The sequence below is a fragment of the Streptomyces sp. Da 82-17 genome, assembly GCF_046098215.1.
Lineage (GTDB): Bacteria > Actinomycetota > Actinomycetes > Streptomycetales > Streptomycetaceae > Streptomyces.
The window spans coordinates 56,764-285,136 of sequence record NZ_JBJURH010000006.1 but is presented as its reverse complement, the minus strand read 5'-3'; the positions used below and the strand labels follow the sequence as shown (position 1 = coordinate 285,136).

The 228,373-nt window shown below is 70.9% G+C and carries 205 protein-coding genes, 4 tRNA genes, 1 pseudogene and 1 riboswitch (1 of these 211 cut by a window edge); of the genes and pseudogenes, 127 read left to right on the top strand and 83 right to left on the bottom strand.

Features of this window, described 5'->3' with window-relative positions:
• Positions 1–240, bottom strand: the 5' end (the start) of a protein-coding gene (locus ACIDOF_RS13070) for an aminotransferase class IV family protein (RefSeq protein ID WP_409005993.1). 546 nt of this gene lie to the left of the window's left edge; the window shows 240 of its 786 coding nt (coding positions 1–240); it begins with the start codon at positions 238–240; its stop codon lies off the left edge, out of view.
• A gap of 153 nt (positions 241–393) precedes the next feature.
• A complete protein-coding gene (locus ACIDOF_RS13065) occupies positions 394–756 on the bottom strand; it encodes a winged helix-turn-helix domain-containing protein (protein WP_409006092.1) in 363 nt (120 codons plus the stop codon).
• Between the two features lie 1,246 nt (positions 757–2,002).
• Here ACIDOF_RS13065 and ACIDOF_RS13060 point away from each other — a divergent pair.
• From ACIDOF_RS13060 to ACIDOF_RS12955, 22 genes are all read left to right on the top strand, one after another.
• Positions 2,003–2,224 carry a hypothetical protein gene (locus tag ACIDOF_RS13060; protein ID WP_409005992.1) on the top strand — a complete coding sequence of 74 codons (222 nt, stop codon included), beginning with the start codon at positions 2,003–2,005 and terminating at the stop codon, positions 2,222–2,224.
• Complete coding sequence (locus ACIDOF_RS13055; protein WP_409005991.1) at positions 2,221–2,667, top strand: Pycsar system effector family protein; 447 nt, start codon at positions 2,221–2,223, stop codon at positions 2,665–2,667. Before ACIDOF_RS13060 ends, ACIDOF_RS13055 begins: the two co-directional genes overlap by 4 nt.
• A gap of 217 nt (positions 2,668–2,884) precedes the next feature.
• Positions 2,885–3,145, top strand: a complete 261-nt coding sequence (locus tag ACIDOF_RS13050; RefSeq protein WP_409005990.1) for a DUF6284 family protein — start codon at positions 2,885–2,887, stop codon at positions 3,143–3,145.
• Positions 3,142–4,272 (top strand): hypothetical protein, encoded by a 1,131-nt coding sequence (locus ACIDOF_RS13045; protein WP_409005989.1) that lies wholly within the window; start codon positions 3,142–3,144, stop codon positions 4,270–4,272. The genes ACIDOF_RS13050 and ACIDOF_RS13045 overlap by 4 nt, the downstream gene beginning before the upstream one ends.
• Entirely contained in the window at positions 4,269–4,655 is a 387-nt protein-coding gene (locus ACIDOF_RS13040; protein WP_409005988.1) for an RRQRL motif-containing zinc-binding protein, read from the top strand. The genes ACIDOF_RS13045 and ACIDOF_RS13040 overlap by 4 nt, the downstream gene beginning before the upstream one ends.
• A gap of 28 nt (positions 4,656–4,683) precedes the next feature.
• Complete coding sequence (locus ACIDOF_RS13035) at positions 4,684–4,929, top strand: hypothetical protein (RefSeq protein WP_409005987.1); 246 nt, start codon at positions 4,684–4,686, stop codon at positions 4,927–4,929.
• Positions 4,930–5,105: 176 nt separating this feature from the next.
• Positions 5,106–6,881 (top strand): type IV secretory system conjugative DNA transfer family protein, encoded by a 1,776-nt coding sequence (locus ACIDOF_RS13030; protein WP_409005986.1) that lies wholly within the window; start codon positions 5,106–5,108, stop codon positions 6,879–6,881.
• 195 nt (positions 6,882–7,076) lie between these two features.
• Positions 7,077–8,021: an NlpC/P60 family protein gene (locus ACIDOF_RS13025; RefSeq protein ID WP_409005985.1), complete on the top strand. Its 945-nt coding sequence runs from the start codon at positions 7,077–7,079 to the stop codon at positions 8,019–8,021.
• 88 nt (positions 8,022–8,109) lie between these two features.
• The gene (locus ACIDOF_RS13020; protein WP_409005984.1) at positions 8,110–8,301 is read left to right on the top strand and encodes a hypothetical protein; all 192 of its coding nucleotides are present in this window, start codon (positions 8,110–8,112) and stop codon (positions 8,299–8,301) included.
• A 1-nt stretch (position 8,302) separates the two neighbouring features.
• A complete protein-coding gene (locus ACIDOF_RS13015) occupies positions 8,303–8,671 on the top strand; it encodes a hypothetical protein (protein WP_409005983.1) in 369 nt (122 codons plus the stop codon).
• Positions 8,672–8,673: 2 nt separating this feature from the next.
• On the top strand, positions 8,674–9,858 hold the full coding sequence (locus ACIDOF_RS13010; protein WP_409005982.1) for a hypothetical protein: 1,185 nt from the start codon (positions 8,674–8,676) through the stop codon (positions 9,856–9,858).
• A complete protein-coding gene (locus ACIDOF_RS13005) occupies positions 9,782–11,104 on the top strand; it encodes a hypothetical protein (protein WP_409005981.1) in 1,323 nt (440 codons plus the stop codon). Before ACIDOF_RS13010 ends, ACIDOF_RS13005 begins: the two co-directional genes overlap by 77 nt.
• Positions 11,098–12,543 carry a hypothetical protein gene (locus ACIDOF_RS13000; protein WP_409005980.1) on the top strand — a complete coding sequence of 482 codons (1,446 nt, stop codon included), beginning with the start codon at positions 11,098–11,100 and terminating at the stop codon, positions 12,541–12,543. The genes ACIDOF_RS13005 and ACIDOF_RS13000 overlap by 7 nt, the downstream gene beginning before the upstream one ends.
• A 173-nt stretch (positions 12,544–12,716) precedes the next feature.
• Positions 12,717–12,941, top strand: coding sequence for a hypothetical protein (locus ACIDOF_RS12995; protein ID WP_409005979.1), 225 nt, complete (start codon positions 12,717–12,719; stop codon positions 12,939–12,941).
• A 25-nt stretch (positions 12,942–12,966) separates the two neighbouring features.
• Positions 12,967–14,676, top strand: a complete 1,710-nt coding sequence (locus ACIDOF_RS12990) for a DNA cytosine methyltransferase (protein WP_409005978.1) — start codon at positions 12,967–12,969, stop codon at positions 14,674–14,676.
• A 6-nt stretch (positions 14,677–14,682) separates the two neighbouring features.
• Positions 14,683–14,994, top strand: a complete 312-nt coding sequence (locus tag ACIDOF_RS12985) for a hypothetical protein (RefSeq protein WP_409005977.1) — start codon at positions 14,683–14,685, stop codon at positions 14,992–14,994.
• Between the two features lie 21 nt (positions 14,995–15,015).
• Positions 15,016–15,486 (top strand): single-stranded DNA-binding protein, encoded by a 471-nt coding sequence (ssb, locus tag ACIDOF_RS12980; protein WP_409005976.1) that lies wholly within the window; start codon positions 15,016–15,018, stop codon positions 15,484–15,486.
• Between the two features lie 88 nt (positions 15,487–15,574).
• A complete protein-coding gene (locus ACIDOF_RS12975; RefSeq protein ID WP_409005975.1) occupies positions 15,575–16,495 on the top strand; it encodes a bifunctional DNA primase/polymerase in 921 nt (306 codons plus the stop codon).
• Entirely contained in the window at positions 16,492–16,863 is a 372-nt protein-coding gene (locus ACIDOF_RS12970) for a hypothetical protein (protein WP_409005974.1), read from the top strand. The genes ACIDOF_RS12975 and ACIDOF_RS12970 overlap by 4 nt, the downstream gene beginning before the upstream one ends.
• Entirely contained in the window at positions 16,860–18,128 is a 1,269-nt protein-coding gene (locus tag ACIDOF_RS12965) for a DUF3631 domain-containing protein (RefSeq protein ID WP_409005973.1), read from the top strand. The genes ACIDOF_RS12970 and ACIDOF_RS12965 overlap by 4 nt, the downstream gene beginning before the upstream one ends.
• A 157-nt stretch (positions 18,129–18,285) precedes the next feature.
• Positions 18,286–18,474, top strand: a complete 189-nt coding sequence (locus ACIDOF_RS12960) for a helix-turn-helix transcriptional regulator (protein ID WP_409005972.1) — start codon at positions 18,286–18,288, stop codon at positions 18,472–18,474.
• A 61-nt stretch (positions 18,475–18,535) separates the two neighbouring features.
• Positions 18,536–19,951, top strand: a complete 1,416-nt coding sequence (locus tag ACIDOF_RS12955; protein ID WP_409005971.1) for a tyrosine-type recombinase/integrase — start codon at positions 18,536–18,538, stop codon at positions 19,949–19,951.
• Between the two features lie 137 nt (positions 19,952–20,088).
• Here the strand turns inward: ACIDOF_RS12955 and ACIDOF_RS12950 are convergent.
• Positions 20,089–20,173, bottom strand: a tRNA-Ser gene (locus ACIDOF_RS12950).
• 109 nt (positions 20,174–20,282) lie between these two features.
• Positions 20,283–21,737 carry a S1C family serine protease gene (locus ACIDOF_RS12945; RefSeq protein WP_409005970.1) on the bottom strand — a complete coding sequence of 485 codons (1,455 nt, stop codon included), beginning with the start codon at positions 21,735–21,737 and terminating at the stop codon, positions 20,283–20,285.
• Between the two features lie 266 nt (positions 21,738–22,003).
• Between ACIDOF_RS12945 and ACIDOF_RS12940 the strand changes: the two genes are divergently transcribed.
• The 3 genes from ACIDOF_RS12940 to ACIDOF_RS12930 all read left to right on the top strand — a co-directional run bounded on the left by ACIDOF_RS12940 (position 22,004) and on the right by ACIDOF_RS12930 (position 24,754).
• The gene (locus ACIDOF_RS12940; RefSeq protein WP_409006091.1) at positions 22,004–22,828 is read left to right on the top strand and encodes a glycerophosphodiester phosphodiesterase; all 825 of its coding nucleotides are present in this window, start codon (positions 22,004–22,006) and stop codon (positions 22,826–22,828) included.
• Between the two features lie 185 nt (positions 22,829–23,013).
• Positions 23,014–23,628, top strand: coding sequence for an ATP-binding protein (locus ACIDOF_RS12935; RefSeq protein ID WP_409005969.1), 615 nt, complete (start codon positions 23,014–23,016; stop codon positions 23,626–23,628).
• A gap of 148 nt (positions 23,629–23,776) precedes the next feature.
• Entirely contained in the window at positions 23,777–24,754 is a 978-nt protein-coding gene (locus ACIDOF_RS12930) for a DUF5926 family protein (protein WP_409005968.1), read from the top strand.
• 255 nt (positions 24,755–25,009) lie between these two features.
• On the opposite strand, the gene ACIDOF_RS12925 is transcribed toward ACIDOF_RS12930, so the two are convergent.
• Both ACIDOF_RS12925 and ACIDOF_RS12920 read right to left on the bottom strand, forming a co-directional pair.
• The gene (locus ACIDOF_RS12925) at positions 25,010–25,711 is read right to left on the bottom strand and encodes a hypothetical protein (RefSeq protein ID WP_409005967.1); all 702 of its coding nucleotides are present in this window, start codon (positions 25,709–25,711) and stop codon (positions 25,010–25,012) included.
• A 94-nt stretch (positions 25,712–25,805) separates the two neighbouring features.
• A complete protein-coding gene (locus ACIDOF_RS12920; RefSeq protein ID WP_409005966.1) occupies positions 25,806–26,471 on the bottom strand; it encodes a bifunctional DNA primase/polymerase in 666 nt (221 codons plus the stop codon).
• Between the two features lie 619 nt (positions 26,472–27,090).
• Between ACIDOF_RS12920 and ACIDOF_RS12915 the strand changes: the two genes are divergently transcribed.
• From ACIDOF_RS12915 to ACIDOF_RS12905, 3 genes are all read left to right on the top strand, one after another.
• On the top strand, positions 27,091–28,485 hold the full coding sequence (locus ACIDOF_RS12915) for a PP2C family protein-serine/threonine phosphatase (protein WP_409005965.1): 1,395 nt from the start codon (positions 27,091–27,093) through the stop codon (positions 28,483–28,485).
• Positions 28,486–28,655: 170 nt separating this feature from the next.
• The gene (locus ACIDOF_RS12910) at positions 28,656–30,116 is read left to right on the top strand and encodes an aminopeptidase P family protein (RefSeq protein WP_409005964.1); all 1,461 of its coding nucleotides are present in this window, start codon (positions 28,656–28,658) and stop codon (positions 30,114–30,116) included.
• Positions 30,117–30,347: 231 nt separating this feature from the next.
• Complete coding sequence (locus ACIDOF_RS12905) at positions 30,348–31,178, top strand: alpha/beta fold hydrolase (RefSeq protein ID WP_409005963.1); 831 nt, start codon at positions 30,348–30,350, stop codon at positions 31,176–31,178.
• Positions 31,179–31,235: 57 nt separating this feature from the next.
• Here ACIDOF_RS12905 and ACIDOF_RS12900 read toward each other — a convergent pair whose 3' ends face one another.
• Positions 31,236–32,108: a haloalkane dehalogenase gene (locus ACIDOF_RS12900; RefSeq protein WP_409005962.1), complete on the bottom strand. Its 873-nt coding sequence runs from the start codon at positions 32,106–32,108 to the stop codon at positions 31,236–31,238.
• 100 nt (positions 32,109–32,208) lie between these two features.
• A pseudogene (locus ACIDOF_RS12895) lies at positions 32,209–32,692 on the bottom strand (pyridoxamine 5'-phosphate oxidase family protein).
• 41 nt (positions 32,693–32,733) lie between these two features.
• Here ACIDOF_RS12895 and ACIDOF_RS12890 point away from each other — a divergent pair.
• Positions 32,734–33,459 carry a TetR family transcriptional regulator gene (locus tag ACIDOF_RS12890; protein WP_409005961.1) on the top strand — a complete coding sequence of 242 codons (726 nt, stop codon included), beginning with the start codon at positions 32,734–32,736 and terminating at the stop codon, positions 33,457–33,459.
• On the opposite strand, the gene ACIDOF_RS12885 is transcribed toward ACIDOF_RS12890, so the two are convergent.
• Positions 33,449–34,021, bottom strand: a complete 573-nt coding sequence (locus tag ACIDOF_RS12885; RefSeq protein WP_409005960.1) for an ATP-binding protein — start codon at positions 34,019–34,021, stop codon at positions 33,449–33,451. The genes ACIDOF_RS12890 and ACIDOF_RS12885 overlap by 11 nt on opposite strands.
• Positions 34,022–34,290: 269 nt before the next feature.
• Here ACIDOF_RS12885 and ACIDOF_RS12880 point away from each other — a divergent pair, with 269 nt between their 5' ends.
• The 11 genes from ACIDOF_RS12880 to ACIDOF_RS12830 all read left to right on the top strand — a co-directional run bounded on the left by ACIDOF_RS12880 (position 34,291) and on the right by ACIDOF_RS12830 (position 47,154).
• Complete coding sequence (locus tag ACIDOF_RS12880) at positions 34,291–35,175, top strand: hypothetical protein (RefSeq protein WP_409005959.1); 885 nt, start codon at positions 34,291–34,293, stop codon at positions 35,173–35,175.
• Positions 35,176–35,394: 219 nt separating this feature from the next.
• On the top strand, positions 35,395–36,183 hold the full coding sequence (locus ACIDOF_RS12875) for a YcnI family protein (protein ID WP_409005958.1): 789 nt from the start codon (positions 35,395–35,397) through the stop codon (positions 36,181–36,183).
• An 82-nt stretch (positions 36,184–36,265) separates the two neighbouring features.
• Positions 36,266–36,937 (top strand): SCO family protein, encoded by a 672-nt coding sequence (locus tag ACIDOF_RS12870; protein ID WP_409005957.1) that lies wholly within the window; start codon positions 36,266–36,268, stop codon positions 36,935–36,937.
• Entirely contained in the window at positions 36,934–37,458 is a 525-nt protein-coding gene (locus ACIDOF_RS12865) for a copper chaperone PCu(A)C (protein ID WP_409005956.1), read from the top strand. The genes ACIDOF_RS12870 and ACIDOF_RS12865 overlap by 4 nt, the downstream gene beginning before the upstream one ends.
• 14 nt (positions 37,459–37,472) lie before the next feature.
• Positions 37,473–39,842 carry a copper resistance protein CopC gene (locus tag ACIDOF_RS12860; protein ID WP_409005955.1) on the top strand — a complete coding sequence of 790 codons (2,370 nt, stop codon included), beginning with the start codon at positions 37,473–37,475 and terminating at the stop codon, positions 39,840–39,842.
• A gap of 4 nt (positions 39,843–39,846) precedes the next feature.
• On the top strand, positions 39,847–41,139 hold the full coding sequence (gene efeB, locus ACIDOF_RS12855; protein ID WP_409005954.1) for an iron uptake transporter deferrochelatase/peroxidase subunit: 1,293 nt from the start codon (positions 39,847–39,849) through the stop codon (positions 41,137–41,139).
• Between the two features lie 44 nt (positions 41,140–41,183).
• Positions 41,184–42,119: a prephenate dehydratase gene (gene pheA / locus ACIDOF_RS12850; protein WP_409005953.1), complete on the top strand. Its 936-nt coding sequence runs from the start codon at positions 41,184–41,186 to the stop codon at positions 42,117–42,119.
• 545 nt (positions 42,120–42,664) lie between these two features.
• On the top strand, positions 42,665–43,942 hold the full coding sequence (serS, locus tag ACIDOF_RS12845) for a serine--tRNA ligase (RefSeq protein WP_409005952.1): 1,278 nt from the start codon (positions 42,665–42,667) through the stop codon (positions 43,940–43,942).
• Positions 43,939–44,889, top strand: coding sequence for an HAD family hydrolase (locus ACIDOF_RS12840; protein WP_409005951.1), 951 nt, complete (start codon positions 43,939–43,941; stop codon positions 44,887–44,889). The genes serS and ACIDOF_RS12840 overlap by 4 nt, the downstream gene beginning before the upstream one ends.
• A 202-nt stretch (positions 44,890–45,091) precedes the next feature.
• Positions 45,092–45,766: a FadR/GntR family transcriptional regulator gene (locus ACIDOF_RS12835; RefSeq protein ID WP_409005950.1), complete on the top strand. Its 675-nt coding sequence runs from the start codon at positions 45,092–45,094 to the stop codon at positions 45,764–45,766.
• Between the two features lie 107 nt (positions 45,767–45,873).
• A complete protein-coding gene (locus tag ACIDOF_RS12830; RefSeq protein ID WP_409005949.1) occupies positions 45,874–47,154 on the top strand; it encodes a CynX/NimT family MFS transporter in 1,281 nt (426 codons plus the stop codon).
• 144 nt (positions 47,155–47,298) lie between these two features.
• On the opposite strand, the gene ACIDOF_RS12825 is transcribed toward ACIDOF_RS12830, so the two are convergent.
• The 4 genes from ACIDOF_RS12825 to ACIDOF_RS12810 are packed head-to-tail and all read right to left on the bottom strand — an operon-like array spanning position 47,299 to position 50,858.
• Complete coding sequence (locus ACIDOF_RS12825; protein WP_409005948.1) at positions 47,299–48,018, bottom strand: ABC transporter permease; 720 nt, start codon at positions 48,016–48,018, stop codon at positions 47,299–47,301.
• A gap of 14 nt (positions 48,019–48,032) precedes the next feature.
• Complete coding sequence (locus ACIDOF_RS12820; RefSeq protein ID WP_409005947.1) at positions 48,033–48,944, bottom strand: ABC transporter ATP-binding protein; 912 nt, start codon at positions 48,942–48,944, stop codon at positions 48,033–48,035.
• Positions 48,941–49,846: an ABC transporter permease subunit gene (locus ACIDOF_RS12815; protein WP_409005946.1), complete on the bottom strand. Its 906-nt coding sequence runs from the start codon at positions 49,844–49,846 to the stop codon at positions 48,941–48,943. Before ACIDOF_RS12815 ends, ACIDOF_RS12820 begins: the two co-directional genes overlap by 4 nt.
• Complete coding sequence (locus tag ACIDOF_RS12810; RefSeq protein WP_409005945.1) at positions 49,833–50,858, bottom strand: ABC transporter ATP-binding protein; 1,026 nt, start codon at positions 50,856–50,858, stop codon at positions 49,833–49,835. The genes ACIDOF_RS12815 and ACIDOF_RS12810 overlap by 14 nt, the downstream gene beginning before the upstream one ends.
• A 247-nt stretch (positions 50,859–51,105) precedes the next feature.
• Here ACIDOF_RS12810 and ACIDOF_RS12805 point away from each other — a divergent pair, with 247 nt between their 5' ends.
• From ACIDOF_RS12805 to ACIDOF_RS12790, 4 genes are all read left to right on the top strand, one after another.
• On the top strand, positions 51,106–51,954 hold the full coding sequence (locus tag ACIDOF_RS12805; RefSeq protein ID WP_409005944.1) for a M24 family metallopeptidase: 849 nt from the start codon (positions 51,106–51,108) through the stop codon (positions 51,952–51,954).
• 89 nt (positions 51,955–52,043) lie between these two features.
• Positions 52,044–53,840 carry an SDR family oxidoreductase gene (locus ACIDOF_RS12800; RefSeq protein WP_409005943.1) on the top strand — a complete coding sequence of 599 codons (1,797 nt, stop codon included), beginning with the start codon at positions 52,044–52,046 and terminating at the stop codon, positions 53,838–53,840.
• Positions 53,841–53,992: 152 nt separating this feature from the next.
• Positions 53,993–54,931, top strand: coding sequence for a MerR family transcriptional regulator (locus ACIDOF_RS12795; protein ID WP_409005942.1), 939 nt, complete (start codon positions 53,993–53,995; stop codon positions 54,929–54,931).
• Positions 54,932–55,054: 123 nt separating this feature from the next.
• Positions 55,055–55,669, top strand: a complete 615-nt coding sequence (locus ACIDOF_RS12790) for an RNA 2'-phosphotransferase (RefSeq protein WP_409005941.1) — start codon at positions 55,055–55,057, stop codon at positions 55,667–55,669.
• A gap of 122 nt (positions 55,670–55,791) precedes the next feature.
• Here ACIDOF_RS12790 and ACIDOF_RS12785 read toward each other — a convergent pair whose 3' ends face one another.
• On the bottom strand, positions 55,792–56,736 hold the full coding sequence (locus ACIDOF_RS12785; RefSeq protein ID WP_409005940.1) for an LLM class flavin-dependent oxidoreductase: 945 nt from the start codon (positions 56,734–56,736) through the stop codon (positions 55,792–55,794).
• 252 nt (positions 56,737–56,988) lie between these two features.
• Here ACIDOF_RS12785 and ACIDOF_RS12780 point away from each other — a divergent pair, with 252 nt between their 5' ends.
• On the top strand, positions 56,989–57,894 hold the full coding sequence (locus ACIDOF_RS12780; protein WP_409005939.1) for a Cof-type HAD-IIB family hydrolase: 906 nt from the start codon (positions 56,989–56,991) through the stop codon (positions 57,892–57,894).
• Between the two features lie 46 nt (positions 57,895–57,940).
• On the opposite strand, the gene ACIDOF_RS12775 is transcribed toward ACIDOF_RS12780, so the two are convergent.
• From ACIDOF_RS12775 to ACIDOF_RS12755, 5 genes are all read right to left on the bottom strand, one after another.
• Positions 57,941–59,053 carry a M23 family metallopeptidase gene (locus tag ACIDOF_RS12775; protein ID WP_409005938.1) on the bottom strand — a complete coding sequence of 371 codons (1,113 nt, stop codon included), beginning with the start codon at positions 59,051–59,053 and terminating at the stop codon, positions 57,941–57,943.
• A gap of 193 nt (positions 59,054–59,246) precedes the next feature.
• Positions 59,247–61,046 (bottom strand): GAF domain-containing sensor histidine kinase, encoded by a 1,800-nt coding sequence (locus tag ACIDOF_RS12770; protein ID WP_409005937.1) that lies wholly within the window; start codon positions 61,044–61,046, stop codon positions 59,247–59,249.
• A gap of 163 nt (positions 61,047–61,209) precedes the next feature.
• Positions 61,210–64,926, bottom strand: a complete 3,717-nt coding sequence (cydD, locus tag ACIDOF_RS12765; RefSeq protein WP_409005936.1) for a thiol reductant ABC exporter subunit CydD — start codon at positions 64,924–64,926, stop codon at positions 61,210–61,212.
• Positions 64,927–64,960: 34 nt separating this feature from the next.
• On the bottom strand, positions 64,961–65,965 hold the full coding sequence (gene cydB / locus ACIDOF_RS12760; RefSeq protein WP_409005935.1) for a cytochrome d ubiquinol oxidase subunit II: 1,005 nt from the start codon (positions 65,963–65,965) through the stop codon (positions 64,961–64,963).
• A 20-nt stretch (positions 65,966–65,985) separates the two neighbouring features.
• Entirely contained in the window at positions 65,986–67,491 is a 1,506-nt protein-coding gene (locus ACIDOF_RS12755) for a cytochrome ubiquinol oxidase subunit I (protein WP_409005934.1), read from the bottom strand.
• A 189-nt stretch (positions 67,492–67,680) separates the two neighbouring features.
• Here ACIDOF_RS12755 and ACIDOF_RS12750 point away from each other — a divergent pair, with 189 nt between their 5' ends.
• Positions 67,681–68,055 (top strand): cyclophilin-like fold protein, encoded by a 375-nt coding sequence (locus ACIDOF_RS12750; protein WP_409005933.1) that lies wholly within the window; start codon positions 67,681–67,683, stop codon positions 68,053–68,055.
• 34 nt (positions 68,056–68,089) lie between these two features.
• Here the strand turns inward: ACIDOF_RS12750 and hisC are convergent, their stop codons facing one another.
• Positions 68,090–69,169, bottom strand: coding sequence for a histidinol-phosphate transaminase (gene hisC, locus ACIDOF_RS12745; RefSeq protein WP_409005932.1), 1,080 nt, complete (start codon positions 69,167–69,169; stop codon positions 68,090–68,092).
• A 390-nt stretch (positions 69,170–69,559) separates the two neighbouring features.
• Between hisC and ACIDOF_RS12740 the strand changes: the two genes are divergently transcribed.
• The 4 genes from ACIDOF_RS12740 to ACIDOF_RS12725 all read left to right on the top strand — a co-directional run bounded on the left by ACIDOF_RS12740 (position 69,560) and on the right by ACIDOF_RS12725 (position 73,685).
• Entirely contained in the window at positions 69,560–70,663 is a 1,104-nt protein-coding gene (locus ACIDOF_RS12740) for a LacI family DNA-binding transcriptional regulator (RefSeq protein WP_409005931.1), read from the top strand.
• Between the two features lie 281 nt (positions 70,664–70,944).
• Positions 70,945–72,006, top strand: a complete 1,062-nt coding sequence (locus tag ACIDOF_RS12735) for a metallophosphoesterase family protein (protein ID WP_409005930.1) — start codon at positions 70,945–70,947, stop codon at positions 72,004–72,006.
• 183 nt (positions 72,007–72,189) lie between these two features.
• Positions 72,190–73,107, top strand: coding sequence for a phage holin family protein (locus ACIDOF_RS12730; protein WP_409005929.1), 918 nt, complete (start codon positions 72,190–72,192; stop codon positions 73,105–73,107).
• Between the two features lie 80 nt (positions 73,108–73,187).
• The gene (locus ACIDOF_RS12725) at positions 73,188–73,685 is read left to right on the top strand and encodes a hypothetical protein (protein ID WP_409005928.1); all 498 of its coding nucleotides are present in this window, start codon (positions 73,188–73,190) and stop codon (positions 73,683–73,685) included.
• Positions 73,686–73,749: 64 nt separating this feature from the next.
• Here ACIDOF_RS12725 and thiC read toward each other — a convergent pair whose 3' ends face one another.
• Positions 73,750–75,543 carry a phosphomethylpyrimidine synthase ThiC gene (gene thiC / locus ACIDOF_RS12720; RefSeq protein ID WP_409005927.1) on the bottom strand — a complete coding sequence of 598 codons (1,794 nt, stop codon included), beginning with the start codon at positions 75,541–75,543 and terminating at the stop codon, positions 73,750–73,752.
• Positions 75,536–75,670: riboswitch (TPP riboswitch) on the bottom strand. It overlaps the preceding gene by 8 nt.
• A gap of 72 nt (positions 75,671–75,742) precedes the next feature.
• On the opposite strand from thiC, the gene ACIDOF_RS12715 reads away from it, so the two are divergent.
• Positions 75,743–77,176: a YibE/F family protein gene (locus ACIDOF_RS12715; protein WP_409005926.1), complete on the top strand. Its 1,434-nt coding sequence runs from the start codon at positions 75,743–75,745 to the stop codon at positions 77,174–77,176.
• 153 nt (positions 77,177–77,329) lie between these two features.
• Here ACIDOF_RS12715 and ACIDOF_RS12710 read toward each other — a convergent pair whose 3' ends face one another.
• The 4 genes from ACIDOF_RS12710 to ACIDOF_RS12695 form a co-directional block, all read right to left on the bottom strand.
• Complete coding sequence (locus ACIDOF_RS12710; RefSeq protein ID WP_409005925.1) at positions 77,330–77,767, bottom strand: SsgA family sporulation/cell division regulator; 438 nt, start codon at positions 77,765–77,767, stop codon at positions 77,330–77,332.
• 101 nt (positions 77,768–77,868) lie between these two features.
• Entirely contained in the window at positions 77,869–78,639 is a 771-nt protein-coding gene (locus ACIDOF_RS12705; RefSeq protein WP_409005924.1) for an IclR family transcriptional regulator, read from the bottom strand.
• A gap of 161 nt (positions 78,640–78,800) precedes the next feature.
• Entirely contained in the window at positions 78,801–79,013 is a 213-nt protein-coding gene (locus tag ACIDOF_RS12700) for a DUF5326 family protein (protein WP_409006090.1), read from the bottom strand.
• 168 nt (positions 79,014–79,181) lie between these two features.
• Positions 79,182–79,499, bottom strand: a complete 318-nt coding sequence (locus ACIDOF_RS12695) for a cupin domain-containing protein (RefSeq protein WP_409005923.1) — start codon at positions 79,497–79,499, stop codon at positions 79,182–79,184.
• A gap of 70 nt (positions 79,500–79,569) precedes the next feature.
• Here ACIDOF_RS12695 and ACIDOF_RS12690 point away from each other — a divergent pair, with 70 nt between their 5' ends.
• The 5 genes from ACIDOF_RS12690 to ACIDOF_RS12670 all read left to right on the top strand — a co-directional run bounded on the left by ACIDOF_RS12690 (position 79,570) and on the right by ACIDOF_RS12670 (position 83,317).
• Positions 79,570–79,950 carry a phage holin family protein gene (locus tag ACIDOF_RS12690; RefSeq protein WP_409005922.1) on the top strand — a complete coding sequence of 127 codons (381 nt, stop codon included), beginning with the start codon at positions 79,570–79,572 and terminating at the stop codon, positions 79,948–79,950.
• Between the two features lie 9 nt (positions 79,951–79,959).
• Positions 79,960–80,457: a low molecular weight protein-tyrosine-phosphatase gene (locus ACIDOF_RS12685; protein WP_409005921.1), complete on the top strand. Its 498-nt coding sequence runs from the start codon at positions 79,960–79,962 to the stop codon at positions 80,455–80,457.
• Complete coding sequence (locus ACIDOF_RS12680; RefSeq protein WP_409005920.1) at positions 80,454–81,614, top strand: cystathionine gamma-lyase; 1,161 nt, start codon at positions 80,454–80,456, stop codon at positions 81,612–81,614. Before ACIDOF_RS12685 ends, ACIDOF_RS12680 begins: the two co-directional genes overlap by 4 nt.
• A gap of 218 nt (positions 81,615–81,832) precedes the next feature.
• Positions 81,833–82,732, top strand: coding sequence for a LysR family transcriptional regulator (locus ACIDOF_RS12675; RefSeq protein ID WP_409005919.1), 900 nt, complete (start codon positions 81,833–81,835; stop codon positions 82,730–82,732).
• Between the two features lie 102 nt (positions 82,733–82,834).
• Positions 82,835–83,317: an NUDIX domain-containing protein gene (locus ACIDOF_RS12670; protein WP_409005918.1), complete on the top strand. Its 483-nt coding sequence runs from the start codon at positions 82,835–82,837 to the stop codon at positions 83,315–83,317.
• 111 nt (positions 83,318–83,428) lie between these two features.
• Here the strand turns inward: ACIDOF_RS12670 and ACIDOF_RS12665 are convergent, their stop codons facing one another.
• Positions 83,429–85,333: a globin domain-containing protein gene (locus tag ACIDOF_RS12665; RefSeq protein ID WP_409005917.1), complete on the bottom strand. Its 1,905-nt coding sequence runs from the start codon at positions 85,331–85,333 to the stop codon at positions 83,429–83,431.
• 525 nt (positions 85,334–85,858) lie between these two features.
• Here ACIDOF_RS12665 and ACIDOF_RS12660 point away from each other — a divergent pair.
• From ACIDOF_RS12660 to ACIDOF_RS12645, 4 genes are all read left to right on the top strand, one after another.
• A complete protein-coding gene (locus ACIDOF_RS12660) occupies positions 85,859–86,395 on the top strand; it encodes a DUF2269 domain-containing protein (RefSeq protein ID WP_409005916.1) in 537 nt (178 codons plus the stop codon).
• A gap of 5 nt (positions 86,396–86,400) precedes the next feature.
• Complete coding sequence (locus ACIDOF_RS12655) at positions 86,401–87,267, top strand: GNAT family N-acetyltransferase (protein WP_409005915.1); 867 nt, start codon at positions 86,401–86,403, stop codon at positions 87,265–87,267.
• 162 nt (positions 87,268–87,429) lie between these two features.
• Positions 87,430–87,894, top strand: coding sequence for a MarR family winged helix-turn-helix transcriptional regulator (locus ACIDOF_RS12650; RefSeq protein WP_409005914.1), 465 nt, complete (start codon positions 87,430–87,432; stop codon positions 87,892–87,894).
• Positions 87,895–88,042: 148 nt separating this feature from the next.
• On the top strand, positions 88,043–88,498 hold the full coding sequence (locus tag ACIDOF_RS12645; protein WP_409005913.1) for a GNAT family N-acetyltransferase: 456 nt from the start codon (positions 88,043–88,045) through the stop codon (positions 88,496–88,498).
• A gap of 146 nt (positions 88,499–88,644) precedes the next feature.
• Here the strand turns inward: ACIDOF_RS12645 and ACIDOF_RS12640 are convergent, their stop codons facing one another.
• Together ACIDOF_RS12640 and ACIDOF_RS12635 are read right to left on the bottom strand one after the other, a co-directional pair.
• The gene (locus tag ACIDOF_RS12640) at positions 88,645–90,048 is read right to left on the bottom strand and encodes a serine hydrolase domain-containing protein (RefSeq protein ID WP_409005912.1); all 1,404 of its coding nucleotides are present in this window, start codon (positions 90,046–90,048) and stop codon (positions 88,645–88,647) included.
• A 68-nt stretch (positions 90,049–90,116) separates the two neighbouring features.
• Positions 90,117–90,656 carry a winged helix-turn-helix domain-containing protein gene (locus ACIDOF_RS12635; RefSeq protein ID WP_409005911.1) on the bottom strand — a complete coding sequence of 180 codons (540 nt, stop codon included), beginning with the start codon at positions 90,654–90,656 and terminating at the stop codon, positions 90,117–90,119.
• A gap of 199 nt (positions 90,657–90,855) precedes the next feature.
• Here ACIDOF_RS12635 and def point away from each other — a divergent pair, with 199 nt between their 5' ends.
• Positions 90,856–91,479 carry a peptide deformylase gene (gene def / locus ACIDOF_RS12630; protein WP_409005910.1) on the top strand — a complete coding sequence of 208 codons (624 nt, stop codon included), beginning with the start codon at positions 90,856–90,858 and terminating at the stop codon, positions 91,477–91,479.
• 81 nt (positions 91,480–91,560) lie between these two features.
• Here the strand turns inward: def and dnaB are convergent, their stop codons facing one another.
• Positions 91,561–93,024: a replicative DNA helicase gene (gene dnaB, locus ACIDOF_RS12625; protein WP_409005909.1), complete on the bottom strand. Its 1,464-nt coding sequence runs from the start codon at positions 93,022–93,024 to the stop codon at positions 91,561–91,563.
• Positions 93,025–93,485: 461 nt separating this feature from the next.
• Here dnaB and ACIDOF_RS12620 point away from each other — a divergent pair, with 461 nt between their 5' ends.
• Positions 93,486–94,823 carry an MATE family efflux transporter gene (locus tag ACIDOF_RS12620; protein ID WP_409005908.1) on the top strand — a complete coding sequence of 446 codons (1,338 nt, stop codon included), beginning with the start codon at positions 93,486–93,488 and terminating at the stop codon, positions 94,821–94,823.
• Positions 94,824–95,099: 276 nt separating this feature from the next.
• On the opposite strand, the gene rplI is transcribed toward ACIDOF_RS12620, so the two are convergent.
• From rplI to rpsF, 4 genes are all read right to left on the bottom strand, one after another.
• On the bottom strand, positions 95,100–95,546 hold the full coding sequence (gene rplI, locus ACIDOF_RS12615) for a 50S ribosomal protein L9 (protein WP_409005907.1): 447 nt from the start codon (positions 95,544–95,546) through the stop codon (positions 95,100–95,102).
• A gap of 18 nt (positions 95,547–95,564) precedes the next feature.
• Positions 95,565–95,801, bottom strand: coding sequence for a 30S ribosomal protein S18 (gene rpsR, locus ACIDOF_RS12610; RefSeq protein ID WP_003949403.1), 237 nt, complete (start codon positions 95,799–95,801; stop codon positions 95,565–95,567).
• Between the two features lie 44 nt (positions 95,802–95,845).
• Complete coding sequence (locus ACIDOF_RS12605; RefSeq protein ID WP_409005906.1) at positions 95,846–96,442, bottom strand: single-stranded DNA-binding protein; 597 nt, start codon at positions 96,440–96,442, stop codon at positions 95,846–95,848.
• 75 nt (positions 96,443–96,517) lie between these two features.
• Positions 96,518–96,808, bottom strand: a complete 291-nt coding sequence (rpsF, locus tag ACIDOF_RS12600) for a 30S ribosomal protein S6 (RefSeq protein WP_006604399.1) — start codon at positions 96,806–96,808, stop codon at positions 96,518–96,520.
• Between the two features lie 276 nt (positions 96,809–97,084).
• Between rpsF and ACIDOF_RS12595 the strand changes: the two genes are divergently transcribed.
• The 3 genes from ACIDOF_RS12595 (at position 97,085) to ACIDOF_RS12585 (ending at position 99,786) form a co-directional block, all read left to right on the top strand.
• Positions 97,085–97,399, top strand: a complete 315-nt coding sequence (locus ACIDOF_RS12595) for a hypothetical protein (RefSeq protein ID WP_409005905.1) — start codon at positions 97,085–97,087, stop codon at positions 97,397–97,399.
• Between the two features lie 170 nt (positions 97,400–97,569).
• Positions 97,570–98,688: a lipid II:glycine glycyltransferase FemX gene (locus ACIDOF_RS12590; protein WP_409005904.1), complete on the top strand. Its 1,119-nt coding sequence runs from the start codon at positions 97,570–97,572 to the stop codon at positions 98,686–98,688.
• Positions 98,689–98,754: 66 nt separating this feature from the next.
• A complete protein-coding gene (locus tag ACIDOF_RS12585; RefSeq protein ID WP_409005903.1) occupies positions 98,755–99,786 on the top strand; it encodes an alanine racemase in 1,032 nt (343 codons plus the stop codon).
• Between the two features lie 116 nt (positions 99,787–99,902).
• Here ACIDOF_RS12585 and ACIDOF_RS12580 read toward each other — a convergent pair whose 3' ends face one another.
• Complete coding sequence (locus tag ACIDOF_RS12580; protein ID WP_409005902.1) at positions 99,903–101,474, bottom strand: glycosyltransferase family 87 protein; 1,572 nt, start codon at positions 101,472–101,474, stop codon at positions 99,903–99,905.
• A gap of 205 nt (positions 101,475–101,679) precedes the next feature.
• Positions 101,680–104,379, bottom strand: coding sequence for a transglycosylase domain-containing protein (locus ACIDOF_RS12575; RefSeq protein WP_409005901.1), 2,700 nt, complete (start codon positions 104,377–104,379; stop codon positions 101,680–101,682).
• A gap of 401 nt (positions 104,380–104,780) precedes the next feature.
• Between ACIDOF_RS12575 and ACIDOF_RS12570 the strand changes: the two genes are divergently transcribed.
• The 4 genes from ACIDOF_RS12570 to ACIDOF_RS12555 all read left to right on the top strand — a co-directional run bounded on the left by ACIDOF_RS12570 (position 104,781) and on the right by ACIDOF_RS12555 (position 108,568).
• Positions 104,781–105,488 (top strand): helix-turn-helix transcriptional regulator, encoded by a 708-nt coding sequence (locus ACIDOF_RS12570; RefSeq protein ID WP_409005900.1) that lies wholly within the window; start codon positions 104,781–104,783, stop codon positions 105,486–105,488.
• 53 nt (positions 105,489–105,541) lie between these two features.
• On the top strand, positions 105,542–106,624 hold the full coding sequence (locus ACIDOF_RS12565) for an inositol-3-phosphate synthase (protein WP_409005899.1): 1,083 nt from the start codon (positions 105,542–105,544) through the stop codon (positions 106,622–106,624).
• Between the two features lie 78 nt (positions 106,625–106,702).
• Positions 106,703–107,965 (top strand): MFS transporter, encoded by a 1,263-nt coding sequence (locus ACIDOF_RS12560; RefSeq protein ID WP_409005898.1) that lies wholly within the window; start codon positions 106,703–106,705, stop codon positions 107,963–107,965.
• Positions 107,966–108,238: 273 nt separating this feature from the next.
• Positions 108,239–108,568: a hypothetical protein gene (locus tag ACIDOF_RS12555; protein ID WP_409005897.1), complete on the top strand. Its 330-nt coding sequence runs from the start codon at positions 108,239–108,241 to the stop codon at positions 108,566–108,568.
• Positions 108,569–108,690: 122 nt separating this feature from the next.
• On the opposite strand, the gene ACIDOF_RS12550 is transcribed toward ACIDOF_RS12555, so the two are convergent.
• Positions 108,691–110,157: a CCA tRNA nucleotidyltransferase gene (locus tag ACIDOF_RS12550; RefSeq protein WP_409005896.1), complete on the bottom strand. Its 1,467-nt coding sequence runs from the start codon at positions 110,155–110,157 to the stop codon at positions 108,691–108,693.
• Positions 110,158–110,398: 241 nt separating this feature from the next.
• Here ACIDOF_RS12550 and ACIDOF_RS12545 point away from each other — a divergent pair, with 241 nt between their 5' ends.
• From ACIDOF_RS12545 to trxA, 7 genes are all read left to right on the top strand, one after another.
• Positions 110,399–112,870 carry a DUF6049 family protein gene (locus ACIDOF_RS12545; protein WP_409005895.1) on the top strand — a complete coding sequence of 824 codons (2,472 nt, stop codon included), beginning with the start codon at positions 110,399–110,401 and terminating at the stop codon, positions 112,868–112,870.
• Between the two features lie 48 nt (positions 112,871–112,918).
• Positions 112,919–115,105, top strand: coding sequence for a murein biosynthesis integral membrane protein MurJ (gene murJ, locus ACIDOF_RS12540; protein ID WP_409005894.1), 2,187 nt, complete (start codon positions 112,919–112,921; stop codon positions 115,103–115,105).
• Positions 115,106–115,233: 128 nt separating this feature from the next.
• A complete protein-coding gene (locus ACIDOF_RS12535) occupies positions 115,234–117,165 on the top strand; it encodes a protein kinase family protein (protein WP_409005893.1) in 1,932 nt (643 codons plus the stop codon).
• A gap of 148 nt (positions 117,166–117,313) precedes the next feature.
• Positions 117,314–118,042: an RNA polymerase sigma factor SigM gene (gene sigM / locus ACIDOF_RS12530; protein ID WP_409005892.1), complete on the top strand. Its 729-nt coding sequence runs from the start codon at positions 117,314–117,316 to the stop codon at positions 118,040–118,042.
• Positions 118,039–119,139 (top strand): hypothetical protein, encoded by a 1,101-nt coding sequence (locus tag ACIDOF_RS12525; RefSeq protein ID WP_409005891.1) that lies wholly within the window; start codon positions 118,039–118,041, stop codon positions 119,137–119,139. The genes sigM and ACIDOF_RS12525 overlap by 4 nt, the downstream gene beginning before the upstream one ends.
• Before the next feature lie 185 nt (positions 119,140–119,324).
• Complete coding sequence (gene trxB, locus ACIDOF_RS12520; RefSeq protein ID WP_409005890.1) at positions 119,325–120,287, top strand: thioredoxin-disulfide reductase; 963 nt, start codon at positions 119,325–119,327, stop codon at positions 120,285–120,287.
• Between the two features lie 44 nt (positions 120,288–120,331).
• Positions 120,332–120,658, top strand: a complete 327-nt coding sequence (trxA, locus tag ACIDOF_RS12515; protein WP_409005889.1) for a thioredoxin — start codon at positions 120,332–120,334, stop codon at positions 120,656–120,658.
• A gap of 77 nt (positions 120,659–120,735) precedes the next feature.
• On the opposite strand, the gene ACIDOF_RS12510 is transcribed toward trxA, so the two are convergent.
• From ACIDOF_RS12510 to rpmH, 9 genes are all read right to left on the bottom strand, one after another.
• Entirely contained in the window at positions 120,736–121,353 is a 618-nt protein-coding gene (locus ACIDOF_RS12510) for a GNAT family N-acetyltransferase (protein ID WP_409005888.1), read from the bottom strand.
• A gap of 307 nt (positions 121,354–121,660) precedes the next feature.
• Positions 121,661–122,749 (bottom strand): ParB/RepB/Spo0J family partition protein, encoded by a 1,089-nt coding sequence (locus tag ACIDOF_RS12505; protein ID WP_409005887.1) that lies wholly within the window; start codon positions 122,747–122,749, stop codon positions 121,661–121,663.
• The gene (locus ACIDOF_RS12500) at positions 122,746–123,822 is read right to left on the bottom strand and encodes a ParA family protein (RefSeq protein WP_409006089.1); all 1,077 of its coding nucleotides are present in this window, start codon (positions 123,820–123,822) and stop codon (positions 122,746–122,748) included. The genes ACIDOF_RS12505 and ACIDOF_RS12500 overlap by 4 nt, the downstream gene beginning before the upstream one ends.
• A 285-nt stretch (positions 123,823–124,107) precedes the next feature.
• Complete coding sequence (rsmG, locus tag ACIDOF_RS12495) at positions 124,108–124,830, bottom strand: 16S rRNA (guanine(527)-N(7))-methyltransferase RsmG (RefSeq protein ID WP_409005886.1); 723 nt, start codon at positions 124,828–124,830, stop codon at positions 124,108–124,110.
• Between the two features lie 96 nt (positions 124,831–124,926).
• Positions 124,927–125,442: a protein jag gene (locus tag ACIDOF_RS12490; RefSeq protein ID WP_409005885.1), complete on the bottom strand. Its 516-nt coding sequence runs from the start codon at positions 125,440–125,442 to the stop codon at positions 124,927–124,929.
• Positions 125,443–125,457: 15 nt separating this feature from the next.
• Positions 125,458–126,744, bottom strand: a complete 1,287-nt coding sequence (yidC, locus tag ACIDOF_RS12485; protein WP_409005884.1) for a membrane protein insertase YidC — start codon at positions 126,742–126,744, stop codon at positions 125,458–125,460.
• A gap of 3 nt (positions 126,745–126,747) precedes the next feature.
• A complete protein-coding gene (gene yidD, locus ACIDOF_RS12480) occupies positions 126,748–127,056 on the bottom strand; it encodes a membrane protein insertion efficiency factor YidD (protein WP_282540712.1) in 309 nt (102 codons plus the stop codon).
• Complete coding sequence (rnpA, locus tag ACIDOF_RS12475; protein WP_409005883.1) at positions 127,053–127,424, bottom strand: ribonuclease P protein component; 372 nt, start codon at positions 127,422–127,424, stop codon at positions 127,053–127,055. Before rnpA ends, yidD begins: the two co-directional genes overlap by 4 nt.
• A gap of 21 nt (positions 127,425–127,445) precedes the next feature.
• Positions 127,446–127,583 carry a 50S ribosomal protein L34 gene (gene rpmH / locus ACIDOF_RS12470; protein WP_016644655.1) on the bottom strand — a complete coding sequence of 46 codons (138 nt, stop codon included), beginning with the start codon at positions 127,581–127,583 and terminating at the stop codon, positions 127,446–127,448.
• 379 nt (positions 127,584–127,962) lie between these two features.
• On the opposite strand from rpmH, the gene dnaA reads away from it, so the two are divergent.
• The 9 genes from dnaA (at position 127,963) to ACIDOF_RS12425 (ending at position 141,036) form a co-directional block, all read left to right on the top strand.
• Positions 127,963–130,053, top strand: a complete 2,091-nt coding sequence (gene dnaA, locus ACIDOF_RS12465; RefSeq protein ID WP_409005882.1) for a chromosomal replication initiator protein DnaA — start codon at positions 127,963–127,965, stop codon at positions 130,051–130,053.
• 1,071 nt (positions 130,054–131,124) lie between these two features.
• Complete coding sequence (dnaN, locus tag ACIDOF_RS12460; RefSeq protein ID WP_409005881.1) at positions 131,125–132,255, top strand: DNA polymerase III subunit beta; 1,131 nt, start codon at positions 131,125–131,127, stop codon at positions 132,253–132,255.
• 126 nt (positions 132,256–132,381) lie between these two features.
• Positions 132,382–133,257: a phosphogluconate dehydrogenase (NAD(+)-dependent, decarboxylating) gene (gnd, locus tag ACIDOF_RS12455; protein WP_409005880.1), complete on the top strand. Its 876-nt coding sequence runs from the start codon at positions 132,382–132,384 to the stop codon at positions 133,255–133,257.
• Between the two features lie 135 nt (positions 133,258–133,392).
• Positions 133,393–134,514 (top strand): DNA replication/repair protein RecF, encoded by a 1,122-nt coding sequence (recF, locus tag ACIDOF_RS12450; RefSeq protein ID WP_409005879.1) that lies wholly within the window; start codon positions 133,393–133,395, stop codon positions 134,512–134,514.
• Positions 134,511–135,044 carry a DUF721 domain-containing protein gene (locus ACIDOF_RS12445; RefSeq protein ID WP_409005878.1) on the top strand — a complete coding sequence of 178 codons (534 nt, stop codon included), beginning with the start codon at positions 134,511–134,513 and terminating at the stop codon, positions 135,042–135,044. The genes recF and ACIDOF_RS12445 overlap by 4 nt, the downstream gene beginning before the upstream one ends.
• 426 nt (positions 135,045–135,470) lie before the next feature.
• On the top strand, positions 135,471–137,537 hold the full coding sequence (gene gyrB / locus ACIDOF_RS12440; protein WP_409005877.1) for a DNA topoisomerase (ATP-hydrolyzing) subunit B: 2,067 nt from the start codon (positions 135,471–135,473) through the stop codon (positions 137,535–137,537).
• Positions 137,538–137,579: 42 nt separating this feature from the next.
• Positions 137,580–140,198: a DNA gyrase subunit A gene (gene gyrA, locus ACIDOF_RS12435; RefSeq protein ID WP_409005876.1), complete on the top strand. Its 2,619-nt coding sequence runs from the start codon at positions 137,580–137,582 to the stop codon at positions 140,196–140,198.
• 17 nt (positions 140,199–140,215) lie between these two features.
• On the top strand, positions 140,216–140,863 hold the full coding sequence (locus tag ACIDOF_RS12430) for a DUF3566 domain-containing protein (protein ID WP_409005875.1): 648 nt from the start codon (positions 140,216–140,218) through the stop codon (positions 140,861–140,863).
• 99 nt (positions 140,864–140,962) lie between these two features.
• Positions 140,963–141,036 (top strand) — tRNA-Ile (locus tag ACIDOF_RS12425).
• A 92-nt stretch (positions 141,037–141,128) separates the two neighbouring features.
• On the opposite strand, the gene ACIDOF_RS12420 is transcribed toward ACIDOF_RS12425, so the two are convergent.
• Entirely contained in the window at positions 141,129–141,467 is a 339-nt protein-coding gene (locus ACIDOF_RS12420; protein WP_409005874.1) for a DUF6233 domain-containing protein, read from the bottom strand.
• A 627-nt stretch (positions 141,468–142,094) separates the two neighbouring features.
• Between ACIDOF_RS12420 and ACIDOF_RS12415 the strand changes: the two genes are divergently transcribed.
• Positions 142,095–146,096, top strand: a complete 4,002-nt coding sequence (locus tag ACIDOF_RS12415; RefSeq protein ID WP_409005873.1) for an AAA family ATPase — start codon at positions 142,095–142,097, stop codon at positions 146,094–146,096.
• A 216-nt stretch (positions 146,097–146,312) separates the two neighbouring features.
• Here the strand turns inward: ACIDOF_RS12415 and ACIDOF_RS12410 are convergent, their stop codons facing one another.
• The 3 genes from ACIDOF_RS12410 to ACIDOF_RS12400 all read right to left on the bottom strand — a co-directional run bounded on the left by ACIDOF_RS12410 (position 146,313) and on the right by ACIDOF_RS12400 (position 148,200).
• Positions 146,313–146,936 carry a hypothetical protein gene (locus ACIDOF_RS12410; RefSeq protein WP_409005872.1) on the bottom strand — a complete coding sequence of 208 codons (624 nt, stop codon included), beginning with the start codon at positions 146,934–146,936 and terminating at the stop codon, positions 146,313–146,315.
• Between the two features lie 134 nt (positions 146,937–147,070).
• Complete coding sequence (locus ACIDOF_RS12405; protein ID WP_409005871.1) at positions 147,071–147,628, bottom strand: hypothetical protein; 558 nt, start codon at positions 147,626–147,628, stop codon at positions 147,071–147,073.
• A gap of 125 nt (positions 147,629–147,753) precedes the next feature.
• The gene (locus ACIDOF_RS12400) at positions 147,754–148,200 is read right to left on the bottom strand and encodes a DoxX family membrane protein (RefSeq protein WP_409005870.1); all 447 of its coding nucleotides are present in this window, start codon (positions 148,198–148,200) and stop codon (positions 147,754–147,756) included.
• Positions 148,201–148,376: 176 nt separating this feature from the next.
• On the opposite strand from ACIDOF_RS12400, the gene ACIDOF_RS12395 reads away from it, so the two are divergent.
• The gene (locus tag ACIDOF_RS12395) at positions 148,377–149,591 is read left to right on the top strand and encodes an amidohydrolase family protein (protein WP_409005869.1); all 1,215 of its coding nucleotides are present in this window, start codon (positions 148,377–148,379) and stop codon (positions 149,589–149,591) included.
• A gap of 199 nt (positions 149,592–149,790) precedes the next feature.
• Positions 149,791–150,711 (top strand): FkbM family methyltransferase, encoded by a 921-nt coding sequence (locus tag ACIDOF_RS12390; protein WP_409005868.1) that lies wholly within the window; start codon positions 149,791–149,793, stop codon positions 150,709–150,711.
• Between the two features lie 3 nt (positions 150,712–150,714).
• Here the strand turns inward: ACIDOF_RS12390 and ACIDOF_RS12385 are convergent, their stop codons facing one another.
• The 4 genes from ACIDOF_RS12385 to ACIDOF_RS12370 form a co-directional block, all read right to left on the bottom strand.
• Positions 150,715–150,885 carry a hypothetical protein gene (locus tag ACIDOF_RS12385; protein ID WP_409005867.1) on the bottom strand — a complete coding sequence of 57 codons (171 nt, stop codon included), beginning with the start codon at positions 150,883–150,885 and terminating at the stop codon, positions 150,715–150,717.
• 38 nt (positions 150,886–150,923) lie between these two features.
• Complete coding sequence (locus tag ACIDOF_RS12380) at positions 150,924–151,685, bottom strand: glycosyltransferase family 2 protein (RefSeq protein ID WP_409005866.1); 762 nt, start codon at positions 151,683–151,685, stop codon at positions 150,924–150,926.
• A 3-nt stretch (positions 151,686–151,688) separates the two neighbouring features.
• On the bottom strand, positions 151,689–152,477 hold the full coding sequence (locus ACIDOF_RS12375; protein ID WP_409005865.1) for a GntR family transcriptional regulator: 789 nt from the start codon (positions 152,475–152,477) through the stop codon (positions 151,689–151,691).
• Between the two features lie 633 nt (positions 152,478–153,110).
• Complete coding sequence (locus tag ACIDOF_RS12370; protein ID WP_409005864.1) at positions 153,111–153,494, bottom strand: DUF6344 domain-containing protein; 384 nt, start codon at positions 153,492–153,494, stop codon at positions 153,111–153,113.
• A gap of 304 nt (positions 153,495–153,798) precedes the next feature.
• On the opposite strand from ACIDOF_RS12370, the gene ACIDOF_RS12365 reads away from it, so the two are divergent.
• Positions 153,799–153,927, top strand: a complete 129-nt coding sequence (locus ACIDOF_RS12365) for a DLW-39 family protein (protein WP_010467770.1) — start codon at positions 153,799–153,801, stop codon at positions 153,925–153,927.
• A gap of 237 nt (positions 153,928–154,164) precedes the next feature.
• Positions 154,165–155,568, top strand: a complete 1,404-nt coding sequence (locus tag ACIDOF_RS12360; RefSeq protein WP_409005863.1) for a hypothetical protein — start codon at positions 154,165–154,167, stop codon at positions 155,566–155,568.
• Positions 155,569–155,590: 22 nt separating this feature from the next.
• On the opposite strand, the gene ACIDOF_RS12355 is transcribed toward ACIDOF_RS12360, so the two are convergent.
• On the bottom strand, positions 155,591–157,024 hold the full coding sequence (locus ACIDOF_RS12355) for a serine/threonine-protein kinase (protein WP_409005862.1): 1,434 nt from the start codon (positions 157,022–157,024) through the stop codon (positions 155,591–155,593).
• An 82-nt stretch (positions 157,025–157,106) separates the two neighbouring features.
• Entirely contained in the window at positions 157,107–157,655 is a 549-nt protein-coding gene (locus ACIDOF_RS12350; RefSeq protein WP_409005861.1) for a helix-turn-helix domain-containing protein, read from the bottom strand.
• Between the two features lie 160 nt (positions 157,656–157,815).
• On the opposite strand from ACIDOF_RS12350, the gene ACIDOF_RS12345 reads away from it, so the two are divergent.
• A tRNA-Ala gene (locus tag ACIDOF_RS12345) sits at positions 157,816–157,888 on the top strand.
• Positions 157,889–157,972: 84 nt separating this feature from the next.
• Here ACIDOF_RS12345 and ACIDOF_RS12340 read toward each other — a convergent pair.
• Positions 157,973–158,746 carry a DUF5324 family protein gene (locus ACIDOF_RS12340; protein ID WP_409005860.1) on the bottom strand — a complete coding sequence of 258 codons (774 nt, stop codon included), beginning with the start codon at positions 158,744–158,746 and terminating at the stop codon, positions 157,973–157,975.
• 251 nt (positions 158,747–158,997) lie between these two features.
• Between ACIDOF_RS12340 and ACIDOF_RS12335 the strand changes: the two genes are divergently transcribed.
• Both ACIDOF_RS12335 and ACIDOF_RS12330 read left to right on the top strand, forming a co-directional pair.
• The gene (locus tag ACIDOF_RS12335; RefSeq protein WP_409005859.1) at positions 158,998–159,531 is read left to right on the top strand and encodes a peptidylprolyl isomerase; all 534 of its coding nucleotides are present in this window, start codon (positions 158,998–159,000) and stop codon (positions 159,529–159,531) included.
• Between the two features lie 163 nt (positions 159,532–159,694).
• Positions 159,695–160,576: a rhomboid family intramembrane serine protease gene (locus ACIDOF_RS12330; RefSeq protein WP_409005858.1), complete on the top strand. Its 882-nt coding sequence runs from the start codon at positions 159,695–159,697 to the stop codon at positions 160,574–160,576.
• A gap of 384 nt (positions 160,577–160,960) precedes the next feature.
• Here the strand turns inward: ACIDOF_RS12330 and crgA are convergent, their stop codons facing one another.
• Complete coding sequence (gene crgA / locus ACIDOF_RS12325; protein WP_282536866.1) at positions 160,961–161,218, bottom strand: cell division protein CrgA; 258 nt, start codon at positions 161,216–161,218, stop codon at positions 160,961–160,963.
• 146 nt (positions 161,219–161,364) lie between these two features.
• Here crgA and ACIDOF_RS12320 point away from each other — a divergent pair, with 146 nt between their 5' ends.
• The 6 genes from ACIDOF_RS12320 (at position 161,365) to ACIDOF_RS12295 (ending at position 166,144) form a co-directional block, all read left to right on the top strand.
• Positions 161,365–162,195 (top strand): DUF881 domain-containing protein, encoded by an 831-nt coding sequence (locus ACIDOF_RS12320; protein WP_409005857.1) that lies wholly within the window; start codon positions 161,365–161,367, stop codon positions 162,193–162,195.
• A 54-nt stretch (positions 162,196–162,249) separates the two neighbouring features.
• Positions 162,250–163,005 (top strand): class E sortase, encoded by a 756-nt coding sequence (locus ACIDOF_RS12315; protein WP_409006088.1) that lies wholly within the window; start codon positions 162,250–162,252, stop codon positions 163,003–163,005.
• A gap of 98 nt (positions 163,006–163,103) precedes the next feature.
• Positions 163,104–163,316 (top strand): hypothetical protein, encoded by a 213-nt coding sequence (locus tag ACIDOF_RS12310; protein ID WP_409005856.1) that lies wholly within the window; start codon positions 163,104–163,106, stop codon positions 163,314–163,316.
• Positions 163,313–163,951 (top strand): aminodeoxychorismate/anthranilate synthase component II, encoded by a 639-nt coding sequence (locus ACIDOF_RS12305; RefSeq protein ID WP_409005855.1) that lies wholly within the window; start codon positions 163,313–163,315, stop codon positions 163,949–163,951. The genes ACIDOF_RS12310 and ACIDOF_RS12305 overlap by 4 nt, the downstream gene beginning before the upstream one ends.
• Positions 163,948–165,291, top strand: coding sequence for a class E sortase (locus ACIDOF_RS12300; RefSeq protein WP_409005854.1), 1,344 nt, complete (start codon positions 163,948–163,950; stop codon positions 165,289–165,291). Before ACIDOF_RS12305 ends, ACIDOF_RS12300 begins: the two co-directional genes overlap by 4 nt.
• Positions 165,292–165,382: 91 nt before the next feature.
• Positions 165,383–166,144 (top strand): class E sortase, encoded by a 762-nt coding sequence (locus ACIDOF_RS12295; RefSeq protein ID WP_409005853.1) that lies wholly within the window; start codon positions 165,383–165,385, stop codon positions 166,142–166,144.
• A gap of 161 nt (positions 166,145–166,305) precedes the next feature.
• Here the strand turns inward: ACIDOF_RS12295 and pknB are convergent, their stop codons facing one another.
• The 6 genes from pknB to ACIDOF_RS12265 form a co-directional block, all read right to left on the bottom strand.
• Positions 166,306–168,345: a Stk1 family PASTA domain-containing Ser/Thr kinase gene (gene pknB / locus ACIDOF_RS12290; RefSeq protein WP_409005852.1), complete on the bottom strand. Its 2,040-nt coding sequence runs from the start codon at positions 168,343–168,345 to the stop codon at positions 166,306–166,308.
• A gap of 159 nt (positions 168,346–168,504) precedes the next feature.
• On the bottom strand, positions 168,505–169,968 hold the full coding sequence (locus ACIDOF_RS12285; RefSeq protein WP_409005851.1) for a peptidoglycan D,D-transpeptidase FtsI family protein: 1,464 nt from the start codon (positions 169,966–169,968) through the stop codon (positions 168,505–168,507).
• Positions 169,965–171,386: an FtsW/RodA/SpoVE family cell cycle protein gene (locus ACIDOF_RS12280; RefSeq protein ID WP_409005850.1), complete on the bottom strand. Its 1,422-nt coding sequence runs from the start codon at positions 171,384–171,386 to the stop codon at positions 169,965–169,967. The genes ACIDOF_RS12285 and ACIDOF_RS12280 overlap by 4 nt, the downstream gene beginning before the upstream one ends.
• A gap of 21 nt (positions 171,387–171,407) precedes the next feature.
• Positions 171,408–172,904, bottom strand: coding sequence for a Stp1/IreP family PP2C-type Ser/Thr phosphatase (locus tag ACIDOF_RS12275; RefSeq protein WP_409005849.1), 1,497 nt, complete (start codon positions 172,902–172,904; stop codon positions 171,408–171,410).
• Between the two features lie 83 nt (positions 172,905–172,987).
• On the bottom strand, positions 172,988–173,497 hold the full coding sequence (locus ACIDOF_RS12270) for an FHA domain-containing protein (RefSeq protein ID WP_409005848.1): 510 nt from the start codon (positions 173,495–173,497) through the stop codon (positions 172,988–172,990).
• Between the two features lie 10 nt (positions 173,498–173,507).
• A complete protein-coding gene (locus ACIDOF_RS12265) occupies positions 173,508–174,347 on the bottom strand; it encodes an FhaA domain-containing protein (protein ID WP_409005847.1) in 840 nt (279 codons plus the stop codon).
• Between the two features lie 702 nt (positions 174,348–175,049).
• On the opposite strand from ACIDOF_RS12265, the gene ACIDOF_RS12260 reads away from it, so the two are divergent.
• The 4 genes from ACIDOF_RS12260 to ACIDOF_RS12245 all read left to right on the top strand — a co-directional run bounded on the left by ACIDOF_RS12260 (position 175,050) and on the right by ACIDOF_RS12245 (position 178,210).
• A tRNA-Leu gene (locus ACIDOF_RS12260) sits at positions 175,050–175,133 on the top strand.
• A 284-nt stretch (positions 175,134–175,417) separates the two neighbouring features.
• A complete protein-coding gene (locus ACIDOF_RS12255) occupies positions 175,418–176,818 on the top strand; it encodes a DUF2252 domain-containing protein (RefSeq protein ID WP_409006087.1) in 1,401 nt (466 codons plus the stop codon).
• Between the two features lie 55 nt (positions 176,819–176,873).
• Positions 176,874–177,686 (top strand): hypothetical protein, encoded by an 813-nt coding sequence (locus ACIDOF_RS12250; protein ID WP_409005846.1) that lies wholly within the window; start codon positions 176,874–176,876, stop codon positions 177,684–177,686.
• A gap of 194 nt (positions 177,687–177,880) precedes the next feature.
• Complete coding sequence (locus ACIDOF_RS12245; protein ID WP_409006086.1) at positions 177,881–178,210, top strand: rhodanese-like domain-containing protein; 330 nt, start codon at positions 177,881–177,883, stop codon at positions 178,208–178,210.
• 149 nt (positions 178,211–178,359) lie between these two features.
• Here ACIDOF_RS12245 and ACIDOF_RS12240 read toward each other — a convergent pair whose 3' ends face one another.
• From ACIDOF_RS12240 to paaA, 6 genes are all read right to left on the bottom strand, one after another.
• A complete protein-coding gene (locus ACIDOF_RS12240) occupies positions 178,360–179,499 on the bottom strand; it encodes an acyl-CoA dehydrogenase family protein (RefSeq protein WP_409005845.1) in 1,140 nt (379 codons plus the stop codon).
• 177 nt (positions 179,500–179,676) lie between these two features.
• Positions 179,677–180,738, bottom strand: coding sequence for a 1,2-phenylacetyl-CoA epoxidase subunit PaaE (paaE, locus tag ACIDOF_RS12235; protein ID WP_409006085.1), 1,062 nt, complete (start codon positions 180,736–180,738; stop codon positions 179,677–179,679).
• A 20-nt stretch (positions 180,739–180,758) separates the two neighbouring features.
• The gene (gene paaD, locus ACIDOF_RS12230) at positions 180,759–181,280 is read right to left on the bottom strand and encodes a 1,2-phenylacetyl-CoA epoxidase subunit PaaD (protein ID WP_409005844.1); all 522 of its coding nucleotides are present in this window, start codon (positions 181,278–181,280) and stop codon (positions 180,759–180,761) included.
• A complete protein-coding gene (gene paaC / locus ACIDOF_RS12225) occupies positions 181,274–182,002 on the bottom strand; it encodes a 1,2-phenylacetyl-CoA epoxidase subunit PaaC (protein WP_409006084.1) in 729 nt (242 codons plus the stop codon). Before paaC ends, paaD begins: the two co-directional genes overlap by 7 nt.
• A 62-nt stretch (positions 182,003–182,064) precedes the next feature.
• Positions 182,065–182,355, bottom strand: coding sequence for a 1,2-phenylacetyl-CoA epoxidase subunit PaaB (paaB, locus tag ACIDOF_RS12220; protein WP_409005843.1), 291 nt, complete (start codon positions 182,353–182,355; stop codon positions 182,065–182,067).
• Positions 182,352–183,407, bottom strand: a complete 1,056-nt coding sequence (gene paaA / locus ACIDOF_RS12215; protein WP_409005842.1) for a 1,2-phenylacetyl-CoA epoxidase subunit PaaA — start codon at positions 183,405–183,407, stop codon at positions 182,352–182,354. Before paaA ends, paaB begins: the two co-directional genes overlap by 4 nt.
• Before the next feature lie 278 nt (positions 183,408–183,685).
• On the opposite strand from paaA, the gene ACIDOF_RS12210 reads away from it, so the two are divergent.
• The 3 genes from ACIDOF_RS12210 to ACIDOF_RS12200 are packed head-to-tail and all read left to right on the top strand — an operon-like array spanning position 183,686 to position 186,584.
• Positions 183,686–184,384, top strand: coding sequence for a DUF5819 family protein (locus ACIDOF_RS12210; protein WP_409005841.1), 699 nt, complete (start codon positions 183,686–183,688; stop codon positions 184,382–184,384).
• A complete protein-coding gene (locus ACIDOF_RS12205; RefSeq protein ID WP_409005840.1) occupies positions 184,381–185,775 on the top strand; it encodes an HTTM domain-containing protein in 1,395 nt (464 codons plus the stop codon). The genes ACIDOF_RS12210 and ACIDOF_RS12205 overlap by 4 nt, the downstream gene beginning before the upstream one ends.
• Before the next feature lie 23 nt (positions 185,776–185,798).
• The gene (locus ACIDOF_RS12200) at positions 185,799–186,584 is read left to right on the top strand and encodes a TrmH family RNA methyltransferase (protein ID WP_409005839.1); all 786 of its coding nucleotides are present in this window, start codon (positions 185,799–185,801) and stop codon (positions 186,582–186,584) included.
• A gap of 69 nt (positions 186,585–186,653) precedes the next feature.
• On the opposite strand, the gene paaN is transcribed toward ACIDOF_RS12200, so the two are convergent.
• Positions 186,654–188,345: a phenylacetic acid degradation protein PaaN gene (paaN, locus tag ACIDOF_RS12195; RefSeq protein WP_409005838.1), complete on the bottom strand. Its 1,692-nt coding sequence runs from the start codon at positions 188,343–188,345 to the stop codon at positions 186,654–186,656.
• 123 nt (positions 188,346–188,468) lie between these two features.
• On the opposite strand from paaN, the gene ACIDOF_RS12190 reads away from it, so the two are divergent.
• Both ACIDOF_RS12190 and ACIDOF_RS12185 read left to right on the top strand, forming a co-directional pair.
• Entirely contained in the window at positions 188,469–190,010 is a 1,542-nt protein-coding gene (locus tag ACIDOF_RS12190) for a 3-hydroxyacyl-CoA dehydrogenase (protein WP_409005837.1), read from the top strand.
• Positions 190,007–190,597 carry a TetR/AcrR family transcriptional regulator gene (locus ACIDOF_RS12185; protein ID WP_409005836.1) on the top strand — a complete coding sequence of 197 codons (591 nt, stop codon included), beginning with the start codon at positions 190,007–190,009 and terminating at the stop codon, positions 190,595–190,597. The genes ACIDOF_RS12190 and ACIDOF_RS12185 overlap by 4 nt, the downstream gene beginning before the upstream one ends.
• Before the next feature lie 142 nt (positions 190,598–190,739).
• Here ACIDOF_RS12185 and ACIDOF_RS12180 read toward each other — a convergent pair whose 3' ends face one another.
• Positions 190,740–191,282: an Lrp/AsnC family transcriptional regulator gene (locus ACIDOF_RS12180; protein WP_409005835.1), complete on the bottom strand. Its 543-nt coding sequence runs from the start codon at positions 191,280–191,282 to the stop codon at positions 190,740–190,742.
• 229 nt (positions 191,283–191,511) lie between these two features.
• Between ACIDOF_RS12180 and pdhA (ACIDOF_RS12175) the strand changes: the two genes are divergently transcribed.
• The 9 genes from pdhA (ACIDOF_RS12175) to ACIDOF_RS12135 all read left to right on the top strand — a co-directional run bounded on the left by pdhA (ACIDOF_RS12175) (position 191,512) and on the right by ACIDOF_RS12135 (position 201,661).
• On the top strand, positions 191,512–192,630 hold the full coding sequence (pdhA, locus tag ACIDOF_RS12175) for a pyruvate dehydrogenase (acetyl-transferring) E1 component subunit alpha (RefSeq protein WP_409006083.1): 1,119 nt from the start codon (positions 191,512–191,514) through the stop codon (positions 192,628–192,630).
• Complete coding sequence (locus tag ACIDOF_RS12170) at positions 192,627–193,652, top strand: alpha-ketoacid dehydrogenase subunit beta (protein ID WP_409005834.1); 1,026 nt, start codon at positions 192,627–192,629, stop codon at positions 193,650–193,652. The genes pdhA (ACIDOF_RS12175) and ACIDOF_RS12170 overlap by 4 nt, the downstream gene beginning before the upstream one ends.
• Entirely contained in the window at positions 193,652–195,208 is a 1,557-nt protein-coding gene (locus ACIDOF_RS12165; protein WP_409005833.1) for a dihydrolipoamide acetyltransferase family protein, read from the top strand. The genes ACIDOF_RS12170 and ACIDOF_RS12165 overlap by 1 nt, the downstream gene beginning before the upstream one ends.
• A gap of 167 nt (positions 195,209–195,375) precedes the next feature.
• Positions 195,376–196,413 (top strand): DUF6457 domain-containing protein, encoded by a 1,038-nt coding sequence (locus tag ACIDOF_RS12160; protein ID WP_409005832.1) that lies wholly within the window; start codon positions 195,376–195,378, stop codon positions 196,411–196,413.
• A 23-nt stretch (positions 196,414–196,436) separates the two neighbouring features.
• Positions 196,437–198,047, top strand: coding sequence for a molybdopterin molybdotransferase MoeA (locus tag ACIDOF_RS12155; RefSeq protein WP_409005831.1), 1,611 nt, complete (start codon positions 196,437–196,439; stop codon positions 198,045–198,047).
• A 125-nt stretch (positions 198,048–198,172) separates the two neighbouring features.
• Entirely contained in the window at positions 198,173–199,246 is a 1,074-nt protein-coding gene (locus ACIDOF_RS12150; RefSeq protein ID WP_409005830.1) for a potassium channel family protein, read from the top strand.
• Positions 199,247–199,354: 108 nt separating this feature from the next.
• Positions 199,355–200,332: an NAD(P)H-quinone oxidoreductase gene (locus ACIDOF_RS12145; protein ID WP_409005829.1), complete on the top strand. Its 978-nt coding sequence runs from the start codon at positions 199,355–199,357 to the stop codon at positions 200,330–200,332.
• Between the two features lie 206 nt (positions 200,333–200,538).
• The gene (locus ACIDOF_RS12140; RefSeq protein WP_409005828.1) at positions 200,539–201,072 is read left to right on the top strand and encodes a hypothetical protein; all 534 of its coding nucleotides are present in this window, start codon (positions 200,539–200,541) and stop codon (positions 201,070–201,072) included.
• Between the two features lie 43 nt (positions 201,073–201,115).
• The gene (locus ACIDOF_RS12135; RefSeq protein WP_409005827.1) at positions 201,116–201,661 is read left to right on the top strand and encodes a bacterial proteasome activator family protein; all 546 of its coding nucleotides are present in this window, start codon (positions 201,116–201,118) and stop codon (positions 201,659–201,661) included.
• A 107-nt stretch (positions 201,662–201,768) separates the two neighbouring features.
• Here ACIDOF_RS12135 and ACIDOF_RS12130 read toward each other — a convergent pair whose 3' ends face one another.
• Complete coding sequence (locus tag ACIDOF_RS12130) at positions 201,769–203,421, bottom strand: protein kinase domain-containing protein (protein WP_409005826.1); 1,653 nt, start codon at positions 203,419–203,421, stop codon at positions 201,769–201,771.
• 487 nt (positions 203,422–203,908) lie between these two features.
• Between ACIDOF_RS12130 and ACIDOF_RS12125 the strand changes: the two genes are divergently transcribed.
• Complete coding sequence (locus tag ACIDOF_RS12125; RefSeq protein ID WP_409006082.1) at positions 203,909–205,462, top strand: protein kinase domain-containing protein; 1,554 nt, start codon at positions 203,909–203,911, stop codon at positions 205,460–205,462.
• A 138-nt stretch (positions 205,463–205,600) separates the two neighbouring features.
• Here ACIDOF_RS12125 and ACIDOF_RS12120 read toward each other — a convergent pair whose 3' ends face one another.
• Positions 205,601–206,260 (bottom strand): response regulator, encoded by a 660-nt coding sequence (locus tag ACIDOF_RS12120; RefSeq protein ID WP_409005825.1) that lies wholly within the window; start codon positions 206,258–206,260, stop codon positions 205,601–205,603.
• A 336-nt stretch (positions 206,261–206,596) separates the two neighbouring features.
• Here ACIDOF_RS12120 and pdhA (ACIDOF_RS12115) point away from each other — a divergent pair, with 336 nt between their 5' ends.
• The 4 genes from pdhA (ACIDOF_RS12115) to ACIDOF_RS12100 all read left to right on the top strand — a co-directional run bounded on the left by pdhA (ACIDOF_RS12115) (position 206,597) and on the right by ACIDOF_RS12100 (position 211,411).
• Positions 206,597–207,838 (top strand): pyruvate dehydrogenase (acetyl-transferring) E1 component subunit alpha, encoded by a 1,242-nt coding sequence (gene pdhA, locus ACIDOF_RS12115; RefSeq protein ID WP_409005824.1) that lies wholly within the window; start codon positions 206,597–206,599, stop codon positions 207,836–207,838.
• A gap of 2 nt (positions 207,839–207,840) precedes the next feature.
• The gene (locus ACIDOF_RS12110) at positions 207,841–208,821 is read left to right on the top strand and encodes an alpha-ketoacid dehydrogenase subunit beta (protein ID WP_409005823.1); all 981 of its coding nucleotides are present in this window, start codon (positions 207,841–207,843) and stop codon (positions 208,819–208,821) included.
• Between the two features lie 14 nt (positions 208,822–208,835).
• On the top strand, positions 208,836–210,242 hold the full coding sequence (locus ACIDOF_RS12105) for a dihydrolipoamide acetyltransferase family protein (protein WP_409005822.1): 1,407 nt from the start codon (positions 208,836–208,838) through the stop codon (positions 210,240–210,242).
• A gap of 128 nt (positions 210,243–210,370) precedes the next feature.
• Positions 210,371–211,411, top strand: a complete 1,041-nt coding sequence (locus tag ACIDOF_RS12100; protein ID WP_409005821.1) for a DMT family transporter — start codon at positions 210,371–210,373, stop codon at positions 211,409–211,411.
• On the opposite strand, the gene ACIDOF_RS12095 is transcribed toward ACIDOF_RS12100, so the two are convergent.
• Positions 211,347–212,258 (bottom strand): D-alanyl-D-alanine carboxypeptidase family protein, encoded by a 912-nt coding sequence (locus ACIDOF_RS12095; RefSeq protein ID WP_409005820.1) that lies wholly within the window; start codon positions 212,256–212,258, stop codon positions 211,347–211,349. The genes ACIDOF_RS12100 and ACIDOF_RS12095 overlap by 65 nt on opposite strands.
• Before the next feature lie 275 nt (positions 212,259–212,533).
• Between ACIDOF_RS12095 and ACIDOF_RS12090 the strand changes: the two genes are divergently transcribed.
• The gene (locus ACIDOF_RS12090; RefSeq protein ID WP_409005819.1) at positions 212,534–213,208 is read left to right on the top strand and encodes a GntR family transcriptional regulator; all 675 of its coding nucleotides are present in this window, start codon (positions 212,534–212,536) and stop codon (positions 213,206–213,208) included.
• Positions 213,205–214,506: an MFS transporter gene (locus ACIDOF_RS12085; RefSeq protein WP_409005818.1), complete on the top strand. Its 1,302-nt coding sequence runs from the start codon at positions 213,205–213,207 to the stop codon at positions 214,504–214,506. Before ACIDOF_RS12090 ends, ACIDOF_RS12085 begins: the two co-directional genes overlap by 4 nt.
• A 29-nt stretch (positions 214,507–214,535) precedes the next feature.
• On the opposite strand, the gene ACIDOF_RS12080 is transcribed toward ACIDOF_RS12085, so the two are convergent.
• Complete coding sequence (locus ACIDOF_RS12080) at positions 214,536–215,360, bottom strand: maleylpyruvate isomerase family mycothiol-dependent enzyme (RefSeq protein WP_409005817.1); 825 nt, start codon at positions 215,358–215,360, stop codon at positions 214,536–214,538.
• A gap of 152 nt (positions 215,361–215,512) precedes the next feature.
• Between ACIDOF_RS12080 and ACIDOF_RS12075 the strand changes: the two genes are divergently transcribed.
• Positions 215,513–216,289, top strand: a complete 777-nt coding sequence (locus ACIDOF_RS12075) for a carbon-nitrogen family hydrolase (protein WP_409005816.1) — start codon at positions 215,513–215,515, stop codon at positions 216,287–216,289.
• A 198-nt stretch (positions 216,290–216,487) separates the two neighbouring features.
• Here the strand turns inward: ACIDOF_RS12075 and ACIDOF_RS12070 are convergent, their stop codons facing one another.
• Positions 216,488–216,976 (bottom strand): LURP-one-related/scramblase family protein, encoded by a 489-nt coding sequence (locus ACIDOF_RS12070; RefSeq protein ID WP_409005815.1) that lies wholly within the window; start codon positions 216,974–216,976, stop codon positions 216,488–216,490.
• A 41-nt stretch (positions 216,977–217,017) separates the two neighbouring features.
• On the opposite strand from ACIDOF_RS12070, the gene ACIDOF_RS12065 reads away from it, so the two are divergent.
• A complete protein-coding gene (locus ACIDOF_RS12065; protein WP_409005814.1) occupies positions 217,018–218,808 on the top strand; it encodes an NHL domain-containing thioredoxin family protein in 1,791 nt (596 codons plus the stop codon).
• A gap of 78 nt (positions 218,809–218,886) precedes the next feature.
• A complete protein-coding gene (locus ACIDOF_RS12060; protein ID WP_409005813.1) occupies positions 218,887–219,267 on the top strand; it encodes a hypothetical protein in 381 nt (126 codons plus the stop codon).
• Positions 219,268–219,539: 272 nt separating this feature from the next.
• Here ACIDOF_RS12060 and ACIDOF_RS12055 read toward each other — a convergent pair whose 3' ends face one another.
• The 7 genes from ACIDOF_RS12055 to ACIDOF_RS12025 form a co-directional block, all read right to left on the bottom strand.
• Positions 219,540–219,776, bottom strand: coding sequence for a hypothetical protein (locus ACIDOF_RS12055; RefSeq protein WP_409005812.1), 237 nt, complete (start codon positions 219,774–219,776; stop codon positions 219,540–219,542).
• A gap of 117 nt (positions 219,777–219,893) precedes the next feature.
• Positions 219,894–221,213 carry a M18 family aminopeptidase gene (locus ACIDOF_RS12050; protein WP_409005811.1) on the bottom strand — a complete coding sequence of 440 codons (1,320 nt, stop codon included), beginning with the start codon at positions 221,211–221,213 and terminating at the stop codon, positions 219,894–219,896.
• 102 nt (positions 221,214–221,315) lie between these two features.
• Positions 221,316–223,151, bottom strand: a complete 1,836-nt coding sequence (locus ACIDOF_RS12045; RefSeq protein ID WP_409005810.1) for an acyl-CoA dehydrogenase — start codon at positions 223,149–223,151, stop codon at positions 221,316–221,318.
• Positions 223,152–223,271: 120 nt separating this feature from the next.
• Entirely contained in the window at positions 223,272–224,339 is a 1,068-nt protein-coding gene (locus tag ACIDOF_RS12040) for an AI-2E family transporter (RefSeq protein ID WP_409005809.1), read from the bottom strand.
• 165 nt (positions 224,340–224,504) lie between these two features.
• Positions 224,505–225,461 carry a pirin family protein gene (locus ACIDOF_RS12035; RefSeq protein WP_409005808.1) on the bottom strand — a complete coding sequence of 319 codons (957 nt, stop codon included), beginning with the start codon at positions 225,459–225,461 and terminating at the stop codon, positions 224,505–224,507.
• A 115-nt stretch (positions 225,462–225,576) separates the two neighbouring features.
• Positions 225,577–226,056, bottom strand: coding sequence for an SseB family protein (locus ACIDOF_RS12030; protein WP_409005807.1), 480 nt, complete (start codon positions 226,054–226,056; stop codon positions 225,577–225,579).
• 80 nt (positions 226,057–226,136) lie between these two features.
• Complete coding sequence (locus ACIDOF_RS12025; RefSeq protein ID WP_409005806.1) at positions 226,137–228,326, bottom strand: SpoIIE family protein phosphatase; 2,190 nt, start codon at positions 228,324–228,326, stop codon at positions 226,137–226,139.
• Positions 228,327–228,373 lie beyond the last annotated feature (47 nt).

Genomic DNA, 228,373 nt, shown 5'->3' with positions numbered 1-228,373 from the left:
GCGGAGGCCCGTGACGCCGGTGACGCCCTCGGTCGCCTTGCGGATGTAGTTGAGCGTCTGCTCTCGGTCCAGCTCGACGCCGAAGACGATCCGGCAGTCCCTCACCAGGCGGTCGAGGTGGAGCGACAGCCCTCGGACTGTCCCGTCCTCCATGCGCATGGACGTGAAGTGTCCGTAGTTGGTGAGGGCGAGCTTTTCCAGGTCGCCCAGAGTGGCGGGTTTTCCGTTCAGTTCGGCCATGCGGCCAGTCTTGCAGCCGCTGACGCCCCGCCAACACCCTGTTCCAGAGCCAAAGTTCGGATTAGTTCGGTGCAGGGGCGGCAGGAGTACGTACTCACGGAGCGTTCGCCGAGACACGCTTATTGCATGACGACGAACGCTCCGCGAGAGACGCTAGGCGCCAGGCTTCCCCTTCGTGGGAGCGACGGCGGCTTCCAACCGCGCCACCCGCTCGCGGAGCTCCGAGAGTTCCTCGCGCAGCTCAGCCATGGTCCCGACCGGATCGGCGAGTTGCACAGCGGCACGGCCGGCGTTGGGCGTCAGGAAGACGCCCTTGCCTTGGTGGCTCACTACGAGCCCGTCGGTCTTGAGGCGGTTGATGGCCGTACGGGCCACGGTCACTGTGATCTCGTACGACTTCTGGAGGTCCCCGTACGAGGGGAGCTGTCCAGTCTCGTCGAACTCGCCATCGGCGATGCGTCGCCGCAGGTCATCAGCCACCTGCTCGTACGCGAATTTGCCGGTCCACTCGACCATCTGCACCCCAAGCCTCATCTCAGTCTCTGCCTCATAGTGCCTCAGCCACAGAGGTAAATCGAGCGCCCTTCGCGGCCCGTTCCGGAAGGGCACTTGACTCACTCTGTCTCAGAGTGCACTCTGAGATGCAGTTGAGCGAACGGCTCGACCCGCAAGGGTTCGAGCGGCTCGCGAAACGTTGCTTGACCTGCGCGGCAGTGCCGTGTGGGAGCGCCCGGAAGGTCCCGTGAACTCGGGAGCCCCGCGAGGGGTTACCGCGCCTTCTGGATCGCGACTGGTGTTCCTTGAGAACTGAACAGTGATCGTGCGGGGCTGACGCGAGAGCGGCGGTCACGGCAGGTGCCTAGGGCGAGAGTCCGGGGGCAAACCGACGTGATGGACGTGGCTCTCCCTCTAAGCGCTTGGCAGGCGCCACCCGGATTCGGGTGTGGGGAAGGACAGCGGGGCCCCGATGCACGTGGCGGCAAGAGTGAGACCGCCCCCGAGACGACCGGGTGACGTCGTCGGCGGCACGCCAAATCCACCAGCTCCGGAGAACGCCCCTTGCGGGCGCCGCCTGGTGGAGCCGCCCTGCTGGCGTCAGAGCAGTGACGATGACGCACCCGATTCAACCGGCTCGGGACCAGCAGTCCGCGGCAGTGGACTGCTGGTGAAGCCGTGTCCCTTCCACATCGAGGGGGTCGGTGTGAACCGAAGACATACCAGGGCGTCGCCGTGACCGACCGGCACCGCGACGCCGTTCTATCCCCTAGCCCGTGAGCTGAGCAGTGCGCAGCGGGCAGCCGGTCGGTCTCTACCGAGTCGCGGTCGTAAGCACCGCGCCGGTTGCCTCCGCCGCCCGTCCGGCCGTCCCCACGGGGGCGCGTCGTACGGGCGGCGCTGAGGGGAGCCGGAGGAGCCGGTATCCGAGCGGTCCCCCGGGGTGCCACCCGAGGGACCGCGTACAGGCACCTGCAACCCAAGTAGGAGGCACCTGTGATCACGAGTCTGACAGACGCGGAGCGGGCCGAGCTGGCCCGCAAGGCGGCCGAGGCGAACAAGGCGAGCCAGGACAACGCCCGTGCACGGGGCGGCAGCTGATGGCCGGCGCCGAGCACGAGAAGACGAAGCCGCCGCTGCCGGTCCGTCCGCCTCGCCCGCATCCGCACGCGGCCTGACCGGCCACTGAACCACCGCCCCGAAGGTCGAAGGCCGGGTTCGACTCCCGGCCGGGGCACGACCAGGCAGACGACCAAGGAGGACCTTCATGGGCAGGCAGCAGGAGCAAGCCGAGACGACGCGCGGCCTGAGGGGCGCGCCCTTCTACCAGGTCGTGGCGTATCAGCGGGGCGTCGCCGTGTGCGAGGTCGCCAGCGTCGGGCAGGGCGTCGACGCCGCGACCGCCAGCTACTTCGCTCGCGACCTTCGCGAGGAGTTCCCCGGAGCGATCGTGGCGATCCTGCCCCAGAAGTCGGGCAGTTTCGCATGAGCGCCGCCGAGACACAGTTGAAGGCCGCGCACGCCGAGGTGAAGGCGGAGATCACGCGGACCGACACCAAGACCGGCTTGCTGCTCGCGTTCATCGGCGCGGTGCTCGCCGGTACGTGGAGCGCGGGCAAGGATCTGCCCCTGACCGTCTACGCGCTCGTGCCCGGCTTGGCCGGCATGGCGCTCCTCGTCGGTGCCGCCGCGCTGCTGCTGGCCTCGGTCCGCCCCAACCTGGGAGGTGACCACGGTTTCCCGCTCTGGGCGCGGCTCGACGCTGAGCAGATCCGCGAGCGGGTCACGGGCGACCTTGCCGAGGACATCGCGGGTCTCTCCCGGATCGCGGTCAAGAAGTTCACCGGCCTGCGTCGGGCGGTCGACCTCACCCGCATCGGTGGTGGCCTGCTGATCCTCGCGGTCCTGATCGCACTCGGGGGTGCGGCATGAGGGCCAAGACACTCATCGCTTGAACTTCCGCCGTTGAACTGCCATCAGCCCCGATGGTCGCGAGCCCGGGTTCGACTCCCGGGCGGGGCACTCCGGTCGCCGTCGGCGACTGCGCCGCTCGCTTCGGGCGGCTTTCCTCTCGTACGGCGTGCGCCCTCGGAGCGGCTACTCCGAGGGCGCTGTCGGGCCGTACTCGCCTGCTAGGGAGACACAACCCATGAAGCTCATCGTTCCCGTTCAACCGCCCGTTACCGACGCCGCGTTCGGCGAGGAGCCCTCGGCTGCGGAGCTGGACGCGATCGAGTCCGAGATGCCGGTGATCCGGGCCGAGGTCGAGCTGCTGGACGTGCAGATCTCGGTGCTGGACCGGCCGCGGACCGCGTTCGACGAGCGTCGGCTGCGGCGCGCGGCGAACAAGGTGCTGGCCGCCCGTACCGAGCTGGCCAACGCCGAGGTGCGGATGGGTGATGCCGCATGAACCTCTTCGCAGCTTCCCGTGATCGAGGCCACCAGGACGAGGACGGCCGCCAACCGCCTGCTGCGCCGCGGGACTTCGGGCACGGCCTGGCTGTACTGGCCCATGTGGGGCTGGTGGGCATCCTCGCGAGCGCCGTCACGTTCTCCACCGTGTCGACGTACCGGGCGATGGAGCCGTTCCTGCGCGGCATGTCGTGGACGGTCGCCGCGGTCCTGGACGTCCTGCTGCTGGCGGCGCTGGTCGCCGAGCGGCAGGCCGGCCCCGGGTCGATGAACCACCGCCGAGCCCAGTGGATCGGCTACGGCGTGATGGCCGCTTCCGGTGTCCTCGTCCTTGTCGAGGTCAACCGGTCCGGCACCTGGACCGATCCCGTGTCGTACGCGGCGCCGGTCCTGATGGTCCTGGCCAAGGTGCTCTACCAGTTTCTCGCCCCGATGCTCACCCGGGGCGTCTCGGCTGAGAAGCGCCGGGAGCTGCGCCGGCGGCGACAGGAGCGCGCCGACGCCATTGCCGACGCGCAGAACGAGCTGACCGAGCGGGTCGAGGACGCGCAGTTGGCCGCGCAGGCCGGTCGGCACTGGGCCCGCACCGAGTCGGCGTACGTGACCGCGACGGCGAAGGCGAACGCGGGCCTGGCCAAGACGTACGAGAAGCGGCGCGCGAACATGACGCGCAAGCCCGGCGTCGCGATCCCGGTCCTCGGCGACTGGACGCCAGTGTCCCCTGCCGTGTCCCCCGTGTCCCTCCCCCAGGGGCGAGAGGGGAGCCCCCTGGCACTTCCGCCCCGGAGCCCGGGGGCGGGACACGCGCAGGACACGCAGGTCAACGCCGGTTTCGACGCTGAGGGACACGGCGAGGACACGGACGGCATCGACCTCGTGGCCCTGCACGCCGCGGCGCAGGTCGCTGGGGTGGAGATGCCGGAGCCGGACGAGCCGCTGAACGACGAGCAGCTCCTGCTCGTGCTGCGGCACCTGCGGCACTCGACGAACCCGCCGCGCTCCTACCGTCAGGCCCTGAAGGCGTTCCGCAAGGCGCGGTTCGTGGGCAAGGAGGAGCGCATCCGCAAGGCCTGGGCCGCTCTCTGCAACGACGAGGAGGCCCAGCTCGACGAGGTCACGCAGTGAGCACCTACGCCAGGTGCTACGACCCGGACGGCGCCCTCTACGGCCTGCCCACCTTCCCGTGGCGCCTCGCGCCGGACGGCTACGCGACCCGCCGACAGCTGCGGGCGAAGGGGCTGCGGCCGGGCGGTCAACCGATCGTCGCCCAGCTCATGCGCCCGGCGCGGCGCCGTAAAACCGGGGTGAGCGTGGCCTACCTGTACCGGGTCGACCGCGCCAAGCCCGTCCGCCCGATGACGGCCCGGAAGTGGGGGGCGCTCGCACTGGCGATGCACGCCCGCCGCACCTGCCCCATCTGCCAGATCACCTACAGCTACTGCCTGCCGACCTCGCTCGGCATGTGCCTGCACTGCCACCAGAACCAGGACCAGCGCCCCGGCGCCTGAAAAGCCCACCGATCTAAGGAGATTGAGCGTGTCCACGCACACCGAGCAGACCACCAACACTGCCGCCGACCAGGCCCAGGGCACCCACTGCTGGGTCATGACCCTGGAGATCCCTGGCCGGGGATCTGGAACGACCTACGGGACGCTCACCCCGGCGCCCGGCTGGACCCGCTACGACGCCCTCATGGCCATCAAGGACGACATCGCCCGGCAGAACCCCCAGCTGACCAACGGCAACATCATGTTCTTCTCCATCGAGCCCAACCAGCTCTGAGCTGACGCGCGAGCTGCCGGCACCACTGATGAAGGCCGTCCCCAGTCGAGTTGGGGACGGCCTTCGTCACGACTGCCGGATGCAATCGGGCCCTTGAGCAGATCCGGTGAGCGAAGCGACCGCAGATCCGGTGAGCGCAAGGGTGCAAGTCACCTGGTGAGGAGACGAGGACAAGTATGGCCGACATCGAGGAACTTGACCTGGAAGAGGAGGAGGAGCGCGCTCCGTCGCGTGACCCGAACCGTAAGAAGAGCAAGTCCTCCAAGAAGGCACGCAAGTCGCTGTCGGAGGAGGAGAAGTGGGTTTCGGGCGGCCTGGCCGTCATGGTCCCGGCTGTGGGCCTGCTCTACCGCGACGAGATCGAGGCGTGGCTGTACGACAACCGCGTCTGGCTGATCGGTCTCGCGGTGCTCCTGCTCGGCTCCTGCGTCGTCGCGATGGGGCGGGCAGCCAGGGGCAAGAGGACGCGGGGGCCGAAGAGCCCCAAGGTGCAGCACACGGCCGTGTTCGGCGCTGAAGGGCTCGAACCGTCCCTGCCCGCCTCGGAGGCCGGTGCGGCTCCGTTCCCGGCGCCGACCGGCTCTGCAGGCTCAATGGGCGCGGAGGGAGTCGCACCTGCCCTCACCTCCTCGCCGTCTGCGGCTTTTCAGGCGCCGGCGCCGGATGATGCGCCTGCGCTGGCTGCGGCGCTGAAGCTGGACTACTCCGGCGGCAAGCCCCGTACGGTCCGCCGCGGGCGGGTCGAGCTGGGTGAGGAGTGGGTCATCGAGCTGCCCCCGGGTGGCGTGTACGGCGACCTGGCGAGCAAGGCCCACCGGATCCCTTCGTGGCTGGGCGTCCCTGACGAGTACTTCACGATGCGACCTGGGACGAACTCCCGCGAGGTGATCCTGTTGAGCCTGGACGAGCCGCTCTACAGCCGCGTGCCGGCGCTGCCGGATCTGCACGAGGCCCTCTCGCGGGGCATGTTGCCCGTCGGCTACGACATGAACGGCCGGGTCGACGAGATTCCTTCGCCGGTCGGGAAAACGCAGATGCTGGTCGCGGGCTCGACGGGCGGCGGCAAGACCGAAATGCTGAAGTACCTCGCCTATATCGCCGTGGTGCTCGGCTGGGACCTGGTCATTGTCGACGGCAAGGGCGACGGCGATTTCGCGTACCTCGAAAAGGTCTGCCTGATCTACGAAGAGGTCCCGGACCACCGCCGCATGATGCAGGTCAACGCCTTCGTCGAGAAGGAGCATCTGCGGCGGGCCGCCGAGAACGCGAAATCGGTCCGCTCTGGTGCTGGGAAGGTCCAGCACCGTCCGCTGCTCTACATCGTCGATGAGGTCAGCACCTACACGGACGAGGCTGACTCCAAGAAGGAGGGAGCCGAGTTCGAGACGAAGATGAAGGTGCTGTCCCGCAAGGTCCGTTCCTCGCGCATTCTGGTCGTCCTGTCGACGCAGAATCCCAAGGCCGAGGTGATCAACACGTCCATTCGTGGAAATCATCGCACCCGGATCGCCTTCGGCTGCGCTGACCGCGAGCAGTCCGACGTAATCCTCGGTGGCGGAACGGCCAAGGCCGGTTACGACGCGTCCAAGCTCCCCGACATCCCGGGGGTCGCGATTCTCCAAGTCATGGACAAGAACTGCGAGATTCGCGGGTTCATGGTCAGTGACGAGGAAATCAATGCGGCCGTGGACGCGCGGATGAACGAGGCCCATCAGGACGAACCGGAAAACGTCAGCCTCATTCGTGAGGCGTACGGCGACGACGAGTTCCTGTCGACCGCCGAATTCGCTTCCCGGCTGCGCGCGATGGGTGTCGACATTCCTGGCGACGACGATGCCGCTACCGGAAAAGCCGTCTCGGCGTGGCTGTCCGAGGCCGTCGGCCGGCCGGTCCCGGCCGTCCAGGAGGGCCGCGTACGCGGCCGCTGGCTGCGGGACATCGTCGACCGCTGACCGACCGTGCAACCCACCGTGCGGACACCGTGCGGCTCCTGTGAGAGCACCGTGTGCCGCACGGTGCTTCACGGTGCCCGCACAGAGCCCCGCACGGTTCCCTGCACGGTTCATGACCTGCATGAACACAGGAGAAGGGGTGGTGTGGAGATGAGGGGGTCCGGGATCGGTTTTCTGGTCGTCGGATCGTCCCTGATGGCCGTCACCGCGATGACCATCCAGGGCAACCCCGCCGTGGGCGGCAAGCCGACCTCGGTGGAGAACCGGGTCAAGCCCGGATCGGTGCCCGCGCAGTACGAGCGGATCATCAACGCGTGGGGGAATGAGTGCGACGCGATTTCGCCTCGCATTCTCGCCGCGCAGATCAAGCAGGAATCCAACTTCAACCCGAAGGCCGTATCTCCCGCCGGAGCCAAGGGGATTGCCCAGTTCATGCCGGGCACCTGGGAGGGATCCGGAATCGACGGCAACAAGGACGGAACGCGTGACGTCTGGGATCCAGAAGACGCGATCCCGTCGGCCGCCCGCTACATGTGCAAGCTGTCCAAGAAGCTGGAGGGTGTCTCCGGCGACAAGACGCGGCTCGCTCTGGCCGGTTACAACTCCGGCGAGGGGGCCGTGAAGAAGTACCGGGGCATTCCTCCCTACAGCGAGACCGAGAAGTACGTAGCGACCATCATGAAGTCGGCCGCGAGCATGGGACAGCCGGTCTCGAATCAGTCCAAGGTCGTGGTCGACGCCGTGAATTACGCCTCCCGGCAGATCGGAAAGGACTACGTCTGGGGCGGAAACGGCGACCAGGACGGCGGCTTCGACTGTTCCGGCCTCACCAAGGCGGCATTCGCTCAGGCCGGAGTGACCATTCCCCGCGTCGCCAACGACCAGTACGCCCACCTGGAAAGCCAGGGCGCGTTGGTCGAGAAGGGCGATCTGCAACTCGGGGATCTCGTGTTCTTCAGTCAGAAGAAGAAGCGCGGCAAGGCCGGTCCCCGCGATATCGACCACGTCGGTATCTACATCGGTCGCGGGCATTTCCTGGACGCCCCGCGCACGGGCGCGAAGATCCGCATCGAGCCGATGTGGTGGGACACGTACATGGGCGCCGGTCGCGTCTATCCCGACGACACGCAACAGGCCTGAGAGGACTGGGGCATTGATGTGTTACGTGACCGACGAAGGTGCGGTCAATCTCGTTGAAGCGGCCCGGAATTCGGGCTCGCTGGCTGCCTTGTCCGGCGTGGTGACGCTGCTGCTGCTCGTCGCCTCCCTCTCGTCGTGGGCGGCCCTTCGCGCGGCCCGCGAGATGCGTCGGCTGCGCGCCGAGACGGCCAACTACCCGCAGCCGAACGCCGGGTTCACGCCCGGCACGAACAGCACGGACGCCAACTCCACTCACCCGTACCCCCGTTGGGAGAACTGACATGAGCAAGTACTCCGACTTCATCGTGCTCGCCGCCAACGGCTGCCTCACGAAGACCGACGGCAGCCAGGACTGCTCCGAGGGCGCCAAGCAGGTCCTGAAGACGATCGAGGGCACCGGCCCGGACCTGCAGCCGGTCGCGGGCCTCCTGCCGCTGTACGCGATCGTGGCCGGGGTCCTGATCGGCGCGGCCCTGCTGATCATCTTCCTCGGGGGCATCGTGACCGTGGCCAGGGGCGGGTTCGCCGCCGGGTTCAAGAAGGACGGCAGGGCCCTGAAGGCCACCGGGATCACGATCGGCGGCCTGATCCTCCTGGCCCTGAGCTTGCTGTTCTTCGGTCCGGCCCTGAGCACCACGCTGGGAGGCTGACCGTGGCTGAAGACCCGTGCGCCCTGATCGACGGTCCGGCCAAGCCGTACTGCGAGCGGGGCAAGACCGACACCGGCGGCCCGCCGGGCGAAGGCGGACTCGACGGCTACGGCGAGGACATGCCGCCGGGACTGGGTGGCATGTGGGACCCGGTGGGCAACGCCGCGGACTGGGTCGCTGACCAGTCCGCGGCGCTGTACCGGCAGATGGACCGCCTGATGATGTCCAGTGCCTCCCCGCTCGGGGACAGCAAGGGCGAGGGCATCGCAGGCATCTACAACCCGATCTCGGGCCTGAGCCTGCTGATTGGAACGATCGTCCTGCTGGGCGGGCTCATCTGCTGGATGGCCCGCCCTTCGGGGCCCAACTTCCGCAAGACCGGGCAGGCCGGTGGCCGCTACCTGGTGCTGATCCTCCTGTCCACGGCCGCCCCGACCGTGATCGCGATCGCCGCGTACGGGCTGGGGCAGTTCTCCACGATCCTGTACGCGGACGTGGCCGACCGCCCGTTCAGGGGCATGGAGGCCACCATGCTCGGCTCGGACGCCAACCCGTGGGGCCGCTTCGCTCAGGGCTGTGTGGTCGTGCTGTCGATCGGCCCGCTGTGGCTGATGCGTGAGTTCTCCCCGCTGGCGGTGCTGCTGGCGATGGTGTTCCTGCCGCTGGCCGCCGCGTTCGGTGTGGCCAAGGGCTGGTGGCAGTCCGAGACCTTCCGCCGCCTGCTGCACCTGGTGGGCGCGGTCTTCCTGGTGCCCGTCCCGGTCAGCGTCGTGCTCATGCTCCGCCCGACGGCGCCGGAGGGCCCGGTGACGGACCTGATGCTGACGGCGGGCACCGGGGCGGTGTGCCTCTACGGCCTGCTGAAGCTGCCCTCGCTGGCGAAGAAGGCCGTCGCGAAGGTCACGCAGATGCCGAAGGTCAAGGCGCAGACCGAGGGGACCACGGCGGTCACGAAGATGCCCGCCGACCGTGAGCGCAAGGTCCACGCGAAGAACCTCGCCGAGGCGAGCGGCCAGACCAAGCCCTCGGGCAAGGGCAGCAAGCAGCCCGGCGCCGCGGGGACGAGCCGGTCTGCTCGTCCGATCACGCTGACTGAAGGAAGGAGCCGTCGTGTCCGAGTCGCGGACGTACCTGCTCGACCCGCTGTACGAGACGGAGATGCTCAAGCTCCCGCCTACGGGGGCTGACTACGCGGTGCTGGGCTCGGGCACGGTGCTGAGCCTGGCCGGGATGCTCGCCGCGTCCGGGAGCGTCGGCGGGATGCTGCTGAGCCTGGCCCCGGCCGCGATTGCCGGGGCCGGGGCCCTGATCAAGCTCGGGGACGCCACGGCCGTGGAGCGCATCGGCCGGCGCCTGGGCCACAAGGCCCGCATCCGGGCCCTGAACCCGCGCGGTGAAGAGCGGGACTCAGCGACGGCGAGCCCGCACCATGCGGCGTTCACCGGCGTCAACGAGCTGCGCTTCCACGAACGGGGCCAGGCGGCTTTTCCGCAGGGGCGCGGGCGGGCGCTGGCCGCGTTCGGGTGGGTCACCGACGGAGCCTCGTTGAAGGACCCGGCGCTGATGTACCGGGCCCATGACGAGCTGGCGGCTTTCCTGGAGTGGGTGGCCGCCACCGGGCCCGGCGCGTGCGTGCGGATCGTGCACGAGGTCAGCCCGTACGGCGACGACGAGGTCGACGTCCGCACGACCGGGTCGGACGAGCTGGCCGACTCCTACCGGCAGCTCGTCGACCTGGTCGGCGGCGCGTGCGACGCGCACACCACGGTCGTCGTCCTGTCGACGCCCGCCCCTGGTGAGGAGCCGGAGGAGGAACTCGCCTGGCTGCAGGCGGCCTACGAGCAGGCGGTCTCCTGCGGGATGGAGACCGGCCCGCTGTGGGACATGCGGGCCTGGTCCCACGCTCTGCCCGCGCAGCTGACCGACGGCCCGTTCGAGGTCCACGAGGACCACTTCCGGGCCGACGGCCTGCTGCACGCGACGGCGGACGTCGCCGACTTCCGCCGCGGGCAGCGCTCCGCGTCGTTCTGGCGGCCGATGGTCACGACCCTGCCCCGCGTACGCCGCACCACAGTCGTGGAGTACCTGCCGCAGGACCGGCGCCGCGCGGAACGCCGTTTGGAGACCGGGGAGATGCTGCGCACCGCCACGGCGCGCAGTGAGGACGACACCCGGCGCGAGAAGACCTCCACCCGAACCGGCCGCAAGGCGGCGGACGTTCACGAGGAGGACCTGGAGAACGGCGCGACCTACGTGCAGGTGGCCGCGCGGATCACCGTGCACGCCGCCGACGAGGCGGAGCTGAAGGCCTTCCGTACGGAGGTCGAGCAGGTCGCGGTCTCCGCGGGGGCCCGCCTGGCCTGGATGGACCGCGAACACGAGACGGGGTGGCGCTCGGCGCTGCCCCTGCCCGGAGGTGAGTTCACATGCTGACGACCACGCGGCAGGCCATCGGGCTCTTCCCCGGATACGCCTGCCAGCCGGTCACCGGCGGGGCCCTGATCGGGGCCTCGCTGCTGGACGGGTCGCCGTTCCGCTTCACGGCCGTCGACTGCGACCAGGAGATCCTGCCGAGCACGGGCGTGGCCCTGCTCGGCGTGCTCGGCAACGGCAAGTCCACCAACACCAAGATCATGGCGCTGCGCGACCTCGCCCGGCAGGGCCGCCGGTACGCGGTCCTGGACGCCAAGGGCGAGAACGGCGTCGGCGAGTGGGACTCGATCGCGACCGCGCTCGACGTGACGCCGGTCAGGTTCGGCGACGGCGTGTGCATGAACCCCCTCGACGAACGGATCCCGCCCCTGCACCGCGTCCAGCTGGTCGCGGCACTGGCGGAACTCGGAGGACAGCAGCCCCTGTCCTCCGGGGCCCGCATGGCCCTGGACGCCGCGATCGACACTCCCGAGGCGGTCACCCTCTCCGGGCTGATGAACGCGGTCACGTCCCTGCCCCACGACGCCATCCCCGGGCGTTTCACCGCCGAACAGCTCCTCGCCTTCGGCCAGGAAGTCGTCCAGGCCCTGTCCCCGTTCGTACGGTCCGCGACCCGGGGCATGCTCGACGGCCCCACCACCGTGTCCTTGGACGAGCGGCTGACCGTGTTCGACTTCAGCCGCATCGACCGCACCTCCGTCGCCCTGCCCGCCCTGATGTCCGTGGTGGGGGTGTTCCTGGAGTCGGTGTGGCTCGCCCAAGGCGGCGCCGCCCACGGGCTGCACTCGACGCTGATCGTGGAGGAGGCCTGGCAGATCCTCAAACACCCGGCCACGGCAGCACTGTTGCAGCGGATGATGAAGTACTCCCGCCGCGAGGGCCTGTCCGTGATCTCGGTCGCGCACTCCCCGAAGGACGCGAAGTCCGAAGAGGCCAAAGACCTCCTGCGGCTCGCCTCCACCAGGGTCTTCCACCAGATGGACGCCGAGGACGCCGCTCTGTGCGGGAGCATGTTCAGCCTGCCCGCCTGGGCGGTCGAGCAGATCCCGCTGCTGGGCCGCGGGCAGGCCATCTGGCAGACCGGCCGGCACGTCCACCTCGTCCAGACCCTCGTCACCGACTTCGAGAAGAAGCACTGCTTCACCTCCCAGCGCCGCGACGCCGCCCAAGGCCACACCCCCGAGCCTGAGTCCGTGGACGAGCCGACCGGCGAATGGTCGTGGGCCATGCCGCCGAACGTCATCGACACCCGGCACGACGAAGCCCTCCAGGCCGCCCGCGAGGGCCGCCTTTCCGAGGCCGCCGACCTCGCCGCCCTCGGCGAGCGCCAGGACATCAACGCCTACGGCATCAACTCCCAGCAGGTCGCCCGCTGGCGCCAGACCCGCGCCGAACTCGTGCACCTGTCCAAGCGGCCCGCCACCGCGGCCGGCCGCTGAAACGCCGCGTACGAACCCTGCTCCGGCCGCCCCGCCCGGTCCTCACCCCGCGCACGGGTGAGGACGGGACAGGCCGACCGGCCGCATCACCATCCGACCGGCCTTTTCCCCCTTTCACCCACCTCCAGCAGTGCGATCACGCCTGCGCTCAACTCCCGAGGAGAGATCCCGCCGTGGCGAAAGGCCCCGCCGTCATAGGTGTCCTGACCGAGCCCGCCCCGCCGACCTGGTGGAAGGCCAACCGGCACTACGTCTTCCTGGTCCTTGGCCTCGTCCTCGGCTACCTCCTCTTCGGCCAGGACAGCGACGCCACCCCCAAGCACCCGGCCCCCGTCCCGGCCCGCACCGCCCCCGCCACTTCGAGCGACAACTCGCCGACCCCGAGCGCGTCCCACTGACCTCGGCTGCAAGGGAGAGGACCCGATGATGTATCGGCACGACAGCGAACTGTCCGGCATGGACTGGTTCTGCGGCGCGGGCGGCAGCTCGCAGGGCATGCACGCCGTCCCCGGCGTCCACGTCGAACGGGCCGCGAACCACTGGAAGCGGGCGATCGAATCGCACGCCGAGAACTTCCCCAAGACCTCTCACTACCAGGGCGACATCCGCAAGGCACCCGTGTGGGAGTGGCCCGTCACCGACCTCTTCTGGGCCAGCCCAGAGTGCACGAACTGGAGCGTCGCCAAAGGCCGGAAGCGGGACTTCGACAGCGCGATGCAGGGCAGCCTCTTCGACCTCCTGGCCGGCCTCGACGAGGAGGACGAGCCGAGCGCCGAGGAGGAGTCCCGCGCGCTGATGGAGGAGGTGCCGCTGTACCTGCGCGGTGTCCAGGAGCGCGGCGGCCTGGTCAAGGCCGGGATCGTCGAGAACGTCGTCGACGTGCGGGCCTGGGACCAGTGGGACCGCTGGATCGGCGAGATCCACAAGCTCGGCTACAAGACGCGGATCATCGCCCTGAACTCCATGCACGCCAACCCGCGCTCGGTTCATGCGGCGCCGCAGTCCCGCGACCGCCTGTACGTCGGCTACTGGCACGAGTCGATCGGCCGGACCCCCGACTGGGACAAGTGGTTACGCCCCCGTGCCTGGTGCGAGGGCTGCGGCCAGCACGTGCAGGCGATCCAAGTGTTCAAGGACCCCAAGCGGGACATGGGCCGCTACCGGCAGCAGTACGTGTACCGGTGCCCGAACACCCGCTGCCGCAACCAGGTCGTCGAGCCGGAGGCCCTGCCCGCCGCGGCGGCGATCGACTGGTCCATCCCCGGGCAGCGGATCGGGGACCGGGCGAAGCCGCTCGCGGAGAAGACGCTGAAGCGGATCGAGGCCGGGCTGAAGAAGTTCGCGCAGCCGGTGCCAATGATGGTCCCGGCCGGGGGAACGTGGCGTGACGCCGCGGTGAGCGTCGGCGAGCCGATGCCCGCCCGCACGACCCGCGAGAACGACGCCCTCATGGTGCCGCCCCTCATGGTCCCCGTCGAAGGCCGGGACGGGAAGGACGCGGCGTCCGCGCTCGGACCTCTGCGCACCATGACGACACGCAACGAGACAGGCCTGGCCTGGCTGCCGTTCATCGCCGAGCTGCGCGGCGGCGGCAGCGTGGCCCGCTCCGTGACCGACTCCCTGGCCACCGTCACGGCCTCGGGGAACCACCACGGGCTCGTCACGCCGCCCATGCCCGCCTTCGTGATGCGGAACAACACCCCGCGCGGCGACGCCGGGCAGATGTGCACCAGCCCCGCTGAGCCGTTCCGCACGATGACGACAGCCGGACACCAGTCGCTCCTCACGTGGGAGCACATGCTCGTCCCGTACTACGGCAACGGCACCCCGCGCACGGTCAACGAGCCCATCGGCGCGCTCACCACCCGCGACCGGTACGCCCTCATCAAGGGCGAGATCGACATCGACGACGTCCTGTTCCGCATGCTCGAACCGCACGAGATCGGCCGCGCGATGTCGTTCGCCGACAGCTACGTCGTCCTCGGCAACAAGCGGGAGAAGGTCCGCCAGTACGGCAACGCCGTCACCCCGAACGCCGCCGAGGTGCTCGTCTGCGCCCTCGTCGAGGCCATCACGGGCGAGGAGATCGAACGGCACTCCGCGCCCGATTCCACTCCCGTGCTCGCAGCCTGACCGATCATGAGCCCCCGGGTCTGGCCCCCGGTCCTGGACTGGACGGCCAGCACGCACTGGGACTACGAGGCCGCTGCCACCGACAGCCCCAGGCCATGCGTCCTGTGCGGGAAGCCCAGCCTCCTGCTGTCCGACGACGGCAAGCCCTGCCACAAGGCCTGCGCCGAGGACTGGTTCGAGCAGCACCCCGACGCGTGGGCCGCCTTCGAGAAGAAGCGCGACCTCGCCAAGGCCAAGAAGGCCAAAGTCGCCGCCGAGCTACAGCGGCGCGAACTCGAACAGACCGACCTCTTCAACCCGGCGGCCAAGGCCGCCTGACCTCAACCGGAAGGAACCCCCGTGTCGTTCGGAGAGACCCCGATCACCGTGATCGGCAACCTGACCGCCGACCCCGAGCTGAAGTTCACCGACAACGGCTCCGCGCTCGCGAAGTTCACCATCGCCGCCACCCCGCGCGTCTTCGACCGCGAGAGCAACCAGTGGAAGGACGGCACCGCGACGTTCTTCCGCTGCGCCGCCTGGCGACAGCTCGCCGAGCACGTCGCCGAGTCCCTGTCCAAGGGAGCCCGCGTCGTCGCCCACGGCCGCATCCGCCAGCACAACTGGCAGACCCCGGAGGGCGAGAACCGCTCGATGCTCGCGATGGAGGTCGACGAGATCGGCGCCTCCCTGCGCTTCACCAACGTCGCCATCGACGCCAAGCGCCCCGCCCCGCCGGCCGCGAGCAGCGGAGGGGACCCGTGGAACACCGCCGCGGCCCCGGCCCCCGCGGCGGCGGCCTCCGGCAGCGGCGAGCAGCCGCCGTTCTAGCTGCGCCAAGGGCGGCCCCCTCGTCTCGCCAAAGTCGCGGGGCCGCCCTTGTCCACCTGCCATCAACAGACCTGTGGAGGTCTCCAGCATGACCCAACCCCATCCCGTGACGCGAGAGCGCCTGCTCGACTCCGCGCTCGCAGCAGCCGCCCGCGGCTGGCACGTCCACCCCCTGCGCCCCGGCGCCAAGGGCTCCGCGCTCCACGGCGAGCGCTCCTGCACCCGCCAAGGTGTCTGCGCCGACGGGCACGTGAAGTGGGAGCAGCGCGCGACCCACGACGCCGAGCGCATCCGCCGCACCTGGGGCGCGGGCGGCTTCAACGTCGGCATCGCCCCCGGCCCTTCCGGTCTTCTGGTCGTCGACCTCGACGTGCCGAAGGACAAGGACAGTTCAGGCGCGCCTGGCGGCGCGGACAACTTCCAGGCGCTCTGCGAGCGCGCCGGTCAGCCCTGGCCCGCCACCTACACGGTGCGGACCCCCAGCGGCGGCCTGCACCTGTACTTCCACACCACCCACCGCCTGCCCAGCACCGCCAGCACGCTCGCCGCGCTCATCGACACGAGGGCGTGGGGCGGCAACGTCGTCGCCGCCGGATCCACCACCCCGCAAGGCCCGTACGAGGTCGACGTCGACAGGCCCGCGGCCGAACTCCCGGGCTGGCTCCTGGACTTGCTGCAGACCCCGGCCGCGCCCGCGAAGCCCGCCCCCGCCCTGACGGCGCCACTGCTGGTCTCGTCCTCGGTCACGCGCCGCGCGAGCGTCGCGCTCGACCGCGAGACCGCCGAGGTCGCCGCGACGGGAGAGGGCGGGCGCAACAGCCGCCTGCTGGCGGGCGCCCGCTCTCTGGGGCGCTTCGTCGCGTGGGGCGAGATCCCCCGGCACGTGGTCGAGGAGGCTTTTCAGGCGGCCGGGGAGTCGGCCGGCCTCCCGCCGCACGAGTGCCGCACCACGATCCGCAGCGCCCTGGACTGGTCCATCCGCACCGCCCGCCCGCGGGAGGCCGCGTGACCACCCAGCCCCGCCCCCACCTGAAAAGCCTCCCGGTCGTCCCCGAACAGCCCAGCCTCGCCGACAACGCGCTACCCGCAGCTGGAGAGGGCGACGACAAGAAGGTCGCCCGTCAGGGCGTCCTTTCAGCCCTTCCCACCCAACAGCCCCGGAGCGGCCCGGCGCCGCGTGGTGGGCGCTTCCCCGTGGCCTGGCTGCAGGTCGCGGCGCCGCGCGGCGCGAGGCCGACCGGCACGTCGATCTGCCTGTGCGGCCGCGACCGCTCCGCGATCGGCCAGACCGACGTCCTCGCGCTCATCGCCGACCACCAAGCCCACAAGACCCTGTGCCCACTGCGTACCAACACCGAAGGGAGGAACGCCGCATGACCACCAGCACCAAGCAGCCGACCGAGCCGATCGACGGCGCCCAACTGCTCGACGAGGTCGAAGCGTTCCACCGCCGCTTCAACATCTTCCCCACCGAGCACGCCTACGTCGCCGTCACCCTCTGGGACGCCCACGCCCACCTCATGGACGCGCTCGACGGCACCGCCCGCCTCGCGTTCCTCTCCCCGGAACCCGGCTCGGGCAAGTCCCGAGCCCTGGAGATCGTGGAGACCCTCACCCCGCGCGCCGCGACCACCGTCAACGCCTCCGCGAACGCCCTCTTCCGGCTCGTCGCGGCCGACGGCGGCACCCCGACGGTCCTCTTCGACGAGATCGACACCGTCTTCGGCCCCAAGGCCGGCGGCAACGAAGAGGTCCGCGGCTTCCTCAACTCCGGCTACCGGCGCGGCGCGAAGTCCCTGCGCTGCGTCGGCGACGGAGCCAACCAGAGCACCGAGTGGTTCTCCTCGTTCTGCGCCGTCGCCATGGCCGGGCTCGGCTCCCTGCCCGACACGATCCTGACCCGCTCCGTCATCATCCGGATGCGGAAGAAGGCCCCCAACGAGTCCTGCGAGCCCTACCGCCGGCGCATCCACGAGAAGCAGGGCCACGCCCTGCGCGACCGGCTCGCCGACTGGTGCTCCACCATCGAGGACCAGATCGCCGAGGCCTGGCCGGAGATGCCCGAGGGCGTCGTCGACCGGCCCGCCGACGTCTGGGAGCCCCTCCTCGCCGTCGCCGACGCCGCCGGCGGCCACTGGCCCGAGCGCGCCCGCGCCGCCTGCGTCGCCCTCATCAAGGCCGCTTCCGAAGGCGACGAAGCCTCCCTCGGCGTACGGCTGTTGACCGACCTGCGCGACCGCGTCTTCTGCGGCGCCGACCGGATGCCCACCGCCGCCATCCTCGAAGTCCTCCTCCAGCTCGACGACGCCCCCTGGGCCGACCTGAGCGACGACGGCCAGAGCAGCAAGCCGCTCACCGCCCGCGCACTGTCCAGGCTCCTGAGCCAGTACGTCCGCCCCGACAACACCCCGATCAAGCCGCGCGGCATCCGAGTCGGCAGCGGCACCCCGAAGGGCTACTACGCGGACGACCTCGCCGACGCCTGGGCCCGCTACTGCCCCCCTCCCCCTGGAAAGTCCGCAACATCCGCCACAGCCGCAACATCGCAGGTCACAGGGGGTGAATCTGTGGCGGAAGGCCCGTCGGAGACCCGCCACATGCACGCGGAAACCGACACGCGCCCCCTCCGCAGCGTCAGCTGACCCACCCCACCCGAAGGTGCCGCCACGACCGACCTCGTGGCGGCACCTATCCGCAACAAAACCGCCGTCCGCCACAAATCCAAGCCGCTGACCAGCAATGTTGCGGCGTGGCGGATGTTGCGGATTCTCCAGAAGGCCCGAACGAGGAGTCGCAACGATGGCACGCCCCAAGATGCTCAAGCTCCCCGAAGTCCTCGCCGAGATCGGCATGAGTCGCGCCGCCTTCTACCGCATGCGCGCCCGCGGCCAAGCCCCACGCCTCCGCAAGCTCCCCAACGGCCAGGTCCGCATCAGCCGCGCCGACTTGGACGCGTGGTGGGAGCGCTGCGACCAGGAAGCCGCCTAGCTCAGTCCGCTTCACCGGGGCCCGCGCTCACCGCGGGCCCCCTCTGTTTACCTGGAGAAGCATGCTCACGTACGACGTTGTGATCTGGTCGATCCGAAAGCGCGCCGGCCGACCGAGGCCTTGGGAGGTCCGCTGGAAGGTTGGAGCGCGGCCTCACTCCCGCGGCTTCGCGCTCAAGACCCAAGCAGACGGCCGCCGCGCCGAGTTGATGTCGGCCCTGCGGGACCAGCAGCAGTTCGACGAGGAAACTGGACTGCCCGCACGTGAGTTGGCCGCTCGCACGTCACCCACCTGGTTCGAGCACGTGACTGGGTACGTCCTGATGAAGTGGCCACGCGCAGCCGCTAAGCACCGGGCGAGCATCGCGGAAGCCCTCGCCGTGGTGACCCCGGTACTCGTCACGAGCAAGCGGGGAGCGCCCCGCCCCGAAGTGCTCCGTGCTGCCCTCTACCAGTGGGCGTTCCGGGCCGTACGGGGGCCGGAGGGGGCATGGGTTCCGCGTCATGTCGCCGAGGAAGCGCCCTCCGAGATTCGCGCCGCGCTGGACTGGGTCTCCGCCCGTTCCGTCAAGGTCAAGAGCCTGGAGGACCCCGCCCTTCTGCGCCCCGCCCTGGAGGCTCTTTCGCTCCGCTTGGACGGAGGTAAAGCGGCCGAGAACACGGCCCGACGCAAGCGCATGGTGCTGAGTAACGTGCTGCGCTACACGGTCGAGGAGAAGGGGTTGCTCGCATCCAATCCGCTTCCTCGCGTGGACTGGACTCCGCCCGAGAGCGACGACGAGATCGACTTTCGGTACGTGCCAGACCCTTCGCTGGCCCGCTCGCTGTTGGGTGCGGTCCGCGACTCAGGAGCACGTGGGGAGCATCTGCACGCGTTCTTCGGATGCCTCTACTACGCGGCCATGCGGCCGGGTGAGATCGTCGCGCTCACGGAAGCGGACTGCACCTTGCCGCCGAACTCACCGGAGTCCGTGAAGGAGTGGGGCGAACTGCTGCTCGGCGAGAGCCGCCCCGAGGTGGGCGGCGGCTGGACCGATGAGGGCACTTCGTACGAGAAGCGCGGCCTGAAGCGGCGCAAGCGCGGAGCGACGCGCACCGTGCCGATTCCACCGGTTCTCGTCCACCTGCTGCGTGAGCACATCGCGCGATACGGGACGGCAGAGGACGGGCGGCTGTTCCGGGCCGCGCGGGGCGGTCGTGTGGCATCCACCGAATACTGCGACATCTGGGAGGCCGCTCGTGGCGCCGTGCTCTCACCCCGCGAGATGAAGTCCGAACTCGCCGCTGTGCCTTACTCCTTGCGGCATGCAGGCGTGTCCCTCTGGATCAAGTCGGGCGTCGACCCGGCCGAGGTCGCCGCTCGCGCCGGCCACAGCATCGCCGTCCTGTACCGGTTCTACGCAAAGATCCTGAAGGGCGGTCAACAACACTCCAACGACCTGATCTCGCGCGCGCTCGACGAGGGCTCCGCGTCCTAGGTCTGGCCCACACATGGCCCACACGCACTGGTCAGCGGTGGGATACGGGCGAGAAGGGGTGAGACAGGTTGAACGTGAAAGGGGTGCCTCCGAGACCGGGGCACCCCTTCTGACCAGCGCCGGAGCTGACCTGCGTGCGGTGGGTGTGGGATTTGAACCCACGGTGACTTGCGCCACGACGGTTTTCAAGACCGTTCCCTTAGGCCGCTCGGGCAACCCACCCTCGCCCCGCCTCACCTGCTGCGGAGCGGGCTACAGCCTACCGGCCCGAGCGGCTCCCGTGGGCGTTCGGGCCGGTTCCCGGATCTTGCGGTCCGCGTGGCGCGCGGGGTCAGTCCTCGCCCTTGCTGCCCAGGACGACGTCCACCGTCCGCTCCTCGCCGCCGCGCTCGAACGTCAACTTGACCGTGTCGCCCGGCTTGTGGGTCCAGATCTCGCTGATCAGCGTCGGGCCGCTGTCGATCGGGCGGTCGTCGAGCCGGGTGATCACGTCGCCGGGCCGCAGCCCCGCCTTGTCCGCGGGCCCGCCCTTGGTGACCGGCTCCGAGCCGCCCACGCCCTCGTTGGAGATCCGCGCACCGTCGTTCGTGCTCTCGTCCAGGGAGACGGAGGCGCCGATCATCGGGTACACGGCCTTGCCGCTCTTGATCAGCTGGTCCGCGACGTTCTTCGCCTGGTTGATCGGGATGGCGAAGCCGAGACCGATCGAACCGCCCTGGCCGCCGCCGAGCCCGCCGCCGCTCTCGGCCGGCTTGATCGCCGAGTTGATGCCGATCACCGCACCGCGCGCGTCGAGGAGCGGCCCGCCGGAGTTGCCCGGGTTGATCGAGGCGTCCGTCTGCAGCGCGCTCATGTACGAGTTCTTCGAACCTGTGCCGTCCCCGGAGGCCACCGGGCGGTTCTTGGCGCTGACGATGCCGGTCGTCACCGTGTTGGACAGGCCGAAGGGCGCGCCGATCGCGATCGTCGAGTCGCCGACGGCCACCCGGTCCGAGTTGCCGAGCGGCAGCGGCTTCAGGCCGGAGGCGTTCTTGAGCCGCAGCACCGCCACGTCGTACCCCTGCGCCAGGCCGACGACCTGCGCCTCGTACTTCTTCCCGTCCGAGAACGTCACCTGGATCCGGCCGCCGTCCGCCGCCGACGCCACCACGTGGTTGTTGGTGAGGATGTGGCCCTGCTTGTCGTAGACGAAGCCCGTGCCCGTACCGCCCTCGCCCTGCGCGCCGCCGCCCTGCGCGTCGATGGTGACGACGCTGGGCAGTGCGTTCGCCGCGATGTTCGCCACCGTGCCCGGCTCGCGCTTGAGGTCGGCGGGGGTGTCCGACGCGGAGACCGTCGTCGAGTCCACCGCCGAGTCGTTGCGCTCCGCCGCCCAGTACCCGATCCCGCCGCCGATGCCGCCGGCGAGCAGCGCCGCGATCAGCACTCCGGCGACGAGCCCGCCCTTCCGCCGGGCGGGCATCGGCGCGGGCGGCTGATACCCCGCACCCCAGCCGTGGCCCCCGCCCCCCTGCGCGTACGCGGGCACGGCGGGCGGCACCGGCGGAACGCTCCCGGCGCCTGCGCCTGCGCCCGCGCTCGCGTCCGGTCCGGCGCCCGCCGGGGGCGGCGGCACGGGCGGCAGCGGCGCGGTGTGCTGCTGATCCGCCGAAACCGTCTGCTGCTCGCCCGGCCGCGCCTCCGCCGAAGGCGTGTCGGGAGCGGCCGCCGGAGGCACAGGCACGGAAGGTGCGGACGGGGCGGGGGTGACCTCGTTGCCCTCGTTGCCCTCGTTCTCGGTGCTCACAGCTCTCTCTCCTCGATCCACGGCGCCTCGTCGTCCTGACCCGGCTGTGCGGTTGTGCGGTTGCAGTTCAGCTTTTCCCACTGTGTGGTTTCAGCTTTTCCCATGGGACGTCAGGGGACCATAAGCCGCACCTGTGCGTCCTGCCGTCACCCTTTATGTCGGACCAAACGGGCGCACCCACCCCTCGGGGGGCCGCACGGGACAAGTTCCACGAGTGACACCATGACGCGGTGACTTCCGCACCACAGACACCTCCCGCGGGCCCGATCCGCCCCTTCGCCGGGACCCCTCAGGTCGTCGCGCACAGAGGCGCTTCGGACGACGCCCCGGAACACACGCTCGCCGCGTACAAGAAGGCCATCGAGGACGGCGCCGACGCGCTGGAATGCGACGTCCGGCTCACCGCCGACGGCCATCTCGTGTGCGTGCACGACCGTCGCGTCAACCGTACGTCAAACGGCCGCGGCGCCGTCTCGACGCTCGAGCTCGCCGATCTCGCCGCCCTCGACTTCGGTTCCTGGAAGCTCCGGGCCGACGCCGAGGAACCCGCCGAGGCCCCGGACTGGACCGAGAACCCCGACCGCGCCGACACCTCCGTGCTGACCCTGGAACGGCTCCTGGAACTGGTCGCCGACGCGGGCCGCCCGGTCGAGCTCGCCATCGAGACCAAGCACCCCACGCGCTGGGCCGGACAGGTCGAGGAGCGGCTGCTGCTCCTCCTGAAGCGCTTCGGCCTGGACGCCCCGCCGCCCGAAGGCCCTTCCCCGGTACGGATCATGAGCTTCTCGGCGCGCTCGCTGCACCGCGTGCGGGCCGCCGCGCCCACGGTCCCGACCGTCTACCTGATGCAGTTCGTCTCGCCCCGCCTCCGCGACGGCCGGCTCCCGCGCGGTGTCGGAATCGCCGGCCCCGGCATCCGCATCGTCCGCAACCACCCGGCGTACATCGAGCGGCTGAAGCGTGCCGGAAACCAGGTGCATGTGTGGACGGTGAACGAACCGGAGGACGTGGACCTCTGCGTGGAGCTCGGCGTCGACGCCATCATCACCAACCGCCCCCGCGCGGTGCTCGATCAACTCGGCCGCCCCTGAAGCCCCTTGCGCCCCGAGTGCCGCTGCCACGCCCTGCGCCCCTGGTACCAGATCCGGCACTACGCGCGCGTGCCGCCGCACCTGCGGTCACGCGCCCGCGAGGCCCCTCGGGCAACCCCCAGCCGCCTCTGGTGTCACTCACGCAGAGTGCACCGGCGCGTTCGGCCCGTACGCGATCGTCACGAGTGCGTCACCAGAGGCGGATTGGCCGGTTTCCGGTCCAGTCCAGTGGGGCATTCACACCGTGGCGTGGGGCAAAGGAGGTCTCGGGGGTGGCGTTGGTGGTGGCACAGGAGGTGCCCGCGTCGTCAAGCATGGCCGTACCCCATGGTCCTGCGGGCGTGGGCGAGGCGCGGCACCGGATGCGTGATCAGCTGCGCATCAGCGGGGTGTCGGATGCGGTCATTGACGACGCCGTCCTGATCCTTTCGGAGTTGCTGAGCAACGCCTGCCGGCACGGCAGGCCGCTCGGCCGGGGATCGATGGTCGGAGACGGAGACGTACGGGCCGCGTGGCGGGTGGAGCCCGCGGGGCGGCTCACGCTGGAAGTGACGGACGGCGGTGGTCCGACCCGCCCGGTCCCGGCCACGCCCTCGGTCACCGCGCACGGCGGCCGCGGGCTGAACATCATCACCTCCCTCGCCGAGGACTGGGGCGTACGGGACGACGCCGCGGGCGAGGTCACCGTCTGGGTCGTCCTGAAGGACGTCTCGTGCCGTACGGAGTTCGCTACGCGCGTCGCGGCCCCCGCCGGCGTCGCCGAGCTCGAATTCGCGGACCCCTTCGAGGACTTGGCCTGAACCCACGGGCGTCGCCCGGAAGCCCTGCCGCGCGGGGCCCGGCCCGGCTCGTTCGCGTTCCCGGTTGTCCACAGGCAGCACGGCCCCCGCGTACGAACGGCTAGGCTCGCGCCCGTACGCAGGAAGACGTCACCGGGAGACACCCACGATGGCCAAGAAGCGCCCCCAGACCAAGGGCCAGCCCAAGGGCAAGAAGGCACAGCTCACCGATGGAGAGATCCCGGTCGTCGGCGCCCGCGAGCCCTGCCCCTGCGGCTCCGGCCGGAGGTACAAGGCATGTCACGGCCGCGCCGCGGCGCACGCGGTGACCGAGCTGGTGCACCGCCCCTTCGAGGGCCTGTCCGGCGAGGGCGACTGGGTGGCGCTGCGCGAGCTGGTGCCCGCCGCCACCGCCGAGCTCACCCTGAAGGACGGCCTGCCGGAGGGCGTCCCGTCGGTCACGCTCGCGACGGTGCTTCCGATGGCCTGGCCGGGCCTGCGCCGCGAGGACGGCTCGGTCCTGATCGGCCTGCAGAACGACATGGCGTCCGGCGACCTCAGCCGTGACCTGGCGGACACCCTGCTCCAGGCCCTGGAGACGGAGCCGGGCAAGCCGGTGTCGGGCCGCCGCGCTCCGGCCGACGGCCCGCGGCTGCAGGACCTGCTCGACCCGGCCGCGCCCTTCGAGCCGGTGGTGCACTCGGGCTTCGAGTTCTGGATCCCGGACTCGGAGAACGCGACGCCGGACGTGGCCGCCTCCCTGGAGCGCGCCAACGCCGCCGCGATCCCGACGGTCAAGCTGACCGGCGTGGAGTCGGCGTACTGGTGCGAGACCCCGGAGAAGAACCACCTGCGCTGGGTCATGCCGCACCCGGAGGAGAAGCTGCTCGACGCCCTGGCGCGGCTGCACGCGGCGGGCACCTCCGGCCTCGGCGAGGGCACCCGCCTGGTCGGCTCGTTCCGGGCGCACGGCCTGGTCGTGCCGGTCTGGGACCTGCCGAGCGCGGTGCAGGCGGCCGACGTGGAGAAGCCCGCCGCCGAGTTCACGGAGCGCCTCGCGGCCGCGCTCGCCACGGACGCCCCGCTGACCGCCGAGGAGCGCCGGGCCCGCGGCGGCCTCACCAACCGCCAGGTCACCCTGAACTGACCCGGAACCGACCCGACGGACACATCCGGAACGGCCCGAAGCTGCCGGGAACATATGACTCGCGTCACAACTCCCGGTAAGTACAGGTAAATCCGTGTCCGAATAGCCGAGATCGAATTTGCGAACCGCCGATCTCTTGTTACCGTTCAGGTAGCCCGGTTGCTGGTGCATCCCCCGTCGCCAGCAACCGGGCCCTTGTCTTTCTTGCGGAATCCCGCCTTCAGCCCGCGCCCGCGTCCGAGCCCGCCGCAGGGCTCAACTCCTCGGCATGTGGGGCGAGTTGCTCCCGGCGCGCAGCAGCAGCGGCCGCTCCGCTTCCTTCCCTCCGGCCCCTTCCGGGGCGGCGAACTCCGCGACCGCCGTGTACGCCGAGGGCTCGGCCCGCGCCGGTTCGCGCGGGGTCTCGCAGGCGCCCGGCTCGTCGCCGGCCCCGACGGCGCAGTGCATCTGCACGGTGCGCCCGCCGGGCCCCATGAGTGTCAGGACGGCGCGCAGCTGCTCACCGGTCGCATTGCGGTAGTACGTACGAGCCCAGGCGTCGCCGGCCTGCGCGAGCACACAGGTCTGCGCCTCCACGCCCTCGGGCGAGGCGAGTTCGGGACCGCACTGCGCGGAGGCGGCGAGGCCGAGCCCGGAGAGCAGCCCGCCTTCGGACGCCCGCTCCGGCGCCGCGCGCCGCCCCTCGTCACCGGACGCGCCCGCCTCGGCCCCCCGCTGCCCCGCGCCTGCCCCGGCGGCCCCGCTCGGCCCGGCGTCACCGCCCGCGCCGGCGTCGTCGTCACGTACAACACCTTCGTCACGTGCGGCGTGGTCCCGCGCGGCGCTCTCGCGTGCGGATTCCCGCGGTACGGATCGTGGGGCGCCCTCGTCCGCCGGGCCGGCGAGGGCGCCGGCGAGGGGCAGGGAGGCGGTGAGTGCCACGGCGGCGATGAGCACCGCCAAGCGAGCTCGCTGCAAGGGACCCACCTGCTCGACTGCTACGGGGGAAGGGAGATGGGCCCGAACATAGCGGCGTCGCCCCGGGCGCCGGACCGACCGGCACCCGATTCCCCTACATCTCGGGCGCGCTCACACCCGTACGAGTGAGGGTCTCGACCAGGACGTCCACGACCGCCTCGACGTCGGGCACCCAGGGGCGGGCCGAGCCGGGGAGCGGGGCGCGCTCCCAGCGGACCTGGCCGCGGCCGGTCTCGGACGGCGGCAGCACCACATAGCCGCCCTCGCCGTGGAAGCGGAGCGAGCCGGGCACCCAGTCCTTGGCGTAGAGCAACTCGCCGAGCTGAGGGAGGGAGTAGGGCGCGACCAGGACGTACCAGCGGTCGGGGGTGGCGACGACCGGGCCGAGGCGTAGTTCCGCGCGGTCGAGCTCGGCGAGCGCGCGGGCCGCGGCGAGCGCGGGCAGGCTGACCGCGCAGGGGCCGGGGGCGCCGGTGGCGAGGACGACGGGCGCGGTGGGGCGGTTGGTCCACCACCAGCGCACCATCCGCTCGTCGGTGGTGGCGGCGAGGAGGCCGGGGTCGAAGGGGTGTGCGCCGGGCTGGGCGCAGTCGGCGTCCGGGCAGGCGCAGCCGGGGGAGCCGGTCTGTTTGGGGCCGACGCCGGGGAGCACCGGCCACTGCCACTCCGTGGCAAAGGTCAGCGCTGCGCCGAGCTGGTCAGGCCTGCCACCGGATCGCTTCGACAGGAGCTTGCGTCGCCTTCCGAGGATCTCGCGCATGAGCGCTCGTTCCTTTCCGTTGAACGCCGAGGGCCACATCACACCATGCGTGCATCTGTTCACCGTGCGTACAAGTCGGCGCTTCACACCCCAAGCCCGAGCATGGGGAACCCCTAATGGGTCGAGCGTTGGCTGTTGCTCCATTAAAGCCTGGCGGAGGGTGGCGCGCGCATGGCGTTTGTGTGCCGTTGCGTATGCCGTGTGCGTGTGCTCGCTGTGCTCGCAGTCCCGCCGCTTCCACCGCCGAGGGGTGGGGAGCGGCCGCCGCCGGTTAAGACGCGGAGGTCCGGTGCCAGGTTCCGGGACGGCCCAACTGCCCCTGCCCTACACCGAGTACGTACCCATCACGACCGCTGTGACGCCGTGTTGAACGAGGCCAGTCGACCGCAATATGCCCTTACTGCTGTCAGTTTTCGGCCAACTTGTATTTCGCTTCACAAGTGAACCCGCAGGTTCCGCCAGACCTCTGAAACCCCATGGACACCAGCAATCCCAGCTGGACAATGCTGGACATCCCATCACCAGGCCGTGTACATGTGGAGGCACTGCTGACGGCGCAGAATGACAGGGGGTTTGCGATGCTATTGAGCAATACGCACCGGCCTGAAAGCCGGACGCCATGAACGCCCCGCACCTTCCGAAAGTGGCCGGAATCGATTCAACGGTTCCTTCTCCCGCGCAGACTGCCGCGCCCGTCCAGAGCCCTGCCTCCGCCACCGCGAGCACCACTCCGCCGCCCGCCGGCGCCGTGCTCCAGGACCGGCTGGCCGGATGGGTCTCCGACCTCACGACGCTGCACGAGCTCACCGAGCGGCTGACCCGCACCTCCTCCCTCGACGAAGCGCTCCAGGAACTGCTGCGCGCGGGTGCCGCCCTCGTCGGTGCCCGCCGCGGCCTCGTCGTACTCGAACCCGCCGACGGCCACGGACCCGACACCACCATCGGGCTCGGCCTCGCCCACGCGGACATCGGGCACATCGAGACCGTGCCGCGCAGCGCCACCTCGTACGGGCGGATCCTCGACGGGCTGCCGGAGGGGCAGACGGAGATCGCCAGTCCCGATCTGCTCGCCGACGACGGCCTGGACCCGCGCCACCGCGAGGTCGCCGCCCGCCTCGGCTACGCGGCGAGCTACGCGGTGCCCCTCGCCACCTCCGCCGCGGGCCGCCTGGGCGCGGCGGTCTGGCTGTACGACGAGCCCGCCGAGCCGGTCGAGCACCAGCGCCATCTGGTCGGCCTCTACACCCGGTACGCGACGGAGCACCTGGCCCGGCTGCTCGAACTGGAGCGGGCCCGCGCCACGTTGGCGACCGTCTCCGAGGAGCTGCTGCCCAGCCGACTGCCGCGGGTCGCCGGTGTGCAGCTCGCCGCCCGGCACCGCACAGGACCGCGCGGCGGCGGCGACTGGTTCGACGCGCTGCCACTGCCCGAGGGCGCTCTCGGCCTCGCGGTCGGCTCGGTCACCGGGTCCGGTGCGAGCGCGGTGGCCGCGATGGGGCGGCTGCGCGCGTCCCTGCGGGCGTACGCCGTGATGGAGGGCGAGGATCCGGTCGCGGTCCTGTCCGATCTGGAACTTCTCCTTCGGCTGACGGAGCCGGCCCGCAGCGCCACCGCCCTGTTCGCGTACTGCGAGCCACAGCAGCGCAAGATCGTCCTCGCGGGCGCCGGGCACACGCCGCCGCTGATCATCGGCGAGCGGCGCACCGAGTTCGTGGAGACCTCGCTCTCCGCCCCGCTCGGGATGCTGGCCTGCTGGGAAGCGCCGAGCGTGGACCTGTCCCCCGCACCTGGCGAAACCGTTCTCTTCTATACGGACGGGCTCCTGCACCGCACCGGCGACGCCATGGACCGCGCCTTCGCCCGGCTCCACGCCGCCGCGGCCGGGGTGCCCCGCTCGATCCGCAACGACCCGGGCGCGATCGCCGACCACGTCCTGCACACGGTCCTTCCGGACGGCCTCGACTCGGCGGACAGCCGCGAGGACGTGGTGCTGCTCGCGGCACGATTCGAGTGACGGGAGCCCCGGCGGGCAGCGATTCCGGAGGCGCGGTTTCGTCTCACTGGTGACGGCGGTTTCGTTTCCCTGGTGACGGGTGACTTCGGCCATAGGTCCTCGGACCCTGGCGGCCCTTCCGTACGGACATACGATGGAGGGCGGTCCAGTGTTGTACTGAGGAGGCAGACGTGGCCGAACAGCTCACCCCGGAGACCCCGGACGAGTCTGAAGAGCAGCCGATCAAGCAGCGCAAGAACGGCCTGTACCCGGGCGTGTCCGACGAGCTGGCCGCGAACATGCAGTCCGGCTGGGCCGACACCGAGCTGCACGACCTGCAGCCGATCCCCCAGGCCGAGCACACCGCCCGCCGCCGTGCGGCCCTGTCCGCGCGCTTCCCCGGCGAGCGACTGGTGATCCCCGCGGGCAATCTGCGCACCCGCTCGAACGACACCGAGTACAGCTTCCGCGCGTCCACCGAGTACGCGTACCTCACGGGCAACCAGACCGAGGACGGCGTCCTGGTCCTGGAGCCCGCGGGCGACGGCCACGAGGCGACGATCTACCTGCTGCCGCGCTCCAACCGCGAGAACGGCGAGTTCTGGCTGGACGGCCAGGGCGAGCTGTGGGTCGGCCGCCGCAACTCCCTGGCCGAGGCGGAGAAGCTGTACGGCGTTCCCGCGTCCGACGTGCGCGAGCTGCCCGCGAAGCTCGCCGAGTCGACCGGCCCGACGCGCGTCGTACGCGGTCACGACGCCGGCATCGAGAAGGCCCTCACCGACAAGGTCACCGCCGAGCGGGACGAGGAGCTGCGGGTCTACCTGTCCGAGGCGCGCCTGGTCAAGGACGCCTTCGAGGTCGCCCAGCTCGAGCAGGCCTGCGCGTCGACGGCCCGCGGCTTCGAGGACGTCGTACGCGTCCTGGACAAGGCCGAGGCGACCAGCGAGCGGTACATCGAGGGCACGTTCTTCCTCCGCGCGCGCGTGGAGGGCAACGACGTCGGCTACGGCTCGATCTGCGCCGCCGGCCCGCACGCGACCACGCTGCACTGGGTCCGCAACAACGGCCAGGTCCGCTCCGGCGACCTGCTGCTGCTGGACGCGGGCGTGGAGACGAACGAGCTCTACACCGCCGACGTGACCCGCACCCTGCCGATCAACGGCCGGTACACGGAGCTGCAGAAGAAGATCTACGACGCGGTGTACGAGGCCCAGGAGGCCGGTATCGCGGCGGTCAAGCCGGGCGCGAAGTTCCGCGACTTCCACGACGCCGCGCAGCACGTGCTCGCCGAGAAGCTGGTCGAGTGGGGCCTCGTCGAGGGCCCGGTGGAGCGCGTGCTCGAGCTGGGCCTGCAGCGCCGCTGGACCCTGCACGGCACGGGCCACATGCTCGGCATGGACGTCCACGACTGCGCGGTCGCCCGCACCGAGGCGTACGTCGCGGGCACGCTCGAGCCGGGCATGTGCCTGACGGTCGAGCCGGGCCTGTACTTCCAGGCGGACGACCTGACGGTGCCCGAGGAGTACCGGGGCATCGGCGTCCGCATCGAGGACGACATCCTCGTCACCGAGGACGGCAACAGGAACCTCTCGGCCGCGCTGCCGCGCCGCTCGGAGGACGTGGAGCGGTGGATGGCCGAGCTCAAGGGCTGAGCCGAGCCTGATTCCGAGTCCTGACCAGGGCCGGTCGCCCCCTGACGGGGCGGCCGGCCTTCGCCGTTTGCGTCGGCGCTTCCGCCGTTTCCGTCGGCGCTTCCGGTTTGCGGCGCGCCCTTCCGCTTGCTTGCGGCGCCCTCCTGATTTTTCCCTAGTGGTCGATACAGAAAAGGTGCTACGGTCTTTCTGTAGGGCTCGATACGGAATGGCCGAACGAGGGGGATACCCATGTCCGCACCCACGCCTGCACCTTCGCCTGCGCCCGCGCGGACTCCCGCGCCGCGCTCCACGTACGCCCGGACCGTGCGCGGCTCCGGCCCCGGACTGCTGCTCGCGCACGGTGCGGGCGGCGGGGTCCTGCCCAACTACGGCCCGCTGCTGGACGGCCTGGCCGCGAAGCACACCGTGGTCGGCGTCGACTATCCGGGCACGGGGGCGACGCCGCGCGCCGAACGGCCGCTCTCGCTCGACGAGTTGGCGGACGAACTGGTCGGCGCCGCGGAGGCGGAGGGGCTCGACCGGTTCGCGATCGTGGGGTATTCGCTGGGCGGTGCGGTGGCCGTGCGCGCGGCGGCCCGGCATCCCGGGCGGGTGACGGGGCTCGTCCTCACGGCCACGTTCGCCCGGCCCGACACCCGGCTGCTCCTGGACGCCGAGGTCTGGCGGGACCTGTACGCGGCAGGGCAGTACGAGACGTTGGCCAAGTTCATGGTCCCGAAGGCTTTCGGCCCGGACGCGCTCGCGGCCCTGTCGCCGGAGGAGCTGGCAGCGGTGATCGCCGGGACGCGCGAGACCCTCCCCGCCGGGACCGCCGAGCACGCGGACCTGGTCAAGCATGTGGACGTACGGGACGACCTGGCCGCGTTGGCGGAGCTCGGCATACCGGCGCTGGTCGTCTCGACGACCGCCGATCTGCTGGTCCGACCCGAACTGCACCGCGAGGTCGCGGAGTTGCTGCCCGGCTCGCAGTTCGCCGAGCTGGACTCGGGGCATCTGCCGTTCGTGGAGCGGGCGGAGGACTGGCTGGGGTTGATCCTGGACTTCCTTGAAGGGGCTTGAAGGGGAGGGCAGTTGAGCGGAAGAAGGTTCCCTACTTGCGGGCGAGGTTAAGGGTCCCTACTTACGGGCGAGGTTGTGGCGGTCGGCCCAGGCGGTGATGGCCGTTGCCAGTTCCTCGGGGTGGTCCTCCGGGGAGTGGTGTCCGGCCGTGCCGTGGCGGGAGACCTCCAGGCCGGCGATGTTCTCCTCGCACCAGGCCACCGTCCGCGCGTCGGTCATCGCACCCGGGCCCGGTTCGAACGCCGCGAGCAGTTTGGGGACTTCGGGGCTCGCGGCGAGCCAGGTGTCGTACCGCTCGATCCGCCGGACCACGTCGGCGGGCTCGCCGTCCAGAGGCAGCATCCGCGCCCAGGCCAGGACGGGGCGGCGGCTCTGCGGGGTCGGGAAGGGGCGGCGGTAGGCCTCCAGGTCGGCCGGGGCCAGAGGGGTGGCGAGGGTGTCCGGGAGGCCCTCGACGAACAGGGACTTCTCCAGGATCATCGCCTCGCCGACGCCCGGGGTGCGGAGAAGGGTGAACAACTCCCGTCCGGCAGCAGGGAATTCATCGCCTACGAGGGGCTTCACGATCGCCTCGGTGAAGGCGATGCCGCGGACGGTGCCCGGGCGGCGGGCGGCGCGGTCGAAGGCGAGCGCACCGCCCCAGTCGTGGCCGACGAGCACGGCTTCGGTCAGGCCGAGCTCGTCGAACCAGGCGTCGAGGTAGCGGGCGTGGTCGTCGAAGGAGTAGGCGAGGTCGGGCTTCCCGGAGGCGCCCATGCCGATGAGGTCGGGGGCGAGGAGGCGGCGGCCGGGTGCGGCCACGCCGGGCAGGACGTTCCGCCAGAGGTGGGAGGACGTGGGGTTGCCGTGCAGGAAGACGAACGGCAGGCCGTCGGGGTCGCCGGACTCGCGGTAGTGGAACGTGGAGTCGAGGACGGGGAGGGTGGGCATGCGGGGGCCTTTCGCCGGAGGGAGACGGTGGGGAGAAGAGGGGGGCGGGGGAAGAGGTTCATGGGTTGAGGCTCAGGGGCTGAGGCTCGGAGGTTGAGGGTCAGAGGTTGAGGGTCAGTACGCGGTCGACGGTGATCTCGACGGCGACCAGGTCCGGTGGGGTGGGCGGGGCCGTCCCGTAGCGGGCGGTGTAGCGGCGGACCGCCTCGGCCAGGCGCGGGGTCGTCCGTGACCTCCGCCCGGCCTTCGAGCGTGACCCAACGGAAGCCCTCGACCTGGCAGAGCGCGACCGGGGCGCGGAGGACGTCGGGGCTGCAGGGGCCGTCGACGCCTACTGGGCCGGAGAGGCCGGAGAGGCCGGGCGGGTCACCGTGACCGTTGCCGTGGGCGGTCAGGTTGCGGGCCTTGCGGGCCCCGGCACGGGTGGTGATCCGGGCCAGGCCGGCGGGTGCGTCGAAGGTGAAGCGGACGGGGGTGACGTGCGGGGTGCCGTCGGGGCGGAGGGTCGTGAGGGTGGCCGTGTACGGGCGGGAGAGGAACTCTCTTACGGGGGCGGGGAGTTCGGTTGCTGGTTCAGGAGGCACACCCCGGACTGTGCTGATCGGAAAGCGAGGACGCCACGTTGATGAATAACGCCGAACCCGGGCCGGGCCGTGGGCGGGGCCGTCCCCGTGGCAGTCCGCCGACCCGTGAGTCGATCGTCGCGGCGGCCCGTGCGCTGTTCCTGGAACACGGCTATCGGCGGACGACGATGCGGGCGGTGGGCGGTGCCGCCGGGGTCGACGCCGCGGCGGTCGCGTATCACTTCGGGTCGAAGAAAGGCCTGTTCGCGGAGGTGATGCAGTTCCAGTGCGCCGACGCGCTGACCGTCGACGCGGTGCTCGGAGGGGGCCGGGAGGGGCTGCCCGAGCGGCTGGTCGACGCGGTCACCGGGCTGTGGGAGTCAGCGGACTTCCGACGGCTCACCGGGGAGGCGGACGAGGCGGACGAGGTGATCCGCGAATTCCTGGAACGGGAGCTGCTCGCCCGGCTCGTTGAATTTCTCGGCGGCCGGGACGCGACAGCGCGGGCCACGGCCGTGGTGACGATCCTCGGCGGGCTCATCTACACCCGCTACCTCAACCCGCTCCCGACCCCGTCCGCCCTCGGCCCCGCCGAAGTCCGCCGCGCCCTCACCCCCGCCCTGCGCGCGGCCCTGGCCCCCACGCCGGTCGGACGCCGCGGCAGACCGGGCGTACGGGGAGGGTCGGGTGTGCGGGACGGCTCGGTCGTGCGGGGTGGCCAAGGTGTACGGGGAGGCCCAGACGTACGGGGAGGCGCAGGCCTAGGTGGCGGCTCGGTCAGGCCGTGACCAAGGGTGCGTCCGTGCGCCACTTCAGGATCTTGTCGAAGCTGACCACCGCGCCGCTGCGGCCCGGCTTGTTGGCGAAGGAGGCGTGGTCGGCGATCTCCTGGATGAGGCAGAGGCCGCGGCCGTGCTCGGCATCCAGGTCGGGCTGCGCGGCGGTCGGGCGGCTGCGGCCCGGGGGCGGGAAGCCGGGGCCGGAGTCGGTGACCTCGATGCGGCACATGTCGCCGTCGAGGTAGGCGGTGACCTGGAAGGCGCCGGGGGAGGTGCGGGCAGGGGCGCCGTCGGAGGACACGCAACAGCCGGCGGGGGCCGAGCCGCTGTCGGAGGACGAGCCGCCCGCGGCCGGGTCCGTACTGCCGCCGCCGTGCTCGAGGCTGCCGCCGTGCTCGGCGCTGCCGCCGTGCTCGACGGCGTTGGCGCAGGCCTCGCTGAGGGCGACCGAGAGGTCGTAGGAAATGTCCGGATCGACGCCGGCCGTCTCCATCGTGCCGAGCAGAAGGCGTCGGGCGAGCGGCACGCTCGCAGCCTCGCGCCGCAAGTGGAGGGACCACCAGATGCTCATGCTCCAGCCTCCTGGCCGCGGCTCGACGTACCGATACCTATTGCCGCGGCCGACGGCATATAAGCGCAGAGTTGACGTGATAACGCCCATACGGCGGATGCGCGGACGCCCGCCACGAGGTACGGAGGACGACCGCGCGCGGCGTGCGGGCGGTGGCCGCACAGACGTGTGCGGGTGGGGGTGCGCAAGAGTGCCGGACGAGCCGACTTTTCGGACCTTGCGGACCTGCCGCATGGGGCGAGGGGGGCCAGTGCGATGATGAGCCGGTCATGGCTGCCCCCCTTCCGCGCACCCAGCGCGCAGCGCGTGAGACGCGCGAGACCCGCCCCGGAGTGAGCCTTCGGGCGCTTCGGGCCGTGGTGTTCGCCGCGGTCTGCGTCGCGCTGTCCGCGGGCGGCCACGCTCTCGCCTCCTGCGCCACGGTGCCGCTGTGGGCGCTGACCGTCGGGTTCCTCGCGGTGCTCGCGGTCGCGCTGCCGCTCTCCGGACGGCCGCGTTCCACGCCCGGTATCGCCGCCTCGCTGACGGTGGGGCAGCTCGGGCTGCACGCGCTGTTCGGGCTCGGACAGCAGGGTGCGCACGTCGCGCAGAGCTCGGCGGACAGCGCCCTGATCGCGCGGGCCGCCCGGCTGGTGTGCGGGGCCGGCGCCGCCGCGATCAGCCCGGCAGAGGCACGTCGCATCCTGGACACCGCGGGCATCGACCCGGACACGGCCGTCGCCGCGCACCAGCACGGCCAGGCCGCGGCTGCCTCGGCCGCGCAAGGCATCGGCTCCGGCGCCGACCTGAGCACAGGCACCGGCCTGGGTACGGGCATGGGGCTCGCGCCCGACGTGCCCATGCTGCTCGGCCACCTGCTCGCCGGCCTCGCCGCGGGCTGGCTGCTGCGCCGGGGCGACCTCGCGCTGCTGCGGCTCTTCGAGCTGTCGGCGTACGCGGCGCACGGGATCGAGGAGAGCGCGCTCGTACGACCGCTGCGGGCGGCGCTGGCACTCGCGCTGCTGCTGCGGGCCGGGCTGCGGACGCTGCTCGGCCGCGTGCCGTGCGCCTCGCGCGCCGCGCCGTGGACGGTGTGGCAGCCGCGTACGGCGGTGCTCGACGACACGGTGATCCGGCGCGGGCCGCCCGCCGAGGGCTTCGCACTCGCTGCCTGACGCGGCCCCTCGGCTCACCTACGCACCGGCGTACAGAAGTACGGACGCCCCGAAAGCGCCGTACGAGAAGTACGAGACGTACGAGAAGTACGGGTGTACGGAAGCACGGAGAGGCCGCGACACGTGCGCGTGGGTCTGCGCCCGCACGGCGCCCGCCCCACTGCGCGTGCCCTCACCGTTCCCCACTGCCGAAAGTGGAGTGTTTTCGACATGTCCGTCATGCCTGTTGTGAACCGTCAGCTCAAGCGTGCGGCCGCCGTCGGCGCCGTCGCCGCGTCCGCCGTGTTCGTGTTCTCCGCCCCGGCCTTCGCGCACGTCAGCGTGCAGCCGGAGGGCGAGGCCGCGAAGGGCGGGTACGCCACGGTCAACTTCAAGGTGCCGAACGAGCGGGACGACGCCTCGACCACCAAGCTCGAGGTGAACTTCCCGACCGACCACCCGCTCGCCTCCGTCATGCCCCAGCCGGTTCAGGGCTGGGACGTGAAGGTCACCAAGTCCAAGCTGGACAAGCCGATCGAGATGCACGGCGAGAAGATCGACGAGGCCGTCTCCAAGGTGACCTGGACCGCGGACGACAAGGGCATCGAGCCCGGTACGTTCCAGCAGTTCCCGGTCTCCGTCGGCGCGCTGCCCGAGAACGCGGAGCAGGTGGTCTTCAAGGCCCTGCAGACGTATTCCAACGACGAGGTCGTCCGCTGGATCGAGGAGCCGCAGGAGGGCGCCCCCGAGCCGGAGTCGCCCGCTCCGGTGCTGCAGCTCACCGAGGCGGCCGACGGCCACGGCGCCTCCGCGGACAAGGCGTCCGACACGGCGTCCGACGACGCCAAGTCCGGTGACGCCGCCGAGCAGGCCGCGGGCGAGAACACCGGCAACAGCGACGGTCTGGCGCGCGGCCTCGGCGTCGCCGGGATCCTCGTCGGCGCCGCCGGTGTGGCCTTCGGCGTCCTGGCCGGGCGCCGCCGCGGCGAGTCCGCGAGCTCCACGAACTCCGCGAGTTCCGCGAGCTGAGTCAGCCGGTGCAGCGCGGGGGCGTGCCCGTACGCCCCCGTCGCTCGCCGGGCCATCACGAACACCCATGGGAACACCCGTCATGCGCAAGAAGACCGCTGTCGCCGTCACCGCACTGTTCGCCGCCGCCACGCTCACGCTGTCGGCGTGCGGCACCGGCGGCTCGGAGTCCGACCAGCCCGTCGCGGACGTGTCCGCGCAGGCGAAGGACAAGGCCGCGACCGTGCTCGACCGGCCCTTCGAGAAGCCGGACCTGGTCCTGAAGGACACCAAGGGCAAGGAGTTCGACCTGCGCGAGCGGACCAAGGGCAAGCCGGTGCTCATGTACTTCGGGTACACGCACTGCCCCGACGTCTGCCCGCTCACGATGAGCAACATCGCCGACGCCAAGCGGCGCCTCGCCCAGAAGCTCCCCAAGGACGAACTGGCGAAGCTGCAGGTCGTCTTCGTCACCACCGACCCGGAACGGGACACCCCGGCGGAGCTCGGCAAGTGGCTGAAGGCGCAGGACCCGTCGTTCACGGGTCTGACGGGTGACTTCCCGACCATCCAGGCCGGCGCCCGGACCCTCGGCATCAGCATCGACGCGCCGAAGAAGGAGAAGGACGGCTCGGTCACGTCCATGCACGGCAAGCAGGTCATCGCGTTCTCGCCGAAGAGCGACGCGGGCTACGTCCTCTACAACGGCGAGGAAGCGACCGCCGACGACTACGTGAAGGACCTGCCGAAGATCATCAAGGGAGAGAACCCGTGACACCCCGCACCACCCGCGCCGCCCGCCGCGCCGCGGCCCCCCGCACCACCCTCGTCGCCGCCATAGCCGCCGTCTCGGCGCTGGCGCTGGCGGGCTGCAGTTCCTCCGACGGCGCCGGCACCGAAACGGCCAAGTCGGCCGCGGCAGACGCCGAGCCGCAGCTCAGCGTGGCCGGCGGATACATGCCCGAGCCCGTCATGAAGGACATGGGCGGCGGCTTCCTGACCATCACCAACAAGGGCGGCGCCGACAAACTCACCTCCGTCTCCAGCGACTTCGCCAAGTCGGCGGAGATCCACGAGACCGTCGGCCAGAAGATGAAGAAGGCGAAGTCCTTCGACATCCCCGCGAACGGCACGCTGAAGCTGGAGCGGGGCGGGAACCACATCATGTTCCACGACCTGGAGAAGCTGCCGAAGAAGGGCGACAAGATCGCCGTCGAGCTGCACTTCGAGAAGTCCGCGCCGATCAAGGCCGAGCTCGAGGTGGAGGCGCCGACGCACAACCCCAACGGCCACTGAGGGACTGAGAGTTGATGCTGCCCACCACTGCCCGGCCAGGACACCTCCGCCGTACGGTGCACAGCCGCCACCCGGGTCGTACGGGACCGCTGCCGCAGGTCGTGCTGCAGCTCGTCGTGCTGCTCGCGGCGGCCCTCGGCGCACTGCTCGCCGGCGCCTCCCCCGCGGCGGCGCACGCGGCGCTGACCGGGAGCAACCCGAAGCAGGGCGCGGTGGTGCAGCAGGCTCCCGAGGAGGTGACCCTGCAGTTCTCGGAGAAGGTCGCCATGTCGGACGACTCGATCCGGGTACTCGACCCGAAGGGCAAGCGGGTCGACACGGGTGAACTGCAGGACCTGTGCAGCGGAAGCGTCGTCAAGTTCGGCGTTCCGCTGCACGGCGGGCTGCCCGAGGGCACGTTCACGGTCGCGTGGAAGGCGGTCTCGGCGGACAGCCACCCGATCTCCGGCGCGTTCAGCTTCTCGATCGGCGCCCCGTCGAAGACGAGCGTGGCGCTGCCCGACCAGACGGCGGGCGGCGGAGCGGTCGGCGTGCTGTACGACATCGGGCGCTATGTCTCGTACGCGGCCTTCGCTCTGCTGGTCGGCGCCGCCGCGTTCCTGCTGGCCTGCTGGCCGAAGGGCGTGGGCGTCCAGGCGCTGCAGCGGCTCCTCGCGTACAGCTGGGTCGGGCTGACCGGGGCGACGGTGGCGCTGCTTCTGCTGCGCGGGCCGTACACCGACTCCGGGAAGCTCGCGGACGTCCTCGACCTGGGCGGGCTCGGCGCGGTGCTCGACACCAAGACCGGCGCCGCCCTCATCTCCCGGCTGCTGCTGCTCGGCGCGGCCGCGCTGTTCGTCGTGGTGCTCCTCGGGGCGTACGCGAAGCGCGAGGACGCGGCCGAGAAGCGGGACCTGACGTTCGGGCTCGCGGTCGGCGGCGGGGTCGTCGCGGCCGGTCTGGCCTCGACGTGGGCGCTGGCCGAGCACGCCTCGACCGGCATCCAGACGGCCCTCGCGATGCCCGTCGACGTGGTGCATCTGCTGGCCGTCGCCGCCTGGCTCGGCGGCCTCACCGCCCTGCTCGTCGCGCTCTACCGCGCCCCGGCCGACCAGCCGGTGGGGCAGAGCGCGGTGCGGCGCTTCTCCCGGATCGCGTTCGGCTCGGTCCTGGTCCTGGTGGCGACGGGCCTCTACCAGTCGTGGCGCCAGGTCGGCTCGTGGAACGCCCTGGTGACGACGGCGTACGGGCAGTTGCTGCTCGTGAAGGTCGGCCTCGTGGTGCTGCTCGTCGGGGTCGCGTCGATCTCCCGCCGCTGGACGGCACGCATCGCGAACGCCGGGGAACGGGACGCGACGGAGGCCGAGAAGCCGGAAGAAGCGGAGGCCGAGGCGAACGCCGGTGAGCCCCGCGCCGAGCGACCGGAAGCCGAGGCCCACGTCGTCGAGCAGCGGGCACCGCACGCGGACGAGCCGGTCCCCGCCGTACGAAAGGGAGCGGCAACCGCCGGCCGCCCGGCTGCCGACGAGCCCGCCCCCTCGACGGACCCGACCGGCCCGGCAGACCCGGCAGACCCGACCAGCCCGACGGACCCGACCAGCCCGACCGGCCCGGCAGACCCGACCAGCCCGGCAGACCCAGCGGACCCGACGGACCCAGCAGACCCGACCGGCCCGACCAGCCCGGCAGACCCGACCGGCCCGACCGGCCCGGCAGACCCGACCGGCCCGACCGGCCCGACCGGCCCGGCGGACCCGACCAGCCCGGCAGACCCGGCGGACCCGGCAGACCCGCAGGACCCGGTCGCCGCATCCGGCGGCGAACTCGACCCCCGGCGTGCCGCGCAGCTCGCCCGGCAGCGGGCCGCCGTGGACAGTGCGCGCAAGAAGCGGATCAGGGACGCCGACCCGGACCGCGCGGGCCTGCGGCGTTCGGTGCTCGCGGAGGCGGCCGTCGCGGTCGTCCTGCTCGCCGTCACCACGGCCCTGACCACCACCGAGCCGGGCCGCACCCAGGAGCAGGTGGACCGCGCGAACGCCGCCACCGGCAGCGCCGTGCCGGACCGTCCCGTCAACCTCACGCTGCCCTTCGACACCGGCGGCGCGAACGGCAAGGGCACCGTCCGCATCGACCTCGACCCGGGTCGTACGGGCAGCAACACCCTGCATGTGTACGCCGAGCGCCCGAACGGCAAGCCCCTCGACGTAGCCGAGCTCAAGGTCGCGCTGACCCTGAAGGCCAAGGACATCGGCCCGCTGCCGGTCGAGCCGGACCGGGTCGCCGCCGGCCACTGGAGCTCGCCCGGGCTGCAGGTGCCGATGCCCGGCGACTGGCAGCTCTCGGTGACCGTGCGCACCTCGGACATCGACCAAGTGACCGTCCACAAGAACGTGAAGATCGGCTGACCCCATGCCCGTTGACGACCTCGAAGAGAACGCCGCTCGCGGCCGTACGCAGAAGAACACCGCCGGTTCGCCTGTCGAGCTGTCCCGGCGGCGGCTGCTCGGGACGGTCGGCGCGGCCGGTGCGGGCGGGCTCGCGCTCGGCGCGGTCGGCGGTGTGGCCGGGCACGCGGCGGCACAGCCCGAGCCCGGCGCGGCCCTGGCCTCGGTGGGCCGGACGGCGGTGCCGTTCGGCGGCGCGCACCAGCCGGGGATCACCACGCCGATGCAGGCCCGCGGCCATCTCGTCGCCTTCGACCTGGCGCCGGGCGCGGGCCGCAAGGAGGCCGCCGCGCTGCTGCGCCGCTGGTCGGCGACGGCCCGCAGGCTGATGGAGGGGCAGGCGGCGGGCGGCTCCACGGTCGCCCTCGACGCGGGGCCGTCGTCGCTGACGGTCACCTTCGGCTTCGGGCACAGCTTCTTCGGCCGTACGGGCCTGGAGAAGCAGCGGCCGTTCGCCCTCGACCCGCTGCCCGCGTTCTCCGCCGACCGGCTCGACGCCAAGCGGAGCGAGGGCGACCTGTGGGTGCAGATCGGCGCCGACGACGCCCTTGTCGCCTTCGACGCGCTGCGCACCCTGCAGCGGGAGGTGGGCGACGCGGCGCGGGTGCGCTGGCAGATGAACGGCTTCAACCGCACGCCCGGCGCGACCGAGAAGCCGATGACGACCCGCAACCTGATGGGCCAGGTCGACGGCACCAACAACCCCAAGGAGTCGGAGCCGGACTTCCGGAAGCGGATCTTCGTCCCGGACGACGGCTCGGCCGACCCGTCCTGGATGGCGGGCGGTTCCTACGCGGTCGTACGCCGGATCCGGATGCTCCTCGACGACTGGGAGAAGCTCTCCCTGACCGCCCAGGAGAAGGTGATCGGCCGCCGGAAGTCCGACGGCGCCCCGCTCACCGGCGGCTCCGAGTCGACCGAGCCCGACCTCGACAAGTTCGGCGCGGACGGCAAGCCGGTCATCCCCGCGGACGCGCACGCCCGCATCTCGCGCCCGGACCAGAACGGCGGCGCCGCGATGCTCCGCAGACCGTTCTCCTTCCACGACGGGTACGACGAGGACGGCGTCCCGGACGCGGGCCTGCTGTTCATCTGCTGGCAGGCCGACCCGATGCGCGGCTTCGTCCCCGTGCAGCGCAAGCTCGACCGCGGGGACGCGCTGTCGGAGTTCATCCGGCACGAGTCGAGCGGCCTCTTCGCCGTACCCGGAGGCGCACGTTCCGGTGAATACGTGGGGCAGCGGCTGCTGGAGTCCTGACGCGGGCGGCGCGGGGGTCCCGTACGGCGCATTAAGGTGACGGTATGTCGGCCACGCGCTACACGTATCTGGGACCCGAGGGCACCTTCACCGAAGCCGCCCTGCGCACTCTGCCGGAAGCGGCCACCCGTGAGCTCGTGCCCATGGTGTCCGTGCCCGCCGCGCTCGACGCGGTGCGCGGCGGTCAGGCGGCGGCCGCGCTCGTGCCGATCGAGAACTCCGTGGAGGGCGGCGTCACGGCGACGCTCGACGAGCTCGCCACCGGCGAACCGCTGATGATCTACCGCGAGGTGCTGCTGCCGATCGCCTTCGCGCTCCTGGTCAGGCCGGGCACGACGCTGTCCGACATCAAGACGGTCACCGGCCACCCGGTCGCCCAGCCGCAGGTCCGCAATTGGCTCGCGGCGCATCTGCCCGACGCCCTGTGGGAGTCGGCCGCCTCGAACGCGGACGGCGCCCGGCTGGTGCAGGAGGGCCGCTTCGACGCGGCGTTCGCCGGTGAGTTCGCGGCGGCGACGTACGGCCTCGAACCGCTCGTCACCGAGATCCACGACGCGGAGAACGCCGAGACCCGCTTCGTGCTCGTCGGCCGCCCGGCCCGGCCCGCGGCGCCGACCGGGGCGGACAAGACCTCCGTGGTCATCTGGCTCGACGACGACCACCCGGGCGCGCTGCTCGAATTCCTGCAGGAGTTCTCGGTGCGCGGGGTGAACCTGATGCTGATCCAGTCCCGGCCGACCGGCGCGGGCATCGGCAACTACTGCTTCTGCGTGGACGCCGAGGGCCACATCGCGGAGCGCCGGGTCGGCGAGGCTCTGATGGGGCTGAAGCGGATCGCGCCGAAGGTGCGCTTCCTCGGCTCGTACCCCCGGGCCGGGGTCACGCCGGCCGAGGTGCGGGCGCTGCGCGCGGGCACGACGGACGCGGAGTTCACGTCGGCGGCGGACTGGCTGGCGCGGGTCCAGGACGGCCGGGCGTAGAGCTCCCACGCTTCCTCGGGAACGGTCCCCGCTCCCTCGGTGCGGGCTCACGCTGTTTTCGCACCTTGTCCTACCTGCGGATTTTCTCCGTCCACAGGGTTATCCACAGGTGGGCTTCTCGACCTGGGGACAAGTCGACATCAACCCACGACAGGGTCGACAAATCGCCCTTCTCGCCCGATCGCCGTCCACAGTCGGTCACGTCACCCCTCGTCCACTCAATTCCTTGGATCAACTCTTTGGGGCGAGCCTTTTCCACTCGAAAGTGCGCGGACGAGGGGTTTGAACCGGGAATCCTTCGGTCCGCTTCAGGGCTCAGGAATGATCACTTCCGGAATCCACAGCCCTTTCACACAGCCTGTGGATAACTTTTCCCCGACCCCGATTCCTGTGGACAAGCGAGCCCCAAGTCCCGTTCCCCACAAGGGGATACGGTCAAGCGACGGTGGGCGGGCTGCCCCGATTCGGGGAGTCTCCGCCATTCATTGACACGCAGAGGAATATCGGGTCGAGGGCCCGAACCGGGCACCGGTAGCCTTGGGCCTGTGATTGACCTTCGCCTGCTCCGTGAGGACCCCGACCGTGTCCGCGCTTCTCAGCGCGCCCGTGGAGAGGACGTCACGCTCGTCGACTCTCTGCTCTCCGCCGACGAGCGGCGCAGGTCGTCCGGCGTCCGCTTCGACGAGCTGCGCGCCGAGCAGAAGCAGCTCGGCAAGCTGATCCCCAAGGCCACGCCGGAGGAGCGGGCCGAGCTCCTCAAGCGCGCCGAGCAGCTGAAGAGCGACGTCAAGGCGGCCGACGCCGAGCAGGACGAGGCGAAGGCCGAGACCGACCGCCTGCTGCTCCAGCTGGGCAACCTCGTGCACCCGGACGTCCCGGTCGGCGGCGAGGAGGACTTCGTCGAGCTGGAGACGCACGGCACGATCCGTGACTTCGGCGCCGAGGGCTTCGAACCCAAGGACCACCTGGAGCTCGGCACGATCCTCGGCGCCATCGACGTCGAGCGCGGCGCCAAGGTCTCCGGCTCCCGCTTCTACTTCCTCACCGGCGTCGGCGCCCTGCTCGAACTCGCCCTGGTGAACGCCGCGTTGGCGCAGGCCACGGCCGCCGGGTTCACGCCGATGCTGCCCCCGGCCCTGGTCCGCCCGCAGTCCATGGCGGGCACGGGCTTCCTCGGCCAGGCCGCCGCCGACGTCTACCACCTGGACAAGGACGACCTCTACCTGGTCGGCACGTCCGAGGTCCCGCTCGCGGCGTACCACATGGACGAGATCATCGACGCGGACAAGCTCCCGCTGCGGTACGCCGGGTTCTCCCCCTGCTTCCGCCGCGAGGCCGGCTCGCACGGCAAGGACACCCGCGGCATCTTCCGGGTCCACCAGTTCGACAAAGTCGAGATGTTCTCGTACGTCGACCCGGCGGACTCCGAGAACGAGCACAAGCGGCTCCTGGAGTGGGAGAAGGAGTGGCTGACCTCCCTGGAGCTGCCGTTCCGCGTGATCGACGTCGCCACCGGTGACCTCGGCGCCTCCGCCGCCCGCAAGTACGACTGCGAGGCCTGGATCCCGACGCAGGGCAAATACCGCGAGCTGACCTCCACCTCGGACTGCACCGAGTTCCAGTCGCGCCGCCTCTCCATCCGGATGCGCGACGAGAAGAAGGTCAAGCCGCTCGCGACGCTGAACGGCACGCTGTGCGCCGTGCCGCGCACGATCGTGGCGATCCTGGAGAACCACCAGCAGGCCGACGGTTCGGTGCGCGTGCCCGAGGTGCTGCGCCCCTACCTCGGCGGGCGCGAGGTACTGGAGCCGGTCGCCAAGTGAGCTCACTTCCTGGCCAGGAGGCCACCGCGGGGGACGGCGACGCCGCGCGCGTCGTCACAGTCGGCCAGATGAAGGCCGGCGCCGCCGCGCAGGCCGCCGCCCAGCGGGACGCCCTCGCGGCCGAGGCCGAGCCGGGCGCGTTCCCGTACAAGCTGATCGCGACCGACCTCGACGGGACGCTGCTGCGCGGCGACGAGACGATCTCGCCGCGTACGCGCGCCGCGCTCGAGGCGGCCTGCGGGCTCGGCGCGGCGCACATCGTGGTCACCGGCCGGGCCGTGCCCTGGACGCGGCACATCCTCGACGACCTCGGGTACGAGGGCATCGCGGTGTGCGGCCAGGGCGCGCAGGTCTACCACGCGGGCGAGCACCGGCTGCTCACCTCCGTGACGCTCGACCGCCAGCTCGCCGGGCTGGCCCTGGCCAAGCTGGAGGCCGAGGTCGGCCCGCTCGCGCTCGCCGCCAGCCGGGACGGGGTGGACGGCGAGGTGCTCGTCGGCCCCGGGTACCGCGTGCAGGAAGGCCCGCTTCCGGTCGTCGAGTTCGAGGACTCGGCGGACCTCTGGGCGGCCCCGCTGAACAAGCTGTACATCCAGCACCCCGGCCTGTCCGACGACGCGCTCGCCGATGTGGCGCGGCGGGTCGCCGGTGATCTGGTCGGCGTGACCATGGCGGGCACCGGGATAGTGGAACTGCTGCCGCTCGGGCTCTCCAAGGCGACCGGCCTGTCGCTGGCCGCGCGGCGCCTGGGCGCGAAGGCCAAGGACACGATCGCCTTCGGCGACATGCCCAACGACGTCCCGATGTTCGGCTGGGCCGCGCACAGCGTGGCGATGGCCAACGCGCACGACGAGCTCAAGGCCGTGGCCGACGAGGTGACCGCGTCCAACGAGGACGACGGGATCGCGCTCGTTCTTGAGCGGCTGCTCGGGGTGGCCGGGGCCTAGCACGGAGCTTCGGGGCTTTCCCCGCGGGCTCCGGTCCCCCCGACTCCGGTCCCCCCGACTCCGGTCCCCCGACTCCGTTCCCGTCTTCGGCTGACCCGCCGTCGTGGCTGGTCGCGCAGTCCCCGCGCCCCTGTCGGGGCCGGGCCGTCCCGCTCCTAGTTGTAGGATGACTGGGCAACCGGGCAAAAAGAGAGGTACGCGGATGACCCTGCAGGCCGCCGGACGGCAGTCCCTCGTCGACACCGTCGTCGACCAGCTGCGCGCCCAGCTCACCGCCGGCGAGTGGGCCGTCGGCGACCGCATCCCCACCGAGCACACGCTCGCCGAACAGCTCGGTGTCGGCCGCAACACGGTCCGCGAGGCCGTCCGCGTCCTGGTGCACGCGGGGCTGCTCGAATCGCGGCAGGGCAACGGCACGTTCGTGCGCTCCGCCGCCGACCCCTCCGCCGTACTGCGCGGGATGCGGCACGCGGGCGCCCTGGACGTCACCGAGGTCCGCGTCGCCCTGGAGGCGGAGGCCGCCCGGCTCGCCGCGGAGCGCCGCGACACCCACGACCTGCTGCGGCTGCGCGCCGCCCTCGACACGCTGCACGAGGAGGGCGACCGGAACGCCGACGCGGACATGGCCTTCCACCTGGCCGTCGTCGAGGCCACGCACAACCCCGCGTTCATCGAGGTCTACCGCTTCTTCTCGGTGCAGGTGCACGAGGTGCTCGTGCACGCGCTCGGCGACCGGGACATGCCGCCCGTGGACATCGCCGCGCACGAGGCCCTCGTCGACGCCGTCGAGGCCGCCGACCCGGTCGCCGCCGCCGCCGCCGTACGAGCGCTGCTCAAGGTGCCGATCGACGCGCTCCGCGCCCTCGGCATCCGCTGACACCCGCCTGCCCTCCCCGAGGACGGGCCTCCAACTTCCCCTGCACACCCCCCACTTGCACGGGTCGTACGACGCGACGTCCGTACGCCCGAGAAAGGCGCGCTCCTTTGTCACGCCCCGATACCGCGACCACACCCGTGAAGCAGCTCCTGCCGGACGCCGAGGCCGACGTCCGGCCCTCACCCCAAGCGCGGGCCGCGCGGCGGGAGTTGCTGGCGCATCCCGTGGTGCTGCTCGTCGGGATCGTGCTCGCCTCGCTCAACATGCGGGCGGCGCTCGCCAGCGTCTCGCCGCTGGTCGGTGAGATCAGCGAGGCCTTCGGGCTGTCGTCGACGGCGAGCAGCCTCGTGACCTCCGTGCCCGTGCTGTTCCTCGGCGTCGGCGCGCTGGTGGCGCCCTGGCTGGCCCGCCGCTTCGGCACCGAACTGGTGCTGTTCTGCGCGCTGTTGCTGCTTGCCGTCGGCATTCTCGTACGCGTCCTGCCGTCCGTGGGCGCGCTGTACGGCGGCGGTGTGCTCGTCGGCACCGCGATAGCCCTGCTCAACGTGCTGATGCCGGGGCTGATCAAGCGGGACTTCCCGGAGCGGGCCGCGTCCATGACGTCCGTCTACACGGGCGCGATGATCGCCGGCGCCACGGTCGTCGCCGCGGCGTCCGTGCCGCTGGAGAAGGCCTTCGGCGACAGCTGGGAGGCGTCGCTCGCGTTCTGGTCGCTGCTCGCCGCGGTCGCCGCGGTGGCCTGGCTGCCGCAGGTGCTGATCGCCCGCGGCCGGACCGGGCACGAGGTGCGGACGGCCCCGGCCGGACGGGCGGCCGGGCGCAGCGTGTGGCGCTCCCCGCTGGCCTGGCAGGTCACGCTCTTCATGGGCCTTCAGTCGCTGTGGTCGTACGTCCTGATCGCCTGGATGCCGACGATCTTCACGGACCACGGGATGAGCCGCGCCACGGCCGGCGTGATCTTCGCGTTCAACAACCTGATCCAGGTCGCGGGCGCGTTCGGCGTTCCGCTGCTCGCCGGCCGGATGCGCAGCCAGCGGCCGCTGGTCGCCCTGGTCACCGGCCTTGTCGCCGCCGGGTACGCGGGGCTGATGGTCGCGCCCGTGTCGGGTGCCTGGCTGTGGTCGGCGGTGCTCGGCGTCGGGCAGGGCGGTGCGGTCGGGCTCGCGCTGACGCTGATCGTGCTCCGCTCCGGCGATGCGACGACGGCGGCCCGGCTCTCCGGGATGGCACAGACGGTGGGCTATCTCCTCGCCGCCGCGGGCCCGTTGGCGGCCGGTGCGGTGTACCAGGCGACGGGCGGCTGGACCGTGCCGATCTGCCTCGTGCTCGGGGTGTGCGCGGCGGCTCTCGTCGTCGGACTGCTCGCGGCCCGGGACCGTACGGTCTGATCCCTCCGTACGACGAACGCCCTCCGCGGCACCCCCCTCCACAACCGCCTCTTCGCGGCACCCTCCGCGGCACCCCTCCGCGGCGACGAAAACGGCCACTACGCGTGCGTGGTGGCCGTTTTCGTGTGGTCGCGCAGCGGTGGCTTACTCCTCGCCGGCCAGCGTCAGCGTGCGCAGCTTCTGGCCCGCGTACCAGGTCGCGAGGACCGTCACCGCGGTCAACAGGACGACGGCGAGCGGCAGTCCGACGTCGGAGCTGACCAGGTCGCCGCGCGCGACCCGCTCCGCCACGGCGAGGGACCACTGCTGCACGCTCAGCGTCCGCGCGCCCTCGACCAGGGAGCCGAACAGCGCCTCCCAGACCAGCGCGTAGACAAGGCCGAGGACCACGGCGTGCCGGCTGACCGTGCCGAGCAGCAGGAACAGCGCCGCGTACGCGATGGAGGCGACGAGGGCGGCCACGGTGTACGCGATCGCCACCTGCTGGCCGTTGCCGTTGAGGATCATCCCGGCGATGAACGTGGGGATCGCCGAGAACGCCATGGTCACCGCGATGGCCACGATCAGCTTGGTGACGATGATCGTGGGGCGCTTGATCGGCTTGGAGAGCAGATAGACGACCGAGCCGTCGTCGATCTCCGGGCCGATGGCGCCCGTGCCCGCGATCACGCCGATCAGCGGGACCATCGTGGCGAGCGCGAAGCCGCCGAGGACGTCCGCGGCGACCTGGTCGTCGACGCCGGTGAAGCCGCGTACCAGCGAGGCGATGACGATCAGCAGGACCGGGAGGGAGAACAGGATGAGCGCGCGGCGGCGGCCGAGCAGGGCCCGGTAGGTGAGCCGGGCGACGGTGGGGTCATACATGTCGGGGGCTCCCTTCAGGCCGCGACGAGGTACGAGAAGACCGACTCCAGGGACTCGTCCGAGGGCGAGACCGTGAGGAGGCGGATGCCGTGCTCCTGGGCGACACGCGGCAGGAGCTGCGTGAACCGCCCGAAGTCGACGGCCTGGACGATCAACGCGCCCTCGGCGTGGTCGACTTCGATGCCCGCCGTCGACGGGTCGGCGATCAGCGCGGCGGCCAGCGCCCGGTCGTCGTCGGAGCGGACCAGGTAGCGGTGCGGGCGGTCCGTCATCAGGCGGCGGATGCGGCGGAAGTCGCCGCTCGCCGCGTGCCGGCCGGCGACGATCACCTCGATGTGCGAGGCGAGCTGCTCGACCTCCTCCAGGATGTGCGAGGAGAACAGCACGGTCCGGCCGTCCGCGCCCATGCGCCGCAGCAGGTCCATGAGGTGCATGCGCTGGCGCGGGTCCATGCCGTTGAACGGCTCGTCGAGCAGCAGCACCGACGGGTCGTGCACCAGGGCGGAGGCCATTTTCACGCGCTGCCGCATGCCCTTGGAGTACGTGGAGATCTTGCGGTCCTGCGCGTACTCCATCTCGACCGTGGCGAGCGCGCGCTGTGCCGCCTTCTTGCCGAGGCCCTGCAACTCGGCGTTGGCGAGGACGAATTCGGCGCCGGTGAGGAAGTCGTACATCGCCTCGCGTTCCGGGACGATGCCGATCTCCTTATAGATCGACTCGTTGCGCCAGATCGGGCGGTCGTCGAGGGTGACCGTGCCGGTGGAGGGGGCGAGGAAGCCGCCCATCATGTTGATGAGGGTGGACTTTCCGGCGCCGTTGGGGCCGAGCAGGCCGGTCACGCCGGGGCCGATGCTCATCGTGATGTCGTTGACCGCGACGACGTTCCCGAACCAGCGGGAGGCGTGGGCGATGTGGATCGTTGTCACAGCCCGACCTTTCGGTAGCGGCGCATCAGGGCTGCGTACGAGCCCGCGATCAGCGCGAGGACGACCAGGAGATAGACGGCGCCGGCGCCCGCACCGGGGCCGTGGCCGCCGGGGAACGCGGTGCTCGCGCCGAGGAACGCGGTCTGCACACCGTCGATCAGCGTGATCGGCGAGAACAGGCCGAGCCACGGCACCGCGCCGGTCGAGCCCTGTGCGTCGGCGATGGCCTGCACGGTGGAGACCGCCCCGTACGAGATCGTCATCACGGCGATGACGGCGGCGACGCCGAAGCCGCGGCGGGGCGTCAACGCGGCCATGACCAGGCCGAGTCCGGCGAAGAGCAGCGAGAGCAGTGCCACGGAGACCAACCCCTGTGCGAACCCCTTGGTCTGGTCCGCGAAGTCCATCTTGGCGAGCAGAGAGCCCAGGTACAGCACGATCAGCGGTGACGCGGTGAGGACGAACAGGGCCGAGGCCATCGCCGCGTACTTCGCCGTCACGTAGTCGCCGCGCTCGATCGGGCGCGAGAAGTACAGCGGCACCGTCTTGAACCGCAGGTCGCGGGAGACGGACTGCGGCGCCTGCGCGGCGAGGAAGAGGCCGATGACGGCCTGCGTCGTGATCGCGTACCGCGTGTAGTCGAGCGGCAGGTCCGACATCTTCGTCTGCACCGCGACGGCCACGACGATCGCCGCCGGCACGCACATCACGGCGAACAGGATCATCGGCAGCACCTTGGACTTGGCGCTGCGGCCCAGTCCGTACGCGCCGCGCAGGGACTGCGCGAACAGACTGCGGCGGGCATAGGCACGGCCGAGGCGCGGGCCGTCGTACGACCGGTACCCGATGTTGTGGATGCGGGTCTGCGCCCCGTCCGGGCGCCGGGTGTCAGCTGCCGTCACGGCTGCCTCCTCGCTGTGCCGCGGCCTTCGACAGGGGCTGGTTCTGGGCCTGTTGGCGCACGGGTTGCTGCTGCTCCTCGGTGCGGAACACCTCGGCGATGTGGTGCCTGCGCTGTTCCATCCGGACCAGGCCGAGGCCGAGTTCGGCGACGGTGTCGCGCACCACGTCGTACGTCTCCTCGCCGGTGGCCTCCACGAGCAGTACGTGTCCGGCGCCGGGCAGGCCCTCCTCCACGCGCGCGTGCAGCGTGATTCCGCGCTCCTGGAGGCGGGCGCGCAGGACGGCCGTGCCGTCGGGGTGCTCGTCCGTGTCCGTGACCTCGACGGCGAGCGTCGCCATGGTCTGCGTGAAGTCGCTGGTGGAGCTGGAGCGGAGCAGCTTGCCGCCGTCGATGACGACGACGTGGTCGCAGGTGCGCTCCAGCTCGCCCAGGAGGTGCGAGGTGACGAGGACGGAGATGCCGAAGTCGGTGTGGACGCGGCGGATCAGGCCGAGCATCTCGTCCCGGCCGACCGGGTCGAGGCCGTTGGTCGGCTCGTCCAAGAACACCAACTGCGGGTCGTGGACAAGGGCTTGGGCGAGCTTGACCCGCTGCTTCATGCCCGTCGAGTACCCGCCGATGGGGCGGTACCGCTCCTCGTAGAGGCCGACGTGGCGCAGGGTGTCGGCCGTGCGCTCCCGGGCCGCGGTGGGCGGGAGGCCGGACATCCGCGCCATGTGGACGACGAACTCGGTGGCGGACACGTCGGGCGGGAGGCAGTCGTGCTCCGGCATGTACCCGACGCGCTCGCGGATGTCGCCGCCGTGGGTGGCGACGTCGAGGCCGAGCACCTGGGCGCGGCCCTCGCTGGCGGGGGACAGTCCGAGCAGGATCTTGATCAGGGTGGACTTGCCGGCTCCGTTGGCCCCCACCAGCCCGGTCACACCCGGGCCGATGTCCACGGAGAGCCGGTCCAGCGCGGTCACCCGTGGGAACCGCTTGCTGAGGCTTTCGGTCGCGATCACAGTCACGTCGTCGACGGTAGTGGCGCGGACCACAGCCGGCGTCACCCCTGACGGTTGCTTCCGTATCAGACTCCAGATGTAGGGGCCCGTAGGGGGTGTAGGGCTCAGGTACACCTCGAAGGCGTTGTCCACAGGGTCCGTGCACACCTATTGACGCAGACGTCAGCCATTGTCACATTCATCAGTGTCACGTTACGGACGCGTAGCGCAGCAGGGCGGGCAATCGGCGGTACTTCACGGGACGGACGGTGGCATGACCTCAGCGGTGGACACGGAACTCGGCGCGGAACTGCGGGGGTTCAGGGAAGTGCAGGCCCTCGCGTACGCCTGCGCGGAAGCGGTCGCGGCACGCCTTGAGCCGGGCGTGACGGAGCGCGAGGCGGCGCGGATGCAGCGGGAGTGGCTGCGCGAGCGCGGGGTGCGGGACTGGTTCCACCTGCCCTTCGCCTGGTTCGGGGACCGCACGGCGTTCACCGGGTTCAAGATCCCGCTGCAGTTCTTCCCGACGAACCGGAAGCTGGAGCCGGGGATGCCGTTCATCCTCGACATGGCCCCGATATACAAGGGCTTCACGGCGGACATCGGGTACTCGGGCAGCCTCGGCCTCCACCCCGTGCAGGACCGCCTGATGGCCGACCTGGAGGAGCACCGCGAGCTGATCCTCCGCGAGATCCGCGAGCGCCGTTCGCTGCGCGAGATCTACGCGGACGTGGAACGCCTGATGAACCGCCAGGGGTACGCGAACCGCCACCGCGCCTACCCCTTCGGCGTGATCGCGCACAAGGTCGACCGGGTGAAGCAGGGCCGCTTCTCACCCACCGTCTTCGGGTTCGGCGCGCAGGCGCTCAAGGGCCTGGCGAGCGACGCGTTGCACGGCCACCGGGACGGCTGGTCCCCGCTGTGGAGTCCGTACAGGTTCTCGGACCACCCGCCGCAGCCCGGCCTGTGGGCGGTCGAGCCGCACCTGGGCTTCCGGGGCACGGGCGCGAAGTTCGAGGAGATCCTGGTCGTCACGGACTCCAAGGACCCGCAGGAGAGCGCGTTCTGGCTGGACGACGACCTTCCGCACGTACGGCGCTGGGCGGAGGCGAAGAACCTGTGAGCGGGCGGGACGGCGGCAGGGGCGATCAGGGCGGGCGCCCCGGCGCCGGCGGCAAGGGCAGCGAGCGGGAGCGGAAGGGCGAAGTCGCAATGAGCGGTGGGCTGTTGAAGGGCGCGCGGGAGCGCTGGGTCCGTACGGGAGGGGTGGAGCTCTGCGTCGCGGAGCTCGGTGACGCCACGCAGCCGACGGTGCTGCTTGTGCACGGGTACCCGGACTCCAAGGAGGTGTGGTCCGAGGTCGCGGCCCGCCTCGCGGACCGCTTCCACGTGGTGCTGTACGACGTGCGCGGCCACGGCCGGTCGACGGCGCCGGTGCCGCTGCGCGGCGGGTTCACGCTGGAGAAGCTGACGGACGACTTCCTCGCGGTCGTGGACGCGGTCAGCCCGGACCGCCCGGTGCACGTCGTGGGGCACGACTGGGGCTCGGTGCAGTCCTGGGAGTTCGTGACGGTCAAGCGCACGGAGGGGCGGATCGCCTCGTTCACGTCGATGTCGGGCCCGTCCCTCGACCACTTCGGCCACTGGATCAAGCAGCGCATGACCCGCCCGACCCCGCGCAGGGTCGGCCAGCTCCTCGGCCAGGGCGCCAAGTCCTGGTACGTGTACATGCTGCACACCCCCGTCCTGCCCGAGCTGGCCTGGCGCGGTCCGCTCGGCGCGCGCTGGCCGAAGATCCTGCAGCGCGTCGAGAAGGTCCCCGCGGACGGGTACCCGACGGCGTCGCTGCCCTCGGACGCGGCCAACGGCGCCTGGCTGTACCGCGACAACGTCCGCGCGCGCCTGCTCAAGCCCCGCGCGGACGCGTACGCGCACGCGCCGGTGCAGCTGATCACCCCGCTCGGCGACGCGTTCCTGTCCCCGCGGCTGTACGACCAACTGGAGCTGTGGGCCCCGCAGTTGACCCGGCGCACACTGCCCGCGAAGCACTGGGTGCCGCGCACGCGACCCGACCAACTGGCCGCCTGGATCACGGACTTCGTGAACGTCAACGAGGACCTCGGGGACCGGGGCGCGCAGGGCACCGCGATCGCCGACCGCAGCAAGGTCGCCACGGGGCGGCACGCGGACCGCTTCGGCGGCCGGCTGGTCCTGGTCACGGGCGCGGCCAGCGGCATCGGCCGGGCGACCGCGTTCGCCTTCGCGGAGGCCGGGGCCCGGGTGATCGCCGTGGACCGGGACGCGGAGGGCGCGGCCCGCACGGCCGAGCTGTCCCGGCTGATCGGCGCCCCCGAGGCCTGGGCGGAGACGGTGGACGTCGCGGACGAGCAGGCCATGGAGAAGCTCGCCGAGAAGGTCGCCACGGAGTACGGGGTGGTGGACGTCCTGGTGAACAACGCCGGGATCGGCCTGTCCGGCTCGTTCTTCGACACGACGGTCGAGGACTGGCAGAAGGTCCTGGACGTCAATCTGTGGGGCGTCATCCACGGCTGCCGGACCTTCGGCCGGCAGATGGCCGAGCGCGGTCAGGGCGGCCACATCGTCAACACGGCGTCGGCGGCGGCCTTCCAGCCGACCAAGGCGCTGCCGGCGTACAGCACGTCGAAGGCGGCGGTGCTGATGCTCAGCGAGTGCCTGCGCGCCGAGCTGGCCGGTCAGGACATCGGCGTATCGGCGATCTGCCCGGGCCTGGTCAACACGAACATCACGGCGACGGCGCGCTTCGCGGGGGTGGACGCGGCGGAGGAGAAGCGCCGCCAGGAACGCAGCTCGCGGCTGTACGGGCTGCGGAACTACCCGCCGGAGAAGGTCGCCCGCGCGGTGCTCGACGCGGTGGTGAAGAACCAGGCGGTCGTGCCGGTGACGCCGGAGGCCCGCGGCGCCCACCTGATGTCCCGCTTCACGCCGAAGGCGCTGCGCGCGATAGCCCGCATGGAGCCGCCGCTGTAGTCGGGGAGGGCGGTGGGCGCGCAGTGCGGGTCGGCCATCGCCCTTGCGGGAACGCCGAGTTGGGTGTGCGGGCCCGTACGGCGGAGAGTGGTGCACGCGCGGCGGCCGCACCGGGAGCGGTCGCCGCACCGAGAGCGGAGGTGGCGGCGACCGTGCAGCCTGCAGTCGAGTACCGGATCGAGGACCTGGCGCACCTCAGCGGCGCCACGGTCCGTACGATCCGCGCCTACCAGGACCGCGGCCTGCTGCCCCGGCCGGAGCGGCGCGGCCGGTCCAACGTCTACACGGACGCGCATCTGGCCCGCCTTCACCAGATCGCCGACCTCCTGGACCGGGGCTTCACCCTGGCCTCGATAAAGGAGCTCCTGGAGGCGTGGGACGCGGGCCGCGGGCTCGGCGGCGTGCTCGGCCTCGTGGCGGAGGTGGACGGCCCGTGGACCGACGAGGAGGCCGGCCGCATCACCCGCGCGGAGCTCGACGCACGCTTCGGCGGCGCCCCGGACGACGCGGCGGTGGCGGACGCGGTCGAGCTCGGCGTGCTGGAGCAAATCCCGGGCAGGGACGACGAGTTCCTGGTTCCGAGCCCTCAAGAGCTGGCCGTGGCCGTCGAGTTGCACGCGGCGGGCGTGCCGCTGCTCGCAATCTCCGGCCATCTCAGGGAGTTGAGGGTCCATGTCGAGTTCATCGCGTCCAGATTCCTGGACTTCACGACCGAGCACGTCTTCGCCCGCTACCTCGACGGCGAGCTGCCGCCGACGGACGACGAAGCGGCGGAAGCAGCCGATCTCGTACGGCGCCTCCGCCCGCTCGCCCAGCAGACCGTGGACGCCGAACTCGCCCGCGCTATGCGGATTCTGGCGAACCGTCACCTGCGCGACCACCTCGACGGTACGACGACGCCGCCACCCCCGGCCGAGGACATTCCGGTCGCCCTGCCCGCGTCGACAATTCAGGCCGTACAGCAGCTGGTTGGCGCGGAGAACGTCGCTGCGTTCGTCGCAGCGGCGGCTGAACGAGAGGTGCAATCCCGTAAGTTGGACCAGATGGCGGCAACCAACGCACAGTACGCAGGAGTTGACGAACTCCCGTAAATCGTCGAGCTGTTGTCCACAGAACTCCCAACTCCCCTGTGGATAACTGGGGTTGGCTGTGGATCATGCATTCCGACGGTAAAGAGTTGGAGAACTTGTCCGGACCCCGGGCACCCTGAGCGCATGAACGACAGAGACAGCGAAAAGCGCGACGGGCCACACGGGAAGCAGCGCGACGAACAGCGCGACGGCCGGCGCGGCGAGCAGCGCAATGTGAAGGTCTCGAAGTACCTCTCCAAACACCTGCGGCACGAGCCGGGGCGGATCGGCCTGACCCTCGACCCGGCAGGCTGGACGGAGATCGACGCACTCCTCGACGCCGCCGCCGCACACGGCTTCCCGATCACCCGGGCCGAGCTGGACCGGGCCGTCGCCACCAACGACAAGCAGCGGTTCGCGGTCGACGGCGGCCGGATCCGCGCCAACCAGGGCCACTCGGTGGACGTCGACCTGGGCCTGCCCACGGCGACACCGCCCGCGTACCTCTTCCACGGCACCGTCGCCGCCCACCTGGACGCGATCCGGCGCGAGGGACTGCGGCCCATGAACCGGCACGACGTCCACCTCTCGCCCGACCGCGAGACCGCGACCCGGGTCGGCGCACGCCGCGGCCGGCCGATCGTGCTGAGCGTGGACGCGGGCGCGATGCACGCCGACGGCCATACGTTCCGCCGCAGCGAGAACGGCGTCTGGCTCACCGCCGCCGTCCCGCCCCGCTACCTGCGCCTGCCCTCCTGACCGGACCACTGCCGTCCGAACACCACCGGACCACTGCCGCCCCGAAACAACACCGGACCACTGCCGTCCCGAACGCCACCGGCCCGCCCGGGACGGGCGCGCCCCCCGGGAGAGGCGCGGCCCTACCGCCCGAGCTGGCCCGCCGCCTCCGTGGCGATCCGCTCGAAGAGCTTCTCGTCGGCCGCGAAGTCCGAGTCCGGGATCGGCCAGTGCACGACGATCTCGTCGAAGCCGAGCTCCGCGTGCCGCCCCGCGAAGTCCACGAACCCGTCGAGTGAGTCGATCGGCCGCCGCCCGCTCCGGTGCACCGGGTGGAAGTCCGGCGTGAACCCGGTGAGCAGCACCTTCCCCAGCTCCCGCACGTCCCGCCCCGACTCGGCGCACGCCTTGGCAAGCCCGTCGACCTGCCCGCGCAGCGCCGCGTACGACTCCTCCGGGGTGCCCTCCGCGTACAGCTTCGGGTTGCCCGTCGTCACCCAGGCCTGGCCGTGGCGGGCGGCGAGGCGCAGGCCCCGCGGGCCGGTCGCGGCGACGGCGAACGGCAGCCGCTCGCGCTGCACGCAGCCGGGGAGGTTGCGGGCCTCGGTCGCGGTGTAGAAATCGCCGGCGAAGCTGACGTCGGCGGGCTCGCGCAGGAGCCGGTCGAGCAGCGTCACGAACTCGGCGAAGCGGTCCGCCCGCTCACGCGGAGTCCACGGCTCCGCGTCCGGTGCGCGCAGCGTGGTCGCGTCGAAGCCGGTGCCGCCCGCGCCGATGCCGAGGGTGATACGCCCGTCGGAGACGTCGTCGAGGGTGATCAACTCCTTGGCCAGGGTGACCGGGTGGCGGAAGTTCGGCGAGGTCACGAGCGTGCCGAGGCGCAGCCGCGAGGTGGCGGCGGCGGCCGCGGTCAGCGTGGGCACGGCCCCGAACCACGGCCCGTCCCGGAAACTCCGCCAGGCCAGGTGGTCGTACGTGTACGCCGCGTGGAAACCGAGCTCCTCCGCCCGCTGCCAGCGCGCTCGGCCGCCGTCGTGCCAGCGGTGGATGGGCAGGATCACGGTGCTCAGGCGCAGCGGAGAGGTCATGCGGCCAGCGTACGGTCAGCCCCCGAGCCGTGCTTCCGGACCACCGCCCTCCGGACGCCCCGCACCGCGCCCCTCGGGACGCCCCGCACCGCGCCCCTCGGGACGCCCCGCACCGCGCCCCTCGGGACGCCCCGCACCGCGGCCCTCGGGCCGCCCCGCCTCCCCGACGGCGAAAAGCAGCGACACGAACCAGCCACTCAGCAGCGCTCGCCCCTACTCAAATGTGCACCCAGCCCCCCGGACGTGCGGCATATGCGGAAGAATGCGGGCGTGACCTCGACGCGAACGGACGACCTCGACCCCGCCCCCGCTCCCGCCCCCGATCGCCGCATCCGGCTGATCGCCACGGACCTGGACGGCACCCTGCTGCGCGACGACAAGTCGGTCTCCCCGCGCACCGTCGCCGCGCTCGCGGCGGCCGAGGAAGCCGGGATCGAGGTCTTCTTCGTGACCGGCCGCCCGGCCCGCTGGATGGACGTCGTCAGCGACCATGTGCACGGCCACGGCCTGGCGATCTGCGGCAACGGCGCCGCCGTCGTCGACCTGCACGGCGGCACGGGCAACCACCGGTTCGTCAAGGTCCGCGCGATCCGGCCGGACGTCGCCCTGGACGTCGTCGCCACGCTGCGCGCGGCAGCGCCCGGCACGTCGTTCGCCGTGGAGCGGACCGGCGGCATCCACCACGAGCTGGCGTACCCGCCGCTGCACCTCGACCCGGCCGTCACCATCGCGCCCGCCGAGAAGCTCCTCGCCGCCGACTGCGACCTGGCCGACCAGCCGATCCTGAAGATCCTCGCCCACCACGGCGAGCTGTCCCCGGACGCGTTCCTCGCGCTGGCCCGTACGGCGGTCGGGGAGACCGCCAACGTCACGCGGTCCAGCCCCACCGCGCTCCTGGAGATCAGCGCTGCCGGTGTCTCCAAGGCCAGCACGCTCGCCCTGTGCTGCACCGAACGCGGCATCGTGCCGGACGAGGTCGTCGCCTTCGGGGACATGCCGAACGACGTCGAGATGCTGTCCTGGGCGGGCACGTCGTACGCGATGGGCAACGCCCACCCGGACGTCGTCGCCGCCGCCTCCGGTCGTACGGTCGCCAACAACGACGACGGCGTGGCGGTGGTCATCGAGCGGATCCTGGCGCAGTACACCGGCGCCTGAACGTTTCAGCAACCCTCCGCCCGGCACAGTCCGCGGCGGCGTCCGCTCAGAGCTCGACTCCCCGCTCGGCCAGCCACTTGCGCGGGTCCACGCCCGAACCGAAGTGGGGAGTGAGCCGCACCTCGAAGTGCAGATGCGGGCCGGTCGAGTTGCCGGTCGTGCCCGCCTGCCCGAGCCACTGGCCCGGCCGGACCCGCTCGCCCTGGTCGACGGTGACGGCCGCGAGATGCGCGTACTGCGTGAAGTAGCCGTTCTCGTGCCGCACCACGACCTCGATGCCGAAGCCACGCCCGCAGGTCACCCGCACCACCTCGCCGCCGCCGGCCGCGCGCACCGGCGCGCCGATGCCGACCGCGAAGTCCTGCCCGGTGTGCCGCTTCGACCAGCGCTCGCCGGAACCTCCGAATCCGGCGGAGAGCTCGTACGTCTCGACCGGCTTCACCCAGTCCCGCCGCGCCTTCCGCTGCGGCTCGTCCAGGCGTACGGCGCCCCGGCAGCGGCCCGCCGTGACCTGCCGGTCGGCCTCGTTCTGCAGCGTCCACTGCGCCTGCTCCAGCTTCCGCTCGATGCCCCGCTTCAACTCCGCGAGGCGGGCCTGGTGCGCGTCGAGCCCGCGCCAGGCGGCCTCGGCGCGCTGCTCGCCACTGTCCAGGGCACGGGCGGCCCGCTGCGTCCTGCCGATCGCGTTGTTCATCGCCAGATCGGCCTGCCACGAGGCCCGCTGCCCCCGCATCAACGCGTCCGGGTCGTCGGCGAGCAGCAGCTGCGCGGTGTACGAGATGTCGCCGCCCGTGCGGTACTGGATGCGCGCGATCCGCCCCAAGTCCTCGCGCAGCAGCCGCAGTTGGCGCCGCTCCCGGGCGACGAGCCGCTCCAGCTTCCGGGCCTTGGCGCGCTGTTCCTCGGCGGCGCGACGGCCGCTCTCGTACCGCTCGGTGGCCTTCGCGGCCTCCTCGAAGAGCCGCGCCACGTCCGCGCTCGCGCTCGGCCCGTCGGACGCGGTGGCGGCGGGCGATCCGGCCGTGGTGAGCGCGAGCAGCGAGAGCAGCGCGCAGAGCGCCGCGGGCGTCCGGTACGGCAGACGACGCTGCGGGCGGGGCCCTTGTGGCGGGCGCGGCCCGCTTTCCGGATGAGGCGTGCGGCGAGGGCTGGGGCGCATGCCCGGATCGTCACCCGCCACCGCCCGCCCCGCCCGTACGAGGCGTACGCACGGGTGGCCCTTGGTCCGTACAGCGCACACGGGACTCTGCCGGACGGGGCACGGGGACGGGCCGCCGGGCCGGGCCGAGCCGGGCCGGGCCGAGCCGAGCCGGGCCTTCGCCGAGGCGGCTCCGACGCCGCGTCAACCCTCGTCAGTGCGGGGCCTGCCACACCACCGTCGTGCCGCCGCGGACCCGCTTCCCGTCGTCCGCCGCCTCGTCGCCGCTGCCGTACACGTCCTCGTACGGGTCGGTGCCGAGGCCCGGGCTGTGCCAACTGTCGCCGCCCAGGGCCTCGGCGCGGCGCTTGAGGTTCTTCAGTCCGCTGCGCCGGCCGCCCTCGGGGATGCCGACGCCGTCGTCGGCGACCGTGAGCCGTACGCCGGGGACACCGCCCGGAAGTGTCGCCTCCGCGTCGACGACGACCTCGATCCGGGAGGCCTGCGCGTGCCGGAACGCGTTGGACAGGGCCTCGCGCAGGGCGGCGATCAGGTTCTTGCCGGTGACTTCGCCGACGACCGAGTCGATCGGGCCGAGGAAGCGGTGCGAGGGCTTGAAGCCGAGCGGGACGGCGGCCATGTTGATCTCGCGCAGGACCCGGGTGCGCAGTCCCGACGGCGCCTCGGCGGGCCCCTGTTGCAGCGCGAAGATCGCCGTACGGATCTCCTGGATCGTCACGTCCAGCTCGTCCACGGCCTTGCCGACGCCGACCTGCACCTCGGGCACCACCGAGCGGCGCTGGGCGCTCTCCAGCATCATGCCGGTCGCGAACAGCCGCTGGATCACGAGATCGTGCAGGTCACGGGCGATCCGGTCGCGGTCCTCGAAGACGGCGAGGCGCTCCCGGTCGCGCTGCGCCTCGGCCATCATCAGGGCGAGCGCGGCCTGCGCGGCGAACTGTCCGGCGAGGGTCTTCTCCGCCTCCGTGAACGGTGCGGCGCCGGGCAGGCGCGGAGTGGCGAGGGCGCCGAGCACCCGGCCGCCGCTGTGCAGCGGCAGCAGCATGCTGGGCCCGTACTCCTTGGCCAGCTCGGTGATCATGCGCGGGTCGGCGGCCGCGTCGTCCATGAACACCGGTTCCCCGGCGAGGAGTTGGTCCACCGCGGGCGACTCCGGCGGGATCACCACGCCGAGCGGCCGCAGCGTGCTCTCGGCCGACACGGCGACGATCTCCAGGCCGCCCTCGTCCGCCGGAAGCAGCACGATGCCCGCGTCCGAGTCGGCGAGCTTGCGGGCCTGCTCGGCGACGACGGTGAGCGCCTCGTCGGCGTCGGCCCCGGAGAGCAGGGCCGTGGTGACGGCCACCGAGCCGTCGATCCAGCGCTCGCGCTGCCGGGTCGCCTCGTACAGGCGGGCGTTGCCGATCTGGATGCCGGCCTCGGTCGCGAGCACTTTCACCATGTGCAGGTCGTAGACGCTGAACGTGCCGTCACCGCCCTGCTTCTCGGTCAGGTAGAGGTTGCCGAACACCTCGCCGCCGACGCGGATCGGCACCCCGAGGAACGTCCGCATCGGCGGGTGGTTCGGCGGGAAGCCGACGGAGCGCGGGTCGGCGGTGAGGTCGTCGAGGCGCAGCGAGACCGGGTCGCGGATGAGCGCGCCGAGGATGCCGCTGCGGCCGTCCGGCAACTCCCCGATCCGCTCCCGCTCCTCCTGCGTGACGCCGTGCGTGACGAAGTCGGAGAGCCCGTCGCCCTGGTCGTTGATCACGCCGATCGCCGCGTACCTGGCGCCGGTGAGGCTGGCCGCGGTCTCCGCGATCCGGTCGAGGGTCGTGTGCAGTCGCAGCCCGCTGCCCACGGAGACCATCGCCTCCAGCAACTGCGGCAACCGCGCCGCCAGCTCCTCCGGCAAGGCCTGCAGACTCCGCGCCGCCTGCTCGGCGGCCGTCGATCCGGTCTCCGCCCGCGCGGGAAACGGCGGCGGCTCTTCGGGCACTGCGGGGGCTGACATGCCCTTGAGGGTAGTAAGTCCTATTTGCCGAGGAAAGTCGGGTACGGGCGTCACGCACCCGGCCCGCCCGGGCGCGGCTCACGTCCGGGCGCGGCTGATGTCCGGGCGCGGCTCACGTCCGGGCGCAGCTGATGTCCGGGCGCGGCCCACGTCCGAGCGCGGCTCACGTCCCCAGCAGGACCCCCACCTCCCGTTCCCGTTCCACCATCCGCGCCAGCGGCCCCCCGGCGACCGCCGCCAGCTCCTCGTACGGCCCCTGCTGCACGACCCGGCCCTCGTCCAGGACCAGCACCTCGTCCACCGCGTCGAGCCCGGCCAGCCGGTGCGTGATGAGCAGCGTCGTCCGGCCCTCGGTCGCGGCGAGGAGGTCGGCGGTCAGGGCGTCCGCGGTCTCCAGGTCGAGGTGCTCGGCGGGCTCGTCGAGGACCAGCACCGGGAAGTCCGCCAGCAGCGCCCGGGCCAGCGCGAGCCGTTGCCGCTGACCGCCGGAGAGCCGGGCGCCGTGCTCGCCGACCAGCGTGTCCAGGCCCTGCGGCAGCGAGTCGGCCCAGTCCAGGAGGCGGGCCTGGGCGAGCGCGCCGCGCAGCGCGTCCTCGTCGGCGTCGGTCCTGGCCAGGCGGAGGTTCTCCCGGATCGTGCTGTCGAAGATGTGCGCGTCCTGGGCGCACAGCCCGACGACCCGCCGCACCGCGTCCCCGTCGAGCCCCGCCGCGTCCGTCCCGCCGAGCCGGTACGTTCCGGCCTCCGCGTCGAGGAACCGCAGCAGCACCTGCGCCAGCGTCGTCTTGCCCGAACCGGACGGCCCGACGACGGCGACACGGCGCCCCGGCCGCAACGTCAGGTCGACGTCGACAAGGGCGGCCTGCGCCTGCCCCGGGTGCCGGGCGCAGAGCCCGGACACCTGCAGCGGGAACGGCTCGGCCGGCGGCTGCCCGCCCGCGCCCTCGCGTACCGGTTCGGGAGCGTCGAGCACCTCGTACACCCGCTCCGCGCTCTTCTGCACACGCTGGCGGAACTGCACGGCCAGCGGCAGTCCCGTCACCGCCTCGAACGCGGCGAGCGGGGTGAGGACGACGACGGCGAGGGCCACCCCGTCGAGCCGCCCGTCGCGCACGCCGCCGACGCCGACGAACGCGGCGGCCGCGACCGTGAGCCCGCAGGCGAGGGCCGAGAGTCCCGCGCCGAGCGCGGTGGCCGTGGCCGCCCGGGACGCGATCCCGGTCAGCTCCTCGTCCGCCTCCCGCGCCACCGCCGTACGGGCCCGCAGCGCGCCCGCGACCGTCAACTCCGCGGTCCCGGTGAGCAGATCGGCGACACGGGTGGCGAGCACGCCGCGCGCCGGGGCGAGCCGCCGCTCCGCACGCTGGGCCAGCGCACCGCTCAGCAGCGGTACGCCCGCGCCCGCGACCAGCAGTCCGACGGCGAGCAGCGCACCGGCCTCCGGCAGCAGCCAGCCGGTGAAGCCGACGGCCCCGGCGGAGACGACGACGGCGGTGCCGACGGGCAGCAGCCAGCGCAGCCAGTAGTCCTGCAGCGCGTCCACGTCGCCCACGAGCCGGGCCAGCAGATCGCCGCGCCGCGACTCCCGCAGCCCGGCGGGGGCCAGCCGCTCCAGGCGGCGGTAGACGGCGACGCGGGTGTCGGCCAGCATCCGCAGCACCGCGTCATGCGTGACCAGTCGTTCCGCGTACCGGAAGACCGCGCGGCCGAGGCCGAAGGCGCGGGTCGCCGTGACGGCCACCATCAGGTAGAGCACCGGCGGCTGCTCGGAGGCGCGGGAGATCAGCCAGCCGGAGGTCGCCATCAGGCCGACGGCGCTGCCGAGCGCGAGGCTGCCGAGCAGCAGCCCGAGCAGCAGTCGCCCGCGCCGCTCCTGCGCCATGGCCCGCACGCGTGCGAGGACCCGTCCGCCGGGTGCCGCTCCCGCCGCCCCGGCCGCGGTGTCCGGCTCGGCGCCGAGCCCGGTGACCGCTGCCGCCGGCGCGTACTCGTCGCCGGGCGCCGAGCCGACGACCAGGTCCGCGTCTACGCTCGCACCCGTGCGCGCGTCCACCTCCGCGCCCGAGACCACGTCCGGCTTCGGCTTCGGCTTCGGGTTCGAGCCCAGCGCAGACCCCGCGTCCAGGCCGGGCGCCGAGCCCGGCTCCCGCTGCCGCTCCAGCTCCTGCTCCTGCTCCGCGAGGGCCGCCGACGCCGCCGACGCCTCCGCCGCCCCGCCCGCACGCTGCGGCAACCCCGCACCCGGCCGCCCGCCTTCCTCGATCCGCACCACCCGGTCCGCCACGGCGAGCAGCGCCGGCCGGTGCACCACGAGCAGCACCGTCCGCCCCACGGCCAGCCGCCGCACCGCGTCGACCACCTCGGCCTCGGTCTCCCCGTCGAGCGAAGCCGTGGGCTCGTCGAGGAGGAGCACGGGCCGGTCCGCGAGGAACGCCCGCGCCAGCGCGAGGCGTTGACGCTGCCCCGCCGACAGCCCGGCCCCGTCCTCACCGAGCTCGGTCCGCGCCCCCTCGGGCAGCGCGTCGACAAAGCTCAGCGCCCCCGCGTCCCGCAGCGCCTCCCGTACGGCCTCGTCGTCCGCATCGGGCCGGGCCAGCCGTACGTTCTCGGCGATCGTCCCGGCGTAGAGGTGCGGGTGCTGGGGGACCCAGGCGATGCGCTCGTGCCAGGCGTCGAGGTTCACGGTGGCGAGATCGGTGCCGCCTACGGTGACCCGGCCCTCGTCGGGCCGGACGAAGCCCAACAGCACTTGCAGCAGCGTGGACTTGCCCGCGCCGCTGGGGCCGACGAGCGCGACGGTCTCGCCCGGTTTCACGTGAAACATCGCGCGTTCCACGGCCGCGCTGTCCCGCCCCGGGTACCGGACGGTCACGCCGTCGAAGCGCACCTCCCCGTCCGGCGCGGGCCCGTCGCCCGAGGCCGGCACCTCGGTCTCCAGCACGTCGAAGATCTCCTGCGCGGCCGCGAGCCCTTCGGCGGCGGCGTGGTACTGCGCGCCCACCTGCCGCAGCGGGAGATACGCCTCGGGCGCGAGGACGAGAACCACGAGCCCGATGTACAGATCCATGTCGCCGTGCACGAGCCGCATGCCGATGGTGACGGCGACCAGCGCGACGGAGAGCGTCGCGAGGAGTTCCAGGGCGAACGAGGAGAGGAAGGCGATCCGCAGCGTGCGCATCGTCGCCTGCCGGTACTCGCCGGTGATCCTGCGGATCGACTCGGCCTGCGCCTTGGCCCGGCCGAAGACCTTCAGCGTCGGCAGCCCCGCGACCACGTCGAGGAAGTGTCCGGAGAGCCGGGAGAGCAGCCGCCACTGGCGGTCCATCCGGGCCTGGGTGGCCCAGCCGATCAGGATCATGAAGATCGGGATGAGCGGCAGGGTCACCACGATGATCGCGGCCGACACCCAGTCCTCGGTCACGATCCGCGCGAGCACCGCCACCGGCACCACGACCGCGAGCCCCAACTGCGGGAGGTAGCGCGCGAAGTAGTCGTCGAGCGCGTCCACGCCTCGTGTCGCGAGCGCGACCAGGGAGCCGGTGCGCTGGCCGCTCAGCCAGCCGGGCCCGAGCGCCCCGGCCCGGTCGAGGAGCCGGCCGCGCAGCTCCGACTTCACGGCGGCGCTCGCCCGGTGCGCGGCCAGCTCGGTGAGCCAGCCGACGACGGCCCGGCCGAGCGCGACGGCCACGAGCAACAGCAGCGGCGTGCTCAACTCGGCCGTGTCGAGGCCCTGTTGGAATCCGCCCACCACCACTTCGGCGATGAGCATCGCCTGGGCGACGACCAGGCCCGCCCCGGCGAGCCCGAGGGCCACCACCGCGATCAGGAACAGGCGAGTGGCTCGGGCGTACCGGAGCAGGCGCGGGTCGATCGGTTTCACGTGAAACAGCCCCAACTAGTACCGCTGGTACCGACTAGTGCGCATCGGCCGCGATGTGCTGCGTACCGATCCGCTTGCGGAACACCCAGTAGGTCCAGCCCTGGTAGAGCATCACGAGCGGAGCCGCGATCCCGGCGCACCAGGTCATGATCTTCAGGGTGTACGGGCTCGACGAGGCGTTGGTGACCGTGAGGCTCCAGGCCGGGTCGAGCGAGGACGGCATGACGTTCGGGAAGAGCGTCAGGAACAGCATCGCAACCGCAGCGGCGATCGTGACCCCGGACAGCGCGAACGACCAGCCCTCGCGCCCCGCCTTCAACATCCCGACGGCCCCGACGAGCGCGACCACGGCCACGATCATCGCGACGAGACTCGTCCCGTCGCCCTTGGAGACCTGCGTCCAGACCAGGAAGCCGAGCCCCAGCACGGCCGCCGCGAGCCCGAGCCCGAGCGCCAGCTTCCGCGCCCGCATCCGGATGTCGCCCACGGTCTTGAGCGCCGTGAACACCGCGCCGTGGAATGTGAACAGCGAGAGCGTGACGAGCCCGCCCAGGATCGCGTACGGGTTGAGCAGGTCCCAGAACGTGCCCACGTACTCCAGATCGCGGTCGATCTTCACGCCGCGCGCGATGTTGGCGAAGGCCACGCCCCAGAGGAACGCCGGGATCAGCGAGGTCCAGAAGATCGCGTGCTCCCAGTTGGTCTGCCAGCGGTCCTCGGGCCGCTTGTGGCGGTACTCGAAGGCCACGCCGCGGATGATCAGGCAGATCAGGATCAGCAGCAGCGGCAGATAGAAGCCGGAGAACAGCGTCGCGTACCACTCCGGGAAGGCCGCGAACGTGGCGCCGCCCGCGGTGAGCAGCCACACCTCGTTGCCGTCCCAGACGGGACCGATGGTGTTGATCAGCACCCGCCGCTCACTGCGGTCCCGCGCCAGCAGCTTGGTCAGGACCCCGACCCCGAAGTCGAAGCCCTCCAGGAAGAAGTACCCGATCCACAGGACCGCGATCAGGACGAACCAGACGTCGTGAAGTTCCATGCCTCAGCAGCTCCTCAGCCTCAGTACGAGAAGGCCATCGGCCGGTCGGCGTCACGGTCGTCGCCGCCGATCTTGGTGGGCGGGTTGAGGTCGGCCTCGGTGAGTTCGGGCGGGCCGGCCTTGGCGTACTTGATGATCAGCTTGACCTCGATCACGGCGAGCGCCGCGTACAGCAGCGTGTAGACGGCGAGCGAGGTGATGACCTCGGCCTGCGAGACGTTGGGGGAGACGGCGGCGGAGGTCTTGAGCACGCCGAAGACCACCCACGGCTGCCGGCCCATCTCGGTGAAGATCCAGCCCCACGAGTTGGCGATCAGCGGGAACAGCATCGTCCAGAGGGCGACGATCCAGTACCACCGGGTGAGCTTGGCGCTCAGCGGCTTCTTGAACAGCACCAGATGCGGCGCTTCGTCCTCACCCACCCGCATCGACTGCGGCAGCATGAACTTCTTCCGCGTCAGCCACAGCCCGAGCACACCGATGCCGAGCGAGGCCATGCCGAAGCCGATCATCCAGCGGAAGCCCCAGTAGGCGACCGGGATGTTCGGGCGGTAGTCACCGGGCCCGTACTTCTCCTGCATCTCCTTGTTGAGGTCGTTGATGCCGGGGACGTGCTCGTCGAAGTTGTTGTGCGCGAGGAAGGAGAGCAGGCCCGGGATCTCGATGGCGACCTTGTTGTGCCCCTGCGCGACGTCGCCGTACGCGAAGATCGAGAAGGGCGCCGAGTCCTCGCCGTCCCAGAGCGCTTCGGCGGCGGCCATCTTCATCGGCTGCTGCTCGAACATGATCTTGCCGAGAACGTCGCCGCTGACCGCGGTGAGCAGTCCGCTGATGGTGATCGTGACGAGCCCGAGCCGCAGCGAGGTCTTCATCACCGGCACATGCTTCTTGCGCGCCAGGTGGTACGCGGCGATGCCGACCATGAACGCGCCACCGACCAGGAAGGCCGCGGTCATGGTGTGGAACATCTGGGCAAGCGCGGTGTTCTGCGTCAGCACGGCCAGGAAGTCGGTGAGTTCGGCCCGGCCGCGCTCCTCGTTGATCCGGTAGCCCACCGGGTGCTGCATCCAGGAGTTGGCCGCCAGGATGAAGTACGCGGAGAGGATCGTGCCGATCGAGACCATCCAGATCGTCGCCAGGTGGAGCTTCTTCGGCAGCTTGTCCCAGCCGAAGATCCACAGGCCGATGAAGGTGGACTCGAAGAAGAACGCGATGAGCGCCTCGAAGGCGAGCGGGGCGCCGAAGATGTCACCCACGAACCGCGAGTAGTCGGACCAGTTCATGCCGAACTGGAACTCCTGCAGGATGCCGGTCACGACACCCATCGCGATGTTGATCAGAAAGAGCTTGCCCCAGAACTTCGTCGCCCTGAGGTACTTCTCCTTCTCGGTCCGCACCCAGGCGGTCTGCAGGCCCGCGACGAGCGCGGCGAGCGAGATCGTGAGCGGCACGAAGAGGAAGTGGTAGACGGTGGTGATGCCGAACTGCCATCGCGCCAGGGTTTCCGGCGCCAGAGCCAGGTCCACGTCGTCTCTCCTTACATCGCCGTGGTCACTGCTGCAGTTTGCCCCGCACAAACCTGTACATCACAGGAGAAAGCAGGACGGCGCTTGTGAACGCGTTCACATTCACAAGCATTATGTCGTACCGGCTTCGCACGTTCTTCAGGGGGTCCCCCCTTCCCAAGAACTTCAACATCTTGTTGAATCCGCGGCATGCAGATCCGAATCTCCTGGCCCGCCGGGCACCTGACCGCCACGCTCGAGGACACCCCGACCGCCCAGGCGCTCCACAAGGCCCTGCCGCTCTCCGCCACCGCCAACACCTGGGGCGAGGAGGTCTACTTCGACACGGGCATCAGCGTCGAGCGCGAGGACGACGCCCAGCAGGTCGTCGAGCCCGGCACCGTCGCCTTCTGGACCGACGGCGACGCCCTGGCCCTGCCGTACGGCCCGACGCCGATATCGCGCGGCGACGAGTGCCGTCTCGCCAGCCCCTGCAACCTGCTCGGCGCACTCGACGACGACCCGCGCAAGCTCGCCACCGTCCGCAGCGGCGACCCGATCCGAGTGGAACTGGTCGCCGACTAGCGGACGTTCACAGGGCGGGACCGCCCCTCGAGGGCTACAGCTCCTTGCGGAAGGCCTCCGCCGTGTGCAGGAAGATGTCGTTCGCCTCGGTCTCGCCGATGGTGGCGCGCATGCCCTCGCCCGCGAACGGACGCACGACCACACCTGCCTTCTCGCAGGCCGCCGCGAAGTCGAGCGTGCGGTCCCCCAGGCGCAGCCAGACGAAGTTGGCCTGGGTCTCGGGGACCGTCCAGCCCTGCTCGCGGAGCGCGTCCACCACACGCTTGCGCTCGCAGACCAACGAGCCGACGCGGCCCAGGAGTTCGTCCTCCGCGCGCAGTGAGGCGACCGCCGCGTCCTGCGCCAGCTGGCTCACGCCGAACGGCACCGCCGTCTTGCGCAGCGCCGCCGCGACCGGCTCGTGGGCGACCGCGAAGCCGACCCGCAGGCCTGCCAGGCCGTACGCCTTGGAGAAGGTGCGGAGCACACAGACGTTGGGGCGGTCGCGGTACAGCTCGATGCCGTCCGGGACCTCCGTGTCCCTGATGAACTCGCGGTACGCCTCGTCCAGGACCACCAGGACGTCGCTCGGCACCCGGTCCAGGAACCGCTCCAGCTCGGCCCGGCGCACCACCGTGCCCGTCGGGTTGTTGGGGTTGCAGACGAAGATCAGGCGCGTGCGGTCCGTGATCGCGTCGGCCATCGCGTCGAGGTCGTGCACCTCCCCCGGCGTCAGCGGGACCTTCACCGAGGTCGCGCCGCTGATCTGCGTGATGATCGGGTACGCCTCGAAGGAGCGCCAGGCGTAGATCACCTCGTCCCCCGGGCCGCTCGTGGCCTGCAGCAGCTGCTGGGCGACGCCGACCGAGCCCGTGCCCGTGGCCAGGTGGGAGAGGGGGACGCCGAAGCGGTCCGCCAGCTCGTTCATCAGGCCCGTGCACGCCATGTCCGGGTAGCGGTTGAAGGTGTCGGCGGCGGCCGTCACCTGCTCCATCACGCCGGGGAGCGGCGGATAGGGGTTCTCGTTCGAGGACAGCTTGTACGCCACCGGGCCGCCGGCCGCGGCGGGCTTGCCCGGCTTGTACGTCGGGATGCCGTCCAGCTCGGCACGCAGCCTCGGGGTTGTCTCGCTCACTGCAGGTCCTCCTCGTACCGCCCGGGTTCGAATACTGCTCACCCTATGAGGATTCCGCGTTCCTGCGAATGCCCTGTGGACAACCGGGGGTCCGGCCTGTGGACAACGCCGGGTCGGCGCGCAGGGAGGGGGGAGCGCTCCCCTATGTGCCGTGCGCCCCTGGCTTGCGCCGTGGCGCGCGTCCCCCGTGAAGGTGAGTTGAGACCTCTTCGAGACCTGCGGTACGCGCCAGGCACGCGGCCGTCAATGGGTCACGGATCACGTGAAAATCGCTCAACTCCCTTGATTTCAAAGGCTATTGCTCCCCTTTCGCCATGCAGAAACGTGCCTGTCAACGCGTGCATATGCAGTCACGACGACCACCCTCATGAGCCCTACTATCGGCTCGCCATGACAGCAGCAGGGAAGCACCAGGTGAGCCGGGCACAGACTCGGGGCAACCGGCAGGGCCGGGCGGGCATCCGGGACGTGGCCGCCGCTGCCGGCGTCTCCATCACGACCGTCTCCGACGCGCTCAACGGCAAGGGCCGGCTCCCCGACGCCACCCGCCAACACGTCCGCGAGGTCGCCGACCGGCTGGGCTACCGCCCGTCCGCCGCGGCCCGAACGCTTCGTACCGGCAAGTCGGGACTCATCGGCCTGACCGTGACCACGTACGGGGATGAACCTTTCACCTTCACGGAGTTCGCGTACTTCGCGGAGATGGCGAGAGCCGCCACGTCGGCCGCGCTGGACCGGGGGTACGCCCTGGTCATCCTGCCCGCGACATCCCGCCACGACGTCTGGTCGAACGTCGCCCTGGACGGCACCGTCGTCATCGACCCCTCCGACAAGGACCCGGTCGTCAGCGAACTCGTCCGCCAGGGCGTGCCCGTGGTCTCCGACGGGCGGCCGGCCGGCTCGCTGCCCGTGACCGCGTGGGTGGACAACGACCACGAGGCCGCCGTGCTCGGCATCCTCGACCACCTCGCCGCCGCCGGCGCCCGCCGCATCGGCCTGCTCACCGGCACCACCACGGACACGTACACGCGGCTGTCCACCACCGCCTATCTGCGCTGGTGCCGCCGGATCGGCCAGGACCCGGTGTACGAGGCCTATCCCGCGCACGACCCGTGTGCGGGCGCCGTGGCCGCCGACCGCCTGCTCGCCCGCCCGGACCGGCCCGACGCGGTCTACGGGCTCTTCGACCCCAACGGCACCGACCTCCTCGCCGCCGCCCGCCGGTACGGGCTGCGCGTCCCGGACGACCTCCTGCTGGTCTGCTGCAGCGAGTCCACCGTGTACGCCACCACGGAGCCGCCCATCACGACGCTCTCGCTGAAGCCGAGGCGGATCGGCACGGCCGTCGTGCAGCTGCTCATCGACGCGATCGAGAGCGTCGACACCACGCAGCCCATCGAGCAGGTGATACCGACGGAGCTGATCGTGCGGACCTCGTCGCAACGCCGGCCGCCCCGCACGACGGTCAGCCCACCGCGCCCTTCGCAAGGGTGAGTGCCTTCGTCCTTCCCGCCCGGAAGGACGAAGGGAGGCCGGAGGAAGGACCCGTTCCGGATGGGAGCGAGGGGTTCCGGGGAGGGGTCGCGCAGCAGAGTTGCCCTCAATTCGGGAGAAAACCCCGGTCAACCCTGGGTTCCGGCTCGATTCAACACCCCTGGTGCATCACACACCGCGAGCCGCATTCCTATGATGGGCGCACGACACCGCGGACCGCTGCGACCAGGCCGTCCGAACCCGGTGGAGAAAAGCGGCGCGCGACGGTGGTGGAGGGGTCGATGACTCAGGGGGCCGGTCAGGTACCCGCGGTGCGTACGGACACGGTGCGCGACTTCCGCGTACCCGCTTATGTGCACCAGGCCGGCCAGGAGCCCCCTGCGGAGACCGGGCAGGACGGCACGCACGTCGACCTGCCCGAGGGCTACACGCCGACGCAGCGCGATCTGCCGGTCATCAACCGCGGTGACACGGTCCAGGTGCACATCAAGGCCGAGGGCGACCCCGCGGGCACGCCGAACGGCCTGGGCCCGCTCTATGTCGTCGGCGATGTGCACGGCTATCTCGACGAGCTGCTCGCCGCGCTGCGCGCGCAGGGCCTGATCGACGAGGCGGGGGACTGGGCCGCGGGCAACGCCCGGCTGTGGTTCCTCGGCGACTTCACGGACCGCGGTCCGGACGGCATCGGCGTCATCGACCTGGTGATGCGGCTCTCCGCGGAGGCGGCCGCCGCGGGCGGGTACTGCAAGGCGCTGATGGGCAACCACGAGCTGCTGCTGCTCGGCGCGAAGCGCTTCGGCGACACCCCGGTCAACTCCGGCGCGGGCACCGCCACGTTCCAGGCGGCCTGGCTGCTCAACGGCGGCCAGAAGTCCGACATGGACCGGCTGCAGGACGTGCATCTGCAGTGGATGTCCCGGCTCGACGCGATCGAGCTGGAGGACGACCACCTCCTGGTGCACTCGGACGCGCTGACGTATCTGGAGTACGGCGACTCGATCGAGGCCGTCAACGACACCATCCGCGAGGCCCTCACGCGGAACGACGCCGACGAAGTCTGGGACCTGTTCCGGAAGTTCACCAAGCGCTTCGCCTTCCGGGACGAGGGCGGCTCGCAGGCCGTCCAGCAGCTCCTGGACACCTACGGCGGCCGTCGGATCGTGCACGGCCACAGCCCCATTCCGTATCTGCTCGGCGAGGTCGGTTCCGAGGACGGCGAGGACGGCGCGGGGCCGCAGGTGGCGGGGCCGCATGTGTACGCGGACGGCCTGGCGATCGCCATGGACGGCGGCGTGACCATGGCCGGAAAGCTCCTTGTGTGCCAACTTCCCCTGGATAACTGAGCGTTCAGCGGGCAGGCGTGGAGCACGTCGGACGTCTCTGACCAGGGGCCCCAATTCTTCAAACCCCCTGTCACGGCGCGCCGTCGCCGCTCTACCATCTGCTTATCCGTAGCAGGCTCTCCTCCGTTTCCGCCCAACCGCCCGTGAGCACGCGGGCGTCCCGGCCCTACGGAGCATCGGGGGATGCACATGAACAGCGCTCCGCACCTGCTGAATGAGGACCGCAAGGACTACGAGCGGATCCTCGATGAGGCGCTGCGCACCGCACCGCACCGTCCGGATCTGGCCGCTGTGGGCGAGCGGCTGAGCACCGAGCAACTGCGCACGATGGCGCTGAACGCCACAGCCCTGATCACCGCCGCCGCGGCGACGGAGTACGAGCACTACGTCAAGGTCCGCCAGGAGCTGCGCGACCCGGCCCGCTCCTCCACGGCCGTACGGGAGCCGAGCGGGTCCGAGCCCGCCTCGGGCTCGGTCGGCCTGGCCACCACCATGGGCGAGGTCACCGAGACCGCGGGCGCGGGGCTCATGGCCGTGCTCGCCGTCCTCGCCCCGGTCCTCGCGGGCACGGCGGCGGTGATATTCCTGCTCGTCGGGTACGTGCTGAAGATGATCACGCCCGAACCGGCCCTCGCCGACGCGCTGTTGACGGCCGGCTGGATCTTCGGCGCGCTCACCGCGGCCGGGATTCTCGTCGCCGCGGGCGGCCTGCTCCTGACCGCGCTGCGCAACGGCTCGACGGCCGTCCCGGCGGGACCGCCCTGGGAGTCGAACGAAGAGCTGTCCCGCGCCCGGGAGGTCTGGCACGAGGCACTTCTGGAGCGCGGCGTGCTGCCGTTCCTGCGCGAGGCGCTGGCCGAGCCGCGCGGCACCGTCGACCACGGACCCGGCCCGTCCGGTACACGGATGCCCCAACTCGGCTATGACAGGCCGGGGTTCAGCAGCGGGGACACGGGAGCCGGCGGCTCCGCAGGGGGCAGCGCCGACGGCCCCAGGGACGGGAACGGGGACGGGGCCGCGGATTCCGGCTCGCGGCCGCGCTATTCGAGCCCGGACTTCTCCAGCCCGGACTTCGGCGGGCCGGAGCATCAGCCGGACTAGGGCCAGAGCATCAGCCGGGCCAAGGCCTGAGCATCAGCCGGAGCGGTGGTCCCGGCTCAGAAGATCGGAATCGGTTTCACGTGAAACAGGCACTTCACGGGTGCACGCCTCGTGGTGCGCTCGCCCGCGCCTCGGCCGCACTCACCGCCCTGCTGCTGCTCACCGGCTGCGGGGCCGGCGAGCACATCTGCACGCTGCGGGACTCGCCGACCGGGATCTCCGTGGACGTACCCCCGAAGTGGGCGGACCGGGCGGCCGAGGCGGAGCTCGTCGCCTGCTGGGACGGCCGTTGTCACGGGGGCGGACTGCGCCTGCAGAAGGAGCTCCGGGAGGCCGCGCCCTCGTCCGAACCGCCCGCTCCCTGGCCGGGGTTCGCCGTCGTGGAGGGCCTGCCGGAGGACGGCAGGACGAAGGTGCGCGTGGAGCTCGTGCTCAGGGACGAGGGCGGTGCGACCGTGCTCGACGAACGCACGACCCTCGTACCGAAGCCCACGTACCCCAACGGCCGTGACTGCTCGCCCGGTGGCTGGCAGGGCGCCGTGACCGTGACGAAGAGCGGGAAGCTGACCTCACGCTGAGGCACGACGGGCCATGGGCCCCGGCCGGAACAGCTGGGGCCCATGCGCGAGTTCATCGCCCCGGTCAGTCCGCCATCGGCAGATAGACGCGGTTGCCCGCGGCCGCGAACTCCCGCGACTTGGCGAGCATGCCCGCCTCGATCTCCTCCTCGGACGCGCCCTCCTCGCCGCCGAACTGCTCGTTGATGTTGCGGCTGATCTTCATCGAGCAGAACTTCGGGCCGCACATGGAGCAGAAGTGCGCCGTCTTCGCGGGCTCGGCCGGGAGCGTCTCGTCGTGGAACTCCCGTGCCGTGTCCGGGTCGAGGGCCAGGTTGAACTGGTCCTCCCAGCGGAACTCGAAGCGGGCGTCCGAGAGCGCGTCGTCCCAGTCCTGGGCGCCCGGGTGGCCCTTCGCCAAGTCCGCCGCGTGCGCCGCGATCTTGTACGTGATCACGCCGGTCTTCACGTCGTCCTTGTTCGGCAGGCCCAGGTGCTCCTTGGGCGTGACGTAGCAGAGCATCGCCGTGCCCCACCAGCCGATCATCGCGGCGCCGATACCCGAGGTGATGTGGTCGTACGCCGGGGCGATGTCGGTGGTCAGCGGGCCGAGCGTGTAGAACGGCGCCTCCTCGCAGACTTCCTGCTGGAGGTCGATGTTCTCCTTGATCTTGTGCATCGGGACATGGCCCGGGCCCTCGATCATGGTCTGTACGTCATGCGCCTTGGCGATCTTGTTGAGCTCGCCCAGGGTCTCCAACTCCGCGAACTGCGCACGGTCGTTGGCGTCCGCGATCGACCCGGGCCGCAGCCCGTCGCCGAGCGAGTACGTCACGTCGTACGCGGCGAGGATCTCGCAGAGCTCCTCGAAGTTCTCGTAGAGGAAGCTCTCCTTGTGGTGCGCGAGGCACCAGGCGGCCATGATCGAGCCGCCGCGCGAGACGATGCCGGTCTTGCGGTTGGCGGTCAGCGGGACGAACGGCAGGCGCACGCCGGCGTGCACCGTCATGTAGTCGACGCCCTGCTCGGCCTGCTCGATGACCGTGTCCTTGTAGATCTCCCAGGTCAGCTCCTCGGCCTTGCCGTCGACCTTCTCCAGGGCCTGGTAGAGCGGCACGGTGCCGATGGGCACGGGGGAGTTGCGCAGCACCCACTCGCGGGTGGTGTGGATGTTGCGGCCGGTGGAGAGGTCCATGACCGTGTCGGCGCCCCACCTGGTGGCCCAGGTCATCTTCTCCACCTCCTCCTCGATGGAGGACGTGACCGCGGAGTTCCCGATGTTGGCGTTGACCTTCACCAGGAACTTCTTGCCGATGATCATCGGCTCGATCTCGGGGTGGTTGACGTTGGCCGGGATCACCGCGCGTCCGGCGGCCACCTCGGCGCGTACGACCTCGGGGTCGAGGTTCTCGCGGATCCCGATGAACTCCATCTCGGGCGTGATCTCCCCGCGGCGGGCGTACGCAAGCTGCGTCACCGCCTGACCGTTCCGGCCGCGACGGGGCTGCCGGGGCCGGCCGGGGAAGACCGCGTCGAGGTTGCGCAGGCCGCCGCGCGGCGACGTGTGCTTGATGCCGTCGTCCTCGGGGCGGACCGGGCGGCCCGCGTACTCCTCGGTGTCGCCGCGGGCGACGATCCAGTTCTCCCGCAGCGGCGCGAGCCCGCGGCGGACGTCGGTGTCGGCTGTCGGATCGGTGTACGGGCCTGAAGTGTCGTACAGGGTCACGGACTTGCCGTTGGTGAGGTGCACCTGGCGGACCGGCACGCGCAGGTCGGGGCGTGAGCCCTCGACGTACGCCTTGTGCCAGCCGATGGACTTCCCGGCCTCCGTGCCCTCGGTCGTGCTGGAGGCAGGCGTGCGTGCGTCCGATGTGGTCATGAGACCTACTCCCTACGCCGGCATTACCCGGTAACAGGTTCGGCGGTCGACGCAGCCGTTTCCGTACGTCTCGTACGGAGGTCAGCGCCCTCTCAGCCCGGTGCTCCGAGCTCCCGCGGTGACAATCGTGGGCCCCACGCTAGCGTCCGTACGGCCACGCTGAACAGAGGGCCCCACCCGTTCTTGCGATGATCGGTCGGTGACCACCACGCATCAGCCACCGCAGCCGCCCTCCGAACCGCCGCACGGAAACGGCCACGGAGGGGGCGGGAACGGCGGTTCCAGCGGCCACTCCCACGGCCACTCGCACAGCCACGGTCCCGCCGAGCCCGTCTCGAAACATCTGCGCAAGGTCATCGCCGCCGTGCTGATCCCCTTCGCGACGGCCGTGCTCGTCGGCCTCGCCGTGCTCTGGCCCGGGGGCGCACCGCCGCACGAGCGCAGCGGCGTCGGCTTCGACCGGCAGACCGAGTCGGGCCGGGTGGTCCAGGTCGACGGGGTCGACTGCAAGGACGTCAACGCCTCGCAGGTCCCGCCGACCGGCGATCCGTCGACGCCCGAGGGCCAGGAGGCGCAGCGCTCGCAGACCGGTACGTGCGCGAAGGCGACGATCGAGGTGACCAGCGGCAAGGACAAGGGCCGCACCTTCGTCGAGGTGGTCCAGCCGGACGCGCCGCGGCAGCTGCGCGAGGGCCAGGACGTGGTCGTGGCGTACGCGCCGGGGGCGCCCAAGGAGCTGCAGTACTCGGTGACCGACGTGGACCGCGGCGTTCCGATGTGGATCCTCGCGGCGATCTTCGCGTTCGCCGTGGTCGTGGTCGGGCGGATGCGCGGCTTCATGGCGCTGATCGCGCTCGCGGTGAGCTTCGTACTGCTGACGCTCTTCATCCTGCCGGCGATCCTGCAGGGCTCGAATCCGCTGGTCGTGGCGGTGGTCGGAGCCAGCGCGATCATGCTGATCGCCCTCTACATGTGTCATGGCCTGTCCGCGCGGACCTCGGTGGCGGCGCTCGGCACGCTGGTCTCGCTGCTGCTCATCGGGCTGCTCGGCTCGCTGTTCATCGGCTGGGCCAACCTGACCGGCAACACGGACGACAACACCGGCCTGATCCACGGCCTCTACCCGGACATCGACATGAGCGGCCTGCTCCTCGCGGGCGTCATCATCGGTTCCCTCGGTGTGCTCGACGACGTGACGGTCACGCAGACCTCCGCGGTCTGGGAGCTGCACCACGCCGACCCGACGATGACCGCCCGGCAGCTGTACCGCGCGGGCATCCGCATCGGCCGCGACCACATCGCGTCGGTCGTCAACACCCTGGTCCTCGCGTACGCGGGTGCCGCGCTGCCGTTGCTGCTGCTGTTCTCGATCGCGCAGAGCAGTGTGGGCACGGTGGCCAACAGCGAGTTGGTGGCCGAGGAGATCGTGCGCACGCTGATCGGTTCCATCGGCCTGGTCGCCTCGGTGCCGGTGACGACGGCGCTCGCCGCACTGCTCGTCTCGGCCGACAAGCCGGGCGCGACGCCGTCGGCCGGAGCGTCGGGCGGACCTGGAAGCGGCTCGGCAGGCGGGGCGCCTTCGGGCCGCGCGGCCTCCCGCGGCGGCGGTCGGGGACGCAGGCGCAAGCGCTGACGGGCACGCAACGGGCACGCAAGGGGCACGCGGCAGGACCGGCCGCGGGGCAGGGGCGCGGGGGGGGCATCGGCCACCCGCCGGGCCGGGATACGACAGCGGCTGCGCCGAAGCGTTTCAGCGCAGCCGTGCGAAGGATCCGGAAGGAGGTGCTCAGCCCGTCCTGTGCTCCTCCGCCAGGATGCGGCCCAGCGCTTCGTCGAGGTTGGCCTCGAAGTCGGCGAGCGTGCGCTCCTGGCCGAGCGGGACCAGCTTGTCCGTACGGTCCAGGAACGCGAGGAGCGGGGCGATGCCGGCGCGGAACAGGGCCTGGTCGCCGCCGACCTGAAGGCGGATCAAGGCGTCGGTGAGCGGCTCGGGGCCCTCGGGCGCGATGTGCACGTCGCCGTCGCCGCAGGGTCCCTCGACGCCGTCCACGAGGAGTTCACGGCTGAACGCCCAGGTCACCGGGGCGTCGCCGGGCAGGTGGAAGGTGAACCGCACGGCGAAGGGGTCGCGGGTCTCGTACCGGAGCTCCACCGGGATGCGGAACGAGAGCTCCTCGGACACGAGAAAGCTCATCATGACCTCTGCCTGGACGGACTCGCGCATCGCCTACCCCGTTGCTGTGCCGTTGAGTTGAACCGGATTCATCTTCCCGACCCTGAGGGCATCTTGCTCAACGTACTGAAGAGATCACAAGGAGTGAGTTTTCAGATACTGATAGAGAACGCCAGCGTGGCTAGCTTCCGGCCGACATCGCTCTGCAACTCGCGCACCGCAGGCAGCAGTCGGCCCCGCTGATGCAGGGGCAGCGAGATAGCGAGCGTCGCCGCGGTGGTGCCGACGGTGATGGGCACGGCCGCGCAGACCGTACCCAGCGCGTACTCCTGCTGTTCCACGACGGGTTGCATGCGCCCCATCCGGTCCAGGCGCCGCATCAGTGTCCCGCCGTCCCGGACGGTGTACGGCGTGATCGACTGCGCGGGGTAGCGGGAGAGGTGCTCGCGCCGGTCGTCCTCGTCGAGCTGGGAGAGCAGGCACTGGCCGATCGCGTGGGCGTGCGCGGTCTGCCGGAAGTCCGCCCACTCCTCGACCGCGGGGCTGCCGGGTTTGTCGGCGATGTCCACGACTTCGACCTCGCCCTCGCGGTACACCGCGAAGTAGACCGGCACGCCGATCGCGTCCCGCCAGTGCGCGAGCACGTCACCGATCTTGCTGCGACGATTCTGCTCCGCACCGCTGCTGGTCAGCCGCTCGGCGGCCGGCCCGAAGACGAACACCCCCTGGTCCCGGCGGAGATAGCCCTCGTGCGTGAGGGTGCGCAGCAGGTGGTACGCCGTGGGCAGCGGCAGCCCGGCCTCTCTGGCGAGCTGCTTGGCGGGCGCTCCGTCGGCATGCGCGGCGACGGCCTCCAGGAGGCGCATCGCCCGTTGTACGGAGCCGATGAGGGTCGGTGCGGGGGTGCTGACTGCCGTGGCCAAGGTCCAACTCCCGTGGCGCGTGGGGGGAGCCCCCCGTGGGGGAAGCAGGGCTGCCCGGAGACACACCCCGCGTCGCTGCTTCCGGACTCTAACGCCGTGAGGGCCTCGGCGACCCTCCTGGCCGAAAGATTCCCTCGGCCGAGCGAAACTCGCCCGAGCCGCTACCAGTCGCCCCGTGACGACGAGGACGACATGAACTTCCGTACGACGTAGATGAGTCCGCCGACGAGGGCCGCGAAGAGCAGGACCTTGAAGAGCAGGCCGATGAGGAACGCGGCCACCGAGGCGATCAGGCCGCCGAACACGACGAGCGCGATCGCCGGCACCGCGACCCACTTCACCCACCAGGGCAGTCCCTGGAACATCTCCTGCACGGCCATCGCGTTCTCCTTCCGCTTCCCCCGGGTTTCCCGGGGTCCTGGAGGAGTCCCGGGCTGCTGACTTCGATGCTAGGCGGGGGACCGGGCCGTCGGGGCCCGCCGATCCCCGGTCCTTCCCTGAACCGTCCCCTAGGGAATGCCGCTGCCGACGGTCCGCGGGGCTCAGCCCTCGGGCGGTGAGAAGACGACGAGGACGCGCAGGTCCTCGCTGATGTGGTGGAAGCGGTGCGGGACCCCGGCCGGTACGTAGACGACGCTGCCCCGGCTGACCGTCGTGGTCTCGTCGCCGACGGTGATCGCGGCCCGGCCGCTGGCGACGAAGTAGACCTCGTCCTGGTGGTGCGGTTTCTGCGGGTCGGTCTCTCCGGCGTTCAGCGCGTACAGGCCGACAGACATGTTCCGTTCCCGCAGAAACTGCAGATAGGCCCCCTGGTTCTCGGCCCGCTCGACCTCGAGCTCGTCCAGCCGGAATGCTTTCATCTACCTGCCCGCCCTCACTGCTGCCGTACGCCGGTGTCCGGCGCCGATCACGTCTGCCACGATCAGACACATGAAGAATTTCGTAGTCAAGACGGTCGCCAACTCGGCGGCGCTCGCCGTGGCCATCTGGCTTCTGGACAAGATCACTCTCACCGGGAACAGCACTCCCAAGAAGGTGATCACGCTCATCCTCGTCGCGCTGGTTTTCGGCCTGGTGAATTTCCTGGTCAAGCCGGTCGTGAAGTTGCTGACGTTCCCGCTGTTCATCCTCACCCTCGGCCTGATCACGCTCGTCGTGAACGCGCTGATGCTGCTGCTCACGTCGTGGCTGGCCGAGCAGCTCTCGCTGAGTTTCCGCGTCGACGGATTCTGGACCGCCGTACTGGGTGGCTTGATCATCAGCGTCGTCTCCTGGGCGATGAACGTGGTCCTGCCGGACGACAAGGACTGACGCCGCACCATGAACGACCCCTTCCGCGTCTGCTTCGTCTGCACCGGCAACATCTGCCGGTCCCCCATGGCCGAGTCGGTCTTCCGCGCGCGCATCGAGGAGGCCGGGCTCTCCGGCCTGGTCGAGGTGGACAGCGCGGGCACCGGCGGCTGGCACGTGGGCGACGCGGCGGACCCGCGCACGGTGTCCGTACTGCTCGCCGCCGGGTACGAAAGCGCCCACGCGGCACGGCAGTTCAGCGCCGACTGGTTCGCCCGGCTCGACCTCGTGATCGCGCTCGACTCCGGCCACCTGCGCGACCTGCGCCGCCTGGCACCCACCCCGGACGCCGCCGCCAAGGTGCGGCTGCTGCGCTCGTACGATCCCGCCGCCGTGGATCTCGACGTTCCGGATCCTTATTACGGCGGTACGGACGGCTTTGACGAGTGCCTCGAACTGGTCGAGGCCGCGTCGCCCGGGCTGCTCGCCGCGGTCCAGGAGGCGCTGAACGAGAGGGGTGCGGCATGACGGAACGCGGAATTCAGGGCTCGGCCGGGGACGGTCGGGGCGCGGCCGGGGACGGTACGCGGGCTGTGCGCGCGGGGCTTCCGGAGCCGGTGAAGCACGAACCGACGCTTCCCGGGCCGGTGTTCGCCGCCCACTTCCACCTGTCCGGCGAGCCGACGGGCCCGTACACCTACGGCCGCGACGAGAACCCGACGTGGACGCTGCTTGAGCGCGCGATCGGCGAACTGGAGGCGCCCGACACCGAGGTGGAGACCCTCGCGTTCGCCTCCGGCATGGCCGCGATCTCCGCCGTGCTCTTCTCGCAGCTGCGCTCCGGCGACGTCGTCGTCATGCCGAACGACGGCTACCAGGCCCTGCCCCTCGCGCACGAGCAGCTGCGGGCGTACGGCGTCGAGGTGCGCACCGCTCCGACGGGCGGCGACGCCCAGCTGGACGTCCTGGAGGGCGCGAAGCTGCTGTGGATCGAGACGCCGTCCAACCCGGGCCTCGACGTCTGCGATGTCCGCCGCCTTGTGGCCGCCGCACATGCGCAGGGCGCCAAGGTGGCCGTCGACAACACCCTGGCCACGCCGCTCGGCCAGCGTCCCCTGGAGCTCGGCGCCGACTTCTCGGTGGCCAGCGGCACGAAGGGCCTCACCGGCCACGGCGACCTGCTGCTCGGGTACGTGACCGGGCGCGACGCGGAGGCGATGGCGGGGGTGCGGCGCTGGCGCAAGATCGTCGGCGCGATCCCCGGCCCGATGGAGGCCTGGCTCGCCCACCGCTCCCTGGCGACGCTGCAGCTGCGCCTCGACCGGCAGGTGGAGAACGCCCTGGCGATCGCGGAGGCGCTGCGCACGCGCGCCGACGTGACGGGGCTGCGGTACCCGGGGCTGCCGGAGGATCCTTCGCACAAGGTGGCCGCGCAGCAGATGCGGCGCTTCGGCAGCGTCGTCTGCTTCACGCTGGCCTCGCGCGAGCGCGCGGAGCGGTTCCTCGCGGCCCTGCATCTCGTCGAGGACGCGACGAGCTTCGGCGGCGTGCGCTCCACCGCCGAGCGCCGGGCGCGCTGGGGCGGGGACGCCGTACCGGAGGGCTTCATCCGCTTCTCGGTCGGCGCTGAGGACCCGGAGGATCTGGTGGCGGACGTGCTGCGGGCGCTGGACGAGACCGTGTGACGACAGGCGGCGTGCCCCGCTGCGGACGGTCCGAGCCTCCCCCCTCGTGGCTCGGACCGTCGCGGTTCCGCACGCGGGCGAGTACCGCTCCGCAGGCGAAGAACCGTGCGTACAAGGCTAGTTGACTCTGTGTCAGTGTCCAATCACAGTAGCGACAGAGACCTATCGACTTATTTATAGTTGGGTGCCTGCGGGGGCTTGAGGGGAGTGGGCATCGCATGGACCTGGCCTTGCTGCGCACCTTCGTGGCCGTGCACCGGGCCGGCTCCTTCACCCGCGCCGCCGCTCTCCTGGGCCTCTCCCAGCCGGCCGTCACCTCCCAGATACGCACGCTGGAGCGGCAGTTGGGCCGCCCCCTCTTCCTCCGCCAGGCCCGCGGGGTGACGCCCACGACGATCGGCGACGAGCTCGCGCACAAGGCGGCCCCGCATCTGGACGCCCTGGTGGAGATCGCCGAGAGCGTCCCGGACGAGGAGTCCCCGTCCCGCACCCTGCATCTCGCGGGCCCGCCCGAGTTCACCGCGGAGCGCGCCCTGCCCGCGCTCACCGCTCTCACCGGCGAGGACGGCCGGGCGTACGCATTGCGCGCCTCGTTCGGCACGGCCGAGGAGGTCCTCGAAGGCCTCGCCGCCGGGCATCACGATCTGGCCATCACGACGGCCCGCCCGCGCGGCCCGCTCCTGACCGCGACTGCGCTCTGCGACGAGGAGCACGTACTGGTCGCGGCCCCGGAGCTGATGAAGCGGCTCGGCGGTGCGGGCCCGTGGGACGCGGGCGAGCTGGCGGCGCTGCCGGTGGTCGAGGTGCACGAGTCGCTGCCGCTGGTCACGCGCTACTGGACCGCCGTCCTCGACACCCGGCCCGCCGCGTCCGGCGCGGTCGTCGCCCCCGATCTGCGGGCGGCGCTCGCCTGTGTCACGGCCGGCGCGGGGCTCTCCGTACTGCCGCGCTATCTCTGTGCGCAGGCCCTGGAGCGCGGGGACGTGGTGGCGCTGCTCGATCCGGATGTGCCGCCGCTGCGGACGTACTTCCTGGTGGTTCGCACCGGGACGCTCGCCCTGCCGCACATCGCGCGGGCCCACGACTGGCTGCTGCGGGCTGCGGCGGACTGGGGCTGAGCGGCAGCAGTGCCGGGGCGGGTGGGCTGCTGGAGCGGGGCGCGGGAAACGAACCTTCGCGCGTCGTGTTTCACGTGGAACATCGCGGGCCACATTTCTTCCATGACCGTCCGACCCGTGGTCAAGCGCACCGCCCGAGCCGTCCTCCTCGACGGCAACGACTTGATCCTGATCAAGCGCACCAAGCCGGGAGTCGATCCGTACTGGGTGACGCCCGGCGGGGGAGTCGAGCCCGAGGACACGACCGTGGTCGACGCCCTGCACCGTGAAGTGCACGAGGAGCTCGGCGCGAAGATCACCGATGTCGTGCCCTGCTTCGTCGACACGGTGGAGCACATCGGCGCGGACGGCGGCGCCACCGGCGTGAAGGTGCAGCACTTCTTCGTCTGCCGTCTGGAGTCCATGGACACCTCGCAGCGCCACGGCCCGGAGGTCGAGGAGCCCGCCGGCGAGTACGAGATCGTGCGGATCCCCTTCACCCGTGTCGGCATCGCCTCGGTCCACCTGGTCCCGCTCTCGCTGCGGCACTATCTCGACGGCAACATCGAGGGCGTACGCGCGATGCACGCCCCGGACCTGGGCTGACTCCCTGGCGGAGCCGGGCTGGGCGCGGGCCCGGGGCCGGACCTCGGAGCCAGGCGCGGCTAGGTCCTGTCTTCAATCGCCGCGGGGCAGACGGGAGATCGAAGACAGGGCCTAGACCCCGGCGCCGACGAGTTCCTCGAGCGAGTCGTGGCGGATGCGGTTCGCCGGAATGCCCGCGTCCTTCAGGGCGTGCACGCCGTTGCGGATCATCCCGGGCGGTCCCGAGAGGTACGCGTCGTACGTGTCCCAGGGGCCGAACTCCTTGACCGCGTCCGGGAGCTGGCCGCGGTGACCCTGCTGGTCGAACGTGTCGATCACTGGGCGCACCGACAGCCAGGGGTGGGTGTCCTGGAGCTGGAGCATGGTGTCGATGTCGTAGAGGTCGTGGTCGCTGCGGGCGCCGTAGAAGACCTCGACCGGGCGGCGCCGGCCGTGCTCGGCGATGTCCTCGACGAGGGCCTTGATCGGCGCGATACCGGTACCGCCGCCCACACAGAGCAGCCCGTTGTCGGTGGCGTGGTCGACGGTCATGCTGCCGGCGGGCGGCCCGAGCCGGACGGTGTCGCCGGGCCGGGCGCGGTGCACGAGGGCGTTGGACACCCAGCCCGCGGGGATGGCCTTGACGTGGAAGGTGAGCAGCCCGTCGGAGCGGGGCGCGGAGGCGAACGAGTAGTGCCGCCAGACCCGCGGCCACCACGGCGTCTCCAGGCTGGCGTACTGCCCGGCGAGGAACGGGTACGGCTGGTCGGGCCGGACGGTGATCACCGCGATGTCGGGCGTGCGCAGCTCGTGCGAGACGACCTCGCCGAACCACCAGGCGGGCGCCCGCTGTTCGTCCTCGGCGGCCGAGTCGATCATGATCTGGGAGATGGTCGTGTAGGTCCGCACCCAGGCGGCCTCGGTCTCCTCGTCCCATGTGCTGCTCGCGTACCGGCTGAGCGCGCCGATCAGCGCCTCGCCGACGGCCGGGTAGTGCTCGGGCTCGGTGCCGTACTTGCGGTGCCCACGGCCGAGGTTCTTCAGGTACGGGACCAGGACCTCGGTGTTGTCGAGGTTCTCGGCGGCGGTGAGCAGCGCCTTCAGGAGCCGGTCGCGCTGGGTGTCCATCGACGCGGGGAACAGCATCCGCAGGTCGGGGTGGCGCAGGAAGAGCAGCGCGTAGAAGTACGAGGTGACCTTGTCGGCGACCGGGCCGACCTCGGCCATCGTCCGCTGGATGAGGACCGCGTCCGGCGAGGGCTGCGCCTCGGAGACGGCGGCGGGGCCCGGGGCTGCGGTGGACGCCGGGGCCGGTGTGGACGCCGGGGCTGCGGCAGGTGCGGTTGCCTGGGGCGCGGCGGGCGGCTCGGCGAGCGCGGTGGCCCCGGACTTGGGCTTGGAGAAGAACGCCGAGCCGGGCACGGAGCCGGAGGCGGAAGCAGGGCCTGCGGCCGGGCCCGATGCGGAAGCGGGGCCAGAAGCCGGGCCCGACACGGAGGGCGGGGCGGCCTGCCCGGCGGGCTGAGTCGCTGCGGGCTGGGCCGGGGCGTGGCCTTGAGACGGGGCCGGAGCGTGGCCTTGAGGCGGGGCCGGTGCGTGACCTTGAGGCGGGACTGGAGTCCGCGCTTCCGGGGGCCGACGCGCCTCGGGCACACGACCACCCTCGGGCACCCGCCCCTCGGCTATGCGCGCGTCCGGGCCTCGGTGCTGGTCCGGGCTTCGGTGCTGGTCGGGACCTCGGTAGTCCGGGGCGCCGCTGCTCGGCGTACGGCCCTGCGGAACGCGCTGTTCCTGCTCGCGCCGCTGCTGCTCACGCAGCACCTGCTCGCGGCGCTCCTGCTCCCGGCGCTCCTGCTCGCGGCCGTCACGCCACGGCCCCTGGTACGCGGGCGGGTCCGAAGACACGGAGGGTTCCGGCGCAGGGTGCTCCGCCGATGCGGCGGCCGGGTTCGTCGTCTTCTTGCGCGGGGTGAACCATCCGCCCCCGTCATCGCCGGAAGAGCCGCTGTCGGCCGACTTGGTGGTCGGAGCGTCCATTCTTTGCCTCGCCTCGAACATCTTTCGGTCGGTCTGTGCACTTTCCGTAGGGAAAGCGCTCGGTCTTTCCCCCGCTCTGCACCCGAAGGAATTGGGCCCACATTGAACCCCGACCTACCACCCATTACGGACGAGTAGCTCGGAATGTGATATTGCCCGCAACCCTGCCAACGCAGGCTGCAACCCCGTGTGTTCACACCGGACCAATAGCGGGAATCCGGTGCCTGATCCCCTCCCCGTTCCTAGGCTTCGCGATCTCCGTCCCGTACGCACCCCCCGGCGCGCGCGAGACAATCCGGAGTCGACCATACCGGCAGTAGCAGAGCGCACAAGCCCCTCACCCCTCGTAAGGAATTCGACGCGGCCGACGTGTGCAATTCCTCAATTGACCTTCGCCACAGTCGATTTCAGTGCCCGCAGCTCACCGGCTACGCCGAGTACACCCGGGGTACGACAGAGCGAGTAGCCGCGCTTACTCCCCCCGTCAGACGCGCGCGCCCGCCCCTCGGCGGGACCGTGTTTCACGTGAAACTAGACCGCCCCACACGACGGGCCACCCTCGCTGTCCATGTAGTCGCCGCCGCCGGCTGGCTCGGGCTGACGCTCGGTCTGCTGGCCCTCGCGATCACGGCGATCACCACCGACTCCCCGGCGATGACCGAAGCCACCGTGCGCTCCATGAAGCTCTTCGCGGACTGGCTGGTCATCCCGCTCGCGCTGCTCACCCTGCTGAGCGGACTCGTCCTCGCCCTCGGTACGCCCTGGGGCCTCGCCCGGCACCGCTGGGTCTACACCAAGTTCTGGCTGACGCTCGCCACGACCACCGCGTCGATCTTCGCGCTGCGCCCCGGTGTCTCGGACGCGGCGGAGGCGGTCGCCGCCGGTTCCACGGTGGTCGATCCGACGGATCTGGTGGCCGGACCCATCGTCTCCCTGTCCGCGTACCTCTTCATGACGGTGATCTCCGTCCTCAAGCCTTGGGGCCTGACGAAGCGTGGCCGAAAGCACCGGCCCACTTCCCGTAATGCGGTGGACGCCAAGGGTGTACGTCAGACAGCCTGACCCGCGTGTCGACACCTTCGCTCTCCACACTGCCCGTCCGCCGACTCACCCCGAGAGATCTGACCGCCTGCGCGGACCTCTCCGAGAACCGCGGCTGGCCCCGCGAGGAACACAAGTGGGGCCTGCTGCTCGCCGCCGGCACCGGCTACGGCATCGACGACCCCGAGGGCGGCCTGGTCAGCGCCTGCGTCGTCACGTCGTACGGGCCGCCCGAGCGGCCGGAGTTGGCGGCCATCGGCATGGTCCTCGTCGCCGAACGGCACGCACGCCAGGGCGTCGGCCGCCGACTGATGCGGCACGTCGTCGACGCCGCCGGCTCGACCCCGCTCACCCTGCACGCGACGGAGTACGGGCGTCCGCTGTACGAGGAGCTCGGTTTCAAGACAACCGGCCGGGCCGAGATGCTCCGCGGCCCCTTCCGCCCCACGGGCCAGGCCCCCTCCGTACGCACCCGCCCCGCCACGGCCGAGGACCTGCAGGCGATCCTGCGCCTGGACGGCGAGGTCTTCGGCACCGACCGGACCGCCATGCTCACCCGCCTCCCCGCCTTCGCCGACCAGCTGCGGGTCGCGGAGGACGGCGGCGAGCTCATCGGGTACGCGGCGGCCTGGCCGAACATGGACACGCATGTCGTCGGCCCGCTGATCGCGCGGGACACCGAGACCGCCAAGGCGCTCGTCGCCGACCTGGCCGCGCACACCGACCGGCCGCTGCGCACCGACATCGACGTGCGGCACGAGGAGCTGGTGTCCTGGCTGAAGTCCCAGGGCCTGGAGTCCTGGAGCTTCAACGCGGTCATGACGTATGGGATCCCCGAGCTGCCCGGCGACTGGACGCGTCGCTTCGCACCCCTCACGGTCGCCGCGGGCTGACCGCGGCCCCCGGTCCCGCACCGGGGGCCGGCCCCGGCTCCGCCCCCCCGGGAATACTTGCAGACCCCCACTAGTTGCACACGCTGGATATTTCATACGTGCTCTATCCTGGAGGCCAGCCGCATCCGGGACGGCGACCACTCGGCAGGGAGGCAGGAGCCCATGACAGCGACAGACCCCGCACTGACCGCTCTCGCACAGGGCTGGTGCGCCCTCTCGTCCCTTCACGGCAAGATCGAGTCGCACATCGAGCGCGCGCTGCAGGCCAAGCACGAACTGAGCGTCCGGGAGTACTCGCTCCTGGACGTCCTCAGCCGTCAGCACGACGGCCCCGGCGGGCATCTGCAGATGAAGCAGGTCGCCGACGCGGTCGTGCTCAGCCAGAGCGCCACCACCCGCCTCGTCACCCGCCTCGAGGACCGCGGCCTGCTCTCCCGGTACCTCTGCCCGACCGACCGTCGCGGCATCTACACCGACGTCAGCGAGGCCGGCGCCCAGCTCCTCGCCGAGGCCCGCCCGACCAACGACAAGGCACTGCGCGAGGCCCTGGACGAGGCGGCCCAGAACCCCGAACTGGCCCAGCTGGTCAGGGCAGTTGAGGAACTGAACGCTCCGGCTCCGGCCTGAAACGTCCGCCATCCCCGTCTGGGGCAGTCGTCGTAGCCGACCGAGGCAGTCGTCGTACCCGACTGAGGCAGCCGTGGCGCCCAGCCGTGGCGCCTGTCGTACCCCGCCCGTGAGGCGGGCAGCCCCGGTCCGCGTAGGCTGCCGCCTCATGGGAGACCTTGCGATCCGCCCCGCCACCGCCGCCGATCTGCCGGCCATCGTGGCCATGCTCGCCGACGACCCCCTGGGCGCCCGGCGCGAGTCCCCGGACGACCTCGCCCCGTACGAGCGGGCCCTCGCGCGGCTCGTCGACGACCCCAACCAGCACGTGGTGGTCGCCTTGCGCGAGGAGCGGGTCGTCGGCACGCTCCAGCTGACCGTCATCCCCGGCCTGTCCCGGCGCGGCGCGACCCGCTCGATCATCGAGGGCGTACGCATCCACGCCGACGAGCGCGGCAGCGGCCTCGGCACCCAGCTCATCGAGTGGGCCGTCGACGAATCCCGCCGCCAGGACTGCCAGTTGGTGCAGCTGACCTCTGACGCCACCCGCGTCGACGCCCACCGCTTCTACGAGCGGCTCGGCTTCGAGGCTTCCCATGTGGGGTTCAAGCTGAGCCTGGGCTAGGGACGGCCGCGTGGGTCCACACCCGCTCCTCCCTCGGCGGCACGCCGCCCACAGCACACCCCTTGGCACGCGTTTCACGGCGCATGTTTCACGTGAAACACGACCCCCCGGCCCGCAGCCACATCAGCCGCGACCGCCAGGCCCGCTCACTGCTCCCCGACCCACCCCCGAGGATCCGCCCCGCCCGGCACCGGCGCCCCTGCCTCATACGGCTCGCGGGTGAAGACGAAGGAGCCGAGGTCGAGGTGGCTCAGGGAGCCGTCCTCCCGCCGGACCGCGCGCAGCGTCTCCCCCGCGTAGTAGCCGTTGAGACCCGTCCAGGTGCCGTCGGCCTCCGCGCGGAACGAGGCCGAGCGGCCGGGGCCGGCGAGCGGGCCGAGTTCGAGCCCGTCGTCCCCGCGCAGGCGCAGCCCGAAGGCGTGCGTGCCCCAGTACCAGGGCCCCGCCAACTCCAGTACGCCCTGGTCGACTTCGGCCGCCGGGCGCCAGGCCTCCGGGATGCGCGGCTCGGCCTCGACGACGGTCTGCACGAGCTCAGCGGCGAGCGAGCCGACCAGCGGGCCCGAGGTGCAGTTGGCCAGCGCCACCGCCCCGACCCCGTCCTGCTCGCTGAAGAGCAGCCCGGCCAGGAACCCCGGCAGCGAGCCCATGTGCCCGGCGAGCGTCCGCCCGTCCACGTGCAGCGTCTGCATCCCGAGCCCGTACCCCATGTACCGGTCCCCCGCCTCGGGCGGCGCCGCCGGCGTGCGCATCTCCCGTACGGAATCGGCGCTCAGCACGCGCTCGTCGCCCTGGGCCAGGAACGTCGCGAAGCGCGCCAAGTCCCCGGTGGTCGACCAGAGTTGACCGGCCGGCGCCATCAGGCCCAGGTCCTCCACCGGCTCGGCCTGCAGCACGTCCGCCCACGGGTGGACGGCCAGCCCGGGCGCGTACGGCGCCTCCGGCTGTGCGCTCGTACGGTGCAGCCCCAGCGGCTCCAGGACCTCCCGGCGCAGCACCTCCTCCCAGGGCGCCCCGCGCAACTCCGCCACGAGCGAGCCGAGCAGGGTGTAGCCGGGGTTGGAGTAGTGGTGCCGCACCCCGGCCGGGTGCCGGAACGGCTCCTCCCCGAGCACATCCGCGAGCTCGGGCCGTACGGTGCCGGGCGTGCGCTCCCACCACGGCGCGGGCGACTCGGCCGCCAACCCGCCGGTGTGGGCGAGCAGTTGGCCGATCGTCACCTCGCCGACGCCCGCCGCGAGCTCCGCGCTCGGCAGGTGCTTGCCCAGCGGGTCGGTGAGGTCCAGCAGCCCTTCGTCGCGCAGCCGCAGCACCAAGACGGCGGTGAACGTCTTGGTGATCGACCCGATGCGGTACTGGGTTTCGGTGTCCGGAACGCCTCCCGCCACGGAACCCCGCCCGCCGTGCCAGACGATCCGCCCGTCCCGTACGACGGCGGCGACGAGCGAGGGCGCCCGCCCCTCGGACTGCGCCCGGGCCAGCCGGTGCAGCAGGGCTCTACGGGTGGCGGGCAACAGCTCGGCGAAGGCGTGGTCGTCGTCGTAAGTCATGCCCCCAGTTCACCGGCAGGGGCGGGCCTGAGTCGAGCGGATTAGCCCGCCCCGTGATCTGCCGGGATCTAGCAGTCCGGCGCGCCGTCCACCCCCGGCTCGGGGAGCAGCGGGAAGAGTCGGCTGATGAGGGCCACCGGACGGGCTCCCTCCGGCCGGGCGAGCGGGCGCTGCTCACGGTCCTGGTAGGGCGCGAGCGCCTGCCGTACGGCGTCGGCGACGCGGCTCATCTCCTCCGGCGTCAGATAGGCGACCGCGCTGAAGGCCTCGTCGTGCCGCCACTCGTCCGGCGCCTCGTCGCGCCGGCTGAGCCAGCGCTGCCAGCTCTCGTCCTCCAACCCCCGTGCCAGATCGCCGAATTGGTCCTCGGAGGGCTCAGCCGCGGAAGGCTCGTCGGTACGCAGGCGCCAGGGGCGGGCGCGGCCGCCGGTGTGCGGGGCCTCCTCGATCTGCCCGTGCCGGGCGAGCTGCCGCAGGTGGAAGGAGCAGAGCCCCGAGCTGTAGCCGAGCCGGGACGCGGCCTCGGTCGCGGTGACGACGCCGACCTCGGCGAGCAGATCGAGCAGCGCCGTCCGTACGTCGTGCTCCCGCAGCTTGTCCTCGGTCACGCGGCCACCCTCCTCAGCACAATCCTCTGGCTTACTTTGCAAAGTCTGCTAGTTTGCAAAGTACTTGGCAAGCGCCAGAACGCCAGAACGTCGGGGCGCCAGAACGTCGGGGCGTCAGGGCGTCAGGGCGTCAGGGCGTCAGGGCGTCAGGCCCAGAGCAACAGGGGCATCAGGGCCCAGGACAGAAGGGGAGTCCGTCATGTCGGTTCCGCAGGGGCAGCCGTCCCGTCCCGTAGTGCGTCGGATCACGGAGATCGGCGAGGACGTGCTGGCCCGCCCGTGCCGCGAGATCACCGAGTTCGGCACCACCGAGCTGGCGACCCTGATCGACGACATGTTCGCGACGATGTACGTGGCCGACGGCGCGGGCCTCGCCGCCAACCAAGTCGGCCTGGATCTACGGCTGTTCGTCTACGACTGCCCGGACGACCACGGCGACCGGCACGTCGGCCATGTCCTCAACCCGGTCCTCGAACTCCCCGAGGCGGGCGAGCGCCGGCTGATCGACGACATGGAGGGCTGCCTGTCCGTGCCGGGCGCGGGCATGTCCGTACCGCGCACCGACCGTGCCGTCGTGCGCGGCGTCGACCAGCACGGCGAGCCGGTCGTCATCGAGGGCACCGGCTACTTCGCGCGCTGCCTGCAGCACGAGTACGACCACCTGCTGGGCAGCACGTATCTCGACCGGCTCTCCAAGCGCGACCGCAAGGAGGCGCTGCGGCAGATGGAGCAGCGCCGCGAGGCCGTCTTCGCCCAACGCGCCCGCAGGACCGCCGAGTTGGAGCGGTCCGCGAAGCCCGCGAGCTCCGCCGCGTCCGAGTAGCCGAGCCAGGCGGGGCCGAGCGGGGCGGGGCCGAGCCAGGCGGGGCCGAGCGGGGCGGGCCGGGCACTGCCCCGCTCCGCGTCAGGTCTGGGCCATGTCCACGAAGCGGGAGTAGTGGCCCTGGAAGGCGACCGTGATCGTGGCCGTCGGGCCGTTACGGTGCTTGCCGACGATGATGTCCGCCTCGCCCGCGCGCGGCGACTCCTTCTCGTACGCATCCTCGCGGTGCAGCAGGATGACCATGTCCGCGTCCTGCTCGATGGAGCCGGACTCACGCAGGTCGGAGACCATCGGCTTCTTGTCGGTGCGCTGCTCGGGGCCACGGTTCAGCTGCGAGAGCGCGATCACCGGGAGCTCCAGCTCCTTGGCGAGGAGCTTGAGGTTTCGCGACATGTCCGAGACCTCCTGCTGGCGGCTCTCGGCGCGCTTGGAGCCGCCGGACTGCATCAGCTGGAGGTAGTCGATGACGACGAGCTTGAGGTCGTTGCGCTGCTTGAGGCGGCGGCACTTGGCGCGGATCTCCATCATCGACAGGTTCGGGGAGTCGTCGATGTAGAGCGGGGCGGCCGAGACGTCGGGCATGCGGCGGGCGAGGCGCGTCCAGTCCTCGTCGGTCATCGTGCCGGAGCGCATGTGGTGCAGGGCGACGCGGGCCTCGGCGGAGAGCAGTCGCATCGCGATCTCGTTGCGCCCCATTTCGAGCGAGAAGATCACGCTCGGCATGTTGTGCTTGATGGAGCAGGCCCGCGCGAAGTCGAGCGCCAGCGTGGACTTACCCATGGCGGGACGCGCGGCGATGATGATCATCTGGCCCGGGTGCAGGCCGTTGGTGAGCTGGTCGAGGTCGGTGAAGCCGGTCGGGACGCCGGTCATCTCCCCGGAGCGTGAGCCGATCGCCTCGATCTCGTCGAGCGCGCCCTCCATGATGTCGCCGAGGGGCAGATAGTCCTCGGTGGTGCGCTGCTCGGTGACCGCGTAGATCTCGGCCTGGGCGCTGTTGACGATCTCGTCGACATCGCCGTCCGCCGCGTATCCCATCTGGGTGATGCGGGTGCCGGCCTCGACGAGGCGGCGGAGCACGGCGCGTTCGTGGACGATCTCCGCGTAGTACTCGGCGTTGGCCGCCGTGGGGACCGTCTGCACCAGCGTGTGCAGATAGGAGGCGCCGCCGACCTTGGTGATCTCGCCGCGCTTGGTGAGCTCGGCCGCCACGGTGATCGGGTCGGCGGGCTCGCCCTTCGCGTACAGGTCGAGGATCGACTGGTAGATCGTCTCGTGCGCCGGCCGGTAGAAGTCGTGGCCCTTGAGGACCTCCACGACGTCCGCGATCGCGTCCTTGGAGAGGAGCATGCCGCCGAGCACGGACTGCTCGGCGTCCAGGTCCTGCGGGGGCACGCGCTCGAAGGCGGAGCCGCCGTCCCACGGGGCTTCGCCGCCGCGGTCGTCGTCACGGCCGCGGCCGCCTCCGCGCTGGCGGGTGACGGGCAGTCGGTCGCTGGGACCGCTGTCGGCCCAAGGGCCTTCCAAGGGCTCGGACACACTCACCGGGCCACCTCCTCCCGTCCGCCGCGCGGACCTCGCCGTGCCTCCTCTTTCTTACGGCACGGCACTGACAAACCAGAGACCCAACTCCGCTTCTGTCGCGTTGGTTATGCGGGGGTTTCCTGGAGCGGAAAACGGGGCGGGCGCCGGACCACGGTAGGGCCGCGGGCACCGTCAGCCAATCTGGTTATCCACAGGCGGTGTGGATGACGGAGCCCAGGCTGTGGAGAACTCCCCGAATCCTGTGCACGGTCCGGTGGACAGCGCTGTGAACAAGCCCTCAAGCTTCCCGGAGAACCAGCTCTGACCTGCGGTTTTCTTGTCCCCCGGCTGTGCATAGGAAAAAGTTCTGCAACGGGAGCAAGATCGGCGCGAACGGCACCGCACGCCAGCCCGAACCGACCCACAAGTAAGGGGCCCACTCGCATTGCGTCCATTACCTGTGGAAGATTACATTGGAGCCCATGACACAGGCTCCCTCCACCCCCAAGGCCGTCCGCCGACGGCACGACCGCGAGATCATCTCGCTCGCCGTCCCGGCCTTCGGGGCACTGGTCGCCGAGCCGCTCTTCGTCATGGCCGACACCGCCATCGTCGGCCATCTCGGCACGGCCCAACTCGCCGGCCTCGGCGTCGCCTCCGCCCTCCTGATGACGGGCGTGAGCATCTTCGTCTTCCTCGCCTACGCGACAACGGCCGCCGTCGCCCGCAGGGTCGGCGCCGGTGACATGCAGTCCGCGATCCGCCAGGGCATGGACGGCATCTGGCTCGCCCTGCTCATCGGCATCGCGGTCGTCGCCGTCATCGTGCCCACGGCCCCCGCCGTGATCGACCTCTTCGGCGCCTCCGCCACCGCGGCCCCACATGCGATCACGTATCTGCGGATCTCCGCGATCGGCATCCCCGCGATGCTCGTCGTCCTGGCAGCCACCGGCGTCCTCCGCGGACTCCAGGACACCAAGACCCCGCTGTACGTGGCCATCGCCGGCTTCGTCGCCAACGCCCTCCTCAACCTCGGCCTGGTCTACGGCGCCGGGCTCGGCATCGCAGGATCCGCCTGGGGCACGGCCATCGCGCAGATCGGCATGGCGGTCGCGTATCTCGTCGTCGTGGTCCGCGGCGCCCGGCGCCATCACGCCTCGCTGCGACCGGACGCCGCCGGCATCCGCGCCTGCGCCCAGGCCGGCGTCCCGCTCCTTGTCCGTACGCTCTCGCTGCGGGCGATCATGATCATCGCCACCGCGGTCGCCACTCGGCTCGGTGACGCGGACATCGCCGCGCACCAGATCATCCTGACCCTGTGGAGCCTGCTGGCCTTCGCCCTGGACGCGATCGCGATCGCCGGGCAGGCCATCATCGGCCGCTATCTCGGCGCCGGTGACACCGACGGCGCCCGGGACGCCTGCCGCCGCATGGTGCAGTGGGGCGTCGCGTCCGGTGTGGTGCTCGGACTGCTGGTGGTGGCCGCGCGGCCGGTGTTCCTGCCGCTGTTCACCAGCGACACGACCGTGCAGGACGCCGCGTTCATCGCCCTGCTCGTCGTGGCCGTCTCGCAACCGGTCTCCGGGGTCGTCTTCGTGCTCGACGGCGTGCTGATGGGCGCGGGCGACGGCCCGTATCTGGCCTGGGCGATGCTCGTCACGCTGGCCGTCTTCACCCCGGTCGCCCTGCTCGTACCGACCGTCGGCGGTGGGCTGACGGCGCTGTGGGGGGCGATGGCTCTCATGATGGCGGTACGGATGGTCACGCTGTGGCTGCGCGCCCGCTCCGGACGGTGGATGGTCACGGGCGCCACCCGCTGACGGCGACAGCGAGCCGGGCCCGCCGCCCGCCCTCGCCGTTTCACGTGAAACAGCACCCCCGAAACCGCGGTGCCCGAAACAGCGCCCCCGAAAGACACCTCGCCGTCGAGGTTCAGCGCCCTCCCTGCAGAGCGACACCACCCACGTTTCACGTGAAACAGCCCCGCCTCCGCCGATGAACCCCGCCCCCAACCCCACGTACAAACAAAAGAGTTGGGCCCGCACCCCGAAAGGTGCGGGCCCAACTCTTCGACTCAGCAGTGCCGAGCGCGACGCTTACGCGGCGACGACCTCGATGTTGACCTTGGCGGCAACCTCGGGGTGCAGGCGCACGGACGTCTCGTGGGCGCCCAGCGTCTTGATCGGCGAGCCCAGCTCGACGCGGCGCTTGTCGATCTTCGGACCGCCGGCAGCCTCGATCGCCGAAGCGACGTCGGCCGGGGTGACGGAACCGAAGAGGCGACCGGCCTCGCCGGAGCGGACGGCAAGGCGAACCTTGACGGCCTCGAGCTGGCCCTTGATCTGGTTGGCCTGCTCGATGGTCTGGATCTCGTGGATCTTGCGAGCGCGACGAATCTGCTCGACGTCCTTCTCGCCGCCCTTGGTCCAGCGGATGGCGAACTTCCGCGGGATCAGGTAGTTGCGGGCGTAGCCGTCCTTGACGTCGACGACGTCGCCGGCGGCGCCGAGGCCAGTGACCTCGTGGGTGAGGATGATCTTCATGTTTCGGTCACCCTTCCCTTATCGCGCGGTGGACGTGTAGGGCAGCAGCGCCATCTCACGGCTGTTCTTCACGGCCGTGGCGACGTCACGCTGGTGCTGGGTGCAGTTGCCGGTCACGCGGCGGGCACGGATCTTGCCGCGGTCGGAAATGAACTTCCGCAGCATGTTCGTGTCCTTGTAGTCCACGTACGTGACCTTGTCCTTGCAGAAAGCGCAGACCTTCTTCTTCGGCTTGCGCACAGGCGGCTTAGCCATGGTGTTTCTCCTGTGTGATCAAGAAGTGTGAGTGCGAGCCCGACCTAGAAGGGGGGCTCGTCCGAGTAGCCGCCACCGCCGCCGGAGCCTCCGCCCCAGCCGCCGCCACCGCCGCCGCCCTGCTGGCCGCCGCCGGCCGGCGCACCGGTCGCCCAGGGGTCGTCGGCGGGAGCACCGCCGCCACCCTGCTGCTGACCGCCACCGGGGCCACCGCCCCAGCCGCCGCCACCGCCGCCGCCCTGCTGGCCGCCGCCGTAACCGCCCTGGCCACCGCGGCCGCTGGTCTTGGTGACCTTGGCCGTGGCGTTGCGCAGGCTGGCGCCGACCTCGTCGACGTCGAGCTCGTAGACCGTGCGCTTGATGCCCTCGCGGTCCTCGTACGACCGCTGCTTCAGACGGCCCTGCACGATGACGCGCATGCCGCGCTGGAGCGACTCCGCGACGTTCTCCGCCGCCTGACGCCAGACCGAGCAGGTCAGGAACAGGCTCTCGCCGTCCTTCCACTCATTGGTCTGCCGGTCGAAGGTGCGGGGAGTGGACGCGACACGGAACTTCGCGACCGCCGCACCGGAAGGGGTGAAGCGCAGCTCGGGGTCGTCGACAAGATTGCCGACGACCGTGATGACGGTCTCGCCTGCCATGGGGGAACCTCTCGGCGGGTTTGCTGCTGGCTGCTTGCTGCTACTCGAATCCCGGGATCAGCTGAGCTGGAGAGCTCAGTGGGTCTCGGGACGGAGGACCTTGGTCCGGAGGACCGACTCGTTCAGGTTCATCTGGCGGTCGAGCTCCTTGACGACCGCAGGCTCGGCCTGCAGGTCGATGACCGAGTAGATGCCCTCGGGCTTCTTCTTGATCTCGTACGAGAGACGACGACGGCCCCAGGTGTCGACCTTCTCGACCTTTCCGTTGCCCTCACGGACGACGGAGAGGAAGTTCTCGATCAGCGGGGAGACAGCGCGCTCCTCGAGATCGGGGTCGAGGATGACCATCACCTCGTAGTGACGCATGTAGAACCCACCTCCTTTGGACTCAGCGGCCACGGTCGTTCCGTGGCAGGAGGGTCGTGATGCGTACGCAACGGTATCGGCCGCCACTGACAATCGGGCCCCGCGAGCGGGACTCGTTCCGTGGCCGGGCCCTTGGCCTGGGCAGACACCGGTGCAGACGGTACAGAGTACCCGCACGTCGCCTTCCGGTTGAAATCAAGAGGTCAGGGGCCGCAATCTGTACACATCGGGTGTCTATGGCGCTACGATGCGCCGCCTCTTGCCAGGAGGTGCCTCATGGCACAGGCAATACGTCGAAACACGGCAAGCTCCCTCCTCGCCACGGACGGGAAACCGCACCCCGTCCAGGACACGCTCCTCGCCGTGACGCTGGTCCTCGGCGCTGTCGCGTTCATCACCGCGATGTTCCACCACCTGCATCTGCTCAGCTCCTGGGCCGGACTCGTGGGGATCGTCACGGGCGCGTACGGGCAGTACATCAGCGAGACGACGCGTGAGCGGTTCCTGCTGATCATCGGGCTCGGCGCCTCGGCGGTGGGCTTCTTCCTCGGTATGGCGCACGGCGGCCTGTTCGGGGGATGGATCGGCTGACGGCCTGAAGCGGCGCGTCCACAACCGGACGACCACAAACCGCAGGACCACAACCGCACGACCACAACCGGCATACGGCCAGTCGGGGCGCTTCCCCGGCGCAGTAGGCTTCGGCGGGTGAGCCGGAAGCCCCTGCCCCATGGGGACACACCAGCCGAGGAGCGCCCCGCATGAGCCTGACCCTGAGGACCATCAGCCGAGAGCAGCATCTGGCATACATCCAGAGCCTGCCGTCGGCGAGCCACTGCCAGGTCCCGGCGTGGGCTGACGTGAAGAACGAATGGCGCTCGGAGTGCCTGGGCTGGTTCGACAAGGCCGGCGAGCTGGTCGGCGTCGGCCTGGTCCTCTACCGCCAACTCCCCAAGATCAAGCGGTACTTGGCGTACCTGCCCGAGGGCCCGGTCATCAACTGGCACGCGCCGAACCTCGAGGACTGGCTGAACCCGATGCTGGCGCACCTGAAGCAGCAGGGTGCGTTCTCCGTGAAGATGGGCCCGCCGGTCGTCATCCGCCGCTGGCAGGCGCCGACCATCAAGAAGGGCATCCAGGACCCGGACGTGAAGCGTCTGCGGGACGTCGAGGCCGATGTGATCGAGCCGCGCGCCTTCGAGGTCTCGGACCGGCTGCGCAAGATGGGCTGGCAGCAGGGCGAGGACGGCGGCGCCGGCTTCGGTGACGTGCAGCCGCGCTATGTCTTCCAGGTGCCGCTCGCCAACCGCTCGCTCGACGAGGTGCAGAAGAGCTTCAACCAGCTCTGGCGGCGCAACATCAAGAAGGCCGACAAGGCCGGCGTCGAGGTCGTCCAGGGTGGCTACGACGACCTTCCGGTCTGGCAGGAGCTGTACGAGATCACGGCCGAGCGCGACAAGTTCCGCCCGCGCCCGCTCAGCTACTTCCAGCGGCAGTGGAAGGCCCTCAACGCCGAGGACCCCAACCGCATGCGGCTCTACATCGCCAAGCACGAGGGCGAGCCGCTGGCCGCCGCCACGATGCTGACGGTCGGCAGCCACGTCTGGTACTCGTACGGCGCCTCCGTGAACCACAAGCGTGAGGTGCGGCCGTCCAACGCGATGCAGTGGCGGATGCTGCGGGACGCGTACGCGCTCGGCGCGAGCGTCTACGACCTGCGCGGCATCTCCGACACCCTGGACGAGACGGACCACCTGTTCGGCCTGATCCAGTTCAAGGTCGGCACCGGCGGCGAGGCCGTCGAGTACATCGGCGAGTGGGACTTCCCGCTCAACAAGGTGCTCCACAAGGCCCTCGAGATCTACATGTCGAAGCGCTGACCGAGCACAATCGACAACAGCTCCACCTCCACTGACCCCAGACACGGAAAGGTTCCGGGACCGGCCATGGCGCTCACGCTCTACGTCGACACCGCGCGCTGGCGGGCACACCACAAGCAGGTGCTCGAACAGTTCCCGGGACTCGTGCCCGTCTGCAAGGGCAACGGCTACGGCTTCGGGCACGAGCGGCTCGCCGAGGAGGCGACCCGCTTCGGTTCCGACATGCTGGCCGTCGGCACGACTTACGAAGCGGCGCGGATCAAGGACTGGTTCAGCGGCGACCTGCTCGTGCTGACGCCGTTCCGTCGGGGTGAGGAGCCCGTTCCGCTGCCGGACCGGGTGATCCGCTCGGTGTCGTCCGTGGAGGGCGTGCACGGCCTGGTGGGCGCCCGTGTCGTCATCGAGGTGATGAGCTCGATGAAGCGGCACGGCGTCAGCGAGCAGGAGCTCGGGCAGCTGCACGCCGCCATAGAGGATGTGCGCCTGGAGGGCTTCGGCATCCATCTGCCGCTGGACCGCGCCGACGGCTCGGACGCCGTCGAGGAGGTCATCCAGTGGATGGACCGGCTGCGCGCGGCCCGGCTTCCGCTGCACACCATGTTCGTCAGCCACCTCTCGGCGCAGGAACTGGCCCGGCTGCAGCAGCAGTTCCCGCAGACCCGCTTCCGCGCCCGGATCGGTACGCGGCTCTGGCTCGGCGACCACGAGGCGACGGAGTACCGCGGTTCCGTGCTCGACGTGACCCGTGTCGCCAAGGGCGACCGCTTCGGCTACCGCCAGCAGAAGACCGCCTCGGACGGCTACCTGGTGGTCGTCGCGGGCGGTACGTCGCACGGGGTGGGCCTGGAGGCGCCGAAGGCGCTGCACGGCGTGATGCCGCGCGCGAAGGGCGTGGCCCGCGCCGGTCTCGCGACGGTCAACCGGAATCTGGCGCCGTTCGTGTGGGCAGGCAAGCAGCGCTGGTTCGCGGAGCCGCCGCACATGCAGGTGTCGATCCTGTTCGTGCCGTCGGACGCGCCGGAGCCGAAGGTCGGCGAGGAGCTGGTGGCCCATCTGCGGCACACCACGACGCAGTTCGACCGCCTGGTCGACCGCTGACCCGACGCCGACGATCACGCAGTTCGTACGCAGAAGGGCCGACCGTGGAGTGCCACGGTCGGCCCTTTCTCGCGCCCCCGGATTCGCTCAGGTTGGCTCGGTTTGCTGGGGTTCGCTCAGGGCGAACTCTCCCTGAGGGCCGCCGGCTGCGCGCCCCAGGCGACGTACGTGCCGCTTTCCACCGTCGGCGCCGCGTGCCGGGGCGGGTGGGCGGCACGGCCGAGGGCGAACGCGTCGGGGGCACGGTCGAGCACGCCGCCGGAGGGGTCGTCGGAGCCGTCCATGCGGACGAGGTCGCGCTCGGGCATGAGGATGTCCCGGACGACGACCGCGCAGAGGTACAGCGTGCCCAACAGGTGGACGAGGATGGCGAGTTGGTAGCCCTCCTGGGGCAGGCCGTGGTGCTTGTCGCCGCTGGTCGTGTAGGCGAGGTAGAGCCAGATCCCGAGGAAGTAGACGACCTCGCAGGCCTGCCAGACCAGGAAGTCCCGCCAGCGCGGCCGGGCGAGCGCGGCGAGCGGGATCAGCCAGAGCACGTACTGCGGTGAGTAGACCTTGTTCGTCAGGATGAAGGCGGCGACGACGAGCAGGGCGAGCTGGGCGAAGCGGGGCCTGCGCGGCGCGGTCAGGGCGAGCGCGGCGATCCCGACGCAGGCCAGGGCCATCAGCAGTGTGGCGAGGGTGTTGACGGTCTCGGTGCCGAGGGCGTCCCTGCCGCGGTCCTGCAACTGCTGCTGCAGGACCAGCCAGAACGAGCCGAAGTCGACGCCGCGTTCCTCGCTGAACGTGTAGAACTTCTTCCACCCGTCGGGCGCGAGCAGCATCACCGGCAGGTTGACGACCAGCCAGGCCCCCGCCGTACCCGCCGCCGCGGCCAGGAACTGCCGCCAGCGGCCGGCTCGGAGGCACAGCACGAACAGCGGGCCGAGCAGCAGTACGGGATAGAGCTTGGCGGCGGTCGCGAGGCCGAGGAGGACACCGAAGGCGGCGGCCCGGCCGCGGGACCACATCAGCATCGCGGCCGCGGTGAGCGCGATGGCGAGCAGGTCCCAGTTGATGGTCGCCGTGAGCGCGAAGGCCGGGGCGAGCGCGACGAGGAGTCCGTCCCAGGGGCGGCGGCGGTGGGTGCGCGTGACGCAGACGGCGATGACGACGGCGCAGACCATCAGCATGCCGGCGTTGGCGAGCCAGTAGATCTGCTCTCGGTGCTGGATGCTGCCGCCGTCGGGCACGACCCAGGAGGCGACCTCCATGAACACCCCGGTGAGGACCGGGTATTCGAGGTACTCCATGTCGCCGGAGAGCTTGTCGAAGTACGGCACGAGGCCGTCGGCGAAGCCGCGTCCGGCGAAGAGGTGCGGGATGTCGGAGTAGCAGGCGTGGATGTACTGCGAGCTGGATCCGTAGAACCAGGCGCCGTTGTAGCAGGGCAGCTTCTGCACCATGCCGAGCGCGAACATCCCGATGGCGACGAGCGCGATGACCCGGACCGGCGTCCACCAGCTCGCGCCGAGCAGCGCCCTGCGCCCGAGGGGCCCGCCGATCAACTCGCTGCCCGCGCGGGCGACTTCGTCCCGTCTGGTGGGCGCGACCACCGGGACGGGACCTGTGGGGGAGCCGGAGGACGCGCTGTCCTCTTCGGACTGCGAGTGCGGCGCGCTCGGGTTCGGGCTCGTGCTGCTCGTCATGGGCTCATCCTGCCGTACGTACCTGAGGACCGGGCGAGGGCCGCCGCACCGCTGCGGGCAGAACGCGACGAGAGCCGCCGCACCGCTGCGGGAGAACGCGGCGAGGGCCGCCGCACCCTGGGGTGCGGCGGCCCTCGTTTCACGTGAAACACGCGCTATGGAAACCGTGCCACGGAGTCCCGCGCTGCGGATTCGGCTCCGGCGACTAATAGCCGTCCGGCCCGCCGAAGAATCCGCCTCCGCCGTCGTTGCCGCCGTTTCCGTTGCCGTTGCCCCCTGAGGGCGGCTCCGGAGTGGTGGTCTCGCCGCCGGTGGCTCCGCCGTCCATGCCGCCGTTGTCACCGCCGCCGTCGGACGTGCCGCCGTTCTCCTGGCAGGTCCAGTCGAACGGGTCGCAGGTGTCGCCGGGGCTCGGCTCGCCGCTGGGCGTGCTCGACGGCTCCTCCGTGGGCGAGGCCGTGGCGCTGTCCTCGGGGTCGGCCGTCTCGGTCGGGGAGGGCGGCGCGGTCGGCTTGCCGATGATCTCGCCGATCTCCTGGGCGGGCGGGAAGGGCTCCGGGGTGACGCCCTTCATGGCGCCCACCATGTAGTCCTTCCAGATCTGCGCCGGGATGTCACCACCGTGGATGGAGGGCACGCCACCGGTTCCGTTCATGGAGAGCAGCTCGCCCTCCTTGGGGTCCGTACGGAAGAGGGTGACGGCCGTCGAGAGCTCCCGGGTGTAGCCGACGAACCAGGCCGACTTGTTCTTGTCGGTCGTACCGGTCTTGCCCGCCACGGGGAAGCCGATGTCGGCGACCTTCTTGCCGGTGCCCTTCTTCACCACGTCCTGGAGGACATCGGTGATGTTGTTGGCGATGTTGGCGTCGATCGCCGCCTTTTCCTTCGGCTTCTCGAACTCGTCCAGCGTCTCTTCCTGGCCGTTCTTCGTGACCTTCACCTTGGTCACGGAGTACGGCTCGAAGTGCTTGCCGTCGTTGGCGAAGGTGCCGTACGAGTCGGCCATTCGGATCGCGCTGGGCGTGGACGTGCCCAGGGAGAACGAGGCGTTGCCCAGGTTCCCCTTGTCGAAGCTCTCCTCGAGGATGCCGGTGCGGGCGGCGAGGTCGCGGGTCTTGGAGAGGCCCACGTCGATGCCGAGCTGGACGAACGGGGTGTTGACCGACTGCTCCATGGCCTTGCGGAGCGTGATCTTGCCCCACATCTTGTCGCTCTCGTTCTTCTGCCGGAAGGGCTGGCCCTGGGCGTCCCGGATCGGCTGGCCGTTCTGGTCGTTGATGATCAGGCGGTCGTTGCCGTTGTAGAGGCTCTCCGGCGACAGCGGCGTACCACCGCTCGCGATCGTGCCCTCCTCCATGGCGGAGGCGAGGACGTACGGCTTCCAGGTCGAACCGACCGGCACACCACGGGTGTTGGCGTTGTTGGTGTAGTGGCCGGCGTCCATGCCCTCGCCGCCGTACAGGGCGACGATGGCGCCGCTCTTCGGGTCCACGGAGGCGCCGCCGAACTGGACCCACTTGTCCCTGTCGCGCTTGTCGGGGTCGAGGAAGACCTTCTTCGTCTTCTCGACCGCCTTCTCCATGTCCCGGACCTTCTTGCGGTCGAAGGTCGTGTAGATCTTGTAGCCGCCCTGCTCCAGCTCCTCCGGGGAGATGCCGAGCTTGGTGGTCACGTAGTCCTTGGCCGTGTCGACGAGGTAGCCGGTCTGGCCGGACAGCGAGGACTTCTGCTTGGCCAGCTTGGGGAAGCCGCCGGCCTGGGCGCGCTTCTCCTTGCTGAGGTTGCCCGTCTCGACCATCCGGTCGAGGATCCACTCCCAACGGGCCTTCACACGCTTGGTGTTGGCTTCGCGGGTCGCGTTGGCGCCGACGCCGCCGTCGGGGCTGTAGAGGTTCGGGCCCTTCAGGACGGCCGCGAGGAAGGCGCTCTCGCTCAGCGTCAGCTTGTCGGAGTCCTTGTCGAAGTAGGCCTGCGACGCCGACTGGATGCCGTAGGCGTTGCGGCCGTAGTAGGCGGCGTTGAGATAACCGGCGAGGACGTCGTCCTTCTCCATCTCGGCGCCGACCTTTATGGAGATGAAGAGCTCGCGCGCCTTACGCGTGAGGGTCTGGCTCTGGTCCAGGTACGTGTTCTTCACGAACTGCTGGGTGATCGTCGAACCACCCTGGGTCTCGCCGCCGGTCGCCATGTTGAACACGGCGCGGCCGATGCCCATGGGGTCGATGCCGCTGTCCTCGCGGAACGTGGCGTTCTCGGCCGAGATCACCGCGTTCTGCATGTGCTCCGGAATGCGGCCGATGTCGACGATCTGCCGGTTCTGGCCACCGCCGGTGGCGGCCATCTGCTTGCCGTCGCTCCAGTAGAAGACGTTGGTCTGCGCCTCCGCCTTCTTCACGTCCGGGATCTCCACCAGGGCGTACGCGATGCCGCCCGCGACCATCATGGCCGCGCAGAACGCGATGAACGTGCCCGTGACCTGCTTCCAGGACGGCACGAACTTCCGCCAGCCGTACTTCCCGGACCGCGGATAGTCGATGATCCGGCGCTTGCCCGACGGCGGCTCCGCGGCCCGACCGCGACCGCGGCCCGGACCTCCCGAGCCGGGTCCGCCGGGTCCGCCGCCACCGCGACGGCCACCGCCTCCGACGGCTCCGCCCCCCGCTCCGGCGCCGATCGCCGCGCGCCGGCGGCCACCGGAACGCTGCGCTGCGCGCCGAGCCGCGGCTCGACCTTCGTACGGCTGCTCCTCACCGGCGGACGAGCCTTGCGACCCGTACGCACCGGAAGGAGACCCTGTGGCACTACGCGGTGCTGCGCGCCGACCGGAGGACCCGGTGACGCCACGCCTGACCGCGGCACGTCCGCCGCCCTGCGACTGCGGCGGTTTGCGACGGTGCTCGCTCATCGAACGACTACTCCTCGGGCAGGCGCGAGGTCGCGCGCCTGGAAGCGGCAGGTGGTTTCCGGTCCCCCCTAAGCACGGACGGCCCCCGGAAGGATCTCGTCCGCACTGCCCCCGGGACGACGACGCCGTTCGGCGCCCTGCGGTTCCCGGAGGTCTGCATGGCGCACAGACTACGCACCGCCAAAACCCCCCTAGGCCTGAAGTTCACCCCAAATCAGGCAACTTGCTTCCCACGAATCGGTGATGTGACGCCGTTCACCGTGACCCCTCTTGCCGCCTTCGGGGGGCCGTTCTATCGTCGTGATGTATCGAGTCGATACATCAGCTCGACATAAAGAGTCGCAGGACTCGCACGGTCACAAGGTCGCAAGAGTCCGAGAGAGTCTCAGAGGAGGCGAACGATGAGCAGGCGCTCCGGCATCCTCGAGTTCGCCGTCCTGGGCCTGCTGCGGGAATCCCCCATGCACGGGTACGAGCTGCGGAAGCGGCTCAACACCTCGCTCGGGGTGTTCCGGGCGTTCAGCTACGGCTCGCTCTACCCCTGCCTCAAGGCGCTGGTCGCGAGCGGCTGGCTGATCGAGGAGTCGGGCAACAGCACGGACGACCCCCTCGCCGCACCCCTGGCCGGCCGCCGCGCCAAGATCGTCTACAGGTTGACGGCCGAGGGCAAGGAACACTTCGAGGAGCTCCTCTCCCAGACGGGCCCGGACGCGTACGAGGACGAGCACTTCGCCGCCCGCTTCGCCTTCTTCGGGCAGACGTCGCGGGACGTACGCATGCGGGTGCTCGAAGGCCGCAGGAGCCGGCTCGAAGAGCGGCTGGAGAAGATGCGCGCCTCCTTCGCGAGGACCCGTGAGCGTCTGGACGACTACACCCTCGAGCTGCAGCGCCACGGCATGGAGTCCGTGGAGCGCGAAGTGCGCTGGCTGAACGAGCTGATCGAGAGCGAGCGGGCGGGGCGCGACCAGCAGCGGTCGGACTCCGGCGGCTCGGCTCGGCGGGACCCCTCCGGGTCGGCCGCTCAGCGGGACACATCAGGAAAGGCGGGCGACCTGCCCCGGCACCGGGACAACTCCCAGCCGGATCCGTCCGCCGACACCGAAAAGTGAGGCAGCCCCGCGATCCGCGGGACCTCATCGAGAACGAACAGGGAGCAACCGGAATGGGTTCGGTTCGCGTAGCCATCGTCGGCGTGGGCAACTGCGCCGCCTCGCTGGTGCAGGGCGTCGAGTACTACAAGGACGCCGACCCGGCGTCCAAGGTCCCGGGCCTGATGCACGTCCAGTTCGGCGACTACCACGTCAAGGACATCGAGTTCGTCGCCGCCTTCGACGTGGACGCGAAGAAGGTCGGCCTCGACCTCTCGGACGCGATCGGCGCCAGCGAGAACAACACCATCAAGATCTGCGACGTGCCGAACAGCGGCGTCCAGGTCCAGCGCGGCCACACCCTCGACGGCCTCGGCAAGTACTACCTGCAGACCATCGAGGAGTCCGACGAGGCCCCGGTCGACGTCGTGAAGGTCCTCAAGGACCAGCAGGTCGACGTGCTTGTCTGCTACCTTCCGGTCGGCTCCGAGGACGCGGCGAAGTTCTACGCCCAGTGCGCCATCGACGCCGGGGTCGCCTTCGTCAACGCCCTTCCGGTCTTCATCGCCGGCACCAAGGAGTGGGCGGACAAGTTCACCGAGGCGGGCGTCCCGATCGTCGGTGACGACATCAAGTCGCAGGTCGGCGCCACCATCACGCACCGCGTCATGGCGAAGCTGTTCGAGGACCGGGGCGTCATCCTGGACCGCACGATGCAGCTGAACGTCGGCGGCAACATGGACTTCAAGAACATGCTCGAGCGCGAGCGCCTGGAGTCCAAGAAGATCTCCAAGACGCAGGCCGTCACCTCGCAGATCCGCGACCGCGAGCTCGGCGAGGGCAACGTCCACATCGGCCCGTCCGACTACGTGGCGTGGCTCGACGACCGCAAGTGGGCGTACGTCCGCCTCGAGGGCCGCGCCTTCGGCGACGTCCCGCTGAACCTGGAGTACAAGCTCGAGGTCTGGGACTCCCCGAACTCGGCCGGCGTGATCATCGACGCCCTGCGCGCCGCGAAGATCGCCAAGGACCGCGGCATCGGCGGCCCGATCCTCTCCGCGTCCTCGTACTTCATGAAGTCCCCGCCGGTGCAGTACTTCGACGACGAGGCCCGCGAGAACGTCGAGAAGTTCATCAACGGCGAGGTCGAGCGCTGACCTCGGCCGACTCGGCCAACCCCGCAGGCCCCCGGGAAATCCTTCCGGGGGCCTGCGCCCTGTGTGAGGCTTGAGGCCATGGCCGTCGTACGTGATCTGCGCGTACTCGTGCGCTTCCGGAACTTCCGGCGGCTGCTCGCCGTGCGCCTGCTCTCCCAGGCCGCCGACGGCGTCTACCAGGTCGCGCTCGCCACGTACGTCGTCTTCTCGCCGGAGAAGCAGGCCACGCCCGCCGCGATCGCCTCCGCAATGGCGGTGCTCCTGCTGCCCTACTCGGTCGTCGGCCCCTTCGCCGGAGTCCTCCTCGACCGCTGGCCGCGCCAGCGCGTCTTCGTCTACGGCAACCTGCTGCGCGCCGCCCTCGCCTGCGGCACCGCCCTGCTGATCCTGGGCAGCGTCCCCGACTGGCTCTTCTACGCCTCGGCCCTCTGCGTCACGGCCGTCAACCGCTTCGTGCTCGCCGGGCTCTCCGCGGCGCTGCCCCGCGTGGTCGACGCCGAGCGGCTCGTCATCGCCAACTCCGTTTCGCCCACGGCCGGAACGCTCGCCGCGACCCTCGGCGGCGGCCTCGCCTTCGGCGTCCGACTGGTGGGCTCCGACTCCGACACCATGGTCGTCCTGGTCGGCGCCGCCCTCTACCTCTGCTCGGCCCTCGCCGCGCTGCGCATCCCGCGCCCGCTCCTCGGCCCCGGCCCGGACGAGGTGCAGCCCCGCGTCGCGGCCGCCCTCGCGTCCACGGCCAGGGGCCTGGTCGACGGCGTACGCCACCTCGCCGAGCCCCAACGCAGGCCTGCGGCAAGGGCACTTGGGGCGATGACCCTGATGCGGTTCTGCTATGGCGCGCTGCTCGTGATGCTCCTGATGCTGTGCCGGTACGCCTGGTCGTCCGACGAGTCCGCCGGGCTCGCGCTGCTCGGCCTGGCCCTCGGCTTCTCCGGCGCGGGCTTCTTCGCCGCTGCCGTGCTCACGCCGATGGGCGCAGGGCGGTTCGGGCCGCTGGGCTGGATCGCGGTGTGCGCGGGCACGGCCGCCGTCCTCGAACCGGCGCTCGGCCTGCCCTTCGCCCCGGTCCCGATGCTGATCGCGGCGTTCGTTCTGGGCCTGGTCTCGCAGGGCGCGAAGATCGCCACGGACACGGTGGTCCAGTCCGCGGTGGCCGACGCCTTCCGAGGACGGATCTTCTCGGTGTACGACGTGCTCTTCAACGTCGCCTTCGTGGGGGCGGCCGGGGTAGCCGCGCTGATGCTGCCGCCCGATGGACGTTCCGTACCGCTGGTCGTCGCCGTGGGGGTCCTCTACGCGGTGGTTGCAGCGACTATGGCCCGATTCAATCGCCCCTGAACTGTCACATCCCTGCGAAAGAGCGCTACCAGGCTGCGAGTTGGCGCGATCGCATCGGTACCTTACGAGGGCCATACACGCGCCGTCGGCGCTGTCATCACCAAGGGGGATCCCATGTCTTACCCGCCGCCGCCCCAGGGGCAGGGCCAGTACCCTTACCCGCCACAACAGCCCGGCCCCGGGTACCCGCAGGGCCAGCAGCAGCAGTGGGCAGGGCCCCCGCAGCAAGGACAGTGGGGAGCCCCTCCGCCCCCTCCTCCGGCGCGCAACGGCATGAGCGTCATGCAGAAGCTCAAGATCGTCGGCCTCGCCCTCGCGGTCGTCTTCGCCGGAGTGATCTGGTTCATGAGCCAGAACGACTCCTCCGAGGCGGAGGCCGGCGACTGCATGAAGAACAAGGGCACCCTCTCCGCCCCTGATCTCGAAATCGTGGATTGCGGCACCGCGGAAGCCAAGTACGAAGTGGTGAAGCGCATCGACGACACCCTGGACATGAGCCGATGCGAGGGTGTTCCCGGAGCCGAGATCCCCTACCAGGAGCAGACCAGCGGAAGCAGGAGGAGCTCGGGCCAGCAGTTCGTGCTCTGCCTCAAGGAGGTCTAGCCCGCGCGTTGCGGTGTTTCACGTGAAACACCGCAACCGCACTCATAGATCCGCAACCGCACTCATAGAGCGGGGCCCTGTTTCACGTGAAACAGGGCCCCGTTCGTTTACTCGGACTCGGCTCAGCCCTGCGCCGCCCACCACTCCTTGAGCGCCGCGATCGCCGCGTCCCGCTCCATCGGCCCGTTCTCCAGGCGCAGTTCGAGCAGGAACTTGTACGCCTTGCCCACCACCGGGCCCGGACGGACGCCCAGGATCTCCATGATCTCGTTGCCGTCGAGCTCGGGCCGGATCGCGTCCAGCTCCTCCTGCTCCTGCAGCCGCTCGATCCGCTCCTCCAGACCGTCGTACGCCCGCGAGAGCGCGCTCGCCTTGCGCTTGTTGCGGGTCGTGCAGTCGGAGCGGGTCAGCTTGTGCAGCCGGTCGAGGAGGGGGCCCGCGTCGCGTACGTACCGCCGGACCGCGGAGTCGGTCCACTCACCGGTGCCGTAGCCGTGGAAGCGGAGGTGCAGCTCGACGAGGCGGGAGACGTCCTTCACGAGCTCGTTGGAGTACTTGAGCGCGGTCATGCGCTTCTTCGTCATCTTGGCGCCGACCACCTCGTGGTGGTGGAAGGAGACCCGACCGTCCTTCTCGAAGCGCCGCGTCCTCGGCTTGCCGATGTCGTGCAGAAGCGCCGCGAGCCGCAGCGTGAGGTCCGGGCCGTCCTTCTCCAGGGCGATCGCCTGCTCCAGGACGATCAGCGAGTGCTCGTAGACGTCCTTGTGCCGGTGGTGCTCGTCGCTCTCCAGGCGCAGCGCCGGCAGCTCGGGCAGGACGTGGGCGGCGAGGCCGGTGTCGACGAGCAGGGCCAGGCCCTTGCGCGGGTGGGCGGAGAGCAGCAGCTTGTTGAGCTCGTCACGGACACGCTCGGCCGAGACGATCTCGATGCGCTCCGCCATCGCCTTCATCGCGGCGACCACCTCGGGCGCCACCTCGAAGTCGAGCTGCGCGGCGAACCGGGCGGCCCGCATCATCCGCAGCGGGTCGTCCGAGAAGGACTCCTCCGGGGTGCTCGGCGTGCGCAGCACCCGCTCGGCGAGGTCCTCGAGGCCGCCGTGCGGGTCGATGAACTCCTTCTCCGGCAGCGCCACGGCCATCGCGTTGACCGTGAAGTCCCGGCGCACCAGGTCCTGCTCGATGGAGTCGCCGTAGGACACCTCGGGCTTGCGCGAGGTCCGGTCGTACGCCTCGGAGCGGTACGTCGTGACCTCGATCTGGAAGTCCTGCTCGGCCTCTCCCACGCGGGCGTGCTTCTGGCAGCCGACGGTGCCGAAGGCGATCCCGACCTCCCATACCGCGTCCGCCCAGGGCCGGACGATCTTCAGTACGTCCTCGGGGCGGGCGTCGGTCGTGAAGTCCAGGTCGTTGCCGAGGCGGCCGAGCAGCGCGTCCCTGACCGAGCCGCCGACGAGGGCGAGCGAGAAGCCGGCCGCCCGGAAGCGTTCGGCGAGTTCGTCGGCGACGGGGGACACGCGCAGCAGCTCGCTCACCGCGCGGCGCTGCACCTGGCTCAGGGCACTGGAGTTGTCTTCATTGGCGTTCGGCACAACAGAAGAGGGTACGGGGCTTGCGCTGCGGCAGCTTCCCCGTTTCCGCCGGTCCGGCCTCTGCCGCACCCGGGGCCCGCGGGCAGGGCCGGTTCGACGCCCGCCGGTCGGGCCCGTACCGTCGCTGACCTGCTGGGCGGGCGCGGGAGCGCACCCCGGCACTCCGGCACAGCGCGCCTCGTTACCATGCGGGGACGCAGATGCGGACGACCACTGACGACGACGAGGGACGGGCGAGCGCGTGGCCGAGGCGGCAGACTTCCAGGGGATGACTCCCTCACCTGCCCGCCGGAGGTTCCGGCGTACGGCAGCGCTCCTCGCCGGGGCGCCGCTGCTCGCCGGTCTGCTGCAGCTGCCCGGCGCCGCCCCCGCGGACGCTTCCGCGCACGCCGCCGCCCCGTCGACGCCCAAGGCACCCACCGCCCCCGGCGCGCCCGAGTCGCCCGGTTCCGGTGCCGTCGACGTGTCCGTGGACTCGATGACGCCGAGCGCGCCGACGGACGGCGACACCGTCACGATCTCCGGCAAGATCACCAACGAGGGCAAGCAGACGGTCACGGACGCGAAGGTCGGCCTGCGGGTCGGTCCGACGCTGAACGACCGCTCCTCCATCGACAACGCGGCCAAGCGGTCCGACTCGTTGCAGGGGGGCCTGGGCCGCGAGGTCGGGGGGAAGTACGCCGAGGAGTTCGACAAGCTCGCGCCAGGCGTCTCCCAGAACTTCCGGCTTTCGGTGCCGGTCAAGGAGCTCGACCTCTCGTCGGACGGCGTCTACCAGTTGGGCGTCGCCCTGACCGGCCGCAGCGCCACCCAGCCGTACGCCCAGGTCCTCGGCGTCGAGCGGACCTTCCTGCCCTGGCAGTCGGAGGCGCCCGAGGAGAAGACGAAGCTCAGCTTCCTCTGGCCGTTGATCTCCACCTCGCACCTCACCGCGGAGACCGCCTCCGACGAGCAGCAGACCCCCGTCTTCGCCGACGACAAGCTGGCCGAGGAGGTCGCCCCCGGCGGTCGGCTCGAGCAGATGCTGTCCCTCGGCAAGGACCTGCCGGTGACCTGGGTCATCGACCCGGACCTGCTCGCCTCCCTCGACGCGATGGCCACCAAGGGCTACAGCATCGAGAACCCCGACGGCGGCAATCCGATCCCCGGCTCGGCCAAGAACCGCGCCCTCGCCAAGCAGTATCTGAACGCGCTGCAGCAGGCCGTGAAGGGCGAGAAGGTCGTCGCGCTGCCGTTCGCCGACCCGGATCTGGCCTCGCTCGCCCACCAGGGCAAGGCGGTCGGCGGTTCGCTCAGCCATCTGAAGCCCGCCACGGACGTCGCCGCGAAGACCGTGAAGTCCGTCCTGCACGTCGAGCCGAGCACCGACTTCGCCTGGCCCGCCGAGGGAGCGGTCGACCCGTCCGTCGTGGACGTCGCCACCTCGGCCGGCGCGGACAAGGTGATCGCCCGCAGCGACAGCCTCCGCGAGACCGGCGGCCTGCCGTACACCCCGACCGCGGCCCGCCCGATCGGTGGCGGTACGACGGCCGTGGTCGCGGACGCACGCCTGTCGACCGCGTTCCAGGGCGACATGACGGGCGCCGAGGACTCGACGCTCGCCGTGCAGCGGTTCCTCGCGCAGAGCCAGATGGTCACGCTGCAGGACCCGGACAAGCAGCGCAGCGTGGTCGTGGCCCCGCAGCGCATGCCCACCGCGAGCCAGGCGCAGACGATGGCCAAGGCCCTGGCCGCCCTCGACGAGGAGAGCTGGACCGAGTCGGACGACCTGATCGCCGCCGCCGAGGCCACCCCCGACCCGAAGGCGACGACGCAGGTGCCGGGCGTCGGCGCGTACCCCGCGCGGCTGCGCAAGCAGGAGCTGCCGAAGGCGGCCTTCGAGTCCGTGCGCACCACGCAGGAGACCCTCAACCGGTTCAAGGTCATCCTGAGCGCGCCCGACCGCGTCGTCACGCCGTTCGGCCGGGCCATGGACCGCGAGCTGTCCACGTCCTGGCGCAGCCGCCCGCACGAGGCGGAGACGTACCGCAACAGCGTGCAGCGCTACCTCACCACGCTCACCGGCCAGGTCGGTCTGATCGAGAAGACCGAGGCGAAGCTCTCCGGCCGCAGCGCGACGATCCCGATCACCGTCCAGAACAACCTGGTCCAGGGCGTCGAGAACCTGACGCTCCGCCTGACCTCCACCAAGCCGACCCGCCTCAAGATCGGCGAGGAGCCGGGCGCGTACGAGGAACAGCCGATCAAGGTCTCCGGCGGCCACAGCCAGACCGTGAAGTTCACCACGACGGCGAACGCCAACGGCCCGGTCCCGGTCGTAGCGCAGCTCTACACCGAGGACGGCACTCCGTACGGCAAGGAGATCCGCTTCGACGTCGACGTCACCGAGATCACCCTCACCGTCATGCTGGTCATCGCGGGCGGCATCCTGCTGCTCGTCCTCGCCGGCTTCCGCATGTACACCCAGCGCAAGGCGGCGGCCCGACGGGCCGAGGCCGAGGACGGCGAGAACGCGGCCGACGACTCCGGCGACGGCGAGAACGGCGACGGTCCGGAGCGGCCCGACGGCGACCCCGAGTCGGGCCCCGAGTCCGGTCCCCGGTCCGACCCCGAGTCCGGCCCCTCCGCCTCCGAGCAGCCGAGTGACCCGACACCGGACACCGCACCGGAAAGCACCGACCCGTCCGGCACGGGTGAGAGAGTGGACCGTTGAGCGATGACGTGGCCACTGGGGCCGCGGGACCGATGAGGTGGGGTAAGCATGAATGCGCCGTACGACGGTGACCGCGGCCAGGGCGCGGGCAGCGGCGAACCCGCGGGTGGGCACGTACCCCCGCAGCAGCCCACGCCGGACATGTACGTCGAGGACGCCTACGCCCAGGACCCGTACCGCGCGCAGGACCTCGCCGCCCAGGACCCGGTGACCGAGGCTCTCTACGACCGGGCCTCGCACCCGCCGCCGCCCCCGGGCACGTACGCGGACCCGCAGTCCCTGTACGCGCAGCCGAACCCGCCGCAGAACGCCCCGGACCCGCAGGTCTGGGCGCAGACCCCGGCCCCCGAGCCCGACGGCCCGTCCCGTCATCTGCCGTACGGCGACGACGTCCGGACGACGCAGTTCGTGGGCGTCGACGACCTGGTCAGCCGGGCCGCCGACGAACGCCCCGAGCCGGACGCGTTCGCTCACCTCTTCCGCGACCAGCAGCCGGGCGGCACGCGCCCGCAGGGCGAGCAGCCCGCGGTGCCCGCACCGGCGGCGCCGCCCGTGCCCGGTGGCACCGCGGAGGCTCCGCCGGCGCCGCCGAAGAAGTCCGGCGGCAAGGCCGCGAGCATCCTGAAGTCCAGCGCCCTGATGGCGGCGGGCACGATGGTGTCCCGCATCACCGGCTTCCTGCGCACGCTCGTGATGGCCGCGGCCATCGGCGTCGGCACCCTCAACGACACGTACCAGGTCGCCAACGTCCTGCCGACGATGATCTACATCCTGGTCGCGGGCGGCGCGATGAACGCGGTGTTCATCCCGCAGCTGGTCCGCGCCATGAAGAACGACGAGGACGGCGGCGAGGCGTACGCCAACCGGCTGCTCACCCTCGTCATCACGCTGCTCGGCGCGATCACCGTGATCTGTGTGCTCGCGGCGCCGCTGTTCGTCCAGGTGATGTCGCCGCAGCTGGCGTCCAAGCCGGAGACGTTCGACCTCACGGTCACCTTCGCCCGCTACTGCATCCCGACCCTGTTCTTCATGGGCGTGCACGTGGTGCTCGGGCAGATCCTGAACGCGCGCGGCCGCTTCGGCGCGATGATGTGGACTCCGGTCCTCAACAACGTCGTCATCATCGCCACGTTCGGCGCGTTCATCTGGGCCTTCGGCTCGTCCGGCGAGTCCGGCATCGCGGCCGACACCATCACGGCCGAGGGCGTCCGGCTGCTCGGCATCGGCACGCTGCTCGGCCTCGCGGTGCAGGCCCTGGCGATGGTGCCGTACCTGCGCGAGGCGGGCTTCAAGCCGCGGCTTCGCTTCGACTGGAAGGGCCAGGGTCTCGGCAAGACCGCCGCCCTCGCCAAGTGGACGCTGTTCTTCGTCCTCGCCAACCAGCTCGGCATGGTCGTCGTCACGCAGCTCGCCACCGCCGCCGGTTACACCGCCGACAAGCAGGGCTTCCCCGGCACCGGCATCACCTCGTACAACTACGCGCTGCTGCTCTGGCAGATGCCGCAGGCCATCATCACCGTCTCCGTGATGACCGCGGTCCTGCCCCGCATCTCCCGCGCCGCCAACGACGGCGACGCCGCGGCCGTCCGCGACGACCTCTCGTACGGGCTGCGCACCTCCGCCGTCGCGATCGTGCCGTGCGCCTTCGCCTTCCTCGCGCTCGGCGTCCCGATCACCACACTGCTGTACTCGGGCACCGACGGCGCCACCAACATCGGTTACGTCCTGATGGCCTTCGGCCTGGGCCTCATCCCGTACTCCGTGCAGTACGTCGTCCTGCGCGGCTTCTACGCCTACGAGGACACCCGCACGCCGTTCTACAACACGGTCATCGTGGCCGCCGTGAACGCGCTCGCCTCGCTGCTCTGCTACCTCGTCCTGGAGCCGCGCTGGGCCGTCGTCGGCATGGCCGCCTCGTACGGGCTCGCGTACGCGGTCGGCGTGGGTGTGGCCTGGCGCAGGCTGGGCAAGCGCCTGGGCGGGGACCTGGACGGTGCGCACGTGGTGCGGACGTACGCCCGGCTCGTCGGCGCCTCCATCCCGGCGGCGCTGCTCGGCGGGGCGGCCGCGTTCGGGCTGATGAAGGCCGTCGGCGAGGGTGCCCTCGGGTCGTTCGTGGCCCTGGTCGGCGGCGGCATCGTGCTGCTCGGCGTCTTCTTCGTGGCGGCCCGCCGGATGCGCGTCCAGGAGCTCAACGCGCTCGTGGGCATGGTCCGCGGTCGACTCGGCCGCTGATCCGGCGACCTGTGCCAGGTCTCGCACAACCATCCCCGGCCATCGCGTGTCGTGGATAGCGGCAGACTGTGGGCACAATTGGCTTTGGCGTCGGACAGCGCGCAACGGATGGGGAGGCAGGAACGACGGTGGCGGAACGGAGCACGGCTGCCGTCGACGTGGCAGCAGGGGGCGACGAGGAGTCGCTGACCGCCAAGGCGGACCAGGCCACGGCCGACGGGGCGGCCCAGAGCCGAGAGACGAAGGCTGCCGAGGGCGAGAAGCAGTCCGGTGAAGACGCGGCGGAGCCCGCGCAGACACCGGCCGCCAACACCGCGAAGCCACCGAAGGCCACCACGAACGCGCAGGGGCAGGCGAAGACGCGGGCGCAGTCGCAGGCTGCTGCTACGAACGCCGACGCGACGCGTGCCGACGGACCCCGTACCGACGGACCCCGTGCCGATGCAGCCGACGCCGACGCGACCGGCGCCGACGTGGCGGGCAAGCCGCAAGCCACGCCGCCCGAGCTGCACAGCGGCCACAAGCTCGCGCGCCGCTACCGCCTCGAGGAGTGCGTCACCCGACTGGACGGTTTCAGCAGTTGGCGTGCGGTCGACGAGAAGCTGCGCCGGGCCGTCGGCGTCCACCTCCTCCCGGCCGATCACCCGCGGGCCCGCGCCGTGCTGTCCGCGGCCCGTTCCTCCGCGCTCCTCGGCGACCCGCGCTTCGTGCAGGTCCTGGACGCGGTGGAGGAGAACGACCTTGTCTACGTCGTCCACGAGTGGCTGCCCGACGCCGTCGAGCTGACCACCCTCCTCGCCTCCGGCCCGCTGGAGGCGCACGACGCGTACCAGCTGGTCAGCCAGGTCTCCCAGGCCATGGCCGCCGCCCACCGCGAGGGCCTGGCGCATCTGCGGCTCACTCCGAGCGCGGTGCTGCGCAGCTCCTCCGGCCAGTACCGCATCCGCGGCCTCGCCGTGAACGCCGCCCTCCGCGGCATCAGCAGCGACACCCCGCAGCGCACCGACACGGAGGCCATCGGCGCCCTCCTGTACGCCTCGCTGACGCAGCGCTGGCCGTACGAGGACGACGCGTACGGCCTGTCGGGGCTGCCGAAGGACATCGGCCTGATCGCTCCCGACCAGGTGCGGGCCGGTGTGCACCGCGGCCTGTCCGAGCTGGCCATGCGCGCGCTGGTCAACGACGGGGCGACGGCCTCGCGGCAGGACCAGCCGTGCGCCACCCCGGAGGAGCTGGCCAAGGCGGTCTCGGAGATGCCGCGCATCCGCCCGCCGGAGCCCTCGTTCACGGCGCCGCCGGAGTACCAGCGCACGACCTACCAGCAGGGCACGTACGGCCGGCCCACCGCCGCCGCTGCCGGTGCGCAGCCGCTGCCGGCCGCGCCGCCCGCCCCGCTGCAGAGCCGTACGGGCAAGGCCCTCAAGTGGGCCGTCTCCGCGCTGCTGATCGCCGCGCTGGGCCTGGGCAGCTGGCAGCTCGCGGACGCCCTGATGGAGAGCGACCAGCCCGCAGGGCCCGGCACGTCGCAGCCCGGCGAGGAGGGCGAAGGCGCCAAGCCCGCGCCCGGCAAGCCGCTGCAGATCAGCGATGCGTACGAGTTCGCGCCCAGCGGCAGCGGCATCAAGGAGCAGGACGTCCCGAACGCCGTGGACGGCGCGGCCGGCACCTCCTGGATCACGCCGCAGTACAAGGGCTTCGCGAACTTCGGCAACCTTCCGAACCGTAAGCAGGGCAGCGGCATAATCGTCGATCTCGGCAGTGTCCGGGACGTTTCCGGATTCGAGATCGCCATGTATCGGGCGGGGCAGAAGGCGGAGGTTCTGGCCGCGCCCGACGACGCTTCTCAGCCTTCTTCGCTGAGCGAGTTCTCCAAGGAACTCAGCAAGCTCGGCGAGGCCGGAAAGCAGCTCAAGAAGACCCTCGACGAACCGGTGCGCACCCGCTACCTCCTGGTGCACATCACGTCCCTGCCGACCGACGGCGCGGCGGAGCTCTTCCGGGGCGGCATTTCCGAGATCAAGGTGCTCGGCACGGCCCGCGAAGGGGCCGGAGAAGAATAGCCACATCGCGTATTCCTCGCCGCAATTCAACGAAAGCCCGGGAGTTCCGCACTCCCGGGCTTTCCCTTTCTTACGGGGCATTCCGGACTGTTTACACGCTCTGAGGAGCCCCGATACGCTGAGCGCTCGACCGAGGTAGGGGGAGCAGGTGCAGGCGGAGGACATCTCAGGAGTCCCTGACGCGACGCTCCTGGCCCGCCATGTCGACGGGGACCCCGATGCCTTCGGCGAGCTCGTACGACGCCACCGCGACCGTCTCTGGGCCGTGGCCCTGCGCACGCTCGGCGACCGGGAGGAGGCCGCGGACGCCGTGCAGGACGCCCTGGTCTCCGCGTACCGGGCGGCGCACACCTTCCGCGGTCAGTCGGCGGTCACCACCTGGCTGCACCGCATCACCGTCAACGCCTGCCTCGACCGGGCGCGCAAGGCCGCGTCCCGCAAGACCTCCCCGGTCGACGACACCGAGCGTCTGGAGCAGCTCCTCGAACCGCACGAGTCGGCCTCCGCGCCGGCCGAACGGCAGGATCTGCACCGGCAGCTCATCGAGGCGCTCGGCACGCTTCCGCCGGACCAGCGGGCCGCGCTGGTCCTCGTCGACATGCAGGGCTATCCGGTGGCCGAGGCTGCCGGGGTGCTCGGGGTCCCCACGGGCACGGTGAAGAGCCGCTGCGCCCGCGGCAGAGCCCGCCTCCTTCCGCTGCTCAGCCATCTGCGTACGGACTCCGGTCCGAGCCGGACTGAGAAGAAGCCCGGCGGGGGAAGGAACCGGACGCAGGACGCATCCGTCCCACCGGCAGCACCAGCGCATGACGCAAGGACTCAGGGAACAGATCCAGGCGACTCAGCAGCCGTGAAGGGCGGAGGTGGGCGAGCATGACAGCCACGACCGGCGCGGCCGAGCACCCGGACGTGACAGAACTCTCCGATCTCACGGAGGGACTGCTGCCCCCGTCCCGTACGAGCGAGGTGCGCGGCCATGTCGACGAGTGCGAGCTCTGTGCCGACGTACTCGACTCGCTGACCGAGATCCGCGGGCTGCTCGGCACGCTGCCCGGGCCGCCGCAGATGCCGGCCGATGTCGCGGGCCGGATCGACGCCGCGCTGGCTGCGGAGGCGCTGCTCGACTCAACTCGGCCTGAGGACACGGGAATCTCCTCTGTCGCGGCTTCCACGGCTGCGGTGTCGGGGACCGATGTTTCACGTGAAACGGCGAGCGCCGACGCTGCTTCCGCTGCCGTCTCGGTGGGCCCGGTGGGCTCTGGGGACCCGGTGGGCTCTGGGGACCCGGTGGGCTCTGGGGACCCGGTGGACTCGGTGGGCTCGGTGGACCGCCCGGCGTCCGCTGGCGCTCCCGACCGGCCCGCCGACCGCCTCTCCGACCGCCCTGCCGGCCACCCTCGTGCCGCGACCGGTCCCGGTCGCCGCTCCGGTGGGCCTCGCCGCCGGCGTCGCAACGTCGCCGGTGCCGTGCTCGGCGCCGTCGCCACGGTGGCGGCCATCGGGCTCGGCACGTTGATGCTGCAGTCCGGCGACAACGCGGACTCCGGCCCGACCAGCGCCTCCGACGCGGCCGGAACGCAGACCTTCTCGGGCTCGGCGCTCGACGACCAGGTCGCCTCGATGCTCGCCAAGGACCAGCGCGCGGCGCCGGACGGATCGACGCCCTCCTTCAGTACGGAGTCCAGCCCCGAGTCCCCCGACGAGGAGAGCCGGCGTACGCCGAAGACCAACACCCCGATGCGCAGCGCCGATCCGAACGTCCCGCAGTGCATCGCGCTCGGCATCGACGAGAAGGCGCCGCCGCTCGCCTCCAAGAAGGGCACGTACGCGGGGAAGGACGCCTATCTCGTCGTGCTGCCCGACACCACGGACGGGACGCGCGTCACGGCGTACGTGGTGGACGCCTCCTGTGTCACGGAGGGCGCCCCGAAGAAGGGCGAGGTCCTGATGTCCCACTCGTACCCGCGCCCCTGACGGCTGCCTGGGCACTGTCCGAGGACCGCCTGAGGTCTGCCTGAGGTCTGCCCGAGGTCTGCCTGAGGACTCCGCGTCCCACAGTGGGAATGCTCGCCCCGTAGGATCCGTTGGGTGGGGTGAGAGTCCTGAAGCTGGGCTCCTCCCGAGGCATTAGGCAGTCCGCAGAGACGAGGAATCAAGCCGTGAGCGACGTCCGTAACGTGATCATCATCGGCTCCGGGCCCGCCGGCTACACGGCCGCGCTCTACACCGCGCGCGCCTCGCTGAAGCCGCTGGTGTTCGAAGGTGCCGTCACCGCAGGCGGTGCGTTGATGAACACCACCGAGGTGGAGAACTTCCCCGGATTCCAGGACGGCGTGATGGGCCCCGAGCTCATGGACAACATGCGCGCCCAGGCCGAGCGCTTCGGCGCCGAGCTGATCCCGGACGACGTGGTCTCCGTCGACCTCTCCGGCGAGATCAAGACCGTCACCGACACCGCCGGCACGGTCCACCGCGCCAAGGCCGTCATCGTCACGACCGGCTCGCAGCACCGCAAGCTCGGCCTGCCGAACGAGGACGCGCTCTCCGGCCGCGGCGTCTCGTGGTGCGCCACCTGCGACGGCTTCTTCTTCAAGGACCAGGACATCGCCGTGATCGGCGGCGGCGACACCGCGATGGAGGAGGCCACGTTCCTCTCCCGCTTCGCCAAGTCCGTGACGATCGTGCACCGTCGCGACAGCCTGCGTGCCTCGAAGGCCATGCAGGAGCGCGCCTTCGCCGACCCGAAGATCAAGTTCGCCTGGGACAGCGAGGTCGCGGAGATCCACGGCGACCAGAAGCTCAGCGGCCTCACCCTGCGCAGCACGAAGACCGGTGAGACGTCCGAGCTTCCCGTCACGGGCCTGTTCATCGCGATCGGCCACGACCCGCGTACGGAGCTCTTCAAGGGCCAGCTGAACCTGGACGACGAGGGCTACCTCCAGGTCGAGTCCCCCTCGACGCGCACCAACCTGACGGGTGTCTTCGCGGCGGGCGACGTCGTGGACCACACCTACCGCCAGGCGATCACCGCTGCCGGCACCGGCTGCTCCGCCGCTCTCGACGCCGAGCGCTACCTGGCCGCTCTCGCCGACAACGAGGCCACGGCCGCCGCCGCGGTCTGACCCCACTCAGCCCCACCCTCAGTTCAGTTAAGGAGAACAACGCCATGGCCGGTGCCACGATCACCGTGACGGACGCGGACTTCGAAGAGAAGGTCCTCAAGAGCAACAAGCCCGTGCTCGTCGACTTCTGGGCTGCCTGGTGCGGCCCGTGCCGCCAGATCGCCCCCTCCCTGGAGGCCATCGCGGCCGAGCACGACGAGATCGTCGTCGCGAAGCTCAACATCGACGAGAACCCGGCCACGGCCGCGAAGTACGGCGTAATGTCGATCCCGACGCTGAACGTCTACCAGGGCGGCGAGGTCGCCAAGACCATCGTCGGCGCCAAGCCGAAGGCCGCCATCGAGCGCGACCTCGAGGGCTTCATCGGCTGACGCTCCGCGCGCACTGTTTCACGTGAAACGGGCCCAACCCCTTTGAGGGTTGGGCCCGTTCGCGTACCTGCCGACTGTCACAGCGGCCGCAGCGCCGGCTCCTTCTGCACGGCCCCCAGCAGCCGGTCCAACGCCAGCTCGACGTCCTCCTTCCAGGACAACGTCGTACGCAGCTCGAGCCGCAGCCGTGGATACCGAGCATGCGGTCGTACGGTCTTGAAGCCCACCGCGAGCAGATGGTCGGCGGGCAGCACGCACCCCGGCTCTTTCCATCGGGCGTCGCCGAACGCCTCGATCGCCTTGAAGCCGCGCCGCAGCAGATCCTTGGCGACCGTCTGCACCAGCACGCGCCCCAGGCCCTGCCCCTGGTACCCGGGGATGATGAAGCCCGTCATCAGCTGCACCGCATCGGGCGCCACCGGACTGGTCGGGAAGGCCGTGGAACGCGGCACATACGCGGGCGGCGCGTACAGCACAAAGCCCACCGGCACGTCGTCCACGTAGACGACACGGCCGCACGAGCCCCACTCCAGGAGCACCGCGGAGATCCAGGCCTCCTTCTCCAGCTCCGGAGTGCCTGCCTTTACCGCGTCCTGTCCGCTGACCGGATCGAGCTCCCAGAAGACGCATGTTCTGCAGCGCTTCGGGAGATCCGGGAGATTGTCCAGCGTGAGCGGTACGAGCCGACGCCCCATGAAGGCAGTTCCTCACTTCCTTGGCGCGCCGCCCCACGGGCGGCTGTCAGAACGCTCCGCTCCCTGAGCAGGCTGCCGACGAAACCGCCGACGGCTCCCAGCCCAAGTCCTGCCGTCATCAGGCCCGTGCGGCTGACCGATCGCATGGCCCCCGCCCCTTCTTCCGAGGTGCTGTCAGGTGGATGCGTTCTTCTTCAACGCATGGTAGTCACCCAGCGATTGCACCGATACCGGCGGAAAGCAAAGAGCAGGCCGTGTTCCGGTACACACCGGACACGGCCTGCTCTGTGCTGGCTGTGCTGCGCCGCTACTCGTCGGCGTCCTGCGGGCCCTTGTCGAGGACGGGTCCTTCGCCCGGAGCGAGCGTGCCGAGGATGCGCTCCAGGTCGTCCATCGAGGCAAACTCAACGACGATCTTGCCCTTCTTCTGCCCGAGGTCGACCTTCACTCGCGTCTCGAACCGGTCCGAGAGCCGGGAGGCGAGATCGCTGAGCGAGGGCGAAACCCGGCCGCCGGCCCGCGGGCCCTTGCTGCGCGGAGCGCTCTTGGGCCGTGAACCCATCAGAGTGACGATCTCCTCGACCGCCCGCACCGAGAGGCCCTCGGCGACGATCCGATGAGCCAGCCGGTCCTGCTCCTCCGAGTCCTCGACGGACAGCAGCGCCCGCGCATGCCCCGCGGACAGCACACCGGCCGCCACGCGACGCTGCACGGCCGGGGAGAGCTTCAGCAGCCGCAGCGTGTTGGAGACCTGCGGACGCGAACGCCCGATCCGGTCGGCCAGCTGGTCGTGCGTGCAGTTGAAGTCCTTGAGCAGCTGGTCGTAGGCCGCCGCCTCTTCGAGCGGGTTCAGCTGGGCACGGTGCAGGTTCTCAAGCAGCGCGTCCAGGAGCAGCTTCTCGTCGTCCGTGGCGCGGACGATCGCGGGGATCCGCTCCAGGCCCGCCTCACGGCAGGCCCGCCAGCGCCGCTCACCCATGATCAGCTCATAGCGCGAGGGCCCCAACTGCCGTACGACGACGGGCTGGAGGAGACCGACCTCCTTGATGGAGGTGATCAGCTCGTTCAGCGCGTCCTCGTCGAAGACCTCACGCGGCTGCCGCGGGTTGGGCGTGATGCTGTCGAGCGCGAGCTCGGCGAAGTGCGCACCCGCGGGCGGCTCCGGCGTGGCCGGGGCTTCCTCGCTCGGCGGCTGCTCCGTTTCACGTGAAACATTGCCCTGCGGAAGCGAGGCCAACTTGGCCGCGGGAACGCCTCGTTCGGCGGTCAGCACCGGGGCGGGGCCGGGGGAGTTCGCGCCCTCGGTCTCGGCCGACGGGGCCGGCTTCTCTCCGGTCGGGGCCGCAGGGATCAGCGCACCAAGCCCCCGCCCCAGACCCCTACGTCGATCGCTCACTGGATCCCCTCCGCCATGTTCTGCCGCCCGTTCTGCGTACGCGAGTGGGCATGCTGTGCGTCGTACCGTACGCCCACACCGCGCAGAGCCATCTCGCGGGCCGCTTCGAGGTACGAGAGTGCGCCACTCGACCCCGGATCATAGGTCAGCACCGTCTGGCCGTAGCTCGGAGCCTCCGAGATACGCACGGAGCGCGGGATGCTCGTCCGCAGCACCTCGTCGCCGAAGTGGTTGCGCACCTCTTCCGCCACCTGGGAGGCGAGGCGGGTCCGGCCGTCGTACATGGTCAGCAGGATCGTCGACACATGCAGGTCGGGGTTGAGGTGGCCGCGGACGAGGTCGACGTTGCGGAGCAGTTGGCCGAGGCCCTCCAGCGCGTAGTACTCGCACTGGATCGGGATGAGCACCTCTGCGCCGGCGACCAGGGCGTTGACGGTCAGCAGGCCCAGGGACGGCGGGCAGTCGATCAGGACGTAATCGAGCGGCTGCTCATAGGCCTGGATGGCTCGCTGCAGGCGGCTTTCCCGCGCCACCAGCGACACCAGCTCGATCTCCGCACCGGCGAGATCGATGGTCGCCGGAGCGCAGAAGAGCCCCTCGACGTCGGGGACGGGCTGGACCACTTCGGAGAGCGGCTTGCTCTCCACCAACACGTCGTAGATGGAAGGGACTTCGGCGTGATGGTCGATCCCCAGCGCCGTGGAGGCGTTGCCCTGCGGGTCAAGGTCGATCACCAGAACGCGTGCGCCGTGGAGCGCGAGCGAAGCGGCAAGGTTGACCGTTGTGGTCGTCTTGCCGACCCCGCCCTTCTGGTTGGCGACCACCATGACTCGGGTCTGCTCGGGCCGTGGAAGGCCCTCGCCGGCGCGGCCAAGAGCCTCCACCGCCAGTTGGGCAGCACGACCAATGGGGGTGTCGTCCATCGGGGTCGGTGTTTCACGTGAAACATCCTCCCCCGCCGACTCAGTACGGGGACCGGGGACCGGATCGGTCATCGGTCCCGCGATGTTGGCGTCGGACCGCAAGGATTCACTCTCCTCGACTTCAGGCTCGCAATGAACAGAGCCTCCCATGCCCTTGGGGTCGTGAACCAGCGAGGCCCGTTCTTCTGTGGAATCTGTGGATGAATCCACCTCTGTGGACAACTCCGCCCCCCTTACGGGGGGTTTCCGGTCGCGCGGAGTGGCGGCAGCGCGGCCTCGGCTGATGATCCCCTGCAGCAGTGAGCGACGTTTCACGTGAAACACGATGCCAGGGAGGAGTCCGTTTAACCCGTGACACTCCGATTTGCCCGCTTTATCCATACCGGAGTTGGCGGGCCATGAGCGAGCCTCAACTCGCTCATGCAGTGCGGTCGTTCAGCGACGACGCCCACGCGAGGCTCGCGTGGCACGCGCCGCCTTCGCACGCTTCGCCGCGAACCGCACACCGCCGGGGCTCTCCCCGACCTCGACTCGCACGACCGTGGACAGCGGCTCGACGACGCCCTCGCCGACCTGCAGCACGGAGGTCTTCACCGCACCGAGCTTGGCGAGAGCCGCCTTGGCCGCCTTCACCTCTTCCTCAGCGGTGTCGCCCTTGAGCAGCAGCATCTCTCCGTACGGCCGCAGCAGCGGCACGCCCCAGGTGGCGAGGCGGTCCAGGGGGGCCACGGCGCGGGCCGTCACGACATGGACGGGCTGGAACTTGCCGAGCACCTCCTCGGCCCGGCCGCGCATGACCGTCACATGGTCGAGGCCGAGCAGCTCGACGACCTCGGTGAGGAAGTTCGTACGCCGCAGCAGCGGTTCAAGGAGCGTGATCTTCAGGTCGGGGCGGACCAGGGCCAGCGGGATGCCGGGCAGACCGGCGCCCGAGCCGACGTCGCAGACCGTCACGCCCTCGGGCACGACCTCGGACAGCACCGCGCAGTTCAGCAGGTGCCGCTCCCACAGCCGGGGCACCTCGCGCGGGCCGATCAGACCGCGCCGCACACCTGCGTCGGCCAGCAGCTCCGCGTACCGGACCGCGTCCGTGAAGCGCTCACCGAATACCTCACGGGCCTGCTCCGGCGCCGGGGGGAGTTCTGCTGCCTCCGTCACGGGGACCGTCCTTCCGTACCGCACTGGGTGCTGAATATCAGGCTGACAAAGATCGGCCCCGCCTGCGAAACAGACGGGGCCGGGAACTGCTGAGGATCAAGCAGGGAGAACGACGACGAAGCGCTGCGGCTCCTCGCCCTCGGACTCGCTGCGCAGACCGGCGCTCTTGACCGCGTCGTGCACGACCTTGCGCTCGAACGGCGTCATCGGCTTGAGCTTGACCGGCTCGCCGCTGCTCTTCGCCTCGGCCGCGGCCTTGGCGCCCAGCTCGGACAGCTCGGCCCGCTTCTTCGCGCGGAAGCCGGCGATGTCCAGCATCAGGCGGCTGCGGTCGCCGGTCTCGCGGTGCACGGCGAGCCGAGTGAGCTCCTGCAGAGCCTCGAGCACCTCGCCGTCACGGCCGACCAGCTTCTGCAGGTCACGGCTGCCGGAGTCGCTGATGATCGAGACAGCGGCCCGGTCGGCCTCGACGTCCATGTCGATGTCGCCGTCGAGGTCGGCGATGTCCAGCAGACCCTCGAGGTAGTCCGCCGCGATCTCGCCCTCCTGCTCAAGGCGGGTCAGGGTGTCGCCGGCCTCAGCAGCAGCCGAGGTGGTGGTGCCTTCCGTCACGGGATGGGCTCCTTCTTACTTCTTGGACGGGTGCTTGGGCCGCTGCGGACCCTTGCGCTGTCCGGACTTGGCTTTGCTGCGGTTGCCGGTGCCGGGCTTGGCGCCCGCCGACTTGGCCTTGGATACGGCGTCCTTGGGCTCGCCCTCGGACTTCTGCAGCGAGGTCTTGGCCTCGGAGTCGCTCTTGGCGGTCTGCGACTGGGCGGTGCCGGACTGGCGCTGGGACTTGGTCTGCCGCTTCGGCTGCTGGCGCTTCTGCGTGCCGCCGGCGCCGGCCTCGTCACCCTCGGCCACGGCGACCGCGGTGTCGCTCTTCGCCACGACGCCGTCGGCCTGCGCGGCGAGCCCGGCCTTGCTCAGGCCGTTGATGAACTTGCGCTCGATCTCGTTGCGGTCGCGGCCCTTGGCGACGATCGCCTTGACGATGTTGCGCTCGCTCTTGCGCATCTTGCCGCCCTGGCTACGGGTCAGCTTGGCCTGCAGCCGCTCCAGGTACGCACCCTGCGCCTTGCTGCCCGGGGTCGGGTTCTGGCGGATGACGTACATCTGCTGGCCCATGGTCCACACGTTGGTGGTCAGCCAGTAGACGAGAACACCGACGGGGAAGTTGATGCCGAAGACGGCGAAGATGATGGGGAAGACGTACATCAGCATCTTCTGCTGCTGCATGAACGGCGTCTTCACCGTCATGTCGACGTTCTTCGTCATCAGCTGGCGCTGCGTGAAGAACTGCGACAGCGACATCATGATGATCATGACCGCGGTCACGATGCGGACGTTGGTCAGCGACGCGTCGAGGGCAGCGACCTTCTCGGGGCTGTCCATGAACTTCGCGGCCAGCGGGGCGCCGAAGATGTGCGCCTTCTGGGCGCTCGCAAGCAGCGACTGGTCGATGACGTCACCGACGGTCTTGTTCGAGGCGATGCTGTTGAGCACGTGGTACAGCGCGAAGAAGAACGGCGACTGCGCCAGGATGGGAAGGCACGAGGAGAGCGGGTTGGTGCCCGTCTCCTTGTACAGCTTCATCATCTCTTCGGACTGGCGCTGCTTGTCGTTCTTGTAGCGCTCCTGGATCTTCTTCATCTCGGGCTGCAGCGTCTGCATGCCACGAGTCGCCTTGATCTGCTTCACGAAGAGCGGGATCAGGCAGATCCGGATCAGAACCACCAGAGACACGATCGACAGGCCCCAGGCCCAGCCCGTGTCCGGGCCGAAGATCGCCCCGTACAGCTTGTGGAACTGGACGATGACCCACGCGACGGGTGTGGTGATAAAGCTGAAGAAACTGGCGATCGTGTCCACTAATCAGGCTCCTTGAGCATGGGACGGGGTCTCAGTGGCGGACTTCCCGCCCTTGTTGCGCCAGGCGTTGCGCAGCATTTCGTGCCACCGGGGCCGTTTGCGCGGCGGGACATGGTCCACGCCGCCGTGCGACCACGGGTTGCACCGCAGGATGCGCCAGGCAGTGAGCGCCGTCCCCTTGATCGCACCGTGCCGGTCGATGGCCTGGTAGCCGTAGTGGGAGCACGACGGGTAGTACTTGCACACCGGGCCCAGGAGTGGACTGATGGTCCACTGGTAGATCTTGATCAGGGCCAGCAGTGGGTACTTCATCGCGCGCCCCCTCCCAGCAGTCGCTGCAGGGCGACGTCCAGGTCTCGGGCCAGCTGTGCTTGGTCGGCGTCGCCCGCTCCGGGCAACGCGCGTACGACTACCAGGCTACCGGGGGGCAGCTGGGCCAGCCGCTCGCGCATCAGGTGCCGCAGTCTGCGCTTCACCTTGTTCCGTACGACCGCCACGCCCACGGCCTTGCTCACGACGAAACCCGCACGCGTCGGGGGAACGCTCTCCCCAGGCGCGTGCGGGTCCGTTGTACCGCTGCGTAGATGGACGACGAGGAGCGGGCGGCCGGCCCGGCGTCCTCGGCGTACCGCGGTCGCGAAGTCTTCGCGCCGCCTCAGCCGGTTCTCGGTAGGCAGCACGACGTCATGACCTGCTGCGGATCAGGCAGACAGGCGGGCGCGACCCTTGCTGCGGCGGGACGCCAGGACGGCGCGGCCGGCACGGGTGCGCATACGCAGCCGGAAGCCGTGGGTCTTCGCGCGACGACGGTTGTTCGGCTGGAAGGTGCGCTTGCTCACTCGGGGGCTCCAGAAATGAATCGGGTGACGGCGGGTGTCGTCTGGCTGTCACCGTGCGCCCGCGAGGAGCTCGCAATACGCCCGAGTGCACCGCTGCACGGTTCAGATCGGACCGTGATCCATGCCCATCGGAGGCAGGCGGCAGCAGCCATCGACAACTCGACCTGGTCACGGTACGCGCGGCTACGCCATCCGGTCAAACCGGCAGTACGCGGGGGGACACTGTGCACAGCCTGTGGACAACAACTTGAACCGTACCCGTCGCCCTGACTACCTTGGCTGAACTCCGATTCGTTCCCTTCCCCCCGCACCACCCGATTTCCGTTACGACCCGTCCCGAGAACCACACATTCGTGGGACCCATGAGAGAGCGTGCCCTGTGGCTGACGTACCTGCCGATCTTGCCGCAGTGTGGCCACGCGTCCTGGAACAACTCCTGGGTGAGGGTCGCGGTCAGGGTGTCGAGGCGAAGGACGAGCACTGGATCCGGCGCTGCCAGCCGCTGGCACTGGTCGCCGACACCGCCCTGCTCGCCGTGCCGAACGAGTTCGCCAAAGGCGTACTCGAGGGCCGGCTCGCCCCGGTGGTCAGCGAGACCCTGAGCCGCGAGTGCGGCCGCCCGATCCGCATCGCCATCACGGTCGACGACTCCGCGAACGAACCGGCCCCCGCCCCGGCCCCGGCCCCGCAGCGCTACGAAGAGCCGCAGCAGCAGCGGTACGAGGAGCCGGAGCTCCCGGGCGCGCACCAGGACCGCGATCAGCGGGACCAGAGAGACCAGAGGGAACAGCGCGACCAGCGGGAGCATCGGGACCTGGACCAGCGCGACCAGTACGAGGCCTATCGCCGCCGCGACGACATGCCGTCGGGCCGCGGCGAACACCCCGGCACGCACGCGGGCACGCACCCCGGCGCCCACACCGACCAGTTGCCGACGGCCCGTCCCGCCTACCCGGACTATCAGCGTCCGGAGCCCGGCGCCTGGCCCCGGCCCACCCAGGACGACTACGGCTGGCAGCAGCCCCGCCTCGGCTACCCCGAGCGCGACCCGTACGCGTCCCCCTCGACTCAGCACGACTACCGCACGGGCCCGCAGGACCGCCCGCAGTACGACCAGGACCGCTCCCAGTACGAGCAGGAGCACGCGTCGTACGAGCAGGAGCGTCCGTCGTACGAGGAGCGGTCGCCGTACGAGCAGCAGGGGCGGGAGCGCAGGGAGCTGCCGGACTCCGGGCCGGGCGGACCGGGCGGACCGGGCGGGCACGGCGCGCACCAGAGTCACAGCGGGCCGCGGCCCGGGCACACCGGTGGTCCGGGCGTTCCCGGCGGTCGGGGTGTGCACGGCGCGGGGCCGGGGACGGGTTCGCTGCCCGCGTCCAGTGGTGCGCCGGGCCCGCTCGCCGCGCAGCCGGCGCCCGCGACGGGTCCGGGTGAGCCGACGGCTCGGCTGAACCCGAAGTACCTCTTCGACACCTTCGTCATCGGCGCCTCGAACCGCTTCGCGCACGCGGCGGCGGTGGCGGTCGCCGAGGCGCCGGCGAAGGCGTACAACCCCCTGTTCATCTATGGGGAGTCGGGGCTCGGCAAGACGCATCTGCTGCACGCGATCGGGCACTACGCGCGGAGCCTCTATCCGGGGACGCGGGTGCGGTACGTGAGCTCGGAGGAGTTCACCAACGAGTTCATCAACTCGATCCGTGACGGCAAGGGCGACAGCTTCCGCAAGCGGTACCGCGAGATGGACATCCTGCTCGTCGACGACATCCAGTTCCTCGCGGACAAGGAGTCGACGCAGGAGGAGTTCTTCCACACTTTCAACACGCTCCACAACGCGAACAAGCAGATCGTGCTCTCCAGCGACCGGCCGCCGAAGCAGCTGGTGACCCTTGAGGACCGGCTGCGGAACCGTTTCGAGTGGGGTCTGATCACGGACGTCCAGCCGCCCGAGCTGGAGACCCGGATCGCGATCCTCCGTAAGAAGGCGGTGCAGGAGCAGCTGAACGCTCCGCCGGAGGTCCTGGAGTTCATCGCGTCCCGGATCTCGCGCAACATCCGTGAGCTGGAAGGTGCGTTGATCCGGGTCACGGCCTTCGCCTCGCTCAATCGACAGCCTGTGGATCTCGGTCTGACGGAGATCGTCCTCAAGGACCTGATCCCCGGCGGCGAGGACGCGGCGCCCGAGATCACGGCGACGGCGATCATGGCGGCGACCGCGGACTACTTCGGGCTGACGGTGGACGACCTGTGCGGATCGTCGCGCAGCCGCGTCCTGGTGACGGCCCGCCAGATCGCGATGTACCTGTGCCGCGAGCTGACGGATCTCTCCCTGCCGAAGATCGGCGCGCAGTTCGGCGGCCGCGACCACACGACGGTCATGCACGCCGACCGGAAGATCCGCGCGCTGATGGCGGAGCGCCGCTCCATCTACAACCAGGTCACGGAACTCACCAACCGCATCAAGAACGGCTGACGACAGGGGAGTTGGGCACCGCGAGACGCCCGCCGACGACTCCTCGGACCTCCTGACGCCCGCTTCCCAGGCGCCCGCGAGCACGGCTCGTGGGCGCCTTTCGCGTACGTGGAAACCGCTCGTCCTGGTCCTGAGAGCGGCCCTCGCGAGCTCCTCCGCGGCCTCTCCGATGCTCCTCCGCGGCGTCTCCGATGCTCCTCCGCGGCCTCTCCGATGCTCCTCCGCGGCCTCTCCGGCGCCCCTCCGCGCCGCCTCGCGCTTTCCCCAGGGGTCGCCGCGTGTTCGATTTCGGGTCTACGGGAGGCTGTTCTCCACAGAAATGACGCTGTGGGCCCGTCCACACCCTGGGGACTGGGAAGTTGTCCATACTGCGTCCACAGGCGGGCCTGGTGACAGATCATCATCCCAGGTCAGGTGGCTGTGGATTCGTGGACGAAAGATCTCCACAGACTGTGGACAAAGATCTTGCCCACAAGCCGCCCGAAGCGTTGTCCACCGGCAACCCACAGGCAGAGGCCGGTTGTCCCCAGCTTTCCCCAGCTTCTCCACATGGCTGTCCACTGTTCGGCAACGCAACGCGCCTCCTCACCGGGTCGAGTGAAAGGCGTCACACCAAGGTGCTGGGTTGGGCTGTGGGGAACCGGGGTAAAGCTGGGGACAGCGCTGGGGAGAAGTGGCCCTGTCCTGTGTATCGGGTGTGCAGAACTTTTCGGTGTCCACAGCGGAGCCGGGTTATCCACGAGCTCCACCCACAGGACCAGTGGAAAAAATTTGGGGCTTGACCTGCGAAAACGCGGTTTTCCACGGTTTCCACAGGCCCTACTACTACCCCCACACAGATAACCCGGGGAACTTGTCTCGAAGACGGGGCTGTGCACAACTCGCGCTTCGTCGGTCGGCTGCCGCACGTCACGACTTGACCCCGAGCCGCACCGAGTGTCGGTGCTGTGCGTCAGACTGGTCCCCGGTGTTCTCCCCACCCTGGGGACGCATCAACCAAACCGACGAGAGTCCAGTGGGCTCAGCAGGCCAGCAGGGCGAGCAGCCAGGCAACAGCAGGAGGCGGCTTACGTGAAGATCCGGGTGGAGCGCGATGTACTGGCGGAGGCAGTGGCCTGGGCGGCACGCAGCCTCCCCGCCCGTCCGCCGGCGCCGGTCCTGGCGGGCCTGCTGCTGAAGGCCGAGGACGGCGCCCTGAGCCTTTCCGGCTTCGACTACGAGGTCTCGGCGCGAGTCTCCGTCGAGGCGGAGGTCGACGAGGACGGCACGGTGCTCGTCTCCGGCCGCCTGCTCGCGGACATCTGCCGCGCCCTCCCCAACCGCCCTGTGGAGATCTCCACGGACGGCGTGCGGGCCACGGTCGTCTGCGGCTCCTCGCGATTCACACTCCACACCCTTCCTGTGGAGGAGTACCCGGCGCTGCCGCAGATGCCGACCGCCACCGGCACCGTCCCTGGTGAGGTCTTCGCCGCGGCCGCCGCCCAGGTCGCCATCGCCGCCGGCCGTGACGACACCCTCCCGGTGCTCACGGGTGTGCGCATCGAGATCGAGGGCGACACGGTGACGCTCGCCTCCACCGACCGCTACCGCTTCGCGGTCCGCGAGTTCCTGTGGAAGCCCGAGGTGCCGGATGCCTCCGCGGTCGCCCTGGTGCCCGCCAAGACGCTCCAGGACACCGCCAAGTCCCTGACCAGCGGTGACAGCGTCACGATCGCCCTGTCCAGCTCCGGTGCCGGCGAGGGCCTCATCGGCTTCGAGGGTGCGGGCCGGCGTACGACGACGCGACTCCTCGAGGGCGACCTGCCGAAGTACCGCACGCTGTTCCCGACGGAGTTCAACTCCGTCGCCGTCATCGAGACCGCGCCGTTCGTCGAGGCCGTCAAGCGCGTGGCCCTCGTCGCCGAGCGGAACACCCCGGTGCGGCTCAGCTTCGAGCAGGGCGTGCTGATCCTGGAGGCCGGCTCCAGCGACGACGCACAGGCTGTGGAAAGGGTCGACGCCCAGCTGGAGGGCGACGACATCTCGATCGCCTTCAACCCCACGTTCCTGCTCGACGGCCTCAGCGCGATCGACTCCCCGGCCGCGCAGCTGTCGTTCACGACGTCCACCAAGCCCGCGCTCCTCAGCGGCAAGCCGGCGCTCGACGCCGAGGCGGACGAGGCGTACAAGTACCTGATCATGCCCGTCCGGCTGAGCGGCTGAGGCGGACGGACCGCGGGTCCCGGGCCGCCCAGTTGAGCGGCCCGGGCCGGCAGGTGTGCCGACACGTCCCGGCGTAGGCTCGGACGTGGGTACGAAACACCAGCACGCTAATTGAAGGATGACCTGATGGAGCTCGGTCTCGTCGGCCTCGGCAAGATGGGCGGCAACATGCGCGAGCGCATCCGCCGCGCAGGCCACACCGTCATCGGATACGACCGCAACCCCGACCTCGCGGACGTCCACAGCCTGCAGGAGCTTGTGGAGAAGCTGAAGGGCCCGCGGGTCGTCTGGGTGATGGTCCCCGCCGGTGCGGCGACGCAGTCGACGATCGACGAGCTGGCCGAACTCCTCCAGCCCGGCGACGTGGTCGTGGACGGCGGCAACTCCCGCTGGACCGACGACGAGAAGCACGCCGAGGAGCTCGCCGCCAAGGGCATCGGCTTCGTGGACTGCGGTGTCTCCGGCGGCGTCTGGGGCCTGGAGAACGGCTACGCGCTGATGTACGGCGGCTCCGCCGACGACGTCGCGAAGGTCCAGCCGATCTTCGACGCCCTGAAGCCCGAGGGAGACTTCGGCTCCGTGCACGCCGGCAAGGTCGGCGCCGGGCACTTCGCGAAGATGGTCCACAACGGCATCGAGTACGCGATGATGCAGGCCTACGCCGAGGGCTGGGAGCTCCTGGAGAAGGTCGACTCGGTGACCGACGTCCGCGAGGTCTTCCGCTCCTGGCAGGAAGGCACGGTCATCCGCTCCTGGCTGCTCGACCTCGCGGTCAACGCCCTCGACGAGGACGAGCACCTCGACAAGCTGCGCGGTTATGCACAGGACTCCGGCGAGGGCCGCTGGACTGTGGAAGCCGCCATCGACAACGCCGTGCCGCTGCCGGCCATCACCGCCTCGCTGTTCGCGCGCTTCGCCTCCCGCCAGGAGGACTCGCCGCAGATGAAGATGATCGCCGCGCTGCGCAACCAGTTCGGCGGCCACGCGGTGGAGAAGAAGTAGCGCTCGCCGCAGCGGCAGCCGCAGTAGGCAGCGGTCAGCCGCAGTAGTAAGTAGCAGTCCGGATCCACAGCCTGTGGATCCGCCGTTCGCGGATCCACGGGACTGTCCACACGTGGGGGAGGTCGGTCCACGGCCATGCACGTCACGCACCTGTCGCTGGCCGACTTCCGCTCGTACGCCCGGGTCGAGGTCCCGCTCGAGCCGGGCGTCACCGCTTTCGTGGGGCCCAACGGCCAGGGCAAGACCAACCTCGTCGAGGCCGTCGGATACCTCGCCAACCTCGGCAGCCACCGCGTCTCCTCCGACGCCCCGCTGGTCCGCATGGGCGCCGACCGCGCCATCGTCCGCGCCGCCGTGCGCCAGGGCGAACGCCAGCAGCTGATCGAGCTCGAACTCAACCCGGGCAAGGCCAACCGCGCCCGCATCAACAGGTCCTCGCAGGTCAGACCGCGTGACGTGCTCGGCATCCTGCGCACCGTCCTGTTCGCGCCCGAGGACCTCGCGCTCGTGAAGGGCGACCCCGGCGAGCGCCGCCGCTTCCTCGACGAGCTGGTCACCGCCCGCTCCCCGCGCATGTCCGGCGTCCGCTCCGACTACGACCGGGTGCTGAAGCAGCGCAACACCCTGCTCAAGTCCGCCGCCATGGCCCGCAGACACGGCGGCCGCTCCATGGACATGTCCACGCTCGACGTCTGGGACCAGCATCTCGCCCGCGCCGGCGCCGAACTCCTCGCCCAGCGGCTCGACTTGATCGCCACCCTCCAGCCCCTGGCCGACAAGGCGTACGAGCAGCTCGCCCCCGGCGGCGGCCCCCTCACCCTGGAGTACCGGCCGTCCGCCGAAGGCTCCGGCCACAGCCGCGAAGAGCTGTACGAGCAGCTGATCGAGGCCCTCGCCTCCGTCCGCAAGCAGGAGATCGAGCGCGGCGTCACCCTCGTCGGCCCGCACCGCGACGACCTGCTCCTCAAGCTCGGCCAACTCCCCGCGAAGGGATACGCGAGCCACGGCGAGTCCTGGTCGTACGCCCTCGCCCTGCGCCTCGCCTCGTACGACCTGCTGCGGGCGGAGGGGAACGAGCCGGTGCTCGTGCTCGACGACGTGTTCGCCGAGCTCGACGCCCGCCGCCGCGAACGCCTCGCCGAGCTCGTCGCCCCCGGCGAGCAGGTCCTCGTCACGGCGGCCGTGGACGACGACGTGCCGGAGATCCTCACCGGCACGCGGTACGCGGTCGGCGCGGGCGAGGTGACCCGGGCGTGAGCGACAAGTCCGAGGAGACCCCGAAACCCGCCGAGCCCAGCGGCGTCGACCTCGCGCGGGTCGCGCTGCGCGCCGCCAAGGAGCAGGCCCGTGCCCGCGGCGCCGCCGCCGAGCAGAAGAAGCAGGCCCGACGCGGCGGCCTCAGGTCCGGCGCCCGTGCCGACGGCCGCGACCCGCAGCCGCTCGGCGCCGCCATCAACCGGCTGATCACCGAACGCGGCTGGGAGACCCCGGCCGCCGTCGGCGGCGTCATGGGCCGCTGGCCGCAGATCGTCGGCGACGACCTCGCCAAGCACTGCGTACCGCAGCGGTACGACGAAGAGGCCCGCGTCCTCACCGTCCAGTGCGACTCCACGACCTGGGCGACGCAGCTGCGGCTGCTCGCGCCGCAGCTGGTGGCGCGGCTCAACCAGGACCTCGGCCACGGCACCGTGAAGCTGATCAAGGTGCACGGCCCGCAGGGCCCGGCCCGCCGCTTCGGCCCCCTGCGCGCCCCCGGCAGCACGGGCCCCGGCGACACCTACGGCTGACCGCCGCTCTCCGCACGCTCTCCGCCCGCCCTGCGCACACCCCTTCGTACGTCCTGTGCGTACGTCCTGCCCCTGCCGTCGTACGCCCTGCGCGAGGGGCGCGCGGGCCCCGGCAAATCGGGTGCTACCGCACCGTAGCGGAGGGTTGACAGCCCGAAGCGCTGAGCGCCGCTGTGAGCCTCTTGGAGCCCCTTTCCACATATGGGGAGTCGGCTCCGGCCGATTCAGGGCGGCACATGAGGACTCAGGTACCGCCAAACGCCCATCACTGTCGGCGCTACCGGTAGACTGGAGGCTAATCTCGCCTCATTCGTGAGGCGCGGTCAGGAAACACGCGAGAACGCTGCACCAGGCTGTCCACTCAGCCGACCACCAGTCGACACACAGAACGACGCAGCCGCTCCCGCCCACACGGGAGCTCGGCTTGTGCTGTGCCAGAAAGGGCGCTTCGTGGCCGATTCCGGCAACCCCAACGAGAACATCCCGTCTCCCGCCGGCGAGAACGGCGAGGCACCGGTGTCGTACGACGCCAGCGCCATCACCGTCCTCGAGGGGCTGGACGCGGTCCGCAAGCGGCCCGGCATGTACATCGGCTCGACCGGTGAGCGGGGCCTGCACCACATGGTCCAGGAGGTCGTCGACAACAGTGTCGACGAGGCGCTCGCGGGCCACGCGGACACCATCGACGTCACGATCCTCGCCGACGGCGGCGTGCGCGTCGTCGACAACGGCCGCGGCATCCCGGTGGGCATCCACCCCGTCGAGAAGAAGCCGGCCGTCGAGGTCGTGCTGACGGTGCTGCACGCGGGCGGCAAGTTCGGCGGCGGCGGATACGCCGTCTCCGGTGGTCTGCACGGCGTCGGCGTCTCCGTCGTGAACGCGCTCTCGACCAAGCTGGCCGTGGAGATCAAGACCGACGGCTACCGCTGGACCCAGGACTACAAGGGCGGCGCCCCCACCGCGCCCCTGGAGCGGCACGAGGCCACCGAGGAGACCGGCACCTCGGTCACCTTCTGGGCCGACGGCGACATCTTCGAGACCACCGACTACTCCTTCGAGACGCTCTCGCGGCGCTTCCAGGAGATGGCCTTCCTCAACAAGGGCCTCACCATCAAGCTCACCGACGAGCGCGAGTCCGCCAAGGCCACCGCCGGCGCCGACTCCGCCGACGCGAGCGGCGAGGACGAGCACGAGGCCCGCACGGTCACGTACCACTACGAAGGCGGCATCGTCGACTTCGTGAAGTACCTCAACTCCCGCAAGGGCGACGTCATTCACCCCTCGGTGATCGACGTGGAGGCCGAGGACAAGGAGCGCCTCCTCTCCGTAGAGATCGCCATGCAGTGGAACACGCAGTTCAGCGAGGGCGTCTACTCCTTCGCGAACACGATCCACACCCACGAGGGCGGTACGCACGAAGAGGGCTTCCGCGCCGCCCTGACCTCCCTGGTCAACCGGTACGCGCGGGACAAGAAGCTGCTGCGCGAGAAGGACGACAACCTCTCCGGCGAGGACATCCGCGAGGGCCTCACCGCGATCATCTCGGTCAAGCTCGGCGAGCCCCAGTTCGAGGGCCAGACCAAGACCAAGCTGGGCAACACCGAGGCCAAGACCTTCGTCCAGAAGGTGGTGCACGAGCACCTCACCGACTGGTTCGACCGCAACCCCAACGAGGCCGCGGACATCATCCGCAAGGCCATCCAGGCCCAGACGGCCCGCGTCGCCGCCCGCAAGGCCCGCGACCTGACCCGCCGCAAGGGCCTCCTGGAGAGCGCCTCGCTGCCGGGCAAGCTCAGCGACTGCCAGTCCAACGACCCGACGAAGTGCGAGATCTTCATCGTCGAGGGTGACTCCGCAGGCGGCTCCGCCAAGTCCGGCCGCAACCCGGAGTACCAGGCGATCCTGCCCATCCGCGGCAAGATCCTGAACGTCGAGAAGGCCCGGGTCGACAAGATCCTGCAGAACACCGAGGTCCAGGCCCTCATCTCGGCCTTCGGCACCGGTGTGCACGAGGACTTCGACATCGAGAAGCTCCGCTACCACAAGATCATCTTGATGGCGGACGCCGACGTCGACGGCCAGCACATCAACACCCTGCTGCTGACCTTCCTCTTCCGCTTCATGCGCCCGCTGGTCGAGGCCGGCCACGTCTACCTCTCCCGTCCCCCGCTCTACAAGCTCAAGTGGACGAAGGACGACGTGGAGTACGCGTACTCGGACCGCGAGCGCGACGCCATGGTCGAGCTCGGCAAGCAGTCCGGCAAGCGCTTCCGCGACGACACCATCCAGCGATTCAAGGGTCTCGGCGAGATGAACGCCGAGGAGCTGCGCGTCACGACGATGGACCAGGACCACCGCGTCCTCGGCCAGGTCACGCTCGACGACGCCGCGCAGGCCGACGACCTGTTCTCGGTGCTGATGGGCGAGGACGTCGAAGCCCGGCGCTCGTTCATCCAGCGCAACGCCAAGGACGTCCGCTTCCTCGACATCTGAGTCGGCCGCACCAGCCGCAGCTCGAAAGGACTTTGACCAGCAATGGCCGACGAGACCACCCCGAACAACCCCGTCACGCCCGAAGTGCCCACGCCCGACGACCCCGAGGTCCCCGGCGTCGGCATGCGCGTCGAGCCCGTCGGACTCGAGACCGAGATGCAGCGCTCGTATCTCGACTACGCGATGTCCGTCATCGTCTCCCGCGCCCTCCCCGACGTCCGCGACGGCCTGAAGCCCGTCCACCGCCGCGTCCTGTACGCGATGTACGACGGCGGGTACCGCCCCGAGAAGGGCTTCTACAAGTGCGCCCGCGTCGTCGGCGACGTCATGGGTACGTACCACCCGCACGGCGACTCCTCCATCTACGACGCCCTCGTCCGCCTCGCCCAGCCCTGGTCGATGCGGATGCCGCTGGTCGACTCCAACGGCAACTTCGGCTCCCCGGGCAACGACCCCGCGGCCGCCATGCGCTACACCGAGTGCAAGATGGCCCCGCTGTCCATGGAGATGGTCCGGGACATCGACGAGGAGACCGTCGACTTCCAGGACAACTACGACGGCCGCAACCAGGAGCCGACGGTCCTGCCGTCCCGCTTCCCGAACCTGCTGGTCAACGGCTCGGCGGGCATCGCGGTCGGCATGGCCACCAACATCCCGCCGCACAACCTCCGCGAGGTCGCCGAGGGCGCCCAGTGGTACCTGGAGAACCCGGACGCCTCCCACGAGGAGCTGCTCGACGCCCTGATCGAGCGCATCAAGGGCCCCGACTTCCCGACCGGCGCCCTCGTCGTCGGCCGCAAGGGCATCGAGGAGGCGTACCGCACCGGGCGCGGCTCCATCACCATGCGCGCGGTCATCGAGGTCGAGGAGATCCAGGGCCGCCAGTGCCTGGTCGTCACCGAACTGCCGTACCAGGTCAACCCGGACAACCTCGCGCAGAAGATCGCCGACCTCGTGAAGGACGGCAAGATCGGCGGCATCGCCGACGTCCGCGACGAGACCTCCTCCCGTACGGGACAGCGCCTCGTCATCGTCCTCAAGCGGGACGCGGTCGCCAAGGTCGTCCTCAACAACCTCTACAAGCACACCGACCTGCAGACCAACTTCGGCGCCAACATGCTGGCCCTGGTCGACGGCGTGCCCCGCACCCTCTCCCTCGACGCCTTCATCCGGCACTGGGTCAACCACCAGGTCGAGGTCATCGTCCGGCGCACCCGCTTCCGGCTGCGCAAGGCCGAGGAGCGCGCCCACATCCTGCGCGGTCTGCTCAAGGCCCTGGACGCGATCGACGAGGTCATCGCGCTCATCCGCCGCAGCGCCACGGTCGACGTCGCGCGCACCGGCCTGATGGAGCTCCTGGAGATCGACGAGATCCAGGCCAACGCCATCCTCGAGATGCAGCTGCGCCGCCTGGCCGCCCTGGAACGGCAGAAGATCACCCAGGAGCACGACGAACTGCAGGCGAAGATCAACGAGTACAACGCGATCCTGGCCTCGCCCGAGAAGCAGCGCCAGATCATCAGCGACGAACTCGCCGCGATCGTCGACAAGTTCGGCGACGACCGCCGCACCAAGCTGGTGCCCTTCGAGGGCGACATGTCCATCGAGGACCTGATCGCCGAAGAGGACATCGTCGTCACGATCACCCGCGGCGGGTACGTCAAGCGCACCAAGACCGACGACTACCGCTCGCAGAAGCGCGGCGGCAAGGGCGTCCGCGGCACGAAGCTCAAGGAAGACGACATCGTCGACCACTTCTTCGTGTCCACCACGCACCACTGGCTGCTGTTCTTCACCAACAAGGGCCGCGTCTACCGCGCGAAGGCGTACGAACTCCCCGACGCCGGACGCGACGCCCGCGGCCAGCACGTCGCGAACCTCCTCGCCTTCCAGCCGGACGAGCAGATCGCCGAGATCCTCGCCATCCGCGACTACGAGGCGGCGCCCTACCTGGTCCTCGCCACCAAGGCCGGCCTCGTCAAGAAGACGGCCCTGAAGGACTACGACTCGCCCCGTTCGGGTGGCGTCATCGCCATCAACCTCCGCGAGATGGAGGACGGCCGTGACGACGAGCTGATCGGGGCCGAGCTGGTCTCCTCCGCGGACGACCTGCTGCTGATCAGCAAGAAGGCCCAGTCCATCCGCTTCACGGCGACGGACGAGGCGCTGCGCCCGATGGGCCGCGCCACCTCCGGCGTCAAGGGCATGAGTTTCCGCGAGGGCGACGAGCTCCTCTCGATGAATGTCGTCCGGCCCGGTACGTTCGTGTTCACCGCCACCGACGGTGGGTACGCGAAGCGCACCGACGTCGACGAGTACCGCGTCCAGGGACGCGGCGGCCTCGGTATCAAGGCCGCCAAGATCGTGGAGGACCGCGGCGAACTCGTCGGCGCCCTGGTGGTCGAGGAGACCGACGAGATCCTCGCCATCACGCTGTCGGGCGGTGTGATTCGTACGCGAGTCAACGAGGTCAGGGAGACGGGCCGTGACACCATGGGCGTCCAACTGATCAACCTGGGCAAGCGCGATGCCGTCGTCGGCATCGCACGTAACGCCGAGGCCGGACGCGAGGCCGAGGAAGTCGACGGCGACGTCGACGAGTCGGACGAGACGACCCCGGTCGCCGGCACGGACGAGGGCGCAGCCACCGAGTCCGAGTAGCGCGAGGAGTGTAGGTCGTGAGTGGAGCCACGGGCGCCTCAGCAGGCACCAACGGATCGGACGGCGGCCGTGGCCCCGCCACTGACCCGCAAGGGGCTCAGGGGGGCACCGTGACGGACACCCGCGAACCACAGCCGGAGGCGTACACCGGCAAGAAGGCCGAGTACGCCCCCGGCGCCCTCCCGAGCGAGCGCAAGCCCGCCCAGGAGCAGCCCACGGCGTACCACCCGCCGCAGGCCTACCCCTCCGAGGGCGCGGTCCGACGGCCGCGCACGGGCGCGCGCACGATGCCGCGCACCCGCAAGGCGCGGCTGCGCGTGGCGAAGGCCGACCCGTGGTCGGTGATGAAGGTCAGCTTCCTGCTCAGCATCGCCCTGGGCATCTGCACGGTCGTCGCGGCCGCCGTGCTGTGGATGGTCATGGACGCCATGGGCGTCTTCTCCACCGTCGGCGGGACGATCGCCGAGGCCACCGGCTCCAACGAGTCCAACGGCTTCGACCTCCAGTCCTTCCTGTCGCTGCCGCGCGTCCTCCTCTTCACGTCCGTGATCGCCGTCCTCGACGTCGTCCTGGCCACGGCCCTGGCGACGCTCGGCGCGTTCATCTACAACCTGTCCGCCGGTTTCGTCGGCGGTGTGGAGCTGACGCTCGCCGAGGACGAGTGAGCGTCTCCGGAGGCCGCTGAGTCACCGATTTTGGGACTGGCCCCGTCGTGCGCTAATCTTCAGAGGTCAGCGCGCGGGACACACACCGCAAAGCGCGGCGGGGCTATAGCTCAGTTGGTTAGAGCGCATCCCTGATAAGGATGAGGCCACAGGTTCAAATCCTGTTAGCCCCACATCTGCGAGAAGCCGCTTCCCCTGGTGGGAAGCGGCTTCTCTGCGTTTGGCAGCTCTTCCCGGCGTCTCCCCGGGAGTTGGCCGGGATCGCTCACTCCAGAAGGCCCAGGGCCGAGTCGGGCCGGCAGTGTCCGCAGGCCTCAACTCCGTTCGCGAGGGACCGCATTGCCTCGTCGCGCGAGATCGGCCTGCTGCGCCGCCCCGCCATGTGGCAGCCGCCCGCGTGCACGGCGATCGGCCTGCGCTCCTTGCCTATCCCCAGCTCGATGAGCCAGTCCGGCGCGGGGGGCCGAGCCCGCTCGCCCTGCCGCCGCTCCGCCACGCGCCGCTCCTCGTCCGCGATCCATCGACGGATCCGGTCGAGCTGCTGGAGCTGGACACGCTCGGCGAACCGGAGCGCCTCCAGGCGGGACAGATGGTTATCGTGCACGTGTTCGATGGCAGGTCGCGCGGCAGTGCTCCAGGTAGGCGTCCCTGCGGCGCGGTTCCTCCGGCGCTTTCCTGACCGCAAGCCCCGTCCGAGCCCGGTGCCGCGCCCGGCAGGCCGTACGAACCGCAGTTCGGCATCCGCGGCCGGACGTCCCAACGGTGTCTGACGGAGGCGGTGCCGGAAGCGGTGCCGGGAGCGGCCGCGTCGCGTCGCTCGGCTCCGGTCCCTCCCCTCGTGGGGACCGGCACCGAGCAACGCGGACGGCGTCGACTCGCGCTGTATCGGCGTAGCAGCGCGAATCGGAGGAAGTCCGGACCGGCGCTCGATGCGAGGTGGTTCCGGACGCGTCCGGTTACGCGAAGCTCTTCGGTGCACGAGTCGAGATCGTCGTAACTCGGGACGGAGGTCGGGCTCAGACAGGCGGCGGTGCGGGCACTTCTTCGAGCGCGGGCTCGTGACCTGCCCAGACGTTGCGTGGCTGGCTCGTTCCTGGCTGTGATCCTGCCAGTTCGGGATCGCGCAGAGGAGATCGTGACGACTTCCGGAGGGTGTAACCGCAGGTCAGCCGTATAGGGTGAGTTTTCCGGTCCGGATGTCCGCGGGGGGCGAAAGTAAGGGGTAGAAGCCTTGAGCTCCGACTCTGGGGCCCGTGCAGCCTTCGCGGAACGTCTCGCGCTGCTGTACACGGAGGCCGGAAATCCACCCCTCAAGCGCGTGGCCGAAAGTGTCGTACGCCTTCAGCGGGTCGACGAACGCGGGCGGCCCGTGCGGGTGTCCGCGCAGCGGATCAGCGACTGGCGACGAGCCAAGAACGTGCCGGCCCAGTTCGCCGCTCTCGCGGTGGTGTTGAACGTCCTGATCCCCGAAGCCCGGCGCGAGCGTCCCACACCGGTGACGCCGGGGCTGTACGACATGGCCCAGTGGCAGCGGCTCTGGGCGCGGGCCGTGGCGGATCCGGTCAGCGAGCGCGCCGGTACGTCCACCACGTCCGCGGAGGACGCGGAACGGCCCGTGGCCGAGGCCGCGACGGGCAGCAGTGTGTGCCCGTACCGCGGGCTGGCCTCGTACCGGGAGCAGGACGCTCAGTGGTTCTTCGGCCGGGAGCGCAGCACGGAGGCCCTGGTCGCCCAGCTGCGTACGGCGGAGGAGTCGGGCGGCCTGGTCATGCTCGTCGGGGCTTCGGGGGCGGGGAAGTCCTCCTTGCTGAGCGCGGGGCTCGTACCGGCGGTTCAGGGCGGAGCGCTGGGGGACGGGGCGGGTCCGGTGCTGCAGTGCGTGCCGGGAGCCGCTCCGTTCGCGGAGATCGCTCGGCGGATACCTGAGCTCGAACGCGCGATCTCGGCGGCGAAGTGGTCGGCCGAGACCGAGAGCGGCACGGCTGAATTCGCCGAGGCGGTGCGGGAGTCGGTCTCTGCGTGGGCCGGGCGCGAGGGAGCCTCGGCCGGTCCTCCGGTCCTCGTCGTGGACCAGTTCGAGGAGGTGTTCACCCTCTGCCCGGACGTGGCGGAGCGGCGGGCCTTCATCAGGCTCCTCCACGCCGTCTGCTCACCCGCCGCGCCCGGTGAGCGTCCGCCGGCCCTCGTGGTCCTCGGCATACGGGCCGACTTCTACGAGGAGTGCCTCCGGTACCCCGAGTTGGCCGACGCGCTGCAACACCGGCACATGGTCCTCGGACCGCTGACTCCGGCCGAGCTGCGCAAGGCGGTGACCGGGCCGGCGAAGGCCGTGGGCCTTGAACTCGAATCCGGGCTCGCCGAGTTGATCGTCCGGGAAGTGACCGCGGACGGTCCCCGCGGGGCGCACGACGCCGGCGTACTGCCGCTGCTCTCGCACGCCCTGCTCGCCACCTGGCAGCGGAGGAAGACGGGCAGGCTGACGCTGGCCGGCTACCGCGCGGCGGGCGGGATCCAGGGGGCGGTGGCGGCGACCGCCGAGCGTGCGTGGACCGGCCTCGACCCGGGCGCTCGTACGGCCGCGAGGCTGCTGCTCCTCAGGCTGGTCAGGCTCGGGGAAGACACCCAGGCCACGCGTCGGCGGGGTACGCGGCGCCAGTTGGCGGAGGAGTCGACGGACCCCGGCAAGACGGAGCAGTCGCTCGAAGCCCTCGTACGCGCCCGACTGGTCACGCTCGACTCCGGGACCGTGGAGATCACGCACGAGGCGCTGCTCCACGCCTGGCCGCGACTGCGCGACTGGATCGACGCGGACCGGAGCGACCACCTGCTGCGGCAGCGCCTGGAGGAGGACGGCAAGGCGTGGGAGGACTCCGGCCGCGACTCGGCGCTGCTGTACCGGGGTTCACGTCTTGAGCAGGCTCGAGCCTGGGCGAAGTGCGCCGGTGACACCTATCTGACCCGGAGCGCGGTCGAGTTCCTGGCCGCCTCGGAGAGGCTGCGCAAGCGCACGGCCTGGATCAGCCGCAGTGCGGTGGCGGCGCTGGTCGTCCTCGCGATGGTGGCCGGTGTCGCAGCCGTCGTGGCGGGGCAGGAGCGGGACGAGGCGGTCTTCGAGCAGGTGACCGCGCAGGCCGACCGCGTCCAGGACACGGACCCGTCGCTCTCCGCCCAACTCGCGCTGGTGGCACACCGCTTGCGGCCCGACGACGAGGGCGCGAAGAACCGGCTCCTGTCGATCATGAACGCTCCGCTGGCCACACCGCTCGTCGGCCACACCGGAGCCGTCTACCTCACCTCGTTCAGCCCGGACGGCAAGCTCCTGGCCACCGCGAGCTACGACCGGACGGTACGGCTGTGGGACGTGTCGGACCGCGCTCGCCCCAAGGCCGTGGGCAAGCCGATCACCGGCCACAGGAGTTGGGTGAGCACCGCGGTCTTCAGCCCGGACGGCGCCACGCTCGCCAGCGCTTCGGACGACGGCACGATCCGCCTGTGGGACGTACGGGATCCCCGCCGTCCGCAGCCGCTGGGCGACCCGCTGCGCGGCCACGACGGCTCGGTCTACCTGGTCGCCTTCAGCCCGGACGGCCGCACCCTGGCCTCGGCCGGCGAGGACGGAACTGCTCGGCTGTGGAACGTCCGTGAGCCGAGCCGGCCGAGGGCGCTCGCTTCTTTGCCGGACCACGACGCGGCGGTGCGTTCCGTGGCGTTCAGCCCGGACGGCCGGATGCTGGCGGTCGGCGCCGACAACGGCACGATCAGGACGTGGGAGGTGGCGAACCCGCGTCGTCCCGAGGCGGTGGGCTCCGTCCTGACCGGTCACAAGGGCACCGTGCACTCGGTCGCCTTCGCCCCCGACGGGCAGACCCTCGCCAGCGGCGGCTCCGACGAGACCGTACGGCTCTGGGACATGGCCGACCCCGAGCGGGCGAAGCAGCTCGGCGCGCCGCTCACCGGCCACACCGGCCCCATCTGGTCCGTGGCCTACAACCGGGAGGGCACCGGGCTCGCGGTCGCCAGCGCGGACAGCACGGCGAGCCTGTGGAACGTGAGCGATCCGGCCCATCCGTCGCAGGTCGGCGAGCCCCTGGCGGGCGGCAGCGGGGAGATGTACGCCCTCGGCTTCAGCCCCGACGGCCGTACGCTCGCCACCGGGAGCGGCGACAACAAGGTCCGGCTGTGGTCCGTGCCGACGTCGGACATGCTCGGCCGCATGGGAGCGTTCCGCCCGGACGGGAAGATCCTGGCCACCGTCGCGCGCGATCACCGGATCCGGCTGTGGAACGTGGAGCACCCCGACCGGCCCGTGTTCCTCGGCAAGCCGTTCAAGCAGGGCGACGAGGACGTGCACACCCTGGAGTTCTCACCCGACGGCCGTACGGTCGCGGTGCTGACGAGCGGCGCGGTGCAGCTGTGGAACGTCACGAACCCGAGCCGGCCCGTCCCCCTCGGCCGGCCGGTCGACCTGCAGACGCGCTTCGCGGGCCCGCACGCCTTGACCTTCAGCCCGGACGGCCGCACCCTCGCCACGGCCAGGACCGACCGCACCATCCAACTGTGGGACGTCAGCACCCCGTCCCGCCTCGAACCCCTCGGAAAGCCGCTGGCCGGGCACAACGGCTACGTCAACTCCCTTGTGTTCAGCAGGGACGGACGCTCGCTCTTCAGCGGCAGCGCGGACGGCACGGTCCGGATCTGGAACACGGCCGACCCCCGCCGCGCCGCCCAGCTCGGCAAGCCCCTCACCGGCCACCTGGGCCCCATCAACACGCTCGCCTACAGCCGCGACGGCCGTACGTTGGCCAGCGGCAGCGACGACGGCACCGTACGGCTGTGGAACGTCGCCGATCCCCGCGAGGCCCGGCAACTCCGCTCGCCCCTCACGGGCCACACCGACGCGATCGTGTCCCTGACCTTCAGCCGGGACGGACGCACCCTGGCGAGCGGCGGAAACGACAACATGGTCCGGCTGTGGAACGTCGCCCAGCCCTCCCGGGCAGCCCCGATCGGCCAGGCGATGAGCCCGAACGCCAAGACCGGCAATTTCCTGTCGTACAGCTCGCAAGGGCGCATGCTGGGGGTGTCGAGCGGCACCGATACCGTCCGGCTGTGGAATTTGGACACGGGCGAGGCGATTCGGCGTATTTGCTCGACGACGCGTGATGTTCTGACCCGGGAAAAGTGGCACGAGTATCTGCCCCGCCTCTCGTACGAGCCCCCGTGCGACGGGTGAAGAACCGGCGTTTGCCCAGGTCGGGCGCGTCCGATGGCCTCGGTCACAAGTCTGGTTCGCCCGTGGACGGTTGGCTCGCAGGGCGCATCTTGTTACTGTTCAGTCCAGCCCGATCGCTGGTGCATCCCCCGTCGCCAGCGATCGGGCTCTTTTCGTGACTTGCCTCAGTGGCAAAAGGCTGCAGCAATTAGGCGGGTTTCACGCTGAGTTACGTCGCTAGTGCTCCAAGTGCATGACGTCGGCAAGGGAGATGGTGAACTCCCCGCCGGATTCGGATTGCGACAGGTACTCCCTGCCCGGCTGCATCCAACCCGCCTTCTCGGCGGCGTCGACGGCTGCCTTCTCGGCCGCATCCGCCTTCTCGTTCAGGGCCTGGTCCCTCCCCGGATTCCCGCCGGCTGCGGCTGCGCCGGCTGCTAGGGAGGCCTGGAGGGCGGCACGGGAGGCGGCCACGGCGTTCTTGGCGGCGTGGCCGTCTGCTCGCCCTTGGGCGTGGACCTGATCGTGGGCCTGGTCGTGGGCCTGGGCCGTCTGGGCGGCGAGGGCTGCGGCGGCTGCGGCGTTCCGAGCGCACCGGGATGCCGCGGCCGGATCGGATGCGCTCGCCGAGAGGGCCGTCAACGCCTCGGTCGCGGTCCGGACGGCATGCTCGGTCTTCAGGACGGGGCCTTGCAGCGGCTCGCCCGCCTCACGCTTCGCGACGAGCGCGCTCTGCCGGCTGGTGAGGTAGTGGCAGGTGGCCGCCGTACGGGCCGCGGCGCTTCTGGTCCGGGCGGTGTGGCTCTCGCTCAAGCCGTCGTCGGCGTTCCGCGCCGACTCCTGGGCCTCTTGGTCGCGCATGGCCGGCTCCTCGTCTGGCAGGGGGCGTGGGGCAGGGTGACATGAGGAGGGGCAAGAGGCCATAGGCGTACGGCAAGAGGCCATAGGCGTACGTAGGGCAGGGCGGGCGAGGAAGTCTGCGTTCCCTGGTCGGCTCAGCCGTCGTTCTGTCGGGCTGGGGGCAGCAGGAGGTCCCGCTCCGGGTGCTGCTCGCCCGTGACGCTTCCGCTGACGCCGAGGTCTTGGCGTGCCGAGTCGTGGAAGGCGTTGATCGCGCTGAAGACGTCCCGGTTCCGGGCGCGCCAGTCCTCGAGGGTGCCGCCGATCTTGCCGTGCGCCTGCCAATCGACCTGCAGGGCAACGGAGTTCAGGCGGTGGGCCGCCTCGATCACGTCATCGCCGGCGAGGAGCATGATGCGCTCGAACGCCCGCCCTCGGGTACGGCCGGCGTCGGACATCTCGGCGAGGATCTCCCGCTCGCCCTGGTCGCTCTCGCGGAGGCCTTCCTTCACCTCGTACAGCTGCACGGCGAGGAAGATGCAGGTGCGGACACACTCGATGTAGTTCTCGTAGGCGTCCAACTTCCGCTCGTCCCAGCGGACGGAGCGCTCGTGCTTCTTGCGGCTGCGCTCCATGAGGAAGTTCGTCAGATGCGTCATCAGGGCGCCGAGGAGCACAGCGGCGACCGTGACGAGCTGTTCCCCCGTGCCCACTGTTCCCCCAGGTCGGCAGCACTCCAAAGGTTGGCTTGCCGATCATAGGGGTGGGCGCTTCAACGGGCGGGAGAACGCGGGAACATGAGGGACGGCCCGGCGACTGTTCAGGTCTCAACCGCGCTTCAGAAAAGTCCGAGCACGGCGTCCAGCGACCACGCCTGCCACCCCACGCCCAGCAGCGCGACGACCGCGATCAGCGCCATCATCAGGTTCTGCCCCTGCTCGGCCACATCGTGGATCATCAGCACCAGGTAGATCAGGCTGAGGGCGAGGCTGCAGAGCAGTGCTATCGGGGTCAGCAGGCCGACGATCAGCCCCAGGCCGAGTGCCAGCTCCGCGTACGCGACGACGTACGCCATGATCTTCGGTCGCGGCTTCACGACCGTGGCGAACCCGGCCTGTACGAAGCCCCAGCGGTGCTTCGCCGCGATGTCGGCCGCCCACTCGACGCCCCCGCCGTCGAACCACGTCTTCTTGTCCTTGTGGCGCCAGCTCTCGAACCACCACAGGCCGAGGCCGATCCGGAGGACGGCGAACACCTCGGCGCCGCTGAGCCACATCGTCTGCATCTGGAGCCCCTCCACACAGTGAACTGACGGAGCGTCAGTTCACTGCGTTCGCATCGATACCGCAAGGGGTCGGGGCGGGCGTGACGGTTGCTGTCGACACAGGGGGCCCTTAGTCTGCATCTGATGGGTCGTCAGATTCGAGCCGCCGAACAGGCTGGTAGGTAGGGGGCACGCAAGTGGTCAACACCGAGATCGGCACCAAGGAACTCCCCCGGGTCATCAGCGTCGATGACCACGTGATCGAGCCCGCTCACCTCTTCGAGCGCTGGCTCCCCGGCAAGTACCGGGACCGTGGGCCCAAGCCCTTCACGGCCGGCATCGGCGAGCTCGCGTACGTCGGCGGGAAGTACAAGTTCACGACGGACCCGGACGGCCAGATCACGGACTGGTGGGAGTACGAGGGCGAGATCTTCCCGTACAAGCGCATCATCGCGGCCGTCGGCTTCTCGCGGGACGAGATGACGCTCGACGGGATCACGCGTGAGCAGATGCGGAGGGGGTGCTGGGACCCGAAGGCGCGCCTGGCGGACATGGACCTGAACCATGTCGAGGCCAGCCTCTGCTTCCCGACGTTCCCGCGGTTCTGCGGGCAGACCTTCGCCGAGGCCAAGGACAAGGAGGTCGGGCTTGCCTGTGTACGGGCGTACAACGACTGGATGGTGGAGGAGTGGTGCGGCGACAGCGGGGGACGGCTGATTCCGCTGTGCCTGATTCCGCTGTGGGACGTCGACCTGGCCGTCGCCGAGATTCGGCGCAACGCTGCCCGTGGTGTGCGGGCGGTGACGTTCTCCGAGATCCCGACGTACCTCGGGCTGCCGTCCATCCACTCCGGCTACTGGGACCCGTTCTTCGCGGCCTGCGAGGAGACCGGGACCGTCGTGAACATGCACATCGGGTCGTCGAGCCAGATGCCCGCCGCGTCCCCGGACGCGCCTCCGGCCGTGCAGGCCAGCCTCTCCTTCAACAACGCGATGGCCTCGATGATGGACTTCCTGTTCTCCGGGGTCCTGGTGAAGTTCCCGAGGCTCAAACTCGCCTACAGCGAGGGGCAGATGGGGTGGATCCCGTACGCCTTGGAGCGCGCCGATGACGTGTGGGAGGAGCACCGCGCGTGGGGCGGCGTGAAGGACCTCATCCCCGAGCCGCCGTCCTCGTACTACTACCGGCAGATCTTCTGCTGCTTCTTCCGCGACAAGCACGGCATCGACGCGATCGAGACCGTGGGCGTGAACAACGCGACCTTCGAGACGGACTATCCGCACGTCGACTCGACGTGGCCGCACACGAAGCAGGTCGCGGAGGAGCATGTCGCCGGGCTGCCGGACGACGTCATCTACAAGCTCATGCGGGGGAACGCGATCCGGATGCTTGACCTGCCGCTGGACCAGTAGTCGTTCCCTTTGGCCGTGCCCGTGCCCGTAGCCGTAGCCGTAGCCGTAGCCGTAGCCGTAGCCATAGCCGCGCCCGCCGTCGATGCGCGGCGGGAACGGTGACACGGCGACGGCGGTCGCCCCGGCTGAGTAACGTGGGAGCTCAGAGCGGATTCCCGCGACGACCAGGGCGGGGTCGGCTCCGAGCGAGAGCGAGCGAATGAGCAACCCTCTGACAGAGCACGCGGTCACGCTGGGGCGGCGGTACGTGCGGAGCGGCGTCGGCCGCCGGGGGCGGGCGTGGGCTGCTGAGCACTGGCTGAACCCGTATCTCAAGGAGCACCCTCGTCGCAGGGTGGTGGAGAGCGGCTTCGGTACGAGATTCGCCGTGGACACCCGCGACCTGATCCAGAGGTACCTCTACCTCTTCGGCGTCTGGGAGCCCCACATGACCGGCTGGCTGCAGAGCCGGCTTCGGCCCGGCGACGTCTTCGTGGACGTCGGCGCCAACATCGGGGCCTTCTCCGTACTCGGCTCACGGCTGGTCGGCAGCTCCGGCCGCGTGGTCGCCATCGAGGCCTCGCCCGCCTTCCACCGCCGGGTGCTGCAGCACGCGGAACTCAACGACTGCCGGAACATCCGGGCGGTCAACACCGCGGTCTCGGACGAGCACAAGACGCTGACCTTCGTCCTCGCCAGCTCGCAGAACATGGGCGCCAACTCGATCGTCCCGTACGAGGGGGTGGCGGAGTCGGCGTTCGAGATCGAGGCGGTTCCGCTGGCGGAGGTCCTGGAGCCGGACGAGGTGGCCCGGGCCCGAGTCATCAAGATCGACGTGGAGGGCGCCGAGGGGAGCGTCATCCGCGGACTGGCACCGCTTCTCGGGAAGCTCCGGGAGGACGTGGAGATCGCGGTCGAGGTGACTCCCGATCGGATGGAGCAACTCGGGGACCATGTCGAGGAGTTGCTGGAGGTCATGCGCGAACACGGGTTCCACGTCTACCGGCTGCCCACCGAGTACTCGGCCGACAGCTACCCGCGCGCGATGCGGCACCCTGCGGCTCCGGTTCGGTGGCGGGAGCCGATCAGCGGGGAGACGGAGCTGATCTTTTCGCGGGTCGATGCGGCGGAGCTGGCGTAGGAACTAAGCGTCTTCAGAGCGCGGACCGCCGTCGATCCTTCCCAGGACGTAGACCATCGCTCCCGCCGAAAGGGCAGTGAATGCGAGTTCGCCCCAGAGTGGACCGATGAGGAACTTGTTCACCGCCGCGAGGATGACGAACCACACGGCGAAGACGAGAATCTTGTACAGCATTTACGGACCTCGAACTCAATCGGTCAAAGGAGGCTCGGTCAGGCCGAGTTGGGCGGGTAACGCCACTGGAAGCTGTCCAGTGCGCGTGCTCTCGCCTCGACCACGGACATGCGGGCGTCCCGTTCGGCCGTGTCCACGTGTGCGGACTGGCCCGTCACCTGGCCCTCCCACTTGCGGTACCAGAGGCCGACCTCCGGCGAGAACCAGCCGCGGGCAACGGAGTTGAGGGCAAGGAGGAGGCCCGTGTCCTCCGACGCGGGAAGGGCCATCCAGCCGCCGACCGCCAGGAGCAGATCGCGCCGGACGAAGAGCGTCGCCGGGTGGACCTGGGCGCGGTAGTCGTGCGAGGCCCAGTAGTCGATGACGGCCTTGCGCTCGATCGGGCCCGGCTCCGGGTCGCCGGGGAAGCCGACGGTCGTGCCGTCCGGCATGAGGTCGAGCACGCGGGACGTCGCCCACCCGAGGCTCGGGTCCGCTTCGAGTGCCGCCAGGTCGCGGGCGAGACTGCCGGGCGGGAGCTGGTCGTCGGCGTCCAGGACCTTCACGTACTCGCCGTCGGCGTTGGCGAGCGCCATCATGCGGGCGACGCCGGGGCCGCCGGGGCGACCCTGCCGGAACGTGATCCGCTCGTCGTCGGGGACGTGCGGCCCGACCTCGTCGGTCTTGCCGTCCTCCTGGATCAGCCAGTGCCACTCCCAGCCCTCCGGCAACTCCTGTGCGCAGAGCGACTTGTAGGCGTCCGAGAGGAAGCGCGCCGACGGTGCGTGTACGGCCGTGACGATGATGATGCGCCGGCTCACGGCTCACCACCTTTCCAAGTGAGTCGTGAACAGCAGTTCCGTGCGGTCGCCGGGCAGCGTGACGTGGGACATCTCGACGACGCGGTCCTCGGTGTCGTACTGCTTCTTGCGGAGCACGATCACCGCGGTGCCGGGCGGCAGGCCCAGTTCCTCGGCCTCCTCGGGCGTCGGCGGGCGGGCGGTGACGTGTTCCTCGACGCGGTCGATCTCGATGCCCACCGTGTCGAGCTGGTTCATCGTGCCGCCGGGCCACGGCTCGTTCGTCTCGTCCAGGAGGTCCGGGTTGGACGCGACGAGGCTCCGGATCAGGTACGAGGTCACCAGGCTGAACGGGTAGCGCTCGGCGCTGTACCGCGTCCGGTACGTGCGCTCGACGAGCGGCGTTCCCTCGTCGACGCCCATCGCCTCGCCGATGTCCTCGGTGGCCTCGACCTCGCGGTACGAGGCGTGGAAGACGAGGTCGTTCACCTCAAGGCCCGTGTCGTGCTCGGTCGCGCCGGTTTCGAGGCGCTCCTCCTTGGAGGCGTGGGCACGTCGCTTCTCCCACTGGTGCCGGGAGTTGTCGCGGAGGACGGGCGTGCGCCGCGTCCGTACGAACGTGCCGATGCCGTGGCGCCTCTCGACGAGCCCTTCGGCCTCAAGGACACGGATGGCCTGCTGGACCGTGGGCCCGCTCCGGCCGGTGCTCTCGATCAGGTCGGACTCGGAGGGCAGACGGTCGCCGGGTCCGTACTGGCCTGCGCGGATCTGCTCACGTAGGTCGTTCGCGATCTTCTCGTAGGCCTTCGCCATCTGATCCCACCGTTCCGTCGTGCGACGCGACTCAGCCTACGACTCCTCAAGAGGACTTGACGAGTGCTGGTGTGGGCATGGCTGAGCGCACCGTTCCCGTGGGGGAGGTCGGCGCGCGTGCGTGACGGCCCGTCCACCGGAGGGCTGTCTCCGGAACGGGCTTGAGCTGTCTGGCCACCTGTGGCGCGGGGTCCTGTGGTTCTCGGTTCTCCCTGTGGGGAGAAGGGCTTCCGGTCACTGGCCGGTGGTGCGGTCCTGCGTACGTTCAGAAGGGTCATCCGGCAAGGCTGGGCCGGCTGGTGCCTCGGGGGCGTAGGCCCCGGGCGGATCGTTGCGCTCGTGGTGCGGTTTCCGGGCAGGCCGGGGGTGCACCTCAGGGTGCTGGCTGCTGGTTGTGCTGCAGGTGGGACAGGTACTTCGGGGTTCGCTCGTGCTGCCAAGTACTGCTTGTACTGCGTGTGCTGCTTGCACTGCGTGTGCTGCTCGTACTGCCTCGTGCTGTTCGGACTGCGTGTGCTGCTCGTACTGCGTGTGCTGCTCGTACTGCCTCGTGCTGCTTGTACTGCTCGTACTGCTCGTACTTCTGGTGGATCTGGAGGGGTACGTCGTGGGTGGCTCTGCCCGCTGTGGTGGTCAGAGCGCCAGTTCCTCGGAGGTGGCCGGCCGTACGCGGTCCCGGGTGATCGTGTCCGCTTCTGTGGCCGTGTTGACCTGGTTCACGTCGGAGAGGGGCGTGGGGAGGGTCAGACCGCGGCTGTTGGGGGACGTGCCGTGGGCCTCGGCGTGGATGCGCTGCTTCATCGTGGGCGGCCGGGAGAGTTCGTACGGCTTCGCCTTCGGTGCGGGAGAGACGTACGGCGCCTTGGCCGGGGTCTCGGTGGCGCTGTTGCCGCTGCTGTCCTGCTGCGGGACGGCCGGGGCGGCGGAGGCGGTGGTGATGAGGCCCAGGGAGGCGAAGAAGGCCAGCAGGGCGGCGACGACGACGGACCAGATACGTGTGACCTTGTTGGTAGCCACGATCCCTCACTTTCGGGTCGGAGGATTTGCGTACTTTCCTCATGATGTGTACGAGGCCCGAGAAGTGCGGGAGGCCGAACCGTGATTCGCGGATCTTCGGATGAACACCACCCGTATGGACGCAAAGCACATAAAAGGGGCGAAAGGCTACGTTCTGTGGGGGGTTCGGTGCGGACCGTGAGGGCCTCTACTGCTGCGTACGGGGCGGGAGTTGGGTCCGGCAGCAGGTCACCGATCGGTATCGGTCGGTGTGTATAGTCGGGCGCCAGAGGTCCCCTACGTCAAGGAAAGACGAGGTAGCGCGGTGAAGAAGCTTCTCCTGGTCGCACTGGCCGCCATCGGCGGGCTCCTCGTGTACCGCCAGATCCAGGCGGATCGCGCCGAGCAGGATCTGTGGACGGAGGCGACTGACTCCGTGCCCGCAGGTTCGTGAGTCCCTTAACGCTCTTCGCAGGCCCCGGTCGCTCCAAGCGGCCGGGGCTTTGTGCTGCGGTGGCCGGGCGGGGGTTCGTGTTGTACGCGTCGCACGCGCGCGGCGGCCGGCCTCGCGGGGCGCCCCGGTGATTTGCCGGAGTGAAGGATTGCCTTGCACGGGCAAAGGGATGCAGGCGCAGACAGTGCGGGGACCCGCGGGGCAGGATGGTCGCGGCCGGGCGACGACGGAGGGGACGTGATGCAGCTGCGCGGCACCAGGCGCTGGGCGGGGTTCGGTACGGCGGCGGCGTGTGCGGTCGCACTGTCCGCGGCGGAAGCGGTGGGGCCGACCGGGCCGCTCGCGGGCCGCGCGGGGCAGGCGTACGCGGCCGACGCAGCGTACGCGGCCGACGACCCGGGCTCGTACGTGTTCGCGCCGGGCGCGGAGCGGGTCGAAGGGGCCGCCGGGCGCTCCGGTGCGCACCTGCTCGACTCCCGGTCCACGTACCGCAGTTCCATCGGCGCGGGCCGGACGCTGTACTACCGCGTGCAGCTCGACGCGGCCTCCGGTGCGTACGTCTCCGCCGTGGCCGTGCCGCCGGGCGGGGCGGAGGTGTCGTACGGGGACCGGATCGCGGTGACGCTGCAGGACGCGGCGGGGAACACCTGCGGGTCCGGGAAGGCCTCGTTCGGGGCGGCGGACTACGCGGCACCGCTGGCGGCGACCGCCGAGCGGCTGATCGACGGGGGCGGTACGCGCTGCCGCGAGGCCGGCACGTACTTCGTCGTCGTCCAGCGGGAGAGCGGGGCCGAGTCGGCGCGCGGCGACTGGGGGCTCGAGCTGAGCCTGGCCGCCGAGCCGCCGCTCGCGGGGGACGCGCCCAGCGAGGCGCCCGCGGAGGCGCAGGATCCGGTGGCGCCGCCCGCGCCGACCGGGTCGGGGAAGGCGGCCGAGGGCGGCAGCGGCTTCAACGACGCGCGGCTCCTCGGGCACGGCGTGTGGAGCGACCGCATCAGGCCCGGCCAGTCGCTGTTCTACCGGGTGCCGCTCGACTGGGGCCAACAGCTGTCCGCGCAGGTCGAGTTGGCGGGCGCGAAAGGCGGCGGCGGGGTCCTCGGCGGCGTGCCCAAGGCGCTGAACGTGAGCGTCCACAACCCGGCCAGGACCCCGGTCACCTCGACCGGCGAGAGCTACCGCGGCGAACCCGTCACCGCCACGCTCGAACCGCTGGCGGCAGTGGCGTACGAGAACCGGTACGCGGCACGGCCCGAGGCCAAGCAGGCGCGGTTCCCCGGCTCGTACTACGTGCAGGTGACGCTCGACCCGAAGCTGCGGGAGAAGTACGGCGACGGCGGGCTCGGACTGACGCTCCGCCTCGGCGTCACCGGTCAGCCGCGGACGGACGTCGCGTACGACGGGGACGCGGGGCCGTTCCAGGTCGGCGGGGGCGACGACGCCGGGGCCGCGGCGGGCTCGGGCGGCGGACCGGACCGGCAGGTGCTCGCGGTGGTGGCGACGGCCGGGATCGGCACGGGGACCGGGCTCGTCCTCGTCCTGGCCCTGTGGACGGTCCTCGCCCGCCGGTCGGCCGCGCGCCGGGAGGCCAGGGAGACGACGGTGCCGCGCACGCCGGTGGAGGAGTACGAGACATCGCGGTGAGGCACCGCCGCTGCGCGGCCCGTCAGAGCCGGCTCAGGGCCCAGAAGCCGACCGCGTAGCTGAGCAGCGCGAGCAGCAGTACCGGCACGGCCACCTTCACGGGCGGGCCCGGACGCCGCTTCCGCCGATGCGGCCTCGGCGCACCCTGGATCGACTCGACGGCCTGCGCGGGCTGTTGCACGGCAGGCACGGGCTGCGCCGGGTACGGGCGGGTCAGCGGGTACGTGTGCCCGTCCGCCGGGAAGCGCAGGCCCGGCTCGTCCTGGGCGACGGTCGGAGGCGTGGGCGGCTCGGCGTGCGGCAGCGGTGTGGGGGGTGGCGTGGGCGGCTGCGGCGGGGCGACAGGCGCCGGGGGCACGGGAGTCGGGGTCGGCGTCGGCGTCGGTGTCGCCGTCGGCTGTGGTGCGGACGGCCCGCTGTTCGTGCCCGTCGGCGGGGCGAGGCGGAAGTCGTCGTCACGCGCGGGTGCGGGCGGCGGGGTCGTGGGCGGGGGCGGCGGTACGGACGGCGGGGGCGGGGGCTTGGGGTGGTGGTCGGCGTCCGGTCCCGCGGCCGGGGGTGCGGCGGGGCGCTTCTTCAGCGGGCCTTCCGGGCCGAACCCCGGCGGCAGCGGCCCGAGTTGGTCGAAGACCTCGATGATCTCGTCGTCCGGTCCGGGCTCCGGCAGCAGTTCCGCGGCCGCGTGCAGGGCCTTGCGCGCGCCCGACGCCGTACGGAATCTCGCGTCCGGGTCCGGCTGCAGCAGCGTCGCGAGGACCTGCCACAGCGGTTCCGGGATGCCCTGCGGGGCGTCCGGGGTGCCGTGCGCGGCGAAGTGCTGGATCAGCGCCTTCGAGTCCGGCTTGGCGCCCTCCAGGAGGTACAGGCCGACCAGCCCGACCGCGAACAGGTCGCCCGGGAAGTCGGGCTCCTCGCCGAGCATCTGCTCGGGCGCGAAGTAGCCCGGCGTACCCACCACGTAGTCGGTCTCGGTGAGCCGGGGCTCGCCCTTGCGCATGGCGATGCCGAAGTCGGAGAGCCGCAGATGCGGCCGGCCCGTGCCCGTGGCCTCGAGCAGGACGTTGGCCGGCTTGATGTCGCGGTGGACGACGCCCTCCTCGTGCACCGCGGTGAGCCCCGCGAGCAGCTGGTCGAGCAGTGTGCACACGAACTTCGGCGCCAACGGGCCGTAGTCCCCGATGACATGGGCCAGGGAACCGCCCTTGACCAGGTCCATCGTGAACAGGACCTTGTCGTCGTCCGCCGCCCAGCTGGCCGGGGCCAGGACGTGCGGGTGGTCGATGCGCAGGGCCTGCTCGCGGACGAAGCGGAGCAGGGTGTGCGCGTCGCTCTGCTGCAGGACCTTGGCGGCGACATAGCGGCGCCGCCGGTGGTCCCAGGCGCGCCACACGGCACCCGCGCCACCGCGGCCGATCGGGTCGACCAGTTCGTACCGGCCGGCGAAGACCTCACCCATGGCCCTGCTGCACTCCTCGTACCGGCTCGTGCCCGCCTGCTTCTGCTGAAACCGTTCAGCAGGTTCGGCAGCAGGCTTTCGGTCAGCTCTGGTGCGCCTCGTAGTGGGCCACGGCGTCCGAGGTGCGGCCGGCGCCGTAGACCTTGAGGAACTCTGCCAGTTCGGGGTGGGAGACGGCGAGGGCGTCGGCGGCCTCGATGATGTCGCCCGCGGCCGAGACGGAGCGCAGCAGCGACTGGATCTCGCGGACCACGCGCTTGACCGTCGGAGCGCCCGAACTGATCGCCGTCTGCCCGGCGTTGGTGAGGACCGAGCCGCCCTGCGACTTCTTGATCTCCTCCATCCGCTCGGCGGCCTCGGCGGCGCTGACGCTGCCGTCGGCGACCTGGCCGGCCAGCTCCTGGAGGTGCTGGACCCGCTGGACCACCGCCGGATTGCCGATCTTGGCCCGCTGGCCGCTCATCAGCTGGGAGAGCATCGGCGCCGAGAGACCCAGGACCGCCGCGAGCCGGGCCTGGTTGAGGCCCAGGTCGTCGATGAGCCGCCGGAAGAGCGCCCCCAAAGGCTCCCCGTACCAGCTGCGCTGCAGCTCCCTGGCTCTTGCGGTGGCTTCCTGCTGTGCGGTGTCCATGGCGTCTCCCCTTCGCTGCTGCGAACCTCGCCGAGCATCTTACGGAGAGTGGTCGTTCACCGGGACCCCCAATCTTTTTGCGAGACTCGGGGGAAGACCCGGTACTCTGGTCTGCGGTGAACGACCGGCCGGGCTTCTTCCGGTCGGATCAGCCGTTTCCGGGGCCTTAGCTCAGTTGGTAGAGCGCTGTCTTTGCATGGCAGATGTCAGGGGTTCGACTCCCCTAGGCTCCACAGCTTCAACAGCACGAACGCCGTGGGGCGGAGGAATCGAATCCTCCGCCCCACGGCGTTCGTGTGTGCCCGGCCCGCCTCCGCTCAGCCGCGGTCCTCCGGGCGCTGCGGGGTCCAGTCGCCGCCCTCGCGCTGCCCGGCGTCCGCCTCGGCCTCGTCCTGCTTCGCGCGGACCTCCGGGTCCAGGTCGTCCCGGCCGCGGCTGCCGTCGACCGAGGACAGGCGCGCGGAGTCCGGCACCTCGGTGGGGGCCGGCGGTTCCACGAGCCAGTCCGGGTTGGCCTGCTTGTCCCACCACTTCCACGCGGCGAACGCGGCGGCGCCCACCAGGCCGACGATCCCGATCCGCTTCAGCGCCCGCCCGGCGAACGCCCGGCGGCGGTGCTTGCGGACCAGGTGCTCGATCTCCTTCGGCGAGACCTGCCCGCGCAGCGCGGACACCGCGGCGCTGCCCCGCGCCGCCGCCTCGTTGGCCATCGGCTGGGCGGCTGCGACGGCCTGCTCCACATGCGGACGGGCCGCGTCCGCCGCCTGGCGGGCCGCCCGCCTGGTCTGCCGCGCGGCCCGGTCCAGGGTCGGCGGCACATGCGTACGGGCAAGTTCCAGGCGCGGGGCGAGATGGGCCTCGTACTGGGTGCGGGCCTGCTCGGCGGCTTCCCTGGCGGCGTCGGACATCTTCGGCGCGAGCCGTACGCGGGCCTCGTGCGCGTAGAGCGCCGCCCGGTCCTTGGCTGTATCGGCGTAGAGCGCCGCCCGGTCCTTGGCCGTGTCGGCGTAGGGCGCCACCACTTCCGCGGCGTGACGCACGCTGTCCTTCGCCGAGCTGGCCGCGGCGCGCGCGCTGTCGATGCGGGTCACGGGTTCCTCCTCCTCGGTGGCGTACCGGTTTTTCACCTTTCCACCCTTTGTCGGATCATGCCCGTCGGGCGACGGGGTGGCATGCGCGGGCGGGCATCCGGGTCATATCCGTTCATGCCCACTCAGGAAACCCGAGTACCCGATGTGCGCCGCTGATGTCAGCGGAACCGGGGCATCCGGCCCCTTTCCTTCGCGGGGCCGCGATCCGTGGGAGGATTCGGGGCGTCAGAGAAGGCAACGGAAGGCAGATCGTGGCTGAGCAGCTTTACGCCACCCTGAAGACCAACCAAGGCGACATCGAGATCCGGCTGTTCCCGAATCACGCGCCGAAGACGGTCAAGAACTTCGTGGAGCTGGCCAAGGGTGAGCGCGAGTGGACCCACCCGGCCACCGGCAAGCAGTCCACGGACAAGCTGTACGACGGCACGGTCTTCCACCGCGTGATCAGCGGCTTCATGATCCAGGGCGGCGACCCGCTGGGCAACGGCACCGGCGGCCCCGGCTACGAGTTCAAGGACGAGTTCCACCCCGAGCTCGCCTTCGACAAGCCGTACCTTCTCGCGATGGCCAACGCGGGCCCGGGCACCAACGGCTCGCAGTTCTTCATCACCGTCTCGCCGACCGCCTGGCTGACCCGTAAGCACACGATCTTCGGCGAGGTCTCGAACGACGAGAGCAAGAAGGTCGTCGACGCCATCGCGGCCACGCAGACCAACCCGCGTACCGACCGCCCGGTGAACGACATCGTCATCGAGTCGGTCGTGATCGAGACCCGCGAGAGCTGAGCCTGCCCGTCCCGCCGGGCCCTGCCCGGGTCCCGCAGGGCCTCGCAGCGCCTCGCAGGCCCTCGCAGCGCCTCGCCGGGAACCTTTTCGCCCCGCTCGTCCGTAGGGATGAGCGGGGCGGTGCGTTGTACCCGTGCCGTCCGTACGGAGAGTGAGGGGACTCATGGACCAGGCGCCCGGCAGTCCGCAGGAGCCGCAGAACGCGTCCGGCCTGCCCGGCTGCTACCGCCACCCGGACCGCGAGACCGGCGTCCGCTGCACCCGCTGCGAGCGGCCGATCTGCCCGGAGTGCATGGTCAGCGCCTCGGTCGGCTTCCAGTGCCCGACGTGTGTACGCGAGGGATCGGGCACCGGGCACGCGCCCACGGCGAACCAGCCGCGCACGATCGCGGGCGGCGCCGTGGCCGCCGACACCCGGCTGATCACCAAGATCCTCATCGGCCTGAACGTCGCCGTGTTCGTGCTGGTGTCGGTGAAGCCCGAACTGGTCACCGAGCTGTTCCTGGTCGGCGGCGCCGCGTACTTCCCGTGGGGCGTCGCCAGCGGTGAGTGGTACCGGCTCGTCACCTCGATGTTCCTGCACGAGGAGATCTGGCACATCGCGTTCAACATGCTGGGGCTCTGGTGGCTCGGCGGTCCGCTGGAGGCGGCGCTCGGGCGGGTGCGGTATCTCGCGCTGTACCTGATCTCGGGCCTGGCCGGCAGTGCGCTCACCTATCTGATCGCCTCGCCGCTGCAGCCCTCGCTCGGCGCCTCCGGCGCGGTGTTCGGCCTGATGGGCGCGACGGCCGTGCTGATGCGTCGGCTCAGCTACGACATGCGGCCGGTGCTGGCGCTGCTCGCGCTCAACATGGTCTTCACGTTCACCTGGTCCGGCATCGCCTGGGAGGCGCACGTCGGCGGGCTCGTCGCCGGCATCGCCGTCGCGTACGGGCTGGTGCACGCGCCCCGCGAGCGGCGGGCGCTCGTGCAGTGGGGGACGTGCGGGCTCATGGTGCTGATCGTGCTCGCCCTGGTGATCGTCAGGACGGCGCAGCTGAGCTGAGGTCGTGGGCCTGTGCGCGGGCGGCACCGGGCCTGTGGAGATCCGGGGAAAACCGGTTCGTTCACCGCTGGTGGACGGTTGTGCACACGCTGTGGCCAAAGTTGTCCACAGCGTGTGGCGGATCTTGTGCATGCTGTGGGGAACAGCAGTGCCCCTTGTCGCTGACCTGGGTTTTCCCAGGAAGGACAAGGGGCGTGCGAGGTTCCGCAGGGCGGATGCGCGGTCGTACCGGCGTCAACGCCACAGGGGTTATCCACAGATCTTCGTAGTTTTCCCCGGCTGTGGAAACGGCTGTGGATAACTCAGTGGATAGCTCGGGGCAGGGCTTGCGCCGCAGGGCCCGGACGCGCTATTCGGCGCAGCCTGCCACCGCGTCGGCGCGCGCTACTTCCACTGCGTGGAGACGCCGAAGCCCGCCGCGATGAAGCCGAAGCCGACCACGATGTTCCAGTTGCCGAGCGCCTCGATCGGCAGCCGCGTGTCCGTCACGTAGAAGACGACGATCCACGCCAGGCCGATCAGGAACAGCGCCAGCATGACGGGGGCCACCCAGCCGCGGCTGGTCAGCTTGATGTTGGCCGCCTGCTTCGACGAAGGCGGCGGCGTGTAGTCGGCCTTCTTGCGGATACGTGACTTCGGCACGAGGGTTTCTCCTGTCGATGCGCTGCGTGGCCGCGCAGGGAACGGGTTCGGCTGGCGCCGGGCGGGGACGTCGATGGGGGCCGATGCTCTCCCCCAAGCGTCCGTTAGCGTAGTGCTTCCGCCGCGCCGTAAGGAGTAAGGGTACGTTGAGCAATTCTGCCGACTCCTTTGACGAGGCCACCGACCGGGCCACCGACGAGTCCACCGACGAGTCCACCGACGAGTCCACCGACGCCCCTGGTCGCAAGCGGGGTCTGCGTCCCGTGCGGCTGCTGACGGCCGCCGTCTTCGCGCTCGCCGGGCTGATCTTCTTCACCAGCTTCAACACTGCCAAGGGTACGAACATCCGTACCGACGATTCGATGCTCAAGCTGTCCGACCTCATCCAGGAGCGCAGCCACAAGAACGGCCGGCTCGAGGCGGCCAACGGCACCCTCCGCGAGGACGTCGACGCCCTCGCCGAGCGGGACAGCGGCAGCTCCGAGGCCGAGGCGGCGAAGCTGGAGGCCCTGGAGAAGAACGCGGGCACGAAGAAGCTCAAGGGCGAGGCCGTCTCCGTCACCCTCACCGACGCGCCCCCCAACGCCACCGCGAAGATCCCCGGCTACCCCGAGCCGCAGCCCAACGACCTGGTGATCCACCAGCAGGACCTGCAGGCCGTCGTCAACGCCCTGTGGAAGGGCGGCGCCAAGGGCATCAAGGTCATGGACCAGCGGCTGATCTCCACCAGCGCCGTCCGCTGCGTCGGCAACACCCTGATCCTCCAGGGCCGCGTCTACTCGCCCCCGTACAAGGTCACCGCCGTCGGCGAGCCCGAGAAGCTGCGGCAGGCGCTCACCGCCTCGCCGGAGATCCAGAACTACATGCTGTACGTCAACGCCTACGGGCTCGGCTGGAAAGTCGACGAGCACCGGGCGATGACTCTTCCCGGCTACTCGGGCACAGTGGATCTCCATTACGCGAAGCCCGTGGAGTAGCCGTAGCCGCAGCCGTTCGCGGGGCGGCCGTTCGGGAGGGGCCGGACCGTGTCGGTGCGAGTGCTCGTCAGGACGTTCAGCGAACTGTGCCTCACCGTCGGCACGTTGATCGTGCTGTTCGTCGCGTACGTCCTGTTCTGGACCGGTGTGAAGGCCGACGGGGCGATGGACCGTCAGATCGACCGGCTGCAGAGCGAGTGGGCGCGGGGGTCCGTGCCCGCCGGTGAGCCGGGAGCGGAGGCCGGGGGCGTGGGGGAGGCGGAAGAGAGCGCAGAGGAAGGGCTCGACGGGGGCGCCGGGGCGGGCGTCGAGGAGGGGCCGCCCTCCCCGCCCGCCTACCAGGACGGCAAGCCCTTCGCCGTCATGTACATCCCCCGCTTCGGTTCCACGTGGAACAAGCCCGTGCTCGAAGGCACGAAGACCGAGACCCTCAAGAGGGGCCTAGGCCACTACGACTCGACCGCCCAGCTCGGGCAGCGCGGCAACTTCTCGGTCGCCGGCCATCGCCGCACCTACGGCGACCCGTTCAAGGACTTCCCGAAGCTGCGGGCCGGCGACCCGGTCGTCCTGACCGACGGCAGTACGTGGTTCACGTACCGCATCACCGCGAAGCCGCTCAAGACGCTGCCCACCGACATCGGCGTGATCGACCCCGTCCCCCGCAAGTCCGGCTTCGACGGGCCCGGCCGTTACCTCACCCTTACGACCTGTGAGCCAGAGTGGGGGCACAGTCACCGGCTGATCGTCTGGGCGCACCTGGACGCGACCCAGCCGGTGGAGGAGGGGAAGCCCGAGGCTTTGCGAAGCTGACCCACGGACACGGGGCGCCGCCCCTTAGGCTGGTGGCGTAGGCCGACTGGCCGACGGGGCCACCGGGGCCACGGGCGTGGGAAGGGACTGCGGACAGCATGTACGGCTGGATCTGGCGGCATCTGCCGGGCAACACGTGGCTCAAAGCGCTGATTTCGGCCGTCCTCGTGGTCGGCGTCGTCTTCCTCCTCTTCCAGTTCGTCTTCCCGTGGGCGGAGCCGCTGCTTCCGTTCAATGACGTGACGGTGGACGAAGGCATGGGCGCGGGCATGGGCGCGGTCTCCGGTTCCCTGGTGGAGGTCTCCCGGTGAGCGCGCGGATCCTCGTCGTCGACAACTACGACAGCTTCGTCTTCAACCTCGTCCAGTACCTCTACCAACTCGGCGCCGAGTGCGAGGTCGTGCGGAACGACGAGGTGGCGACCTCGCACGCGCAGGACGGGTTCGACGGCGTGCTGCTGTCGCCCGGGCCCGGCGCACCCGAACAGGCCGGTGTCTGCGTCGACATGGTCCGGCACTGCGCCGCGACCGGCGTGCCCGTCTTCGGCGTCTGCCTCGGCATGCAGTCGATGGCCGTGGCGTACGGCGGGGTCGTCGACCGGGCGCCCGAGCTGCTGCACGGCAAGACGTCCCCCGTCCTGCACGAGGGCGTGGGCGTGTTCGCCGGCCTCCCCTCGCCGTTCACCGCGACCCGGTACCACTCGCTCGCCGCCGAGCCCGCGCAGGTGCCGGCCGAGCTGCGCGTCACCGCGCGTACCGACGACGGCATCATCATGGGCCTCAGGCACCGTGAACTCCCCGTCGAGGGCGTGCAGTTCCACCCCGAGTCGGTCCTCACCGAGCACGGCCACCGCATGCTCGCCAACTGGCTGGTCGAGTGCGGCGACGCGGAGGCGGTGGCGCGATCGGCGGGGCTGGCACCCGTCGTGGGCAGGGCCTCGGCGTGACCGCCACCCGCCCCGAGCGCGAGTCCGGCGCCCCGTACGAGCAGGAGCCTGCGTACGGGGACGCCGGTGCGTTCGAGGCGGCGGTCGACCGCATGGACGACCCCCTCAACGACCCGCTGCCCGCCGGCGGCCACCCCTCCCCGTGGTTCCGCGCGGCCCCCGCGTCCCCGGAGCCCCAGGACCAGCTGCAGCTTCAACTTCAGCCTCAGCCTGAGCCGTACGAGAGCTCGGCGCTCTACACGGCCCCGGAACCGGACCCTTACGGTCCGACGCCGTACGAGACGTACGAGACCTACGAGACGTATGAGCCGTACGAAGCCGTGGAGCCGCAGCCGTATCAGGCCGTGGAGCCGCAGCCGTACGAGCCCGCCGAGCAGGCGCCCACGTACGACGAGCCCGCCACCCCGCCCGTCGTCGACGACGAGACCGTAGGGCTGCGTACCGCCGACACCCGCAAGGCCGCCGCCGACGAAACGGCGACCGCCGCGCCCGTCGGGGAGGGGCGGGCCGCGCGGCGGCGGGCCGCTCAGCAGGCCGCGCGGCGCGGGGGTGGCGGGGGCCGGCGGCGGCGTCCCACGGGCGCGGCCGCGGCGGCGAAGCCCGAGACCAAGCCGGACGGCAAGCCGCTGTCGCGCGTCGAAGCGCGGCGGGCCGAGCGGGCGAGGAGACCCAGCCCCGCGGTCGTGGCGAGCCGGGCCGTGGGTGAGCTGTTCATCTCCGTCGGCGTGCTGATGCTGCTGTTCGTCGCGTACCAGCTGTGGTGGACGAACGTCCGCGCCGGGCAGGAGGCGGGCAGCGAAGCGAGCAGGATCCAGGAGAACTGGGCGAACGGGAAGCGCAAGCCCGGCGCCTTCGAACCCGGGCAGGGGTTCGCCATCATGCACATCCCGCGGCTCGACGTGGTCGTCCCCGTCGCCGAGGGCATCGACAAGGAACGCGTCCTGGACCGCGGCATGGTCGGCCACTACGCCGAAGGCGCCCTGAAGACCGCGATGCCCAGCGCCAAGAAGGGCAACTTCGCCGTCGCCGGCCACCGCAACACCCACGGCGAACCGTTCCGCTACGTCAACCAGCTGGAGAAGGGCGACGAGATCGTCGTCGAGACCCAGGACAAGTACTACGTGTACGCGATGCAGAGCATCCTGCCGCAGACCAGCCCGAGCAACACCGGGGTCATCGACCCCATCCCCAAGGGCTCGGGATTCACCGAACCGGGGCGGTACATCACGCTGACCACGTGCACCCCGGAATTCACCAGTACCTATCGAATGATCGTGTGGGGCAAGATGGTCGAGGAACGGCCGCGCAGCAAGGGCAAACCCGACGCCCTGGTCCGCTGACCACCGGACCGACTCCACGCGACCGGAACCGAATTCGGTTCACCGCACTTCCACTTCATCCACTTCACTTCACTTGACGGGGCGGGAAGCCGTGGCAGCCACCACCGACCAGGACGAGCGGACCGAGAGCCCGCAGCCCGCGCCGAGGCGCCGAACGCGCTCGGGGAGCCGGTCCGGGCGACGGTCCGGTACGGGACGGATCGCCGCGGCCGTCAGCGTCTTCGGTGAACTGCTCATCACCGCCGGGCTGATCCTCGGCCTCTTCGTCGTCTACTCGCTGTGGTGGACCAACGTCCAGGCCGACCAGGAGGCCCGCAAGCAGGGCGACGCCGTCCGCGACCGCTGGGCCGGCGGCCCCGGCGCCCTCGACACCAAGGACGGCATCGGCTTCCTGCACGTTCCGGGCATGAAGGCCGGCGAGATCCTCGTCAAGAAGGGCACCGACCCGAAGACCCTCAACAACGGCGTCGCCGGGTACTACACCAAGCCCGTCAAGTCCGGCCTCCCCGAGGACAACAAGGGCAACTTCTCCCTCGCCGCCCACCGCGACGGCCACGGCGCCAAGTTCCACAACATCGACAAGCTCAAGGACGGCGACGCGATCGTCTTCGAGTCCAAGGACAAGTGGTACGTGTACAAGGTCTTCGCGAAGCTCACCGAGACCTCGAAGTTCAACGTGGACGTCCTCGACGAGGTCCCCAAGGAGTCCGGCAAGAAGAAGGCCGGCCGGTACATCACGCTCACCACGTGCACGCCGGTCTACACGTCCACGTACCGCTACGTGGTGTGGGGCGAGCTGGACCGCGTCGAGAAGGTCGACAACGAGCGCACGCCGCCGAAGGAACTCCGTTGAGCGGACGCTGAGTTGTGCGGCTCTGGCTTCGTCGCGCGGGTCCGGCTGAGTCGCGCGGGTCCGGCGGGCTCCCACAGAAAGGCTCCCGGCCGCCTCCGATCTCGGAGACGGCCGGGAGCCTTTCTGCTACTTCGTACAGCTACAACGTTCAGCTACTTCGTTCAGTCGCCCCTGCGGGTGCTGAAGCCGGACGGGCCGCCGAAGATTCCGCCGCCGTCGTCACCGCCGTTGCCCCCGTTGCCGCCGTTGCCTTCCCCGCCGGGCGCCGTCATGAAGTTGACGGTCGTGCCGCCCGGCACCTGCGTACCGGCGGGCGGGTCGGTCATCATCACCACGGCGTCCGGCTCCTGCGGGCCGCTCGTGACGTTGCCGGGCGTGAGACCCGCGTCCTCCAGGGCCTTCTTCGCGTCCTTCAGCTTCTGGCCCGTCAGCGCCGGCACCGGCACCTGCTCGGCGGCCTTCGCCACGGTCAGCGTCACCGTCGAACCCGGCACGGCCTGCGTGTTGCCCTTCGGGGTCTGCTCCACGACCTGGCCCGCCGGAACGTCGTCCTTCGGGACCTCCTGCGTGTCCACCTCGAAGCCGTTGGCCGTCAGCTGCTGCTTGGCCGCGTCGACCTGCTGGCCGACCACGTCGGGAACAGTCTTCTGCTCCTGCTCCTTCGCCACGGTCAGCGTGACCGTCGAGCCCTTCTCCAGCTCCGTGCCGGACACCGGGTCCTGGTCGAGGACCTCGCCCTCGGGCTCCGTGGACTCCTTGGGCTTCTCCACGACGTTCAGGCCGTACTTGTCGCTCTCCAGCCGCTCGCGGGCCTCGTCGATGTCGTCACCGATGACGTTCGGCACGGCCACCTTCGGCGCGCCCGTCGACACGACCACGTCGATCGCCGAGGACTTGTCGACCTCGCCGGACTCCGGGTTCTGGCTGCAGATCTTGTTCTTCGCCATGTCCTCGCACGGCTTGCGCTCGACGTCCAGCGTCACATCGGCGTTCTTCGCCCGCTGCTCCGCCTCCTTCAACGTCAGGCCCACCAGGTCCGGCACGGCGACCTTGCCGTCGTCCGCGCCGCCCTTGCCGCCGAACACCTGCGTGCCGATCAGGACCGCGCCGACAAGGACCAGCAGACCGGCGAGGACCAGCAGGATCGTCGACGTGGTGCCCTTGCGCTCGCGCCTGCGCTGCGGGCGGTCGTCATAGCCGTAACCGCCGTCGTCCGGGTTCACCGGCGGCAGCATCGACGTCTGGCCGCCGCCGTTCTGCGGGCGCAGCATCGTCGTCTGCTGGTCGTCCGGGTGACCGCCGCCGTAGCCGACCGCGCCGAGCGCCGCCGTCGCCGCGACCGGCTGGCCGTCCAGACAGGCCTCGATGTCGGCCCGCATCTCGTCCGCCGACTGGTAGCGGTAGTCCGGGTCCTTGACCAGGGCCCGCAGCACGATCGCGTCCATCTCGGGCGTGATCTCGGGGTCGAACGTGCTCGGCGGCTGCGCCTCTTCCCGTACGTGCTGATACGCCACCGCGACCGGGGAGTCACCGACGAACGGCGGGCGCACGGTCAGCAGCTCGTAGAGGAGGCAGCCCGTCGAGTACAGGTCGGAGCGCGCGTCGACCTGCTCGCCCTTGGCCTGCTCCGGCGACAGATACTGCGCGGTGCCGATCACGGCCGCCGTCTGCGTCATCGTCATGCCGGAGTCGCCCATGGCGCGGGCGATGCCGAAGTCCATCACCTTGACCTGGCCGTTGCGCGTCAGCATGACGTTCGCCGGCTTGATGTCACGGTGCACGATGCCGGCGCGGTGCGAGTACTCCAGCGCCTGCAGGATGCCGATGGTCATCTCCATGGCCCGCTCGGGCAGCAACTTCCGCCCGGAGTGCAGGAGTTCACGGAGCGTGGAGCCGTCGACGTACTCCATCACGATGTACGGGATCGAGACGCCGGCACCGCCGCCGTTGTCGTACACCATGTCTTCGCCGGTGTCGTAGACCGCGACGATGGCCGGATGATTGAGCGAGGCGGCGGACTGGGCCTCACGGCGGAACCGGGCCTGGAACGACGGATCGCGGGCGAGGTCCGCCCGGAGCGTCTTCACGGCGACGGTGCGGCCGAGGCGAGTGTCATGGGCGAGGTAGACCTCCGCCATGCCACCACGGCCGAGCACCTGGCCCAGCTCGTACCGGCCGCCGAGGCGACGCGGCTCTTCCATAGCTACCTACCAGCCCTCTCCGTCAGTCCCGACCGCACCCTTGTGTGGTCCGGCGGTGTGCTGTCCCGGGATACCGTACCGGCCCGTCCGAGCATGATCTGGCCGTGAGCGAGACCTGATACAGGACCGGTACCGCCGTGACCGACGTCACTTCCGCTGTCACTTCTTGCTGTCGATGACTGCCTTCATGACGTTCTTCGCGATCGGGGCGGCGAGGCCGCCACCCGAGATGTCACCGCGGTCGGCGTCGCTGTCCTCGACGACCACGGCGACCGCCACCGGCGAACCGCCGTCCGGGTTCTTCGCGTAACTGATGAACCAGGCGTACGGCTTCTCGCTGTTGTCGACGCCGTGCTGCGCGGTGCCGGTCTTGCCTCCCACCGTGACACCCGGGATGCGGGCATTGGAACCCGTGCCCTGTGAGACGACCGTCTCCATCATTTCCTGCAGCTTCTGCGCGTTCGGCTTCGACAGCGGCTCGCTCAGCGTCTTCGGATCGTGCTTCTCGATCACGTCCAGGTTCGGCGCCTGCAGCTCGTCGATCATGTACGGCTCCATCAGCGTGCCGTCGTTCGCGACCGCCGACGCGACCATCGCCATCTGCAGCGGCGTCGCCGCCGTCTCGAACTGGCCGATCGAGCTCAGCGCCGTCTGCGGCTTGTCCATCTCCTTCGGGAAGTTGGACGCCGACGACCGCACCGGAATGAACTGCTCCTTGTTGAAGCCGAACTTCTGGGACGTCTCCAGCATCTTGTCCTTGCCGAGGTCCGAGCCGACCTTGCCGAAGACCGTGTTGCACGACACCCGCAGCGCCTCACGGAGCGAGGCGTTCTTGCAGGGGATCGGGCCCTCGTTCTTCAGCTCCGTGTTCGTGTTCGGCATCGTCCACGGAAGCGGGGAGTCCGTCTTCTCGTCCGGGTCGTCGTACAGCCCGTGCTCCAGCGCGGCCGCCGCCGTGACCACCTTGAACGTGGAGCCCGGCGGGTACGTCTCGCGCAGCGCCCGGTTCAGCGTCGGCTTGTCCGGGTTCTTCTCCAGCCGCTGCCAGGCCTTCTGATCGTCCTCGCTGTTGCCCGCGAACGTCGACGGGTCGTACGACGGGGTCGACGCCAGCGCCAGGATCGCGCCCGTCGACGGGTCGATCGCCGCGACCGCGCCCTTCTTCGAGCCGAGGCCCTCGAACGCCGCCTTCTGCGCCCGGCCGTTCAGCGTCGTGACGACATTGCCGCCGCCCTGCTTCTTGCCGGTGATCATGTCGAGCGTGCGCCGGAAGAACAGGCGGTCGTCGTTGCCCGTCAGGATCTCGTCCTCCAGGGACTCGATCTGCGTGGCCCCGAACGCCTGCGAGGCGAACCCGGTGACCGGCGACCACATCTCGCCGTTCTTGTACGTCCGCTTGTAAGCGAAGTCACTGCCCGTCGTCGGCGCCGAGCCCGTGATCGGCTTCTCCCCGACGATGATGTCGCCACGCTTCTGCGCGTACCGCTCGATCAGCACCCGCCGGTTCTTCTCGTGCGTGCGCAGCTCGTCCGCCGACACGTACTGCAGCCAGTTGTCCCGCAGCAGCAGCGCCAGCATCAGCAGACCGCAGAAGATCGCGATCCTGCGCAGTGGCTTGTTCACGGCCGCACCACCTGAGTCATCTCGGCGTCAGGGTTCGGCGCGGGGGCGGGGGCGGGGCGGCGGGCGGTGTCGCTGATACGGATCAGCAGACCCACCAACGCCCAGTTCGCGATGACGGACGAACCACCCGCAGCGAGGAACGGCATCGTCATACCGGTCAGCGGGATGAGACCCATCACACCACCGGCGACGACGAAGATCTGCAGCGCGAACGCACCGGACAGACCGACCGCGAACAGCTTGCCGAACGGGTCACGAGCCGCCAGCGCCGTACGCACACCGCGCTCGATCAGCAGCGCGTACAGCAGCAAGAACGCCATCACACCCGCAAGACCCAGCTCCTCGCCGATCGTCGCGAAGATGAAGTCCGCGTTCGCCGCGAAGCCGATCAGGTCCGAATGACCCTGGCCCAGACCCGTACCGAGCACACCGCCCGAGCCGAACGCCATGATCGACTGGCCGATCTGCTCACACGCACCCGACGTCGCATAGCAGCCGAAGGGGTCCAGCCAGGCGTCCACACGCGCCTGCACATGGCTGGCGAACGAGGCCACAGCCACGGCACCCGCCACGGACATGCCCAGACCGATGACGATCCAGCTCGTCCGCTCCGTCGCCACGTACAGCATGATCACGAACATGCCGAAGAACAGCAGCGACGTACCCAGGTCGTTCTCGAAGACCAGGATCAGCAGGCTCATCGCCCAGATCACCAGGATCGGGCCCAGGTCACGGCCACGCGGCAGGTAGAGCCCGAGGAAACGACGGCTCGCGAGCGCCAGCGCATCGCGCTTCACCATCAGGTAGCCGGCGAAGAACACCGCGATGACGATCTTCGCGAACTCACCGGGCTGAATGGAGAACCCGCCGATCCGGATCCAGATCTTCGCGCCGAACTGGTCCGTTCCAAGGCCCGGAACCAGCGGCAGCAGAAGCAGCATCAGCGCCACGACCATCGAGATGTACGTGAAGCGCTGCAGGATGCGGTGATCCTTCATGATCAGCATCACCGCCACGAACAGGGCGATACCGAGCGCCGAATACATCAGCTGGTTCGGCGCAGCCGGATTGAACGCACCGAACGCGTTCTTCTGCAGCTGCTGCAGCCGCTCGGATTGGTCGAGACGCCAGATCAGGACCAGGCCAAGCCCGTTGAGCAACGTCGCCAACGGCAGCAGCAGCGGGTCCGCGTACGGAGCGAACTTCCGCACCACCAAGTGCCCGACCGCCGCGAGCAGTCCGAGCCCGAGCCCGTACCCGAGCATGCCCGTCGGCATCTCGTCGTTCATGGCGAGGCCCACATTGGCGTACGCGAAAACCGGGATGACCACTGCGAAGACCAGCAGCGCCAGCTCGGTGTTACGGCGGCTCGGTGCCCCGATCGCTCCAATGGTGGACGTGTGTGTCGTACTGCTCATGGCTAGGAAGGCCCCCTGCGCCTACTGCTGACCGGCGGTCGCGCTGCCGCGTGGGGTCGGTGACTTCGTGCTCTGCTGTTCGGCGGCGTCCTTGCCGTCCTTCGTCGCGCCGGACGTGCCGCCCGCCTCGCCCTCACCGGTCGCGGCGTTCGACTCCTCCTCCGCCTTGCGCTCCTGCGCCTCCCGGCAGTCCGCCGTCAGCTCGGAGATCTTGCGGCGGGCGTCCTCGAGCGTCGTCGGGTCGAGACCCTTCTCCTCGAGCTTCGTGCGCTGGAAACTCGGCAGACAGCTCAGCTCGACCTCCGGGTGCTCCTCCTCGAGCCGCGAGAGGTTCACCCACGCCAAGTCCTGGTTGATGCCCCGGTACAGGGCCAGATGCCCGTCCTTCGCACCGACGTAGTACTGCGTCTGCGTCCAGTAGTACGCCCCGTAGAGACCGCCGCCGACCACCGCGAGCGCCAGCGCGATCAGCAGCGACCGCTTGATCCACTTCCCGCGCCGCCGGGGCTTCTCGAAGTCCTGCTCCATGTACGCACCGAAGGAGCCCTCCGGGACGTACGCATCCGGCTCCGCCGATCCGGGCGGGCCGAAACCGCCGCTCGGCTGCGGCGGCACCGGACGGCCCAGGCCGGCCGCGCGGCCCGCGGGCGTCTGCATCGCGCCGTTGTCGCTCAGCTGCAGCTGGTTCTCGGCGACCGCGCCGACCACCACCGGGGTGTCGACGAGCTGGCCGGCCAGGGTGTCACCGCTGTCGATGTCCAGGACGTCCGCGACGATCACCGTCACGTTGTCCGGGCCGCCGCCGCGCAGCGCGAGCTGGATCAGCTCCTGCACGGTCTCCTGCGGACCCTGATAGCTGGCGAGGGCCTCCTCCATCGTCTGGTGCGACACCACACCGGAGAGGCCGTCGGAACAGATCAAGTACCGGTCGCCGGCGCGGACTTCACGGATCGACAGGTCGGGCTCGACATGGTCGCCGCTGCCCAGCGCACGCATCAGGAGCGACCGCTGCGGATGCGTGGTCGCCTCCTCCTCGGTGATCCGGCCCTCGTCGACGAGCCGCTGCACCCACGTGTGGTCCTGCGTGATCTGCGTCAGCACGCCGTCCCGCAGGAGATACGCCCGCGAGTCGCCGACGTGCACCAGGCCGAGCCGCTGGCCCGTCCACAGCAGCGCCGTCAGCGTCGTCCCCATGCCCTCGAGCTGGGGGTCCTCCTCGACCATCACGCGCAGCTGGTCGTTGGCCCGCTGCACGGCGTCGCCGAGCGACGTCAGGATGTCCGAGCCCGGCACGTCGTCGTCGAGCTGCACGAGCGTGGAGATCACCTCGGAGCTCGCGACCTCACCGGCCGCCTGACCGCCCATGCCGTCGGCGATCGCGAGCAGCCGCGGACCGGCGTAACCCGAGTCCTCGTTCCCCTCCCGGATCATTCCCTTGTGCGATCCGGCGGCGAAGCGCAGTGACAGACTCATGCGCACCTCGCCCGTCGGCTCCGGGTACATCCGCACGGTGCCCACCCTCCGGTCGGGAGCGTGCTCGGGCCCGTCGTGTGGGCCGCGTCGGCTCGCTCGCTCCGCTCGCGCTTATTCATGACCTTGCACTACTTCCGCAGCTCGATGACGGTCTTGCCGATGCGGATCGGCGCACCGAGAGGCACGGGCGTCGGAGTGGTCAGCCGGGTCCGGTCGAGATACGTGCCGTTCGTGGACCCGAGATCCTCCACGATCCACTGACCGTCGCGGTCCGGGTAGATCCTGGCATGCCTGCTCGACGCGTAGTCGTCGTCCAGGACGATCGTCGAATCGTGCGCACGGCCCAGCGTGATCGTCTGCCCCTGCAGCGCCACGGTCGTGCCCGTCAGGGTGCCCTCGGACACCACCAGCTTCGACGGCGCACCACGGCGCTGCCGCCCCCCGCCGCTCTGCTGCCGCGGCGCAGGCGGCGCCGCCTGGCGGCCCTGCGGGCGCGCCTCACCGCCGCGGCGCGAACCGCGCTGCGTCACACGCGTACCGAACAGGTCGCTGCGGATGACCTGGACGGCCACGATCACGAACAGCCACAGGACGGCCAGGAAACCCAGCCGCATGACCGTCAGGGTCAGCTCTGACATTGCCCCCGCTTCACCCTTCGGCTTGCCGGTAAATGATGGTGGTGCTGCCCACGACGATCCGCGAGCCGTCGCGGAGCGTAGCGCGGGTGGTGTGCTGCCCGTCCACCACGATGCCGTTGGTGGACCCGAGATCCTGGATCGTCGAGGGCGTTCCGGTCCGGATCTCACAGTGCCGGCGCGATACGCCGGGGTCGTCAATCCGTACATCAGCGTCGGTGCTGCGGCCGAGCACCATCGTGGGCCGCGAGATCTGGTGGCGGGTGCCGTTGATCTCGATCCAACGCCGAGTCTGCGCACCCGGCAGCGGACCCGAGGGCCCCTGCGGACGCGCCTGCGGGCCACGGCCCGCACCGGGCGGCGGAGCGGAAGGCATCGGCGGCGCACCTGCCGGGGCGGCCGCGGGCGGGTAGCCGTAACCACCGCCGCGCTGCTCGCCGGCCGGAGGCCCGGACGGGCCCGCCGGAGCGTGCGACGAACTCGACGCGAGGGTCCGGCTCCGGACCCGGTACAGACCCGTGTCCAGATCGTCGGCCTTCTCCAGGTGGACCTTGATCGGTCCCATGAAGGTGTACCGCTGCTGCTTCGCGTAGTCCCGGACCATCCCGGAGAGCTCGTCCCCGAGCTGGCCCGAGTACGGGCTCAGCCGCTCGTAGTCGGGAGCGCTCAGCTCCACGATGAAGTCGTTGGGCACGACGGTCCGCTCGCGATTCCAGATCGTGGCGTTGTTGTCGCACTCACGCTGCAGCGCACCAGCGATCTCGACCGGCTGGACCTCGGACTTGAACACCTTGGCGAAGGTGCCGTTGACCAGACCTTCGAGTCGCTGTTCGAACTTCTTCAGGACTCCCATGGGCACCTCCTCCGGTCGTAATCATCCTGGTACTGCTTACTGATCGTATCCACGCGCCGGGAAATCGGCTGGTTCCCCTTCTCTGGCCTGCGGATGGGTGTCGCCTCTCACATGTCCCCGTCCGCGCAGTTCACACGTCCCGTCGACGTGCTCCGCATGTCCAGGTACATATGCCCAGGTCCGAGCGCTCCGCATGTCCTCGGCCACGTGCTTCCACATGGCCATGTCCACGTGCCGCACGTGTCCAAGCACACGTGCCCTGCCTGTGCTCGTGCCCGGGCGTTCACTGCTCCTGCCCGCGCACTCCCACACCGGATCGTAGAGGCGGCCCCGAGCCAGTGTCCCGCACCTGGGGATCTGGGTGCTTTGCCTGTGGATAACTGCGGACAGGCCGTGCCTGGAGCGGTCGGGGCGCCTGCCGAGGGGGCGGCGTCCGTCGGCGTCGCGGGCCCGTCGGGGGTGTGGCCTGCGGGGCTGTCGGTACGGGAGGGAGTCAGGGGGCACCGGGAGGGGTCTCGGCGGCCGACGGGTGGCCGACGTGGGGGCCGGTGCGCGGTCCGCGCAGGTCCGGGGCCTGCGGGTGCGGAACGGGCCTCGGCGGCCGCCGGTTGAAAGGGATGTGAATCCACCCTCGGCATCGTGCTAATCTTCTGGATGTCGGCAGGCGCCCGCAGCAAGCGGAAGCCAGGTGACACACCCAATGCGCGGGTGGCGGAATAGGCAGACGCGCTGGATTCAGGTTCCAGTGCCCGCAAGGGCGTGGGGGTTCAACTCCCCCCTCGCGCACAAGCCGGAAGCCCCGCAGGTCAACGACCTGCGGGGCTTCTGCTATGTCCGGGACCCCCGCCGTGAACGTGCTGAAGCTCACACCCGGCCCGGCGTCGTGGTGAGGCTCGGTCCCCAGCCTCCGCAGAGTTATCCACAGGCTCTGCCGGTCGCCGCACCCCGGCGGTACGGTCGACCCACGTCGATGCCAACCGCCCGACGACGGCGGGCAACCACGGGGGAGGCGGTCTTACGTGACCGAGCTGGACACCACAGTCACCGAACAACACCGGACGCGACCGGCCCTGCCAGGCCCCGCACCACGACGCCTCCCCCACGTGCCCGGCTTCGCCCGCTGGACCGGCGAGGAATCCCCGAAGCGCACCGGCAAAGCCCTGCGCGGCCGCGTCCCGCGCTCCGCCCACGCCCAGTTCGCCCCCACCGAAGGCCGCCCCGACGCCGTCACCGCCGTCGAGGAGTCCAACCACGGCCGCCTCCCCGAGCTCACGCCCATCCGCGTCGGCAGGATGGCCGCCACCCCCTTCGCCTTCCTCCGCGGCTCCGCCGGCCTCATGGCGTACGACCTCGCCCGCACCCCCGCCACCGGCATCGGCGCCCAGATATGCGGAGACGCCCACGCCGCCAACTTCGGCCTCTACGGCGACGCCCGCGGCGAACTCGTCATCGACCTCAACGACTTCGACGAAACCGTCCACGGCCCCTGGGAATGGGACCTCAAGCGGCTCGCCACCTCCCTCGTCCTCGCCGGACGCGAAGCGGGCGCGAGCGAAGACGTCTGCCGGGAAGCCGCCCACGACTGCGTCGGCGCCTACCGACGCACCATGCGGCTCCTCGCCAAACTCCCCGTGCTCGACGCCTGGAACGCCATCGCCGACGAAGAACTCGTCTCCCACACCGACGCCCACGACCTGCTCGGCACCCTCGAACGCGTAGCGGAGAAGGCCCGCAACAACACCAGCGGACGCTTCGCCGCCAAGTCCACCCGGTCACTCCCGGACGGCAGCCGCCGCTTCGTCGACGCCCCGCCCGTACTGCGCCGCATCCCCGACGCCGAAGCGGCCGCGGTCGCCCAAGGGCTCGGCGAATACCTGACCACGCTCTCCGAGGACCGCCTCCCGCTCCTCGCCCGGTACGCGATACAAGACGTCGCCTTCCGAGTCGTCGGCACCGGAAGCGTCGGCACCAGGTCGTACGTCGTGCTGCTCCAGGACCACCGCGGCGAACCCCTCGTCCTGCAGGTCAAGGAAGCCCGGCCCTCGACGCTGCTGCCGCACCTGCCCGCCGTCGGCTTCAAGGCGCCCGACGTGCCGCACGAAGGACGCCGCGTCGTCCTCGGACAGAAGCGCATGCAGGTCGTCAGCGACATACTCCTCGGCTGGACGACGGTCGACGGACGGCCGTACCAGGTACGGCAGTTCAGGAACCGGAAGGGCAGCGTCGACCCGGCCGCGCTCGCCGCCGACCAGGTCGACGACTACGGCCGCATGACCGGAGCGCTCCTCGCCCGCGCCCACGCGCACAGCGCCGACCCGCGCCTCATCGCCGGCTACTGCGGGAAGAGCGAGGAGCTGGACGAGGCGGTCGCCGGCTTCGCCGTGTCCTACGCCGACCGGACCGAAGCCGATCACGCACGACTCGTCGCCGGGATACGGGACGGGGCGGTGCAGGCCGAGCTCGGGGTGTGAGCCGGGCGCCGGAGCGGACGTGAGCGCCCGCCGCGAGCCCCCGTAGGCTGGGCGGGTGACGAACCCGGAGGACGCGGTGAACCGGCCCGATGACGAGCGGCCCGAGGCCAGGCTCGAACAGGCGGTGCGGGTTGCCGAGCAGGCATTGATCGAGTTCGAGATCGCGGTGGAGACGTTCCGGGTCGAGGTGGAGAACTTCTCGCGGCTTCACCACCAGAAGCTCGGCCCGATGTACGCGCGGCTCGAAGAGCTGGACGCGCAGATCGCGGAGGCGAAGGCGGCACGTACCGGCGACGCCGAGGATCTGCGGCGGGCGCAGGAGCTGCGGGCCCGGGTGATGCCGATGCCGGACGTGGCGGAGCTGTTCCAGGAGTGGATGGACTCGGACGGGCTGTCGCCGGAGGCATCGGCGATGCTGACCGAGATGCCGGTGCGGGCCCCCGAGCGGGTGCGGCCCAGCGACGAGGCGCGCAGGCTCTACCGCGAGCTGGTCCGCAAGGCACACCCCGACCTGGCGCAGGACGACAGGGAGCGGGAGCGGCGCGAGGAGTTCATGGTCCGCGTCAACGCCGCGTACGGGCGGGGCGACGAGACCCTGCTGACCGAGCTGTCCGCGGAGTGGGCCGCCGGGCCGGTGGCCGAGGAGGACCGGCCGAGCAAGAGCGAGGAGCTGTACGCGCGGCTCGAGTGGCTGGCGCAGCGCAAGGAGATGCTGACGCTCGTCGCCCGGGAGCTGGAGGAGGGCGCGATCGGCTCGATGCTGCGGATGGCGCCGGACGACCCCGACCGGCTGCTCGAGGAGATCGCCGAGCAGCTGCTCGCGCAGGTCGCCGAGCGGGAGGCCGAGCTGGGGCGGCTCGTCGGCTGAGGTCGCCCGGCGGGTGAGGTCGCCTGGCGGGTGAGGTCGCCTGGCGGGTGACGCTGGGCCACCGTCGCGGGCCGGGCCTGGTACGGCTGGTCCGTTGCGGCTGGTCCGGTACGGCGGCGGGCCGGCTGCTGTGGCAGGGGTCGGTTCGGTGGGGGTGGCTGGTCCGGTAGCGTCGGGGTATGGCTTTCGGATCTGTGCCCACGGTTGATGTCACTGAGCTCGCGGACGGCGACTTCCTGCTCGATGTCCGCGAGGACGACGAGTGGCAGGCCGGTCACGCGGAGGGTGCGCTGCACATTCCGATGAGCGAATTCGTCGCCCGGTACGGCGAGTTGACCGAGGCCGCGCCGCAGGACGGCCGGATCAACGTGATCTGCCGGTCCGGCGGCCGGTCCGCGCAGGTCACGATGTACCTCGCGCAGCAGGGCCTCGACGCGGTGAACGTCGCCGGCGGCATGGAGGCGTGGGCGGTCGCGGGCCGCCCCGTCGTGAACGATGCGGGGCAGCCGGGCGCGGTCGTCTGAGGCGGTACGCGGTACGGGGCGCGGTACGCGGTACGGGGGGCGTGACCCGCAGGACGGGGTGAGGGGTTCGGGTTCGCCGTACGGAGTTCGCGGTACGGGGTTCGCGGTTCGGCCGTACGGAGGTGCTCCCTCCGTGCCGTCGGCGTGGCTCAGCTGAGGCTGTGGGACGCCAGCAGGTCGCCCAGCGTCTCCTCGTGGGCCGCCGCGGAGCCGAGCGAGAGCTCCAGTTGTTTGGCCCAGGCGTGATAGCGGTGCAGCGGATAGTCCGTGTCGGCGCCGAAGCCGCCGTGCAGGTGCTGGGCGGTCTGCACGACCCGTCGTACGCCGTCCGACGCCCAGATCTTCGCGACCGCGATGTCCCCGACCGCCGGAAGCGCCCCCTCGGACCCGGTGGAGATGCGCCAGGCGGCCTGCCAGAGGGTGGCTTCCATGGCGCGCAGATCGATGTAGCGGTCCGCTGCCTGGACGGCCACGGCCTGGAAGGTCGCCACGGGGTGGCCGAACTGCACGCGCTTGCTCGTGTAGTCGCTGGACATGGCGAGTACGGCTTCGCCGAGGCCCAGGGCGAGCGCGCAGGTGCCGGTGGTGAGGAGATTGCGGAGCTCGTCCCAGGCGCCCTCGGCGGCGATGACGTCGGTGGCGGGGACGCGGGCGGCGTCGAGGTGGAGTTCGCCGAGGCGTTCGCCGTTGGTCGAGTACTGCTCGGCGAGGGTCAGGCCGTCCTGGGTGCGCTGGACGGCGGCGAGGACCGTGCGGCCCTCGGGTGTGTGGGCGGGCACCACGATCAGGTCGGCGTTGTGGGCCCAGGGCACGGCGGTCTGGACGCCGTCGAGGGTCCAGCTGTGGTCGTTCGGGTCCTGGCGTGCGGTGACGGCGAGTTCGGCGGGGTCGTGTCCCGTGCGGCCGTTGGCGGCGACCGTGAGGACGAGCTCGCCGCGGCCCGTCGCCGCCAGGGTGCGCTGCTTCAACTCCGGGCTGCCGTGGGCCTGTACGGCCTGCGCGGCGGCGCTGTTCTCGAGCAGCGGTACGCGGGCGACGACCTTCGCGGACTCGCGCAGTACGAGGCAGAGGGCGATGGCGTCGAGGCCCGCGCCGTTGTGTTCCGGAGCGATGAGCAGGCTCAGCAGGTCGGACTTGGCCAGGGTGTTCCACAGAGCGCGGTCGAAGTCGTCGGCCACGGCCTTGGTGGTGAGGGCGGGGCTGGGTACGGCGTCCGGTGCGGTGGTGGCGAAGACGGCCTTGGCTGCCTCGACGGCTGCTTGTTGTTCTTCGGTGAAGGTGAAGTCCACTGCCTGTCCTCCCCGGCTTCGGTCCTGTCCAGCGGGCCCGGGCGCGCACGCACGCACAGCACTCGGACCCTGATCTGACGGGTCGTCAAGATAGAACAGGTTCTAGAGGAAGGGAAGGGAAGGGAAGGGAAGGGAAGGGCGCTCCCCGGCGGCACCCTCCCTCGCAGTGGAAACCCCTCAGCGGTCGAAGTCCAACTCCACCTTCTCCGTTGCCGGATGGGACTGGCACGCCAGCACGTAACCCGCCTCCGTCTCCTCCGGTTCGAGGGCGAAGTTGCGGTCCATGCGGACCTCGCCGGAGACCAGGAAGGCCCGGCAGGTGCCGCACACGCCGCCCTTGCAGGCATACGGCGCGTCCGAGCGGTTGCGCAGCACCGTGTCGAGCAGCGCCTCGCCGTCCTGGACGGGCCAGGTGCCGGAGCGGCCGTCCAGGGTCGCGGTCACCGTGCTGTGCGCGGGAGTCGGCGCCTTCGGTGCGGACGCCGCCGTGCCGTCGTCGACGTGGAAGATCTCCTCGTGGATGCGGTCTCTTCGTACGCCGAGGGAGCGCAGGGCCCGTTCGCTGCCCTGGACGAGGCCGAAGGGGCCGCAGAGGAACCAGCCGGCGATCTCGTCGACGGGCAGCAGTGCGGGGAGGAGTTGCTCGATGCGTTCCTCGTCGAGGCGGCCGGTCACCACGCCGGCCTGCTGTTCCTCCCGGGAGAAGACCGTGACCAGCTGGAACCGTGTCGGATAACGGTCCTTGAGGTCGGCGACCTCCTCCAGGAACATCGTCGACGCCGCCGTGCGGTCGCTGCGGATCAGGCAGAACCGGGCCTCGGGCTCGCGCGCGAGGAGCGTCGCGACGATCGACAGGACCGGTGTGATGCCGCTGCCGCCGACGATCGCGGCGTAGTGCCCCGGCCGGGGTTCGAGCGTGAAGCGCCCGGCGGGCGTCATCACGTCCAGGACGTCCCCGACGGCGATCTCCTTGTGCGCGTACGGGGAGAACGCGCCGCCCTCCACCATGCGCACGCCCACCCGCAGTTGCCGCGGCCCTTCGGGGTCGAGGGCGGGGGAGCAGACGGAGTACGTACGGCGGACCTCCTTGCCGTCGACGTCGCGGCGCAGGGCGAGGTGCTGGCCCGGCGCGTACCGGTACTCGGCGCGGAGCTCCGCCGGTACGTCGAAGGTCAGGGCCACGGCGTCCTCGGTGAGCGGGTCGACGGCCGCGACGCGGAGCGGGTGGAAGCGGGCCATCGTGCCCGGCTTGCCTGCCATCACAACTCCTTGAAGTGGTCGAAGGGTTCACGGCAGGCGACGCAGCGGCGCAGTGCCTTGCAGGCGGTGGAGGAGAAGCGGCTGAGCAGCTCGGTGTCGGTGGAGCCGCAGTGCGGGCAGCGCACGGCCAGGGTCAGCGGGACCGGCCCCTGGGTGGCGCCCGCGCGGGGCGGGGCTATGCCGGACTCGGCGAGCTTGCGGCGGCCCTCGTCGCTGATGTCGTCCGTGGACCAGGCCGGGGTGAGGACGCGGCGGACCGTGACCTCGGGCATGCCGTGCTCGTGCAGCACCTTCTCTATGTCCGCGGTCATCGTCTCCACGGCCGGACAGCCCGTGTACGTCGGCGTCAGGTCCACCTCGACGCTGCCGGGGCCGAGGACGCGCACGTCCCGGACCACGCCCAGCTCCGCCAGGGTGATCATGGGCAGTTCGGGGTCGGGGACCGAACCGGCAAGTTCCCGGAGGCGCTCTTCGAGGCGGGACTCGAGCGAGGTCGGTGGGGTCAGTGGGGTCGTCACCATGTCGCCCCCGGGTGGCTGCGGTGCAGGTGCTGCATCTCGGCGAGCATCCGGCCGAAGGACTCGGTGTGCAGCCCCTGGCGGCCGGCGCCCGCGGTCCAGGCGCCGGTCTGCGGTGTCTCCGGCAGCGTCAGGGTGGCGCCGCGCAAGGTCTCGGCGATGGACGTGTCCCAACTGGCCTGCAGCGACTCCCAGTTGATGCCGTGGCTGGCCGTCAGGCCGTCGACGGGCTGGAACATCTCGCCTGTGTACCGCCACAGGGCGTCCACCGCGCGCTGCATCCGCGCATGGCTCTCCTCCGTGCCGTCGCCGAGGCGGAGGGTCCACTGCTCGGCGTGGTCGCGGTGGTACTCGACCTCCTTGACGGCCTTCGCGGCCAGCGCGGTGAAGGGGCCGTCGGTGCGGGCCAACTCCGCGTACAGGAAGGACTGGTACGTCGAGAAGTACAGCTGGCGGGCGATGGTGTGGGCGAAGTCGCCGTTGGGCTGCTCGACGAGTTGGAGGTTGCGGAAGGCGCGCTCCTCGCGGAGGTAGGCCAGCTCGTCCTCGTCGCCGACCTGGGAGAGGAGGATGCGGGCCTGGCCGAGCAGGTCGAGGGCGATGTTCGCCAGGGCGACCTCCTCTTCGAGGACGGGCGCGTGGCCGGCCCACTCCCCCAGCCGGTGGGAGAGCACCAGCGCGTCGTCGCCGAGCGCCAGGGCGGCGGCGGTGACCGCCGGGTCCAGGGCCTCGGGGGCGTCCGCCCGGGCGGCGCCGGCGGGCGCGGTCGCGGGTGCTTCGGGGGCGGTCACAGGTGCTTCACTCCTTCCGGGATCTCGTAGAACGTGGGGTGGCGGTACGGCTTGTCGCCTGCGGGCTCGAAGAAGGAGTCCTTCTCGTCGGGGGACGAGGCGGTGATCGCCGCCGAGGGCACGACCCACAGGGAGACGCCTTCGTTGCGGCGGGTGTAGAGGTCGCGGGCGTTGCGCAGGGCCATCTCCGCGTCCGGCGCGTGCAGGCTGCCGGCGTGCGTGTGGGAGAGGCCGCGGCGGGAGCGTACGAAGACCTCCCAGAGCGGCCAGTCGGTCGATGCGGTCATGCCGTCGCCTCCCCGTGGAGCTGTGCCGTACCCGCGTGTGCGGAGCTGTCTTCTGCTGTCCCCGCGTGCGCGGAGCTGTCCTGTGCCGTGCCTGTGTGGGTCGAGCTGTCCTGTGCCGTCGTGCTGTGCTTCGACGCGTAGGCCGCTGCCGCTTCGCGGACCCAGGCGCCCTCTTCGTGCGCCCGCCTGCGCTGGGTGATGCGCTGTTCGTTGCAGGGGCCGTTGCCCTTGAGGACCTCGCGGAACTCGGTCCAGTCGATGGGGCCGAAGTCGTAGTGCCCCCGCTCCTCGTTCCACTTCAGCTCCGGGTCGGGGAGCGTCAGTCCGAGGGTCTCGGCCTGGGGGACGCAGATGTCCACGAAGCGCTGCCGCAGCTCGTCGTTGGAGTGGCGCTTGATCTTCCAGGCCATGGACTGCGCGGAGTGGGACGACTCGTCGTCGGGCGGGCCGAACATCATCAGCGAGGGCCACCACCAGCGGGCCACCGCGTCCTGCGCCATCGCGTGCTGCTCCGCCGTGCCCCGGCTGAGGGCGAGCAGCGATTCGTACCCCTGGCGCTGGTGGAAGGACTCCTCCTTGCAGATCCGGACCATCGCGCGGGCGTACGGACCGTACGAGCAGCGGCAGAGGGGGACCTGGTTGGTGATCGCGGCGCCGTCCACGAGCCAGCCGATCGCGCCGACGTCGGCCCAGGTCAGCGTGGGGTAGTTGAAGATCGACGAGTACTTCTGGCGGCCTTTGTGCAGCTTGTCGAGGAGTTCGTCCCGGCTGGTGCCGAGGGTTTCCGCCGCGCTGTAGAGATACAGGCCGTGGCCCGCCTCGTCCTGGACCTTGGCGATCAGGATGGCCTTGCGGCGCAGGGACGGGGCGCGCGTGATCCAGTTCGCCTCGGGCTGCATGCCGATGATCTCGGAGTGGGCGTGCTGCGCGATCTGGCGGACGAGCGTGGCCCGATAGGCGTCGGGCATCCAGTCCCGCGGTTCGATGCGTTCGTCCGCGGCGACCGCGGCGTCGAACGCCGTGGTCCGGTCCTGCGCGGTCACCGTCGCCATGCCTGCCTGTCCCCTCGTTCGACGTCCCGGCCTCGTGCCGGGAGCTCCGCCTTGATCAACCTACCGACCGATCGTTCGGTTCGTCGATTTCAATGGTGGGACCGGCGGCCATACGGTGTCAACCCTGTGGATAACCTCACGGCCGCTGTGCGCTGGCACCTCGGCTGAGTACCGTTCCGATGGCGAATCAGCGGTACGGGACGAATCAGCGGTGCTGCGGGGACCAATCAGTGGCGCTGCGGGGCCGAATCAGCGGTACGGGGACGGGAGCGGGCGCCATGGACGGGTACGAGCAGGGCCGCGGCGCCGGCGCACGGCCGCCCGGACCCCGCACCGGCATCGCCGCGCTGTCCCCGCCGTACCAGCTCGCGGCGTTCGTGGTGCTCGCCGCCGTCGGCATCGTGACCTGCGTGCACCTCGCGATGGTGTTCCTGCACGTCGCCCCGGCGAACACGGTGACCAAGCAGCACGGCCAGGCGGTCGATGACTGGGTCTACCCCGAGTTCGAGCAGAACTGGAAGCTGTTCGCCCCCAACCCGCTGCAGCAGAACATCGCCGTCGAGGCCAGAGCCCAGTTCCGTACCGAGGACGGCCGGATCCGGCACACCGACTGGCACGGCCTCTCCGCGCAGGACGGCGCGGCCATAGACGGGAACCTGCTGCCCAGCCACACCGAGCAGAACCAGCTCCGCCGCGCCTGGGACTACTACACGTCCACGCACGACACCCGGAACCGGCCGAACGGCATGCGCGGCGAGCTCTCCGCCGAGTACCTGCGGCGGATCGCGGTGCTCCGGATCGACCGGGCCGAGCGCGCCCCGGCCACGGACGAGCTGCTGCGGGTCCAGGTCAGGTCGGTGACCACCAATGTGCAGCCGCCCGCGTGGAGCGGCGAGAAGCTCGACCCCAAGCCCGTGATCCGCATGCTGCCCTGGTGGAACGTCACGTCCCAGGACCTGGAGGTACGTGACCGGTGAACCGCTTCGACCGCCCGGCGGCGGCGCTCTCCCGCGGCATCGACCGGGTCACCTCGCGTGCGCTCGGCCCGTACCAGACGGCCGTCATCCGCATCGGCTTCTCCGCGACCTGGCTGCTCTTCCTGCTGCGCGAATTCCCCAACAGGCATGAGCTGTACGGGCCGCAGGGCCCCTGGAGCTGGGAGCTCGCGCACCGTCTGATCCTCGACAACCAGGCCTTCACCGCCCTGATGTGGGGCGACGGCCGTCTCTGGTTCGAGTGCGTCTACGGGCTCGCGATGCTCTCCAGCGTGCTGCTGATGCTGGGCTGGCGCACGCGCACGATGTCCGTGCTGTTCATGGTGGGCGCACTGTCGGTGCTGAACCGCAGCGTGTTCGTCGGCGACGGCGGCGACAACGTGATCCATCTGATGGCGATGTACCTGGTCCTGACGCGTTGCGGCCAGGTGTGGTCGCTCGACGCGCGGCGCGCGGCTCGGGCTGCACGCGCGCGTGGAGACGGTTTTCGCGAGCCTGCTGAGGAGGGGGCTGAGGCGGAGGCCGGGGAGCGGTTCGGAGCGGAGCCTGATCTCGATCGGGTCGGGCCCGTGCTGTGGTGGATTCTGGGCCTCGCCCTCTCTGTAGTGACGTTTTTCGGGCTGCTCACCGGCGGCTGGGCGCTGGTCTTCTGGGCGATCTGGCTGGCGCAGGGAGTCTGGTGGCTGCTCGGTCGCCGGGCGCCCGGCTCACAGCTCCGCGCCCTGTGCGACGTCGTCGCCAACCTCCTGCACAACGCCGCCCTGTTCGTGATCATGGCGGAGGCGTGCCTGATCTACGCGACGGCCGGCTGGTACAAGATCCAGGGCAGCCGCTGGCAGGACGGCACCGCCGTCTACTACCCGCTGCACCTCGACTACTTCTCGCCCTGGCCGGCCCTCTCCCAGCTGCTGTCGACGCACGGCACCGCGATCATGCTGATCACCTACGGCACGGTGATCGTGCAGGTCGCCTTCCCGTTCACGCTGTTCAACCGCCGCGTCAAGAACGTGCTGTTGGCGGCCATGATGTTCGAGCACGCCGTGATCGCCGTACTGCTCGGGCTGCCGTTCTTCTCGCTCGCGATGATCGCCGCCGACGCGGTCTTCCTGCCCACGACGTTCCTGCGCCGGATCGGAAACCGGGCCGCACGCGCGCGTGGCGCCCTCTCGGCCCGTACGCGCGGCGTCCCGGGGCAGCGCGGAGGTACGGAGGCCGGTCCGGCGCCCAGGGCGGTGGCCGGTGCTGGGTCCCGTGCTGCGTCCGGTACGGGGCCTGACGCCGAGCCGCCGTACGGAGCGGGCGTGCTGCAGGCCGGGCCGCCGGACGCGGAGCCGCCGTCCGCCGGGACGCCCGAGGCGTCGCCGCGCCCCTGACCAGCCCACGTAGGCTGCACGGCATGAGTGCGGTGGATGTGGACGGGGCTGTGCGCCGTTGGCGGGTGCTGAGCGAGACGGCGGTCCTGCTCGACGGATTCCATGCGCTCAAGCACGCCCTGCGGTTCGGCGCGACCGTCCCGGCCGTGCTCACCAGTGACAGGGACGAGGCTCTCGCGCTCGCCGACGAGCTGGCCCCCGACGTCCGCGACCGCATCGCCGAACTCGCCGTGGAGGTCCCCGCCGACGCCCTGCGGGGGCTGGTGCCGAGGGCGCACCCCACGGGCGTCGCCGCGCTCGCTGTGCGCCCCGACCGGGAGGGCCAGCTCGCGGTGCTCGCGCAGCAGCGGCGCCCGGCGCCCGCCGTGATCCTCGACAACCCGCGCAACCTGGGCAACGCGGGCGCCGTGATCCGCCTGGCCGCGGGCTTCGGCGCGACCGGCGTGATCACCACCGGCTCTCTCGACCCCTGGCACCCGACCGTCGTACGGGGCGCGGCCGGGCTGCACTACGCGACGGCCGTCGAACGGCTCCAGGTCGACGAACTGCCCGCCGGGCCGCTGTACGCGCTCGACCCCGAGGGCGACGACATCCGGTCCGTCACCCTGCCCGACGACGCGCTGCTGGCCTTCGGCTCGGAGCGCTCGGGCCTCTCGGCCGAACTCAGGGAGCGCGCCGACGAGTTGATCGCCCTGCCGATGCGACCCCAGGTGTCGAGCTACAACCTGGCCACCAGCGTCGGCATGACGCTCTTCCACTGGTCGACGAGCTCCGGCCGACCCACGCCCGCGCCGGTCGACGCCGAGTAGCCGGAGGCGGTACGGGGGCGAACCCGCACCGCGCCCCAGCCGACGCCCGGGAGGCGACCGCCGCCCCGCTCACGACTCCCGTCGGACCTCCACCACGCGGAAGCGGTTCGCGACGAACGCGCTGTCGCACAGCGCCGCGTTGGCCGCCGGGTTGCCGCCCGAGCCGTGGAAGTCGGAGAAGGCCGCCGTCTGGTTGACGTACACCCCGCCGGTGAGGTTGAGGGAGAGCTGGGCGCACTCCTCCAGGCAGACCTCCTCCACCAGGTGCTCGAACTCCTGCGACGTGGAGTACGCGCCGACCGTCATCGCGCCCTTGTCCCGCACCGTGCGCCGCAGCAGCTCCACCGCGTCGGCGGCCGATTCGACGGCCACCGCGAAGGAGACCGGGCCGAAGCACTCGTCGAGGAACACGGACTCCGCGTCCGGCTTCGTGCCGTCCAGCTTGACCATCAGCGGGCTGCGCACCACCGCGCCGGGGAACTCCGGGTTGCTGATCTCCCGGCTGGCGAGGGCCACTTCACCGTGCCCGGCGGCCGCGTCCAGGCGGGCCTTCACGTCCGGGTTGACGAGGGCGCCGAGCAGCGCGTTCGCCCGCGCGTCGTCCCCGAGGAGGCCGTCGACCGCGCCCGCGAGGTCGGACACCACCTCGTCGTACGCTTTCGGGCCCTGGTCCGTGGAGATGCCGTCGCGGGGGATGAGGAGGTTCTGCGGGGTCGTGCACATCTGGCCGCTGTACAGCGACAGGGAGAACGCCAGGTTCGACAGCATTCCCTTGTAGTCGTCGGTGGACTCGATGACGACCGTGTTGACGCCGGCCTTCTCCGTGTAGACCTGCGCCTGGCGGGCGTTGGTCTCCAGCCAGTCGCCGAAGGCAGTCGATCCGGTGTAGTCGATGATGCGGATCTCGGGGCGCACGGCCAGGGTCTTGGCGAGGCCCTCGCCGGGCAGCTCGGCGGCGAGCGCCACCAGGTTCGGGTCGAAGCCCGCCTCCGCGAGCACCTCACGGGCCAGCTGCACGGTCAGGGCGAGCGGCAGCACCGCGCGCGGGTGCGGCTTGACCAGGACCGGGTTTCCGGTGGCGAGGGACGCGAACAGGCCCGGGTATCCGTTCCACGTCGGGAAGGTGTTGCAGCCCACCAGGAGGGCGATGCCGCGCGGCACCGGCGTGAACTGCTTGCGCAGGTTCAGCGGGTCCCGCTTGCCCTGCGGCTTGCTCCAGTCCGCGGCGCCGGGGGTGCGGATCTGTTCCGCGTACGCATACGCCACCGCCTCCAGGCCGCGGTCCTGCGCGTGCGGGCCGCCGGCCTGGAACGCCATCATGAAGGCCTGGCCGCTGGTGTGCATGACCGCGTGCGCAAACTCGTGCGTCCGCGCGCTGATGCGGGCCAGGATCTCCAGGCAGACCACCGCGCGCGTCTCCGGCCCCGCGTCCCGCCAGGCGGGCATCGCCGCGCGCATCGCGGGCAGCAGCACAGCGGGGTCGGCGTGCGGATACTCCACGCCCAACTCCACGCCGTAGGGCGAGACTTCGCCGCCCGCCCAGCCGTCCGTGCCGGGCTGGCCGAGGTCGAGCCGGGTGCCCAGGACCGCGTCGAAGGCCGCCTTGCCCGCGGCCGCGTCCAGCGAGCCGTTCTCCCCGTAGGCCTTGGGGTGCTCGGGGTGGGGTGACCAGTACGCACGCGTGCGGATGGTTTCCAGGGCCTGGTCGAGGGTGGGCCGGTGCTTCTCGATGAGCTGTTGCGCGGTTACTGCGGCGGCCATGAGGGACAACTCCTCGTCGAGCTGGGCTGGAACAGGAGGACAGAGTTAGAGTAACCGAACGATCGGTCGGGACAAGAGGGGTCGGCCGGACCTGTGGAAAACCCATGCGGGAGGATCGCGAGCATGACAGGACTCGACCGCACACGCCCGGTGGCCGTCGTCGGCACCGGCACCATGGGCCAGGGCATCGCCCAGGTCGCGCTGGTCGCCGGACACCCCGTGCTCCTGCACGACGCCGCGCCGGGACGCGCCGAGCAGGCCGCCGCCGCCATCGCCGGGCGCCTGGACCGGCTCGTCGAGAAGGGCCGGCTCTCCGACGACGACCGCCGCGCCGCGCAGGCCCGCCTGAAGCCGGCCGGGACGCTCGCGGAGCTCGCCGACTGCGGACTCGTCGTAGAGGCCGTCCTGGAGCAACTCGACGTGAAGCAGGCGCTGTTCCGCGAGCTGGAGGCGATCGTCGACGCGGACTGCCTGCTCGCCACGAATACCTCCTCGCTGTCCGTCACCGCCATCGCGGGCGGCCTGGAGCACCCCGGCAGGTTCGTCGGCCTGCACTTCTTCAACCCCGCGCCGCTGCTGCCGCTGGTCGAGGTCGTCAGCGGCTTCGCCACCGAGGAATCCGCCGCCACGCGCGCGTACGACACGGCGAAGGCCTGGGGGAAGAGCCCGGTGCGGTGCGCCGACACCCCCGGTTTCATCGTCAACCGCGTCGCCCGCCCGTTCTACGCGGAGGCGCTGCGGGTGTACGAGGAGCGTGTCGCGGACCCCGCCACCGTGGACGCCGTCCTGCGGGAGTGCGGCGGGTTCCGGATGGGGCCGTTCGAGCTGACCGACCTGATCGGCCAGGACGTCAACGAGGCCGTGACGCGCTCCGTGTGGGAGTCCTTCTTCCAGGACCCGAAGTTCACGCCCTCCCTGGCGCAGCGCCGCCTGGTCGAGTCCGGCCGCCTCGGCCGCAAGTCCGGGCACGGCTGGTACGCGTACGCGGACGGCGCCGAGCGGCCGGAACCGGCACTTCAGGAGCCGGTTTCCGCTCCTGCGGAGGTGACCGTCCACGGGGACCTCGGGCCCGCCGAACCCCTGCTCGGGCTCCTCAAGGGCGCAGGGATCGCCGCGCACAGGGAGGCCTCGGAGGGCGAGGCCTCGGAGAGCTGTGCCGCGGAAAGCGCTCACATCCGGCTCCCCTGCGGGGCGCGCCTGTTCTCGGCGGCCGAGGGGGTCATGGCGAGCAGCCTGGGCGACGCGGTGCAGTTCGACCTGGCCCGTGACTACGAGGCCACCTCGCTGATAGCCGTGGCTCCCTCCGTGACGGCGTCCGACGCGGCGCTGCGGGAGGCCACCGGGCTGTTCCAGGCGCTCGGCAAGCAGGTCGTCGTGGTCGCGGACGTGCCCGGACTGATCGTGGCCCGTACGGTCGCCATGCTCTTCGACATCGCCCTCGACGCCCTGGACCGCGGCGTCGCCGGCGCGGACGACATCGACACGGCCATGCGGCTCGGCGTCAACTACCCCGAGGGGCCGCTCGGTTGGGGCGAGAGCGTCGGCCTCCGGCGCCTGCACGACCTGCTGACCCGCATGCACGACCAGCAGCCGACCGGCCGCTACGCCCCCTCGATCGGGCTGCGCCGCCGCGTCCACGCCCAGGAAGAGACGGTCCGCTCATGACCACCGCCAGACGTGACACGTACACCCCGGAGACGCTTCTCGCCGTCGCTGTGCGGGTTTTCAACGAGCGTGGCTACGACGGCACGTCGATGGAGCACCTGTCCAAGGCGGCGGGGATCTCCAAGTCCTCGATCTACCACCATGTGGCGGGCAAGGAGGAGTTGCTGCGCCGCGCGGTGAGCCGCGCCCTCGACGGGCTCTTCGGGATCCTCGACGAGGAGCACGCGCGCGTGGGGCGTGCCGTGGACCGGCTGGAGTACGTGACCCGGCGCATGGTCCGGGTCCTCACCGCCGAACTCCCGTACGTGACGCTGCTGTTGCGGGTGCGGGGGAACACGGCGACCGAGCAGTGGGCGATGGAGCGGCGCCGGGAGTTCGACCACCAGGTGGCCGATCTGTTCAAGGCGGCCGTCGCGGACGGGGACCTGCGGGCGGACGTCGAGGTCAGGCTGGCGACACGGCTGCTGTTCGGCATGATCAACTCGATCGTCGAGTGGTACCGCCCGGGCGGCCGGGGCATGGACGACGAGCAGATCGCCGAGGCCGTCGTGCATCTCGCGTTCGCGGGGCTGCGCACGGAGGAGTGAGCGCGGGGCTCCCGAGCCGGCTGGGCTGCGCCCTCCGAGCCGACTGGGCTGCGGCCCCCGAGCCCGGCTGGGCTGTGCCCCTTCGCCCCTGGAACCAGCCGGGGCCCAACGGCCTGCGGCCGCAGGCCTGCGCCGCCGCGCCCTACACCTCCGGATCCAGATCCGTCTCCTCGAACACCAGCAGCGTGCGCGTGCTCAGGACCTCCGGGATGGACTGGAGGCGGGTCAGGACGAGTTCGCGGAGGGTTCGGTTGTCCGGGGTGTGCACCAGGAGCAGGACGTCGAAGTCGCCGCTCACCAGGGCCATGTGCGCCGCGCCGGGCAGTTCCTTCAGCTGTTCGCGGACCGTGCGCCACGAGTTCTGCACGATCTTCAACGTGATGTACGCGGACGCGCCCTGCCCGGCGCGTTCGTGATTGACGCGCGCCCCGAAGCCCCGGATCACGCCGTCCTCGATCAGCCGGTTGATGCGCGCGTACGCGTTGGCACGGGACACATGGACGTGTTCGGCCACGGAGCGTATCGAGGCGCGACCGTCCGTCTGCAGCATGCGCAGGATGTCCCGATCGATGGCGTCCAGGGGGCGCGGCGGCGGCAGCGGGGCGGTCGGCGGCGCCGCCGACGGCTCGGCGGTCGGCTCGACCGGCTCGTCGGACCCCTGATCGGCCATTCGTTCAGGTGCCATGTCCCCCCGCCTCTCTACCATGGACGTACTGCATCTATCCCAGGCTGTGGAGAACCGTTTGTCCACAGGCTGGAGGTGCCTGTAGCCAAAATGCGCCGACGACCGAACAATCGGTAGGTGAGGCGCAACGCACAGCCGCGTCTCTCTCGACATCTGCCCGACCCCTGATCAACACCCAGAATTCAGGACATTCGAGGAGGTGCACGCGGTGAAGAACCAGAGCCCGGTCATGGAGCAGCGGGGGTCCTACCGACCCAGCCCGCCGCCCGCCTGGACACCCCGTACCGACCCCGCCCCACTGCTGCCCGATGCCAGGCCGTACCGCGTCCTCGGCACGGAGGCCGCGGCCAAGGCGGACCCGGCGCTGCTGCTCGAGCTGTACGAGCAGCTGGTGCGCGGCCGCAGATACAACGCGCAGGCGACGGCGCTCACACGCCAGGGCCGGCTCGCGGTCTACCCGTCGAGCACCGGGCAGGAGGCCTGCGAGGTCGCCGCGGCGCTCGCCCTCGAAGAGCGGGACTGGCTCTTCCCCAGCTACCGCGACACGCTCGCAGCGGTCGCCCGCGGCCTCGACCCCGTGCAGGCCCTGTCGCTGCTGCGCGGCGACTGGCACACGGGGTACGACCCGCACGAGCACCGCATCGCGCCCCTGTGCACCCCGCTCGCCACCCAACTCCCGCACGCCGTGGGCCTCGCGCACGCCGCGCGCCTCAAGGGCGACGACGTGGTGGCGCTTGCGATGGTGGGCGACGGCGGCACCAGCGAGGGCGACTTCCACGAGGCGCTGAACTTCGCCGCGGTGTGGAAGGCGCCGGTCGTCTTCCTCGTGCAGAACAACGGCTTCGCCATCTCCGTGCCGCTCGCCAAGCAGACCGCGGCCCCGTCCCTCGCCCACAAGGCCGTCGGGTACGGGATGCCGGGCCGCCTGGTCGACGGCAACGACGCGGCGGCGGTCCACGAGGTGCTGACCGACGCCGTCCACCGCGCGCGTGCGGGCGGCGGCCCCACGCTGGTGGAGGCCGTGACGTACCGCATCGAGGCGCACACGAACGCCGACGACGCGACGCGCTACCGAGGGGACGCGGAAGTGGAGGCCTGGCGCGCGCACGACCCGATCGCGCTCATAGAGGGGGAGTTGACCGACCGCGGCCTCCTCGACGAGGCCCGGGTGCAGGGCGCCAAGGACGCCGCGGAGGCGCTCGCCGCGGACCTGCGGGAGCGGATGAACCAGGACCCCGTCCTGGACCCGATGGACCTGTTCACGCACGTGTACGCGGAGCAGACGAGCCAACTGCGCGAGCAGGCGGCCCAGTTGCGCGCCGAGCTGGAAGCGGAGGCCGAGCGATGACCACCGTGGCGGACAAGCCGAGCACGACGGCGGTGAAACCGGCCTCCATGGCGCAGGCCCTGCAGCGCGCGCTGCGGGACTCCCTGGCCGCGGACCCGACCGTGCACGTGATGGGTGAGGACGTCGGCACGCTCGGCGGCGTCTTCCGCATCACCGACGGCCTCACGAAGGAGTTCGGCGAGGACCGCTGCACGGACACCCCGCTCGCGGAGGCGGGCATTCTGGGCACGGCCGTCGGCATGGCGATGTACGGTCTGCGGCCGGTCGTGGAGATGCAGTTCGACGCGTTCGCGTACCCGGCGTTCGAGCAGCTGATCTCGCACGTGGCGCGGATGCGGAACCGTACGAAGGGCGCGATGCCGCTGCCCATCACCATCCGGGTGCCGTACGGCGGCGGCATCGGCGGCGTCGAGCACCACAGCGATTCCTCCGAGGCGTACTACATGGCGACGCCGGGCCTGCACGTCGTCACGCCGGCCACGGTCGCCGACGCGTACGGGCTGTTGCGCGCCTCGATCGCCTCCGACGACCCGGTGGTGTTCCTGGAGCCCAAGCGGCTCTACTGGTCGAAGGACTCCTGGAACCCCGACGCTCCGGCGACCGTTGAACCGATAGGCCGGGCGGTGGTGCGGCGCACCGGCCGCAGCGCGACGCTCATCACGTACGGCCCGTCCGTGCCGGTCTGCATGGAGGCCGCGGAGGCCGCGCGTGAGGAGGGATGGGAGCTCGAAGTCGTGGACCTGCGCTCGCTGGTGCCCTTCGACGACGCGACGGTCTGCGACTCGGTGCGCAGGACCGGCCGCGCGGTCGTCGTGCACGAGTCGAACGGGTTCGGCGGCCCGGGCTCGGAGATCGCCGCGCGGGTCACGGAGCGCTGCTTCCACTATCTGGAGGCGCCCGTGCTGAGGGTGGCGGGCTTCGACATCCCGTATCCGCCGCCGATGCTGGAGCGGCATCATCTGCCGGGCGTGGACAGGATCCTGGACGCGGTGGCGAGGCTGCAGTGGGAGGGGGACAGCTGATGGCGCAGGTCTTCGAGTTCGCTCTGCCCGACCTGGGCGAGGGACTCACGGAAGCCGAGATCGTCCGCTGGATGGTGTCCGTGGGCGACGTGGTCGCGGTGGACCAGCCGGTGGTCGAGGTCGAGACGGCCAAGGCGATGGTCGAGGTGCCGTGCCCGTACGCGGGCGTGGTCACCGCCAGATTCGGCGAGGAGGGCACGGAACTCCCCGTAGGGGCACCGCTGTTGACGGTCGCGGTCGGCGCGGGCGCCGATGACGTCCCGTCGGCCGGCCTGAACGGCGCCGGTGGCGGTGCGTCGCCCGCCCGTACGGAGAGCGGCGAGCGCGCGGCCAAGTCCGCCGAGGGCGAGGGCGCGGCGGAGTCGTCGGGGAACGTCCTGGTCGGGTACGGCACGGGCGCGGCCCCGGCCCGCCGCCGCAGGGTCCGGCCGCCGGGCGTGGGCCAGGCGGGGCAGGCAGGCCGGGCAGGTCAGGCAGGAACGGCCGCGAGGGTGGGGGAGGCGCCGCAGGCGCCGCAGGCGCCGTCGGCGGCAAAGGCGGCCCCCGCCGAGGAGACCGCCCCGGCCCCGTCCCCGGCCCCGGCCACCGCGCGGACCCCGCAGCCCGCTCCTCCCGCTCAGCCCTCTCCGCCCTCTCCGCCCGTACGGGACACCCAGGGAGCGCGGGACGCGGAGGGGCCAATTCCGGTGATCTCCCCGCTCGTACGCCGACTGGCGAAGGAACACGGCCTGGACCTAAGGGAGTTGACCGGCTCGGGCGCGGACGGCCTGATCCTGCGCGCCGACGTGGAGTACGCGGTGCGGGCGGCCGAGCGCGCCGCGCAGCAGGAGACCGCACGCGCGGAGGCGGAGCGCGCGGCCGTGGGCCAGACGCGTACGCCGCTGCGCGGGGTGCGGGGAGCCGTCGCGGACAAGCTGTCCCGCAGCCGCCGCGAGATCCCCGACGCGACCTGCTGGGTGGACGCCGACGCCACGGAGCTGATGAACGCCCGCAAGGCGATGAACAGCGCGGCGGCCGGGGACAAGGTCTCCCTGATCGCGCTGCTCGCCCGTATCTGCACGGCGGCCCTCGCCCGGTACCCGGAGCTGAACGCGACGGTCGACACCGAGGCCCGCGAGATCGTCCGCCTGGACGAGGTGCACCTCGGCTTCGCGGCGCAGACCGAGCGCGGCCTGGTCGTGCCGGTGGTGCGGAACGCGCACCGGCGGGACGCGGAGTCGCTGAGCGCCGAGTTCGGTCGGCTCACGGAGTCGGCGCGCACGGGTTCGCTGACCCCGGCCGACCTGACCGGCGGCACGTTCACGCTGAACAACTACGGCGTCTTCGGCGTGGACGGCTCGACGCCGATCATCAACCACCCCGAGGCCGCGATGCTCGGGGTCGGCCGCATCACGCCCAAACCCTGGGTTCACCAGGGCGAGTTGGCGGTGCGTCAGGTGGTCCAGCTCTCCCTCACCTTCGACCACCGGGTCTGCGACGGAGGCACGGCGGGCGGCTTCCTGAGATACGTGGCGGACTGCGTGGAACAGCCGGCGGTGCTGCTGCGGACGCTCTGAGGCGAGTGCGACGGGCTCCGGCCCTGTTGGGGTGCGGCTGCCGAGGCCCGGGCGGTGGTGACGTTCGGGTGACGAGGCGGATGACAAGACCGGTGTGACGGAAGTCCCTTGGGGGACAAGGCGCGCACAGGGGTGGCATTGATCGCCGCTGCGGCCATACTCGGTGGATGACCTCGTATGACGCCGTCGTGCTCGCCGGCGGCGCCGCCCGGAGACTCGGCGGCGCCGACAAACCCGGTGTGCGCGTCGGCGGCCGGGCGCTGCTCGACCGCGTCCTCGCCGCCTGCGCCGACGCGGCCACGACCGTGGTCGTCGCCGAGCGCAGGCCGACCGTCCGCCCCGTCGTGTGGGCGCGTGAGGACCCGCCGGGCGGCGGCCCGCTCGCCGCGCTCGCCGCGGGGCTGAGCCGCACGACGGCGGACGTGGTGCTCGTACTCTCCGCGGACCTGCCCTTCCTGGAGGAGCGCACCGTACGGCGACTGCTCGACGACCTGCGCGACGCGCGAGACCTGCACGACGCGGGCGACCAGCACGACGCGGGCGACCAGCACGCCCCGCACGCCCCGCATGCCCCGGGCTCCGTCGACGGCGCGATGCTGGTCGACGCGGGCGGGCGGGACCAGCCGCTGGTCGCCGCGTACCGGGCCGACGCGTTGCGCCGTGGCGTGGCGCGGCTGGCCCAGGAGCACGGTGGGCTCGGCGGGCTGCCGCTGCGGAGGCTCACCGCCGGACTCACCCTCACCCGGGTCACCGAACCCGGCGACTCCCGTGCCGCGTTCGACTGCGACACCTGGGAGGACATCGCCGAAGCCCGCGCACGCATCAGGGAGCATGAGCACGTGCTGGATGAATGGATCACCGCAGTCAAGGACGAGCTGGGCGTCGACCTGGACGTCGACACCGGCGTGCTGCTGGACCTCGCGCGTGACGCCGCGCACGGGGTCGCGCGCCCGGCGGCGCCGCTGACCACGTTCCTCGTGGGGTACGCGGCGGCGCAGGCGAAGGGCGGACCCGAGGCCGTGGCCGAGGCCGCGCGCAAGGCCGCCGCGCTCGCCGCCCGCTGGGCGGACGAGGACAAGCCCGACGAGGACAAGCCCGACGCCAGCAAGCCCGACAACCCGCCGGGCGGCGACGGTACGGCCACGAGCACGGCCACGAGCACGGCCACGAGCACGAGCACGAGCACCGCACCGGACGCCGGATGACCCCGCCCCGCGGCCTGAACGGGATGAGCACCGCCGACGGCCCGGACCGGGCGGCACAGGACGCCGACCGCGACCGAGACCACGACCAGGACGTGGACGAGGCCCTGGCCCTGGTCAGAGAGGCCGCAGCTGCGGACGCACACGCAACGGGAGGCGCCGGCCACGAGCACCGCCCTGCCCCCAACTCCCGGCACCAGAACCCCCGTTCACCGTCCCCCAGCAACCCGAATCCGAACCACCCGAACCCGAACCCGGGCCCGGGTCACCAGAGCCCGAACCACCAGAACCCGAACGACCGGGGCCCGAACCACCAGAACCCGCCCCACGCCCACCGCCACAAGGGCACTCCCTGGCCCCAAGCCCGGGCCACCGCCGCCCGTGCCGCGACGGAAGCCGTGAGGCGAGCAGCCCGTGAGGTCCCCGCGGCCCGCGCAGCGGAGACCGTCCCCCTCGACCAGACCCTCGGCCTCGTCCTCGCCGAGCCGCTCACCGCGCTGACGGATCTGCCGTCGTTCGACACGTCGGCGATGGACGGCTGGGCGGTCGCCGGGCCGGGCCCCTGGAAGGTGCGGGACGAGGGCGTGCTGGCCGGGCAGTCCGGGGCGGACGCGCTCGCGGACGGCGAGGCGATGCCGATCGCGACCGGCGCGCGCATCCCCCGCGAGGTCACCGCGGTCATCCGCAGCGAGCACGGCCGTACGGACGACAAGGGCCGGCTGCACGCGCAGCGCGAGGTGATGCACGGTCAGGACATCCGTCCACGCGGTCAGGAGTGCCGCAGCGGCGACCAACTCCTGCCCGCGCAGACCCAGGTGACCCCCGCCGTCCTGGGCCTCGCGGCGGCCGCCGGGTACGACGCGCTGGCCGTCGTCCCGCGCCCCCGGGTCGAAGTCCTGGTCCTGGGCGACGAGTTGCTCACCGAGGGGCTGCCGCGCGAGGGCCTGATCCGGGACGCGCTCGGCCCGATGCTGCCGTCCTGGCTGCGTGCGCTCGGCGCGGAGGTCATCGCCGTACGCAGGCTCGGGGACGATGCGAAGAAGCTGCGGGACGCGGTCGCCGGGTCGCCGGCCGAGCTGGTCGTGACCACCGGAGGCACCGCTTCCGGCCCCGTCGACCATGTGCATCCGACGCTGCGGGCGCTGGGCGCCGAGCTGCTCGTGGACGGGGTGGAGGTGCGGCCCGGGCACCCGATGCTGCTCGCCCGGCTCGACGAACGCCGCCACCTCGTGGGCCTGCCGGGCAACCCGCTGGCCGCGGTGTCGGGGCTGCTGACACTGGCCGAACCGCTGTTGCGTACGCTTTCCGGGCGGATCGCGCCGGTTCCGTACTTCGCCCCCACCAGGGACGAGGTCCACGGGCATCCGCACGACACGCGGCTCGTGCCCGTGGCGTTGCGTGCGGAACCGCAGTTGGTCGCCGTGCCGTTGCACTACAACGGTCCGGCCATGCTGCGCGGGATCGCCGCGTCCGACGGGCTCGCCGTGGTGCCGCCCGGCGGGGCGAAGCCCGGCCAGGAGCTGGAGATCCTCGACCTGCCGTGGACGCTGCCGTCCGTGCCTGCCCTGGCAGACGCGCCGGCGGACGTACCGACAGAGGCACCGGCGGACGCCCCGACCAGCGGCCGGGACCAGTAGCCCCGACCAACGGCCGGGACCAGGGGCCGGGCCCAACAGCCGGAAACCACCGACAAGCGACCGATGACCAACGACGCGAGCACCGCAGGAGGGTGTTTCACGTGAAACTGCCCGGCCATGACGCCATGGCCCGTCAGGCGGACGAACATCTGGTGAGCGCCCAGGTGAAGCTGCCGAAGCGGGAGGTCGAACGCCCCCTGCGGCAGGTCGCCCGTCGACTGGCCATGGCTCTGGTCGTGCTGGTCTCGACGGCGTTCATCGTCTACGCCGACAGCGACGGCTACAGCGACAACCACGACGGCAAGCTGAGCCTCCTGGACGCGTTCTACTACGCGACCGTCACGCTCTCCACCACCGGCTACGGCGACATCGTCCCCGCGAGCGACGCCGCCCGGCTCACCAACATCTTCGTCATCACGCCACTGCGTGTGCTGTTCCTGATCATCCTCGTCGGCACCACGCTCGAGGTCCTCACCGAGCGCACCCGCGAGGAATTCAGGCTGAACCGCTGGAGGTCCCAGTTGCGCGAACACACCGTCGTCGTCGGCTTCGGCACCAAGGGCCGCTCCGCGATCCAGACCCTCTGCGCGACGGGCCTGAAGAAGGAGCAGATCGTCGTCGTCGACCCCAGCGCGAAGGTCATCCAGGCCGCCACGGCCGACGGCTTCGTGGGCGTCATCGGCGACGGCACGCGGAGCGACGTACTGCTGCGGGCCGAGGCGCAGAAGGCCCGCCAGGTCGTGATCGCGACCCAGCGCGACGACACCGCGGTCCTCGTCACGCTCACCGCACGCCAGCTCAACCGAGGCGCGAAGATCGTCGCGGCGGTGCGGGAGGAGGAGAACGCCCCGTTGCTCCGCCAGTCCGGCGCCGACGCGGTGATCACCAGCGCCAGCGCCGCCGGCCGACTGCTCGGCCTGTCGGTGCTCAGCCCCAGCGCGGGCACCGTGATGGAGGACCTGATCCAGCAGGGCAGCGGCCTCGATCTCGTCGAACGGCCGGTGATAAAGGCCGAGGTGGGGCGCACTCCGCGCGAGGTAGAGGAGCTCGTGGTGAGCGTCGTCCGCGGACACCGGCTGCTCGGCTACGACGATCCGGCCATCGGCAAGCTCCAGTTGACGGACCGTCTGATCACGATCGTACGAGCCACGCCCGGCCCCTCCGGCGTCCCGGACGTGCGCCCGCTGCCGAGCGACTGAGCGCGTACGCGGGTATGGGGGGTACACGAGTACGCGGGTACGGAGAAGCCCTCGGGCGGGCGCACGGCACCCTCCGCAACGCCGGGCCCGGCGAGTAGCCTCGCGGCCATGCATGCGATCACGATCCCCGAACCCGGCGGTCCCGAGGCGCTCGTCTGGGCCGAGGTCCCCGATCCCGTACCCGGCGAGGGCGAGGTCCTGGTCGAGGTGGCGGCCAGCGCCGTCAACCGCGCCGACCTGCTCCAGCGCCAGGGCTTCTACGACCCGCCGCCCGGCTCGTCCCCGTACCCCGGGCTGGAATGCTCGGGCCGGGTGGCCGCGCTCGGTCCCGGCGTGAGCGGCTTCTCGGTCGGCGACGAGGTGTGCGCGCTGCTCGCGGGCGGCGGATACGCGGAGAAAGTCGCCGTCCCCGCAGGGCAGTTGCTGCCCGTGCCGGACGGCGTGGACCTGGTCACGGCGGCGGCGTTGCCCGAGGTCACTTGCACGGTCTGGTCGAACGTCTTCATGGTCGCCCACCTGCGCCCGGGCGAGACGCTGCTCGTGCACGGCGGGGCCAGCGGCATCGGCACGATGGCGATCCAGCTGGCGAAGGCCGTCGGCGCGCGGGTCGCGGTCACCGCGGGCGGCAAGGAGAAGCTGGACCACTGCGCGCGGCTCGGCGCGGACATCCTGATCGACTACCGCGAGCAGGACTTCGTCGAGGAGATCCGCGCGGCCACGGACGGCGCCGGCGCGGACGTCATCCTCGACATCATGGGCGCCAAATACCTGGAGCGGAACGTCAAGGCGCTCGCCGTGAACGGCCGGCTCGCGATCATCGGCCTGCAGGGCGGGGTGAAGGGCGAGCTCAACCTCGCCGCGCTCCTCAACAAGCGCGCGGCGATCACCGCGACCTCCCTGCGCGGCCGCCCGCTCACCGAGAAGGCCGCGATCGTCGCCGCCGTACGCGAACACGTGTGGCCGCTGATCGGGGCGGGCCGGGTCGCGCCGGTCGTCGACCGAACCCTCCCGATGGCGGAGGCGCCCGCCGCGCACCGCGTCCTGGAGGAGAGCGGCCACGTCGGCAAGGTCCTGCTCACCACCTGACCCGGCCGCGGGTCTCACCACCTGACCCGGCCGCGGGTCTCACCACCCGACCCGGCCGCGGTCCCACCGCCTGACCCGGCCGGGGCCGCACCACCGGCACGTACGCGAGGCCCTCCCCCGGACCGTTCCGAGATGCCCGACTCGTCCCTGCATGTGACGCTGACGGCAACGACCTCGGCGACTCGGCACCGGGAGGGGGCCTCGCAGTGACTCCACGCCTCCGCCCCTGCGTCCTGCTTGCCGTACTCCTCGCGGCGGTTCTGCTCCCCGCTTCCCCGGCCGGGGCGACGACCGCGGCGAACACCACGTACGCGGCGCCGAGAACGGCCCCCGACGAGACGCGCCGGCCGACCCCGCCGCACCCCGAGCCCTCGCTCGCCGGAAGCCGGGTCGGCGAGGGGCGGCAGCGGCCGGGCCGCGTCGAGCCGATCCCGGACCCGGAACCCCCACCGCAACGGCACAGCCGACACCACCCGCCCCGGCACCCCGGCCAGGCACAGCCGACCCGGCCCCCGCGGCACCCGCACGAGCAGCCGCCCGGCCACCCCGCCCGGCCGACCGAACCGCCCCGGCAGAGCCCGACCCCCGAGCCCAGCACCAAGGACGTGGCCGGGCACGACACCCGGCAGGCCGTCGACGGTCGGCGCGGCCCGGCCCCGGACGTGCTGCCGTTCGGGGCGGGCCTGGTCCTGATCGGCCTGGGCCTCGCCTTCCTCGCCGTACGCCTCCGACGCACCTGACCGCCCGCCCCGCCCCGCGCCGGGCGTACGAGAGAATGGCGGCATGGAGATGCCGAGGAACGACAGGTCGCAGGAAAACCCCCAGGTCCTGGTCGTGGGCCAGGACGGCATGGCTCTCGGCGGGGCCGGCGGGGACGACGAGGCGCGTGAGCTTCCCGTGACGGACATGGTGGAGCAGCCCGCCAAGGTCATGCGCATCGGCAGCATGATCAAGCAGCTGCTCGAAGAAGTGCGGGCGGCGCCTCTGGACGAGGCGAGCCGGGTGCGGCTCAAGGAGATCCACGCGAGCTCGGTGAAGGAGCTGGAGGACGGACTCGCGCCCGAGCTGGTCGAGGAGCTGGAGCGGCTCTCGCTGCCGTTCACCGACGAGACGACGCCGAGCGACGCCGAACTGCGCATCGCGCAGGCCCAGTTGGTGGGCTGGCTGGAGGGGCTCTTCCACGGCATCCAGACCACCCTGTTCGCCCAGCAGATGGCGGCCCGCGCGCAGCTGGAGCAGATGCGCCGCGCCCTGCCGCCCGGCGCCGGCGGCCACGACGAGGGCGACGAGCCCCCGCACGCGGGCCGCTCGGGCGGTCCGTACCTGTAGACGCAGAGCCAGACCCCGGACACGACACAGCCCGGACACGACAGAGCCCGGTCCACCGCACTCGGTGGGCCGGGCTCAGCCGTATACGCAGGTCGGACCCGCCGGGGCTACTGCGCCGGGTTGCCGCTGGAGACCTCCAGCTGGATGGTCGGCGGGTTCTCCGGGTCGAAGTCCGTGTCGGCGGTCGGGTACTGCTTCATGACCGTGCCCTCGCCGTACGTGTTCTCGTCCACGGTCGTGATCTTGTACTTCCAGCCGCCCTTCTGGATGCACTCCTTGACCGAGTCGATGTTGCGGTACTCGAACTTCGGCAGGGTCTTCATGCTCGGGTCGGAGAAGCTCTCGTCCGGCTCCGTGCACTCCGAGATCTCGATGACCTTGGTCTTGTCCGGGCCCTTGTGGCCCTCGACCTCGGCCGTCTCCGTCGGCTTGCTCTCCGGCTCCTCCTCGCCGCCGTTCAGCGACAGGGCCGTGATCAGACCGCCGATGGCGAGAACCGCCACCACGATCGCGCCGATGATCACCGGGGTGTTGCTCTTGCCGCCGCCCCCGTGGCTCCCGTGCCCGCCGGACGTGGCCGGCTGCGGGCTCAGGTTGTACGGCGCCGGGGTGCCCGGACCGCCCTGCTGCGGCGCGAAGTTGGCGGGCGCAGGGGTCGGGTAACCGCCCTGCTGCGGGTAGCCGTACCCGGCGGCGGGGCTGGGGGCCGGGGTGCCGGGGCCGCCGGGGCCGTACGGCGTCGGCTGGTACGGCTGCTGCACGCTGCCCGGGCCCGGTGCCGGAGTGCCCTGGTCCACGGGCGGGAACACCGAGGCGCCGACGCCCGCGCCGCTGCCGCCGTGCGCACCCGGGACGATGCTCGGGGCGGCGCCGCCCTGCAGCGACTGCACGACCCGCAGGCACTCGTCCCGCATCGCGTCGGCCGTGGGGAAGCGCTCGTTGGGGTTCTTCTTCAGCGCGCGGGCGACCAGCGCGTCCACCGCCGGGGGCAACGAACGGTTGATGGAGGACGGCGCGACCGGCTCCTCCTGGACGTGCGCATACGCGATGGCCAGCGGCGAGTCCGCCTCGAACGGCAGCCGCCCGGTGACCAGTTGGAACAGCATGATGCCGACCGAGTAGAGGTCGGAGCGGGCGTCCACACCGCGGCCCAGGGCCTGCTCGGGCGAGAGGTACTGCGGGGTGCCGACGACCATGCCGGTCTGCGTCATCGACGTCACGCCGGACTGCATGGCGCGGGCGATGCCGAAGTCCATGACCTTGACGACGTTCCGCTTCGTCACCATGACGTTGCCGGGCTTGATGTCGCGGTGGACCAGGCCCATCTCGTGGCTGATCTCCAGGGCCGCGAGCACGTCCGCGGTGACCTTGAGGGCGCGGTCGGTGGGCATCGCGCCGAACTGCGCGACGTCGGCGTCCAGGACGGAGCCGAGCGGCTTGCCCTCGACGTACTCCATCACGATGTACGGCATCGTGGAGCCGTCGATCTCGTCCTCGCCGGTGTCGAAGACCGAGACGATGTTGGTGTGCGTGAGCTTCGCCACGGACTGGGCCTCGCGGCGGAAGCGCTCGCGGAACGACTGCTCGCGGCCCAGCTCGGTGTGCAGGGTCTTGATCGCCACCTGCCGGTCGAGCACCGAGTCGTACGCCAGGTGGACGGAGGCCATGCCGCCTTCGCCGAGGAGGTCCCGCAGCTGGTACCGGCCGCCGGCCAGGGCACGCCCCGCGTACCGGCCGCCCTGTGCGCCGTCCTGGCTCATGTTTCCGCGTCCCCCATCGGCGCCGTCTCGCTGCGCTTGAAGCCTCGAAGATCCCTGGTTTTCCGGGCCAAGTCTGCCCGAGGGCACTGACACGTCAAGCCGGGTGCCCGTTCCGTGACCCTACGCGCAAGAACCGTCTCGCAAGCGTTACCGAGGACGTCCGACAAGTGATATGGGTCCCTCCGCCGTCCGTCACGCGTTCTGTGCTGCGTCCCGTCCTGGGTCCCGCGTCCTGGGTCCCGTCATGCGTTCCGTCACGGTCCTGTCACGTGGGTGGGTACAGACCACTCGATTTGCCCGAAACCCCGGGTAACAGGTTTGATGGCCGGTCCATCTCGAGCCGGCGCGCCGCGCCGAGGCTGTAGCGTGGCCCGACGGAGGCCGTAAGAAGAGACGCGCGCACTCGCCCATCCGTGGCGCTTGCAGGTGGGCGATGTCGGTTTACGGACCAGACGCGACCAGTTACGACAGGAAACGACGGCGAGGACTGATGGACCAGCAGCGCGCTCAGGGCCCGTCCGACCCCGAGGCGACTGGCGGCGGTATGTCAGATGCGCCTGAGATGTGGGGTAATGGCGGACTTGTCGGTGACGGACGATACCGGCTGACCCACAGACTCGGCCGCGGCGGCATGGCCGAGGTCTTCGCCGCCGAGGACGTACGCCTCGGGCGCACCGTCGCCGTGAAGCTGCTGCGCTCCGACCTCGCCGAGGACCCGGTCTCCAAGGCCCGCTTCACGCGCGAGGCCCAGTCGGTCGCCGGCCTGAACCACCACGCGGTGGTCGCGGTCTACGACTCCGGCGAGGACGTCATCGGCGCCAACACGATCCCGTACATCGTGATGGAGCTCGTCGAGGGCCGCACCATTCGTGACCTGCTGCTCAACGCCGAGGCGCCGGGGCCCGAGCAGGCCCTGATCATCGTCTCCGGCGTCCTGGAGGCGCTGGCCTACTCGCACCAGCACGGCATCGTGCACCGCGACATCAAGCCCGCCAACGTGATCATCACCAACACCGGTGCGGTGAAGGTGATGGACTTCGGCATCGCCCGGGCCCTGCACGGCGCGTCCAACACGATGACGCAGACCGGCATGGTCATGGGCACCCCGCAGTACCTCTCCCCGGAGCAGGCCCTCGGCAAGGCCGTCGACACCCGCTCCGACCTGTACGCCACGGGCTGCCTGCTGTACGAACTCCTCACGCTGCGGCCGCCGTTCACCGGTGAGACGCCGCTGTCGGTGGTCTACCAGCACGTGCAGGACATGCCGGTCCCGCCGTCCGAGCTGTCCGACGGGGTGCCGCCGGAGCTGGACGGCCTGGTGATGCGCTCCCTCGCGAAGGACCCGGACGACCGGTTCCAGACCGCCGAGGAGATGCGCGGCCTCGTCCAGTACGGCCTGCAGATGCTGCAGGACCAGGGCGGCCACACCGGCACGTGGAGCACCGGCCCCGTCGCCATGCACGAGGGCGGCAGCACCCCGGCGATGGGCGTCACCGGCGCCGCGGCCCGCCCGCACCCCGGCGACTCCGGCACGGCGCAGATGCAGCAGACGATGGTCCGCCCGATCGGGGAGGACGACGGCGGCTTCGACGGCGGCGACCGCGGCGGCCGGGGCGGTCGCGGAGGCAACGGCCGCGGCAAGATGTGGATCTTCGCGGTGCTGGCGATCGTCGCGATCGCGGTGGGCGTCGCCGTGGCCCTGAGCGCCACCGAGAGCGGCAAGAAGGACCCGGGCCCGGACAAGGACCCGAGGCCGACGCAGTCCCAGTCGAAGGACCCGACGGACGAGCCGACCGACGAGGAGACGACGGAGGAGGAGACGGAGCCCGGCAGCACCGGCGGCAACCCGGACTACACGGACACTCCGACCCAGCCCTCGTACACCCCGTCCGAGGACCCCACGTCGCAGGAGCCCACCGAGGACCCGACGACGCAGGAGCCGACGGAGGACCCGACGACGCAGGAGCCCACCGAGGAGCCGACGACCGAGGAGCCGACGGACCCGATCACGATCGACCCGACGGAGGAGGCCGGGAACTGACCGGCCAGGACGTACGACGAGGCCCGCTCACCGAGGGTGTGAGCGGGCCTCGTCGTATGTCGAAGAAGAATTGCGCCCCGGCATTAACGAATTGCGGGGCTTTTGAACCGACCGGTCAGTGCATTGTGAACGTACGGGTCAGTGCTTTTCGGCCTGCATACGGGCGACAAAGGCGGCGGCCTGCGAACGGCGTTCCATGCCGAGCTTCGAGAGCAGGCTGGAGACGTAGTTCTTGATGGTCTTCTCGGCCAGATGAAGTCGTTCGCCGATGGCACGGTTGGTGAGGCCCTCGCCGATCAGGTCGAGGATCTTGCGTTCCTGCTCGGTGAGGTTCGCGAGCCGGTCGTCGCCCTTGTTGGCGTTGCCGTCCCGCAGCCGCTCCAGGACGCGGGCCGTGGCCACCGGGTCGAGCAGGGACTTCCCGGCCGCGACGTCCCGTACGGCGGTGAGGAGCTCATTGCCGCGGATGGCCTTCAGGACGTACCCCGAGGCGCCGGCCATGATCGCGTCGAAGAGCGCCTCGTCGTCCGCGAACGAGGTCAGCATCAGGCACTTGATGTCCTCGTTCCGGGAGCGGATCTCGCGGCACACCTCGACGCCGCTGCCGTCGGGCAGACGGACGTCGAGCACCGCGACGTCGGGGCGCGTGGCGGGGATGCGGACCAGGGCGTCGGCGGCCGTGCCGGCCTCGCCCACCACCTCGATGTCCGACTCGACGGAGAGCAGCTCGTGGACTCCGCGACGGACGACTTCATGGTCGTCGAGCAGAAATACGCTGATTTTTCCTTCTTCGTGCACGGAGCCAGTGTCACACACCGACTCTTCCAATGCTCTGGGTGGCCGGGTTAACGTTCGCTTGCTCCGGACGCTCTGCAAGGCGCTGACCAGTAGTTGTTCCCGCTTTCTCGTATTTACTTGGAAATCCAAGCAAAGTCGCAGGTCAAGTGGGGTTTCGCAGATATGCGAAGCACTGGGTAACGTGCTTTGTGCAGGGCGCTCGCCGGGGCACCTGTCACGCCTGTTTTCCCCGCAGTGCCCACAGCGCACCCACCCCGTGCGCGGGCCGGGACGACAGGCGAGCCGCACTGGCTTACCCGGCGGATCCCGGGAAGCCGGACCGACGGAGGAGCACACGTGACCGTGGAGAGCACCGCCGCGCGCAAGCCTCGCAACAGCGGGGCGGGCACCAAGCGTGCAACCGCCAAAAAGGCGCCGGAGAAGACGCCGGCGAAGAAGGCGGCGGCCAAGAGCAAGGCGCGCGAAGCAGCACCGCACGACGCACCACAGCACGACCCCGAACTCGTCCAGTTGCTCACCCCCGAGGGGGAGCGGGTAGAGCACCCCGAGTACTCGATCGACCTCAGCGCCGACGAACTGCGCGCCCTCTACCGGGACATGGTGATGGCCCGCCGCTTCGACGCCGAGGCCGTCACGCTCCAGCGCCAGGGCGAGCTGGGCCTGTGGCCCTCGCTGCTCGGCCAGGAAGCGGCGCAGATCGGCTCCGGCCGCGCGCTCCGCGACGACGACTACGTCTTCCCGACCTACCGCGAGCACGGCGTCGCCTGGTGCCGCGGGGTCCCGCCGGAGAACCTGCTCGGCATGTTCCGCGGCGTCAACAACGGCGGCTGGGACCCGAACAGCAACAACTTCCACCTGTACACGATCGTCATCGGCTCGCAGGCCCTGCACGCCACCGGCTACGCGATGGGCGTCGCCAAGGACGGCGCCGACTCGGCCGTGATCGCGTACTTCGGGGACGGCGCCAGCAGCCAGGGCGACGTCGCCGAGTCCTTCACGTTCTCCGCGGTCTACAACGCCCCCGTCGTGTTCTTCTGCCAGAACAACCAGTGGGCGATCTCCGAGCCCACCGAGAAGCAGACCCGCGTCCCGCTCTACCAGCGCGCCCGCGGCTACGGCTTCCCCGGCGTCCGCGTCGACGGCAACGACGTCCTGGCCTGCCTGGCCGTGACCCGCGCCGCCCTGGAGCGCGCCCGCAACGGCGAAGGCCCCATGCTGGTCGAGGCGTTCACGTACCGCATGGGTGCGCACACCACGTCCGACGACCCGACCAAGTACCGCCGGGACGAGGAGCGGGCGGCCTGGGAGGCCAAGGACCCGATCCAGCGGCTGCGCACGTACCTGGAGACCGAGAAGCTCGCGGACGCCGACTTCTTCGCGGCGCTCGACGAGGAGAAGGAAGCGCTCGGCAGGCGGGTGCGCGAGGCGGTCCGTGCGATGGCCGACCCCGACCCGATGTCGATCTTCGAGAACGTCTACGCGGACGGCAGCGCGCTCGTCGACGAGGAGCGCGCCCAGTTCGCCGCCTACCAGGCGTCCTTCGCTGACTCGGCTGTCTCGGTGGAAGAGGGCAAGTGACCATGGCCGTACAGAAGTTGCCGATCGCCAAGGCGATCAACGAATCCCTGCGCAAGGCCCTCGAGACCGACCCCAAGGTCCTCGTCATGGGCGAGGACGTCGGCAAGCTCGGCGGCGTCTTCCGCGTCACCGACGGGCTGCAGAAGGACTTCGGCGAGGACCGGGTCATCGACACCCCGCTCGCCGAGTCCGGCATCGTCGGCACCGCCATCGGCCTGGCGCTGCGCGGCTACCGGCCGGTCGTGGAGATCCAGTTCGACGGATTCGTCTTCCCCGCGTACGACCAGATCGTCACGCAGCTCGCGAAGATGCACGCCCGCGCGCTCGGCAAGGTCAAGCTGCCGGTCGTCATCCGCATTCCGTACGGCGGCGGCATCGGCGCCGTCGAGCACCACTCCGAGTCGCCGGAGGCGCTGTTCGCGCATGTCGCGGGCCTCAAGGTGATCTCGCCGTCCAACTCGTCGGACGCGTACTGGATGATGCAGCAGGCCATCCAGAGCGACGACCCGGTGATCTACTTCGAGCCGAAGCGGCGCTACTGGGACAAGGGCGAGGTCGACACCGACGCCATCCCCGGCCCGCTGCACGCCGCGCAGACCGTCCGCCCCGGCACCGACCTGACGCTCGTCGCGTACGGGCCGATGGTGAAGGTCTGCCTGGAGGCCGCGGCCGCCGCGCAGGACGAGGGCAAGTCGATCGAGGTCGTCGACCTGCGCTCGATGTCGCCGATCGACTTCGACACGGTCCAGGCCTCGGTGGAGCGCACCGGCCGGCTCGTCGTCGTGCACGAGGCCCCGGTGTTCTACGGCTCCGGCGCGGAGATCGCGGCGCGGATCACCGAGCGCTGCTTCTACCACCTGGAGGCGCCCGTGCTGCGGGTCGGCGGCTACCACTCGCCGTATCCGCCCGCGCGGGTGGAGGAGGAGTACCTGCCGGGACTCGACCGGGTGCTCGACGCCGTCGACCGCTCGCTGGCGTACTGAGGGGAGCTGGATCGATGGTGTACGAGTTCAAGCTGCCCGACGTGGGCGAGGGTCTCACCGAGGCCGAGATCCTGAAGTGGTACGTCGAGCCGGGCGATGTCGTCTCCGACGGGCAGGTCGTGTGCGAGGTCGAGACGGCGAAGGCGGCTGTGGAGCTGCCGATCCCGTTCGACGGGGTCGTACGGGAGCTTCGCTTCGCCGAGGGTGCGACGGTGGACGTCGGCCAAGTGATCATCACCGTGGGCGACGGGGCGTCGGATGCGGCGCCCGAGCCGGAAGCTCCCGTTGAGGCCGAGGAGCCTCAGGGGCGTCAGCCTGTGCTGGTTGGCTATGGCGTCGCCGAGAGCTCGACCAAGCGGAGGGCACGGAAGGACGACTCGGCACGTGGGGCTGTGCCCACCCTCCCCCAAGCTCTCGACTCCGCTCGAGCAGGGGGGACCCCCATCGCCCCAGCGGAACAGATGCCCACAGCAGTGGCAGCGAATGGCACCGCCACCAACGGCGTCACCGTCCCCCGCCCCCTCGCCAAGCCCCCCGTCCGTAAGCTCGCCAAGGATCTCGGGGTCGACCTCGCCACCGTGACGCCCTCCGGGCCCGACGGGATCATCACGCGGGAGGACGTGCACGCGGCCGTCGCGCCCGCGCCCGAGCCCGTCGTGCAGGAGCAGGCCCCCGCCGAGGCGCCCGCGCCCACGTCCGCGCCCACCCCGGCCGCCGACGCCCGGGAGACCCGTATCCCCGTCAAGGGCGTGCGGAAGGCGACCGCGCAGGCCATGGTCGGGTCGGCGTTCACCGCTCCGCACGTCACCGAGTTCGTGACCGTCGACGTGACGCGGACGATGAAGCTCGTCGAGGAGCTGAAGCAGGACAAGGAGATGCAGGGGCTGCGGGTGAACCCGCTGCTGCTCGTCGCCAAGGCGCTGCTCGTCGCGATCAAGCGGAACCCGGACGTCAACGCCGCCTGGGACGAGGCCAACCAGGAGATCGTGCAGAAGCACTACGTGAACCTGGGGATCGCCGCCGCCACCCCGCGCGGGCTCATCGTGCCGAACATCAAGGACGCGCACGCCAAGACCCTGCCCCAACTGGCCGAGGCGCTCGGCGAGTTGGTGACCACGGCCCGGGAGGGCAAGACCTCCCCGGCCGCGATGCAGGGCGGCACCGTGACCATCACCAACGTCGGCGTCTTCGGCGTCGACACCGGCACGCCGATCCTCAACCCGGGCGAGTCGGCGATCCTCGCGGTCGGCGCGATCAAGCTCCAGCCGTGGGTGCACAAGGGCAAGGTCAAGCCGCGGCAGGTCACCACCCTGGCGCTCTCCTTCGACCACCGGCTCGTCGACGGCGAGCTGGGCTCCAAGGTCCTCGCGGACGTCGCGGCGATCCTGGAGCACCCCAAGCGCCTGATCACCTGGGCGTAGGTAGCCTGCGTACGACGAGCCCGGGTCGCGCCCGCACGGCGCGGCCCGGGCTCACCCCTGTCCCGATCCCGCCCGTCTCCGCCCGCCGCCCGTCCCCGCCCGCCCGTCCCCGTACGAAAGCCTCCGCCGTGCACGTCGTCCGGTTGCTCCTCGCCGTCCTCTCCGGGGCGCTCATATCCCTGCAGGCCCGCATCAACGGCCAGCTCGCCGCCGAGCTCGGCGACGGCACCGCGGCCGCCGTGCTCTCCTTCGGCTCCGGCCTGCTCGTGCTCTCCCTCGGCCTCGCCGCGGTCGCGGCAGCCCGGCAGGGGCTCGGCCGGGTGTGGCAGGACCTACGTCAACAGCGGCTGAAGTGGTGGCAGTTGCTCGGCGGCTGCGGCGGGGCGACGTTCGTGCTCGCGCAGGGCCTGACCGTCGGGGCGCTCGGCGTCGCCCTGTTCACCGTGGCCGTCGTCGCCGGGCAGGTCGGCGGCGGACTGCTCGTCGACGCCAAGGGGCTCGGGCCCGCGGGGCCGCAGCGGCCGACGGTGCGACGGGCCGTGGGCGCCGGGCTCGTGCTGCTCGCCGTCGGGGTGTCGATGGCCGACCGGCTCGGCGCGGGCTTCCCGTACCTGGCGCTCGTGCTGCCCGTGGTCGCCGGGGTGTGCGTCAGCTGGCAGCAGGCCGTGAACGGGCACGTACGGCTCTCGTCCGGGTCCGCGTACACCGGGACGTTCTTCAACTTCCTCACCGGGACTGCCGCGCTGGGCCTGGTCTTCGTCGTCCACGCGGTCGCGGCCGGGGTGCCGGCGGGGCTGCCGGGTGATCCGTACCTCTACCTCGGCGGGCTCGTCGGGATCGTGTTCATCTCCATCGCCGTGGCCACCGTGCAGAAACTCGGCGTGCTGCTCCTCGGCCTGTGCACCATCACCGGGCAGCTGCTCGGCTCGCTCGCCCTCGACGTGTTCCTGCCGCACGGGGACGCGCAGGTCAGCGCGTTCACCGTGGGCGGCGCGGCGCTGGCGCTCGCGGCCGTCGCGCTGGCCGCGGTGTCCGGCTCCCGCACCGGGAGCGGCGGGAGCCGGATCAGGGCCGCGGGCCGGATCGGGACCGCGGGGCGTGCCGTCAGTCCTGCTGAGCGCCGCTCGGCAGCTGACGCAGACGCATCGTCTTCGCGGAGTTCGACTTGAAGCCGTGGTCGAGCAGCTTCGCCGCGTCGGCGTAGCGGTTCGAGTCGTTCAGGATCGCGCCGACCAGCGTCCTGTCGCCACGGGTCGCGGCGAACACCAGGCAGGGGCCGGCGGAGGTGCCGGTACCGGTCTTGATGCCGATGGCGCCCTTGTACGAGCCGAGCAGCTTGTTGGTGTTGTACCAGGTGTACGTGCGGGTGCCGCCGCTGCCGGCGGGCGCTTTCTGCTGCGTCGACTTCGCCTTCACGACCGTACGGAACGTGGAGTTCTTGACCGCGTGCCCGGCCAGCTTGGCGAGGTCCTTCGGCGTCGAGTAGTTCCGGCCGCCCTTCGAGATGCCGTCGAAGGAGTCGAACTTCGTGTTCTTCATGCCGAGTTGGGCGGCCTTCTTGTTCATCTTCCCGATGAACGAGGCCGTCCGGTCCTTCGTCGTCGAGCCGCTGCCGAACGCGTCGGCCAGCGCGTACGCCGCGTCGCAGCCCGAGGGCAGCAGCGTCGCGTACAGCAGCTGGCGCACGGTCAGCTTGTCGCCGGTGCGCAGGTCGGCGGTGCTGGCGCCCTGCTTGGCGACGTAGTCGCGGTACGCCTTCTTGACGGTGATCTTGCGGTCGAGGTTCAGGCCGGGGCTGTCCAGGACGACGGCCGCGGTCATCACCTTGGTCGTGGACGCCATCTGGCGCCTGGTGTCGACGGCCTTGCCGTAGAGCTGCTTTCCGCTCTTCGCGTCCGCCAGATAGGCGCCCTTGGCGCTGACGGACGGGCCGGACGCGGCCTGCGCGGGCGCCGCGAGCGGGGAGACGACCAGGGCGGCGCCGGTCGTGAGGACGACGGCGGCGCCTCTGCGCACGCCGCGGTTGGTACGGATCAAAGTCGGTGCTCCGAATTCACGTAAGCGTCGGTTCGCGTAAGCGTCGGTGGGCTTCGCTGCCTTACGGAGGCAAGACGAGCGGGCGGGGCGAATGGATGCCTACTCGTACGAGTGAATGCGGGCCGATCAGCCCAGCGCGCGCACCCGCCGGACGACCCGTGCCGGACCCGCGCCGTACCCTGCGCCGGACCTGCGGCGTCCCGCATCGCGGACGCGAGTACCTGTTGCACCCCTGTTGTATCTATGCTGTGCGCATGCCTGCCGCACCCTCTCCCGCCCCCGCACCCCCGACGAAGCAGCCCCCCGCCGCGGAGCGCGTCTACCAGCACGTGAAGCAGGCCGTCCTGGAGCGGCGGTACGAGGGCGGCACGCTCCTCACCGAGGGCGAGCTGGCCACCGACGTGGGCGTCTCCCGTACGCCGGTGCGCGAGGCGCTGCTCAAGCTGGAGGTCGAAGGGCTCCTGAAGCTCTACCCGAAGAAGGGCGCCCTGGTCCTGCCGGTCTCCGCGCAGGAGATCGCGGACGTGGTCGAGACCCGGCTGCTCGTCGAGGAGCACGCGGCGCGCAAGGCCGTGCCCGCGCCCGCCGGGCTGATCGAGCGCCTGGAGGAACTGCTCGCTCAGCAGCGTGAGCAGGCCGCGGCCGGGGACTTCGCCGCGGCCGCCGTCAGCGACCGCTGCTTCCACGCGGAGATCGTCCGCAGCGGCGGCAACGAGATCCTCTCCCGCCTCTACGACCAGCTCCGCGACCGGCAGCTGCGGATGGGCGTCGCCGTGATGCACTCGCACCCCGACCGCATCGCCAAGACCCTCGGCGAGCACGCCGAGATCCTCGACGCGCTGCGCGCCGGGGACGCGGACGCGGCCGTCGCCGTCGTCCACCGCCACGTCGGCTGGTTCTCCAACCTGGCCCGGGGAGACGTGCGATGAGCTCCTCCGCGAGCAGGCTCCCCGGCGATCCGCCGGGCGGCCGCAGAGCCGTCGCGGTCTGGTCGATCGGCGTCGCCGTCTACTTCGTCGCCGTCATCTTCCGCACCTCGCTCGGCGTCGCCGGACTCGACGCCGCCGAGCGCTTCCACGTCAGCGCCTCCGCCCTGTCGACGTTCTCGATCCTCCAGCTCCTCGTCTACGCGGGCATGCAGATACCCGTCGGCCTGATGGTCGACCGGCTCGGCACGAAGCGGGTGCTGACCCTCGGCGTCGTCCTCTTCACCGTCGGCCAGCTCTCCTTCGCCCTCGCGCCCTCGTACGGCATGGCGCTCGCCGCGCGTGCGCTGCTCGGCTGCGGGGACGCGATGACGTTCATCAGCGTGCTGCGCCTCGGCACCCGCTGGTTCCCGGCCCGCCGCGGCCCCCTCGTCGCCCAGCTCGCCGGGCTCATCGGGATGGGCGGCAACCTGGTGTCCACGCTGGTGCTCTCCCGGATGCTGCACGGCCTCGGCTGGACCGCCGCGTTCGTCGGCAGCTCCCTCGCGGGCGTCGTCGTCCTCGTCCTGCTGCTGCTCTTCCTCAAGGACCACCCGGAGGGCCACGAGCCGCCGCCGGTCAAGCAGGCCCAGGGCCCCGCGTTCGTACGGCGGCAGATAGCCGAGGCGTGGCGGGAGCCCGGCACCCGGCTCGGCCTGTGGGTGCACTTCACCACGCAGTTCCCGATGATGGTGTTCACGCTGCTGTGGGGGCTGCCGTTCCTGGTGGAGGCGCAGGGCCTGTCCCGCGCCGCCGCGGGCGAACTCCTCACCCTGACCGTCCTGTCGAGCATGACCATCGGCCTCGTCTACGGCCAGATCATCGCCCGCCACCACCGCGCCCGCACCCCGCTCGTCCTCGGCACGGTCGGAGCGACGGCCCTGGTCTGGGCGCTCACGCTCGGCTGGGGAGGTACGGCGCCGACGGCGCTGCTCGTCGTCCTGTGCATGGTGCTCGGCACCTGCGGCCCGGCCTCGATGATCGGCTTCGACTTCGCCCGCCCGGCCAACCCGCCGGAGCGCCAGGGCACGGCCTCCGGGATCGTCAACATGGGCGGCTTCGTGGCGTCCATGACCACGCTGCTCGCGGTGGGCGTGCTGCTCGACGCGACGGGCCAGAACTACCGGATCGCGTTCTGCTCGATCTTCGTCCTGGAGGCCCTGGGCATCACCCAGATCCTGCGGCTGCGGCGGCGCGCGGTCCGCCTGGAGAGCGAGCGGCTGGTGGCCAGCCGGGTGGAGGCGGTGCACGTCCCGGCGTAAATCCAGCCCGTCCCGGGGGCACGGGACGGCTACACCGTCATCGCCAGGTTCCGCAGAATCGCCTCGCCCAGGTCCTGGTCGCCGTCCACCTTGACCCGGTCCCGTACGGCCCCCGCCTTCACGCGGCCGCAGCACAGCCGGAAGAACGTCTCCCAGTCGAGCGCCAGCGTGACCGCAGGGCCGAGCGACGGGGCGTTGTCGACGGTGCCCCGGCCGTCGGCGTCGATGCGGACCGTGCGCAGGAAGTCGACGGGCTCGCCCACGTCGAAGACGACCGCCGAGTTCGCGGGCGCCCCGGCCCCCTTGGCGACCGCCTTCGGCAGGCCGGAGATGAGGATGTCCCGCGCGACGTACGCGCCGGGGGAGTCCAGGTTGCCGGGGGTGTCGAGGGCCGTGCGCAGGTCCTGCTCGTGCACCCACACGTCGAACGCCCGCTTGCGGAGCGCCTCTTCGAGCGGTTCCTGGTTGCCGAGCGGCCCGCGCACCGTGGTCTGCGGGTCCCGCGTCTCGTTCCGCAGCTGCCGCGCCCGCCGGATGATCGTGTACTCCAGCTCGGCGGTCATCTCCGGCGCCGTGTGGTGCCGGCGCACATCGACCTGCACCTCCATGTAGCGCTGCAGCTCGGTCTGTACGTGGTACAGGTCCCGGGGCAGCGAGTGGATCGGCCGGGGGTCGCCGAGCATCTCGCAGTCAAGGCCGATGACATGGGAGACGACGTCCCGCACGGACCAGCCGGGGCAGGGCGTCGCCAGGTTCCAAGAGCCCTCCGCGAGCGGGGTGACCAGCTCGGATATGGCCTCCACGGAGTGGGTCCAGGCGTCGGCGTAGGACTGGATGCTGGGATGGACGGTCACGTGACCCCTCGGGCGGTTCGTCAGTACGGGCTCGGCAAGACTGCGGGGAAGGCTCGGCCCCTTAAGTTACGCTGCCGCACGGGCCGCTTGCAGTGCTTTCGTGTGACGATCGTAGGCGGTGATGGGTACTCGAATGCCAGGACGGTGGTAGTGTGCGCGCCTCGCTGATCCAGATCGACGTAGACCCTGATGAAACGGTCAATTCCCGCCGCTCCAGGGTGGCTTCACTGGTACGGGAGCAGGCCGGGGCCGACCTCGTGATCCTGCCGGAGCTGTGGACGGTCGGCGCCTTCGCGTACGACTCCTTCGGCCCCGAGGCGGAGGCGCTGCGCGGGCCCACGCACGACGCGATGGCGGCCGCCGCGCACGACGCGGGAGTCTGGCTGCACGCGGGCTCGATCGTGGAGCGCGAGGACACCGGCACGCTCTACAACACGACCCTGTTCTTCAACCCCGACGGCGCCCTGGCCCGCACGTACCGGAAGATCCACCGCTTCGGCTTCGACAAGGGCGAGGCCGCGATGATGGGCGCGGGCGCGGAGCTCGTGACGGTGCCGCACCCGTCGACCGTCCTCGGCCTCGCCACCTGCTACGACCTGCGCTTCCCCGAGCTGTTCCGGGGCCTGGTCGACGCCGGCGCCGAGACCCTCGTCGTCTCCGCCGGCTGGCCCGAGCGCCGCCGCGCCCACTGGACGCTGCTCGCGCAGGCCCGCGCGGTCGAGAACCAGGCGTACGTCCTGGCCTGCGGCACCGCCGGAACGCACGCGGACGTGCCGCAGGCGGGGCACAGCATCGTGGTCGACCCGTGGGGCGAGGTGCTTGCGGAGGCGGGGCACGGGGAGGAGGTCCTGACCGTGGACTTCGACCCGAGCACGGTCGCGACGACGAGGGACCGTTTCCCGGCGCTGAAGGACCGCGTCCTGGGCTGACCCCAGGGGGCTCCGCCCCCGGCCCCCCGATCAGGTCCCCTCCCCGCCCCTTCCCGAAAGCCTGCGGCGCCGTCCGGGTTGCTCGCGCAGTTCCCCGCGCCCCTGTCGGGGCACGTCGTCCCCCCGCCGCCGCTGTGGGCAGGCGTGCCCCTCCGGCGATTGAGGAGACGGGGGGCCGGGGGCGGAGCCCCCTGGGGGTCAGCCGTGGTCCCGCTCCGCCAGGCGGATCACGCAGACCGTCACCGCGATCAGCAACGCCGGGTCCGCGTCCTCCCGCACCACGTTCACCCCGTACGTGTCCCGCAACGTCAACCACCGCCGCGAGATCTCCGCAAGCAGCTCCCCGTCGTACTCGACCGCGAACTCCCGGTCGAGGATCTTGCCGCTGACGTCCAGCTCCGTGCCGTCGACCAGCGTCACCCGGTAGTGGTTGCGCAGCAGCGAGAGCCGTTTGCGCCGCACCGTGGCCAACGGCTCCTCGCCGCGCTCGATCGTCATCGTGTCCCGCAGCGCCAGCATCTTCTTGCGGATGTCGATCAGCACGGCGCCCTGCGGGTCCTTCAGCTCGAACGTCTCCCGCAGCCGCATCGCCTTGCCGTCCACGAGGAACGCCTTGCGGCCCTGCTCGTCCTCGATCCAGTAGTCGTCGCCGATGCCGAAGACCCGGTCGCGTACCACGTATCTCATGGCGGGAATGCGTACCCGCCCGCATGAGGTTGGATGGGGACATGGCTACACGTGCACGCGTTCGGGCCCCCGAGCTGATCGGCAAGGGCGGCTGGCTGAACACAGGAGATCAGCAGTACACCCTCGCCGACCTGCGGGGACGCATCGTCGTCCTCGACTTCTGGACGTTCTGCTGCATCAACTGTCTGCACGTCCTGGACGAGCTCCGCGAGCTGGAGCGGAAGCACGCCGACACCCTCGTGATCATCGGCGTGCACTCCCCGAAGTTCGTGCACGAGGCCGAGCACCAGGCGGTCGTCGACGCCGTCGAGCGGTACGAGGTGCACCACCCGGTGCTCGACGACCCGGAGCTCGCCACCTGGAAGCAGTACGCGGTCCGCGCCTGGCCCACCCTCGTCGTCATCGACCCCGAGGGGTACGTGGTCGCGCAGCACGCCGGCGAGGGGCACGCGCACGCCATCGAGAAGCTCGTCGAGGAGCTGGAGGCCGAGCACGAGGCGAAGGGCACGCTCCGCCGCGGCGACGGCCCGTACGTCCCGCCGGAGCCCGTCGCCACCGACCTCCGCTTCCCCGGCAAGGCCCTCCTGCTGCCCACCGGCACCTTCCTCGTCTCCGACTCGACCCGGCACCAGCTGGTCGAGCTGGAGGCGGACGGCGAGACCGTCGTACGCCGCATCGGCAGCGGCGAGCGCGGCTTCGGGGACGACGCGTTCAGCGAACCGCAGGGCCTGGCGCTGCTGCCCGACGGCAAGGTGATCGTCGCGGACACCGTCAACCACGCGCTGCGCACGTACGACCCGGAGACCGGCGCCGTCGAGACGGTCGCGGGCACCGGGCGGCAGTGGATGCAGGGCGAGCCCACGAGCGGCCCCGCACGCGAGGTGAGCCTTTCCTCGCCGTGGGACGTGGCGGTCTTCGACGGCCTCGTCTGGATCGCCATGGCCGGTGTGCACCAGCTGTGGACGTACGACCCGGAGACCGGCACCGTGCAGGTCGCCGCCGGCACCACCAACGAGGGCCTCGTCGACGGACCGGCCGCCGAGGCCTGGTTCGCGCAGCCGTCCGGGCTCGCCGCGACCGAGGACCGGCTGTGGATCGCCGACTCGGAGACGAGCGCCCTGCGCTGGATCGACAAGGACCGCGTCGTCCACACCGCCGTCGGCACCGGCCTCTTCGACTTCGGGCACCGCGACGGCGCCGCCGAACAGGCCCTGCTGCAGCACCCGTTGGGCGTCACCGCACTCCCCGACGGCTCCGTCGCGATCAGCGACACGTACAACCACGCGCTGCGCCGCTTCGACCCGGCGAGCGGTGAAGTCACCACCCTGGCAACAGACTTGCGGGAGCCGAGCGACGCGGTCGTGGCCGGCGAGGACGTGGTCGTCGTCGAGTCCGCGCGCCACCGCCTCACCCGACTGCGGCTCCCCGAGGAGGCCGTACGCGTCGAGTCGGTCGCCCACCGCACCCAGCGCGCCGCCACCGAAGTCGCCCCGGGCGCACTCCAGTTGGACGTCGTCTTCCAGGCGCCGACGGGCCAGAAGCTCGACACCCGCTACGGACCGTCGACCCGCCTGCTCGTCTCCTCCACCCCGCCGGAGCTGCTGCTCGACGGCGAGGGCGCCGGCACCGACCTGTCCCGCGGCCTCACCCTCAACCCCGAGGTCACGGAGGGCGTCCTGCACGTCTCCGCGATGGCGGCGAGCTGCGACGACGACCCGGACAACGAATACCCCGCCTGCCACGTCCACCAACAGGACTGGGGCGTCCCCCTCCGCCTGACCGAGACCGGCACGGACCGCCTGCCGCTGGTGCTCGCGGGCCTGGACGGCTGACGCCCGCCCGACCGGCCACCGGTCACGCGCCTGGCGGCGCCGAGTTCATCGGCTCGGCGCCGACCGCGCTGCTGCGCGATGGCCACGACTCCGCTGGTCATCGGCGCGGGCGGGGAGCCCGAGCAGATCCTGATCGACGACGGGATCTTCGGCTGCATCAAGGACGTCACCGACGTCTGGACCGGCACCTGGCGGCCTGCTCGGCCCGTGCAAGGAGCCGCAGTCGGCGCGGCCGGACGGCCGGCGGGCGGCCACCCCGTCGCCCGGCCCCCGGCCGGAGCTGCCGCTGGGCGGTCACTGCGCCGTCAGGCCTGGCCCGTGGCTTCGTCGGTGTCCCGGTCGACCTCACGAGAACCGGCACGGGCCGCCTGCCCGTTCGGTGCCGGCGGCTGCCCCCTCGCCCCGCCTGCTCGGCCGCGGCCGGAGCTGCCGTCGGCGGTGGTGGGGTGGGACGGCTAGCGCAAGAACCGGCTAGGCGGGCGGCCGTCCCGCCGCCCCATCGCCGGCCCTGCCCGGCCCCGTCGGAGCTGCCGCTGGGCGGCGACGGTGGTGATCGGCCTGGCCCGTGGCTTCGTCGTCGCTCCTGGGCGCGCGTGGACGTCCCCGGTCCGCCTCGCCGATGGCCGTACGGCCCAGCTGCCGCCGGTGCTTGCGGGCGGTCGGCGAACGAGTGGGCGGGCGGGCCGTCGACCCGCCTCCCGGCCCGGCTCCGCTCGGCGGCCGGCCGTGCCTCAGTACGTGTGGTGGTGGTGATGGTGCGGGCGGTCCTCCTCGACCACCGGCTCGTGGGGGCCCATCAGCAGCCGCCTGCGTCGTGCGATGGACGTGTACGTCGCCACGCCGATCAGGCCGGCGGCCATCAGGATCAGCCCGACCACGTCCAGGTCGACGCCCCGCATCTCCCAGTCGCTGGCGAACGTGAGGATGGCCCCTGCGGCGATCAGCAGGATGCATCCGCCCAGGCCCATGGATCTCGCCTCCTTGAGTTCCGCATGTACGGCTGTTCCGACGCCCGGGTACCCGAGGTCGGAACAGCCATGCGGGGCAGGCGAGTTGGGCCCGCCCAGGGCCCTGGGGCCCCGCGCTCAGCCCTCCAGGAACGCCGTCAGCGCGTTCGCGAGCAGGTACGGGTCGTCCGAGCCGCACAGCTCGCGGGCGCTGTGCATCGACAGGATCGCGACGCCGATGTCGACCGTCCTGATGCCGTGCCGGGCCGCGGTGATCGGGCCGATGGTCGTGCCGCACGGCATCGAGTTGTTGGACACGAACGACTGGAACGGCACTCCGGCCTTCTCGCACGCCGCCGCGAACACCGCACGCCCCGAACCGTCCGTCGCGTACCGGTTGTTGACGTTGACCTTGAGGATCGGACCGCCGCCCGCGCGCGGCAGGTGCGTCGGGTCGTGCCGCTCCGCGTAGTTGGGGTGCACGGCGTGCCCGGTGTCGGAGGACAGGCAGACGGTGCCGGCGAAGGCGCGGGCCTTGTCCTCGTGGCTGCCGCCGCGGGCGTAGACGGAACGTTCAAGCACCGAGCCGAGCAGCGGGCCGTCCGCGCCGGTGTCGGACTGCGAGCCGTTCTCCTCGTGGTCGAACGCGGCGAGCACCGGGATACTGCGCCCATTCGTCTGCTCCGCAGAACGCAGGCTCTCGGACCCGGCGACGGCGACCAGCGCGGCCGTACCGGCGTGCACCGAAAGGAGGTTGTCCATCCGCGGCCCGGCGAGCAGCTCCTTGTCGCGGCCCAGGTAGGCGGGCGGCTCCACGGAGTGCGTCATCAGGTCCCAGCCGGTGACCTCACCCGCCGGAAGCGAAAGCTCCTCCTCCAGGAACCGGATGAGGTCGCCCTCGCGGGCGTCGCCGAGCCCCCAGACGGGCTGCATGTGCTTCTGCTTGTCGAGCTGCAGCCCCTTCTCGTAGATCGACCGGTCCATGTGGATGGCGAGTTGGGGTACGCGCAGCAGCGGCCGGTCGACGTTGACGAGGCGGGTCGAGCCGTCGCGCAGGGAGAGCCGGCCGGCGAGGCCCAGGTCCCGGTCGAGCCAGGAGTTGAGCAGCGGCCCGCCGTAGATCTCCACGGCGACCTGCCGCCAGCCGTGCGCCCCGGTGTCCGGCAGCGGCTTGACCCGCAGGTTCGGGGAGTCGGTGTGCGCGCCCACGATGCGGAACGGGGTGTGCGGGGAGGCGCCCTCCGGCACGTACCAGGCGATGACGGCGCCGCCGCGCAGCACGTACTTGCCGCCGCTCGTCCCGTCCCAGGCGTCGGTCTCCAGGACCTGCCGGAACCCGGCCTTCTCAAGGCGCTCCGCGACGCTCGCCACCGCGTGGTACGGGGACGGGCTCGCGCTGAGGAAGGACATCAGGTCGTCGGTGTGTCCGCGGTCGAACCGGGAGGGCGATGAGCTCATGGTGTTCACCTTAACGACGTACGCGGGCCCTCTCCCCGGGATGGGAAGAGGGCCCGCGCAGTGGGGGTGGGAAAGGGTTCTCGAACCTGTCCTCGGGGCTGCTTAGAACGCGGCCTCGTCCAGCTCCATCAGCTCCAGGCCCGACTCGCTGGTCGACTGGGCAAGCTTGCGGGCGCCGGTGACGCCGGGCAGGACGTTGGCGGCGAAGAACTTCGCGGCCGCGATCTTGCCGGTGTAGAAGGCCTTGTCCTTCGAGGAGGCGGTCGGCAGCTTCTCGGCGGCCACGGCGGCGCCGCGCAGCAGCAGGTAGCCGACGACCACGTCACCGGAGGCCATCAGCAGGCGGGTGCTGTTGAGGCCGACCTTGTAGATGGACTTGACGTCCTTCTCGGTGGCGGCGAGGTCGGTGAGCATCAGGCCGACGATGGCCTCCAGCTCGACGGCGGCCTTGGCGAGCTGCTCGCGAGCAGCGGCCAGCTCGTCGCCGCCGGTGCCGACGGCCAGGAACTTCTTGATCTCCTCGGCCAGGCCGTTCAGGGCGGCGCCCTGGTTGCGGACGATCTTCCGGAAGAAGAAGTCCTGGCCCTGGATGGCCGTGGTGCCCTCGTAGAGGGTGTCGATCTTGGCGTCCCGGATGTACTGCTCGATCGGGTACTCCTGCAGGAAGCCGGAGCCGCCGAAGGTCTGCAGCGACTGGGCGAGCTGCTCGTAGCCCTTCTCCGAGCCGTAGCCCTTCACGATCGGCAGGAGCAGGTCGTTGAGGGCCTCGAGCGCCTTGGTGTCCTCGCCCGCGGCCTCCTTCAGGGCGATCTCGTCCTGGACGGCGGCGGTGTGCAGGACCAGGGCGCGCATGCCCTCCGCGTACGCCTTCTGCGTCATCAGGGAGCGGCGCACGTCCGGGTGGTGCGTGATGGTGACCTTGGGCGCGGTCTTGTCCATGAACTGCGACAGGTCGGAGCCCTGGACGCGTTCCTTGGCGTACTCGAGGGCGTTCAGGTAGCCCGTCGACAGCGTGGAGATCGCCTTCGTGCCGACCATCATGCGGGCGAACTCGATGATGCGGAACATCTGGCGGATGCCGTCGTGCTTGTCGCCGATCAGCCAGCCCTTGGCGGGGTGCTGGTCGCCGAAGGTCATCTCGCAGGTGTTGGACGCCTTGAGGCCCATCTTGTGCTCGACGTTGGTGGCGTAGACGCCGTTGCGCTCGCCCAGCTCGCCGGTCTCGAAGTCGAAGAGGTACTTCGGGACGAGGAAGAGGCTCAGGCCCTTGGTACCGGGGCCGGCGCCCTCCGGACGCGCGAGCACGTAGTGAAGGATGTTCTCCTCCATGTCGTGCTCACCGGACGTGATGAAGCGCTTGACGCCCTCGATGTGCCAGGAGCCGTCCTCCTGCTGCACGGCCTTGGTGCGGCCGGCGCCGACGTCCGAACCGGCGTCCGGCTCGGTGAGGACCATCGTGGAGCCCCAGGTCTTCTCGACCGCGATCTGGGCCCACTTCTTCTGCTCCTCGGTGCCCTCCTCGAAGAGGATGCGGGCGAACGCCGGACCGGAGGAGTACATCCACACGGCCGGGTTGGCGCCGAGGATCAGCTCCGCGTACGCCCAGATCAGGGACGGCGGGGCGGTGGTGCCGCCGATCTCCTCGGGCAGGCCGAGACGCCAGTACTCGGAGTCCATGAAGGCCTTGTAGCTCTTCTTGAAGGACGCCGGGACGGGCGCGGTGTTGGTCTCCGGGTCGAAGACCGGCGGGTTCCGGTCGGCGTCCGCGAAGGACTCGGCCAGCTCGTTCTCGGCAAGGCGGGTCAGCTCCGACAGCACGCTCTTCGCGGTGTCGGTGTCCATCTCCGCGAACGGGCCGCTGCCGTACAGCTTGTCGCGACCGAGCACCTCGAAGAGGTTGAACTCGATGTCCCGGAGGTTCGACTTGTAGTGCCCCATGGCGACGGCTCCGTAAAGGTTCGGGAGGCGGACTCTCATACACGTACCAGCAAGTAGCTACGATGATGCTACCCGTCGGTAATAAGGCGCAACCCCTGAACGGCGAACTGTGACGAGGCTCTAATCCGCGGACGATTCGCCGGGGGTCTCCGACGCGGGCGCTCCGGCGTAGTGGGTGCGCAGCTCCGAGAAGACGCCGAAGGCCGCGGCGGTCAGCGGCACGGCGAGCAGCATGCCGAGGATCCCCGCCACCGAGGCGCCCGCGGTGATCGCCAGCATCACGACCGCCGGATGCATCTGCACCGTCCGGCTCTGGATCATCGGCTGCAGCAGATGCCCCTCGATGACCTGCACGGCGAGCACCACGCCGAGCGCCCACAGCGCGATCACGAACCCCCGGTCGGCGAGCGCCACGAGGATCGCCACGGCCCCGGAGATGAACGCCCCGAGGTACGGGATGTACGCGCCGACGAACACCAGCGCCCCCAGCCCCACCGCGCCCGGCACCCGCAGGATCAGCAGGCCGACGGTGATCAGGACGGCGTCGATCAGGGCGATCAGCGTGGTCCCGCGCATGAAGCCCTCGATCGCCTCGAAGGCCTTGCGCCCCATCTGCTCCAGGGCGTCACCGCGGCGCGGGGCGAGGGTGTGCAGGGCGGCGGTGGCGCGGTCGGAGTCGCGCAGGAAGAAGAAGACGAGCAGCAGCGCCAGTACGGCCATGGCGATGACCTCGCCGACGACGCTGACGCCGCTGATCACCCCGGAGGCCGCGGTGCCGCCGAACTTCGACAGCAGGTCCTTGGAGTTCTTCGCGAGGTCGTCGAGGGAGGTCCCGGCGGCGCCGAGGTGCTCGGCGAGCGACTTCGCGGCGTCCCGCAGCGAGGCGATGATCTGGTCCCCGGTCTCGATCAGCGCGCTCACCACGATGTACGTGGCTCCGCCGGTGACGATCAGTACGGCGAGACAGGTGAGGCCCGCGGCCAGCGACTTGTTGACGTGCAGCGCGAGCAGCCGCCGGTACAGCGGGCCGAGCAGCGCGGTGCCGAGCAGCGCGAGCAGGACCGGGGTGACGGCGGTCTTGAAGGTGATGCAGAGCCAGACTCCGAGCCCGGCGAGCGTGGCGGCGAGCAGCAGCACGACGCACCAGGCGGCGAGGCGTCGGACGGGGGTGGGGAGCAGGGTCTGCACGGTTGCAGGTGATCACGGGAGGGGGCGCCCGGCACGTCCGGACGCCCCGCCCGAGTGAGGCTCGCCCAGGGAGCTCCGCCCCCGGCCCGCGCATTCCGGCCGTCGTTCGGCTGCGGCGCCGTCGTGGCCGGTCGCGCGGTTCCCCGCGCCCCTGAGGTCGGCTCCCTACATGCCGTGGACCGCCGGCACCGTGCCCAGGCGGCCCCGCTGGAAGTCCTCGAAGGCCTGCTGGAGTTCGGCCTGGGTGTTCATGACGAACGGGCCGTAGTGGGCCATCGGCTCGCGGATGGGGCGGCCGCCGAGGAGGACGATCTCCAGGTCCGGCGTGTGCCCGTCCTGCTTCTCGTCCGCGCGGACGGTCAGCGACGAGCCGGCCCCGTACACCGCGGTCTGGCCCATCTGGATCGGGCGCCGCTCCTCGCCGACGGTGCCGCGTCCGGCCAGGACGTACGCGAGGCCGTTGAAGTCCGCGCGCCAGGGCAGGGTGACCGAGGCGCCGGGGCGGACCGTGGCGTGGATCATCGTGATCGGGGTGTGCGTGATGCCGGGGCCCTCGTGGCCGTCGAGCTCACCGGCGATGACACGGAGCAGCGCGCCGCCGTCCGCCGAGGAGAGCAGCTGGACCTGGCCGCCGCGGATGTCCTGGTAGCGCGGGTCCATCATCTTGTCGGCCGCGGGCAGGTTGACCCACAGCTGGAGGCCGTGGAAGAGCCCGCCGGACATGACGAGGGACTCCGGCGGTGCCTCGATGTGCAGCAGGCCGCTGCCGGCGGTCATCCACTGGGTGTCGCCGTTCTGGATGGTGCCGCCGCCGCCGTTGGAGTCCTGGTGCACGAAGGTGCCGTCGATCAGGTACGTCACGGTCTCGAAGCCGCGGTGCGGGTGCCACGGGGTGCCCTTGGGCTCGCCCGGCGCGTACTCCACCTCGCCCATCTGGTCCATCATGATGAACGGGTCGAGGTGCTTGTAGTTGATGCCCGCGAAGGCGCGGCGCACCGGGAAGCCCTCGCCCTCGAAGCCGGACGGGGCGGTCGTCACGGCGAGCACCGGACGCGGGGTGGCGTCGGCGGGTGCGGTCACTCGGGGCAGGGTCAGCGGGTTCTCGACGGTCACTGCGGGCATGGTCGGTACCTCCTTGTGGTTCGAGAGTAGTTGAATCTCGAACTTTCTGCCACCCGTAACGCAGCGCACCCCGTGGGCATTCCGGCCCACGGGGTGCGAGGTGAGGTTCGGTGGCTCAGCCGTACATGCGGCGCATCGCGAAGTCGACCATCTGCTCGACCGCCTTCGCGTCGAAGACCATGCGGTGCTCGCCCTCCATGTCGAGCACGAAGCCGTACCCCGTCGGCAGCAGGTCGATGACCTCCGCGCCGGTGATGACGAAGTACTTGGACTCCTTGCCCGCGTAGTGCCGCAGCTCCTTCAGCGACGTGAACATCGGGATCACCGGCTGCTGCGTGTTGTGCAGCGCCAGGAAGCCGGGGTTGTCGCCGCGCGGGCAGTACACCTTCGACGTCGAGAAGATCTGCTGGAAGTCCTCCGCCGACATCGAGCCCGTCGTGAAGGCGCGCACGGCGTCCGCGAGCGACGGCGGTGACGGCTCCGGGTACAGCGGTGCCTGCTGGCCGTACGCCCCGGGGCCGCCGGGCTGCTGGGGCGGGGGCTGCGGCGGGGCGTATCCCTGCTGCGCGCCCGAGCTCTGGTCGTAGCCGTACATGGAGTTGAGCGTACTGCGTGCGGCGCGCCCAGGGGTGCGGAGCCGGGGACTCCAGGGGTGCGGAGCCGGGGACTTTCGGGTCACGAACCGGCGGACTCGTGCAGCTCGAACCAGATCGACTTGCCCTCGCCGCGCGGCGTCACGCCCCAGGAGTCCGCGAGCAGCTCCATGAGCACCAACCCCCGCCCGGAGGAGGCGAGTTCGCCGGGGTGGCGCTTGTGCGGGAGCTCGTCGCTGCTGTCCGCCACCTCGACGCGCAGCCGCCGCTCGCCCACCTCGCCCTGCGCCTCGACGAGCAGCAGGGCGTCGCCGTCGGTGTGCACCAGGACGTTGGTGATCATCTCGGAGACCATCAGGACCGCCGAGTCGACCTGCTCCGGCTCCGCCCAGTCGTGCAGCAGCTCGCGCAACTGCTGCCGGGCGCCCGCGATCCGTTCCGGCTCGGCCTGCTTCACCGTCAGGAGCGAGCGGCGAAGCCGCGGCATCGCCGTGCCCGTACCGGCCGCGTCGCCCGCGCCCGCCGCGGCGCGGGACAGCAGGACCACCGCTATGTCGTCCTCGCGGCGGTCGGCGAGCGGGCCCGTCGAGTGGTGCGAGCTCGGGCCGTGCACCGCCTGCACCAGCTCGTCGGCGAGCTGCTCCAGGCCGTCCCCGCCGTACCGCTCCAGGACCTTGCGCAGCCGGCCCCAGCCGGTGTCGAGGTCGTGGCCGCCGGTCTCGATCAGGCCGTCGGTGCACAGCATCATCGTCTCGCCGGGTTCGAGGACGACGCGGGTCGTCGGGTAGTCCGCGTCCGGGTCGATGCCCAGCGGAAGCCCGCCCTCCGTCGGCCGTACGACGACGGTGCCGTCGCCGGTCCGCACCACCGGGTCGGGGTGCCCGGCCCGGGCGATCTCGAGCACCCCGGTCGTCGGGTCGGCCTCGACGTACAGGCAGGTCGCGAAGCGCGCGTCGGCGGGGCCCGGGCCGGACTCGGGGCCGGAGCCGGACTCGGGGCCCGCGGTGGACGAGCCGTACGTGTGCGAGTCGGTGATGCCGGTGAGGAAGCGGGAGGCGCGGGCGAGCACCGCGTCCGGCCGGTGCCCTTCGGCGGCGTACGCCCGCAGCGCGATCCGCAGCTGGCCCATCAGGCCGGCCGCGCGCACGTCGTGCCCCTGGACGTCGCCGATGACCAGGGCGATCCGGCGGCCGCCGGGCAGCGGGATCATGTCGTACCAGTCGCCGCCGACCTGGAGTCCGCCGCCCGTCGGCACGTACCGGGCGGCGAGGTCGAGGCCCGGTATGGCCGGGCCGAGGGTGGGGAGCATCGCGCGCTGCAGGCCGTCCGTCAGCTCCCGCTCCGACTCGGCGATCCCCGCCCGGGACAGCGCCTGGGCCAGCATCCGGGCCACGGTCGTGAGGACCGAGCGCTCGTCCGGCGTGAACTGCACCGGGTAGCGGAACGCGGCCATCCAGGCGCCGATGGTCCGGCCCGCGACGGTCAGCGGCAGGAACGCCCACGACTCCCGGCCGAAGCGGGCGGCGAGCGGCCAGGTCGTCGGGTAGCGGCCGCGGTACTCGTCGGGCGTGGAGAGGTAGACCGGGCGGCCGTGCCGGACCACGTCGGCGGCCGGGTAGTCGGTGGCCAGCGTGATGTCCGTGAACGGGCTCTCGGCGCCGGGCTGCTGCCCGTGGTGCCCGATGATCGTCAGCTGGTCCCCGCGTACGCCGAAGACCGCCAGGCCGTCCGGCTCGAAGCCCGGCATCGACAGGCCCGCCGCGACCCGCAGCACCTCCGCCGTCGACCTGGCCTCGGCGAGCGCCCGGCCCGCGTCGAGCAGGAACGCCTCGCGGGAGCGCCGCCACTCCCCGGTCACCGGCGTACGGGCCGCGCTGCCCGGCGGCGTCTCGCTGACCTCCTGGAGGGTGCCGACCAGCTCGTACCGGTCGCCGTGCACCACCGGCTTGGAGCGGCTGCGGATGGTGCGGACGACCTGGCCCTGCTCGTCCATGATCCGCAGGCGGGCCTCGGCGACGGTGCCCTCGGCGACGGCCAGGTTCACGATGCCGTCGATCTCGTTCCAGTCCACCGGGTGGAAGCGGGAGCGCACGCCCGCCTCGGTCAGCGTCACCGGCTGTGCGGGCAGCCCGATCAGGCGGGCCGCCTCCGCGTCGAGCGAGACAAGCCCCGCCGCGTTGTCCCAGCGCCAGAACCCGGTCCCGATCAGCGCGAGGATGTCGCCCGCCGGTGGCAGGGCCGCTCCGCCCGTGTCCTGGGAGCCAGTGCGCATTGCCCCACTTTAAGAAGAGTGTGCAGCTGCTCGCCACCGAGCCGGAG

What these genes read in the sequence shown, in the direction of transcription:
- ACIDOF_RS13065 (WP_409006092.1), bottom strand. Translation starts at nt 756, where the DNA reads ATGGTCGAGTGGACCGGCAAATTCGCGTACGAGCAGGTGGCTGATGAC.
- ACIDOF_RS13060 (WP_409005992.1), top strand. Translation starts at nt 2,003, where the DNA reads ATGGGCAGGCAGCAGGAGCAAGCCGAGACGACGCGCGGCCTGAGGGGC.
- ACIDOF_RS13055 (WP_409005991.1), top strand. Translation starts at nt 2,221, where the DNA reads ATGAGCGCCGCCGAGACACAGTTGAAGGCCGCGCACGCCGAGGTGAAG.
- ACIDOF_RS13050 (WP_409005990.1), top strand. Translation starts at nt 2,885, where the DNA reads ATGAAGCTCATCGTTCCCGTTCAACCGCCCGTTACCGACGCCGCGTTC.
- ACIDOF_RS13045 (WP_409005989.1), top strand. Translation starts at nt 3,142, where the DNA reads ATGAACCTCTTCGCAGCTTCCCGTGATCGAGGCCACCAGGACGAGGAC.
- ACIDOF_RS13030 (WP_409005986.1), top strand. Translation starts at nt 5,106, where the DNA reads ATGGCCGACATCGAGGAACTTGACCTGGAAGAGGAGGAGGAGCGCGCT.
- ACIDOF_RS13025 (WP_409005985.1), top strand. Translation starts at nt 7,077, where the DNA reads ATGGCCGTCACCGCGATGACCATCCAGGGCAACCCCGCCGTGGGCGGC.
- ACIDOF_RS13015 (WP_409005983.1), top strand. Translation starts at nt 8,303, where the DNA reads ATGAGCAAGTACTCCGACTTCATCGTGCTCGCCGCCAACGGCTGCCTC.
- ACIDOF_RS13000 (WP_409005980.1), top strand. Translation starts at nt 11,098, where the DNA reads ATGCTGACGACCACGCGGCAGGCCATCGGGCTCTTCCCCGGATACGCC.
- ACIDOF_RS12990 (WP_409005978.1), top strand. Translation starts at nt 12,967, where the DNA reads ATGATGTATCGGCACGACAGCGAACTGTCCGGCATGGACTGGTTCTGC.
- ACIDOF_RS12985 (WP_409005977.1), top strand. Translation starts at nt 14,683, where the DNA reads ATGAGCCCCCGGGTCTGGCCCCCGGTCCTGGACTGGACGGCCAGCACG.
- ACIDOF_RS12975 (WP_409005975.1), top strand. Translation starts at nt 15,575, where the DNA reads ATGACCCAACCCCATCCCGTGACGCGAGAGCGCCTGCTCGACTCCGCG.
- ACIDOF_RS12965 (WP_409005973.1), top strand. Translation starts at nt 16,860, where the DNA reads ATGACCACCAGCACCAAGCAGCCGACCGAGCCGATCGACGGCGCCCAA.
- ACIDOF_RS12960 (WP_409005972.1), top strand. Translation starts at nt 18,286, where the DNA reads ATGGCACGCCCCAAGATGCTCAAGCTCCCCGAAGTCCTCGCCGAGATC.
- ACIDOF_RS12955 (WP_409005971.1), top strand. Translation starts at nt 18,536, where the DNA reads ATGCTCACGTACGACGTTGTGATCTGGTCGATCCGAAAGCGCGCCGGC.
- ACIDOF_RS12930 (WP_409005968.1), top strand. Translation starts at nt 23,777, where the DNA reads ATGGCCAAGAAGCGCCCCCAGACCAAGGGCCAGCCCAAGGGCAAGAAG.
- ACIDOF_RS12920 (WP_409005966.1), bottom strand. Translation starts at nt 26,471, where the DNA reads ATGCGCGAGATCCTCGGAAGGCGACGCAAGCTCCTGTCGAAGCGATCC.
- ACIDOF_RS12915 (WP_409005965.1), top strand. Translation starts at nt 27,091, where the DNA reads ATGAACGCCCCGCACCTTCCGAAAGTGGCCGGAATCGATTCAACGGTT.
- ACIDOF_RS12905 (WP_409005963.1), top strand. Translation starts at nt 30,348, where the DNA reads ATGTCCGCACCCACGCCTGCACCTTCGCCTGCGCCCGCGCGGACTCCC.
- ACIDOF_RS12900 (WP_409005962.1), bottom strand. Translation starts at nt 32,108, where the DNA reads ATGCCCACCCTCCCCGTCCTCGACTCCACGTTCCACTACCGCGAGTCC.
- ACIDOF_RS12890 (WP_409005961.1), top strand. Translation starts at nt 32,734, where the DNA reads ATGAATAACGCCGAACCCGGGCCGGGCCGTGGGCGGGGCCGTCCCCGT.
- ACIDOF_RS12885 (WP_409005960.1), bottom strand. Translation starts at nt 34,021, where the DNA reads ATGAGCATCTGGTGGTCCCTCCACTTGCGGCGCGAGGCTGCGAGCGTG.
- ACIDOF_RS12880 (WP_409005959.1), top strand. Translation starts at nt 34,291, where the DNA reads ATGGCTGCCCCCCTTCCGCGCACCCAGCGCGCAGCGCGTGAGACGCGC.
- ACIDOF_RS12875 (WP_409005958.1), top strand. Translation starts at nt 35,395, where the DNA reads ATGCCTGTTGTGAACCGTCAGCTCAAGCGTGCGGCCGCCGTCGGCGCC.
- ACIDOF_RS12870 (WP_409005957.1), top strand. Translation starts at nt 36,266, where the DNA reads ATGCGCAAGAAGACCGCTGTCGCCGTCACCGCACTGTTCGCCGCCGCC.
- ACIDOF_RS12860 (WP_409005955.1), top strand. Translation starts at nt 37,473, where the DNA reads ATGCTGCCCACCACTGCCCGGCCAGGACACCTCCGCCGTACGGTGCAC.
- efeB (WP_409005954.1), top strand. Translation starts at nt 39,847, where the DNA reads ATGCCCGTTGACGACCTCGAAGAGAACGCCGCTCGCGGCCGTACGCAG.
- pheA (WP_409005953.1), top strand. Translation starts at nt 41,184, where the DNA reads ATGTCGGCCACGCGCTACACGTATCTGGGACCCGAGGGCACCTTCACC.
- ACIDOF_RS12835 (WP_409005950.1), top strand. Translation starts at nt 45,092, where the DNA reads ATGACCCTGCAGGCCGCCGGACGGCAGTCCCTCGTCGACACCGTCGTC.
- ACIDOF_RS12825 (WP_409005948.1), bottom strand. Translation starts at nt 48,018, where the DNA reads ATGTATGACCCCACCGTCGCCCGGCTCACCTACCGGGCCCTGCTCGGC.
- ACIDOF_RS12805 (WP_409005944.1), top strand. Translation starts at nt 51,106, where the DNA reads ATGACCTCAGCGGTGGACACGGAACTCGGCGCGGAACTGCGGGGGTTC.
- ACIDOF_RS12800 (WP_409005943.1), top strand. Translation starts at nt 52,044, where the DNA reads ATGAGCGGTGGGCTGTTGAAGGGCGCGCGGGAGCGCTGGGTCCGTACG.
- ACIDOF_RS12790 (WP_409005941.1), top strand. Translation starts at nt 55,055, where the DNA reads ATGAACGACAGAGACAGCGAAAAGCGCGACGGGCCACACGGGAAGCAG.
- ACIDOF_RS12785 (WP_409005940.1), bottom strand. Translation starts at nt 56,736, where the DNA reads ATGACCTCTCCGCTGCGCCTGAGCACCGTGATCCTGCCCATCCACCGC.
- ACIDOF_RS12780 (WP_409005939.1), top strand. Translation starts at nt 56,989, where the DNA reads ATGCGGAAGAATGCGGGCGTGACCTCGACGCGAACGGACGACCTCGAC.
- ACIDOF_RS12775 (WP_409005938.1), bottom strand. Translation starts at nt 59,053, where the DNA reads ATGCGCCCCAGCCCTCGCCGCACGCCTCATCCGGAAAGCGGGCCGCGC.
- ACIDOF_RS12770 (WP_409005937.1), bottom strand. Translation starts at nt 61,046, where the DNA reads ATGTCAGCCCCCGCAGTGCCCGAAGAGCCGCCGCCGTTTCCCGCGCGG.
- cydB (WP_409005935.1), bottom strand. Translation starts at nt 65,965, where the DNA reads ATGGAACTTCACGACGTCTGGTTCGTCCTGATCGCGGTCCTGTGGATC.
- ACIDOF_RS12750 (WP_409005933.1), top strand. Translation starts at nt 67,681, where the DNA reads ATGCAGATCCGAATCTCCTGGCCCGCCGGGCACCTGACCGCCACGCTC.
- ACIDOF_RS12740 (WP_409005931.1), top strand. Translation starts at nt 69,560, where the DNA reads ATGACAGCAGCAGGGAAGCACCAGGTGAGCCGGGCACAGACTCGGGGC.
- ACIDOF_RS12735 (WP_409005930.1), top strand. Translation starts at nt 70,945, where the DNA reads ATGACTCAGGGGGCCGGTCAGGTACCCGCGGTGCGTACGGACACGGTG.
- ACIDOF_RS12730 (WP_409005929.1), top strand. Translation starts at nt 72,190, where the DNA reads ATGCACATGAACAGCGCTCCGCACCTGCTGAATGAGGACCGCAAGGAC.
- thiC (WP_409005927.1), bottom strand. Translation starts at nt 75,543, where the DNA reads ATGACCACATCGGACGCACGCACGCCTGCCTCCAGCACGACCGAGGGC.
- ACIDOF_RS12710 (WP_409005925.1), bottom strand. Translation starts at nt 77,767, where the DNA reads ATGCGCGAGTCCGTCCAGGCAGAGGTCATGATGAGCTTTCTCGTGTCC.
- ACIDOF_RS12695 (WP_409005923.1), bottom strand. Translation starts at nt 79,499, where the DNA reads ATGAAAGCATTCCGGCTGGACGAGCTCGAGGTCGAGCGGGCCGAGAAC.
- ACIDOF_RS12690 (WP_409005922.1), top strand. Translation starts at nt 79,570, where the DNA reads ATGAAGAATTTCGTAGTCAAGACGGTCGCCAACTCGGCGGCGCTCGCC.
- ACIDOF_RS12685 (WP_409005921.1), top strand. Translation starts at nt 79,960, where the DNA reads ATGAACGACCCCTTCCGCGTCTGCTTCGTCTGCACCGGCAACATCTGC.
- ACIDOF_RS12680 (WP_409005920.1), top strand. Translation starts at nt 80,454, where the DNA reads ATGACGGAACGCGGAATTCAGGGCTCGGCCGGGGACGGTCGGGGCGCG.
- ACIDOF_RS12675 (WP_409005919.1), top strand. Translation starts at nt 81,833, where the DNA reads ATGGACCTGGCCTTGCTGCGCACCTTCGTGGCCGTGCACCGGGCCGGC.
- ACIDOF_RS12670 (WP_409005918.1), top strand. Translation starts at nt 82,835, where the DNA reads ATGACCGTCCGACCCGTGGTCAAGCGCACCGCCCGAGCCGTCCTCCTC.
- ACIDOF_RS12665 (WP_409005917.1), bottom strand. Translation starts at nt 85,333, where the DNA reads ATGGACGCTCCGACCACCAAGTCGGCCGACAGCGGCTCTTCCGGCGAT.
- ACIDOF_RS12650 (WP_409005914.1), top strand. Translation starts at nt 87,430, where the DNA reads ATGACAGCGACAGACCCCGCACTGACCGCTCTCGCACAGGGCTGGTGC.
- ACIDOF_RS12645 (WP_409005913.1), top strand. Translation starts at nt 88,043, where the DNA reads ATGGGAGACCTTGCGATCCGCCCCGCCACCGCCGCCGATCTGCCGGCC.
- ACIDOF_RS12640 (WP_409005912.1), bottom strand. Translation starts at nt 90,048, where the DNA reads ATGACTTACGACGACGACCACGCCTTCGCCGAGCTGTTGCCCGCCACC.
- def (WP_409005910.1), top strand. Translation starts at nt 90,856, where the DNA reads ATGTCGGTTCCGCAGGGGCAGCCGTCCCGTCCCGTAGTGCGTCGGATC.
- ACIDOF_RS12620 (WP_409005908.1), top strand. Translation starts at nt 93,486, where the DNA reads ATGACACAGGCTCCCTCCACCCCCAAGGCCGTCCGCCGACGGCACGAC.
- rplI (WP_409005907.1), bottom strand. Translation starts at nt 95,546, where the DNA reads ATGAAGATCATCCTCACCCACGAGGTCACTGGCCTCGGCGCCGCCGGC.
- rpsR (WP_003949403.1), bottom strand. Translation starts at nt 95,801, where the DNA reads ATGGCTAAGCCGCCTGTGCGCAAGCCGAAGAAGAAGGTCTGCGCTTTC.
- ACIDOF_RS12605 (WP_409005906.1), bottom strand. Translation starts at nt 96,442, where the DNA reads ATGGCAGGCGAGACCGTCATCACGGTCGTCGGCAATCTTGTCGACGAC.
- rpsF (WP_006604399.1), bottom strand. Translation starts at nt 96,808, where the DNA reads ATGCGTCACTACGAGGTGATGGTCATCCTCGACCCCGATCTCGAGGAG.
- ACIDOF_RS12595 (WP_409005905.1), top strand. Translation starts at nt 97,085, where the DNA reads ATGGCACAGGCAATACGTCGAAACACGGCAAGCTCCCTCCTCGCCACG.
- ACIDOF_RS12590 (WP_409005904.1), top strand. Translation starts at nt 97,570, where the DNA reads ATGAGCCTGACCCTGAGGACCATCAGCCGAGAGCAGCATCTGGCATAC.
- ACIDOF_RS12585 (WP_409005903.1), top strand. Translation starts at nt 98,755, where the DNA reads ATGGCGCTCACGCTCTACGTCGACACCGCGCGCTGGCGGGCACACCAC.
- ACIDOF_RS12580 (WP_409005902.1), bottom strand. Translation starts at nt 101,474, where the DNA reads ATGACGAGCAGCACGAGCCCGAACCCGAGCGCGCCGCACTCGCAGTCC.
- ACIDOF_RS12575 (WP_409005901.1), bottom strand. Translation starts at nt 104,379, where the DNA reads ATGAGCGAGCACCGTCGCAAACCGCCGCAGTCGCAGGGCGGCGGACGT.
- ACIDOF_RS12570 (WP_409005900.1), top strand. Translation starts at nt 104,781, where the DNA reads ATGAGCAGGCGCTCCGGCATCCTCGAGTTCGCCGTCCTGGGCCTGCTG.
- ACIDOF_RS12565 (WP_409005899.1), top strand. Translation starts at nt 105,542, where the DNA reads ATGGGTTCGGTTCGCGTAGCCATCGTCGGCGTGGGCAACTGCGCCGCC.
- ACIDOF_RS12560 (WP_409005898.1), top strand. Translation starts at nt 106,703, where the DNA reads ATGGCCGTCGTACGTGATCTGCGCGTACTCGTGCGCTTCCGGAACTTC.
- ACIDOF_RS12555 (WP_409005897.1), top strand. Translation starts at nt 108,239, where the DNA reads ATGAGCGTCATGCAGAAGCTCAAGATCGTCGGCCTCGCCCTCGCGGTC.
- murJ (WP_409005894.1), top strand. Translation starts at nt 112,919, where the DNA reads ATGAATGCGCCGTACGACGGTGACCGCGGCCAGGGCGCGGGCAGCGGC.
- ACIDOF_RS12525 (WP_409005891.1), top strand. Translation starts at nt 118,039, where the DNA reads ATGACAGCCACGACCGGCGCGGCCGAGCACCCGGACGTGACAGAACTC.
- trxA (WP_409005889.1), top strand. Translation starts at nt 120,332, where the DNA reads ATGGCCGGTGCCACGATCACCGTGACGGACGCGGACTTCGAAGAGAAG.
- ACIDOF_RS12510 (WP_409005888.1), bottom strand. Translation starts at nt 121,353, where the DNA reads ATGGGGCGTCGGCTCGTACCGCTCACGCTGGACAATCTCCCGGATCTC.
- ACIDOF_RS12500 (WP_409006089.1), bottom strand. Translation starts at nt 123,822, where the DNA reads ATGGGAGGCTCTGTTCATTGCGAGCCTGAAGTCGAGGAGAGTGAATCC.
- yidD (WP_282540712.1), bottom strand. Translation starts at nt 127,056, where the DNA reads ATGAAGTACCCACTGCTGGCCCTGATCAAGATCTACCAGTGGACCATC.
- gnd (WP_409005880.1), top strand. Translation starts at nt 132,382, where the DNA reads ATGGAGCTCGGTCTCGTCGGCCTCGGCAAGATGGGCGGCAACATGCGC.
- recF (WP_409005879.1), top strand. Translation starts at nt 133,393, where the DNA reads ATGCACGTCACGCACCTGTCGCTGGCCGACTTCCGCTCGTACGCCCGG.
- gyrA (WP_409005876.1), top strand. Translation starts at nt 137,580, where the DNA reads ATGGCCGACGAGACCACCCCGAACAACCCCGTCACGCCCGAAGTGCCC.
- ACIDOF_RS12410 (WP_409005872.1), bottom strand. Translation starts at nt 146,936, where the DNA reads ATGCGCGACCAAGAGGCCCAGGAGTCGGCGCGGAACGCCGACGACGGC.
- ACIDOF_RS12400 (WP_409005870.1), bottom strand. Translation starts at nt 148,200, where the DNA reads ATGCAGACGATGTGGCTCAGCGGCGCCGAGGTGTTCGCCGTCCTCCGG.
- ACIDOF_RS12390 (WP_409005868.1), top strand. Translation starts at nt 149,791, where the DNA reads ATGAGCAACCCTCTGACAGAGCACGCGGTCACGCTGGGGCGGCGGTAC.
- ACIDOF_RS12385 (WP_409005867.1), bottom strand. Translation starts at nt 150,885, where the DNA reads ATGCTGTACAAGATTCTCGTCTTCGCCGTGTGGTTCGTCATCCTCGCG.
- ACIDOF_RS12375 (WP_409005865.1), bottom strand. Translation starts at nt 152,477, where the DNA reads ATGGCGAAGGCCTACGAGAAGATCGCGAACGACCTACGTGAGCAGATC.
- ACIDOF_RS12355 (WP_409005862.1), bottom strand. Translation starts at nt 157,024, where the DNA reads ATGGGTGAGGTCTTCGCCGGCCGGTACGAACTGGTCGACCCGATCGGC.
- ACIDOF_RS12350 (WP_409005861.1), bottom strand. Translation starts at nt 157,655, where the DNA reads ATGGACACCGCACAGCAGGAAGCCACCGCAAGAGCCAGGGAGCTGCAG.
- ACIDOF_RS12330 (WP_409005858.1), top strand. Translation starts at nt 159,695, where the DNA reads ATGGACCAGGCGCCCGGCAGTCCGCAGGAGCCGCAGAACGCGTCCGGC.
- ACIDOF_RS12310 (WP_409005856.1), top strand. Translation starts at nt 163,104, where the DNA reads ATGTACGGCTGGATCTGGCGGCATCTGCCGGGCAACACGTGGCTCAAA.
- pknB (WP_409005852.1), bottom strand. Translation starts at nt 168,345, where the DNA reads ATGGAAGAGCCGCGTCGCCTCGGCGGCCGGTACGAGCTGGGCCAGGTG.
- ACIDOF_RS12280 (WP_409005850.1), bottom strand. Translation starts at nt 171,386, where the DNA reads ATGAGCAGTACGACACACACGTCCACCATTGGAGCGATCGGGGCACCG.
- ACIDOF_RS12270 (WP_409005848.1), bottom strand. Translation starts at nt 173,497, where the DNA reads ATGTCAGAGCTGACCCTGACGGTCATGCGGCTGGGTTTCCTGGCCGTC.
- ACIDOF_RS12265 (WP_409005847.1), bottom strand. Translation starts at nt 174,347, where the DNA reads ATGGGAGTCCTGAAGAAGTTCGAACAGCGACTCGAAGGTCTGGTCAAC.
- paaE (WP_409006085.1), bottom strand. Translation starts at nt 180,738, where the DNA reads ATGGCCCGCTTCCACCCGCTCCGCGTCGCGGCCGTCGACCCGCTCACC.
- paaD (WP_409005844.1), bottom strand. Translation starts at nt 181,280, where the DNA reads ATGGTGACGACCCCACTGACCCCACCGACCTCGCTCGAGTCCCGCCTC.
- paaB (WP_409005843.1), bottom strand. Translation starts at nt 182,355, where the DNA reads ATGACCGCATCGACCGACTGGCCGCTCTGGGAGGTCTTCGTACGCTCC.
- paaA (WP_409005842.1), bottom strand. Translation starts at nt 183,407, where the DNA reads ATGGCGACGGTGACCGCGCAGGACCGGACCACGGCGTTCGACGCCGCG.
- ACIDOF_RS12210 (WP_409005841.1), top strand. Translation starts at nt 183,686, where the DNA reads ATGGACGGGTACGAGCAGGGCCGCGGCGCCGGCGCACGGCCGCCCGGA.
- ACIDOF_RS12200 (WP_409005839.1), top strand. Translation starts at nt 185,799, where the DNA reads ATGAGTGCGGTGGATGTGGACGGGGCTGTGCGCCGTTGGCGGGTGCTG.
- paaN (WP_409005838.1), bottom strand. Translation starts at nt 188,345, where the DNA reads ATGGCCGCCGCAGTAACCGCGCAACAGCTCATCGAGAAGCACCGGCCC.
- ACIDOF_RS12190 (WP_409005837.1), top strand. Translation starts at nt 188,469, where the DNA reads ATGACAGGACTCGACCGCACACGCCCGGTGGCCGTCGTCGGCACCGGC.
- ACIDOF_RS12185 (WP_409005836.1), top strand. Translation starts at nt 190,007, where the DNA reads ATGACCACCGCCAGACGTGACACGTACACCCCGGAGACGCTTCTCGCC.
- ACIDOF_RS12180 (WP_409005835.1), bottom strand. Translation starts at nt 191,282, where the DNA reads ATGGCACCTGAACGAATGGCCGATCAGGGGTCCGACGAGCCGGTCGAG.
- pdhA (WP_409006083.1), top strand. Translation starts at nt 191,512, where the DNA reads ATGGAGCAGCGGGGGTCCTACCGACCCAGCCCGCCGCCCGCCTGGACA.
- ACIDOF_RS12170 (WP_409005834.1), top strand. Translation starts at nt 192,627, where the DNA reads ATGACCACCGTGGCGGACAAGCCGAGCACGACGGCGGTGAAACCGGCC.
- ACIDOF_RS12165 (WP_409005833.1), top strand. Translation starts at nt 193,652, where the DNA reads ATGGCGCAGGTCTTCGAGTTCGCTCTGCCCGACCTGGGCGAGGGACTC.
- ACIDOF_RS12160 (WP_409005832.1), top strand. Translation starts at nt 195,376, where the DNA reads ATGACCTCGTATGACGCCGTCGTGCTCGCCGGCGGCGCCGCCCGGAGA.
- ACIDOF_RS12155 (WP_409005831.1), top strand. Translation starts at nt 196,437, where the DNA reads ATGAGCACCGCCGACGGCCCGGACCGGGCGGCACAGGACGCCGACCGC.
- ACIDOF_RS12150 (WP_409005830.1), top strand. Translation starts at nt 198,173, where the DNA reads ATGGCCCGTCAGGCGGACGAACATCTGGTGAGCGCCCAGGTGAAGCTG.
- ACIDOF_RS12145 (WP_409005829.1), top strand. Translation starts at nt 199,355, where the DNA reads ATGCATGCGATCACGATCCCCGAACCCGGCGGTCCCGAGGCGCTCGTC.
- ACIDOF_RS12135 (WP_409005827.1), top strand. Translation starts at nt 201,116, where the DNA reads ATGGAGATGCCGAGGAACGACAGGTCGCAGGAAAACCCCCAGGTCCTG.
- ACIDOF_RS12130 (WP_409005826.1), bottom strand. Translation starts at nt 203,421, where the DNA reads ATGAGCCAGGACGGCGCACAGGGCGGCCGGTACGCGGGGCGTGCCCTG.
- ACIDOF_RS12110 (WP_409005823.1), top strand. Translation starts at nt 207,841, where the DNA reads ATGGCCGTACAGAAGTTGCCGATCGCCAAGGCGATCAACGAATCCCTG.
- ACIDOF_RS12105 (WP_409005822.1), top strand. Translation starts at nt 208,836, where the DNA reads ATGGTGTACGAGTTCAAGCTGCCCGACGTGGGCGAGGGTCTCACCGAG.
- ACIDOF_RS12090 (WP_409005819.1), top strand. Translation starts at nt 212,534, where the DNA reads ATGCCTGCCGCACCCTCTCCCGCCCCCGCACCCCCGACGAAGCAGCCC.
- ACIDOF_RS12085 (WP_409005818.1), top strand. Translation starts at nt 213,205, where the DNA reads ATGAGCTCCTCCGCGAGCAGGCTCCCCGGCGATCCGCCGGGCGGCCGC.
- ACIDOF_RS12070 (WP_409005815.1), bottom strand. Translation starts at nt 216,976, where the DNA reads ATGAGATACGTGGTACGCGACCGGGTCTTCGGCATCGGCGACGACTAC.
- ACIDOF_RS12065 (WP_409005814.1), top strand. Translation starts at nt 217,018, where the DNA reads ATGGCTACACGTGCACGCGTTCGGGCCCCCGAGCTGATCGGCAAGGGC.
- ACIDOF_RS12060 (WP_409005813.1), top strand. Translation starts at nt 218,887, where the DNA reads ATGGCCACGACTCCGCTGGTCATCGGCGCGGGCGGGGAGCCCGAGCAG.
- ACIDOF_RS12055 (WP_409005812.1), bottom strand. Translation starts at nt 219,776, where the DNA reads ATGGGCCTGGGCGGATGCATCCTGCTGATCGCCGCAGGGGCCATCCTC.
- ACIDOF_RS12050 (WP_409005811.1), bottom strand. Translation starts at nt 221,213, where the DNA reads ATGAGCTCATCGCCCTCCCGGTTCGACCGCGGACACACCGACGACCTG.
- ACIDOF_RS12045 (WP_409005810.1), bottom strand. Translation starts at nt 223,151, where the DNA reads ATGGGGCACTACAAGTCGAACCTCCGGGACATCGAGTTCAACCTCTTC.
- ACIDOF_RS12035 (WP_409005808.1), bottom strand. Translation starts at nt 225,461, where the DNA reads ATGCCCGCAGTGACCGTCGAGAACCCGCTGACCCTGCCCCGAGTGACC.
- ACIDOF_RS12030 (WP_409005807.1), bottom strand. Translation starts at nt 226,056, where the DNA reads ATGTACGGCTACGACCAGAGCTCGGGCGCGCAGCAGGGATACGCCCCG.
- ACIDOF_RS12025 (WP_409005806.1), bottom strand. Translation starts at nt 228,326, where the DNA reads ATGCGCACTGGCTCCCAGGACACGGGCGGAGCGGCCCTGCCACCGGCG.